The sequence below is a fragment of the Roseococcus suduntuyensis genome (genome assembly GCF_014196305.1).
GTDB lineage: Bacteria > Pseudomonadota > Alphaproteobacteria > Acetobacterales > Acetobacteraceae > Roseococcus > Roseococcus suduntuyensis.
Map to the genome: position 1 here is coordinate 1 of NZ_JACIDJ010000008.1, position 167,858 is coordinate 167,858.

166 protein-coding genes, 5 tRNA genes and 1 other RNA gene are annotated in these 167,858 nt (G+C 70.8%); 99 read left to right on the top strand and 73 right to left on the bottom strand.

Annotated features, from left to right (window positions below):
* Window positions 1-91: 91 nt before the first annotated feature.
* Window positions 92-1,687 (bottom strand): GMC family oxidoreductase, encoded by a 1,596-nt coding sequence (locus tag GGQ83_RS17545; RefSeq protein ID WP_184386292.1) that lies wholly within the window; start codon window positions 1,685-1,687, stop codon window positions 92-94.
* 118 nt (window positions 1,688-1,805) lie between these two features.
* Between GGQ83_RS17545 and GGQ83_RS17550 the strand changes: the two genes are divergently transcribed.
* The 3 genes from GGQ83_RS17550 (at window position 1,806) to GGQ83_RS17560 (ending at window position 4,450) form a co-directional block, all read left to right on the top strand.
* Window positions 1,806-3,212 carry an FAD-binding oxidoreductase gene (locus GGQ83_RS17550; RefSeq protein WP_184386293.1) on the top strand — a complete coding sequence of 469 codons (1,407 nt, stop codon included), beginning with the start codon at window positions 1,806-1,808 and terminating at the stop codon, window positions 3,210-3,212.
* Window positions 3,213-3,290: 78 nt separating this feature from the next.
* Window positions 3,291-3,364, top strand: a tRNA-Pro gene (locus GGQ83_RS17555).
* Window positions 3,365-3,472: 108 nt separating this feature from the next.
* Window positions 3,473-4,450 carry a Bug family tripartite tricarboxylate transporter substrate binding protein gene (locus GGQ83_RS17560; protein WP_184386294.1) on the top strand — a complete coding sequence of 326 codons (978 nt, stop codon included), beginning with the start codon at window positions 3,473-3,475 and terminating at the stop codon, window positions 4,448-4,450.
* A 12-nt stretch (window positions 4,451-4,462) separates the two neighbouring features.
* Here GGQ83_RS17560 and GGQ83_RS17565 read toward each other — a convergent pair whose 3' ends face one another.
* Genes GGQ83_RS17565 through GGQ83_RS17610 form a run of 10 tightly spaced genes read right to left on the bottom strand, consistent with a single transcriptional unit; the run spans window position 4,463 to window position 14,786 of the window.
* Window positions 4,463-5,347, bottom strand: coding sequence for a gamma-glutamylcyclotransferase (locus GGQ83_RS17565; RefSeq protein WP_184386295.1), 885 nt, complete (start codon window positions 5,345-5,347; stop codon window positions 4,463-4,465).
* Window positions 5,344-6,222, bottom strand: a complete 879-nt coding sequence (locus GGQ83_RS17570; protein WP_184386296.1) for a polyphosphate kinase 2 family protein — start codon at window positions 6,220-6,222, stop codon at window positions 5,344-5,346. Before GGQ83_RS17570 ends, GGQ83_RS17565 begins: the two co-directional genes overlap by 4 nt.
* Window positions 6,219-7,457: an MFS transporter gene (locus GGQ83_RS17575; protein WP_184386297.1), complete on the bottom strand. Its 1,239-nt coding sequence runs from the start codon at window positions 7,455-7,457 to the stop codon at window positions 6,219-6,221. The genes GGQ83_RS17570 and GGQ83_RS17575 overlap by 4 nt, the downstream gene beginning before the upstream one ends.
* Window positions 7,454-8,320 carry an endonuclease/exonuclease/phosphatase family protein gene (locus GGQ83_RS17580; RefSeq protein ID WP_184386298.1) on the bottom strand — a complete coding sequence of 289 codons (867 nt, stop codon included), beginning with the start codon at window positions 8,318-8,320 and terminating at the stop codon, window positions 7,454-7,456. Before GGQ83_RS17580 ends, GGQ83_RS17575 begins: the two co-directional genes overlap by 4 nt.
* Before the next feature lie 42 nt (window positions 8,321-8,362).
* Complete coding sequence (locus tag GGQ83_RS17585) at window positions 8,363-10,363, bottom strand: DNA/RNA helicase domain-containing protein (RefSeq protein ID WP_184386299.1); 2,001 nt, start codon at window positions 10,361-10,363, stop codon at window positions 8,363-8,365.
* Window positions 10,360-11,238, bottom strand: coding sequence for a DMT family transporter (locus GGQ83_RS17590; protein WP_311728609.1), 879 nt, complete (start codon window positions 11,236-11,238; stop codon window positions 10,360-10,362). Before GGQ83_RS17590 ends, GGQ83_RS17585 begins: the two co-directional genes overlap by 4 nt.
* Window positions 11,239-11,278: 40 nt before the next feature.
* A complete protein-coding gene (locus GGQ83_RS17595) occupies window positions 11,279-11,632 on the bottom strand; it encodes an MGMT family protein (RefSeq protein ID WP_184386300.1) in 354 nt (117 codons plus the stop codon).
* On the bottom strand, window positions 11,629-12,780 hold the full coding sequence (locus tag GGQ83_RS17600; protein WP_184386301.1) for a GNAT family N-acetyltransferase: 1,152 nt from the start codon (window positions 12,778-12,780) through the stop codon (window positions 11,629-11,631). The genes GGQ83_RS17595 and GGQ83_RS17600 overlap by 4 nt, the downstream gene beginning before the upstream one ends.
* 19 nt (window positions 12,781-12,799) lie before the next feature.
* Entirely contained in the window at window positions 12,800-13,261 is a 462-nt protein-coding gene (locus GGQ83_RS17605; RefSeq protein ID WP_184386302.1) for a RidA family protein, read from the bottom strand.
* Window positions 13,262-13,280: 19 nt separating this feature from the next.
* The gene (locus tag GGQ83_RS17610) at window positions 13,281-14,786 is read right to left on the bottom strand and encodes a TSCPD domain-containing protein (protein ID WP_184386303.1); all 1,506 of its coding nucleotides are present in this window, start codon (window positions 14,784-14,786) and stop codon (window positions 13,281-13,283) included.
* A gap of 139 nt (window positions 14,787-14,925) precedes the next feature.
* On the opposite strand from GGQ83_RS17610, the gene GGQ83_RS17615 reads away from it, so the two are divergent.
* The 5 genes from GGQ83_RS17615 to ssrS all read left to right on the top strand — a co-directional run bounded on the left by GGQ83_RS17615 (window position 14,926) and on the right by ssrS (window position 16,632).
* On the top strand, window positions 14,926-15,279 hold the full coding sequence (locus GGQ83_RS17615; protein ID WP_184386304.1) for an NADH-ubiquinone oxidoreductase subunit NDUFA12 family protein: 354 nt from the start codon (window positions 14,926-14,928) through the stop codon (window positions 15,277-15,279).
* Between the two features lie 77 nt (window positions 15,280-15,356).
* On the top strand, window positions 15,357-15,845 hold the full coding sequence (mlaD, locus tag GGQ83_RS17620; RefSeq protein ID WP_184386305.1) for an outer membrane lipid asymmetry maintenance protein MlaD: 489 nt from the start codon (window positions 15,357-15,359) through the stop codon (window positions 15,843-15,845).
* A complete protein-coding gene (locus GGQ83_RS17625; protein ID WP_184386306.1) occupies window positions 15,842-16,060 on the top strand; it encodes a hypothetical protein in 219 nt (72 codons plus the stop codon). The genes mlaD and GGQ83_RS17625 overlap by 4 nt, the downstream gene beginning before the upstream one ends.
* Window positions 16,060-16,425 carry a DUF2155 domain-containing protein gene (locus tag GGQ83_RS17630; protein WP_184386307.1) on the top strand — a complete coding sequence of 122 codons (366 nt, stop codon included), beginning with the start codon at window positions 16,060-16,062 and terminating at the stop codon, window positions 16,423-16,425. The genes GGQ83_RS17625 and GGQ83_RS17630 overlap by 1 nt, the downstream gene beginning before the upstream one ends.
* Before the next feature lie 49 nt (window positions 16,426-16,474).
* Window positions 16,475-16,632, top strand: a non-coding RNA gene (ssrS, locus tag GGQ83_RS20450) — 6S RNA.
* Window positions 16,633-16,831: 199 nt separating this feature from the next.
* On the opposite strand, the gene GGQ83_RS17635 is transcribed toward ssrS, so the two are convergent.
* Together GGQ83_RS17635 and GGQ83_RS17640 are read right to left on the bottom strand one after the other, a co-directional pair.
* Window positions 16,832-17,194, bottom strand: a complete 363-nt coding sequence (locus GGQ83_RS17635) for a cell division protein ZapA (protein WP_184386308.1) — start codon at window positions 17,192-17,194, stop codon at window positions 16,832-16,834.
* 154 nt (window positions 17,195-17,348) lie between these two features.
* The gene (locus tag GGQ83_RS17640; RefSeq protein WP_184386309.1) at window positions 17,349-17,561 is read right to left on the bottom strand and encodes a hypothetical protein; all 213 of its coding nucleotides are present in this window, start codon (window positions 17,559-17,561) and stop codon (window positions 17,349-17,351) included.
* Between the two features lie 107 nt (window positions 17,562-17,668).
* Here GGQ83_RS17640 and GGQ83_RS17645 point away from each other — a divergent pair, with 107 nt between their 5' ends.
* Both GGQ83_RS17645 and GGQ83_RS17650 read left to right on the top strand, forming a co-directional pair.
* On the top strand, window positions 17,669-18,100 hold the full coding sequence (locus GGQ83_RS17645) for a hypothetical protein (RefSeq protein WP_184386310.1): 432 nt from the start codon (window positions 17,669-17,671) through the stop codon (window positions 18,098-18,100).
* Window positions 18,101-18,140: 40 nt separating this feature from the next.
* Complete coding sequence (locus GGQ83_RS17650; RefSeq protein ID WP_184386311.1) at window positions 18,141-19,061, top strand: class I fructose-bisphosphate aldolase; 921 nt, start codon at window positions 18,141-18,143, stop codon at window positions 19,059-19,061.
* Between the two features lie 59 nt (window positions 19,062-19,120).
* On the opposite strand, the gene GGQ83_RS17655 is transcribed toward GGQ83_RS17650, so the two are convergent.
* Window positions 19,121-20,092 (bottom strand): Bug family tripartite tricarboxylate transporter substrate binding protein, encoded by a 972-nt coding sequence (locus GGQ83_RS17655; RefSeq protein WP_242535209.1) that lies wholly within the window; start codon window positions 20,090-20,092, stop codon window positions 19,121-19,123.
* 122 nt (window positions 20,093-20,214) lie between these two features.
* Between GGQ83_RS17655 and GGQ83_RS17660 the strand changes: the two genes are divergently transcribed.
* The 6 genes from GGQ83_RS17660 to GGQ83_RS17685 all read left to right on the top strand — a co-directional run bounded on the left by GGQ83_RS17660 (window position 20,215) and on the right by GGQ83_RS17685 (window position 26,097).
* Window positions 20,215-20,928, top strand: coding sequence for a sulfite exporter TauE/SafE family protein (locus tag GGQ83_RS17660; RefSeq protein ID WP_184386313.1), 714 nt, complete (start codon window positions 20,215-20,217; stop codon window positions 20,926-20,928).
* A gap of 66 nt (window positions 20,929-20,994) precedes the next feature.
* On the top strand, window positions 20,995-22,977 hold the full coding sequence (locus GGQ83_RS17665) for a methyl-accepting chemotaxis protein (protein ID WP_184386314.1): 1,983 nt from the start codon (window positions 20,995-20,997) through the stop codon (window positions 22,975-22,977).
* A gap of 51 nt (window positions 22,978-23,028) precedes the next feature.
* The gene (gene thiE / locus GGQ83_RS17670) at window positions 23,029-23,691 is read left to right on the top strand and encodes a thiamine phosphate synthase (protein ID WP_184386315.1); all 663 of its coding nucleotides are present in this window, start codon (window positions 23,029-23,031) and stop codon (window positions 23,689-23,691) included.
* Window positions 23,681-24,550 (top strand): PhzF family phenazine biosynthesis protein, encoded by an 870-nt coding sequence (locus GGQ83_RS17675; RefSeq protein ID WP_184386316.1) that lies wholly within the window; start codon window positions 23,681-23,683, stop codon window positions 24,548-24,550. Before thiE ends, GGQ83_RS17675 begins: the two co-directional genes overlap by 11 nt.
* The gene (locus tag GGQ83_RS17680; RefSeq protein WP_184386317.1) at window positions 24,550-25,263 is read left to right on the top strand and encodes an FkbM family methyltransferase; all 714 of its coding nucleotides are present in this window, start codon (window positions 24,550-24,552) and stop codon (window positions 25,261-25,263) included. The genes GGQ83_RS17675 and GGQ83_RS17680 overlap by 1 nt, the downstream gene beginning before the upstream one ends.
* A gap of 216 nt (window positions 25,264-25,479) precedes the next feature.
* Entirely contained in the window at window positions 25,480-26,097 is a 618-nt protein-coding gene (locus GGQ83_RS17685; protein ID WP_242535210.1) for a carbonic anhydrase, read from the top strand.
* Window positions 26,098-26,119: 22 nt separating this feature from the next.
* Here GGQ83_RS17685 and GGQ83_RS17690 read toward each other — a convergent pair whose 3' ends face one another.
* Complete coding sequence (locus GGQ83_RS17690; RefSeq protein ID WP_184386319.1) at window positions 26,120-26,569, bottom strand: c-type cytochrome; 450 nt, start codon at window positions 26,567-26,569, stop codon at window positions 26,120-26,122.
* A gap of 89 nt (window positions 26,570-26,658) precedes the next feature.
* On the opposite strand from GGQ83_RS17690, the gene GGQ83_RS17695 reads away from it, so the two are divergent.
* Window positions 26,659-26,735, top strand: a tRNA-Pro gene (locus GGQ83_RS17695).
* Window positions 26,736-26,755: 20 nt separating this feature from the next.
* On the opposite strand, the gene GGQ83_RS17700 is transcribed toward GGQ83_RS17695, so the two are convergent.
* On the bottom strand, window positions 26,756-28,174 hold the full coding sequence (locus tag GGQ83_RS17700) for an exopolysaccharide biosynthesis polyprenyl glycosylphosphotransferase (RefSeq protein WP_184386320.1): 1,419 nt from the start codon (window positions 28,172-28,174) through the stop codon (window positions 26,756-26,758).
* A gap of 274 nt (window positions 28,175-28,448) precedes the next feature.
* Between GGQ83_RS17700 and GGQ83_RS17705 the strand changes: the two genes are divergently transcribed.
* The 5 genes from GGQ83_RS17705 to GGQ83_RS17725 all read left to right on the top strand — a co-directional run bounded on the left by GGQ83_RS17705 (window position 28,449) and on the right by GGQ83_RS17725 (window position 34,060).
* Window positions 28,449-30,293 (top strand): hypothetical protein, encoded by a 1,845-nt coding sequence (locus tag GGQ83_RS17705; protein WP_184386321.1) that lies wholly within the window; start codon window positions 28,449-28,451, stop codon window positions 30,291-30,293.
* Complete coding sequence (locus GGQ83_RS17710) at window positions 30,290-30,991, top strand: polysaccharide biosynthesis/export family protein (RefSeq protein ID WP_184386322.1); 702 nt, start codon at window positions 30,290-30,292, stop codon at window positions 30,989-30,991. The genes GGQ83_RS17705 and GGQ83_RS17710 overlap by 4 nt, the downstream gene beginning before the upstream one ends.
* A complete protein-coding gene (locus GGQ83_RS17715) occupies window positions 30,988-31,731 on the top strand; it encodes a WecB/TagA/CpsF family glycosyltransferase (RefSeq protein ID WP_242535211.1) in 744 nt (247 codons plus the stop codon). The genes GGQ83_RS17710 and GGQ83_RS17715 overlap by 4 nt, the downstream gene beginning before the upstream one ends.
* A 109-nt stretch (window positions 31,732-31,840) precedes the next feature.
* A complete protein-coding gene (locus tag GGQ83_RS17720; protein WP_184386323.1) occupies window positions 31,841-32,494 on the top strand; it encodes a hypothetical protein in 654 nt (217 codons plus the stop codon).
* A 3-nt stretch (window positions 32,495-32,497) separates the two neighbouring features.
* Window positions 32,498-34,060: a DUF456 domain-containing protein gene (locus GGQ83_RS17725; RefSeq protein ID WP_184386324.1), complete on the top strand. Its 1,563-nt coding sequence runs from the start codon at window positions 32,498-32,500 to the stop codon at window positions 34,058-34,060.
* A gap of 25 nt (window positions 34,061-34,085) precedes the next feature.
* On the opposite strand, the gene GGQ83_RS17730 is transcribed toward GGQ83_RS17725, so the two are convergent.
* The 3 genes from GGQ83_RS17730 to GGQ83_RS17740 form a co-directional block, all read right to left on the bottom strand.
* Complete coding sequence (locus GGQ83_RS17730) at window positions 34,086-35,582, bottom strand: tripartite tricarboxylate transporter permease (RefSeq protein WP_184386325.1); 1,497 nt, start codon at window positions 35,580-35,582, stop codon at window positions 34,086-34,088.
* An 89-nt stretch (window positions 35,583-35,671) separates the two neighbouring features.
* A complete protein-coding gene (locus tag GGQ83_RS17735) occupies window positions 35,672-36,214 on the bottom strand; it encodes a tripartite tricarboxylate transporter TctB family protein (RefSeq protein ID WP_184386326.1) in 543 nt (180 codons plus the stop codon).
* Between the two features lie 4 nt (window positions 36,215-36,218).
* Entirely contained in the window at window positions 36,219-37,226 is a 1,008-nt protein-coding gene (locus GGQ83_RS17740) for a Bug family tripartite tricarboxylate transporter substrate binding protein (RefSeq protein WP_184386327.1), read from the bottom strand.
* Between the two features lie 198 nt (window positions 37,227-37,424).
* Here GGQ83_RS17740 and GGQ83_RS17745 point away from each other — a divergent pair, with 198 nt between their 5' ends.
* The 5 genes from GGQ83_RS17745 to GGQ83_RS17765 all read left to right on the top strand — a co-directional run bounded on the left by GGQ83_RS17745 (window position 37,425) and on the right by GGQ83_RS17765 (window position 44,068).
* Window positions 37,425-38,930 (top strand): acyl--CoA ligase, encoded by a 1,506-nt coding sequence (locus tag GGQ83_RS17745; RefSeq protein WP_311728623.1) that lies wholly within the window; start codon window positions 37,425-37,427, stop codon window positions 38,928-38,930.
* Window positions 38,931-38,982: 52 nt separating this feature from the next.
* Window positions 38,983-39,960 carry a 2-dehydropantoate 2-reductase gene (locus GGQ83_RS17750; protein ID WP_184386449.1) on the top strand — a complete coding sequence of 326 codons (978 nt, stop codon included), beginning with the start codon at window positions 38,983-38,985 and terminating at the stop codon, window positions 39,958-39,960.
* Window positions 39,961-40,047: 87 nt separating this feature from the next.
* Window positions 40,048-41,241 carry an HlyD family secretion protein gene (locus tag GGQ83_RS17755; RefSeq protein WP_184386329.1) on the top strand — a complete coding sequence of 398 codons (1,194 nt, stop codon included), beginning with the start codon at window positions 40,048-40,050 and terminating at the stop codon, window positions 41,239-41,241.
* A gap of 3 nt (window positions 41,242-41,244) precedes the next feature.
* The gene (locus GGQ83_RS17760) at window positions 41,245-43,206 is read left to right on the top strand and encodes a glycosyltransferase (protein WP_184386330.1); all 1,962 of its coding nucleotides are present in this window, start codon (window positions 41,245-41,247) and stop codon (window positions 43,204-43,206) included.
* Window positions 43,207-43,264: 58 nt separating this feature from the next.
* Window positions 43,265-44,068 carry a hypothetical protein gene (locus GGQ83_RS17765; protein WP_184386331.1) on the top strand — a complete coding sequence of 268 codons (804 nt, stop codon included), beginning with the start codon at window positions 43,265-43,267 and terminating at the stop codon, window positions 44,066-44,068.
* A 14-nt stretch (window positions 44,069-44,082) separates the two neighbouring features.
* Here GGQ83_RS17765 and GGQ83_RS17770 read toward each other — a convergent pair.
* Window positions 44,083-44,176: transfer RNA gene (locus GGQ83_RS17770), tRNA-Thr, on the bottom strand.
* A 142-nt stretch (window positions 44,177-44,318) separates the two neighbouring features.
* Between GGQ83_RS17770 and GGQ83_RS17775 the strand changes: the two genes are divergently transcribed.
* The 11 genes from GGQ83_RS17775 to GGQ83_RS17825 all read left to right on the top strand — a co-directional run bounded on the left by GGQ83_RS17775 (window position 44,319) and on the right by GGQ83_RS17825 (window position 54,672).
* On the top strand, window positions 44,319-45,557 hold the full coding sequence (locus GGQ83_RS17775; RefSeq protein ID WP_184386332.1) for a tyrosine-type recombinase/integrase: 1,239 nt from the start codon (window positions 44,319-44,321) through the stop codon (window positions 45,555-45,557).
* Window positions 45,557-46,150 (top strand): hypothetical protein, encoded by a 594-nt coding sequence (locus GGQ83_RS17780; protein ID WP_184386333.1) that lies wholly within the window; start codon window positions 45,557-45,559, stop codon window positions 46,148-46,150. The genes GGQ83_RS17775 and GGQ83_RS17780 overlap by 1 nt, the downstream gene beginning before the upstream one ends.
* A 142-nt stretch (window positions 46,151-46,292) precedes the next feature.
* A complete protein-coding gene (locus GGQ83_RS17785; protein ID WP_184386334.1) occupies window positions 46,293-46,487 on the top strand; it encodes a helix-turn-helix transcriptional regulator in 195 nt (64 codons plus the stop codon).
* Window positions 46,487-46,801, top strand: coding sequence for a hypothetical protein (locus GGQ83_RS17790; RefSeq protein ID WP_184386335.1), 315 nt, complete (start codon window positions 46,487-46,489; stop codon window positions 46,799-46,801). The genes GGQ83_RS17785 and GGQ83_RS17790 overlap by 1 nt, the downstream gene beginning before the upstream one ends.
* Complete coding sequence (locus tag GGQ83_RS17795) at window positions 46,798-47,088, top strand: hypothetical protein (protein ID WP_184386336.1); 291 nt, start codon at window positions 46,798-46,800, stop codon at window positions 47,086-47,088. The genes GGQ83_RS17790 and GGQ83_RS17795 overlap by 4 nt, the downstream gene beginning before the upstream one ends.
* Window positions 47,089-47,307: 219 nt before the next feature.
* Window positions 47,308-47,727: a hypothetical protein gene (locus tag GGQ83_RS17800; RefSeq protein ID WP_184386337.1), complete on the top strand. Its 420-nt coding sequence runs from the start codon at window positions 47,308-47,310 to the stop codon at window positions 47,725-47,727.
* Complete coding sequence (locus GGQ83_RS17805) at window positions 47,724-47,888, top strand: hypothetical protein (RefSeq protein ID WP_184386338.1); 165 nt, start codon at window positions 47,724-47,726, stop codon at window positions 47,886-47,888. The genes GGQ83_RS17800 and GGQ83_RS17805 overlap by 4 nt, the downstream gene beginning before the upstream one ends.
* The gene (locus GGQ83_RS17810) at window positions 47,885-50,494 is read left to right on the top strand and encodes a DUF3987 domain-containing protein (protein ID WP_184386339.1); all 2,610 of its coding nucleotides are present in this window, start codon (window positions 47,885-47,887) and stop codon (window positions 50,492-50,494) included. The genes GGQ83_RS17805 and GGQ83_RS17810 overlap by 4 nt, the downstream gene beginning before the upstream one ends.
* A gap of 471 nt (window positions 50,495-50,965) precedes the next feature.
* Window positions 50,966-51,685, top strand: coding sequence for a hypothetical protein (locus tag GGQ83_RS17815; protein ID WP_184386340.1), 720 nt, complete (start codon window positions 50,966-50,968; stop codon window positions 51,683-51,685).
* Between the two features lie 200 nt (window positions 51,686-51,885).
* Window positions 51,886-53,841 (top strand): phage tail tape measure protein, encoded by a 1,956-nt coding sequence (locus GGQ83_RS17820; RefSeq protein WP_184386341.1) that lies wholly within the window; start codon window positions 51,886-51,888, stop codon window positions 53,839-53,841.
* Between the two features lie 72 nt (window positions 53,842-53,913).
* Window positions 53,914-54,672, top strand: coding sequence for a hypothetical protein (locus tag GGQ83_RS17825; protein ID WP_184386342.1), 759 nt, complete (start codon window positions 53,914-53,916; stop codon window positions 54,670-54,672).
* Window positions 54,673-55,636: 964 nt separating this feature from the next.
* Here the strand turns inward: GGQ83_RS17825 and GGQ83_RS17830 are convergent.
* Window positions 55,637-55,885 (bottom strand): hypothetical protein, encoded by a 249-nt coding sequence (locus GGQ83_RS17830; RefSeq protein ID WP_184386343.1) that lies wholly within the window; start codon window positions 55,883-55,885, stop codon window positions 55,637-55,639.
* Window positions 55,886-56,088: 203 nt separating this feature from the next.
* Between GGQ83_RS17830 and GGQ83_RS17835 the strand changes: the two genes are divergently transcribed.
* The 4 genes from GGQ83_RS17835 to GGQ83_RS17850 all read left to right on the top strand — a co-directional run bounded on the left by GGQ83_RS17835 (window position 56,089) and on the right by GGQ83_RS17850 (window position 57,975).
* Window positions 56,089-56,514 carry a hypothetical protein gene (locus GGQ83_RS17835; RefSeq protein ID WP_184386344.1) on the top strand — a complete coding sequence of 142 codons (426 nt, stop codon included), beginning with the start codon at window positions 56,089-56,091 and terminating at the stop codon, window positions 56,512-56,514.
* Between the two features lie 54 nt (window positions 56,515-56,568).
* A complete protein-coding gene (locus GGQ83_RS17840) occupies window positions 56,569-57,225 on the top strand; it encodes an SOS response-associated peptidase (protein WP_184386345.1) in 657 nt (218 codons plus the stop codon).
* Window positions 57,226-57,322: 97 nt separating this feature from the next.
* The gene (locus GGQ83_RS17845; RefSeq protein ID WP_184386346.1) at window positions 57,323-57,682 is read left to right on the top strand and encodes a type II toxin-antitoxin system RelE/ParE family toxin; all 360 of its coding nucleotides are present in this window, start codon (window positions 57,323-57,325) and stop codon (window positions 57,680-57,682) included.
* Entirely contained in the window at window positions 57,679-57,975 is a 297-nt protein-coding gene (locus tag GGQ83_RS17850) for a helix-turn-helix domain-containing protein (protein ID WP_184386347.1), read from the top strand. Before GGQ83_RS17845 ends, GGQ83_RS17850 begins: the two co-directional genes overlap by 4 nt.
* A gap of 201 nt (window positions 57,976-58,176) precedes the next feature.
* On the opposite strand, the gene GGQ83_RS17855 is transcribed toward GGQ83_RS17850, so the two are convergent.
* Together GGQ83_RS17855 and GGQ83_RS17860 are read right to left on the bottom strand one after the other, a co-directional pair.
* The gene (locus GGQ83_RS17855; protein WP_184386348.1) at window positions 58,177-58,569 is read right to left on the bottom strand and encodes a hypothetical protein; all 393 of its coding nucleotides are present in this window, start codon (window positions 58,567-58,569) and stop codon (window positions 58,177-58,179) included.
* A gap of 587 nt (window positions 58,570-59,156) precedes the next feature.
* Window positions 59,157-59,231 (bottom strand) — tRNA-Thr (locus GGQ83_RS17860).
* Between the two features lie 143 nt (window positions 59,232-59,374).
* Between GGQ83_RS17860 and sppA the strand changes: the two genes are divergently transcribed.
* From sppA to GGQ83_RS17900, 8 genes are all read left to right on the top strand, one after another.
* Window positions 59,375-60,292: a signal peptide peptidase SppA gene (gene sppA, locus GGQ83_RS17865; protein WP_184386349.1), complete on the top strand. Its 918-nt coding sequence runs from the start codon at window positions 59,375-59,377 to the stop codon at window positions 60,290-60,292.
* A gap of 66 nt (window positions 60,293-60,358) precedes the next feature.
* Window positions 60,359-60,661 carry an integration host factor subunit beta gene (gene ihfB / locus GGQ83_RS17870; protein WP_184386350.1) on the top strand — a complete coding sequence of 101 codons (303 nt, stop codon included), beginning with the start codon at window positions 60,359-60,361 and terminating at the stop codon, window positions 60,659-60,661.
* Window positions 60,662-60,707: 46 nt separating this feature from the next.
* A complete protein-coding gene (pyrF, locus tag GGQ83_RS17875) occupies window positions 60,708-61,421 on the top strand; it encodes an orotidine-5'-phosphate decarboxylase (protein WP_184386351.1) in 714 nt (237 codons plus the stop codon).
* The gene (locus GGQ83_RS17880; RefSeq protein WP_184386352.1) at window positions 61,418-62,065 is read left to right on the top strand and encodes a phosphoribosylanthranilate isomerase; all 648 of its coding nucleotides are present in this window, start codon (window positions 61,418-61,420) and stop codon (window positions 62,063-62,065) included. The genes pyrF and GGQ83_RS17880 overlap by 4 nt, the downstream gene beginning before the upstream one ends.
* A 191-nt stretch (window positions 62,066-62,256) precedes the next feature.
* Window positions 62,257-63,504, top strand: a complete 1,248-nt coding sequence (gene trpB / locus GGQ83_RS17885) for a tryptophan synthase subunit beta (protein WP_184386353.1) — start codon at window positions 62,257-62,259, stop codon at window positions 63,502-63,504.
* Window positions 63,504-64,367, top strand: coding sequence for a tryptophan synthase subunit alpha (gene trpA / locus GGQ83_RS17890; protein WP_184386354.1), 864 nt, complete (start codon window positions 63,504-63,506; stop codon window positions 64,365-64,367). Before trpB ends, trpA begins: the two co-directional genes overlap by 1 nt.
* Window positions 64,368-64,439: 72 nt before the next feature.
* On the top strand, window positions 64,440-65,897 hold the full coding sequence (locus GGQ83_RS17895; RefSeq protein WP_184386355.1) for a sensor histidine kinase: 1,458 nt from the start codon (window positions 64,440-64,442) through the stop codon (window positions 65,895-65,897).
* 59 nt (window positions 65,898-65,956) lie between these two features.
* Entirely contained in the window at window positions 65,957-66,793 is an 837-nt protein-coding gene (locus GGQ83_RS17900; RefSeq protein ID WP_184386356.1) for an NAD(P)-dependent oxidoreductase, read from the top strand.
* A 2-nt stretch (window positions 66,794-66,795) separates the two neighbouring features.
* Here the strand turns inward: GGQ83_RS17900 and mscL are convergent, their stop codons facing one another.
* From mscL to GGQ83_RS17920, 4 genes are all read right to left on the bottom strand, one after another.
* Window positions 66,796-67,236, bottom strand: a complete 441-nt coding sequence (mscL, locus tag GGQ83_RS17905) for a large conductance mechanosensitive channel protein MscL (RefSeq protein ID WP_184386357.1) — start codon at window positions 67,234-67,236, stop codon at window positions 66,796-66,798.
* A 37-nt stretch (window positions 67,237-67,273) separates the two neighbouring features.
* Window positions 67,274-68,149: a 2-hydroxy-3-oxopropionate reductase gene (locus tag GGQ83_RS17910; protein WP_184386358.1), complete on the bottom strand. Its 876-nt coding sequence runs from the start codon at window positions 68,147-68,149 to the stop codon at window positions 67,274-67,276.
* A 101-nt stretch (window positions 68,150-68,250) separates the two neighbouring features.
* Window positions 68,251-69,033, bottom strand: coding sequence for a 2-oxo-tetronate isomerase (gene otnI, locus GGQ83_RS17915; protein WP_184386359.1), 783 nt, complete (start codon window positions 69,031-69,033; stop codon window positions 68,251-68,253).
* Between the two features lie 330 nt (window positions 69,034-69,363).
* Window positions 69,364-70,548 carry a pyridoxal-phosphate-dependent aminotransferase family protein gene (locus GGQ83_RS17920; protein ID WP_184386360.1) on the bottom strand — a complete coding sequence of 395 codons (1,185 nt, stop codon included), beginning with the start codon at window positions 70,546-70,548 and terminating at the stop codon, window positions 69,364-69,366.
* Window positions 70,549-70,682: 134 nt separating this feature from the next.
* Here GGQ83_RS17920 and GGQ83_RS17925 point away from each other — a divergent pair, with 134 nt between their 5' ends.
* From GGQ83_RS17925 to GGQ83_RS17950, 6 genes are all read left to right on the top strand, one after another.
* The gene (locus GGQ83_RS17925; RefSeq protein WP_242535214.1) at window positions 70,683-73,532 is read left to right on the top strand and encodes an FAD-binding and (Fe-S)-binding domain-containing protein; all 2,850 of its coding nucleotides are present in this window, start codon (window positions 70,683-70,685) and stop codon (window positions 73,530-73,532) included.
* The gene (locus GGQ83_RS17930; protein WP_184386362.1) at window positions 73,529-74,095 is read left to right on the top strand and encodes a DUF924 family protein; all 567 of its coding nucleotides are present in this window, start codon (window positions 73,529-73,531) and stop codon (window positions 74,093-74,095) included. Before GGQ83_RS17925 ends, GGQ83_RS17930 begins: the two co-directional genes overlap by 4 nt.
* 10 nt (window positions 74,096-74,105) lie before the next feature.
* Window positions 74,106-74,711 carry a glutathione S-transferase family protein gene (locus GGQ83_RS17935; protein WP_184386363.1) on the top strand — a complete coding sequence of 202 codons (606 nt, stop codon included), beginning with the start codon at window positions 74,106-74,108 and terminating at the stop codon, window positions 74,709-74,711.
* Between the two features lie 219 nt (window positions 74,712-74,930).
* The gene (locus GGQ83_RS17940) at window positions 74,931-75,701 is read left to right on the top strand and encodes a DUF1194 domain-containing protein (protein WP_184386364.1); all 771 of its coding nucleotides are present in this window, start codon (window positions 74,931-74,933) and stop codon (window positions 75,699-75,701) included.
* Window positions 75,702-75,859: 158 nt separating this feature from the next.
* Complete coding sequence (locus tag GGQ83_RS17945) at window positions 75,860-76,567, top strand: glutathione S-transferase family protein (RefSeq protein ID WP_184386365.1); 708 nt, start codon at window positions 75,860-75,862, stop codon at window positions 76,565-76,567.
* A gap of 3 nt (window positions 76,568-76,570) precedes the next feature.
* Window positions 76,571-77,209 (top strand): VOC family protein, encoded by a 639-nt coding sequence (locus tag GGQ83_RS17950; RefSeq protein ID WP_184386366.1) that lies wholly within the window; start codon window positions 76,571-76,573, stop codon window positions 77,207-77,209.
* Window positions 77,210-77,371: 162 nt separating this feature from the next.
* On the opposite strand, the gene GGQ83_RS17955 is transcribed toward GGQ83_RS17950, so the two are convergent.
* The gene (locus GGQ83_RS17955; protein ID WP_311728639.1) at window positions 77,372-78,010 is read right to left on the bottom strand and encodes a class I SAM-dependent methyltransferase; all 639 of its coding nucleotides are present in this window, start codon (window positions 78,008-78,010) and stop codon (window positions 77,372-77,374) included.
* A 62-nt stretch (window positions 78,011-78,072) separates the two neighbouring features.
* Here GGQ83_RS17955 and GGQ83_RS17960 point away from each other — a divergent pair, with 62 nt between their 5' ends.
* Window positions 78,073-79,440: a PleD family two-component system response regulator gene (locus tag GGQ83_RS17960; protein ID WP_184386367.1), complete on the top strand. Its 1,368-nt coding sequence runs from the start codon at window positions 78,073-78,075 to the stop codon at window positions 79,438-79,440.
* Between the two features lie 87 nt (window positions 79,441-79,527).
* Here the strand turns inward: GGQ83_RS17960 and rpmG are convergent, their stop codons facing one another.
* The 7 genes from rpmG to GGQ83_RS17995 form a co-directional block, all read right to left on the bottom strand.
* Complete coding sequence (rpmG, locus tag GGQ83_RS17965) at window positions 79,528-79,695, bottom strand: 50S ribosomal protein L33 (protein ID WP_184386368.1); 168 nt, start codon at window positions 79,693-79,695, stop codon at window positions 79,528-79,530.
* 73 nt (window positions 79,696-79,768) lie between these two features.
* The gene (gene rnr / locus GGQ83_RS17970) at window positions 79,769-82,114 is read right to left on the bottom strand and encodes a ribonuclease R (RefSeq protein WP_184386369.1); all 2,346 of its coding nucleotides are present in this window, start codon (window positions 82,112-82,114) and stop codon (window positions 79,769-79,771) included.
* Entirely contained in the window at window positions 82,114-84,834 is a 2,721-nt protein-coding gene (gene topA, locus GGQ83_RS17975; protein ID WP_184386370.1) for a type I DNA topoisomerase, read from the bottom strand. Before topA ends, rnr begins: the two co-directional genes overlap by 1 nt.
* A gap of 23 nt (window positions 84,835-84,857) precedes the next feature.
* Window positions 84,858-85,919 (bottom strand): DNA-processing protein DprA, encoded by a 1,062-nt coding sequence (gene dprA / locus GGQ83_RS17980; RefSeq protein WP_184386371.1) that lies wholly within the window; start codon window positions 85,917-85,919, stop codon window positions 84,858-84,860.
* Window positions 85,916-86,512, bottom strand: coding sequence for a glycerol-3-phosphate 1-O-acyltransferase PlsY (gene plsY, locus GGQ83_RS17985; protein ID WP_184386372.1), 597 nt, complete (start codon window positions 86,510-86,512; stop codon window positions 85,916-85,918). Before plsY ends, dprA begins: the two co-directional genes overlap by 4 nt.
* The gene (locus tag GGQ83_RS17990) at window positions 86,509-87,777 is read right to left on the bottom strand and encodes a dihydroorotase (protein ID WP_184386373.1); all 1,269 of its coding nucleotides are present in this window, start codon (window positions 87,775-87,777) and stop codon (window positions 86,509-86,511) included. Before GGQ83_RS17990 ends, plsY begins: the two co-directional genes overlap by 4 nt.
* A gap of 33 nt (window positions 87,778-87,810) precedes the next feature.
* On the bottom strand, window positions 87,811-88,254 hold the full coding sequence (locus GGQ83_RS17995; protein WP_184386374.1) for a GNAT family N-acetyltransferase: 444 nt from the start codon (window positions 88,252-88,254) through the stop codon (window positions 87,811-87,813).
* Window positions 88,255-88,340: 86 nt separating this feature from the next.
* On the opposite strand from GGQ83_RS17995, the gene GGQ83_RS18000 reads away from it, so the two are divergent.
* Window positions 88,341-89,411: a methyl-accepting chemotaxis protein gene (locus tag GGQ83_RS18000; protein ID WP_184386375.1), complete on the top strand. Its 1,071-nt coding sequence runs from the start codon at window positions 88,341-88,343 to the stop codon at window positions 89,409-89,411.
* A gap of 5 nt (window positions 89,412-89,416) precedes the next feature.
* On the opposite strand, the gene GGQ83_RS18005 is transcribed toward GGQ83_RS18000, so the two are convergent.
* The 3 genes from GGQ83_RS18005 to ruvX form a co-directional block, all read right to left on the bottom strand.
* Complete coding sequence (locus GGQ83_RS18005; RefSeq protein WP_184386376.1) at window positions 89,417-90,370, bottom strand: aspartate carbamoyltransferase catalytic subunit; 954 nt, start codon at window positions 90,368-90,370, stop codon at window positions 89,417-89,419.
* A gap of 46 nt (window positions 90,371-90,416) precedes the next feature.
* Window positions 90,417-91,814, bottom strand: a complete 1,398-nt coding sequence (locus GGQ83_RS18010) for a hypothetical protein (protein WP_184386377.1) — start codon at window positions 91,812-91,814, stop codon at window positions 90,417-90,419.
* Window positions 91,815-91,875: 61 nt separating this feature from the next.
* Window positions 91,876-92,349 (bottom strand): Holliday junction resolvase RuvX, encoded by a 474-nt coding sequence (gene ruvX, locus GGQ83_RS18015; RefSeq protein ID WP_184386378.1) that lies wholly within the window; start codon window positions 92,347-92,349, stop codon window positions 91,876-91,878.
* Window positions 92,350-92,394: 45 nt separating this feature from the next.
* On the opposite strand from ruvX, the gene gatC reads away from it, so the two are divergent.
* From gatC to gatB, 4 genes are read left to right on the top strand one after another with little or no spacing between them, the layout of a single operon-like run.
* A complete protein-coding gene (gatC, locus tag GGQ83_RS18020) occupies window positions 92,395-92,688 on the top strand; it encodes an Asp-tRNA(Asn)/Glu-tRNA(Gln) amidotransferase subunit GatC (RefSeq protein WP_184386451.1) in 294 nt (97 codons plus the stop codon).
* Window positions 92,685-94,163 (top strand): Asp-tRNA(Asn)/Glu-tRNA(Gln) amidotransferase subunit GatA, encoded by a 1,479-nt coding sequence (gatA, locus tag GGQ83_RS18025; RefSeq protein ID WP_184386379.1) that lies wholly within the window; start codon window positions 92,685-92,687, stop codon window positions 94,161-94,163. The genes gatC and gatA overlap by 4 nt, the downstream gene beginning before the upstream one ends.
* Window positions 94,160-94,801, top strand: a complete 642-nt coding sequence (locus GGQ83_RS18030) for a DUF7002 family protein (RefSeq protein ID WP_184386380.1) — start codon at window positions 94,160-94,162, stop codon at window positions 94,799-94,801. Before gatA ends, GGQ83_RS18030 begins: the two co-directional genes overlap by 4 nt.
* 5 nt (window positions 94,802-94,806) lie before the next feature.
* A complete protein-coding gene (gene gatB / locus GGQ83_RS18035; RefSeq protein ID WP_184386381.1) occupies window positions 94,807-96,255 on the top strand; it encodes an Asp-tRNA(Asn)/Glu-tRNA(Gln) amidotransferase subunit GatB in 1,449 nt (482 codons plus the stop codon).
* A 36-nt stretch (window positions 96,256-96,291) separates the two neighbouring features.
* On the opposite strand, the gene GGQ83_RS18040 is transcribed toward gatB, so the two are convergent.
* Both GGQ83_RS18040 and GGQ83_RS18045 read right to left on the bottom strand, forming a co-directional pair.
* Window positions 96,292-96,771 (bottom strand): VOC family protein, encoded by a 480-nt coding sequence (locus GGQ83_RS18040; RefSeq protein ID WP_184386382.1) that lies wholly within the window; start codon window positions 96,769-96,771, stop codon window positions 96,292-96,294.
* 36 nt (window positions 96,772-96,807) lie between these two features.
* Complete coding sequence (locus tag GGQ83_RS18045; protein WP_184386383.1) at window positions 96,808-97,716, bottom strand: DMT family transporter; 909 nt, start codon at window positions 97,714-97,716, stop codon at window positions 96,808-96,810.
* Window positions 97,717-97,799: 83 nt separating this feature from the next.
* Between GGQ83_RS18045 and GGQ83_RS18050 the strand changes: the two genes are divergently transcribed.
* A complete protein-coding gene (locus GGQ83_RS18050; RefSeq protein WP_184386384.1) occupies window positions 97,800-98,519 on the top strand; it encodes a M48 family metallopeptidase in 720 nt (239 codons plus the stop codon).
* An 11-nt stretch (window positions 98,520-98,530) separates the two neighbouring features.
* On the opposite strand, the gene rpoH is transcribed toward GGQ83_RS18050, so the two are convergent.
* The gene (gene rpoH / locus GGQ83_RS18055; RefSeq protein WP_184386385.1) at window positions 98,531-99,412 is read right to left on the bottom strand and encodes an RNA polymerase sigma factor RpoH; all 882 of its coding nucleotides are present in this window, start codon (window positions 99,410-99,412) and stop codon (window positions 98,531-98,533) included.
* 250 nt (window positions 99,413-99,662) lie between these two features.
* Window positions 99,663-100,646, bottom strand: coding sequence for an RluA family pseudouridine synthase (locus GGQ83_RS18060; RefSeq protein ID WP_184386386.1), 984 nt, complete (start codon window positions 100,644-100,646; stop codon window positions 99,663-99,665).
* On the opposite strand from GGQ83_RS18060, the gene GGQ83_RS18065 reads away from it, so the two are divergent.
* The 6 genes from GGQ83_RS18065 to GGQ83_RS18090 all read left to right on the top strand — a co-directional run bounded on the left by GGQ83_RS18065 (window position 100,646) and on the right by GGQ83_RS18090 (window position 105,168).
* On the top strand, window positions 100,646-100,924 hold the full coding sequence (locus GGQ83_RS18065) for a DUF6476 family protein (protein WP_184386387.1): 279 nt from the start codon (window positions 100,646-100,648) through the stop codon (window positions 100,922-100,924). The two genes, GGQ83_RS18060 and GGQ83_RS18065, sit on opposite strands and share 1 nt — an antisense overlap.
* The gene (locus GGQ83_RS18070; protein ID WP_184386388.1) at window positions 100,921-101,094 is read left to right on the top strand and encodes a DUF2256 domain-containing protein; all 174 of its coding nucleotides are present in this window, start codon (window positions 100,921-100,923) and stop codon (window positions 101,092-101,094) included. Before GGQ83_RS18065 ends, GGQ83_RS18070 begins: the two co-directional genes overlap by 4 nt.
* Window positions 101,095-101,115: 21 nt before the next feature.
* A tRNA-Glu gene (locus GGQ83_RS18075) sits at window positions 101,116-101,191 on the top strand.
* A gap of 288 nt (window positions 101,192-101,479) precedes the next feature.
* Window positions 101,480-103,159, top strand: a complete 1,680-nt coding sequence (locus GGQ83_RS18080; RefSeq protein ID WP_184386389.1) for a dihydroxyacetone kinase family protein — start codon at window positions 101,480-101,482, stop codon at window positions 103,157-103,159.
* Window positions 103,160-103,375: 216 nt separating this feature from the next.
* Complete coding sequence (locus GGQ83_RS18085) at window positions 103,376-103,828, top strand: nucleoside deaminase (protein WP_184386390.1); 453 nt, start codon at window positions 103,376-103,378, stop codon at window positions 103,826-103,828.
* Between the two features lie 173 nt (window positions 103,829-104,001).
* On the top strand, window positions 104,002-105,168 hold the full coding sequence (locus GGQ83_RS18090; protein WP_184386391.1) for an acyl-CoA dehydrogenase family protein: 1,167 nt from the start codon (window positions 104,002-104,004) through the stop codon (window positions 105,166-105,168).
* Window positions 105,169-105,219: 51 nt separating this feature from the next.
* Here the strand turns inward: GGQ83_RS18090 and prpB are convergent, their stop codons facing one another.
* Genes prpB through GGQ83_RS18110 form a run of 4 tightly spaced genes read right to left on the bottom strand, consistent with a single transcriptional unit; the run spans window position 105,220 to window position 109,065 of the window.
* Window positions 105,220-106,125 (bottom strand): methylisocitrate lyase, encoded by a 906-nt coding sequence (gene prpB, locus GGQ83_RS18095; RefSeq protein WP_184386392.1) that lies wholly within the window; start codon window positions 106,123-106,125, stop codon window positions 105,220-105,222.
* Window positions 106,122-107,627, bottom strand: a complete 1,506-nt coding sequence (locus GGQ83_RS18100) for a tripartite tricarboxylate transporter permease (protein ID WP_184386393.1) — start codon at window positions 107,625-107,627, stop codon at window positions 106,122-106,124. Before GGQ83_RS18100 ends, prpB begins: the two co-directional genes overlap by 4 nt.
* Window positions 107,624-108,073 carry a tripartite tricarboxylate transporter TctB family protein gene (locus GGQ83_RS18105; protein ID WP_184386394.1) on the bottom strand — a complete coding sequence of 150 codons (450 nt, stop codon included), beginning with the start codon at window positions 108,071-108,073 and terminating at the stop codon, window positions 107,624-107,626. The genes GGQ83_RS18100 and GGQ83_RS18105 overlap by 4 nt, the downstream gene beginning before the upstream one ends.
* Before the next feature lie 5 nt (window positions 108,074-108,078).
* Complete coding sequence (locus GGQ83_RS18110) at window positions 108,079-109,065, bottom strand: tripartite tricarboxylate transporter substrate binding protein (RefSeq protein ID WP_184386395.1); 987 nt, start codon at window positions 109,063-109,065, stop codon at window positions 108,079-108,081.
* A 214-nt stretch (window positions 109,066-109,279) separates the two neighbouring features.
* On the opposite strand from GGQ83_RS18110, the gene GGQ83_RS18115 reads away from it, so the two are divergent.
* The 15 genes from GGQ83_RS18115 to GGQ83_RS18185 all read left to right on the top strand — a co-directional run bounded on the left by GGQ83_RS18115 (window position 109,280) and on the right by GGQ83_RS18185 (window position 124,613).
* Window positions 109,280-109,945, top strand: a complete 666-nt coding sequence (locus tag GGQ83_RS18115) for a GntR family transcriptional regulator (RefSeq protein WP_207018322.1) — start codon at window positions 109,280-109,282, stop codon at window positions 109,943-109,945.
* Window positions 109,942-110,808: an isocitrate lyase/PEP mutase family protein gene (locus tag GGQ83_RS18120; RefSeq protein ID WP_184386396.1), complete on the top strand. Its 867-nt coding sequence runs from the start codon at window positions 109,942-109,944 to the stop codon at window positions 110,806-110,808. The genes GGQ83_RS18115 and GGQ83_RS18120 overlap by 4 nt, the downstream gene beginning before the upstream one ends.
* Window positions 110,809-110,828: 20 nt before the next feature.
* A complete protein-coding gene (gene acnA, locus GGQ83_RS18125) occupies window positions 110,829-113,486 on the top strand; it encodes an aconitate hydratase AcnA (protein ID WP_184386397.1) in 2,658 nt (885 codons plus the stop codon).
* Window positions 113,483-114,655 carry a 2-methylaconitate cis-trans isomerase PrpF family protein gene (locus GGQ83_RS18130; protein ID WP_184386398.1) on the top strand — a complete coding sequence of 391 codons (1,173 nt, stop codon included), beginning with the start codon at window positions 113,483-113,485 and terminating at the stop codon, window positions 114,653-114,655. The genes acnA and GGQ83_RS18130 overlap by 4 nt, the downstream gene beginning before the upstream one ends.
* A gap of 87 nt (window positions 114,656-114,742) precedes the next feature.
* Window positions 114,743-114,922 carry a hypothetical protein gene (locus GGQ83_RS18135; RefSeq protein WP_184386399.1) on the top strand — a complete coding sequence of 60 codons (180 nt, stop codon included), beginning with the start codon at window positions 114,743-114,745 and terminating at the stop codon, window positions 114,920-114,922.
* 14 nt (window positions 114,923-114,936) lie between these two features.
* Window positions 114,937-115,920 carry a Bug family tripartite tricarboxylate transporter substrate binding protein gene (locus GGQ83_RS18140; protein ID WP_184386400.1) on the top strand — a complete coding sequence of 328 codons (984 nt, stop codon included), beginning with the start codon at window positions 114,937-114,939 and terminating at the stop codon, window positions 115,918-115,920.
* A gap of 147 nt (window positions 115,921-116,067) precedes the next feature.
* On the top strand, window positions 116,068-117,198 hold the full coding sequence (locus tag GGQ83_RS18145; protein WP_184386401.1) for an ABC transporter ATP-binding protein: 1,131 nt from the start codon (window positions 116,068-116,070) through the stop codon (window positions 117,196-117,198).
* Window positions 117,191-118,102: a carbohydrate ABC transporter permease gene (locus tag GGQ83_RS18150; protein WP_184386402.1), complete on the top strand. Its 912-nt coding sequence runs from the start codon at window positions 117,191-117,193 to the stop codon at window positions 118,100-118,102. Before GGQ83_RS18145 ends, GGQ83_RS18150 begins: the two co-directional genes overlap by 8 nt.
* A complete protein-coding gene (locus tag GGQ83_RS18155) occupies window positions 118,095-118,934 on the top strand; it encodes a carbohydrate ABC transporter permease (protein WP_184386403.1) in 840 nt (279 codons plus the stop codon). Before GGQ83_RS18150 ends, GGQ83_RS18155 begins: the two co-directional genes overlap by 8 nt.
* Before the next feature lie 16 nt (window positions 118,935-118,950).
* Entirely contained in the window at window positions 118,951-120,225 is a 1,275-nt protein-coding gene (locus GGQ83_RS18160; protein WP_184386404.1) for an extracellular solute-binding protein, read from the top strand.
* Between the two features lie 3 nt (window positions 120,226-120,228).
* On the top strand, window positions 120,229-121,062 hold the full coding sequence (locus GGQ83_RS18165) for a metallophosphoesterase family protein (protein WP_184386405.1): 834 nt from the start codon (window positions 120,229-120,231) through the stop codon (window positions 121,060-121,062).
* Between the two features lie 23 nt (window positions 121,063-121,085).
* Entirely contained in the window at window positions 121,086-122,096 is a 1,011-nt protein-coding gene (locus GGQ83_RS18170) for an extracellular solute-binding protein (RefSeq protein WP_184386406.1), read from the top strand.
* Window positions 122,096-122,887, top strand: a complete 792-nt coding sequence (locus GGQ83_RS18175; protein ID WP_184386407.1) for an ABC transporter permease — start codon at window positions 122,096-122,098, stop codon at window positions 122,885-122,887. The genes GGQ83_RS18170 and GGQ83_RS18175 overlap by 1 nt, the downstream gene beginning before the upstream one ends.
* 8 nt (window positions 122,888-122,895) lie before the next feature.
* Window positions 122,896-123,681, top strand: a complete 786-nt coding sequence (locus GGQ83_RS18180) for an ABC transporter permease (protein ID WP_242535215.1) — start codon at window positions 122,896-122,898, stop codon at window positions 123,679-123,681.
* Window positions 123,678-124,613, top strand: a complete 936-nt coding sequence (locus tag GGQ83_RS18185) for an ABC transporter ATP-binding protein (protein WP_184386409.1) — start codon at window positions 123,678-123,680, stop codon at window positions 124,611-124,613. The genes GGQ83_RS18180 and GGQ83_RS18185 overlap by 4 nt, the downstream gene beginning before the upstream one ends.
* Window positions 124,614-124,642: 29 nt before the next feature.
* On the opposite strand, the gene GGQ83_RS18190 is transcribed toward GGQ83_RS18185, so the two are convergent.
* Genes GGQ83_RS18190 through GGQ83_RS18225 form a run of 8 tightly spaced genes read right to left on the bottom strand, consistent with a single transcriptional unit; the run spans window position 124,643 to window position 131,302 of the window.
* Window positions 124,643-124,990 carry a DUF190 domain-containing protein gene (locus GGQ83_RS18190; protein ID WP_242535216.1) on the bottom strand — a complete coding sequence of 116 codons (348 nt, stop codon included), beginning with the start codon at window positions 124,988-124,990 and terminating at the stop codon, window positions 124,643-124,645.
* Between the two features lie 2 nt (window positions 124,991-124,992).
* Entirely contained in the window at window positions 124,993-125,403 is a 411-nt protein-coding gene (locus GGQ83_RS18195; protein WP_184386411.1) for a fluoride efflux transporter FluC, read from the bottom strand.
* 4 nt (window positions 125,404-125,407) lie between these two features.
* Window positions 125,408-125,800 (bottom strand): fluoride efflux transporter CrcB, encoded by a 393-nt coding sequence (gene crcB, locus GGQ83_RS18200; RefSeq protein WP_184386412.1) that lies wholly within the window; start codon window positions 125,798-125,800, stop codon window positions 125,408-125,410.
* Window positions 125,801-125,855: 55 nt separating this feature from the next.
* Complete coding sequence (locus GGQ83_RS18205; RefSeq protein ID WP_184386453.1) at window positions 125,856-126,716, bottom strand: HpcH/HpaI aldolase/citrate lyase family protein; 861 nt, start codon at window positions 126,714-126,716, stop codon at window positions 125,856-125,858.
* Complete coding sequence (locus GGQ83_RS18210; protein ID WP_184386413.1) at window positions 126,716-127,918, bottom strand: CaiB/BaiF CoA transferase family protein; 1,203 nt, start codon at window positions 127,916-127,918, stop codon at window positions 126,716-126,718. The genes GGQ83_RS18205 and GGQ83_RS18210 overlap by 1 nt, the downstream gene beginning before the upstream one ends.
* Window positions 127,915-128,790, bottom strand: a complete 876-nt coding sequence (locus tag GGQ83_RS18215) for an FAS1-like dehydratase domain-containing protein (protein WP_184386414.1) — start codon at window positions 128,788-128,790, stop codon at window positions 127,915-127,917. Before GGQ83_RS18215 ends, GGQ83_RS18210 begins: the two co-directional genes overlap by 4 nt.
* Window positions 128,787-130,136 carry an MmgE/PrpD family protein gene (locus GGQ83_RS18220; protein ID WP_184386415.1) on the bottom strand — a complete coding sequence of 450 codons (1,350 nt, stop codon included), beginning with the start codon at window positions 130,134-130,136 and terminating at the stop codon, window positions 128,787-128,789. Before GGQ83_RS18220 ends, GGQ83_RS18215 begins: the two co-directional genes overlap by 4 nt.
* Window positions 130,133-131,302 (bottom strand): CaiB/BaiF CoA transferase family protein, encoded by a 1,170-nt coding sequence (locus GGQ83_RS18225; protein ID WP_184386416.1) that lies wholly within the window; start codon window positions 131,300-131,302, stop codon window positions 130,133-130,135. Before GGQ83_RS18225 ends, GGQ83_RS18220 begins: the two co-directional genes overlap by 4 nt.
* 176 nt (window positions 131,303-131,478) lie before the next feature.
* Here GGQ83_RS18225 and GGQ83_RS18230 point away from each other — a divergent pair, with 176 nt between their 5' ends.
* Window positions 131,479-132,471 (top strand): Bug family tripartite tricarboxylate transporter substrate binding protein, encoded by a 993-nt coding sequence (locus GGQ83_RS18230; protein ID WP_184386417.1) that lies wholly within the window; start codon window positions 131,479-131,481, stop codon window positions 132,469-132,471.
* A 74-nt stretch (window positions 132,472-132,545) separates the two neighbouring features.
* A complete protein-coding gene (locus tag GGQ83_RS18235; RefSeq protein WP_184386418.1) occupies window positions 132,546-133,829 on the top strand; it encodes an NAD(P)/FAD-dependent oxidoreductase in 1,284 nt (427 codons plus the stop codon).
* A 60-nt stretch (window positions 133,830-133,889) separates the two neighbouring features.
* On the opposite strand, the gene GGQ83_RS18240 is transcribed toward GGQ83_RS18235, so the two are convergent.
* The 6 genes from GGQ83_RS18240 to GGQ83_RS18265 are packed head-to-tail and all read right to left on the bottom strand — an operon-like array spanning window position 133,890 to window position 141,518.
* A complete protein-coding gene (locus GGQ83_RS18240) occupies window positions 133,890-135,077 on the bottom strand; it encodes an NAD(P)/FAD-dependent oxidoreductase (protein WP_184386419.1) in 1,188 nt (395 codons plus the stop codon).
* Between the two features lie 2 nt (window positions 135,078-135,079).
* Window positions 135,080-136,384, bottom strand: coding sequence for an NAD(P)/FAD-dependent oxidoreductase (locus GGQ83_RS18245; protein ID WP_184386420.1), 1,305 nt, complete (start codon window positions 136,382-136,384; stop codon window positions 135,080-135,082).
* Window positions 136,381-138,216 carry an ABC transporter ATP-binding protein gene (locus tag GGQ83_RS18250; protein WP_184386421.1) on the bottom strand — a complete coding sequence of 612 codons (1,836 nt, stop codon included), beginning with the start codon at window positions 138,214-138,216 and terminating at the stop codon, window positions 136,381-136,383. The genes GGQ83_RS18245 and GGQ83_RS18250 overlap by 4 nt, the downstream gene beginning before the upstream one ends.
* Entirely contained in the window at window positions 138,213-139,064 is an 852-nt protein-coding gene (locus tag GGQ83_RS18255) for an ABC transporter permease (protein ID WP_184386422.1), read from the bottom strand. Before GGQ83_RS18255 ends, GGQ83_RS18250 begins: the two co-directional genes overlap by 4 nt.
* Complete coding sequence (locus tag GGQ83_RS18260) at window positions 139,061-139,999, bottom strand: ABC transporter permease (protein ID WP_184386423.1); 939 nt, start codon at window positions 139,997-139,999, stop codon at window positions 139,061-139,063. Before GGQ83_RS18260 ends, GGQ83_RS18255 begins: the two co-directional genes overlap by 4 nt.
* Before the next feature lie 10 nt (window positions 140,000-140,009).
* Window positions 140,010-141,518 (bottom strand): ABC transporter substrate-binding protein, encoded by a 1,509-nt coding sequence (locus GGQ83_RS18265; RefSeq protein WP_242535217.1) that lies wholly within the window; start codon window positions 141,516-141,518, stop codon window positions 140,010-140,012.
* Between the two features lie 167 nt (window positions 141,519-141,685).
* Here GGQ83_RS18265 and GGQ83_RS18270 point away from each other — a divergent pair, with 167 nt between their 5' ends.
* A complete protein-coding gene (locus GGQ83_RS18270; RefSeq protein WP_184386425.1) occupies window positions 141,686-143,125 on the top strand; it encodes an enolase-like domain-containing protein in 1,440 nt (479 codons plus the stop codon).
* On the opposite strand, the gene GGQ83_RS18275 is transcribed toward GGQ83_RS18270, so the two are convergent.
* The 6 genes from GGQ83_RS18275 to GGQ83_RS18300 all read right to left on the bottom strand — a co-directional run bounded on the left by GGQ83_RS18275 (window position 143,112) and on the right by GGQ83_RS18300 (window position 150,295).
* Window positions 143,112-144,086, bottom strand: a complete 975-nt coding sequence (locus GGQ83_RS18275; RefSeq protein ID WP_184386426.1) for a Bug family tripartite tricarboxylate transporter substrate binding protein — start codon at window positions 144,084-144,086, stop codon at window positions 143,112-143,114. The two genes, GGQ83_RS18270 and GGQ83_RS18275, sit on opposite strands and share 14 nt — an antisense overlap.
* Before the next feature lie 53 nt (window positions 144,087-144,139).
* On the bottom strand, window positions 144,140-144,967 hold the full coding sequence (locus tag GGQ83_RS18280) for a sugar phosphate isomerase/epimerase family protein (protein WP_184386427.1): 828 nt from the start codon (window positions 144,965-144,967) through the stop codon (window positions 144,140-144,142).
* A 49-nt stretch (window positions 144,968-145,016) separates the two neighbouring features.
* Window positions 145,017-146,174 carry a dihydrodipicolinate synthase family protein gene (locus GGQ83_RS18285; RefSeq protein WP_184386428.1) on the bottom strand — a complete coding sequence of 386 codons (1,158 nt, stop codon included), beginning with the start codon at window positions 146,172-146,174 and terminating at the stop codon, window positions 145,017-145,019.
* Window positions 146,175-146,176: 2 nt separating this feature from the next.
* Window positions 146,177-147,331: a Gfo/Idh/MocA family protein gene (locus GGQ83_RS18290; RefSeq protein WP_184386429.1), complete on the bottom strand. Its 1,155-nt coding sequence runs from the start codon at window positions 147,329-147,331 to the stop codon at window positions 146,177-146,179.
* A gap of 70 nt (window positions 147,332-147,401) precedes the next feature.
* Window positions 147,402-148,034 (bottom strand): TetR/AcrR family transcriptional regulator, encoded by a 633-nt coding sequence (locus GGQ83_RS18295; protein ID WP_184386430.1) that lies wholly within the window; start codon window positions 148,032-148,034, stop codon window positions 147,402-147,404.
* Window positions 148,034-150,295 (bottom strand): penicillin acylase family protein, encoded by a 2,262-nt coding sequence (locus GGQ83_RS18300; RefSeq protein ID WP_184386431.1) that lies wholly within the window; start codon window positions 150,293-150,295, stop codon window positions 148,034-148,036. The genes GGQ83_RS18295 and GGQ83_RS18300 overlap by 1 nt, the downstream gene beginning before the upstream one ends.
* Window positions 150,296-150,437: 142 nt before the next feature.
* Between GGQ83_RS18300 and GGQ83_RS18305 the strand changes: the two genes are divergently transcribed.
* Complete coding sequence (locus GGQ83_RS18305) at window positions 150,438-150,935, top strand: ureidoglycolate lyase (protein ID WP_184386432.1); 498 nt, start codon at window positions 150,438-150,440, stop codon at window positions 150,933-150,935.
* 188 nt (window positions 150,936-151,123) lie between these two features.
* Here the strand turns inward: GGQ83_RS18305 and GGQ83_RS18310 are convergent, their stop codons facing one another.
* Window positions 151,124-152,446 (bottom strand): ferredoxin reductase family protein, encoded by a 1,323-nt coding sequence (locus tag GGQ83_RS18310; protein WP_184386433.1) that lies wholly within the window; start codon window positions 152,444-152,446, stop codon window positions 151,124-151,126.
* A gap of 275 nt (window positions 152,447-152,721) precedes the next feature.
* Between GGQ83_RS18310 and GGQ83_RS18315 the strand changes: the two genes are divergently transcribed.
* On the top strand, window positions 152,722-153,714 hold the full coding sequence (locus tag GGQ83_RS18315; RefSeq protein WP_184386434.1) for a Bug family tripartite tricarboxylate transporter substrate binding protein: 993 nt from the start codon (window positions 152,722-152,724) through the stop codon (window positions 153,712-153,714).
* A gap of 110 nt (window positions 153,715-153,824) precedes the next feature.
* Here GGQ83_RS18315 and GGQ83_RS18320 read toward each other — a convergent pair whose 3' ends face one another.
* Entirely contained in the window at window positions 153,825-154,301 is a 477-nt protein-coding gene (locus tag GGQ83_RS18320) for a GNAT family N-acetyltransferase (protein WP_184386435.1), read from the bottom strand.
* Window positions 154,302-154,389: 88 nt separating this feature from the next.
* Here GGQ83_RS18320 and GGQ83_RS18325 point away from each other — a divergent pair, with 88 nt between their 5' ends.
* Window positions 154,390-155,640: a DUF3422 family protein gene (locus GGQ83_RS18325; protein ID WP_184386436.1), complete on the top strand. Its 1,251-nt coding sequence runs from the start codon at window positions 154,390-154,392 to the stop codon at window positions 155,638-155,640.
* 24 nt (window positions 155,641-155,664) lie between these two features.
* On the top strand, window positions 155,665-156,477 hold the full coding sequence (locus GGQ83_RS18330) for a sulfurtransferase (protein WP_207018324.1): 813 nt from the start codon (window positions 155,665-155,667) through the stop codon (window positions 156,475-156,477).
* A gap of 7 nt (window positions 156,478-156,484) precedes the next feature.
* On the opposite strand, the gene GGQ83_RS18335 is transcribed toward GGQ83_RS18330, so the two are convergent.
* Window positions 156,485-157,030, bottom strand: coding sequence for a TlpA family protein disulfide reductase (locus GGQ83_RS18335; RefSeq protein ID WP_242535226.1), 546 nt, complete (start codon window positions 157,028-157,030; stop codon window positions 156,485-156,487).
* Between the two features lie 93 nt (window positions 157,031-157,123).
* Here GGQ83_RS18335 and argH point away from each other — a divergent pair, with 93 nt between their 5' ends.
* Window positions 157,124-158,452 (top strand): argininosuccinate lyase, encoded by a 1,329-nt coding sequence (argH, locus tag GGQ83_RS18340; protein ID WP_184386456.1) that lies wholly within the window; start codon window positions 157,124-157,126, stop codon window positions 158,450-158,452.
* Window positions 158,449-158,589 (top strand): hypothetical protein, encoded by a 141-nt coding sequence (locus GGQ83_RS18345; RefSeq protein WP_184386437.1) that lies wholly within the window; start codon window positions 158,449-158,451, stop codon window positions 158,587-158,589. Before argH ends, GGQ83_RS18345 begins: the two co-directional genes overlap by 4 nt.
* On the opposite strand, the gene GGQ83_RS18350 is transcribed toward GGQ83_RS18345, so the two are convergent.
* A complete protein-coding gene (locus GGQ83_RS18350; RefSeq protein ID WP_184386438.1) occupies window positions 158,571-159,524 on the bottom strand; it encodes a serine/threonine dehydratase in 954 nt (317 codons plus the stop codon). The genes GGQ83_RS18345 and GGQ83_RS18350 overlap by 19 nt on opposite strands.
* Window positions 159,525-159,636: 112 nt before the next feature.
* Here GGQ83_RS18350 and GGQ83_RS18355 point away from each other — a divergent pair, with 112 nt between their 5' ends.
* The 6 genes from GGQ83_RS18355 to GGQ83_RS18380 all read left to right on the top strand — a co-directional run bounded on the left by GGQ83_RS18355 (window position 159,637) and on the right by GGQ83_RS18380 (window position 164,827).
* Window positions 159,637-160,083, top strand: coding sequence for an HPr kinase/phosphorylase (locus tag GGQ83_RS18355; RefSeq protein WP_184386439.1), 447 nt, complete (start codon window positions 159,637-159,639; stop codon window positions 160,081-160,083).
* Window positions 160,080-161,084: an RNase adapter RapZ gene (gene rapZ / locus GGQ83_RS18360; protein ID WP_311728685.1), complete on the top strand. Its 1,005-nt coding sequence runs from the start codon at window positions 160,080-160,082 to the stop codon at window positions 161,082-161,084. The genes GGQ83_RS18355 and rapZ overlap by 4 nt, the downstream gene beginning before the upstream one ends.
* Complete coding sequence (locus GGQ83_RS18365; protein WP_184386440.1) at window positions 161,081-161,524, top strand: PTS sugar transporter subunit IIA; 444 nt, start codon at window positions 161,081-161,083, stop codon at window positions 161,522-161,524. Before rapZ ends, GGQ83_RS18365 begins: the two co-directional genes overlap by 4 nt.
* A 98-nt stretch (window positions 161,525-161,622) precedes the next feature.
* Window positions 161,623-161,892 carry an HPr family phosphocarrier protein gene (locus GGQ83_RS18370; protein ID WP_223880699.1) on the top strand — a complete coding sequence of 90 codons (270 nt, stop codon included), beginning with the start codon at window positions 161,623-161,625 and terminating at the stop codon, window positions 161,890-161,892.
* An 8-nt stretch (window positions 161,893-161,900) separates the two neighbouring features.
* Window positions 161,901-163,775, top strand: a complete 1,875-nt coding sequence (gene ptsP, locus GGQ83_RS18375; RefSeq protein ID WP_184386442.1) for a phosphoenolpyruvate--protein phosphotransferase — start codon at window positions 161,901-161,903, stop codon at window positions 163,773-163,775.
* Window positions 163,776-163,780: 5 nt separating this feature from the next.
* Window positions 163,781-164,827 carry a glycosyl hydrolase family 8 gene (locus GGQ83_RS18380; RefSeq protein WP_184386443.1) on the top strand — a complete coding sequence of 349 codons (1,047 nt, stop codon included), beginning with the start codon at window positions 163,781-163,783 and terminating at the stop codon, window positions 164,825-164,827.
* Here GGQ83_RS18380 and GGQ83_RS18385 read toward each other — a convergent pair.
* The 3 genes from GGQ83_RS18385 to GGQ83_RS18395 form a co-directional block, all read right to left on the bottom strand.
* Window positions 164,808-165,869 carry a glycosyl hydrolase family 8 gene (locus GGQ83_RS18385; RefSeq protein WP_184386444.1) on the bottom strand — a complete coding sequence of 354 codons (1,062 nt, stop codon included), beginning with the start codon at window positions 165,867-165,869 and terminating at the stop codon, window positions 164,808-164,810. The two genes, GGQ83_RS18380 and GGQ83_RS18385, sit on opposite strands and share 20 nt — an antisense overlap.
* 180 nt (window positions 165,870-166,049) lie before the next feature.
* Entirely contained in the window at window positions 166,050-167,378 is a 1,329-nt protein-coding gene (locus GGQ83_RS18390; protein WP_184386445.1) for an aldehyde dehydrogenase family protein, read from the bottom strand.
* Window positions 167,379-167,441: 63 nt separating this feature from the next.
* A complete protein-coding gene (locus GGQ83_RS18395) occupies window positions 167,442-167,648 on the bottom strand; it encodes a DUF3185 family protein (RefSeq protein WP_184386446.1) in 207 nt (68 codons plus the stop codon).
* Between the last annotated feature and the right edge of the window lie 210 nt (window positions 167,649-167,858).

A 167,858-nucleotide genomic window follows, 5' to 3' on the forward strand; every position in this document is an offset into this window, starting at 1 on the left:
CCGGATTTCTTGCTCTAGAAAGCATATATTCTAGAGCAGCTTAGTCCCATCTGACAGAACCGCATGCGGTTCTGTCAGATGGGACGCTGCTCTAAGCCGCGCGGCGGATGAAATCCGCGCAGCGCTCGCCGATCATGATGCAGCCGGCATTGGTGTTGCCGCTGACCACGGTGGGCATGATCGAGGCATCGGCGATCCGCAGCCGCTCCACGCCACGCACGCGCAGCTCCGTGTCCACGATGGCGCCCTCGTCGCTGCCCATGCGGCAGGTGCTGGTGGGGTGGTAGATGGTGCCACCCGTGCGGCGCACGAAGTCGAGCATGGCCTCGTCCGTGTCGGGCGCGGCGGCGCCCGGCGCGTATTCGGCCTCGATGAACGCGCCGAGCGCCTTGCTGCGCGCGAGCCGCCGCGCGAGCTTGGCACCTTCCACCATGCATTGCCGGTCGGTCTCGGTGCTGAGATAGCGCGCCACCATGCGCGGCTTGGCCATGGGGTCGGGCGAGGCCAGCGTCACCTCGCCCCGGCTCTCGGGCCGCAGCTGGCAGACGCTGATGGTGAAGCCGGGCCACTTGTGCAGGCCCTCCTTCACCGTGTCGGCGCTCCAGGGGATGAAGTGGAACTGCACGTCGGGCGTGGCACTTTGCGGCAGCACGCGGGCGAAGAGCCCCGCCGTGCCGGCCGCGAAGGTCAGCGGGCCGCGCCGGGTCAGCGCGTACTGCACGCCCATGGTGGCCATCCCGATCCAGGAATTCACGCGTTCATTCATCGAGACGCGCTGGCTCGCGCGGTACATCAGCCGCGCCTGATAGTGGTCCTGCAGGTTGCGGCCGAGTTCGGGCATGTCGCGCTGCACGGCAATGCCCATCTCCGCCAGGTGCGCGGCGGGCCCGAAGCCCGAGAGCATCATGATCTGCGGCGAGTTGATGGCGCCGCCGGACAGCACCACCTCACGCGTCGCGCGGATTTGCCGTTCCTCGTTGCCCACGCGATAGGCAACGCCGACCGCGCGCCCGCCCTCGACCAGGATGCGCGTGACATGCGCGTCGGTGATGAGGCGCACGCGTCCGGCCTTCATGGCGGGCTTCAGGTAGGCCGTGGCGGCCGAGCAGCGGAAGCCATCGCGCACCGTCACCTGGTACCAGCCGGCCCCTTCCTGCACGCGGCCGTTGAAGTCGTCATTGGCAGGGAAGCCCAGTTCCAGCGCCGCATTGATGAAGGCCTGGGAGAGTGCCCCCTTGTCGCGCAGGTCGGTGGTGGAGAGTGGGCCATCGGCGCCGTGCAGGTCGGAGGCGCCACGCTCCTGCCGCTGGGCGCGGCGGAACCAGGGCAGGCAATCCTCGAAGGACCAGCCGGTGCAGCCCAATTGCCGCCAATGGTCGTAATCCTCCGCCTGGCCGCGGATGTAGATCAGCCCGTTGATGGCGGAGCTTCCCCCCAGCACCCGCCCGCGCGGCCAGGGGATGGAACGGCCGCCCAGCTCGGGCTCAGGCTCCGTCTGGTAGTTCCACGAGAGGGTGGGGTGGTACATCGTCTTGGCATAGCCCACCGGCACATGCAGCCAGGGGTTGGTGTCGCGGCTGCCGGCCTCCAGCACCGTCACGCGCAGCCCGGGAATTTCCGAAAGCCGTCCCGCCACCGCGCTGCCGGCTGAGCCGGAGCCGATGACCACCACATCCGTCTCGTCCATGGTTGTTTCCCCCGTTCGCGGCATGCTTGCGCCGTGGGATGAACAGGTCAATCGCCATCTGTGGCGCTTGACGCGCCGCCCGCCCGGGATTGCCATGCGGGCCGGAAGGAAATGCCCCATGCCCCCGCTCGACATGCTCAGCGCCACCCTCGGCCCCGCCGCCTGCCTGCGCGCCGAGGAGGACATCGCCCCCTATGCCGTGGATTGGCGCGGCGTCTATCACGGCCGGCCCGTGGCCGTGCTGCGCCCCGCCGACACGGCGCAGGTGGGCGAGGCGCTGCGCCTCTGCGCCGCACAGGGCCTGGCGGTGGTGCCGGCGGGCGGGCGCACCTCGCTCTGCGGCGCCGTGGTGCCGGGCGCGGATGGCCCGCCCAGCGTGGTGCTGAGCCTGGAGCGCATGAACCGCCTGCGCGACGTGGACGCGCTGGACAATTCCCTGGTGGCCGAGGCCGGCTGCACCGTCGAGGCCGTGCAGAACGCGGCGACCGAGGCCGGCCGCTTCTTTCCCTTGCACTTCGGCGCCCAGGGTTCCGCCATGATCGGCGGCGCGCTCTCCACCAATGCCGGCGGCATCCGCACCCTGCGCTACGGCAATGCGCGCGATCTCGTGCTGGGGCTGGAGGTGGTGCTGGCCGATGGCCGCGTGCTGGATGACCTGCGGCGCGTGCGGAAGGACAATTCCGGCTATGCGCTGCGGCACCTCTTCATCGGCGCCGAGGGCACGTTGGGCGTCATCACCGCGGCCTCGCTCAAGCTCTTCCCGCGGCTGGTGACGCGCGAGACGGCGCTGGTCGCCGTGCGCAGCCCGCACGAGGCGCTGCGCCTGCTGGCCCGCTGCCAGGAGAGCGGCGCGGACCTCGTGGCCTTCGAGCTGATCCGCAAGGTCTGCATCGACATCACGCTGAAGCACGGCACCAACATCCGCCAGCCCATGGATCTGTCCACCGACTGGTATTGCCTCATCGAGGCCGCCAGCACCCATGCCGCCATCCCCGTGCGTGAGGCCCTGGAAGGCGCCTTGATGGCGGGGCTTGAGGCCGGCGAGGCCGAGGACGTGGTGCTGTGCGAGAGCGAGGCGCAGCGCCAGAACCTGTGGAACATCCGCGAGACCTTCCCCACCTGTTCGCGCATGGAGGGGCCGGGCCTGCCCACCGACACCTCCGTGCCCGTCTCGCGCATCCCGGACTTCCTGGACCGGAGTGCCGCGCTGATCGCGGCCAACTGGCCGGAGGGGCGGATGGTGGCGCTGGGGCACATGGGCGATGGCAACATCCATCTCTCGCTCCAGGCGCCCGCAGGCATGACCCATGCGGAATGGCACGCGCGCGCGCCCGATTTCGAGGACCGCGTGGGCGAGATCGCGGTGGAACTGGGCGGCAGCTTCTCTGCCGAGCATGGCATCGGCCAGTCCAAGCGCGGCGCCATGGCCGCGCTGAAATCGCCCGTGGCACTCGACCTCATGCGCGCCATCAAGAACGTGCTGGACCCCGAGGGGCTGATGAACCCAGGCAAGGTGCTGCCCTGACGCCGCAGGCGTCTCCGCCAAGCGCGATCAGACCCCAGCCTTGAGTGCCCCGCGCGCTGCGCCTACAAGCGGTTGCGGCGGGGCGTAGCACAGCCTGGTAGTGCGTCTGCTTTGGGAGCAGAAGGTCGCTGGTTCGAATCCAGTCGCCCCGATGCGCCGCCTGAGCTTACCGGTTGGCAAGCCGCGTTTTCCCGTCCATCCTTCCAGACAAAATAGGCGGGCCGATGTTTTCGTCGGCCCCAATGCAGGGAGAAATGGACATGCTCAATCGTCGCCAAGCCCTCAGCCTCGGCGTGCTCGCCGCGCCGGCGGTGCTGCCCGCGGGCGCCCTTGCCCAGGCCTGGCGCCCCTCGCGCCCCATCCGCCTCGTGGTCCCCTTCGCGCCGGGCGGTTCGAATGACATCGTCAGCCGGCTGATCGCGGAGCCCGCCTCGCAGACCCTGGGCCAGCCCATCGTCATCGAATCCCGCGCGGGTGCGGGCAGCGTGATCGGCAGCGAGCATGTCGCGCGCGCCGCGCCCGATGGCTACACGCTGCTCATCAACAGCGCCCATGCGACGGTGCCCGCCATCGTCGAGCGCATGCCCTATGACCCCGTGAATGATTTCGTGGGCCTCGCCGTGGCAGGTTTCTCGCCGCATGCGCTGGTGGTGAACCCCCGCTTCCCCGCCCAGAACGCGCGCGAGATGGTGGAGCGCCTGCGCACCAACCCCGGCCAGTACAACATCGCGACCGCGGGCCTGGGCAGCGGCGTGCACCTGGCGGCGGAGCTGCTGCGCTCCACCCAGCGTCTCCAGGCCGAGGTGGTGCACTACCGTGGCGGCGGGCCGAGCGTGGTGGCGCTGGTGGCGGGCGAGGCGCAGGTGGGCACGCCCACCATGGCCTCCTCCATCGGCCAGATCCGCGGCGGTGGCCTGCGCGCGCTCTGCGTCCTGGCCGAGAGCCGCACGCCGGCCCTGCCCGACGTGCCCAGCGCGACCGAGGCCGGCATGACGGGGCTGGTCCATGAGGAGTTCTTCCCCATCGTCGCCCCCGCGGCCACGCCGCCCGAGATCGTGTCGGCCCTGGCCGCCGCCTTCCAGGCCGCCATCCGCCAGAACGGGGCCCGCCTGACCGAGATGGCCGGCGTCACGCCCCGCGCCGGCTTCGAGACGCCCGACCAGGTGAAGACGCTGATGACGGAGATGGTGGCGCGCTACTCGGCCATCCTGCGCGAGGCGGGGGTGCCGAAGCAGTAAGACGGCGGCGCGTCAGCGCTCGGCCGGGGGCGTGCGGGCGGCATAGGCCGCCCAGTCCGCGTGGCGGGTGGCTTTCGCCCGCCAGTCGCCCTGCGGGATGCGCGGGTGTTGCGCGGCCTCGTCCATCACATAGGCATGGGCGCGGACAATGCCGTCCGCGACCCGCACGGGCAGCACCGTGCGCCGATACAGCCCGCCGGGGGCACCGCCGGGCGGGCTGCCCTCCAGCGCATCCATGGCGGCGAGCCGTGCCAGCGGCAGTTCCAGCACCTCGCCCGCCACCTCATCCTCGCCGAGCGCCAGGGCGGGGTAGGGGCCGCAATCATGCAGCACACCCGCCACGCGCCCGACCGTGCGCGGCAGGCCGTCCAGATGGTGGGCATTGGCCTCGCCCGCCATCAGCGTGCCGTAGACGAAGAGATGCGCGATGGTGAGCGGCGCGGGCGCATCCCGCGCCGCCGCGTCCAGCATGCCATGCGCGATGCCATGCGCCGCCTGTCCGCGTCGGACGATGCCGAGATAGTCCGGGTGCGGCGCGCGGAAGCCCTCGCTGCGCGTCACATAGGTCATGGCCTCCACCACGGTGCCATCGGGCAGCACGATGTGGCGCGGCGCGCGCTGGTAGGCGAAGGGCGCGCCCTCCTTGGCGTCCAGCGCGGCCAGCGCCGCCGCATCGGCGCGGAAGACCACGCCTTCGACCGCCTGGCCTGGCCGGGCGCGCAGGTTCAGCACCCCGCCCTGGCGCGTGCGGGAGAAGCAGTCGAAGACGAGTTCATGGTCCAGCAGCAGGCCGGTGGATTGCGCCATCAGCCGTGCCGCGCCGAGGCCGCGCCGCGCGCACCAGGCGTTCCAATCCTCGGCGTCCAGGTTGGAGCCATAGCCAAAATAAAGCGTCATGACAGGGCGGCGCGGGCCTCGGCGAAGGCTGCGCGGTCGGCCTCGTTCACATGGGGGTAGTGCAGGCCGAGCTTCTCCAGCGCCTCGATGATGGCGCCCACAACGACGAGGCGGGTGAGCCACTTGCGGTCGGCAGGCACGATGAACCAGGGCGCCTCGGGTGTCGCGGTGGCGCGGATGGCCTCCTCATAGGCGGCCATGTAGTCGTCCCAGTGGCGGCGCTCGCTGACATCGGCGGCGCGGAATTTCCAGTGCTTCTCCGGTTCGTCCAGGCGGGAGAGGAAGCGGTTCTTCTGCTCCTCGCGCGAGACGTTGAGGAAGAACTTCAGCACCACCGTTCCCTGCCGCGTGAGGTAGCGTTCGGTGGCCGCGATGTCCTCCAGCCGCTCCTGCCAGATATTCTTCGTCACGCAGGCGGGAGGGAGTTGCTGCTTGGCCAGGATGGAGGGGTGGACGCGCACCACCAGCACCTCCTCATACCAGGAGCGGTTGTGAATGCCGATCTGCCCGCGCGACGGCAGGGCTTCGATGTGGCGGCGCAGGTAGTCCTGCTCCAGCTCCGTGGTGGTGGGCGCCTTGAAGCTGGTGACGTGGCAGCCCTGTGGGTTCACGCCCGAGAAGACATGCTTGATGGTGCCGTCCTTGCCCGCCGCGTCCATGGCCTGGAAGAGGCACAGCACCGACCAGCGGTTCTGCGCGTAGAGCATGTCCTGCAGTTCGGACAGGCGCTCGATCCCCTTGGCGAGCAGGTCCGGCGCGTCGGCCTTGGTGAGGCCGAGGCTGCCCGCGTCGTCCGGCTCGTGGTCCGCGAGGCGGAACCCCTTGCCCGAGGTGATGCGGTAGCGCGCCAGCGCGGCGGGTGTCTTGCGCTTCATGGGGGGGATGGTCGCAGCACGCGCCCGCCGCGCCAAGCCCAAAGCAGCGCCGCCGCCTGCAGGGTAGCCGTCAGCCCCATGGCCCAGCCATAGCCCGCCGTGGCCCAGCCACCCGTCTCGGTGCGCGGCCAGAGGTCGATGATGGCGCCGATCACGTATTGCAGGATGAAGACCAGCACGAGCATGGCGAAGTTGATGGCGGTGGCGACACGCCCCGCCAGTTCTGCCCCGAAGCCCTGGCCCACGGCCGCATAGCCCACCGGCCCTGCCGCACCGAACAGCGAGAAGGCGAACCAGACCATTCCCATGGTGAGCAGCCCCGCCGGCGGGTTCAGGATGAAGACGAGCTGGATGGCGAATTGCGCACAGACCGCCAGCATCGGCACCAGCATGGCCGGCGCGCCGCGCGCCTGCAGGGCCGAGGAAAGCTGCCCCATCAGGATGGAGCCCACCGCCATGCCCGCGGCATAGACCAGCAGGATGGTGGCGCGTGGCCCGTCGTCCAGCCCGCCCACGTCGCGCAGCCAGGGCCCGGCCCATAGCCCCGAATAGACGAAGTTCATGGCCGACAGCACGATGATGGCGGGGACGAAGCGCAGGAAGGTCGGGTGGGTGAAGATGGGCCCATAGGCCGCGATCTCGGCCGCCAGGTCGCGGCGGGCTGGGCGCGCGGCGCCAGGGGGCGCATCGGTCAGGGAGAACCAGATCCAGGCGGCCACCACCAGCGCCAGCACGCCCAGGATCAGGAAGCCGCCCCGCCAGCCCACGAAGGGCAGGATCGTCGCCATGGGCAGCGTGGCCGCCATGCCCCCCAGCGCGCCCACGAAGACGCCAGCCCCCGTCATGGCGGCGACCCTATGGCGAGGAAACCATTGCGTGTTGGCCTTGAGCATGGCCATCAGCCCGGCCGCGATGCCGATGCCCGTGATGAAGCGCCCCGCCCCCAGCATGATGGGCCCCGTGGCGAAGGCGCAGAGGAAGAAGCCCAGGGCCGCCATCAACGTCAGCACCGCCTGCACCCGGCGCGGCCCGTAGCGGTCCAGCGCCACCCCCACGGGAAGCTGTGTCGCCGCATAGGCCACGAAGAGCACCGCCGCCAGCAGCCCAAGGTCGCTGGCCGAAAGCGCGAATTCCAGCGCCAGCAACGGCCCGATCAGCGCCAGCACCGCGCGGCTCGCCTGGTTCAGGAAGTTCACGGCCGCGAGCGGCAGCGTGATGCGCAGGAAGGCCCTCACCGTGCGCGCAGCCGGATGCTGAGCGGGCAATGGTCCGAGATCAGGTCGCGCATCGCGCGGTCGCGCTCGGCATAGACCATGACCCGCAGGCTGCCCGGCACCATCCAACCCCGCGCCGGCCCGCCGAGCAGGATATGGCTGATGAAGGGACGCCCGCCCCGCGGCCCCGCCCAGCAGGGGTCCGAGGTGCCTTCATTGGCGCGCAGCAGGCGCCCGGCCTGTTCCAGGGTGGCACTCATCTCGTCGCGCGGATGGTCCATGCGGCGGTTGAAATCGCCCAGGATGGCGTAGGGGATGCCCTCGCGCTCCCGCGCCGCGACCCAGCCGGCCAGAACGCTCGATTGCGTGGCGAGGTTCGCGCATTGCCGGCTGCGCTCGGCCTCCAGCGGGCCGGACTGGCAGCCCGCCGCCAGATGGATGGAAAGCAGGCGCAGCCGCCCGCCTGCCCATTCCACCGTGATGTCGGTGCCGCGGCGGTGCGAGAAGCGCGCTTGCGGCGCCACGTCCAGCGCCACGAGGTCCGGGTTCTGCGTCACGCGCAAATGGCGGCGGACGGCGAAGCCGGTGCGCTGCACGTCCTCCTCGTCGGGGAAGAAGAAGGCGTGGTCGCGCGGGGAGAAGACGCGGGCGGCGGCCTCGGGCCCATCCACCTCCTGCAAGGCCACGATGTCGGCCTCCAGCCGTTGGGCATAGGCTTGCAGCCGGGCGACGTCGGCAGGGCCACGGCGGTTGATCTCGGCCGGGATCATGGGGTCGCCGGCCGGGCGGAGCGAGAGCCAGGCGATGTTCCAGCTTGTGAGCCGAAGCTCGGCCGCCTGGAGGGGGCCGGCCACAAGCAGCAGCAACAGGATGAGGAGGCGCATCTCCGCACCATGCCGCGAAATGCGCGGCGCGGCGAGGCAGGCTCAGAGCAGCAGTTCGGCGGGTGTCGCGGCCGGTGCGGGCACAAGGTCGCGCGCGCCGCAGTCGCGGAGGAAATCCGCGATGGCGTCCATCTCGGCGGCGGGGCGGGTGGGGTCGCGCCACTCATCGCCGCGCGCGCAGCCGCGCGGCACCCATAGGACGGTCTCGTAGCGTGCGCGGGTCAGCAGCACGCGATACTTGTTGCGAATGAAGGCGCGGGAATCCTCCTTGCCTACATTTTCCCAAGCGTCACCACTGAAGCGCCGCGGCCGCCATGCGCTGCCCGCGCGGATGAAATCCCCGCCCCAGGCCAGCCCTACCACGTCCAGTTCCAGCCCCTGACAGGCATACTCCGTGGCGGCCGCCTCCAGCGCCCCGGATGCGCGCGGGTCGGGCCATGTGTTGAGAAACCAGTTGGGCACTTCGTCCGCCGTCACTTCCGCCGCCAGGCCCTCGGCGCGCAGGCGCCGCGCGCCGGCGGCACGAACCAGACCGGCGCGGCGCTGACCGCGTGCGAAGCCGCGCAGCGCCTCCCGCATGGCGTCCAGGTCGCGCGTAAGGAAGAAGGGCAGGGCACAGGAATTGGCGATGCCGCGCGCCCAGGCCGCGTCGCCGCGCAGCACGGCGTCCACCCATTCCGCCGCCGCCGGTTCCCGCACCGACCGCATGGATGCATCGAGGTGCAGGTCCGGATCCAAGGCGAGCCAGGCGCGGGGACCTTCGGCCAAGCATTGCGCGGCCTCCTCCGCGCCCAGCACCAGGGGCGCGGCCACGGCGCGCCAGTCGCCGCGCGCCTCCAGCACGCTGCCCCATTCGGCGAGGCCGGCTTCGCCAGTATTGATCTCCTGCCCCTGGCCGATCAGGGCCACCAGCGCCGCCCAGCCCGGCGGACGAGACATGATGTCGAGCGCATGGGCCGCTTCACTCATCGTCAGCTTCGAGGGCTTGTTCTGCGTGCCGCGGCGGGACTTCTCCGCATCCCATGCGCGCTGCGCCTCGTCGAAGACAATCAGATGCTCGGGCGGCGCGAGATATGGATCGAGCGCCCCATCCTCCAGGAAGCGGTGCACGTTCTGAAGCGCGGCCCGCGTGCGCCGATGCGCCTCGCCACGCTCGGTTCCACGCGCAATGGCGTCCCGTGCCAGCGCCTCCCTCAGCACGGCCACCAGCGGGACATTGCCGGTGAGGAACGCGGCCCGCCCCGCCCCTGCCGTGCCAAAGACGGCGTTCAACCCGCACAGCGTCTTGCCCGCGCCGGGAATGCCCGTGACGAAGATGGCCACCCGCGTACCGTCGCGCCGGGCCGCTTCCACATGGCGCAGGATGGCGCCGGAGGTGCGGTTTAGGCTGGCCGCATCGGCGCGTGCGGTCGCGATCTCGCGCACACCCGTGCGGGCGTAGAGCATGGTCGCCGCCTCGATGATGGTGGGCACGGGGCGATAGGGCGAGACGACCCAAGCGGCGCCGTGCAGCGGCTCGGCAGGCTCCGGCAGGCTGGCCTGCACCCAGCGCAGGAGCGCGCCCAGCCCATTGGCCCCGGTGACGACGGGCTGTGTCGGTGTGGTGGGCAGGAGCCAAGGCTGAACGGGTGGATCGAAGCCCGTGATGCCGTGCGAGACCAGCACTGGAACGATGGCATGGCGGCGGCTGCCCGCGTGAAAGTCCCGTAGGTCCAGCGCGTAATCCTCTGCCTCCTTCTGGGCGGCGAGGCTCGGCGGGGCGGATTTGAACTCCAGCACCAGGATGGCGCGGTCGGTCAGGATGACGGCGTCCACGCGCTTCTCAAGGCGCAACAACTCGTATTCGAGGGCGAGGGTGAAGCCTGCGCCGCCCGTTTCCTGCAAGGCCTCGTGCAGGCAACGCAGTTGCTGCGTCCAAGCGCCTCCCTGCTCCGCGGTGCCTGGGAAGCCGCGGTCCTGCTGCGCCTTGGCGAGGCGGCCCTCGATGTCGTCCAGGTCGCGCGCCAGGAACTCCGCGCCGGTGCAGGTGAACCAAGCCCTCATCCCCGAACCCTGCCAGGCCAGGTCGCCAGCAGCAAACTTCCCATCATCAGCGCGAAGCCCGCCGCATGGACCAGGCCGAAACGCTCGCCCAGGAACACAACCGCCGTCACCGCCGCGGTGGCCGGCAGGAAGCCCGTGAAGACGCCGGCCACCCCCGCCGGCACGCGCCGCAGCCCCGCGAACCACAGCACCAGGCACAGCACGCTGGCCGTCAGCGAATGGAACACCAGCAGCCCCAGCAGCGAGGGATCGGCCAGCGCGGCCGCCGCGCCGAAGCCCGGCACCGCAAACGGCAGCAGCACCAGTGCCGAGAAGCCCTGCATCCAGAGCGAGGCGGTGAAGACCGGCACGGCCCCCGCGATGCGCTTGGCCAGCAGCACATAGATGGCCTCGCCGCACACACCGGCGAAGATCAGCAGGTTGCCCAGCGCCGAGGAGGCGCCCGCGCCGCCCCCCAGCCGAGCCAAGGTGATGGCGGCCATGCCCAGGCCGGCCAGCCCCGCCGCCAGCCATTGCCGTGCCGACAGCCGCTCACGCAGCCACAGGAAGCTGCCCAGGGCCACAACGGCGGGCAGGGTGGCCAGCACCAGCCCTCCCTCCAGCGCCGATGTCAGCCGCAGCCCCGCCAGCAGCCCCGCATTGTAGAGCGCCGTGCCGAAGACCGCCTGGAGGAACAGGTTGCGCTTCACCGCGCCCGGCACGCGCACGGCGCCATCCAGCCAGCGCGCCAGCGGCCAGAGCACGGCCACCGCCAGCGCGCAGCGCAGGAAGGCGATGAGCGCGATGGGCAAGGCCTCGGCCAGCAGCTTCGCCACCGCCACATTCGCGCCGACCAGCGCCATGGCGAGGGCAAGCTGGCTATAGGCCAGCGTCACGGCAGGGGCGCGCGCCCGCTCATGCGGGCCGCGTTCCCGGTCATGCGGGCCGCGCCTGGGCGGGCACGCCGTGCTTCAGCCGGTCCACATCGGCCAGCTGCGCCGGGAAACCTTCGATGTAGCCCTTCGTGTCGAAGGCGAAGCCCTCGGCCTCCAGCAAGGCGCGCTGGGCGGGCTTCTCCACGCGGCCATCCACCGGCACCAGGCGGTGCCAGGGCAGGCGGTCGCGTTCGGGGCCATCGAGCATGGCGATGATGTAGGCCACATGGCGCGGCATCACGTCCAGATGCGCGCCAACCGCCGCGAAGCTCACCAGCGCGCCGCGCGGCACATGCATCGCGATGGCCAGCACATCGGCGCGGATGCGCGCGTAATGGGGGGATTTCGGCTTCATGCCTCGCCGCCCTCGCGGCGATATGGCGAGAGTTCGGCGAGGTCGCGCATGCGTTCCATCACGGCAGGGCGTTCCGCCTCCAGGAAATTCCCCACCGCGTCCGACAGGCCCTTGTGGGCGATGAGATGCGCCGACCAGGTGGGGCTGGGCAGGTAGCCGCGCTGGATCTTGTGTTCACCCTGCGCGCCGGCCTCGACGCGGGGCAGCTTGTGCTGGATGGCGAAGTCTATGGCACGCAGATAGCACAGCTCGAAATGGAGGAATGGCACCTCCTCCACGCAGCCCCAGTTGCGGCCATAGAGGGCCTCATTGCCCAGCAGGTTCAAGGCACCCGCCACGGGTTCGCCATCGCGCTCGGCCCACATCAGCACCACGCGCTCGCCCAGGCGGTCGCCCAGCAGGGGCCAGAATTGCGGGGTGAGGTAGGCGCTGCCCCAGCGGGAATCCACCGTGTTGCGGTAGAAGCCGTGGAAGGCGCGCCAGTGTTCGCGGGTGATTTCGTCGCCGCGCAGGGTGCGCAGCGTCAGGCCGCTCTCCGCCACCTCCCGCCGCTCGCGCCGCAGGGCCTTGCGCTTGCGTGAGGAAAGGGCCCCGAGGAAGTCCTCGAAGGTCTCGTAGCCCTGGTTGTGCCAGTGGAACTGCACGCCCAGGCGTTGCAGCCAGCCCAGTTCGCCCAGCGCCTGCCATTCCTCTTCCGTGCAGAAGGTGACATGGACCGAGGAACAGTTCAGCGCCCCCATGGCCTGGCGCATGCCCTCGGCGAGTGCGGCGACCGGCACGCCCGGCCGCCGCAGCAGACGTGGCCCCGGCACGGGGCTGAAAGGCACCGCCACCTGCAGCTTGGGGTAATAGCGCCCGCCCGCCCGCTCATAGGCATCGGCCCAGCCATGGTCGAAGACATATTCGCCATAGGAATTGGTCTTGGCATAGCAGGGGGCGCAGGCCAGCAGCGCGCCGCTCTCGTCGCGCAGCGCCAGGTGCTGCGGCAGCCAGCCGGTGCGCTGTCCCGTGCTGCCACTGTCCTCCAGCGCCGAGAGGAAGGAATGGCTGACGAAGGGGTTGTCCCCCGCGCAGGCATCCCAATCGGCCACCGGGATTTCCGCGATGGCGCGGTGCAGGCTGAGCGTCAGGGGGAGGGGCGAATCCATTCCCCCCATGTAATGCAATTCAGGCCAGTTCCAGGATGGCCTCGACCTCCACGGCGACATTGCCGGGCAGGGCGGAAACGCCCACCGCGCTGCGCGCATGGCGCCCAGCCTCGCCGAACACGGCCACCGCGCAATCCGACGCCCCGTTGATGACCTGCGGCTGGTCGCCGAAGCCGGGGGCGGAGTTCACATAGCCCGTGATCCGCAGCACGCGCTTGATGCCGCTGAGGTCGCCGCCCGCCGCCGCCCGCGCATGGGCGAGGATGGCGAGGAAGCAGTTCTCCGCGGCCGCCTTGGCCTCCTCCACGCTCACTTCGGCGCCCACCTGCCCGATGGGCCAGAGCTTCCCGTCACGCCGCGGCACCTGGCCCGAGACGTAGAGCGTCTTCCCGGAGATGGTGAAGGGAATGTAGTTCGCGACCGGTGCCGCGGCCGGCGGCAGGGTCAGGCCGAGTTCGGCGAGGCGGGCTTCGGGGTTCATCGCAAATTCCTTGGTGGGCTCAGGCCACGACCCGCAGCCGCCCGCGCCGCTCGGCAACGGGCGTCGCCGGCAGGTCCAGCGGCAGCAGCGGCGCCTGTTCCGTGGCGCGGGCGGCGGCGTCGGGCGCCACATCCTCCATCTCCGGCTGGGGCAGGGCGCCGCCCAAGTAGTCCATGGCGAGGCGCCGGAAGGCCCAGTCCAGCACCGAGGTGGCGCGGGGAATGTCCGGGTCGCCCTCCACCACACCGGCGGGGCCGAAGCGCGTATAGGCGAACGCGTCCACATAGGCGGCGAGCGGCACGCCCTGTGCGAGGCCGAGCGACACCGCCTGGGCGAAGCCGTCCATCAGGCTGCGATAGGCGGCCCCCTCCTTGGCCAGGCTGAAGGCGATCTCGCGCAGCTTGCCGTCCTCCTCGGAGGTGCGGAGCGCCACCCGGTGCCCGCCGATGACGACATGCAGCGTCTGGCCCAGTTGCCGGCGCAGGGGCGCGCGGGGCGCGGCGGCCGGGCGGGCGGGGGCGGGCAGGGCCACCGGGGCGGGGGCCGGTGCGCTGAGGAAGGGCGTCACCGCCTCCAGCATGAGGCGGCGCGGCGCCTCGCCCACCGGGGCCAGCAGGCGGGCCACCTGGTCCGGGGCGGCGCGGCGGGCGGCGGCGGTGGGCACGTCCACCACACCCGAGGGGGTGGAAACAGGGCGACTCGCGCCCGGTGCGGGGGCGATGCCGGCGGTCTCGGCCCCCAGCAGCGCCTCGGCGGCATCGGCGGGCGAGAGCGCCACCACGCGCGCATGGCGCAGGCCGGGGGCGCCCATGGCGGCGTCCAGCGCGGCGCGGGCGGCGGCGGCCAAGCCCGGCACGGGCGTCTCGGCGGGCGGTTCGGGCCAGATCAGCGCCACCGGTTCCCGCGCGCCCAGGCGCTGGGCGAGGCGGCCGCTCTCGGTCTCGGCCGCACCCCGGGTGATGGCCGCGATGGCGGCGGCCACCTGCCGCGCGCTCGCGCTGTCATAGGGCAGGCCCAGCCCGGCCAGCAGCCCGGCGAGGTCGGCGAAGCCCAGGCGCAGCTTCAGGGGCTTGCCGCCCGTGCTGGCGTCCAGGAAGCGCAGGCCCAGCGCGCAGGCCTCGGTGTAGCCTTCCAGGTCGAAGCCACCCTCGGGCTCCAGGAAGGCGGGCAGGTTCAGCACGAAGCGGGGCTCGCCGCGCACCTCGCCGCGCCAGCTCTCGGCACCGGGGGCGCCGCGGCGGGTCAACAGCAGCGCGCGCCAGCCCTCGGCCAGGGCGCGGGCCTCGTCGGGCGCCACCACGCCGGCCTTCTGGCCGCGGCTGAGGGCGCGGGAAATCCAACCCTCGGCCAAGCGGCGCAGCGAGACGGGGCCATGGCCGGGCGCCAGGGCGGCGAGCGCCGTCGCGGCCTCCTCCTCCCAGGCGGCGGGCAGGGCCACGGCGCGCGGGGCGGCGTCTGGGTCCGCCCCCGCCCGCGTGCGCCGCAGCGCGAGACCTTCCCACAGCGTGCCGTCATTGCGTGCCATAGGGCGCAGGCTAACCCGCCCCGCCGCCACAGGGAAGCCGGATGCGGTGGTCTGGCCACCCCAGGCCCACCATATCTTGTGGAAAAGCCGCGCGGCACTTCGGTTGGACGGCGGGCGTGTTTTGTGGGATGATGCGGTCATGTCCGCTATCCGCCTTTTCTTCGCCCGCCTCACCAGCCGCAAGGTCGGCGCTGATGAGTTCGGCAATGTCTATTACGAGTCGCGCAAGCCCATGCCGGTCTACAACCGGCCCCGCCGCCTCGTGTCGCTGGCGCGCGGCCTCGACAGTTCCTCGGTTCCGCCCGAGTGGCATGCTTGGCTGCACCACACGACCGATGCGCCGCTCTCCGGGCCCAAGCACCCCTGGCAGAAGCCCCACCGCCCGAACATGACGGGCACCCCCGGGGCCTGGCGCCCGGCCGGCCATGACTATTCGGGCGGCCGCCGCCGCATCACCGGCGGCGACTACGAGGCCTGGACGCCGGGCGGCTGAGCCGCCACATGGGCGGCGTCGGGCGGTTTCGCCCGCATAAGGGTCGGGCATCTCCGCCCCGCATAAGGAATGATCGCATGAAGGCCCAAAGACTGGCCGAGATCGCGACGGGTGCCGTCGTCATCGCCGTGGCCGTGTTCTTCCTGGCCTATGCCGTCGTGCAAGGCGGCCGCGCCACCGCCGCCGGCGGCGGCCTGGTGCTGACCGCCGCCTTCGACCGCGTGGACGGCCTGAACAATGGCGCCGATGTCCGCATCGGCGGCGTGCGCGTGGGCTCCGTCACCGAGATGCGGATAGACCCGCGCACCTTCCTGGCGGAAATCACCCTCAACGTGCGCTCCGACCTGCAATTGCCGCGCGATTCCTCGGCCGAGATCCAGTCGGAATCGCTGCTGGGCGGCCGCTATATCGCCATCGTGCCGGGCGGGGCGGAGCAGGTGCTGGCCAGTGGCGGGCGCATCACCGACACCCAGGGCTCGATCAGCCTGGAAAGCCTGCTGGGCCGCTTCATCTTTTCCGTGACCCAGATGAATCCCGGCGGCGAGGCCGCACCGGCCCCTCGATGACCGGCCTGCCCGCCATCTGGCCCGGGGCCGATGGGCAGCCCATCGCATGTCGGGAGAAGCTGAAGGTCCTGGCGGAAAACCACGAAGAGGCGGCCCAGATCCTGCAGGACACCTTCGAGGACGCACTGCTCATGGGCGTGGACGAGGCCGCGATGCGTGACATCCTGGCCGGGCTGGTGGCCGGGCTGCGCAGCCCGAAAGGGCGGGGGGCGTGATGCGCCGTCTCTTCCTGGCGGCCCTGCTAGCGCTCGTGCTGCCCACGCTTGCTCAGGCGCAGGGCTGGGTCGAGCGCCGCACGGCCGAACTCCAGGCGCTGGACAAGGTGACGGCGCGCATCTCCGTGATCCGGGCCACGCTGGGCGAGCCGATGCAGTTCGGCACGCTGACCATCACGCTGCGCGCCTGCCATGCCCGCCCGCCCGATGAGGTGCCCGATGCCGCCGCCTGGCTCGAAATCACCGATTCGCTCAGCCCGCCCAACAGCGGCCCGATTTTCCGGGGCTGGCTCTTCGCCGCGACCCCCGCGGTGAACATGCTCGAACATCCGGTCTATGACCTGCGCGTGCTGAGCTGCCGCTGAGGCGGCCCGCCCCCTTGTTCTTCACGCGCCGCAGGGCCAATTTGATCTGGCGAGGCTGCCCGGTGCGTCAGGTTCAGACATCCCCAGGGCCAATACGCAACTCCCGGGAACTGGCGCTGGCCGAACCGTGGTTCGGCTATCTGGTGCCCACCTGCTTATGGCAGGCCTTGGGAGGATGCAGACGCCAACGGCCAGGGCGGCTTCGCGCTAAACCCGGTTCAGCCGCAAAGCGGCTGAACCGGGTTTAGCTTTTTTATGCCCTCAAACGCCGGGCGCCGCCTCCGGCGGCTTGGCTTCCGCGCCTTGCACTGATGCTCTGGGTTCAATTGTCGGTCTGGGCGCGCCGGCCGCCTTGCGGCCGGAGCGTGGGCAGGCGGTGCCGGGAGGGATCGGGGCGCCTGTGCCCTCACTCGTTCTCCAGGTTCTGCGCGATGCCCTCGATCCGCTCCGCGATCCGCGTCAGCCGCTCGGCCAGCATCGGATCCTGCTCCTGCGGGGGCAACTGGATCAGGCCGGGGGGCTGGGCCTGGTTCTGGGCCACCTCGCGGCGCAGGCGCAGCAAATCCATCCGCAGGTCATTCGCTTCATCCGCGAAGAGCAGCGCCACATGCAGCAGCATCCGCGATTCGCTGAGCTGCCCGCCCATGGAGCGGATCAGCCGCACCTTCTCCTCGATCTGCGCGATCAGGTCCTGGACATGGCCTTCCTCGCCATCCTTGCAGCCGATGGTGTGGCTGTAGCCATTCACCCGGACATTCACCTGGCCCATCGGACCCTCCATGCTGCTGGCGGCCCTGGGCGGGGCCGCGTGCTTCTCGCCGTTTAGAGCGGGATGCGTTGAGGTGGAATCACCGAAAACGCGGAAGCCCGCTTTCAGCAAGGGCTGGAGCAGGCTGTGTGAACGCGGGTGAACGCCGCATGCTCTAGCCTTCCGGCTCGTCCAGCGCCCCGCGGAGCCGGACCAGCGTGTCGTCCAGCTGGGCCGAAAGCGCTTCCAGCTCCGCGCGCGGGACCGTGCCTTCCGTCTCCGCCTCGCGCAGCCGGGCGGCGCGCCACGTCTCCAGCGCGCTGGCCAGCCGTTCCACCGCGGCTTCAAGTCGTTCGGCCGCCAGCATGTTCACGTCCTTCGCGGCCAAGCCCGTCTCTCCACGCCCATGCCCCGCCGGATTGGATGCCGCTCCGTGGGAAAGCCCTTGCGGAAAGCGTTGACATGCCAGGGAAGCAGGGTCAACCGCGTTGCAGCATGCTCCCCCCCGCGGCCCCTTCCCCCTGCGTCATCATCCACGGCGCGCCTGAGCTGGCCGCCGTGCTGGCCCTCGCGGGGGACAGGCCGCCCCGGCTGCTCTCGGCGCCCGGGGCCGCCGCCTGGTGGGGGGTGGAGGGGTTCCGCGCGCTGCTGGTGGCGCATGACGCGCTGCCGCTGGGCATTCTCGACGCGGCCGATGCGCCGGGCCACGCGCTGGCCGCCCTCCGCGCCGGCTTCCAGGCCGTGGTGCTTTCCCCCGCTGTGCCGGTCTTCCCGGCCCTGGCCGCGCTCTTCGCGGGGCAGGGGGTGACGCTGCTGCCCGAGGCCCCACCGGCGCTCGACCTCGCCCGGGTGCAGCTGCACAAGCCGCAGGGCCAGAGGCACCTCGCGCGATGGCTCGGGCTTCCCCGCACACCTGATCTGGCCTAACACCCGGCAAACAGGCCGATTGCCCCCGAAAGGACATGCGATGAAGCTGACCCCGCAGGTGAAGAAGATCCTCTCCTGGTATGAGAGCGACAACCCCGGCACCAAGGCGAACCTCGCCCGCATCCTGATGACGGGCCGCCTGCGCGGCACCGGTCGCATGGTGATCCTGCCGGTGGACCAGGGCTTCGAGCACGGCCCGGCCCGCAGCTTCGCCTCGAACGCCGCCGCCTATGACCCGCACTACCTGTTCGACCTGGCCATCGACGCGGGTCTGAACGCCTATGCCGCGCCGCTGGGCATGATCGAGGCCGGTGCGGCCACCTATGCCGGCTGCATCCCCACCATCCTGAAGGTGAACAGCAGCAACAGCCTCTCCACCACCAAGGACCAGGCCGTGACCGGCACGGTGGCGGACGCGCTGCGCCTCGGCTGCTCGGCCATCGGCTTCACCATCTACCCGGGCAGCGAATACCAGTTCGAGATGATGGAAGAGCTGCGCGAGCTGGCCGCCGAGGCCAAGGATGCCGGCCTCGCCGTCGTCGTGTGGTCCTATCCGCGCGGCCCGATGCTGGACAAGGTCGGCGAAACCGCGCTCGACATCTGCGCCTATGCCGCGCACATGGCGGCGCTGATGGGCGCGCACATCATCAAGGTGAAGCCGCCCACCGACGCCGTGTTCCTCGACGCCGCCAAGAAGACCTACAAGGACTTCCCGGTGGAGGTCTCGGACGGCGCGGCCCGCATCGCCCACATCGTGAAGGCCTGCTTCAACGGCCGGCGCCTCGTGGTGTTCTCGGGCGGCGAGACGGCGGGCGCCGACAGCCTGCTGGCCTCGGCCCGCGCCATTCATGGCGGCGGCGGCAATGGCTCCATCGTGGGCCGCAACGCCTTCCAGCGCCCGCGCGAGGAAGCGCTGAAGCTGCTGTCCGACATGATCGACATCTACCGCGGCAAGGCCTGATCCAAGGCCGGGCCAAAGGTAGGGGGGGCGCGGGTTCCGCGCCCCCTTTTTCGTGCGCGCTACTCAATGCGGATATTCGCCTCCTGCACCAGCCTTCCCATGGCGGTGCGGCCCTCGGTGACGAAGCGGGCGAATTCGGCGGGGCTGCTGCCCAGCGGCACGGCGCCGATCTGCGCGAGGCGCTGCGCCACCTCGGCATCCTCCAGCGCGTGGCGCAGCGCGGCATGGATGGCGGCGATGGCGGGCTCGGGCGTGCCGGCGGGCGCGAAGAGGCCCGTCCATTCCGACAGTTCCACGCCCTGGATGCCCAGTTCGGCGAAGGTGGCCAGTTCCGGCGCAAGTGCGACGCGCTGCGGCGCGGACAGGGCGATGAACCGCGCCCGCCCGCTCTCCACGATGGGCTTGGCCGAGAGCAGGGTGATGAACACGCCATCCAGCGTGCCGCCCGCCAGGTCCCGCGCCGCCGCGGCGCCGCCGCGATAGGCCACATGGGTCAGTTCCACCCCGGCCGCGCGCGAGAGCATGGCGAGCCCCAGATGCCCCGCCGTCGCATTGCCCTGGGTGCCGATGTTCAGCGGCTGGCGGCGGGCCAGCGCCACGAATTCCTCCAGCGTCCGCACCGGCAGGTCCGCCTTCACGGCCAGCACCTGCGGGAAGGTCACGACCTGCGAGATGGGCGTGAAGGCCGTGTTGTAGTTGAAGGGCAGCCCCTGCAGCAGCGAGGGGTTCACGATATGGCTGGAGGCGTCCATCAGCAGCGTCTGGCCATCGGCCGTGGCACGCGCCACTTCGCCCGCGCCCAGCGAGCCGCCGGCACCGGTGCGGTTCTCGACCGCGATGGGCTGGCCCAGGCGCTCGCCCATGCGGGGGCCGAGGGTGCGGGTGCTGCTGTCGGCCGCGCCGCCGGCCGCGAAGGGCACGATCATGCGGATGGGGCGGTTCGGGCTCCAGCCGGACGTCGAACCCTGGGCGCTGGCCGTGCCGGCGGCCAGCAGGGCGGGCAGGGCGAGGGAAAGGCGGCGGGTCAGCATGGGTGTCCTCCCGTTCATGCAAGGCATTGCAAGCCAGAAAGCCGCGCGGCCCCGCCCCGTCAAGCCGCATCGCTTCGCCGCCCGCTGAAACCGCGCCGCGTGTGGCGCTGTAGCAGGGAGGGATGACCGACCTCCTCGCCATCGCCCTCGTCTTTCTCCTCGCCGGCTTCGTGAAGGGGGTGATCGGGCTCGGCCTGCCCACCATCGCCATGGGGTTGCTGGGGCTGATCCTGGGGCCGGCCCAGGCGGCGGCCCTGCTGCTGCTGCCCTCCTTCGTGACGAACATGGTGCAGATGGGGCCGCCCGCCGCGGCGTTTTCCATGGCGCGGCGGCTTTGGCCGATGCTGCTGGGCGTGGTGGTGGGCACCGCGCTGGGTGGCTGGCTTTGGGGTGGCTTCGGCGGGAAGCTCGGTGCCGTTCTGCTGGGCGTGGCCCTCATCGCCTATGGCGCGCTGGGGCTCGTGTCCTGGCGGCCCGCCTGGCCGGCGCGGGCGGGGCTGCCCGTGGGCCTCGCCACCGGCGCGCTGACGGCGGCCACGGGCGTTTTCGTGCTGCCGGCCGTGCCATGGCTGCAGGCCCAAGGGTTGGGGAAGGAGGGGCTGGTGCGGGCGCTGGGCGTCTCCTTCACCGTCTCGACCCTGGCGCTGGGCGGGCTGCTGGGTGGGGCGGGGCTGTTGGAGAGTGGGCTTCTGCTGGCCTCGCTGCTGGCGCTGGCCCCGGCGCTGGCCGGGCAGTGGCTGGGGGCGCGGCTGCGCCATGCCCTGTCCGAGGCGCGCTTCCGGCAGGTCTTTTTCCTGGGGCTGGCGGGGCTGGGGGCGGCGATCGCACTGCACTGATCGCGGCAAAGACCTACGAATTCTTCACCTTCCGGGTGCCAAGCTGGGGCCCGAGGAGAATTTCGCATGCAAAGCTTCGCCCTGTTCCGCTTCAAGAGCCTCGGCACCAGCCTGGCATTGGCCATGACGCTGGTCGCCTTCCTGGCCTGCGCGGGCTTCGCCGCCGTGCTGCTGGTGAACCAGCGCACCTCGCTCGACGAGGACACGGAACGCCGCCTCGCCAGTGCCCGCACCGGCTTCGAGGTGGCGCTGGCCGCCGAATCGCGCGAGGTGCTGACGGCCTCCGAAATCCTGGCCGCGCTGCCGGCCGTCACCCAAGCCGTTGTGGCGCGCGACCGCGACGCCCTGCTGGCCCTGCTGCGCGACGGCCAGGTGGCGGCCCAGGCGCGTGGCCAGCGGCTGAACGTGCATCTGCCGCCCGCGGTGAACCTGCTGCGGGTGTGGCGCCCGGAGCAGCATGGCGATGACATCGCCTCCCGCCGCCGCACCATCGTGCAGGCCGCCACCACCGGCCGCAGCGTCGCGGGGCTTGAGGTCGGCGCGGCGGAGGTCTCGCTCTTCGGCGTGGCGCCCATCCGGTCCGGCGGACAGGTGGTGGGCACCATGGACGTGGCGCTGGGCCTGACGCCGGAGGTGCTGGGCCGCCTGCGCGACGCCGCGGGGCTGGATTTCACCCTCTATCGCCGCACGGCCGAGGGCACGGCGCGCATCGGCGGCGGCCTGCCGGGCGCCCCCGAGGGCACGCTGGACGCTGCCGCGCGGCAATCCATCCTGGGCGGTGGCGAGCTGCGACGCGAGGCCCAGGCCGGCGGCCGGGACTTCGCCATCCTGGCCGTGCCGCTGCGCGACTTCGCCGGCCAGCCCATCGGCACGGTGGAATTCGCCTATGACCTCTCCGGGAAGGCGGCCGCCTTCCAGGACGCGCTGCGCTCGGTGGGGCTGACCGCGCTGGTCATGCTGCTGCTGGCCGCCACCGCCGGGTTGCTCTTCGCGCGCGGTCTGAGCCGCCCGCTCAAGGGCATGACGGTGGCGCTGGAAGGCCTGGCGGCGGGCCGGCTGGATGCCAGCGCCGCGGGGGCCGAGCGCCGCGACGAGATCGGTGGCATGGCCCGCGCCTTCGCGAGCCTGCGCGCCGCGCTGGTGGAGGCCGAGCGCCTGAAGGCCGACCAGGCGGCGGCCGAGGCGCGCCTCGCCGCCAGCCGGGCCGAGGCCACCGCCGCCACGGCGGTCGAGGTGGAGGGCTCGCTCTCCGGCGTCACCGGCGCGCTGACCGAGGCCGGCGCGCGGTTGGCCGAGGCGAAGTCGCGGCTGGAGGAAACCTCGCTGCGCTCGGGCGCGGCCAGCCAGGATGCGGCGCAGGGCGCCGGCATGGCGGCCGAGAATGTCCGCGCCGTCGCCGCCGCCGCCGAGGAGCTGGCCGCCTCCACCAGCGAGATCGGCCGCCAGGTGAGCGAGGCCGCGCGGGTGGCCTCCGAAGCCAGCCAGCAATCGCGCGAGACGGACGCCAAGGTGCAGACGCTGACCGAGGCCGCGAGCCGCATCGGCGATGTGGTGCGCCTGATCAACGGCATCGCGGGCCAGACCAACCTGCTGGCGCTGAACGCCACCATCGAGGCCGCGCGCGCCGGCGATGCCGGCAAGGGCTTCGCCGTGGTGGCGAGCGAGGTGAAGAACCTGGCCGGCCAGACCGCCCGCGCCACGGAGGAGATCGGTGGGCAGATCACCGCCATGCAGGCCGCGATGGAGGCCGCGGTTGCCGCCGTGGCCGACATCGCCAGCACCATCCAGCGGCTGGACGGGATCACCACCGCCATCGCGGGCGCCGTGGAGGAGCAGGGCAGCGCCACGCGCGAGATCGCGCGCTCGGTGCAGGAAGCGGCGGTGGGCACGTCGCTCGCCTCCACCGCGGCGGAGCGCGTGGCTGGCGAGGTGGATGCCGCGCGCGGCGCCGTGGAGGGTGTGGGCGAGGCCATCGGCGTCATCGGCGAACAGTCGGGACGGCTGGACGCCGAGGTGGGGGCGCTGGTGCGGCGGCTGCGGGCCGCATAGCTCCACCATCCGGTGCTTGCCGCGCCGGGCGGCAGGCGCCACACAGGCGGCATGGATGATCGCTGCCGCCTCTATCTCATCACCCCGCCGCGCCTCGATGCGGGCTTCGAGGCACGGCTGGAAGCGGCGCTGGAGGGGGGCGACGTGGCCTGCCTCCAGCTGCGGCTGAAGGATGCCCCGCGCGAGGAGATCATCCACTGGACGCGCCGCCTCATGCCCATCGCCCAGGCGCGGGACGTGGCCTTCCTGCTCAACGACGACGCGCCGCTGGCGGCCGAACTGGGCTGCGACGGCGCGCATCTGGGCCAGTCCGACGGCGACCATGCGGGGGCGCGGACGCTGCTCTCGGGGCGCATCCTGGGCATCACCTGCCATGCCTCACGCCACCTCGCCATGACGGCTGGCGAGATGGGCGCGGACTACGTGGCCTTCGGCGCCTTCTTCCCCACCAGCACGAAGGAGACGCAGCATGTGGCCGACCTCGAACTGCTGTCCTGGTGGAGCTCGGTGATGGAAATCCCCGCTGTCGCCATCGGGGGCATCACGGCGGAGAATTGTGCGCCGCTGGTCCAGGCGGGGGCGGATTTCCTGGCCGTGGTGGGCGCGGTGTGGAACCACCCGGAAGGCCCGGCGGCGGGCGTGGCCGCGATGAACGCCGCCATCGCCGCCGCCCTGGCTGCCCCCCGGGCCGAGACCCCCGCCCATGGAACTTGAGTACGAAACGGCCGACGTCTTCACCACCACCCGCTTCGGCGGCAACCCGCTGGCCGTGGTGCATGGCGCCGAGGCGCTGGACGGCCAGCGCATGCAGGCCATCGCGCGGGAATTCAACCTGTCCGAGACGGTGTTCGTCCTGCCCTCGGGTGTCGCCGATGCGCGGCTGCGCATCTTCACCCCGGGGCAGGAGGTGCCCTTCGCGGGCCACCCCAATGTGGGTACGGCGGTGCTGCTGGCCCGACGCATGCCGGGCGCACCGGCCATGCTGCGGCTGGAGCAGGAGGCCGGCCTCGTCACCGCCTGGATCAGCCGCAACGCCGCCGGCACGCCCACCGCGGCCGAGATCGAGGCGCCGCTGCCCCTCCAGCTCGGCGCCAATCTCGACCCCGCCGAGGTGGCCCTCTGCGCCGGCCTGCCGCCAGGTGCCATTCACATGAACGGCCACCCGCCCATCGAGGCCGGCTGTGGCCTGCCCTTCGCCATTGCGGAGGTGGAGGATGTGGCGACCCTCGCCACCGCCACGCCCGACACCGCGGCTTTCCGCCGCCATCTCTCCCGCACCGGCGCGCTGCTGCTGCACGCGCCGCTGGGCCTGGGCCGGCGCCGCGTGCGGATGTTCTCCCCGCTGGACGGCATCGGCGAGGACCCGGCCACGGGCAGCGCCAATTGTGCGTTGGCAGGGCTGCTGCTGGCCGTGGCGGGCGGCAGCGTGCTGAACCTGGAGGTGGAGCAGGGCATCGAGATGGGTCGCCCCAGCCTGCTGCACCTGGCGGCCCGGCGCGACGCGGACGGCGCCATTCGCGTGCGCGTGGGTGGCGGGGTGGTGCCCGTGGCGCGCGGCACCATCTGGGTGTGATGGAGGAGATCGATTTCTTCCGGGCGCTGCACCGGCCCGGCACCATCCTCGACATCGGCGCCCATGACGGGCTGCTGACGGCACCGCTCGCGGAACTGCCCGGCGCCCACGTCATCGCCTTCGAACCCCTGCCGAGTGCCATGGCCCGTCTGCGCAACCGGCTCGGCGCCCATCCGCGCGTCACCTTGCGCCCCGAGGCGCTGGGCGCCACCCATGGCGAGGCCACGCTGACACTGCCCGTGGTGGCGGGCGAGGCGGCGGAGCAATGGGCGAGCCTCGCCAAGACCTATGCGGGCCATGCCGGCGTCACCACTTTGCGCCATCCCGTCACGGTCCTGCCGCTGGACGCGCTCGAGCTGACCGACGTCACCGCCATCAAGCTCGATGCCGAGGGGTATGAGGAGGAAGTGCTGCAAGGCGGCCGCGAGACGCTGCGCCGTTGCCGGCCGGTGCTCTCGGTCGAGATCGAAGAACGCCACCGCCCGGGCAGCACCGTGGCCGTGCCGGCGCTGCTGGCCGAGCTGGGCTATTCCGCCTGGTTCTGGCATGCCGGCCGCCTGCACCCCTTCGCGGCCTTCGACGCGGCCACCATGCAGGTGGCCAGCCCCGACCCCAGCGTCTTCGCCGCCTCCGACCCCTACATCTTCACCTTCTTCTTCCTGCCCGACGGGGAGGGGCCACGGCAACTCGCCATGGCGGGGTTCGACAGATGAAGCCCGGAACAACTCGCTAAAGAGGTGAAGACACCAATCTGAAATGGAATATATCTGTCGATTTACCTTGTGGAATTGGCTCCTGACATTTGAAATATCTGGAGACAACAAGGGAGGAACGACATGTGCACCTTATGCGATGATCCGCGGATGGCGCGGCGGGCGATGTTTGCGGGCGGGGCGGGCTTGCTCGCGAGTTCTCTTGTCGCGCCGGCTATGGCGCAGGGAAGTGCGGCCGCGCCGGCGACCCCCGACGCCGCCTTGCAGGCCCTGGTGGAGGGCAATGCGCGCTATGCCGCCGACCAGCCCCGCCAGCGCGACTTTTCCGCGCGCCGCGTCGCCCTTGCCCAGGGGCAGTCGCCCTTCGCGGCGGTGCTGGGCTGCGCGGATTCGCGCGTCGCGCCGGAACTGGCCTTCGACCAGAATCCCGGCGACCTCTTCGTGGTGCGCGTCGCGGGCAATTTCGTGACGACGGAGGGGATGGGAAGCCTCGAATTCGGCGCCGCAGTGCTCGGGACGAAGCTGATCCTGGTCCTGGGCCATACGAGCTGCGGGGCGGTCAATGCCACCGTGGATGCGCTGCGCCAGGGCAGCAACGCCCTGCCCGGCAACATCGCCGGCCTGGTCACGGCCATGAAGCCGGGCATCGAGCCCGCGATGGCGGGGCCTGGCGGCGATGAGCTGACGCGCCGCGCCCTCGTCTCCAACGTCCGGCACAATGTGCGGGCGCTGGAGACGGCCTCGCCCATCCTGATGGGGCTGATCGCGCGGCGCGAACTCGCGGTGCGGGGCGGCATCTATGACCTCGCCACCGGGCGGGTCGAGCTGGTCTGAGGTCCCGCACCCCTTCCGTGCGCTACCGCGCGCGGAAGGGCCTATGGCAATCGCCGCAGGCGGCGCCGGTGGCCTGCACGGCGGCCGCGAAGGCCCGCGCGTCGCCCGACTGGGCGGCGGTGTTCAACGCTTCCAGCCGGGGGCCGAGTGCGGCGGCGACGCGCTCGAAATTGGCGCGGTCCGTCCAGATCTCGGGCAGGGCGCGGGTGTCGAGCCCCGCGGTCCCGCGCGCCGTGCCGGCCGGGAAGCGGTCGGGAAAGTTCACGAAGAAGGCCTGCACGGCGGCCACCCGTTCGGCGGCCGGGCGAGGGTCGCTGCCCGCGCGCGCGATGGCGGCCATGGCCTCCATATGGGCGCCCACGGCGCGCAGCCCGTCGCGGCGCTCCTGGACGATCTGGGCGGGGTTGGTCTGCGCCGCGGCGGTGCCCAGCAGGGCCAGCAGGCCGAGACCGATGAGGAGTGGCTTTGACATTCGGCTGTCGCTCACAGGTTGAGGCTTTTTCATTGCACACCCCCGGCTTGCCCGCCAAGCGCCGTAACGTTATGAGACGCGCACGGCGCCGGAGTGTAGCTCAGCCTGGTAGAGCACTGTGTTCGGGACGCAGGGGCCGGAGGTTCGAATCCTCTCACTCCGACCAGCCATTTTCCCGATGGGGCCTCACACATCCCGCCAGTCATGGCGCCGCGCCTCGAAGGCGTCGCGGCCCAGCATGAACACGGCGGCCGTCCGCGCCAGGATGCGCAAATCCAGCCAGAGCGACCACTCGGAGAGGTAGGCGAGGTCATGCCCCACCACCTCCCGCGCCATGGCGGGGCCGGCGATGGTGCCTGACAACCCATTGACCTGCGCCCAGCCGGTGATGCCCGGCTTGAGGCGGTGCCGCGCGCCATAGCCGGGCACGATCTCCTCCATGGGCAGGCCCGCCACCTCGATGCCGGGGACGTGCGGGCGGGGGCCCACGAAGCTCATTTCGCCGCGCAGCACGTTGATGACCTGCGGCATCTCGTCGATGCAGGTGGCGCGCAGGAAGGCGCCCACGCGGGTGATGCGCCGGTCGCCCTCGCGCACGCCGCGGCGCCCGTCATCGGCTGGGTCCAGGCGCAGGGTGCGCAGCTTCAGCACCTCGAAGGGCCGGCCGAACTGCCCCACGCGCCGCTGGCGGAACAGCACGGGCCCGGGGCTTTCCAGCCGGATGGCGATGGCGGCCAGGGCCAGGATGGGCAGCACCACCAACGACAGGCCGGCCGCCAGCAGCTTGTCCAGCGCCCCCTTCACCAGGATGGCCGCGCCCGGCACCGGCGCGCGCACGAGGCGCAGCGCCGGTCGGCCGGCGATGAGCGGGCGCGGCGCCCCCTGCGGGGCGGCATTGTCGCCCCCCAGCATGACCATCACGTCGGAGGAGAGCCATTGCACCTGCTGGATCACGCGCAGGATGTCGATGGCGCGGCGCATCGGCAGCGCGATGACGATGACGTCGATGCGCTCGCGCGCCGCGAGCCCGGCCAGCGCCCGCACATCGCCGCGCACCGGCAGGCCATGCAGGGCGGCGGGGCGGCGCGTCGCGTCGCGGTCGTCGAAGATGCCCACCAGGTCGGGCGGCTCGACATTCTCGGGCGCGGTCAGGTCCGCGATCAGCCCTTCCGCCTCCTCGCTGGCGCCGATGATGGCGATGCGCCGCCGCAGCCAACCTTGCCGCACGCCGAACTGCGCGGCGGTGGAGACGAGCAGGCGAGAGGCCATCAGCAGCATGCCCGCGAGCGCCGGCCACAGCACCAGGGCATGGGCGGCCTGGCCCCCCAGCGCGGCCAGGGCCAGCAATACGGCCGCGAGGCCCACCAGCGCCGGATAGGCCATGGCCTCCAGCACGGTCCAGGGCAGGCGCAGCATCTGGCCCAGATGGACGGGGCCAAAGGCGCGCATCAGCAGGAAGGTCATCATCGGCAGGAGGAAGGCGATGAGCGCGCCCTCCAGCGGCGAGAAGGCCAGCGGCGTCGGCCCCGCCCGCATCCAGACGAGGCCGGCGAGGGCCAGGGCCAGCAGGTCGGCCAGCCCCGTCGCCTGGCGCAGCAGCGCCACCGGCGAGGCGCTGCCGGCCGCGGGTGGCGCGGCGATGCCGGTCGCGGACAGGATTTCGGACAGTTGACCCTCCCCGCGGCCTTGACCTCAACTGAAGGATAGCGCGCTTGGCCCAAAGGAACAGCCTTCCTGCGTGGCGGGGTGCGGCCAATGCTTGTCCGGTGCCCCCGCGCGGCATAAACTCGACGTAACGGAAGGAGGCGCTTCGCCAGGCTTTCGTTGCACTGCCCGCCATGGCCCTGATGGCCGGCATCCTTTGCTGGGGACATCGCGCTTGGCCACCCTGCGGATCGATACCCCTGGCTTCATCCCCCCGCCCTCGGCGGGATGGTCGCGCCGCCATGGCTGGTGGGCGACGGCGCGCTGGCGCGCCCCCTGGATTCTGGCCGCGCTGCTGCTTCCCCCGGCGCTGGCCCTTCTTCTCGCCGCGCGCGTGCCGCCCATGCACGAGGCCGAGATGCTGCTGCGCCTGGACGCGCCGCAGGCCGCCCTGGCCGAGGCCGCCCTGCTGCGCGAGCAGGCGCCGCGCGTGACCGACGCGTCCGCCGGCCCGCCGCGCATGGAGATCCTGGCGGAGGGGCGGGTGTTGCGCCTCGTCCTGCCGCACCCAGACGCCCGCGCCGCCACGGCGCAGGTCGAGGCACTGGTGCGCGCCTGGCTCGCGGCGCGGGAGGCGTTCTGGTCCGATGCCGAGGCCACGCGCCTCGCCGCGCGCCTCGCCGCCCTGGAGGAGGAGCTGCGCACCACCGCCGCCCGCCTGGGCGCGCTGGATCTGGCGCAGGAGGCCGCTGCCGCCATCGCCCACCGCCAGCGCCTGGCCGAGCGGCTGGACGCCCTGGCTGCCGAGCGCGCCGCCGCCATGGGCCGGCTTGCCGCCGCCGAGGCCGCGCTGGCCGCCCAGCCCGGCCGCGTGCTGGGTGCCATCGAGCGCAGCAACGCCCCCCTGGTGGAAGAACCCCGCACCCTGCTGACGCGCCTGCTGGCCGAGCGCGCCCGGATGCGCGCCCAATACCAGCGCGACGCGCCCATGCTGACGGAGCTGGAGGCGCGCATCGCGGACGCCCGCCGCGCCCTGTCCCAGGCGAGCAGCCAGCGCGTCGAGACCTCGCGCGAGGAACGCAACCCCCTGTTGGACGGGCTGGCGGGCCAGGCGTTCGACGCCCGCATCACCCGGGATGCCCTGGTCCAGGAGATCGCCGAGACCTCCCGCCTTCGCGCCGAGGCGGAGGCGCGCGCGGCCGCCCTGCTGGCGGCCCTGGAACCGGGCCGCGAGCGCGCCGCCCTGGCCGCGCGCCTGGCCGCCCGCCCCGTGCAGCAGGCGGCCCCGGTGGGCGTGCCCGAGGCCGCGAGCCTGCGCCCCGGCACCACCCATCCCGGCCCCGCCTGGGTCGCGGCCGGCGCGGGCGCTGGGCTGGCGCTGGCCCTGCTGCTGGGCGCGCTGCTGACCCGCTGGCGCACCGTCTTCCTGCACCCGGCCGAGGCCGAGCGCGGGACCGGTCTGGCTGGCCTGGGCGCCATGCCCGCGCGCGGCGGGGCCGGCACGCCGCCGGCCATCGCGAGCCTCGCCGTGCAATTGCTGGACAGCGCGCCGCCCGGCCACGCGCAGATGGTGCAGTTCCTCGGCACCGCGACCGAGGATGGACGGGACGCCGCCGCCCGCGCCCTGGCGGTGGAGCTGGCGCGCGGGCATGGGCTGTCGGTGGCGCTGATCGACCTGGACGGCGATGGCCGCCGGCACCTGGCCACCCTGGGCGACCCCGCGCAGCCGCCCATTCCCTCGCCCGAGGGCGTCTTCGCCCATGCGACCGGGGTGCCGCGCCTCTGGGTGACCTACCAGCGGCGCGAGGCCGCGCTGATGACGCCCCACGCGCTGGAAACAGGCGTGCTGCACATGGCCGATCGGCTGCGCACCGCCTTCGACGTCTGCGTGCTGATCGGCGGCGCCGGGATGGACCATTATGCCCGCCGGCGCCTGTCGGTGCTGGTGGATGGCAATATCCTGGTGGTGGGGCGCGGCCGCACGCGCGCGCCGGCGGCGCGCGAGATGATCGGCCAGGTGCAGGCGGGCGGCGGGCGCTTCTTCGGTCTGTTCTGGACGGAAGGCGCGCGCGCGGCATGAGGCGTGCCCTGTTGCTGCTGCCCCTGCTGGCCGCCTGCACCGGGCAGGAAATCCGCGTGCAGCAGCAGCGCCCGGAGGGCTTCACCGCCTGGACCGACGCGCCCCCCGTCTATCGCTTCGGCCCCGGCGACCGCCTGAACGTGCGCTTCCGCCTGACGCCCGAGCTGAACGAGGTGGCGCTGGTGGGGCCGGACGGTACCATCGCGCTCCGCGCCGCCGGGCGGGTGCGGGTGGGGGGTCTTTCGCCCGCCGAGGCCGAGGCCGCCATCGCCGAGGCCTCGCGCCGCCTGCTGCTCAACCCCGAGGTCAGCGTGGCCTTCGACGAAACGGCCGCCAACCAGGTCTTCGTGGGCGGGATGGTGGAGCGTTCCGGCGCCTTCCCGCTGGTGGGGCGGCGCGGCGTGCTGGAGGCCATCATGCTCGCCGGCGGCTTCACCCCCGAGGCGCGGATGAACGAGGTGGTGCTGATCCGCCGCGACCCCGAGAACCGCCCCATGCTCCGCACCGTGAACCTGCAGGGATTCGCCGCGCGGGCCGAGGCCGACGTGCCGCTGTTCCCGGGCGACATCGTCTTCGTCCCGCGCAGCCGCATCGCGGAGGTGGCCAATTTCGTGGACCAGGCCATCAACCGTACGCTGCCCTTCTCGCGGGGGTTCAGCTACACCATCAACCGTGGCGCCACGGCCGGGACGTTTTGACCGACCGGGTGATGCTGGGGGTGATCGGCCTCGCCCCCCTCGATACCGAGGGCGCGCTGGCCGCCATCGCGGCGCGCGACCCGGCCTCTCCCTTCGCCTATGTCGTCACCGCCAATGCCCAGCATTTGGCCCTGCTGGCCGAGCCCGCGCACCCGCTGCGCGCCGCCTATGATGCGGCCTGGCTGCGGCTGAACGACAGCCGTGTGCTGTCCCGCCTGCAACGCTTCGCGACCGGCGAGGGCTTTCCCGTGGCCACCGGCAGCGACCTGACCCGTTTGCTGTTCGAGCGGGTGATCGCGCCCGGGGATGCGCTGGTGCTGGTGGGGGGCGATGCCGCGCTGGCTGAGGCGCTGCGCGCGCGCTTCGGCCTGACGGCGCTGCATTTGCATGTGCCGCCGATGGCTTGGGCGGCGGACCCGGCCGCCGTGCAGGCGGCGCTGGATTTCGTGCGGGCCCACCCGGCGCGCTTCGTCTTCGTCATCACCGGCGCGCCGGCGTCCGAAACCTTCCTCCGGCGCCTTGCCGCCGAACCGGGGCTGACCGGCACAGGCCTCGCCGTCGGCAGCGCGCTGCGCTTCCTGGTGGGGCAGGTGCGGCGCGCGCCGGTGTGGATGCAGCGGTCGGGACTGGAATGGCTGTTTCGCCTGCTGAGCGAACCGCGCCGGCTGTGGCGCCGCTATCTGGTGGACTCCATGCCGGCGGTGGTGATCGCCTTCAGGTTGTGGAGGCGGAATTCATGATGCTTTTTGGTTGCGTGTGGTAAAGTAGAACTTAAGGTGTGCTTCCGGCGGGGGCCGCCAAGGTGGCCGCATTCCCGACCGCCGGTGCTCCCGCGCGAGGGGAAACACCATGACGACTGCGGATATCTTCCTGCGCGACCATGCTGTGGAGGTCGTGGGCTCCGGCGTCAGCCTTGGCCCGACCACCGGCAAGCCCACCATGGTCTTCGACCTGACGGGCGGAGACCTGTTCCTGGGTGGCAACGCGGCCGATGCCGCCATCGCGCTGCGCCGGGCCGATGGCACCACGGCCCTGCACCTCACGACCCATGCGCGCGAACCCGCGCCGGCCAGCGCGCGCATCAGCCTCGACGCGGCGACGGGCAAGGTGGCCCTGGGCGGCAGCGGCGCGCATGGCGTGCTGCATGTGCGCGACAACCGCGGCAACCCGCGCATCGCCATGGGCGCGCTGGCCGGCCAGCGGGAGGAGGACACCACGATCGCCATGGACGGCCTGCTCGGCGCCATCACGCTGGGCGGCAAGGCCATCGACGGAGACCTTTACCTCCGCAACGGGGCCGATACCGTCACTGTCCACATCTCGGGCGGCGTGGACTTCCACACCCGGCCGCGGGCCGATGTGGCCATCCAGGTGGACGGCCACACGGGCAGCGTGACCTGCCGGCGCGTGGTGGTCTCGCGCGACGGGGTGCTGCACGACCTGCTGGCGAAGATCGAGGCGCTGGAGGCCGAGGTGGCCGCCCTCAAGCAGGCGGGGCGCTGAGCGGTGGCGCGCAAGCTCCGCGCCGCGGTGGTGGGCGACAGCGTGATCTGGGGCCAGGGCCACCCCCATCCGGGCAAGCCGCACAACCTGGCCTTCGCCGCGCTGCGCCAAAGCGGCGCACTGGACGTGACGGTGCCCGAGGGCCTGTTCACCGCGCAATCCGGCGCCCAGGCCAGCAATATCGATGGCAACAACGCCTTCGTCCTGGGCCGGGTGCCTTCCGCCGCGGTGGTGCCGCGCAACGCGATCTCTGGCGAAATCCCCTCCGGGGCGCCCTCCGCGCGGGACCAGTTGCGCGCCCTCGCCCCGCGGGCCGAGGAGGTGGAGGTGCTGGTCATGGATGGCGGCGCCAATGACATGGGCTTCCTGACGGCCGGGCTGCCCTTCGACGGGTCGCAGGAAGATGCCGTCGCGGAGGCGACGCGTCACATCGAGGGCGCGGCCCGGCGCCTGGGCATGGACGCGAAGGAGTATTTCTTCTCGGAGCATTTCACGCAGCGGCTCGAATCCGTGACCCTCGCGCTGGCCGATGCGCGGGCGCTGCGGGCACGGCATATCCTCTACACCGGCTATTATCCTGGGCTGAGCCAGGACAGCCGTTCGGACGAGGTGGTGGGCCTGCTCGCGGGGACAGCGGGCGTGTTTCTGGGGTCGTTCCTGCTGGGCCCTGTGGGTCTTGTCGCGGGAGTCTTCCTGGGCATCTCGGCCCGCGAGGAAGCGCGCCAGGCGGCGGCGCAGGTGGAGTTTTTCTACGCCCGCCTGACCTCGGAACTCACGCGGCGCATCGCCGAGCACAACCGCCGCTCCTCAGGGCCCTCGGTCCATTATGTGAACCCGCGCTTCCCGAACGCCCGCGCCATGTACACGCGCGAGCCCTGGGTCTACGAGCCGCCCGGTCCGGGAAACCAAGCGGTGCGGGATGCGCGCATCACCCATTACCGGTCCCGCATGGGTGGCGACCCGCCGGTCAAGCAGCGGCCCACGATCTACAACGCCCACTGGGCGCACCCCAACGAGGCGGGGGCCGCGCAATATGGCCGCCGCATCGCGGAGGAGCTGGACCGCGTCGTGAACTTCTCGCTGCGGCGCGAGGCGGAGCGCATCTCCCGCGAACCCGGCATCCGCGCCCGGCAGGACCGGCTGCTCTTCAGCCGTGCGAACGGGTCGGTGCGTGCCCTGATGCGGATCGCGGTGGTGGAGACGGTCGAGTTCCGCCTGCGGTTCCGGCAGGTTGTCGCCTTTACGACGGTTGGCGGGCCCAACGCCTTCCGCGTGATGTCCTCGACCTTACGCACGGCGGCCGGCGACTTCGGGTCGCGTGCCTTCCGCGCGGCCTCGCGCCCGCGCACTCCCTCGCATCTCGAAGTGCTCTTTGACCTGCGTGGCGTCGCCTACGGCCAGATCGGCCACCTCGACTTCGCCTTCGATGGACAGAACATGGTGTTCGACACCGCGGGCGACCTCGAGTTGTTCGTGAACGGCTATCCCATCTTCTCGGGCAAGGTCGAGGCCCACCAGTGGCGGGCGGATGGGCGTTTCATGCGCTTCCGCCACCCGCTTCCGTGACCCCCCGCCGCGGGTGCGCCCGGCCTCAGGCCGGCTGCATCCGCGGCGCCCAGAGCTTCGACAGCGTCGGGTAGAAAAGCATGACCAGGCCCAGCGTCATGATGCCGCCCACCAGCCAGTTGGAGAAGAACACGGCGAGCGACCCCTCGCTCAGCAGCAGGGACTGGCGGAAGCTCTCCTCCGTGCGGTCGCCCAGCACCAGCGCCAGCACCAGCGGCGCCAGCGGGTAGTCCAGCTTCTTCATCACATAGCCGATGACGCCGAAGATCAGCATCAGCACCACGTCGAACTCGGCCGAGTTCACCGTGTAGGCGCCGATGGCGCACACCATGAGAATGATGGCCGCGATGATGGAGAAGGGCACGCGCAGGATGGCCGCGAACCACGGCACCGCCGCCAGCACGATGATCAGCCCCACGATGTTGCCCAGATACATGGACGCGATCAGCCCCCAGACGAAGTCCTTCTGCTCGACGAAGAGCATGGGCCCCGGCTGCAAGCCCCACATGATGAGGCCGCCCAGCAGCACGGCGGCCGTGGGCGAACCCGGCACGCCGAGGCTCAGCATGGGCAGCAGCGCGGACGTGCCCGCCGCATGCGCCGCCGTCTCCGGCGCCACCACGCCCTCCATGCGGCCGCGCCCGAAGCTGTCCTTGTCCTTCGCCATGCGCCGCGCCACGCCATAGGACATGAAGGAGGCGGGCGTGGCGCCGGCGGGCGTGATGCCCATCCAGCAGCCGATGAGCGAGGAGCGGATGAACAGCGCCCAGTGGCGGGGAAGCTCGGCCCAGGTGCGCAGCACGGTGCCCAGCGTGATGCGCGCGCGGGCCCCCTTGAAGCGCAGCCCCTCCTCGATGGACTGGAAGATTTCGGACAGGCCGAACAGGCCGATGACCACCACCAGGAAATCAATGCCGCGCATCAGCTCCATGGAGCCGAAGGTCATCCGCAACTGGCCCGTGACGCCGTCCATGCCGACGCCCGCCAGCAGGAAGCCGAACATCATCGCCGCCAGCGCCTTGAGCGGCGATCCGCGCGCCAGGCCGATGAAGCAGGCGAAGGAGAGGAACATCACCGCGAAGAATTCCGGCGGGCCGAATTGCAGCGCGAACTGCGCGACCAGCGGTGCGAGGAAGGTGATCATCACCACCGCGACGAAGGCGCCCACGAAGGAGGAGGTGAAGGCCGCCGTCAGCGCCTCGCCGGCCTTGCCTTGCTGCGCCATCGGGTAGCCGTCGAAGGTCGTGGCGACCGACCAGGGCTCGCCCGGGATGTTGAACAGGATGGATGTGATGGCCCCCCCGAACAACGCGCCCCAATAGATGCAGGAGAGGAGGATGATGGCGCTGACCGGCGGCAGGGTGAAGGTGAGCGGCAGCAGGATGGCGATGCCATTGGCCCCCCCCAGCCCCGGCAGCACGCCGATGAGCACGCCGAGCACGATGCCCGCCACCATCAGCAGCACGTTTTCCCATTGGAGCGCGACGGCGAAGCCGTGGCCCAGGAGCTGGATCTCTTCCATGTGGGTTCCCCCGGCGCGCGCCCGTCAGGCCGCGCGCGGGGTGTCCGCGCGCCGGGTGTGGCCGGTCTTGAGGGCGAGGGGAGGCGGGATCAGTAGCCGAGCGCGGTCTCGAGTGGCCCCTTGGGCAGGGCGACCAGGAACCAGATCTCGAAGATGACGAAGGAGACGAGGGCGGCCGCGGCGCCCGACAACATTGAGGTCACCATGCGGAACTCGCCAAAGCGGCGCATGAAATAGGCCACCAGCACGGCCGAGCTGACATAGATGCCCGCCAGCGGGATCACGGCCACATAGATGGCGGTCGGCACGAAGACCTGCGCGACCAGCGCCAACTGCCCCCAGGTGGCGAAGCGCGGCCCCCGCGCCCCGCGCCGGTGGTCGCGCAGCGCCACGACCAGGTTGCCGAGGCTGGCCAGCGCCAGGATGGCGCCGAGCCAGAAGGGGAAGTAGCCCGATTGCGGGCCATCCGTCCCCCAGCCCGCGCCGATGCGAAGGCTGTCCATCATGCCGATGCCGCCCGCCGCCATCAGCACGACGGCGGTGGCGATCTCCATGCCGCGCTGGCTGGGGCCACGCTCGGCCGCTGCCTCGGCGCTGGGGATGAGGACGCTGTCCTGGGTGGTGATGCTCATGGTCTCAGCCCCCCGCCGCCAGGAAGCCCGCTTCCTGCATGAGCGTGCGGTGGCGCTCCTCCTCGCGGCCCAGCCATTCGGAGAAGGGCGCGCCGGTCAGGCTCGTGGTGTTGAAGGCGCCTTGCGCCATCAGCTCGCGCCATTCCGGGGTTTCGGCCACGCGCTCCAGCAGGTTCACCCAGAAGGCGGTCTGGGCGGGGGTGATGCCGGGCGCGCCGAAGATGCCGCGCAGCATCAGGTATTCGACGTCGAGGCCGCTTTCCTTGCAGGTCGGGATGTCCTGCCAGCCCATGGTCTCGGTGATGCGGCCCTCGCCCGGCAGGCGCCGGCTGTCGAAGACGCAGAGCGGGCGCAGCGTGCCGGCGCGCCAATGCGTCACGGCCTCGATCGGGTTGTTCACCGTGCTGTCGATGTGCCGGCCGACCAACTGCGTCGACACCTCGCCGCCGCCCCGGAACGGCACATAGGTGAAGGTGGCGCCCGTGGCGCGCTGCAGGGCGACGGTGATGATCTGGTCTTCCTGGCGCGAGCCGGTGCCGCCCATCCGCAGCCGCCCGGCCTTCGCGGCCTCGACGAACTGGGCCACGTTCTGCCAGGGGCTTTCGGCGTTCACCCAGAGCACGAACTCGTCCAGCGCCATCATCCGGATGGGCGTCAGGTCGCGCCAGGTGAAGGGAATGCCGGTGGACATCGGCGTGGTGAACAGGTTCGACAGGCTGATGATCAGCACATGCGGGTTGCCCCGGCTGTTGCGGGCTTCAAGGAAGCCCTCGGCGCCCGCGCCGCCCGCCTTGTTCACCACCATCAGCGGCCGGTTCATCAGGTTGTGCTTGCTGACGATGCCCTGGATCACGCGCGCCATCTGGTCGGCACCACCGCCCGTGCCGGCGGGCACGATGAACTGCACCGGGCGCTGCGGCTGCCAGGCGGCCTGGGCGAAGGCGGGGGCGGCAAGGGCGGCGGCACCGAGCCCCGCACCCATGGCGGCAAGCTGACGACGGCGAAGCATCATGGTCGGGGCCCTTTCTCGATGGCCCCTTGAAAATGCCGTAAAGTCCGCCCGGTGGAAGGTGTTCGTTTTGCAAAGGTGTCAACTTGGTGTGAAGCAATGAAAATCCTGAAAATCGGCCGTCTCGACTTTTCGCGGTAGTGAAATGATCCCATGCTTTTGGGAGTTTCGATTGGGAACATCGCCTTGGCCATGACATCCGTGACCTCTCTTTCCGCCCTGCTGGCGCGTGGCGCCGCCGAAGCCCCCGCGCTGCGGGCACCCGGCCGCCCGGCCCTGACCCATGGCGCGCTGCGCGACCTCGCCGCCCGCACCGTGGCCACCCTGAACGGGCGCGGCATCGGCCGGGGCGAGCGTGTGGCCATCGTGCTGCCCAACGGGCCCGAGATGGCGGCGGCCTTCCTCTGCATCGCGGCGGGCGCCTGCACCGCGCCCCTCAACCCGGCCTACAAGCAGGATGAGTTCGCCTTCTACCTCGAGGACCTGAAGCCCCGCGCCCTGGTGGTGCAGCGGGGTGTCGAGACCTCCGCCCGCGCCGCCGCCGAGGGACTCGGCATCCCGGTGCTGGAGCTGGTGCCGGGCGAGGCGGCGGGCGACTTCACGCTGGAGGGCGGTACGCCGGGCACCGCCGCCCGCCCCGGCATGGGCGAGGCCGAGGATGGCGCCTTGGTGCTGCACACCTCCGGCACCACGGCGCGGCCCAAGATCGTGCCGCTCAGCCAGCGCAACATCTGCGCCTCGGCCGCGCATATCGGCGCCACGCTGGACCTGACAGAGGCGGATGTGTGCCTCAACATCATGCCTCTGTTCCACATCCATGGGCTGATCGCGGCGGTTCTGTCTTCCGTGGCGGCGGGCGGTGCCGTGGTGTGCACGCCGGGCTTCGACGGGATGCGCTTCTTCCGCCTGCTGGAGGAGGAACGGCCCAGCTGGTACACGGCCGTCCCCACCATGCACCAGGTGATCCTGGCCCGCGCAGAGCGCAACGCGGATGTCATCGCGCGTGTGCCTTTGCGCTTCATCCGTTCGTCCTCGGCCTCGCTGCCGGGGCCGGTGATGGAGGCGATGGAGAAGGCCTTCGGCTGCCCCCTGGTCGAGAGCTACGGCATGACCGAGGCCGCGCACCAGATGGCCTCCAACCCGCTGCGCGGCGCCCGCAAGCCAGGCGCCGTCGGCCTGCCCGCCGGCCCCGAGGTCGCCATCATGGACGAGGACGGCACGCTGCTGCCCCAGGGTGGCATCGGCGAGGTGGTGATCCGCGGCCCCAACGTGACGGCCGGCTATGACAACAACCCTGACGCCAACGCAAAGGCCTTCACCGAGGGCTGGTTCCGCACCGGCGACCAGGGGATGCTCGACGCCGATGGCTACCTGGTGCTGACCGGGCGGCTGAAGGAACTCATCAAGCGCGGCGGCGAGCAGGTGAGCCCGCTGGAGGTGGATGGCGTGCTCTCCGCCCATCCGGCCGTGGCCCAGGCGCTGACCTTCTCCATCCCCCACAAGATGCTGGGCGAGGAGGTGGGCGCCGCCATCGTCCTGCGCGAGGGCGCCGAGGTGAGCGAGCGCGATCTGCGCGACTTCGCCGCCCGCCAGCTTGCGGACTTCAAGGTTCCCCGCAAGATCGTCTTCCTGCCGGAGATTCCCAAGGGCGCCACGGGCAAGCTCATGCGGATCGGCCTGGCGGAGAAGCTGGGGGTGACGGCTTGATGCACGCCCTGGGTCGCGGAGCGGCGGAGCAGCGGAGCGTGAATCCATGGCGATGAAAATTTGCGTTTTCGGGGCAGGGGCCATCGGTGGGCTGATGGCGGCGAAACTCGCCGCCGCCGAGGCCGCCGAGGTGACCATCATCGCCCGCGGCCCCCATCTGGCGGCCATGCAGGCGAACGGCCTCAAGCTCATCAGCGAGGGGATCGAGACGGTGGTCCACCCCCGCTGCGTTGCCACGCCGGAGGAGGCCGGGCCACAGGACGCCGTCATCATCACCCTCAAGGCCGTGGGGCTGCCGGGTGCCGCGCCGCAGATCGCGAAGCTGCTGGGCCCCGAGACCGCCATCGTCTCGGCGGTGAACGGCATTCCCTGGTGGTATTTCTACAAGTTCGGCGGCGAGTTCGATGGCCGGCGCGTGGAGAGCGTGGACCCGGGCGGCGAAGTCTCGCGCCTGCTGCCGCCGGAGCGCGCCATCGGCTGCATCGTCTATCCGGCGGCGGAGGTGGCGGAGCCGGGCGTCATCGAACACACCTATGGCGACCGCTTCACGCTCGGCGAACCTTCCGGCGAACGCACGCCGCGAATCGAGGCGCTGGCCAAGGCGCTGGTCGCCGCCGGCTTCAAGGCGCCGGTGCGGCCCAAGATCCGCGACGAGATCTGGGTGAAGCTCTGGGGCAACCTGGCCTTCAACCCGATCAGCGCGCTGACCTCCGCCACGCTCGATGTCATCACCGCCCCCGGCGAATTGCGGGACCTCGCGCGCGCCATGATGCTGGAGGCGCAGGAAATCGGGCAGGCCCTGGGCGTGCGCTTCGCCATTGATGTGGACAAGCGAATCGCGGGCGCGGCGGAGGTGGGCGCGCACCGCACCTCCATGCTGCAGGATCTGGAGCGCGGGCGGCCCATGGAGGTCGAGGCGCTGCTCGGCGTCATCGTCGAATTCGCCGAACTCACCGGGCGGCCCGCGCCCAATTGCCGCACGGTGCTGGCGCTGCTCCGCGCCCGGGCGCGTGCGGCCGGGTGCCTCTGACGCATTGCTGGCAATATCGGTTAACGGTTCACGCGCGTCCTGTAGTTCCATAAGGTAAGCGACACTTTCATTTGGAGTGTCGGGCGCGTGGACAGTTTGCCTCCGGCGAAACCCGCCACGGCGCGGGCGGAACCCGCGCGCGGCGCGCAACTGGGCGCCTCGCTCGGCCGCCTCGCGCGCATCGCTTTCGCGGTGCTGGTGGTCGGCGCCACGCTCTTTTTCCTGCATGACCGCTTCTTCACCGTGCAGGCGCAAAAGGCGCTGATGGCCGGACAGGCGCTGACCTTGCGCGCGCCCATCGAGGGGCGGCTCGACATGCATCCCCATCTGCCCGGCGCGTGGTTCGGCCAGGGCGACAGCTTCGCCAGCATCGTGAATGAGCGCGTGGACACCCAGCGCCTCGACGAACTCCGCGCGACGCTGGAGGGGATGGAGGCCGAGGTCTCGGCCCTGGTCAGCCGCATGGAGGCCACACGCGTGCTGCTCGCCGCCGCCACCGGCACGGCCGACAGCTTCCGTCAGACCCGGCTCGACCAGCTCCGCGCCCGCATCGCGGAGGGCGAGGCGCTGCTCGGCGCCGCCCAGGCCCGGCTGCGCGAGGCCGAGGCCGCCGCCTCGCGCGGGGAGCGGCTGCTGCGCCAGGGCATCATCAGCCTCGCCGCCGTGCAGGGGCTGCGGCGTGACCTTTCGGTGGCGCGCGACGAGGCGGCCGCGACGACGGAGCGCGTAGCGTCCCTGCGCGCCGAGGAGGAGGGTGCCCGCCGCGGCATCTTCGCCGCCGACAATGCCAGCGACCGTTCGGTGTCGCAGCAGAACATGGACCGCCTGAGCCTCGCGCTGGTGGAGCTGGAGACGCAGCTCGTCGAACGCCGCGCCCGGCGCGACGCAACCCGCCGCCAGCTGGAGGCCGAGACGGCGCGGGTGGGCCGGCTGGCCAACGCCCCCGTAGAGACTCCGGAGCCCGCCCTGCTGGCCCGCCTGCTGGTGCAGCCGGGCGAGACGGTGCGGCCGGGGCAGGACCTGGCGCGGCTGATTTCCTGCGCCGCCCCCCTCATCACCGCCGAGCTGGACGAGCGCGGCTTCCGCCAGACCCATCTGGGCCAGCAGGCGGAGTTCCGGCCTCTGGGCGGCGGGCCGGCCTTGCGCGCCGAGGTGATCCAGCGCGTCGCGCCCAGCTTCACCCCCGGCGAGGCGCGCGCCCTGCCGCAGGTGATCCTGCGCCCCGTGATGCCGCCGGAGGGCTGCGAGACGGGCCGCCTCGGCGCCGTGCAGTTCCGCTGAGCCATGGACCCGCTGGCGGAAGCCTTCCTGCCGGTGCTGCTGGTGCTGTCGCTGGCGGCCTTCCTGCCCTGGATCTCCTCCATCAACCCCTGGGCGCGCTGGGCCGGGGCGTGGCTGACCATCCTGCTCATGGGGCGCTATCTGTTCTGGCGCGCGACGCAGACGCTGCCCGAACCGGCGCTGGACCCGCTGGCACTGGCGGCCTGGGCCTTCTTCATGGTCGAGGTGGTGGGCAGCTTCGCGGGCGTGCTGCTGCTGCATGTGCTCTCGCGCACGCTGGACCGCAGCGCGGAGGCCACGGCGCATCCGGTGGAAAGCCACCCCGGCGGCCCGCCGCTCATTGACCTGCTGATCCCGACCTACAACGAGCAGGAGGAGATCCTCTACCGCACCATCGTGGGGGCCATGTCGCAGGACTACCCGCGCTTCCGCGTCTGGGTGCTGGACGATGGCAAGCGCCCCTGGCTCAGCGAGATGTGCGAGCGGCTGGGCGCCAACTACCGCATCCGCGGCGACAACAGCCACGGCAAGGCGGGCAACATGAACGCCACCTTCTGGCACCTGATGTCGCTGCCCGAGCCGCCCGACGCCATCGGCGTGCTGGACGCGGACTTCGTGGCCACGCCGCTGTTCCTGCGCCGCGCCGCCGCCCTGTTCCACGACCCCAAGGTGGCGCTGGTGCAGACGCCCCAGCACTTCTTCAACCCCGACCCGATCCAGCTCAACCTGGGCGACGCGGCGCGCGTGCCCGATGAGCAGCGCTTCTTCTTCGACGTGGTGCTGGCGTCCAAGGACGCGCATGGCACGGCGTTTTCCTGCGGCACCTCCTCCATCGTGCGGGCGGATTGCCTGGCGCGCATCGGCGGCTTCCCGACCGAGAGCGTGACGGAGGACATCCTGCTCTCCATCAAGCTGACCGGCATCGGCCACAAGACGGCCTATCTGAACGAACCGCTGACGGCGGGCCTGGCCCCCGAGGGCTTGCAGGAATACCTGACGCAGCGCGGCCGCTGGTGCCTCGGCACCATGCAAATCGTCCGCACGCCGTGGGGGCCCTTCTCGCGCGGGGTGGGCACCCCGCTGCTGATGCGGCTGCACACCATGGACACGGTCCTGTTCTGGACCATGACGCCCATCCTGCGGATTCTCTGCCTGCTGATGCCGGTGCTTCACTGGTGGACGGGGCTGGTGGTGGTGCGGACGGACCTGCACGGGCTGATCTCGCACCTCGGCCCCTACTGGATCTGCTGCGTCATCTTCCTGGGCTGGGTCAGCCGGGGCACGAACGTGCCCATCCTGGCGGACGGCATGTCGCTGCTGGTGGCGCGCGAATCGCTGCGGGCCAGCGCGGTGGGGCTGTTCGGCAACAAGAACCAGAAATTCAAGGTGACGGCCAAGGGCGCCACGCGCGACCGCACCGTGGTGCAATGGAGCCTGGCGGGATGGTTCCTGGCCATCGCGGCCCTGACCGTGGCGGGCATGGTGCTGCGCCTGGTGCTGGGGCCCATCGAGGGCACGCCGCCCGCCGCCGAGGCCATGAACCTGTTCTGGAGCGTCTACAACATCATCATGCTGGCGGTGGCCTCGCTGATGTGCGTGGAGGCGCCCCGCTATCGGCGGGAGGAACGCTTCCTGGCCGGCGAGGCGGCAAAGCTGCGGCTGGCGGGGCGTGAGGTGGAGGCGGTGCTGGAGGATGTCTCGCTGCTCGGCTGCCGCCTGCGGCTGCCGGCGGGGGGCCTCCCCGCCGCCGATGCCCGCGTGGAGGTGTCCATTGCGGAGGTGGGCGAGGTGCCTGCCCTGGTCCGCGCCGTCGGGCCGGACCACTGCCAGCTGGTCTTCGAGGCCGATGCCGCGCAGCGCGCGGCCCTGGTGCGGAAGCTCTTTTCCGGCCGCTACCGCCATTCGGTCACGACGCTGCGGCCCTTCGCCTTCATGGGCATCCTGTTCCGCAAGGCCTTCATGTAGGCGGCGCGCTGGCCATGCCCGGCTGGCCTCGCCGCCGACCACGGGTTACCTGCGTGTCATGTCACGACGGTTCGCCTTCATGCACGTGCCGAAAACGGCCGGCATCTCCTTCACCACGGCCCTTCGCGGCGCCACCGAAATTCCTGGCGAGACCTTCGGCTTCGACCGCCACCAGTTCGGGTCCTTCGACGGGTTCGCGCAGCTGGATGAGCTCTCGCGCTCGCTGGTCCGCATGTGTGCGTCGGACTGGCCGCGCGAGGTCGGCTTCGCGCGCGGCCATGTCACATTGGGCACGCTGCGCGCCGCCTATCCGCGGCATGAATTGCTGACCGTGCTCCGCGAGCCCCGGGCGCGGCTCGTCTCGCTCTGGCGCTTCTGGCGCGGGCAATCCGAGGCCGACTTCGCCTCCTGGGGGGCCTGGGGCGAGCGGACGCGCGCGGCACGCGGGCCGCTCGGGCGCTTCCTGGCCAACCCGCTCCTGGCCACGCAGACCGACAATGTGCTGGTGCGCCTCCTGCTGGCCCCGCACCCGCTGGTGCCGCCGGACGGGTTCATCCCGCCGGCCGCCGACCGGCTGTTGCTGGCGGCGGCGCGAACCGCCCTTGCGGGGTTCGACTTCGTGGGTCTCGTCGAGGACCGCGCGCTCGAAGAACGGCTTGGCCGCTTCCTCGACCGTCCCGTGCGGCTTGGCCGGCACAACGTGACCAGGCCCTTGCCCGCCGAGTGGGAGCCGGTCCTCGAACAGGAGATGACCCCCGCGACGCTAGACCTGCTGGAAAGGCGGTCACGGCTGGATGCGGAACTGTGGCGTGGTGTCGCGGCGGGCGTGAAGCTGGAGGTGGGCCACCCTGAGCCGGGCTGAAGGGCGGGCGGGGATGGTGCCGACGGCGAGAATCGAACTCGCGACCTACCGATTACGAATCGGTTGAAAGCCCCTTTCCGCATGGACCCCCGCTAGGCGATATCAGGCAGATTCCCTTGCAAAACCGTGTCAGACCGTCCTACATCGTCTCACGCGATTTCATGCGAGCGCGGGCGATTTGGACCCCCGGTGGACCCCCGGCGGACTAACCGAATAGCCCCCCGCTGCTGGATTGAGGGGATTCTGCGCGGTGAAACGGGAACTGAACGACGCCTTCCTGAACGGCTTGGAGCCCCCGGCATCGGGCCGGCTGGAAGTGTGGGACACGAAGGAGCCGGGCCTAGTCTGGCGCATGACGGCGAGCGGCGCGGCATCCTGGGGGGTGAGGGCGCGGACGAAGGACGGGAAACGGACCCGCCCCACCCTCGGCACCTGGCCCGCCATGTCCATCAAGGTGGCCCGCCAGCGCGCAAAGGCCGCCATCGTCGCCATTGCCGGCGGTGCAGACCCCGCCGCCGAGAAGAAGCAGGCGCGGGCCGCGCGGGCCGCTGAAGCGGCCGAGGCGACCGTAGCGGCCCGCTGGGACGAATGGCGCGAGGCGCGCGCGGCAGACTGGTCGGACAGCTATCAGCGCGAGGTTGCCCGCATCGGCACGCGCGACCTGCTGCCCAAGTTGGGCAAGCGCCCCCTTCGCACGACGAAGCGCGAGGACTGGACGGGCATCATCGCCGCAAAGAAGAAATCCGCCCCGGTGCAGGCGAGCATCTTCTACCGCGTCGTGTCGTCCTTCCTGAACCACGCTGAGGCCGAGGGCTGGATTCCCCTCCCTCTGCTGCCCCGGAAAGGCTTGATCCGTTCCGCCCCGCCGCCCAAGGCGCGCGACCGCGCCCTGACGGATGCGGAACTGGTTGCCCTGTGGACTGCGACCGCCGCCGAGCCGGTGAAGCTGCGCGCCTTCGTGCGGCTGCTGATCCTGACGGGCGCGCGGCTGAACGAGGTGGCCGGGATCGCCACGGGGGAGATTGATCGCGCCGCCGGCCTGTGGCGCCTGCCTGCCGCCCGCGCGAAGAACAACATGCCCCACACCATGCCCCTGTGCGGGCTGGCGCTGGCCGAGATCGCCGCCGCGTGGCCCGAACATGGTGATGAGGCAGGGGCGGATTGGCGCCTGCTGGGGAAGGGGGGCAATGCCTTCTCGGGCTTCTCGAAACTCAAGGCGCGGCTGGACAAGGCGACCGGCCTTGCGCCCTGGCGCTTCCACGACCTTCGCCGCACGGCCCGCACGGGCATGGCGCGGCTGGGGGTGGACCGGCTGCACGCGGAGCGGGCCATCGCGCATATCAGCGGGCAGTCGAAGCTTGAGCGGACCTACAACCTGCACGACTTCCAACCCGAGACGCTGGCGGCCCTGGGGCGCTGGCAGGCGCATGTCGCGGGGTTGATTGATCCGAAGCCCGCTGCGGAGATTGTGCCGCTGAGGCGCGCGTAATGAGCGCACAGGCGGCCCTTGAGGCGGTGATTGCCGAGCATCTTCCCGCCGCCCGCGATGGCGCCCCGAGCGATGCTGACGAAGCCCTGCTGCTGCGCCTCGCTATCGTCGGCAACGGGCGGTTCAAGGTGATGGACAAGGCCAAGGAACTGGCCCGGCTGGCCGATGTGCACCTAGCCGCGACTGCCCTCCGGAACGCGCTTGATTCTTTGGACCTCAACGCGCGGCACGCTCTCACGCAGGCCGCAATGGCCGTGCCGAGCAGGGCGCTACGTCAGCCCCGCCGAGCCGGGGGCGGCTTCACCTTTGCGGATGTGCTCGACCTGCCCGAAGTGCTGCGCCACGCTGCCCCGGCCGCGCGCGAGGTAATCCAGGCCGCGAGTGAAGCGGGGGGCACGAAGTGGCGTGCCGTGTCTCTCTTGATGGCCACGCGCGAACTATGGGCGCGTCGGCAACCCAAGCCGCCGCCGCGACACCCAAACCCGGCAACCCGCTTCGGAAGGTTCGCCCAGGATGTGTTTGACGCGGCCGGGTTGGATGCGAAACCCAAGCACGCGGCGGCTGCGGCGATCGAGGCGGGTGTCCTGAGTTGACCCCGAATTGGCTGGTTAGCTCGGGACGCAATCCCCTGCGACGTGGAGATATCTAACGGCACCACACAACATGAGGTGCCGCTCAGTGAGTAACCACGAAACGCCGCTTCCGCCCCGAGCCGCCGCAAGTGAGGTGGTGGGCGTGAGTCCTGCGACCTTCTGGCGCATGGTGGCCGCTGGCCGCCTGCCGGCCCCGTTCTATCCCAGCCCCCGCGCGCCGCGCTGGCTCGCCTCGGAACTGCGCGCCGCGATGGAGGCGACCCGCGCCAAGCCCCGTGAGGCAATGGCCGAGCGCCGCGCCGCGAAGCTAGCGGACATGCAGGGGAGGGCCGCGTGATGGCCGCCCTCACGCCCCGAGACTCCGCCGATCCGCGCCACCTGGAAGCCGTCATCAACGACCTGGCCGGCGCCGCGAGCGTCGCCGCTGCGATCCTTGACCACATCCGCAGCGACCCCAACGCAGCCGAGGCGCAGTCGCTTGAAGAAGGCCTCGGCTGGCTCGCCCTGAGGCTCAACACCGCGGCCGAAAATGCGCTGGCCGTCCAGCGCCGCCACGCCCCGCGCTGGCGGACGTTGATGGAAGCGGAGGATATCGCCGCGGCGGTGGGAGCGGCCATCGCGGCGGCCAATGCGCGGGAGGCCGGGGAATGAGCAAGCCCTCCACCTCCACGCCGCCCGCCCTGCTGGCCGCCGCTGACGACGCGCTGAGCATCCTGAACGCCGCCGATGATCGCCACCTTGGCGACCTTGAAAGTTTTGCGGAACTGCTGGCGCACTTGGTCGAGAAGCCGGACGACACGCTGACAACCTCGGCGCTGGCGGCTACGGCCATGAGCATTCATCGCCATGCCGATGGCGTGGCCGAGGCGCTTCGTTCTGCGGTGGACCTGCTGAGGGAGGCGGTGATGCAGGCCCGCACCGCGAACCACCCGAAATAGAAACCGCGTCGCGCTGGAGAACGCGACGCGGCGGCAACTCGTGAACCACACTGACACGCGAGATATAGCCCGACCACGAAGCATTTTCCAGCGCGCGCATCGAAGGAATATTCGATGCCTGTTCTGTTTGCATGCCCAAATCCGGCGCAAATCAGCGCCGCAATCGCCAAGAGCAAAGCGGCCGGTGCCAGCCACCACGCGCCGCTGCTTCGCGCGTTGATGGCCGACGAAATCGCGCTGGCCGTGATGCTGCCCGGTGATCGCCTGCCCCTATCCATGTTGGACCCGACGCGCTTCCTCAAGCCGCTTGTCGTGTTGCTGGGCGGTGACGGCATTACGCCGGACGGAAGCCGAGACTGTGGCCCGGAGGGCTGGCAGCAATCGCGCCGCCTGTTGCGGTGGTCGCGCTGGACGCTGCTGCACGGCACGGGCGGCGAGGAAGCGCACTACGACTGGGCAGTTGAAGCAGCGCGAAGCTACCGCCGCGTTCTGATCGCCGAATGCGGCACCGCCACCCTTCCCACATGGATGGCCCTGCGTGCCGAGGTGGCGCCCTACTGCCCCGGCGCCGTCCTGCAATGCGACCCTGACGACTTCCACCCGCGCCGCCCCGCCATGGCCGAGGGGGTGACGCCATGACACCCACCACCCGCACCCTGCGCGACATTCTGGAAGCCGCAGCTTCGGCCCGGCGGGAAGGCGATGCCGCCGCCGCCGACTGGCACGAAGCCGACGCGGCCCGCCTTCTGCGGCGCCTGGTGGCCGCGCCCGTGCCAGAGCAGCCGGAGGGCCGCCATTGAATGCGCCCCCGCCTTTCGCGCCCGACAGGCGCGCCATCGGGCAATTCGTGGATGCGATGTTTCGCTACGCCGAGCCCGACACCTTCGTCTCGCTGCGAGCCTTCCGCGACGATGCGAACGAGGTGTTCGCCAAAAAAGCGCACCGCATCGGCGAGAGCCTGGACACCCTTACAGACGAAGCGGAGCAAGGCGCACTCAAGGCCGCGAACGCGCCCTTCCCCGTGGTGTTCGCGCCGCCGGTCGCGACCTTCACCAACCCCGACAAGGCAGACGAGGCCAGCCTCGCGAATGGCCTGGCGCTGAGTGTGGAATGCGACGCCACGCCCACCGCCGCGAGGCACCGCCTCGAAAGCCTGCTAGGCCCCGCAACGGTGGTGGTGGCCAGCGGGGGCGAATGGCCCGAGCCCGGGACAGGGGTGCTGCAACCGAAGCTCCACCTGCATTGGCGCCTGACAGAGCCGACGCGCGAGGCCGAGGATCACGCCCGGCTGAAGCTGGCTCGCACGCTGGCCCAGCGCCTGGTAGGGGCCGACGCCTCGAATACGCCGATGGTCCACCCGATCCGTTGGCCTGGCAGTTGGCACCGCAAGCGGACGCCGCGCCTCGCGCGCATCGTCGTCCTGCATGACGCCCGCGAGATTGACCTTCAGGACGCGCTGGAACGCCTCCAGGACGCCGCCAAGGCGGCCGGGCTACACGAACCCAAAGGCGCCGAAGGGGCCTCCACGGGCACGGGAGAGGCACGGGAGACGGCGGAGCTAGTCCGGGCGGTGCTGGCGGCGGAGGACTACCACGCGCCGCTGGCCGCCCTCGCAATGCGGTTGCTCAAGTCAGGCACTCAGGATGGGCAAGCGGTGGTTCTGCTGCGCGGGATCATGCTGGCGGTTCCCATCGCACAACGCGACCTGAAGGACGGCACGCCCGAGCCGGGCCGCTGGCAGTCGCGCTATGACGACATCCCCCGCGCCGTGGCGACGGCCCGCGCCAAGCTGGGGGAGAGGCCCGCCGAGGCCGCCGCACCTGGCGGCGAGTGGCCCGATCCGGTGGACTTCCTCGGCGACACGGAATTGACCGGCGCCCCCGTGCTGCGGCCCGATCATCTGCCCGACGCCCTCGCGCCCTTCGTCTTCGACACGGCGGCGCGCATGGGCGTTGACCCGGCGGCGGTGGCCCTCTGCGCGGTGGTGGCCGCCGCCAGCGTCATCCCGGACGAGTGGCGCATACAGCCTCGCGTGCATGACGACACCTGGACGGAAAGCCCCCGGCTTTGGGGCGCGGTGGTGGGTGATCCGTCCATCATGAAAACGCCCGTCCTAAAGGCCGCGACGGCCCCGATTGATCGCCTGGACGCCGAGGCGCGGGATCGGCACGCCGAGGCCATGCGGAAGTGGCGGGAGGAAATGGCCGCCCTCAAGGCGGACAAGGCGCCCCCAGGCATTGGGCCGCAGCAACCGAAGCTGGATCGGCACCTGATCGAGGGCACGACCGTTGAAGCCCTGACCGAAGTCCTGCGGCGCGACGATGAGGCAAAACAGCGCGCGCCGTCGGGCAAGGTGCTGTGCCGCCAAGACGAGATGAGCGGCTGGCTGGCCTCCATGGATCAATACAAGTCCGGCGGCAAAGGCGGCGCGGATCGGGCGCATTACCTGACGCTGTTCAACGGTGGCCGGTATGTCGTGGACCGAATTGGGCGCGGCACCTTCGCCATTCCGAATTGGTCCGCCTGCGTGCTCGGCGGCATCCAGCCCGAGCCCATCCAGCGCGTCGCCAAAGAGGCGGCAGACGATGGCCTGCTGCAACGCTTCCTCTACTGCCTGCCGAGCGGGCAGGGCGATGGGGAGGACCGGCGCCCCGACGCGGCAGCCCTCGCGCGCTACGCCGCCCTCTTCCCTGCCCTGGCCGTGCTGCGCCCCAAGACGGGCTTTGCCGAACTGGCCCCCGAAGTCAGGCACAAGCCGGTGGTCTTCCACTCGGACGCGCATCGGCACCGCGAGGGCATCAACGCCCTGGTGAAAGCCCATGGCGCCCTTCCCGACGCGTCGCCCCGGCTGAAGGCCGCCCTCGCCAAATGGCCTGGCACCTTCGCCCGGCTGGCGTTGACCTTCCACCTTATCGCCATCGGGGACGCCCATGCGCGCGGAGAACGGCCGCCCGTCGCCACGGTGCTGACGGAGGACACGGCCCGCCGCGCCGCCGCCTACATGCGGGAGGTGCTGCTTCCGCACCTGCTGCGCGCCGATGCCCTACTGTTCCTGACGCGCCAGACAGGCCACGCGCGATGGATCGCGGGGCACATCCTGGCGAGCGATGACGCGCGGGAGACGGGGCGCGTCACGCTGCGGGACATTACACGGGCCTACGGTGCCCTCCGCGCTCCGGAACATCGGCGCGAACTGCTTGAGGTGCTGGATACGCTGGCCGTCATGGGCTGGGTCAGCCCTGAGCCGGTGGAGAACGCGGCGAGGCACCCGACCGGATGGCAGGTTAACCCGAAGCTGCACGCGGTCTTTGCCGTCGCGGCGGCTGCCGAGAAGGCCCGGCGCCAACGGGCAGCCGAAGAAATGCGGGAAGCCATCCGCCGCTACCGAGCGGAGCAACCCCGATGACGGCGGCGCCCATGTCGCAAATGTCGCTACACGCGCGCGCGCGCGAGGCTGGCTTTTCCAAGATATATGAAAAAGTGGGTCAAATCACTTCGGCGTCTCACGCGCGCGTAGCGACATTTGCGACATGCCGCCCCGGCGGCTGCCGCCTTCCAACCCTTTCCGCCCCGGAGACGCTGGCCGCACGGCCGGGCGCGGCAACCCCTGCGGCCGAGGTTCACGCAATGCTCTACGCCCTGAAAGCGGGCTTGTCCGGCGCACCCCTCGCACTGGCGCCCTCGCTGCCCCGCGCTCTCTGGTCGCGGCTGCCGGCGCACATGCAAGCCCTCTATGAGGCGACGCCCGTTCCGCCGCCCCCGCCCCCGTCGCCCGACGCGCGCGCACACGTTGCCATGCGCCAGGCCGGTGCTGCCGTGACGGCTACGCTGCGCGCCGGCCGCACCCTTCCCACCATTCGCTGAAAGGATGTCCATCATGCAGCTGTTCAAGAAGCAGCCGACCGCCGCGCCGGCCCCCGCCATCAACGACGCGCCTGCCGCGCCCCATGCCGCCCCCAGCACAGCGGCAAAGCTCGCCGAGGCCCGTGAAGCCGCCGCCGAAGCAGAGGCGGCCCGTGCGGCTGCCGAGGATGCGCTACAGGCCGATATCCTGGACCTCGAACCCCAGTCGTTCGCCGAACGCCGCGCCGAGGTGGTGAGGCTGCGGCAGGCGGCAGAAGACACGGCGGCCCGCGTGGCGATCCTGGAGAAGGCCAAGGCCGAGGGCGACAAGCAGGAGCGCGTGGACCGCGTGCGCGCCTATGCTGCCGAACTGGAGGCAATGACCGCCGAGGGTGTGGCGGCTGAGGCCGCCTACCTCATGGCAGCGCGGGACGCCTGGCAGGCCGCGCAGACCTTGCGACGTGTGCAGAAGCGGGCGTGGCAGATTGGCAGTGACCTACACGACCTGTGGGACAACGAAATGGCCGCCACTATCGGCCAATACCCCCGCCTCGGCGCGGAGCTTGCGGAGGTGACCTTGCTCCGCCTGCCTGCTGCCGGACCCCAAGGGGTGATGTTGGCGGATGCTGACGGCGCTGAGGACGACGCCGGCTTTATAAACCGCCACGTCGCGGCTACCGGCCGGCGCGCCCTGCATGACGGCATCAATGCGGGCATGGACATTGCCCGCCGGGTGGATCGGTGGCGCCGCTGAGGTGGGGAGGGGGCGCTATATCTCTGGCGCCCCTCTGCCTGGGGATCGGCGTGGGGAATGCATCTTGTGCGCTAACACAGGAAATCCTCGCGCGCGCGCGCGCAAAGACTGGCTTTTCGCCGGAATTTTAAGTATAATTCCGAAAATTAGCCCCATTCCGGAAGACGAGCCGGGGCGGCACTCAGGAAAGGACAGTCGGCATGTCTGACACAGTAGGCCGCCTCACAGTCGTCATTGACGCGAAGGTGGCGCAGTTTGAGCAACGGGTAGCCCGCGCCGAGCAACGGCTTCAGGGCTTTTCTCGCAAGGGCGCGCAGGACGTGCGGAAGGTGGACGAGAGCTTCTTGCAACTCACGAACCGCACCCTTGCCCTGGCACGGGCGATGCCCCTTCTCGGGACGGCAATCGCGGGCGCCTCTGCCGGCGGGATGCTGGCGATGGTGCAGCGCTCAGTGGAGGCGACCGCGCAGCTTGAAATCCTCGCCACCCGGGCCGGTGTCAGTACGGATGCCTTGCAGGCGCTGGGCTACGCGGCGGGGCAAGTTGGCTTGCGGCAGGACGACATGCAGGACGGCTTGCAAGAGCTGACCTTGAAGCTTGGCGAAGCCGCGCGGGGGGAGACGGAGGCCACAGAGGCTTTCACGGCCCTCGGCGTGGCGGTGACAGACACGCAGGGGCGCATCCGCCCGACGGCGGCAGTGCTCACTGATCTTGTCGCCAAGTTTTCCGAAATGCAGAACCCGGCCGAGCGAGCAGCGGCGGCGGCGCGCATCTTCGGTGATGACCTGGCGGCCCGCATGGTGCCCTTCCTCACGCAAGGTTCGGCGGCGCTGCGAACCATGGTCGAACGGGCCATCGAATTTGGGAACGTCGCGGACGCGGAGTTGATCGCCAAGGCGCGCGAGGCTTCGACGCGTATCACGGCGTTGCAGACTTCGTTTTCCGCGCTGGCTCGCAACATGCTGGCCGAGGTGGCGCCTGCTCTCACGACTGTGGCGAACCTGCTGAACAGCATCATTGAAGGCGGACGCGGCGCGCCCCGGCTGGCGACGATCCAGGCTCAGGCGGGCCAGCTTGCGGAGACCATCCAGAACCTTGAGGGGCGCCTCGGCGGCGGCGCCTTGCCGGGCGGGATGCGGAACGTCCTGACGGGGCAGCTTGCGCGGGCACGCGCGGACTTGGAGGCGCTGAACGTTGAAGCGGAGGCGATCAATCGACGGATCGCGAACGCCCCGGCGCGGGCGGCAGAGGTGTTGAACCCAACAGGGGGCGCCCGGCCCGTCATGCCCGCTGAGGCTGCCTCCGGTGGCCGTGGGGGCGCCTCTGCCCGCGCGGACGATGCAACTACCCGACGGACGAATGCAGTCATCCAGGCTCAGGAAAACCAACTGCTGTCCGACCGCACGCGCATCCTTGAGCAGAACCGCACGCCCGAGGAAACCTACATCGCGCGCCTCGAAAGGCTCGGCGAGGTGGTGGCGCGGTTCGAGGGCACGGGCGACGAATTACCGTTGCCCATGATCCAGGCCGAGGCAATTGACGCTCTGAACGACTACGAGGACGCCATCCGCAGGGCCGGCGGCGCGGCGACTGAAGCGCAACAGGCGCTTCGCAAGCTGGGCGAGCAGACGGTGATGAACTTCGCCGAGGCCATCGCCGAAGGGCGCAGCCTCCGGGAGGTGGCGCAAGGGCTGCTGAAGGACTTGGGCCGGCTGTTCCTGCAACAAGCGGTGCAGGGTTCGGGCGTGGGGAAAATCTTCAGCAGCTTCTTTGGCAGTCTGTTCGGTGGAGGTGGCGGCGGTGGTGCCGGCAAAGTCCCATCCGCCAACGGCAACGTATTCAGCGGCGGGCGCGTGGTGCCCTTCGCCACGGGCGGCGTGGTCAGTGGCGCGATCGCCTTCCCAATGGCCGATGGCCGCACCGGCTTGATGGGGGAGGCTGGCCCCGAGGCCATCATGCCGCTGACGCGCGGCCCTGGCGGCAAGCTGGGCGTGAAGGCGCAAGGTGGTGGTGCGCCGGTCGTGATCCACCAGCACATGACCTTCGGCAGCGACGTGAACCGAGCGACGCTGGCGCAGTGGGGCGCAGAGGTGAAGCGTCAGACACTGGCGGCGGCGCAGGAGACGCGGCGGGAAAGCCGGAGCTTCCTGGCCTAGACTTGTGGCACGAAGCTGACGCCATCTGAGCGGGCGCTGTTCACGCGGCGCCGCAAGGAGATTTACGAGGCGTTGCACCCGGAGACGCGCAACGGCGCAAACCAGCACACGAGGGTCGGCCAAATTGGCCAAGCCTTTGCAGACGACACCGCAGAGAAGACCGGCGTCGCAGCCCGCACCATTCGCCGCGACGCCACGCGCGGCGAGCGGCTTGTTGAAGAGAAGGTGGCCCACGGTGGGCCACCTTTGCCGGGGGGCCACATTGATGAGTGGCGGCGGCTGACCGTGGAGAAGGTGGGTGCAGCTTGCACCCACCTTGGGGGGGTTCAGCCAGCAGAGCGCGGCATCAAGAAGACAGCCGATGCGTTGGGGGTTTCGGAGGACACGGTGAAGCGCGCCACGCGCATCGCCGCCCTTCCCCAGGACGTGCGCGACACCGCGCGAGCAGAGGACTGGTCGCAGTCACGGCTGTTGCAGGCTGCGCGGCCCACGCCCAAGGCGCCGCCAATCGCACCCGATCCGCTGGAAGAAGAGCAGGCCATTGAGGCTCAGGTGAAGCGCCTCATGGCCGCCTGGAACGCTGCCGGACCTGATGCACGCGCGGCGAACGGCTTGGCGAGGATGTTCTCCAGCAGGTGCGCGGGACCGAGTTGGACAATGGCGTGGTGCTGGATTGGTTGGCGCAGGCGGAAGCGCTTCCTAACCCAGTTGATCTTAACTGAGCTTGGCTGGGCTCCCGGCGACCATCGCCAGCTTCTGCGCCGCGAGCTTCAACAGCTCAGCGCAGAGCGGAAGACCGCCCTGTTCGGCATGCCGTGCCGAAGCCAATAGGCTGTCCACCAGGGCTTGCTTTTCCGCGCCCTTCCGGTCATCGCCCCGCGCGGACCTGGAAGACTCCAAGCCGCCCGCATGAACCATTAGAGTGGGAGGGCTGTGCGGGTCGCTGGCTCGGTATGCGGGCATGGTGTCTCCGGCAAGGTTTGCATCTAAGTCAATTTTTCATCTTCACGCTGTTTGGAATACAACCGGGAATTTGTCACTCTCCCCCTATGCGAGTAACGCCGATTTAATTAGCTGTCCGGATCCGAAATGGCCCTTATGGTCCCCAGAATCGACGCGCCGAGGCATTCTACGGTTGAGTGCTTTCGTAAGACTTCTCCGATAGCCTACTAAAGGCGCGGGATTCTTTTTTTGAGGGAGCAAGGGGTTGTGGATGCGCAAGAATATATACGCGGGATCCTTCGGGCCGCCCTTCATGAATCTTTGGCAAAGTCGTCCAATAGCGAGGATGCATTTGCAAGACTTGAACGGGAACTCTCTGAATGGGCAGCTCAAAATACTGGAGTGCCCCAGGATACCATATTAGCAATGTTGAGGCAGATCATAGAAGAAGAGCGCGCGAAGCGCGGTGATCGCTGAAAATTGGGCAAAATCAAGCAGAGCCTATTAACGGGACCGCTTCAACCCGCCTGCCAGGGCCGTTCTATGCATTCGCGCCAGCCCGTTGCTCCGTAAGGCAGTCCCTGGGCATGGCATAAGGCAAGCCGCAGGCTCGCAGCATCCATGAACCGGGAGAGATGCAGCAAAAGGCGGTGAAGCTCCGCATCGGACAACCGTCGCCCGGGAAGCCCGTCAGCATCTACCGGAATAGGCTGCCCATCGTCACCGAGAACCCCATACAACAGGCCCAGCGGCACTGAAGTCGTCAGGGCGGCCGACCCACCGCTCATGGAAATTGCTGCAACGAGCATCACGCAACGCAGCGCCCGGGCCACGCAAAGCGCCCCGCTGCCAATCACGAGGCGAGGGGTTCCCATCCGGGCAGGATTTCTGGGCGCTGGAAAGGGGCCAGCAGCACGGCCCTTTCGACCCGTATCTCACTTCTGCCCGGCCCTGTGACGCTCACGGTGCCGATTGTAAACTGGTCGGTGATGGTTGAGGCGGCTCCGAACAGGTGAACCTCAAAGACTGGCCGACCATCATCAGGTATCTCAGCACGGCCGAGCAGGCGGTTTTCGCCGTTTTCGCTGCGGTAAACTTTCATCTCTGACCCAGGGGTTGTCCCAGGCGAGGTTAGTCCAACTCCCCACCCATGGCGCAAGCCTTCGACGGAGACGCCGCAAAACCTGTCAGATACGGACATGCCGGGCTTACTTCATGTGATCGCTGCGAGCGATGACCGCTTGCTACCCATGAAGCGGCTCGCCACCCTCCCGACCTCATGCAAAGGGGGAGCGGGATAGCGCGATGAGCACGCATGGCGGCATGCCGTCGCCCCCTCCGTTGGCGGGCATTCAGCAGAACCAAATCCGCGCCGCCGCGCGGGCCTACCGCGCCGCGATGACGGAAGGCGACTCTGACGGCCCCGCGAGGCGCCGGGCAATCACCGCCTATATTGCCGCCGGAGGTAACACCGAAACAGCCTTCACGGACGTAGCCCGAATCATCGCCCGCGTGGCGAGCGACCATGGCGAATGGTTCTGGCGACCCGTCATGGAGCGGTTGGAACGTGAGGAATACGCCATGCGGAAGCTGGGATGGTGGCCTGGCCCTCGCGCCTGGGACGAGCGGCGGCGCGTCGCGGAAGCGGCGGTGGCGCGGGTGTTCGGGAATAAGGCCGCCTGCGGCCCTGACATGGCCGGGCAGCCCGGCTCGCCCCCTCAGCCCGAGTGAACCGCCGCGCTGCCTTCCATTGCCGTGCGGCGCGGTCTGAGTGACCCTTGAGGCATGTGCAACGCCTACTCCATGACGAAGAGCCAGCAGGCCATCCGCGACATTGCGCGCGTGATGCGCGACGGGTTGGGCAATCTGCCGCCTATGCCTGGCATCTACCCTGACTATGCCGCGCCCATCGTCCGGAACGGCGTGGACGGGCGGGAGCTGGTCTATGCGCGCTGGGGTATGCCCTCGCCGGCCTTTGCCCTGAAGGGCCGCAAGACGGACCCGGGCGTGACCAACATCCGCAACACGAAGTCGCCCCACTGGCGCCGCTGGCTCGGCGTGGAAAGTCGGTGCGTGGTGCCGTTCACCAGCTTCGCCGAGAACGAGGTGTTGCCGGATGGATCGCGGCCCCCCGTCTGGTTTGCGCTGGCGGAGGGCCGCCCTCTGGCCTTCTTCGCGGGCGTGTGGACGCGCTGGACCTCTGTCCGGAAGTTGAAGGAAGGCGAGACGACGAACGACCTGTTCGCCTTCCTGACGACCGAGCCGAACGCCGAAGTTGGCGCCGTCCACCCGAAGGCCATGCCGGTGATCCTGACGACGCCGGAGGAGGTGGACCTCTGGCTTACAGCCCCGACCGCCGAGGCCATGGCCCTTCAGCGGCCCTTGCCGGATGGCGCACTGAAGGTGGTGGCGCGGGGCGGGAAGCAGGATGGGGAACCGTAGCCCCCCTCCGGAGCCGATCTACGCTGAAGCACACAAAAAAATGTTTGTCCGAAGGAAACCGCTTGCACCTACTAAGTGTTTCACTTAGCATCTGCATATGCACACAGTCTGCGAACTCTTCTCCTTCCGGCGCGCCGCCAAGGATGCGGGAATGGACGCAGATGAGGTAGAGCGGCTGGTTACGTATCTAGCAGGCAACCCTCAAGCTGGCGACGTGATCGAAGGAACTGGAGGCTGTCGGAAGGTTCGGTTTGCTAGACCCGGAAAAGGGAAAAGCGGCGGATATCGGACAGTCACCTTTTACACAGGCCCAAATATTCCGGTCTTCTTACTCACCGTTTTTGCAAAGGGGGAGAAGGTTAATCTCTCCAAGGCTGAGCGAAACGATCTCGCCGCCATGACGGGGGAGTTAGTGGAGGAGTACCGCAACCGCGTAAGGAAAGTGAACACAAGATGAGCAAGAAGGCTTTCGGCAAGATCGCGGAGGGGCTCCGCGAGGCCCTGGCGGTCGCCCGGCACGAAACCAGCCCTGCACGTCTGCATGTTCCGCCCGAGATGGACGTGCGCGCCATTCGTTCGAAGACCGGGCTATCCCAGGAGGGCTTTGCCCAATCCTTTGGTTTCACCGTTCATCAGGTGCGCCAATGGGAGCAGGGGCGAAACCGCCCCACCGGGGCCATGCGAGCTTATCTTATGGCGATTGAGCGCAACCCGGCGACCATACTTGATCTGCTGCGGGAAGCGGCATGAGGGCAATCACCTGCTAATCCCGCGATGGGTTTGAGAATTGATGCGGCGCCCACCGGGGCACCGCATCCGTCCTGCCCGTGGCTGGCAGCCCACTCAGCCAACGGTTTGAGGAATTCCACGCTTCAAGCTTTCGATACGCCAATATCCCCCCCAAAGCCGATGGCGTACATCGGAGGAGCGCCCGACACCGCGCCGGACAGGTTACTTCACCGCAGAACCGTCCTGACGGATGCTCAAACGAGCCACTTCCAGTTCTGGTATTTGGAGGCCCCGCCCTGTGTAGGCGGCCGTGAGGTAGTCTCGCGAACGGTCGCTAGTCCAAGGGCCAATTGCCTGATCGCATTCGACGAAAATTTCCTGAACTTTGCCGACCGGTACCGGCTGACCACTGCGGGCGTAGCCCTCTGTGGAAGGGTACTTCAAGCGCCACCATACCTGCCTAACAATCAAATCTTCGCCATATGGGTCGGGCGTGTCGGGTCGCTGGACAGATAGGTAATCCCCAACGGCAGGGATCTGTGGCAAGTCGAAATCAATGGAGTAGTCGGGGCTCAAGCGCCCCACTTCACGTACCACAACGGTAACTCGGATCATCTGAGCGCATCTCCTTGCAATGAGGGCTGCCGCGTGCGGCCCGCGAATCACTCATCTGGCCGCCGTGATCAAGTTACGTTTATTGCCTCGAACAGCAACTTCTAAGTGAATTAGGTTGGGACAAGTCGCCCCTAGCACGGGGGTGCTCGTCACTCCGGCCTGTCGCCAAACACGCGCGCCACGGCTTCCTCCGCCATGCGGCGCCGTTCATCCCAAGCAAGCGCGCCGGGCCTCCATCCAAGCTTCCGCATGGCCGCATCCTCCCGGTCCTACCGTTCCCGGACTGGCCGCCAGAACCATTCGCCATGGTCTGCGGCCACGCCGGCAATGATGCGGGTAACATCCTTCTACGCTGCATTAGGATTGCCGCCAGCCTCGATGTCGGCCGCGACTGCACGGGCGCTGGCCTCGCGGGCCTGGCACCCCTCTACCATTGTGGCGCGGTAGGCGAGGGCAACGGCGCGGATGCGTTCGCACTGGTAATGGCGGAGCGCGGTGGGGCTTGGCATTCCACCCACGGCATTGCCTCGCGTTCCGCGCTGCCTGAGCTACTTTGGACCCCCGGTGGACCCCCGAGTTGGGAAGGGTGGTGCCGACGGCGAGAATCGAACTCGCGACCTACCGATTACGAATCGGTTGCACTACCGCTGTGCTACGTCGGCCCAGGCCTGCGGCGGAAAAGGCTCCGCGGCACGGACGGCCCGCTCTTAGCCCCGCCGCGCCGCCCGCGCAACCGGGCTTGCCTCAATGATCCAAGGCGCCATCTGCATTGCGCGCAATTCCGCGCCCCGTGCTACCAGCGGCCATGGCCCTCGAACCCGACCTCCTGCTCGACCGGCGCCGCCTCAAGCGGCAACTCGCCTTCTGGCGCACCACCCTCGTCCTCGGCGTGGTGGTGGGCCTGGCGGTGATCTTCGGCGGGCCCGGGCCTGCCGCCAGCGTGCTGGGCGGGCAGCATGTGGCCCGCCTCACCCTGGCGGGCACCATCAGCGAGGACCGTCGCACCCTGCGCCTGCTGGAACGCGCCGCGCGGGATGACGACATGCGCGCCCTGCTGGTCATGATCAACAGCCCGGGCGGGTCGGTCGCCGGCGGCGAGGCCTTCCATGCGGCCATTGCCCGCGTGCGCGCGGCCGGCAAGCCCGTGGTGGCCATCATGGGCGGCACGGCCGCCTCGGCCGGCTACATGGTGGCGCTGCCGGCCCACCGCATCTTCGCCCGCGAATCCACGCTGACGGGCTCCATCGGCGTGCTGCTGCAAAGCTTCAACGCGGCGGAATTGCTGGAAAGCCTGGGCGTGCGGCCGGAGAGCATCACCTCCGGCCCCCTGAAGGACCAGCCCAGCCCCTTCCGCCCGTTGACCGAAGAGGGGCGCGCGGCGCTCTCCGCGGTGGTCGAGGACATGCAGTCCCAATTCGTCGCCATGGTCGCCGCCGGGCGCGACATGCCCGAGGCCCAGGTGCGCGCCGTGGCCGATGGCCGTGTCATGACCGGCCGCCAGGCGATGGCGCTGGGCCTGCTGGATGCCATTGGCGGCGAGGCCGAGGCGCGCGTCTGGCTGGCCGAACAGCATGAGGTCCCGCGGGACCTTCGGGTGCGCGACCTGGACCCGCGCGGGACGGCAGAACGGGCCCTTTCCTCGATGTCGGATGCCTTCTGGGGAGGGGCCGCGCGGCTTTTGCGCGCGGAAGGTGTATTTCCCTGGCAAATTTCGCTTCGATAAACGCTGAACATCCTGCAATCTCGACTACATCGGGTTGTGTGAATGCACCACGCCGCGAGGAACGCCATGACAAAAAGCGAGTTGATCGCGCATCTGGCCACCCAGCATCCGCATCTGCGGCAGCCGGATGTGGAACTTGTGGTTGGAACGATCTTCGAGGAGATCAGCAAGGCCCTCGCGCGCGGGGACCGGGTGGAGCTGCGCGGCTTCGGCGCCTTCACCACCCGCAAGCGCGACGCGCGCCAGGGCCGCAACCCCCGCACCGGGGAAAGCGTGGCCGTGGCCAGCAAGGGCATGCCGCATTTCCGCCCGGGCAAGGAGCTGCGGATTCGCGTCAATGGCGGCCAGGACCCCGGCGAGGGCGCCTGACCGAACCCGGCTGACGCCGCCGCGATTCCGGGGTAACGCATGGGGCATGCTCGCACGTCCCCAAGCTCCGGGCGGCCGCCTGATCGCGGCCCTCGATACCCCGCGCCTCGATGAGGCCCTTTCCCTCGCGGATCGTATGGGGGGTGCCCCCGCCGTGCTGAAGCTGGGGTTGGAACTGTTCTGCGCCGAGGGGCCCGCGGCGCTGGACGCCCTGACCGCCCGCGCGCCGGTCTTCCTGGACGTGAAGCTGCACGACATTCCCAACACGGTGGCCGGCGCCATTCGCGCCTTGTGCCCCCGTGGCCCCGCCATGGTGACCCTGCACGCCGGCGGCGGCCCCGCCATGATCGCGGCCGCGCGCGAGGCGGCGGAGCGGGCGGGCGCCACGCGCCCCATCCTGCTGGCCGTCACGGTGCTGACCAGCATGGATGCCGCCACCCTGCACGAGGTCGGCGTGGCCGGCGGCCCGTCTCAGCAGGTGCTGCGCCTCGCGCGCATGGCGCTCGCGGCCGGCGCCGATGGGCTGGTCTGCTCGGCGCGGGAGGTGGCGATGCTGCGCGACGCGCTGGGCGAGGACCCCTTGCTGGTCGTGCCCGGCATTCGCCCCGCCGGCAGCGACCCTGGCGACCAGGCCCGCGTCGCCACCCCGGAGGAGGCGGTGGCCGCCGGTGCCGACTGGATCGTGGTGGGCCGCCCCATCACCGCCGCCGCCGACCCGGGTGCCGCCGCCCGCGCCATCGTGGCGGCCCTGCCGCGATGAGCGTCTGGGTCAAGGTCTGCGGCATCGCGACCCCCGAAGCCCTGGCGGCCGCGGCTTCGGCAGGCGCGGATGAGGTGGGCTTCGTCTTCTTCCCCGCCTCGCCCCGCGCGCTGACGCCGGAACAGGCGGGCGCGCTTTCGGCGACGCTGGAGGGCGGGCCGGGACGGGTCGGGCTTTTCGTGGACCCGACCGACGAGGAACTGGCCGAGACGCTCGCCGCCGTGCCGCTCGACACCATCCAGCTCCATGGCGAGGAGACGCCGGCCCGCGTCGCCGAAATCCGCGCCCGCTTCCGCCGGCCGGTGATGAAGGCGCTGGGCATCGCGACCGAGGCCGACCTCGCCGCCATCCCGCCCCATGCCGCGGTGGCCGACCGGTTGCTGCTGGACGCGAAGGCGCCGCCCGGCGCCGCGCTGCCCGGCGGTAACGCCCAGCCCTTCGAATGGCGCCTGGTGCGGGGCCTGGCGGTGGGGCGGCCCTGGCTGCTGGCCGGCGGCCTGACGCCCGGCAACGTGGCCGAGGCCATCGCGACGGCCGGAGCGCCGGGGGTGGATGCCTCCTCGGGGCTGGAGCGGGAGCGGGGGGTGAAGGACTCCGCCCTGGTCGCCGCCTTCGTCAAGGCCGCGCGGGGCGCCAGCGTCTGATCGTTTTCGGCGTTTCGCCGAAAACGTGAATCAGCCGCCTAACCCTAGGCCGAAGTGTGATCAACGGAAGTTGACCATGGTGCGCCCGCCTCGCGCGATCCGGGGTTGGGGAAAGCCGCGCGCTTGGCTATCACTGTCGGCCCCGGGGGGCCGCATTGCCCCCCGCGCACCTCAGCCCCGGGAACGCCAAGTTGAACAAGCCCCTCACGCGCCCGAACACCTTCCGCAGCGGCCCCGACGCCGCCGGCAAGTTCGGCGGCTTCGGCGGCCGCTATGTGGCCGAGACGCTGATGCCCCTCATCCTCGAGGTGGAGCAGGCCTACAATGCCGCGAAGGCGGACCCGGCTTTCGACGCGGAGTGGCGCCGCCTGCTGACCCATTATGTCGGCCGCCCCAGCCCGCTTTGGTACGCGGAGCGCGTGACGGAACACCTGCGCGCCGAGGCCGCGCCCGGCATGGGTGCGAAGGTCTATTTCAAGCGCGACGAGCTGAACCACACCGGCGCGCACAAGATCAACGCGGTGCTGGGCCAGATCCTGCTGGCCAAGCGCATGGGCAAGAAGCGCATCATCGCCGAGACCGGCGCGGGCCAACACGGTGTTGCCACCGCCACCGCCTGCGCCCTGTTCAACCTGCCCTGCACGGTCTTCATGGGCGCCACCGACGTGGCCCGCCAGCAGCCCAACGTGTTCCGCATGAAGCTGCTGGGCGCCGAGGTGGTGGCCGTGGAATCGGGCGCCGCCACGCTGAAGGATGCGATGAACGAGGCCCTTCGCCACTGGGTCGCGAATGTCGAGGACACCTACTACTGCATCGGCACCGTGGCCGGCCCGCACCCCTATCCCGTCATGGTGCGCGACTTCCAGAGCGTGATCGGCAGCGAGACCCGCGCCCAGATGATGGAGGCCGAGGGCCGCCTGCCCGACGTGCTGGTGGCGGCGATCGGCGGTGGCTCCAACGCCATGGGCCTGTTCCATCCCTTCCTGGATGACGCCGATGTGCGGATGCTGGGCGTGGAGGCGGGCGGCCATGGCGTGGACACCGTCACCGGCCATGCGGCCAGCCTGACCGGCGGCCGCCCCGGCGTGCTGCACGGCAACCGCACCTACCTGCTGCAGGACGAGCATGGGCAGATCCTGGAAGGCCACTCCATCAGCGCCGGCCTCGACTACCCGGGCGTCGGGCCGGAGCACGCCTGGCTGCACGAGCTGGGCCGGGTCGAATATGTGAACGCCACCGATGACGAGGCGCTGGCCGCCTTCCAGCTCTGCTCGCGGCTGGAGGGCATCATCCCCGCGCTGGAGCCCGCGCACGCGCTGGCGCATGTGATCAAGGTGGCGCCCACACTGCCCGAGAGCACCCTGATCGTGATGAACATGTGCGGCCGCGGCGACAAGGACATCTTCACCGTCGCCCGCCTGCTGGGGGAGGAGTTCTGATGTCCGCCACCGCCACCGAGACCCGCCCCGTGGTCGCCACCGGCTCGCGCATCGCCGCCCGTTTCGCGGCCCTGCGCGCCGAGGGGCGGGGCGCGCTGATCCCCTTCCTCGAAGCCTATGACCCCGACCGCGCGACCAGCATGGAAATCCTGCGCGGGATGCCGGGCGCGGGCGCGGACCTCATCGAGATCGGCGTGCCCTTCACCGACCCGATGGCGGATGGGCCCATCATCCAGCTCGCCGGCCAGCGGGGGTTGAAGGCGGGTGCCACGCTGGGCGGTACGCTGGAGATGGTGCGGGAATTCCGCGCGGGCGATTCTGAGACGCCCGTGATCCTGATGGGCTACCTCAACCCCATCCTCTCCTATGGCGCCGAGCGCTTCGTGGCCGATGCCGCCAGCGCCGGCGTGGACGGCCTCATCGTGGTGGACATGCCGCCCGAGGAGGCCGAGGTCCTGGCGCCGCATGCCGCCGCCGCGGGGCTGGACATCATTCGCCTCGTCGCTCCCACGACGGATGCGGCGCGGCTGGACGTGGTCCTGAACGCCTCCTCGGGCTTCGTCTATTATGTGGCGATCACCGGCATCACCGGCACACGCAGCGCCGACCCGGCGGCACTGGAAGCCGCCATCCCGCGCATCCGCGCCCACACGGACCTGCCCATCTGCATCGGCTTCGGCGTGCGCACGCCCGAGCAGGCGGGGCATGCGGCGCGCGTCTCGGACGGCGCGGTGGTGGCCTCGGCGCTGATCGAGACCATGTCGCGCACCCTGGATAGCGAGGGCCGCGCCACGCCCGGCACGGCGCAAGCCATGCTGGACCAGGTGCGGGCGCTGGCGGCCGCGGTGCGCGCGCCGCGCTGACGGGGCGCGGGCGCCCGAACGAAGTCAACCTTCGGGCGAACCATGCGTTTCTGCCCCGCAACAGCGGGACGCATGAACATGACTCACGCCGCACCGCCCGAGATGGCCACCGACCCCTTCCGGGACCTCTCGGGGCCCATGGCGGACCGCATGCGCCAGCACGACTGGCCCGCCACCTTCTTCGGCGCGCCGGCCAGCTGGCCAACCCCGCTCTGCACCCTGCTGCGGCTGATGCTCTCGGCCAACCAGCCCATGTTCATCGGCTGGGGGCATGAGGCGCGCATCCTCTACAATGACGCCTATGCCGAGGTGCTGGCCGACAAGCACCCGGCCGCGCTGGGCGAACCGCTGCTGGAGGTCTGGTCCGAAATCCGCGAGGATCTGGCCCCCATCCTGGCCGAGGTGCAGGCCAGCCGTCCCGTCCACATGGACCAGATCCGGCTGAACATGCTCCGGCGTGGCTACCTGGAGGAGACCTTCTTCGCCTTCTCCTACACCCCCATCCAGGACGAGGCCGGCGCCTGGGCCGGGCTGTTCTGCGCCTGCACCGAGACCACCGGCCAGGTGCGGCTGCAACGGGCGCTGGCCGAGAGCGAGGCGCGCGCGAGCCGCCTGCTGGAGAGCATCACCGACGGTTTCATCGCCATCACGTCCGATTGGCGCATCGCCTTCCTCAACCGCCAGGGCGAGCGCATCCTGAGCCCCTTGCAGCGCGGCACCACGAGCTTCCGCGGCGCCTCCTTCTGGGAGGCCTTTCCCGAGGTGGTGGGAACCCCCTTCGAGAAGGTGTACCGCCGCGCGATGGATCAGGGCGTGGCCAGCAGCACCGAGGCCTATTTCGCGCCGCTCGACACCTGGTTCGACCTGCGGGCCTACCCGATGGCCGATGGCATCTGTGGCCATTTCCTGGATGTGGGCGAGCGCAAGCGCGCCGAACGCCACCGCGAGCTGCTGATCCATGAGCTGGACCATCGCGTGAAGAACACGCTGGCCATCGTCCAGGCCATCGCGTCGCAGACCTTCCGCGCGACGCCCGCCCTGGCCGAGCCCACCCGCGCCTTCCAGCAGCGGCTGGGCGCCCTGGGCGCGGCGCACAACCTGCTGACGCAGCAGAGCTGGGACCATGTGTCGCTGGAGACGCTGGCGACCGAGGTGACGGCCAGCGCCTGCGACCGGCCCGAGCGCGTGACCTTGCAGGGCCCCGAGGTGATGCTGCCGCCCAAGGCCGCCATCACGCTGGCGATGGCGCTGCACGAACTCTGCACCAATGCGCTGAAGCATGGCGCCCTGACCACCGATACGGGGCGGGTGGACCTGGATTGGAGCGAGGCGGGGCCTGGCGATTTCTGGCTGATGTGGCGCGAATGGGATGGGCCGGCGCTGCAGCCCCCCAGCCATCGCGGCTTCGGCCTGCGGATGATCGAACAGGCGCTGGCGCAGGAGTTCAACGGCCAGGTCTCGCTGGAATTCCGGCCGGAGGGCTTGGTCTGCACCCTGCGCGGCCGCATGCCGGTGGAACTTCCCGCCTGACCCTGCCTGGACAGGCCACGAGCCCTGGCCGAGCATTCTCTCCAACAGGGGAGGCGGCGATGACGCAGGTGGGTTTCGTGGGCTTGGGCATGATGGGGCGGCCCATGGCGGGCAACCTGGTGGCCAAAGGGGTCGCGCTGCGGACGCATGACGCCGCGGGCCAGGCCATCGAGGGGGCGGAGGCCGTGGGCCTGGATGGCCTCGCCTCCTGCGACACCATCATCCTGATGCTGCCCGACAGCCCCGCCGTGGCCGCGGTGATGGAAGGCCTGCTGCCGGTGCTGCGGCCCGGCGCGCTGGTGATCGACATGGGCAGCTCCGTCCCCGCCGAGACGCGGCGCTGGGCGGCGGCGCTGGAGGCGCGGGGCTGCGCGATGCTGGACGCGCCCGTCTCCGGCTCCGTGCCCAAGGCGCGGATGGGGACGCTGGCCATCATGGTGGGGGGTGCCCCCGCCGATGTGGCCCGTGCCGACGCCCTGCTGCGCCTGATGGGCGAGGCCATCATCCCCACGGGCCCCGTCGGCAGCGCCCATGCGATGAAGGCGCTGAACAACTACGTCTACGCGGCCGGGCTATTGGCGGTGAGCGAGGCCGCGCTGATGGCCGAGGCGGAGGGGCTGGACCTGAACATCCTCGCCGCCGTGATGAACGCGAGCTCCGGCCGCAACATCGCGACCGAGACGAAGCTCGCGCAGGAGATCATCACGGCGCGCTATGCCGGCGGCTTCCAGCTCGGCCTCATGCGGAAGGATCTGGAGACGGCCGGGCGCATCGCGGCGGGCACGGGCACGGCGCATGCCCTGCTCGACCTTTGCCGCGCGCAATGGGGGGCGGCGGTGGAGCGACTGGGGCCGAAGGCCGACAACACCGAGATCCACCGCCATCTGAAGGGCTGACCTCAGGCGGCGCCCTTGCGCTCCGCCAGCAGGTCGCGGATTTCGGTGAGCAGCCGCACATCGGCGGACGGGACGGGGGGCTTCGCGGCCTCCTGCTTCTTCTCGTGCTCCAGGCGGCGGCGCACGGAGTTGAGCCCCTTCACCATCAGGAAGACGATCCAGGCCAGCAGCAGGAAATTCAGCACCACGGTGGCGAAGTTGCCATAGGCCAGCACCGCGCCCTGGGCGCGCGCCGCTTCCAGCGTGGTGGCCGTCACCGCCGGCGAGAGGGGCAGGAAGTAGTTGGAATAGTCCAGCCCGCCGATGATCGCGCCCGCGATGGGCATGATGATGTCACTCACAAGGGATGACACGATCCGCCCGAAGGCGGTGCCGATGACGACGCCCACCGCCAGGTCCATGACATTGCCCCTGGCGATGAACTCCCGGAATTCCTTCAGCATCGGCACCTTCCCGCAGATTGAGTGCGCGCGTAACGCCTCAGCCGAGCTTGTGGTTGGCCATGGCCTCCAGCGCCTGCACCAGGCCCGAATGGTCCCAGCCCTCGCCGCCCATGGCCGCGCAGGCGGAGAACAGTTGCTGCGCGGAAGCCGTGTTGGGCAAGGCCACGCCCAGTTCCTTCGCCGATTGCAGCGCGAGGTTCAGGTCCTTCTGGTGCAGCTTGATGCGGAAGCCCGGGTTGAAGGTGCGATTGATCATCCGCTCGGCATGGACTTCCAGGATGCGGCTGTTGGCGAAGCCGCCCATCAGCGCCTGGCGCACCTTGGCGGGGTCGGCGCCGGCCTTGGAGGCGAAGACCAGCGCCTCGGCCACCGCCTCGATGTTGAGGGCCACGATGATCTGGTTCGCGACCTTCGTGGTCTGCCCCGCGCCATTGGGTCCGACGAGGGTGATGTTCTTGCCCATCGCCTCGAACAGCGGCAGGGCGCGGGCGAAGGCGGCCTCGGGCCCGCCCACCATGATGGTCAGGGCGGCGTTCTTGGCGCCGACCTCGCCGCCCGAGACGGGCGCGTCCAGGTAGTCGCAGCCCAGCGCATTCACGCGCGCGGCGTAGTCCTTGGTGGCCGTGGGGCTGATCGAGGACATGTCGATGACCAGCTTGCCGGCGGAAAGCCCGGCCGCCACGCCGCCCTCGGCGAAGAGCGCGCGCTCCACATCGGGTGTGTCGGGCACCATGATGATGATGACCTCCGCCGCCTTCGTGGCGGCGGTGGCGTCGGGCACGATGGTGAACTGGGCGCGCGCCTCGGGCTTCAGGCTGGCGCGCTCGGGGGCGATGATCTCGTGGCCGGCCTTGGCGAGATTTTCCGCCATGGGCTGGCCCATGATGCCGAGGCCGATGAATGCGATCTTCATGTCCGGAGTGTCTCCTTGGCCGTGTGATGAATGGGTGAGCCGCCGCCCTATGATCGCGGCGCCTTCACGCCCCGCGGTCTGAAGCGGTCGGCGCGCGGCCGTCAGGCCGCACGATACTTCGCGAACCAGCCCAACCCTGCGAGCGTCTCGCCCTTCGGGCGATACTCGCAGCCGATCCAGCCGCGATAGCCGCTGGCGTCAATGGCATCGAAGACGAAGGGCCAGTTGACCTCGCCGGTGCCGGGCTCGTGCCGGCCTGGCGTGTCGGCCACCTGCATGTGGGCGATGTAGGGCAGGAGTTCGGCCGCGCGGCGCGACACGTCGCCCTCGGTGATCTGGCAGTGGTAGAGGTCGAACTGCAGCCCCAGACGCTCCGGCCCCACCGCGTTTATGATGGCCACCGCCTCGCTGGTGCGGTTCAGGAAGAAGCCCGGGATGTCGCGGTGGTTGATGGGCTCGATGATGGGCTTCACGCCGGCCTTCATGCATTCCTCCGCCGCCCAGTCGAGGTTGGCGGCGTAGGTGGAAAGCAGCGTGTCGCGCGGGATGCCGGCCGGCGTCAGCCCCGCCATGACGTGCAGCCGCGGGCAGGCGAGGGCGGCGCTGTAGTCGAGGGCGCGCTTGATTCCTTCGCGGAATTCGGCGCGGCGGTCGGGCAGGCAGGCGGAGCCGCGCTCACCATTGTTCCAGTCGCCGGGAGGGCCGTTGAACAGCACCTGGGCGAGGCCCTGGTCCTTCAGGCGGGTCGCGATCTCGGCGGCGGGGAAGTCATAGGGGAAGAGGAACTCCACCGCCTCGAACCCCGCCGCGCGGGCGGCGGCAAAGCGGTCGAGAAAGGGGAGTTCGTTGAACATCATCGAGATGTTCGCGGCAAAGCGGGGCATTCTTCTTTCCCTCAGGCGCCGGGCGCCGCCTCCGGCGGCTTGGCTGCGCGCCGCCACTGGTGTGCGTTTGGCAAGGTCGGTCTGGGCGCGCCGGCCGCCGTGCGGCCGGATACTCCCAGGGCGGCGCCATGCTGCCCGAGGGCGCGCCCGCTGCAAAGCCAGCGCGCCTCGCCCACCGGCCCCCTTCGGTAGGCGGCGCGGCTTCGCCGCGCCAACGGCCTTCCCTGCGAAGACAGGCACCAAACCGGGGCCCCCGCGAAAGCGCCGAAGGCGATTTCGTGGGGTGGTCTACCGGGGCCCCCGCGAAAATGCGCAGCGTTTTCGTGGGGATTATGCGTTGCCCGTCAGGTATTCCATCGCCGCCCGCACACCCTCCGGCTTGTGCGGCACGCCCGCGATGCGCAGCCCCATCTCGATGCCCGACAGCGTCGCCATCAGCTGCAATTCGCTGATGTCGCCCAGATGCCCGATGCGGAACACGCGGTCGTTCAACTGGCCGAGGCCATTGCCGAGCGACATGTTGAACCGCTCCACGATCGCGGCGCGCAGCGCGTTCGCGCTGTGGCCCTCCGGCAGGCGCACGCCGGTCAGCACCGAGGAATAATGCCGCGGCTCCTGGCACTGCACCTCCAGCCCCCAGGCGCGCACCGCGCGGCGGGTCGCCTCGGCCATGCGGTCATGGCGGGCGAAGACATTCTCCAGCCCTTCCTCCAGCAGCATGTCCAGCGCGGTGTCGAGCGCGTAGAGCATGTTCGTCGCCGGCGTGTAGGGGAAATAGCCCGTGGCGTTGGAGGCGATCATCGGCTTCCAGTCCCAGAAGCTGCGCGGCAGCTTCGCCTGGTCCGCCGCCTTCAGCGCCTTGGCGCTGACCGCGTTGAAGGAGAGGCCCGGCGGCAGCATCAGCCCCTTCTGCGAGCCGGAGACGGTGACGTCCACGCCCCACTCGTCATGCCGGTAGTCCATGGACGCCAGGCCGCTGATCGTGTCCACCAGCAGCAGGGCCGGGTGGCCGGCGGCATCGATGGCGGCGCGGACCTCGGCGATGCGGCTGGTGCAGCCCGTGCTCGTCTCGTTGTGGACGACGCAGACGGCCTTGATCTCGTGCCCCTTGTCGGCGCGGAGATATTCCTCGATGCGCGCGGGCTCGGCGCCGCGGCGCCAGTCGCCCTTCAGGAATTCGGGGCGGATGTCGAGCTTTTCGGCCATCTCGCGCCACAGGCTCGCGAACCAGCCCGTCTCGCACATGAGCACGCGGTCGCCGGGGGAGAGGGTGTTGACCAGCGCCGCTTCCCAGGCGCCGGTGCCCGAGGCCGGGTAGATCACCACATGGCTCTCGGTCTGGAAGACCTTCTTGACCTTGTCCAGGATCATCTTGCCCATCACGCCGAAGTCGGGGCCGCGATGGTCCATGGTGGGGTTGTCCATGGCGCGCAGCACCCGGTCCGGCACATTGGACGGCCCGGGAATCTGCAGGAAATGGCGGCCGGGCGTGGTGCGGGTCTGGAAATAGGCCATGACGGTCCTCCTGTGCTGGGCTGGGTGTGCCCCAGATCGCGCCCCCGCGCCAATGAGTTCGGCTTGTGCGGGGGATGAGGATTATCCATCTGACGCGGAGCGGCTTCGGGGCTAGATATGGCGCCATGAACGCCATGCCCGCACAGATCGGCGACAGCCGCCTCGCCCAGCGCCTGCAACGCGAAACGGAAGGGGAGGTGCTCTTCACCCCCGCCGATCGCGGCCGCTACGCCACCGATGCCTCCATCTACCAGGTCGAGCCCATCGGCGTGCTGGTGCCGAAGACAGCCGCCGATGTGGAAGCCGCCATGGCAATTTGCCGGGAGGAAGGCGTGCCCGTCCTGCCGCGTGGGGGCGGCACGTCGCAATGCGGGCAGACGGTGAACCGGGCGCTGGTGCTGGACTGCACGAAGCACCTGCGCCGCGTGCTGAACGTGGAGGGCGACACGGCGCGCGTGGAGCCCGGCATCACGCTCGGCGCCCTGAACGAGGCGCTGAAGCCGTCCGGGAAGTTCTTCCCGGTGGACCCCAGCACCTGGGCGCGCTGCACCATCGGCGGCATGGCGGGGAACAATTCCTGCGGGTCGAAGTCCATCCGCTACGGGCTGATGGCCGACAACGTCCGCGCCATCGACGGCATCCTGGCCGACGGATCGCGACACATTTTCGGCGAGGGGCTGCCCAACACCGACCTCGTGGCACGCCTGCACGCGCTGGGTGAGCGCGAGGCCGCCGAGATCGCCGAACGCTTCCCCGAACAGCTCCGCCGCGTGGGCGGCTACAACCTCGATGCGCTGACGCCGGCCGCGCGGGCCGCCGGCCGGGGAAATTTGGCGCGGCTGCTGGTGGGCAGCGAGGGCACGCTGGCCTTCTCGGCCGCGCTGGACCTCAAGCTCTGGCCCATCAAGCCGCGCAAGATGGTGGGCATCTGCCAATTCCCGAGCTTCCGCCGCGCCATGGAGGCGTCCAAGCACCTGGTCACGCTCGACCCCGAGGCGGTGGAGCTGGTGGACCGCACCATGATCGAGCTGGGGCGCTCCATCCCCATCTACCGCCCCATCATCGAACGCATGCTGATCGGAGAGCCGGACAGCCTGCTGATCGTGGAGTTCCACGGCCATGAGGACGGCCCCCTGCTGGCGGCGCTGGACCGGCTGGAGGAGATGATGGGCGACCTGGGCCTGCCCGGGATGGTGGTCCGCGCGACGGACGCCGGTTTCCAGGCCGAGGTGGCGGAGGTGCGCGAGGCCGGCCTCAACATCATGATGTCCATGAAGGGCGATGCGAAACCCGTCTCCTTCATCGAGGACGCGGCGGTCTCCCTGGAAGATCTGCCCGACTACACCGAGCGCCTGACTTCCGTCTTCGACAAGCACGGCGTGAAAGGCACCTGGTATGCCCATGCCAGCGTGGGCTGCCTGCATGTGCGCCCCGTGCTGAACATGAAGGATGGCAGCGACGTCCGCCGCATGCGCGAGATCGCGGAGGAATGCTTCGCGCTCGTCCGCGAATACAAGGGCAGCCATTCGGGCGAGCACGGCGATGGCATCGTCCGCTCCGAATTCCACGAGAGCATGTTCGGCCCGAGGATCGTGCGCGCCTTCGAGGCGGTGAAGGATGAGTTCGACCCGAACGGCTTGCTCAACCCCGGCCGCGTCGTCCGCCCGCCGCGCATGGATGACCGCAGCCTGTTCCGCTACGGCCCGGACTATGCCGCGCTGCCGGTGACGCCGGCACTCGACTGGTCCGCCTGGCCCGGCCCGCAGCGCGGCCTGCTGGGTGCCGTGGAGATGTGCAACAACAACGGCACCTGCCGGAAGTTCGACGCCAACGTGATGTGCCCGAGCTATCGCGTCACGCGCGAGGAGCAGCACCTCACGCGCGGCCGCGCCAACACGCTGCGCCTGGCGCTCACAGGCCAGATCCCCGGCGGCATCGGCGGCGAGGCGGCGCAGGAGGCGATGTCCCTCTGCGTCTCCTGCAAGGGCTGCAAGCGCGAATGCCCCACGGGCGTGGACATGGCGCGCATGAAGATCGAGGTGCTGGCCGCGCGCAATGCGCGCCAGGGCGTTCCGCTGAAGGACAAGCTGATCGCGACGCTGCCGCGCTGGGCGGGCATGGCCTCGGCGGTGCCTTTCCTGGCCAATCTGCGGGACACGCTGCCCGGCCTCGCCAAGCTGTCCGAAAAGCTGCTGGGGCTCTCCGCCGAGCGCTCCCTGCCGCGCTTCCGCCGCGACGCCTTCCGGGATGGCGAAGCCCGCGCAGGCGGCGGCACGAAGGAGGTGATCCTCTTCGCCGACACCTTCAACCGTCACTTCGAACCCGAGAACCTGCGCGCCGCCGTGCGTGTGCTGGCCGCCGCCGGCTACAATGTGAAGCCCGCGCAAGGGGAGGGGAGCCGCCCACTCTGTTGCGGCCGCACCTACCTCGCCGCCGGCATGGTGGACGAAGCGCGGGCCGAGGCGCGGCGCACCCTGGCCGCGCTCGCGGGTTCCGATGCGCCGGTGCTGGGCCTCGAACCCTCCTGCCTCATGACGCTGCGTGACGAGTTCACCGCCCTGCTGCCCGGCGCGGAATCGGAGGCGCTGTCCAGTCGCGCCTTCCTCGCCACTGAATTCCTGGAGAAGGAAGGCACGCTGCCGGCGCTGAAGCCCGTGGCGGCGGCCGCGCATATCCATGGCCATTGCCACCAGAAGGCCTTCGGCGCCTTTCCCGCCGCGGTGAAGGCGCTGCGGCGGGTGCCGGGCATGGAGGTGAAGCCCATCGCGTCGTCCTGCTGCGGCATGGCCGGCGCCTTCGGCTATGAGGCGAAGAACATCGAGGCCTCCAAGGCCATGGCGGAACTCTCGCTGCTGCCGGCCGTGCGCGCGGCGCCCCAGGGCGACATCATCGTGGCCGACGGCACCTCCTGCCGCCATCAGATCCAGGATCTGTCGGGGCGCGAGGCGCTGCACTCCATCCGCGTGCTGGAGCGCGGGCTGTGAGGGAGATCCTGGACTTCTGGTTCGCGGACGGCCCCGACACCCCCCGCAAGGCGTGGTTCCAGCGCGATGATGCCTTCGACGCCGAAATCCGCGCCCGTTTCGGCACCCTGGTCGCTCCCGCGCGCGAGGGCACGCTGGATGGCTGGGCCGCCACGCCCGAGGGCGCGCTGGCGCTGCTGATCCTGCTGGACCAGTTTCCCCGCAACCTGTTCCGCGGCCACCCCCACGCCTTCGCCAGCGACGCCCATGCGCGGTCCCTGGCGCGGGAGCTGGTGCTGCGCCAGCGGATGGATCTGCGCGTGACGCCCACCCAGCGCCCCTTCTTCTACCTCCCCTTCGAGCATGCCGAGGACATGGCGGCGCAGGACCTCTCGGCGGCCTTGTTCGAGGGGCTGCGCGACAACCCCGCCGCCGCCGCCCCAGGGGGGAGCATCGACTATGCCTGGCGGCACCGCGTCATCATCGCGCGGTTCGGCCGCTTCCCCCATCGCAACGCCACGCTCGGCCGCGAGAGCACGCCAGCGGAGCTGACCTATCTGGCCCAGCCCGGCGCCGGATTCTGAAGGACCACCCATGCAACTCGTCGGCCGTTTCCTCTCCCCCTTTGTGCGGCGCGTGGCCGCGACGCTGAACCTCTACGGCCTGGAGTTCACCTCCCTGCCGCTGGCCACCACGACCGATGGCGCGGCCATCGCGGGCTACAACCCGGTGGGCCGCGTGCCGAGCCTGATCCTGGAGGATGGCGAGGTGCTGGTGGACAGCAACGCCATCCTCGACCACCTGGACGAGGTGATGGGTGAGGCGGCCCTGACGCCCCATGCTGGCGCCGAGCGCCGCCTCGTGCTGCGCGCCACGGCCATCGGCGTCGGCGTGATGGAAAAGACCGTCCAGGCCTATTACGAGACCGCCCGCCGGCCTGAGGCGCTGCGCTGGGCCGAGGGCGCGGCGAACCTGCAGGCCCAGGCGCAGGGCGGTTTCGCGGCGCTGGAGGCGATGGCGGAGGGCGATTTCCTCTGCCTTGGCCGGCTGACCCAGGCCGATGTGACGGCGGTGGTGGCGCTCGACTTCGCGGCGAAGGTGCTGCCCGCCCTGGTGGAGGGCAGCTACCCGCGCCTGCACGCGCTCAGCGCCCGGCTGAACGCCGATGCGCGGGTGGGGAACACGGCCTTCAAGGGATAATTCCCCTTCACGCTTTGTTCAGGCCGCGCCGGGCATAACCCTGGCGCGGCCAAAAGGCGGTGCCTTCCCATGCGCGAAAATAAAACATGCTGCAATGCAGCAAAAAGGTCTTGATCCCTGACCTGACTTCCCCATAATGTTACGCATACGGGAGAAATCGCTGCACGGCCCTTCACGCCGACCCCGTCAGGGGGGAGGCACCGGACGAATGAGGGTCAGATGCAACGTCGTCATTTCCTTGCCACCACCGCCGGCCTGGCCCTTCCCGCCCCGGCGCTGCTGCTTCACCGCCGCGCCGAGGCCGCCCAGCGCCTGGCCGAACCCGACCCCGTGGATGTGGAGCTGGTCCTGGCCGTGGATGTCTCCCGCTCGGTGGACGCCGTCGAGATGGAGATGCAGTTCAACGGCTATGCCGCCGTCTTCCGCGATCGCTCCTTCATCGAGGCCATGACGCACGGGCCCATCGGCAGCATCGCCGTCACGCTCTTCACCTGGTCCGACTGGAACATCCAGGAACATCTGGTGCCCTGGGCGAAGCTGGACAGCCCCGCCGCCGCCGAGCGCTTCGCCGCCGCGATCGATGCCGCACCCCGGCGCACCCATCTCTACACCTCCATCTCGGCCGCCATCGACTTCGCCTCCAACCTGTTCGGCCGCGGCTATGAGGGCACGCGCCGCGTCGTGGACATTTCGGGCGATGGCATCAACAATTCCGGCCGCGAGGTGGCCGATGCGCGGCGCGATGCACTGGACAAGGGCATCGTCCTGAACGGCCTGGCCGTGCTCGACCGCACGCCGCCGCCGCCGGGTCTGATGCCCACCCAGCCGCTGGACGAGTATTTCCAGGAACGTGTGATCGGCGGCCCTGGCGCCTTCCTCATGGTCGCGGATGGTTTCGAGAGCTTCGGCCAGGCGGTGCGCCGCAAGATCATCCGGGAGATCGCGGCGGCACCGCCACCCGGCCCGGTGGTGGAACGCGCTTACGGCTAGATCGGGATGCGTTGAGGTGGAATCGCCGAAAACGCTGAATCCCGCTCTCAACGATGGCCGGAGCAGTCTGCGTGACCGCATGTGAACGCAGCATGCTCTAGCTTGCGGCGGGCGCGGGGAGCCTCCATCGTTCGGCACCCCCGAACGAGGACCCGCCCATGCCCGCCACCCTGCGCCTTCACAGCTGGCCCACCCCCAATGGCCACAAAGTTCATATCCTGCTGGAGGAGCTGGGCCTGCCCTATGAGGTGGTGCCCGTGAACATCGGCGCGGGCGAGCAGTTCCGCCCCGAATTCCTGGCCATCACCCCCAACCATCGCATCCCCGCCATCGAGGACCCGGAGGGGCCGGACGGCCAGCCGCTGGCGCTCTTCGAGAGCGCGGCGATCATGATCTACCTGTGCGAGAAGACCGGCAGCGCCCTGCTGCCGGCCTCGGGTGCGGCGCGCCACATCTGCCTGCAATGGCTGATGTTCCAGATGGGCGGGGTGGGCCCCATGTTCGGCCAGTACAACCACTTCGCGGCCTATGCGCCGGAGAAGCTGCCCTATGCCATCACCCGCTATTCCAACGAGGTGCAGCGCCTGCACCGCGTGATGGAGAAGCGCCTGGGCGAGGCCGAATACCTGGGTGGCGACGCCTATACCATCGCCGACATCGCGACCTTCCCCTGGGTGCGGAACCCCGATCGCCGCGGCATTGATCTCGCGCATTTCCCGAATGTGAAACGCTGGCACGATGCCATCGCGGCCCGCCCGGCCGTCCAGCGTGGCGTGGCCGTACTGGCCGAGCGCCAGCGCCAGGGTCAAATCACGGACAAGGAACGCGAGAACATGTTCGGCGCCACACAGTTCCAGGCCAGGTGAGACATGGCCGAGATTGATCACATCGTCCTCGGCGCCCGCACGCTCGAGGAGGGCGCCGCCTTCGTCGAGCGCCTGCTGGGCGTGAAGCCCCAGGCCGGCGGGCGACACGAGGGGGCCGGCACGCACAACATGCTGCTGGGCCTCGGCCCCGATTGCTATCTGGAGGTCATCGCCCCCGACCCCGCCCAGCCCGAGCCGCCGCACCCGCGCCTCTTCGACCTGGACGACGCGGCCACGCGCACCATGCTGGAATCGGAACCGCGGCTGCTGAGTTGGGTGGCGCGCACGCCGGCCATGGACGCCGTGATGGGCCGGCTTGGCCCGCGCGGTGGCGAAATCCGCGAGATGCAGCGGGGCGACCTGCATTGGCGCATGGCCATCCCGCCGCAACGGCAGGACATGGACAACCTCATCCCCGCGCTCATCGAATGGAAAGGTGAGCGCGCGGGCAAACGCCTGCGCGACAGCCACTTCCGTCTGGTCGGGCTGGAGGCCGAGCACCCCGAGGCCGAGCAGGTCCACGCCGCCTTGCAGGAGCGCGGCCTGGGCGAGGCGCTGCTGGTGAAGCGCGGCGCGCACCCGCGGTTGATCGCGAAGCTGCGCGGGCCGAAGGGCGACGACATCGCCCTGACCAGCCGGTAACCCACTCATCCCCCGCCGGAACGGGGCTGATGCCCGGTTCGGCGGGGTTTTCGCGGTGCATGGGGGCGTGTTAATCCAACGGTGATGTCATCACACCCCCGTCAGGCTGCGGCCCCGAAAGGCGCCGGTACCACCGTCTTGCGCGCCGCGCGCCGGGCGTCGTCAGGCCGCGCCGGGACGGTAGCGCCACACGCTAGCGGGTGGAAAGTTGAGCGGCGTCCAGGCGAGGCGCCGCGCCCCCAGCGAAAGCTTGTCGTAGGGCAGGGGCGAGGTGATGCAGTAGGTGTAGAGCAGGAAGCCCTTGCCGGGCGCCACGCTCTCCACCGCGTCCACGAAGGCCTGCTGGCGCTCCAGCGGCAGCAGCACGAGTGGGATGCCGCAGATGGCCGTCCCGATTCGGTTCTGCATATGGGCGGGCAGGGCGTTCTTCAGGTCGAAGGCGTCGCCGCAGATCACGTTCACGCCAGGCAGGCTCTCGCGCAGGAACTCGGCCATCTCGGGCACGATCTCGACCACGATCAGCTTGTGCGCGGGCACGCCTGCCGCCAGGAGGGCGCGGGAGATGACGCCGGTGCCGGCGCCCAGTTCCAGCACATATTCCTCGGGCTCACGCTCCACCGCCGCGGCGATGCGCCGGCACAACGCCGGCGAGGACGGAATGATGGACCCCATCTGAAGGGGGTTGCGCAGCCAGCGCCGGAAGAACAGGCTGGCGTTGGCCGTCTCGCCCGTGGGGCTGGAGGATTGCGGCCCCTGCTGCGGCCGTGCGGGGGTGTTGATGCCGGGGGTGATTTCGGACACGTGGCACTCCTGTTCTGTTACAAGCCCGCTCCGGGCCTCGTTGACTGTCCTGGAGGCCGGCAATGACCGCCCGCATCCTCGCGGTGGACGACATCGCGACCAATCTGCGGCTGCTCGAAGCGAAACTTCAGGCCGAGTATTATGAAGTTCTGCTCGCCTCCAGTGGCCAGGAGGCTTTGCAGGTCGCTTTCACACAATTGCCAGATGTTATTCTTCTGGATGTCATGATGCCCGGGATGGACGGGTACGAAGTCTGCCGGGCGCTCAAGGCCGATATCCGCACACAGCATATTCCCGTCGTCATGGTCACCGCGCTGACGGACAGCACGGAACGGGTGCGGGGCCTCGAAGCCGGGGCGGATGATTTCCTCTCCAAACCGGTGGACAACGCCACACTTTTCGCCCGGTTGCGCGCGCTGCTGCGGGTGAAGCAGGTGCAGGATGCCTGGCGCCTGCGTTCGGATACCGCGCGGGAGCTGGGGATAGACAACCCCGCGCCGCCGGCCATCTCGGTCCAGGGCGCCAGGGCACTGATCCTGAACTCCGATGCCGAGGAGGCGCGCGCCGTGCGCGAGGCCCTGCTGGCCGACGACATGATCGTCTACACGGTGACCAGCGTGGACGAGGCCTTCCAGCGCCTCTCGAAGGGCGATGTGGACCTCGCCCTGCTCGCCTTGCCGGTGGATCCGGGCGAGGTGCTCCGCCTCGCCTCCCGCCTGCGCGCCCAGAACGCCACGCGCGACCTGCCGCTGATCCTGCTGGCGGATTCGCACCAGAAGAACGAGGTGCTGCGCGGCTTCGACCTGGGCGCCAACGACCATTGCTTCCGGCCAATGGACCCCAACGAGCTGCGCGCCCGCGCCCGAAACCAGGTGCGCCGCAAGCGCTACCAGGAGAGGCTGCGCGCGGACCTCGACCGCTCCCTGGAAATGGCGGTGACGGACCAGCTCACGGGGCTGCGGAACCGCCGCTATGTCCGCCGCCATCTGGACAGCCTGCTGCGGACCGAGGCGGCCGCGGTGCTGATCCTGGACATCGACAAGTTCAAGGCCATCAACGACACCTACGGCCACAATGTCGGCGATGCGGCCCTGCGCGAGGTGGCCGAGCGGCTGCGCGAGCAGCTGCGCGCCGTGGATGTGGTCGCCCGCTATGGCGGCGAGGAGTTCCTGGCCGTGCTGGTCGGCGCCCAGGCCCAGGCGGCCATGCTGGTGGCCGAGCGGCTGCGCGAGGCGGTGGCGATCCTGCCCGTCCAGTCGGAGGGGCATGTCGTGCCCATCACCATCAGCATCGGGGTGGCGGTGGGCGAGCCCGGCATGCCGGCCGACCGGCTGATCGGCGCGGCGGATTCGGCCCTCTACCGCGCAAAGCGCGACGGGCGGAACCGTGCCTATCTGGCGGGCGAGGAAGACGCCACAGCCGCCAGCTGAACGGCGCAACAGTAAAGCCCCGCACCCGGAAGGGTGCGAGGCGAAATGCGTCCGGTGTGGCGATGCCCCCCGTGAGGGGGCATCAGCTCACTTGATCTTGGCTTCGCGGAAGACGACGTGCTTGCGCGCGACGGGGTCGTACTTCTTCAGCTCCAGCTTGCCCGTGGCCGTGCGGGTGTTCTTCTTCGTCACGTAGAAGTAGCCGGTGTCGGCCGTGCTGGTCAGCTTGATGAGGATGGTGTTGGCCTTGGCCATGATCTTACTCTTTGCGCTCGAAACCGGGAGGGGCTGTTTCTAACGTCCGGGGGCCAGAGGTCAAGGGCGGAGGTCAAGCCTTGCGCTTCCGCCCGCCCCGCATGGGTGCCGGCTTGCCGCCCATCTGCAATTCGAAGAGCAGGCTGCCGGTCTGGCCATTGGCCTCGCGCAGCCGGGCCTCCACCGGGTCGCCGAGCGCGATCACCTGGCGGGATTGCCGGCCGAGCAGGCGGCGGTTGCCCTCCTCCACGATCCAGAAATCCTGCGGCAGGGCCTTCATGGGCACGAAGCCCGAGGCGCCTGTCTCGTCCAGCGTCACGAAGAGGCCGAAGGCGTGGATGCCCGAGACCCGGGCGGCGAAGACCGCCCCCACGCGCTCGGCCAGGTAGGCGGCGAGGAAACGGTCCACCGCCTCGCGCTCGGCGGCGGCGGCGCGGCGTTCGGTGGCGGTGATGTGCTCGGCCGTGTCGGGGAAGCGGGCGGCCTCGGCCTCCGTCAGGCCATCGCCGCCCAGCTTCAGGCCCCGCACCAGCGCGCGATGCACCAGCAAATCCGCATACCGCCGGATGGGGGAGGTGAAATGGGCGTAGCGGGACAGCGCCAAGCCGAAATGGCCCAGATTGTCCGGCTCATAGGCCGCCTGGGACTGGCTGCGCAGCACCGTCTCGTTGACCATGCGCGCCTCGGGCCGGTCCTTCACCTTCTCCAGCAGGGCGGCGAAGTGGCTGGGGCGGATGGTGCTGGTGGCGGCCAGCGTCAGGTCGAGCGTGCCGAGGAACTCCCGCAGCGACTTCAGCTTCTCGTCCGAGGGGGGCGCATGGACGCGGTACATGCAGGGCTGGCTGAGGCGCTCCAGCTCCTCCGCCGCGCAGACATTGGCGGCCACCATGAATTCCTCGATGAGGCGGTGGCTGTCGAGGCGCGGGCGGGGGACGACGCCGGTGACGTTGCCCTCCGCGTCCAGCAGGACCCGCCGCTCGGGCAGGTCCAGTTCCAGCGTGCCGCGCCGCTCCCGTGCCGAGAGCAGGGCGCGGAAGGCGCCGTAGAGGCGGCCCATATGGCCGGCGGCCAGGCCCTGCGGCTCCTCCCCCGCGTCCTGGGCGGCCTGCACCTCCTCATAGGTGAGGCGGGCGGCGGAGCGCATCAGGCCGCGCCCGAAACGGTGCGACTGCTTGTTGCCCTGCCCGTCGAAACGCATCTCGACGAAGAGGCAGCCGCGATTCTCGTTCGGTCGCAGGCTGCACCAGCCATTGGACAGCGCCTCGGGCAGCATGGGGACCACGCGGTCGGGGAAATAGACGCTGTTGCCGCGGGTCCAGGCCTCGCGGTCCAGCGCGCTTCCCGGCGTCACGTAATGCGCGACATCCGCGATGGCCACGATGATGCGCCAGCCATCCCCATCCGGCTCCGCGAAGATGGCGTCGTCGAAATCGCGCGCGTCGTCGCCGTCTATCGTCACCAGGGGGATGTCGCGCAGATCGGTGCGGGTGCCGAGCGCCACCTCGCGCGCCGCCTCGGCCTCGCGCTCGGCCTCGGCCGTGAAGATGTCCGGGATACCATGGGTGTGAATGCAGATGAGTGAGACCGAGCGCGGCTCGCCCACCACGCCCAGCCGCTCCACGATGCGCGCGGGGCGCAGGCCGAAGCCCGTCGAGGGCAGGCTCTCCGCCAGCACGATCTCGCCGCCCTTGGCGCCGCCCTCCTCGCCGGGGGGCACGGCCCACTCGGCCTTCTGCCGACGGTCGGTCGGGATGATGCGGCCGTCCTGGAACACGCCCAGGATGCGCTTGCGGTCCTGCGGCTGGCCGAGGCGCTTCAGCGTGCGCCCCTCATACTTGTCGCCGCCCAGGTGCTTCAGGCGGGCCAGCACGCGCTCGCCGGTGGCCAACGCCGTCTGGCCGCGCCGCTCGGGGTGCATGTAGACCACGGGGCGGCCGGCACCCTCCCAGTTCAGGGGGCGGGCGATGGGGTCGCCATCGGGGTCGGTGCCGAAGATTTCCACGACGCCCGTCTCGGGCAGGGTCTCGCGCACCGCCCGCACGGGCTTGGCGCCGGGCGTACCGCCCCCCACGAAGCTGCGCTTGCCCATCGGCGCCGTGGTGCCGTCCAGCTTGATCTCGGAGAGCAATTGCCGAAGGGCGGGTCGCTGCTCGGTCGGCAGGCCGAAATGCTTGGCGATCTCGGTCTTGGACACACGGCCGCCCGTGGTGGCCAGGAAGTCGCGGATTTCGGTCTTGGAGGGCAGGGTATCACGGCGCGGCGCCGCCTTTACCCGTGCGCGCGGCAGGGGGGCGGTCTCGACTTTCGGCGCGGCCACGTCATCCGCGCGGCGCTTGGCGTTGGATTTCCGGGCGGCGCGCTGGGTGCCGCCGGCTTTCTTGGCCTTCTGGCCCTTCGCCGGCGGCCCCATGCGGGGCATCAGCCGCCCGCCTTCTTGGTCGCGGCCTTCTTCGCGGCGGGCTTCCTGGCGGGCGCCTTCTTGGCCGGGGCTTTGGCGGAGGCGGCCTTCTTCGGCGCTGCCTTCTTTGCCGGCGCCTTCTTCGCGGCGGCGGGTGCCACCTCGGCCTTGGGCGCCGCCGCCTTCTTCGCCGGCGCCTTGCGGCCCTTCATGCCCTTCTTGGGCGGCAGCTCCTTGCCCTTTTCGGCCAGCAGCTTCACCGCTTCGTCCAGCGTCACGGCCTCCATCTCGGTGCCGCGCGGCAGGTTCGCCACGCGGGTGCCGTGCAGCAGGAAGGGGCCGAAACGCCCGCGCCGCACCTCAACCGCCCCGCCACCCTGCGGGTGCTCGCCGATCGTGATCCCGCGCGGCTTTGCATCCGCCAACAGGGCGACCGCGCGGTTCAGCCCGATGGTCAGCGGGTCATCGTCGCGGTCCATGGATTTGCTGAGCGCGCCCATCTTCAGATAGGGCCCGAAGCGGCCGAGGTTGGAGCTGATTTCCTCGCCCGTCTCCGGATGCAGCCCCACGATGCGCGGCATGGAGAGCAGCGCGAGTGCGGCGTCCAGCGTCATCGTCTCCGGGTCCATGCCCCGCGAGAGGCTGGCGCGCTTGGGCTTGGTGGGCTTGCCCTTGGCGTCCACGCCGCCCTCGCCCAACTGCGCATAGATGCCATAGGGCCCGCGCCGCAGGGACACCTCCTGCCCGGTGGCCGGGTCGGTGCCCAGCACGCGCACGCCATCGGCCAGCGCCTGCTGGCCCTCGCCCTCAGCCCCCGGCACGGCCAGCGGCCGCGTGTAGCGGCATTCCGGATAGGCCGAGCAGCCGATGAAGGCCCCCGTGCGCCCCAGCCTCAGCCCCAGCCGCCCGTTGGAGCAGGAGGGGCACACCCGCGGGTCGCCGCCATCCGCCTGGCGCGGGAAGAAATGCGGCCCCAGCTCCTCGTCGAGGCGGTCAATGACGTCGCTGATCTTGAGGTCGGCCGTCGCCTCGATGGCGCCGTGGAAGTCCCGCCAGAACTGGTGCATCACCGCCCGCCAGTCGGCGCGCCCGCCCGAGATGTCATCGAGCTGCTCCTCCAGACCCGCCGTGAAACCCGTGTCCACATAGCGTTCGAAGAAGGCGACGAGGAAAGCCGTGACCAGCCGCCCGCGGTCCTCCGGCATGAAGCGCCGCTTGTCGAGCTTCACATATTCACGGTCCTGCAAGACCTGCAGGATGGAGGCGTAGGTGGAGGGCCGGCCGATGCCCAGCTCCTCCATCTTCTTCACCAGCGAGGCCTCGGAAAAGCGCGGCGGCGGCTGGGTGAAGTGCTGGCTGGCCGTGACGTCGTGGCGCTTGGTGGGCTCGCCCTGGCGCATGGGGGGGAGGATGCGGCTGTCCTCGTCCTCGCTGGAGGCGCCGTCATCCACATCCTCGCGATACAGCTTCAGGAAGCCGTCGAAGGCGATGACGCTGCCATTGGCGCGCAGCCTGGTGCGGCCCGTGGGCTCCACCAGCTCCACCACCGTCTGGTCGAGTTCCGCGGACTGCATCTGCGAGGCCACGGCCCGCTTCCAGACGAGTTCGTAAAGCTTGCGCTGGGCGTCGTTCAGGTAGCGCGCCGCCTGTTCCGGTGTGCGGGTCACGTCGGTGGGGCGGATGGCCTCGTGGGCCTCCTGCGCGTTCTTGGCGCGGGAGGAATATTCGCGCGGGGCGCCGGGCAGGTAGTCCTCGCCGAACTGGGTCTTGATGTGGCCGCGCAGTTCCTGGATGGCCTCGCGCGCCATCTGTACGCCATCCGTCCGCATATAGGTGATGAGGCCCACCGTCTCGCCGCCGATGTCCACGCCCTCATAGAGCTGCTGGGCGGTGCGCATCGTCATCTGCGCGCCCATGCCGAGCTTGCGGCTGGCTTCCTGCTGCAAGGTGCTGGTCTGGAAGGGGGCGGGCGGATTGCGCTTGACGCGCTTCTTCTCGACCGAGCCCACGGTGAAGGTCGCGGCCTCGACCGCGGCCTTGGCCGCCATGGCCGTGGCCTCGTTGGGCAGGTCGAACTGATCGAGCTTGCGGCCCTCGTGATGCGTCAGCCGCGCCTGGAAGGGCGCGCCGCTGACCGTCGCCATCCGGGCCTCGATGGTCCAGTATTCGCGGGCGACGAAGGCCTCGATCTCGGCCTCGCGCTCGCAGATGAGACGAAGGGCGACGGACTGCACGCGCCCGGCCGACTTCGACCCCGGCAGCTTGCGCCACAGCACGGGCGAGAGGTTGAAGCCCACCAGGTAGTCCAGCGCGCGGCGCGCCAGATAGGCCTCGATCAGCGGCGTATCGAGCTTGCGCGGGTGGGCGATGGCATATTGCACCGCCCGCTTCGTGATCTCGTTGAAGGTGATGCGCTGAACCTGCACGCCCTTCAGCGCGCCGGACTTCTGCAGCATGTCCTGGACATGCCAGGAAATCGCCTCGCCCTCGCGGTCCGGGTCGGTGGCGAGATAGAGGCGCTTGGCGCCGCGCAGGGCGGAGGAGATGGCCTTCATCTGCTTCTGGCCGCGCTCATCCGCCTCCCAGTCCATGGCGAAATCCTCCTCGGGACGGACGGAGCCATCCTTGGGGGGCAGGTCGCGCACATGGCCGAAGCTGGCCAGCACCTTGTAATCGCCGCCGAGGTATTTCTCGATGGTCTTGGCCTTGGCCGGGCTCTCGACGACAACGATGTCGGTCACGTCTGGTCCTTCCGGGCCCTGCTTCAGCGCAAAGCCACCCGATTCCCGGGCAGAGTTTCGATCCGTCCGGCAAGCTCCAATTCCATGAGCGCGCCGGCAAGTACGGACGGCGATAGCTGGCAGCGCCGCCCCAACTCGTCAACCGAGATGGCCGTCGGACCCAGGGATTCAAGAAGTTGGGCGGCCGCATCCGAGGGGGCGGGTGGCGCTTCCCTCGGTAATTCAGGGGCTTGGGGCAGGGTGTCGAGCAGCATTCGCCGGCGGGCGACAGGGGCGGTGGGCAGGTGGTCCAGCACATCGGCCGCCGTTTCCGTGATCTGCGCGCCGCGCCGCAGCAATTCATTGGAGCCCCGGCAGCGCGGATCGAGGGGGTGGCCGGGCACGGCGAACAGCTCCCGCCCCGCCTCGGCCGCCAGCCGCGCCGTGATGAGCGTGCCCGATTGCAGCGCCGCCTCCACCACCACGACCCCCAGCGACACCCCGGCCACGATGCGGTTGCGGCGGGGGAAATGCCGCTCGCGCGGGGCGGCGCCGAGCGGGGCCTCCGACAGCACGAGCCCCCCTTCGGCCGCGATGCGCGCCTGGAGCTTCGCGTTCTCGGGCGGATAGGGCTGGTCGAGGCCCCCCGCCACCGCGGCCACCGTCCGCCCCGAGCGCAGCGCGCCCAGATGCGCCGCGGTATCAATGCCGCGCGCCAGGCCCGAGACGATGGTGATGTCCCGCACCGCCAGCGCATCGGCCAGGTCCTCGGCGAAGCGGCGGCCCAGCGCCGAGGCGTTGCGCGCCCCCACCATGGCCACGCAGCGCTGATCCAGCGCGGCCATGTCGCCCTGCGCCGCCAGCAGCAGCGGCGCGTCGTCCAGCTCGGCCAGCAGGGAAGGGTAGCCGGGGGCGCCCAGGAACAGGAGGTGGGCGCCCATGCGCTCCAGCGCCTCCATCTCCCGCAGCGCCACGTCACGCGGGCAGGCGCGGGGGCCGAGGGCGTCCAACGCCGCTTCCGCGCTGCCATGCCGCGCCATCAGGCGGCGGTGCATCGCGGGCCCCACCCCCTCGGTGCGGGCGAGGCGGAAGGCGGCGAGGCTCATTTTCCGGCGCCGATGCGCGGCTCCGTGCCCGCCAGCAGCCGGCGGATATTCTCCTCGTGCCGCAGGAAGACATAGGCGGCGATCAACAGCACCGCCACGCCCGACCACAGCGGCAGCACCCCCAGCGCCACCAGGGCCGCCACCGCCATGGCCGAGAGAGCGCCCACCGAGGAGATGCGCGACAGCCGCGCCGCCACCAGCCAGGTGACGGCCGCGGCGACGAAGACGCCCCAGCCCAGCCCCAGCATGACGCCCAGCGCCGTCGCCACCCCCTTGCCGCCCTTGAAGCCGAGCCAGAGCGGGTGGCAATGCCCCAGCACCGCCGCCACCGCGGCCACGGGCGCCAGATGCGGCCCGAACCACGCCGAGACCAGCCAGACGGCGACGGCGCCCTTCAGGAAATCCAGCGCCAGCGTCGCCGCCGCCACCTTCTTGTTGCCCGTCCGCAGGACGTTGGTCGCGCCGATATTGCCGGAGCCGATGGCCCGGATGTCGCCCAGCCCCGCCGCCCGCGTCAGCAGCAGGCCGAAGGGGATGGAGCCCAGCAGCATGGCGCCCACCGCGGCCAGGAAGGTCTCCAGCACCGTGATCATCCGAAGACGCGCCTCCCCGCCTTGAAGGTTGCCAGCACGCGGCCCTCCAGCGCCCGCCCGTCGAAGGGCGAGTTCTGCGCCTTGCCCGGCAGGGCGCCGTCCCGCACCTGCCAGGCGCGGTCGGGCGCCACGAGGCAGAGGTCCGCCGGGGCGCCTTCCTTCAGGTGTCCGGCCTCCACCCCCAGGAGCGCGGCCGGACGGCAGGTCAGCAGGGCCAGCGCGTCGCGCAGCGAAATGTCCCCGCCATGCACACGGGCCAAGGTGACGCCCAGCAGGGTGGCGAGCCCCGCCCCGCCCGCCTCGGCCTGGGCGAAGGGCAGGCGCTTGTCATCCGCGTCGCGCGGCTGGTGGTCGGAGGCGATGGCATCAATCGTGCCATCGGCGAGCGCCGCCACCACGGCCAGCCGGTCGGCCTCGGCGCGTAGCGGCGGGCTCAGCTTCGCATAGGTGCGGAAATCGCCGATGGCGGTCTCGTTCAGGTCGAAATAAGGGGGGGCCGTGTCGCAGGTGACGCGCAGACCCTCTTCCTTTGCGGCGCGGATCAGGTCCAGCGCCGCCGCCGTGCTGACATGGGCGAAATGCACATGGCCGCCGGTGAGGCGCGCCAGGGCGATGTCGCGCGCCACCATGATGGCCTCGGCGGCGGCGGGCATGCCGGGCAGGCCGAGCCGGGTGGCGAGCTCCCCCTCGGTCGCGGCCCCCTGGCCGGCCAGCGACGGTTCCTCCGGGTGCTGCACCACCATGGCGCCGAAGCCGCGCGCATAGGAAAGGGCAAGCCGCATGGTGCGCGCGGGCCCGATGGCGTGCTTTCCGTCGGTGAAGGCCACGGCACCCGCCTCGCGCAGCAGCCCGTATTCGGAGAGTTCCTTCCCCGCGCAGCCCTTGGTGGCGGCGGCATAGGGCAGCAGCGTCAGGCTGCCGGTCGCCTCGCCGCGGCGGATCATGAATTCGACCAGCGCGGGGTCGTCCAGCGCCGGGTTGGTGTCGGGCAGCACAGCCAGGGTGGTGATGCCGCCCGCCGCCGCGGCCTGCGCGGCCGAGGCGATGGTCTCGCGGTGCTCGGCGCCGGGTTCGCCCAGGGCGGCGCGCATGTCCACGAGGCCGGGGCAGAGGATGGCGCCGCCGGCGTCCAGCACCTCCGCCCCCTCGGCCGGCGCGCCCTTGAGGCTGGCGATGCGGCCGCCCGAGACCAGCAGCGCGCCTGGTGCGTCAAGGCCGCTCGCGGGGTTGAGGAGGCGGGCGTTGGTGATGAGAAGGTCACGCATGCGCTGGGTTATAGACGGCGTGCCCCGGCTGCGTCAGAGGGCCTTGGCCATGAAGACCCGGTCAAAGCCGCCCTGCACGGCGCGGTGGGTCTCGGCGTAGCCGAGGTGCGTGTAGAGGGCGATGTTCTCCACCATCCGCGCATGGGTGTAGAGCCGGATGCGCGCATGGCCGCGGCGGCGGGCCTCGGTCTCGGCGAAGTCCATCAGCACGCGGCCCACCCCGCGCCCGGGAATCGCGGCGGCGATGTTGTCGAGCAGCAACCCCTCCGGCGTGTCCTCCAGCACCAGCAGGCCCGCGAGGCCGCCCGCTTCCTCCAGCACCCAGGCCTGCCCGGCCGCGATCCGGGCGGCGTAGTCATCGCCCATGGGGCCGGGCTCCCGCCCCAGGCGCGGCACGTAATGGGCGTAGGCGGCGCGGACGAGGGCGGCCAGGGCCGGGGCTTCGTGGGGACGGGCGGGGCGGATGGCGTGATCCATGGCGCGAGCTTAGGCGGCACGGCCGGTGCAAGAAATCCTTCACGCTTTTCGCCGAATTGGCAGGGGTGCACCCGGAGAGTTATGGAATGAACACAACCGCATGCCCCGCAACCGGGCAGCCGCCGGGCGAAGCCGCCGCCCCCGAGCGCGTCCTGGCGCTGGCCGGCAGCGCGGCCGCCGTGGCGGCGGGCAAGGTGCGCGCCATCCAGGCCATCACCCGCCAGACGCGCGTGCTGGCGCTGAACGCCACCATCGAGGCCGCCCGCGCGGGCGAGATGGGGCGCGGCTTCGCCGTGGTGGCGGGCGAGGTGAAGAACGTGGCGGGCGAGGTCGCGCGCTTGGCCACCGAGATGGACACGGAACTCTCCTCCGCCTTCGACGACCTTCGCGCGGTGGGCCGGCGCATGGTGCAGGAGACGCGCGGCCAGCGGATGGTGGACCTGGCGCTGAACGCCATCGAGATCATGGACCGCAACCTCTATGAACGCACCTGCGACGTGCGCTGGTGGGCCACCGATTCGGCCCTGGTCGAGGCGGTCGCCGACCCCTCCGCGCCCTGCCTCGCCCATGCGACGAAGCGGCTGGGCGTGATCCTCTCGGCCTACACGGTCTACCTGGACCTCTGGCTGGCCGACGCGCAGGGCCGCGTCGTCGCCCACGGCCGTCCGGACCGCTTCCCCGGCGTGGCGGGCCTCGACGTCTCCCGCGAGGTCTGGTTCCAGCAGGCGCGGGCCAGCCGCAGCGGCGATGACTTCGCCGTGGCCGACATCGCGCCCTGCGCGCCGCTGGGCGGCGTGCCCGTCGCCACCTATGCCGCCGCGGTGCGCGAGGGGGGCGAGGCCCAGGGCCGGGTGGTGGGCGTGCTCGGCATCCATTTCGACTGGGCGCCCCAGGCCGAGGCGGTGGTGCGCGGCGTGCGCCTGCACCCGCATGAGGTGGCCAGCACCCGTGCCCTGCTGGTGGACCGTGATGGCCGAGTGCTGGCAGCCTCCGACGGGCATGGCGTGCTGTCCGAGACCATCCCTATCCCGTCACATGCGGGGCCTTCGGGCGTGTTCGAGGCGGCCGACGCCCGCTTCGCTCACCACGTCACGCCCGGCTACGAGACCTATCGCGGCCTGGGCTGGCGGGGCGTGCTGGTGCAGCGCCAGCCGTGATGATGTCAGGCGTTGCGCCGCAGGGCGCGCGCCAGCACGTCCAGCACCGCCATCCGCACGGCCACCCCCATCTCCACCTGCTCGCCGATCACGCTGCGCGCGGCGTCGTCGGCCACCGCGCTGTCGATTTCGACGCCGCGATTCATGGGGCCGGGGTGCATGACGATGGCATCGGGCTTGGCATGGGCCAGCTTGGCGGCGTCCAGCCCATAGAAGCGGAAGAATTCGCGCGGGGAGGGAACCAGGCCGGAATTCATCCGCTCGCGCTGCAGGCGCAGCATCATCACCACATCGGCGCCGTCCAGGCCCGCGCGCATGTCGTGGTGGACCTCCACACCCAGCCGCGCGCATTCGCTGGGCATCAGCGTCGGCGGCCCCACCACCCGCACCCGCGCGCCCATGGCCGACAGCAGATGGATGTTGGAGCGCGCCACGCGGCTGTGCAGCACATCGCCGCAGATGGCGACGATGAGGTTCTCCAGCCGCCCCTTCCGCCTGCGGATGGTCAGCGCGTCCAGCAGGGCCTGGGTCGGGTGTTCATGCGTGCCGTCGCCGGCATTGATGACGGCCGCATCCACCTTCTGCGCCAGCAGGGCCGGTGCGCCGGACTGCGCGTGGCGGATCACCAGCAGGTCCGTGTGCATGGCGTTCAGGGTGGCGGCGGTGTCGAGCAGCGTCTCGCCCTTGTTCACGCTGCTGGTCGAGACGGACATGTTCACGATGTCCGCCCCCAGCCGCTTGCCCGCCAGCTCGAAGCTGGTGCGGGTGCGGGTGCTGTCCTCGAAGAAGAGGTTGATGAGGGTTCGGCCCTTCAGGAGGTCCCGCTGGGTCTTTCCCTGGCGGTTCAGCAGGGCGTAGCTCTCGGCCAAATCGAGCAGGGCCGAGATGTGCGGCGGTTCCAGCCCCTCGATGGCGAGCAGGTGGCCGGAGGGGAGGATGGGATAGGAGAAACCGCTCATGGCCGAGCGGTTTACCCCTTCGTCACGAGGAGGGCCATGGGGCCCCTTACCGCACCGTCAGCGTCACCACGGCGCTCTCGCCGCCCTGGTCGGTGATGAGGAAGCTGGCCGAGGCGCCGGCGCCGGCGCCCGTGTTGCGCAGGGTGAATTGGCCGGGGCTGAATTCCGGCTCGGCGCGCAGCTCCGCCGCGCCGTTGCCGGTCGCGGAAATCCGATAGGGGGCCCGCCCGCCGGCCACGGCCAGCACCGTGGTGGTCGGGCGGGCCGCCGTGGCGGCCGCGATGCTGGGCGTCGTGCCGGGGGTGAGCGTCAGCCCGCGGCCCTCCACCTGCTGGAAGGCGCAGGCGCGAACCTGGGCCAGCCGCTGCTGCGGCGCCTGGGTCAGCGCGTCGGCCAGCTTGCTGGCAGCCTCCGCCGTGGCGTCCGCCTTCGCACGCAGCCGGTCGATCGTGCCGGCGGCCGTCCGCTCGGGGGGCGTTTGCTCGGTCGTTGGCTGTCCCGTCCTGTCGGATGGGGGCGAGGGGGTCCGGGAGGCGTTGCGCAGCGCCGCCGTCGAATCGGCCACGCCATCGAGCGAGGCGCCACCGGCCTGCCGCGCCAGGTTCATGATGGCGTCGAGATTGGGCGTCGCCCGCTGCACCTCGGAGTTCACCTGGATGACGATGGCGAGCGTGCGGTCATAGACCGCATTGGCGATGAGCGGCCCGGCCAGCGACTGCCCGCCAAGCCCCGAAAGCCCGGCGCGCGCCGATCGCATCACCTCGTCCGCCTGGTTGATCGCAAGATTCAGGGCCGGGTCGGGCGGCGTGGTCGCCTCCAGCTGGCGACGTGCGGCATCAAGCTCCTCCACGAGATGCCTCAGCGCCACGTCCAGCGCGGCACGCTCGCGTTGCGGCACCTGCAGGGGCGTGATGTGCGCGGAGAGCGCACGCGTCTCGACGCAGCTGAGGGCGGCGACGCCAGCATTGTAGACGTTCCGCATGGTGGCCGGCGCGAAGCCATAGCCGGCGACATAGCTCGTGCCCGTCGCGAGGCCGGTGCCGAGCACCAGGTCCGGGCGCGCCCCGAAGGCCGCCGCGCCGATCGCGGTCAGGGTCCCCGCCGCGATGCCCACCCGCGCCGCGCCGTCGAGCTGCACCAGTTGGCGCTCCCGTTCGCTCATCCGGCGGCGCCGGTCCCGCAGGAAGGCCAGGGCCTCGTCCAGGTGGATCGCGGTGTTCCGCTCCCCCACCAGGGCGTAGTTGCGGCCATGCCCGGGAGGACAGCGGAGCACGTGGTCCCGGAGATCGAACTCCGGCGCCGGCGTAGCGGCGGTGGCATCTCTCGTTGCTCTGGGCGAGGGGTAGCAATAGCCTTCCTCCGGGCCCAGCGGCAGGATCGGATCCACGACCGCGCAGGCGGAGAGCAGGCCGGCCAAGCAGGCCGTGGTGATCGCGTGTCGCATGTCCGAATCTGTCCCGGTCGTTTCCTGAGCGGAGGATTGCGCAGGCGATCCGGAATGACAATCAGATGTTGAGCATGCGCGTCGCGTCCAGCGCCCCCTGCAGGGTATAGGCCGCCGCCGCCGCATCCACCGCGGCCGCACGCTTCTTCCGCGTCAGGTCGGCTTCCCGGATCATGGCGCGGTTCACGGCGGCACTGGACAGCCGCTCATCCCACAGCGCGACCGGCAGGCCGGTGGCGTCGGACAGCGCCATGGCCCAGTCCCGCGCCGCCTGGGCGGCCGGCCCGAGGCTGCCATCCATGGAGAGCGGCAGGCCGACCACCAGCCCGCCCGCGCCCTCGCGCCGGGCGATGGCCATGATCTCGGCCGCGATGGCCGAGAGCTTGCCCCGCTTCACGCTGCCATAGGGCGAGGCCAGCATGAGCGACACGTCGGTCAGCGCCACGCCGATGATGCGCGCCCCCGGGTCGAGCCCGATCAGCCTTTGCCCGCGCGGCAGGGCGGCCCGCAAATCCGTCATGTTGAACACGGCCATGCCGGGGCTTATGGTCCGCCGCCCTTGTGGATGGAAGTGGAAGACATGTCGCTCGATGCCGCGACGGTGCGTCGCGTCGCCAACCTGGCCCGGCTGCGCCTCGATGAGACGGAAGTGGAAAAGCTCCAGGCGGAGCTGAACGGGATTCTGGACTGGATCGAGCAATTGCAGCAGGTGGACACGGACGGCGTGGAGCCAATGGCCGGCGGGGCCCCCGTCGAGGTCAAGCTGCCCTGGCGCGCCGATGCCGTGACCGACGGCGCCCAGGCGGAGAAGGTCCTGGCCAATGCCCCCGACCGCGAGGGCGAGTATTTCGGCGTGCCGAAGGTGGTGGAATGATGCGCCCGACCGATCTGACCCTGGCCGAGGGCCTGGAGGCGCTGGACAAGCGCGAGATCAGCGCCGTGGAACTCACCCAGGCCTTCCTGGAGGCGATCGAGCGGCTGAACCCCCGCCTGAACGCCTACATCACCGTGACGGGCGAGAAGGCGCTGGCCGATGCCGCCGCCTCCGACGCGCGGCGCGCGAAGGGAGAGGCGCGGGCGCTGGACGGCATTCCCCTGGGCATCAAGGACCTGTTCTGCACCGAGGGCACGCGCACCACGGCGGGTTCCAACATCCTGGGCGGCTTCGTGCCGCCCTATGAGAGCACGGTCAGCGCCAACCTCAAGCGCGATGGCGCGGTGTTCCTGGGCAAGCTGAACCTGGACGAGTTCGCCATGGGCTCCTCCAACCAGACCAGTGCCTTCGGGGCCGTGGAAAACCCCTGGTCGCGCGCCAATGACCCCGACAGGCGGCTGGTGCCGGGCGGGTCCTCGGGCGGCTCGGCGGCGGCGGTGGCGGCCAGGCTCGCCATGGGGGCGACGGCGACGGACACGGGCGGCTCCATCCGCCAGCCGGCGGCCTTCTGTGGGATCACCGGCATCAAGCCCACCTATGGGCGCTGCTCGCGCTGGGGGATCGTGGCCTTCGCCTCGTCCCTCGATCAGGCGGGGCCGGTGGCGCGGACCGTTGAGGACAACGCCATCCTGCTGCGCTCCATGGCCGGGCATGACCCGAAGGACAGCACCAGCGCGAACCTTCCGGTGCCGGATTTCCGGGCGGCGGTGGGGCGGGGCGTGAAGGGGCTTCGCATCGGCGTGCCGGCCGAATACCGGCTGGATGGTCTGGCGCCCGAGATCGCAGCACTATGGGATCAGGGGCTTGAGTGGCTGCGGGCGGAGGGGGCGGAGATCGTCCCCATCTCGCTGCCGCACGCGAAATACGCGCTGCCCACCTATTATGTGGTGGCGCCGGCCGAGGCGTCGTCCAACCTGGCGCGCTATGACGGCGTGCGCTTCGGGCTGCGCGAGAACGGGTCGGACCTGAAGGACCTGTATGAGCGCACCCGCGCGCGCGGCTTCGGCGCCGAGGTGCGCCGGCGCATCATGATCGGCACCTATGTGCTGAGTGCCGGCTATTACGACGCCTATTACCTCAAGGCGCAGAAGGTGCGTGCCCTGATCCGTCGTGACTTCGAGGAGGCCTGGGGCAAGGTGGATGCCATTGTGACGCCCGCCACGCCGTCCGCCGCCTTCGCCATGGACGAGAAGCAGGACGACCCCGTGACGATGTACCTGAACGACGTGTTCACCGTGACCGCCAACCTGGCGGGCCTGCCTGGGCTGGCCGTGCCGGCGGGGCTGGACGGGCAGGGGCTGCCGCTGGGCTTGCAGGTGATCGGGCGGGCGTTTGACGAGGAGACGGTGTTCGCCGTCGGTGGCGCCATCGAGCGCGCCGCGGGGTTCACCGCCTCGCCGCAGGTAATGGCGTGACGGCGGTAGAACTCGTCACCCGCCATCCGCGCCTCTACCACCTCACCACGCCAGGCGCATGGGAGGTGATCCGCACGCACGGGCTGCTCTCCACCGAGGCGCTGCTGCGCGCGGCGGGCCTGGATGAGGCAGAGGTGCAGGCGCGAATCCGCCAACGCCGCCCGGCGCGCGAGGTGTTGGACCCCACGCCCATCGGACGCGTGGTGCTGAACGACAACAAGCCCATCCAGTTGGCCAAGCTCTCCCGCTGCCTAGAGGATGGGCTGACGCCGGAGGATTGGCTGGCTGAACTCAACCGCCGTGTCTTCTTCTGGGTGGACGCGGCGCGCATGAAGGGCCTCGGCGAGGCCGCGATCAACCGCACCGACCCGCGCGAACTGCTGGTGCTCGACACCGCGAGCGTTGTGGCCGATTGCGGCGCGCGCATGCAGGTCTCGCCCATCAACACCGGTGCCACCCTGCACCAGCCGGCGCGACGCGGCCGCACCACCTTCACGCCGCTTGGCGCGATGTCCTACGCCGAATGGCGCCTGCAGCGCCGTGACCGCAAGGCATCGCCGGACAATATCGTCGAAGTCACCGTTCTCGGCGCCGTGCCGAATGTGGAACGCCATCTCATCGAACGTCGGGGGTTTTGACCGCCATGACCTACACCATTGAAGGCGAAACCGGCCCTTGGGAGGTCGTCATCGGCCTCGAAGTCCATGCCCAGGTGACGTCCCACGCCAAGCTGTTCAGCGGCGCGGCGACCGCCTTCGGCGCCGAGCCCAATTCCCAGGTCAGCTTCGTGGATGCGGGCTTCCCCGGCATGCTGCCCGTGATCAACGCCGAATGCATCGCCCAGGCCGTCCGCACCGGGCTCGGCCTGAACGCGGAAATCCATCTCTGGTCCCGCTTCGACCGGAAGAACTATTTCTATGCGGACCTGCCGCAGGGCTACCAGATCAGCCAGTACGCCCACCCCATCGTGGGCACGGGCGCGGTCGAGGTCACGCTGGCGGATGGCATCACGAAGACCATCGGCATCACCCGCCTTCACCTGGAGCAGGACGCGGGCAAGTCGCTGCACGACCAGCACCCGTCCAAGTCCTTCATTGACCTGAACCGCTCGGGCGTGGCGCTCATGGAGATCGTCTCCGAGCCCGACATGCGCTCGCCCGAGGAGGCCGGCGCCTACCTGACGAAGCTGCGGCAGATCATGCGCTACCTCGGCACCTGCGACGGCAACATGGACGAGGGTTCCATGCGCGCCGACGTGAACGTCTCCGTCCGCAAGGCGGGCGAGGGCTTCCGCACGCGCTGCGAGGTGAAGAACGTCAACTCCATCCGCTTCGTCATGCAGGCCGTCGAGGCCGAGGCGCGGCGCCAGATCGAGGTGTGGGAATCGGGCGGCGAGGTCACGCAGGAAACCCGCCTCTTCGATACCGCGCGCGGGGTCACGCGCTCCATGCGCTCCAAGGAGGACGCGCATGACTACCGCTATTTCCCCGATCCGGACCTGCCGCCGCTCGTGCTGGAACAGTCCTGGGTGGACCAGCTCAAGGCCAGCCTGCCCGAACTGCCCGACCAGCGCCGCGCGCGCTACGTCGCCATGGGCCTCTCGCCCTATGACGCCCATGTGCTGACCATCGAGCGCGAGACGGCCACCTTCTTCGAAACGGTGGCCAAGGGCCGCGACGCCAAGGTCGCCGCCAACTGGGTGACGGGCGACTTCTTCGCGGCCCTGAACCGCCTCAAGCGCGACATCAGCGACCCGCCGGTGACGGCGGAGCACCTGGGCGAACTGCTCGACCTGCTGGCGGACAAGACGCTCTCCGGCGCGCTGGCCAAGCAGGTCTTCGAGGCGATGATCGAGACGGGCCAGGCGCCCAGCGTGATCGTCGAGGAGCGCGGCCTGCGTCAGGTGACCGACACCGGCGCCATCGAGGCCGCGGTGGATGCCATCATGGCGGCCAATGCCGACAAGGTGGCCGAATACCGCGGCGGCAAGGACAAGCTGTTCGGCTTCTTCGTGGGCCAGACCATGAAGGCCATGGCGGGGAAGGGGAATCCCGCCTTGGTCAATGACGTGCTGAAGCAGAAGCTCGGTTGAGCGGCTTGCGCGGCGGCTGATTCACGCCGCCGACGATCAGGCGCCCTCCTGAAGCAGCGCCTCCACATCCAGCCGGCGGGTGAACATGGTCATCCGCCCGTCGGCATCCCGGGGCCATTCCTCGCGCGGGCGGTCGCGGTAGAGTTCCACGCCGTTCCCGTCCGGGTCGCGCAGATACAGCGCCTCGCTCACCCCATGGTCCGAGGCGCCCTCCAGTCGCACGCCGGCCTCCAGCACGCGCCGCAGTGCCGCCGCCAGCGCGGCGCGATCCGGGTAGAGCAGTGCCACGTGATACAACCCGGTATGCCCCACCGGCGGCGGCGTGCCGCCGGCGCTCTCCCAGGTGTTGAGCGCGATATGGTGGTGATACCCGCCCGCCGAGAGGAAGGCGGCACCCGGCCGTTCCAGCATCACCTCCAGGCCAAGCACATCGCGCCAGAAGCCCAGCGCGCGCGGCAGGTCGGCAACCTTGAGGTGGACATGCCCGATGCGGGCCTGGGGATGGATCGTGTTCATGCCCCCAACATGACGCCGCGCGCGCCCGCGCGCCAATCACCTTCGCGGATGAGGCTTATTCGCCATTCGCTTTCCCGGCCGCGTCACCAGCCACAGGCCCGCGAAGATCAGCGCCACGGCCGGCAGGGCCAGCCAGCCCATGCGCTCGCCGAAGATGATCGCCCCCCAGACCACCCCCGCGATGGTGACGATGTAGCCCACCTGGCTGGTGACCACGGCGCCCGCCACCGCGATCACGCGGAAATAGGCGAGGTAGGCGATGGCGGTCAGCACGGCCTGCAGCGGGAGCAGAGCCTCGGCCCGCCAATCCCCGGAGAGCGGCGGGTGGAACTGGCCCAGCGCCAGCGCGAAGAAGGCGAGACAGAAGGCGGCCCCATAGAGCGACCCCGCCGCCACCGCGAGCGGCCCCGTGCCGCGCGGCGCGAACTGCACCGCCACCAACCCCGACACCGCGTAGCAGACGGGGGTGAGGGCCGCGACCAGCGCCCAGCCGATCAGCGAGGCCGCGGGCAGCGCCGCCCCCGGCGCCATGGCCAGCGCCACGCCCGCGAAGCCCAGCGCGGTGCCGGCGACGCGCCGCGCCGTCAGACGCTCCTGCCCGATGGCCGCGGCCCCCACCACGGTCAGCATGGGGGCCAGCGGGATGAGCAGGGCGAAGAACCCCGCCGGGATGTGCTGCAGCGCGTGGAAGCCGAAGACATTGGCGAGCGCAAAGCCCGACCCGCCCGCCGCGAGGTAGTAGAGCACATGCGTCCGGTCGCGCGGGATGGCCTGCCCCCGCGCCCGGCACAGTGCCGTGAGCGCGAGCGCCGACCCCACGGCCGTCCAGAAGGCGAAGCCCATGGCCGAGATGCCGAGCCCCATGCCCACCTTCGCGATGGCGGGCGTCAGCCCCCAGATGGCCCCGGTCAGCAGCAGCAGGGGCAGGATGGGCGTTCGGGTCATGCCCGGGCAGAGGCCCCCGGCGCGCGTCCCTGTCAACTCAACGCCCAGGCGGCGAGATATGAGCGGCGGGGTATAAGCGAGACATGGAGTGGCCCGAATCGGAAACCATCGCCCTGCGGCCGGACCCGCTGCTGCCCGAGGCCCCATGCCCCGTGCGCTGGCGGCGTTCGGCCCGGGCGCGGCGCGTCTCGCTGCGCATCTGCCCGGCCGAGGGGGCGGTGGTGGTGACCTTGCCCATGAAGGTGGGCCGCCGCCATGGCCTCGCCCTGCTGACGGAACATGCCGGCTGGGTGTTGCAGCGCGTGGCGGCCCTGGCGCCGGAGCGCAAGCTGGTGCCGGGCGGCATGGTGCCCATCGGCGGCGTGGAGCACCTCATTCGCCACGACCCCGCGCGGCGGGGGGCGGCGCTACTGGAAGAGGGCGTGCTGGTGGTCTCGGGCCAGGTGGAGTTCGTGGGCCGCCGCGTGCGCGACTTCCTGCGGGCCGAGGCGCTGCGCCGCATCGCGCAGGCCGCACGTCCGCATGCCGAGGCCCTTGATGTGGCGCCACGCGCCATTCGCCTGAAGGACACCAAAAGCCGCTGGGGAAGCTGCGCGCCGGACCGCACGCTGGCCTTCTCCTGGCGCCTCGTCATGGCGCCTGGCTGGGTGCTGGATTACGTGGTGGCGCATGAGGTGGCGCATCTGCGGGAGATGAACCACTCGGCCCGCTTCTGGGCGATGGTGGAATCAAGAACCCCGCACCGCGCCGCCGCGAGCGAATGGCTGCGGCGGAACGGGGCGGGGCTGTTGCGCGTAACCTAGGCCGGCAAGCTTCAGCCCACCGTCAGGCGCCGCTCCGTGATCTGCTGCTTCATGGACTTCTGCAGCTTCTCGAAGGCCCGCACTTCGATCTGCCGCACGCGCTCGCGGCTGATGTTGTACTGTTGGGACAGTTCCTCGAGCGTGGTCGGCTCATCTTTCAGGCGGCGTTCGATCAGGATGTGGCGCTCGCGCTCGTTCAGGGTGCGCAGCGCGCCGTTCAGCAGGTCCTTGCGGTTGGACATGTCCTGCCGGTCGGCGAGCTCGGTTTCCTGGCTCTCGCTCTCGTCCACCAGCCAGTCCTGCCACTCGCCCTCGCTGTCGGCGCGGACGGGGGCGTTCAGGCTGTTGTCCGGGCTGGCGAGGCGGCGGTTCATGCTCACCACGTCCTGCTCGGGCACGGCCAGGGTCTTTGCGATCTTGGCGACCACCTCGGGCTGCAGGTCGCCGTCTTCCAGCGCCCCGATCTGCCCCTTGAGGCGGCGGAGGTTGAAGAACAGCTTCTTCTGCGCGGCGGTCGTGCCCATCTTCACGAGCGACCAGCTGTGCAGGATGTATTCCTGGATGGCGGCGCGGATCCACCACATGGCGTAGGTGGCCAGGCGGAAGCCGCGGTCCGGGTCGAACCGCTTCACCGCCTGCATCATGCCGACATTGCCCTCGCTGATGAGTTCCCCCACCGGCAGGCCGTAGCCGCGATAACCCATGGCGATCTTGGCGACGAGGCGCAGATGCGAGGTGACAAGCTTGTGCGCCGCCGCCTCATCGGCCGCGTCGCGCCAGCGCTTGGCGAGGTTCAGCTCCTCCTCCGGGGCCAGCATCGGAAACTTCCGGATCTCCTGCAGGTAGCGGGAGAGGTTGCCTTCCGGGGCCATGGGGATGCTCAGTGACGCCATGTGGTCCGAACTCCTGACTGCGCCAGAACCCGCCCCGTGACGGCGACGGGCACCTGGCCGTTCGTGGCAACGGCGTCCGGGCCCCTTCGGTTGCATCCGCCCCGGTCACGGAGGGGGCGGTGTCAGCGAACCGAAGTCACGCGGCACCCGGCCGACGCTGTACATTACCATTCGTTTAGTCTGGTCTCTACTGGAACGCAAGGATAACCAACCCCGGCACTCTGTCATCCCACCAAATTCGACGTGGCAGCTATGGCGAGAGCGCGGTGATGAGATCCTGCATGTCCTTCGGCGGGTCAGCGCGGAAAGTTAGCACATCCTTTGTAACCGGATGATGAAATTCGAGGCTGGCTGCGTGCAGGGCCTGGCGAGGGAAGGCCAGCAACGCCATGCGTGCCGCCTCGGGCAGGGCGCGGCTCGCGGCCGGGATGCGCCGCAGATAGACCGGGTCCCCCACCAGGGGGTGGCCGATATGCGCCAGGTGGACCCGGATCTGGTGCGTCCGCCCGGTGGCGAGCTTGCAGCGCAGCAGGCTGACCCCGCCATGGAATACGCGCTCGGTGCGGTAGCGGGTGAGGGCCGCCTTGCCGGATTTGGCACCCCCGCGCCCCACCACCGCCATGCGCTTGCGGTCCAGCTGGTGGCGGCCGATCGCGGCCTCCACCTCGCCGGCGGCCGGGCTGGGCACGCCCCAGACCAGGGCGAGATATTCCCGGTCCAGGTCGCGCGCCGCAAAGGCCTCGGACAGGGTGCGGTGGGCGCGCTCGGTCTTGGCCACGACCATGACGCCCGAGGTGTCCTTGTCCAGCCGGTGGACGATGCCTGGCCGCTTCTCGCCGCCGATCCCTTCCAGCTCCTCCCCCGCATGGCCGAGCAGCGCGTTGACCAGCGTGCCGTCCAGGTTGCCCGGTGCGGGGTGGACGACCAGCCCGGCCGGCTTGTCCAGCACGATCAGGTGCGAATCCTCGAACAGGATGTCGAGCGGGATGTCCTGTGCCACGGGCCGGGCGGGCAGGGGGGGGGGCGGGGTGAGGGTGTAGAGCACGCCCGGCCTGATGGGCCGCGCGGGATCGGTGAAGACCTGGCCGCCCTCCCGCGCCTGGCCTTCCTCGATCAGCGCCTTGACGCGCGAGCGCGAGAGCGTGCCTATCCGCGCCGCGAGGAAGCGGTCTGCGCGTTCGCCGCGGTCGGGTTCGGCCGCGAGACATTCATGGGGTGCGGAGGGGTCGGCCAATGCGGGCGCTCAAATTCCTGGTGGTGGCGATGGGGGTGATGATCGTCGCGGGCACCGTGACGCTGGTCGCGCTGATCGTCCAGCGGGCGGGCGGGGCCATGACGGTCACGCTGCCCCCCGTGACGCTGGATCTGCCCGCGGGCGCGCGAATCGCCTCGGTGACGGGGGTGGCCGACCGGCTGGCCGTGCTGGTGGAGGGGCCCGGCGAGGCCTCGCGCATCCTGCTGCTGGACGGGCGCAGCGGCCGGGTGGTGGGCGAGGTGCTGCCCCGCCCGTGACCCACCGCAAGCCGAACCTGCCCGAGAAGCCCTGTGCCGCCTGCGGCCGGCCCTTTGCCTGGCGGAAGAAATGGGCGCGGGTGTGGGACGAGGTCCGGTATTGCTCCGATGCGTGCCGCGAGGGGCGCCATGCAAAGGCCCGGCTTGCCCAACCGCGCCGGGGCGGCTAAGAGCGGCGCTTCCAAGGCTTGGTCCCCTTCGTCTAGAGGCCTAGGACACCGCCCTCTCACGGCGGCAACACGGGTTCGAATCCCGTAGGGGACGCCACACTCTCAACCTATATGTTGATCTCACCCGTTTTCTCGGGCGATTTGGCTCGCCGCCGTTCCGCCGGCAACAAAATCAGCGCGGGCAGGGCAAACTCCACGTCTTCGCGTGCTTCAGGCCTCGCTCCATCCGGCGCACCGCGCCTTGTTGGCCTTCCGCATCAGATGATCCCGCATCCTCGCCTTCTGAAATCCGGCAAGAATCGTTCCCAGCGCCATACCCTCCCAAGCGGAACTGGTGGGACGATCGCGGCGCGCGCTACCCTGGCCACCCACCGGGGGGAGCACGATGCGCAAATTCGTCAATGACCCGCGCGCCGCCGTGCGCGAGATGCTCGAAGGCCTTGCGGACCTCTCCCCCGGCCTCGCGCTGATCGCGCGGGAAGGCATCCTTCTGCGGTCCGCGCTGCCGCCGCCCTCGGCGCGGCAGGTCGCGGTCATTTCCGGCGGCGGTTCGGGCCATGAGCCGGCGCATGCGGGCTATGTGGGCCCCGGCCTGCTGACCGCGGCTGTGGCGGGCGACGTCTTCACCTCGCCCTCCGTGGACCAGGTGCTGGCGGCCATCCGCGCCACCGCCGGTCCTGCCGGCGCGCTGCTGGTGGTGAAGAACTACACCGGCGACGTGCTGAACTTCGGCCTCGCCGCCGAGTTGGCGCGCGCCGAGGGCATCCCGGTTGAGAGCGTGATCGTGGCCGACGACGTCGCCCTGCGCGACAGGGTGGAGGCCGACCGCCGCCGCGGCATCGCGGGCACCGTGCTCGTCCACAAGGTGGCCGGCGCCGCCGCCGAGGCCGGGCTGCCGCTGGCCGAGGTCGCGGCCGAGGCGCGCGCCGCGGCCGCCGCCGTGCGCAGCATGGGGGTGGCGCTCGGCCCCTGCACCGTGCCCGCCGCCGGCCGGCCGGGCTTCGACCTGCCGGACGACATGATGGAACTGGGCCTCGGCATCCATGGCGAGGCCGGCCTCCGCCGCGTGCCGCGCGCGACGGCCGATGCCGCCGTCGCGGCCATGCTGGAGGCGATCCTGGCCGACCACGCCCTGGCCCCCGGCAGCCGCGTGGCCCTGCTGGTCAACGGCCTCGGGGGAACGCCGCCGATGGAGCTTGCCATCGCCGCGCGCGCGGCGCTGACCGTGCTGCGCGCGGCCGGGCTGGTGGTGGAGCGCGCCTGGTGCGGCGCCTTCCTGACGGCGATCGAGATGCCCGGCTGCTCGCTCTCGGTGATGGCGCTGGATGCGGCGCGTCTCGCGCGGCTCGATGCCATGGCCGAGGCGCCGGCCTGGCCGGGCGGTGGGCGGCTGCCCCCGGCGCGGCAACTCCTCCCCGATCCGCCGCCCCCGCCCGCGACGTCGCCGGGCGTGCCTGATGCGACGTTGCGCGCGGCCGCGCTGGCGGTGGCGGAGGCGCTGGACGCGGCGGAGGCCGAACTCACCGCCCTCGACGCCGCGGGCGGCGACGGCGATCTCGGATTGTCGCTGGCGCGAGGTGCCTCGGCCATGCGCGCGCTCCCCGAGGGCGCCTTCGCCGATGCGCCGACCGCGCTGGCCGCCATCGCGGGCGCGCTGCGCCGAGCGATCGCAGGCAGTTCCGGCCCTTTCTACGCCGCGGCGCTGCTGCGGGCGGCGCGGCATCTGCCGGCCCGACCCGCGCCCGCCGACTGGGCGGCCGCCTTCGAGGCCGGCGTCGCCGCCATCGCGGAACTGGGTGGCGCCAAGCCCGGTGACCGCACCATGCTCGATGCGCTGCAGCCGGCGGCGGAGGCGCTGTCGGCCGCATTGCGGGAGGGGGCCGGTGCGCGCGCCGCGCTCGACCGCGCCGCCGCGGCGGCGGAAGCGGGCGCCCAGGCGACGGCCGCGATGCACCCGCGGCGCGGCCGCGCGAGCTATCTCGGCGCCAGGGCGATCGGGACGCCCGACGCCGGTGCCTCCGCCGTCGCGGCCTGGCTGCGCGGGCTTGCGCGCAGCGTGGCATGATGCGCGACCCGGCAGACGGCTTCGTGCCAGGGAAGGTGGGGGCTCGTCTCGGTCAGCAGCCGCATCGGCGAGTCCAGCGGCATGTGGCGCAAGGTCTCAGGCGCGACTTCCTGAAGACCTCGCCATACGCCCGGGCGTTCATCCGCGGGGCCGCACAAGGATGGGTTCGCCACCCTGCGGCCATGACGCCGCGTGTCCTTGCCATAGGAAGCACACATGAACAGTGATGTCGGGCATGATCAGCGTTTCTTCTGCGCGGCCCTCGCGGAGGCCGAACAGGGTCTGGCGGAAGGCGGCGTTCCGATCGGTGCGGCGCTGGTCGTGGACGGGCGCGTGGTCGCGACCGGCCGCAACCGGCGCGTCCAGCAGGGCGATCCCATCGCGCACGGCGAAATGGACTGCCTGCGCCAGGCGGGCCGGCGCCGCGACTATCGGCGCGCGACGCTCTACACCACGCTCAGCCCCTGCATGATGTGCGCGGGGACCATCGCGCAGTTCGGCATTCCGCGCGTGGTGGTAGGGGAGAACACGAGCTTCGGTGGGAACGAGGCCTTCCTGCGCTCGCGCGGCGTGGAGGTGCTGGTGCTGGACGATGCCCGCTGCCAGGAATTGATGCGGCGTTTTCAGGAGGAACATCCTGATGTCTGGGCCGAGGACATCGCGGAGTAGCCGGGGCTGGGTTCGGCGGCGGCACCACCAGCACGCGTGGCATGCAGGACCCGCCGGGCCGAATGGCTGTTTCGGTTTAGGCAAGCGACTGATTTACCATAATGTTGACGGAGCCGCCATTGACACCCTGGGGTCGTTCTGGCTGGCTTCGCCCAAATCCGGGGGGGGGCTCCATGGCATTCGAACTGACGGCCGAGCAGGCCGAGATCCGCGCGCAGATGCTCAAACTCTGCGCCGGTTTCGGCGACGACTACTGGCTCCGGAAGGAGCGCGAGGCGAGCTTCCCCCATGAATTCCACGCCGCCATCGCGAAAGGTGGCTGGCTCGGCATCGCCATGCCGGAGGAATATGGCGGCGGCGGCCTCGGCATCAGCGAGGCCGCGGTGATGATGCAGGCCGTGGCCGAGAGCGGCGCCTGCATGTCCGGCGCCTCCTCCATCCACATGAACATCTTCGGGCTGAACCCCGTGGTGGTGTTCGGCAACGAGGAGCAGAAGCGCCGCGCCCTGCCTCCACTCATCGCGGGCGAGGACAAGCCCTGCTTCGCGGTCACCGAACCCGATGTCGGCCTCAACACCACCGAGTTGAAGACGCGCGCCGAACGCCAGGGCGACCGCTACATCGTCCGCGGCCAGAAGATGTGGATCAGCACCGCGCAGGTGGCCAACAAGATGCTGCTGCTGGCGCGCACCACGCCGCTCGACCAGGTGCGGCGCAAGACGGAGGGGCTGTCGCTGTTCTACACCGACCTCGACCGCGCGCGCGTCGAGGTGCGCCTCATCGAGAAGATGGGCCGGCACGCGGTGGATTCGAACATGCTCTTCTTCGACGGGCTGGAGGTGCCGGAGGCGGACCGCATCGGCGAGGAAGGCAAGGGCTTCCACTACATCCTGCACGGCATGAACCCCGAGCGCATCCTGATCGCGGCCGAGGCGGTGGGCATCGGCCGCGCGGCCCTGGGCAAGGCCACCCAATACGCGAAGGACCGCCGCGTCTTCGGCCGCGCCATCGGGCAGAACCAGGGCATCCAGCACCCGCTGGCGCGCTGCTGGGCGCATCTGGAGGCGGCGGAACTCATGGTGATGAAGGCGGCGGCCCTCTATGACGCGGGGCGTGAATGCGGGGCGGAATCCAACGCCGCGAAATACCTGGCCGCCGAGGCCGGCTTCTCCGCTGCCGAGACCGCGGTGATGACCCATGGCGGCATGGGCTATGCCCAGGAATACCATGTGGAGCGCTATCTGCGCGAAAGCCTGATCCCGCGCATCGCCCCCGTCAGCCGGGAACTGATCCTGAGCCACATCGCCGAACGGGTGCTGGGCCTGCCGAAATCCTACTGAGCGCTTCGTGGCGCGCGTGATTCACGCCTCCGGGCCTGCGCCCTTCGGCGATCACGCGCCGCCGGGCAGCCGGCTCGCCACCAGCGAGCCATCCAGCGCCTCATGCTCGGAATAGCCCAGCACCTCGTAGAGCTGCGCGCGCGTCTGCAGCCGCGGCAGCATGGCGGCGATGGAGCCGTCGCGCGCCAGCGTCGCATAGACCTCCGTCAGCGTGGCGGCTTCGGCGCGGAAGGCCGTGGCGGGCCAGATCACGATGCGAAAGCCCCAGGCCTCGAACTGGTCGGCGGTGAACATCGGCGTGCGGCCGAACTCCGTCATGTTCGCCAGCAGCGGCACGTCCAGCGCGGCGGCGAAGCGGCGGAAATCCTCCTCCCGCGCCAGGGCCTCGGGGAAGATCGCATCGGCCCCCGCGCGGACATAGAGTTGCGCGCGCGCGATGGCGGCCTCGATCCCCTCCTGCGCCACGGCATCGGTGCGCGCCATGATGCGGATGTGCCGGCGGGCGCGGCGGGCGGCGGCGATGCGCTCGGCCATCTCCTCGGGCGCGCAGAGCTTCTTGTCGTTCAGGTGGCCGCATTTCTTGGGCTGGTGCTGGTCCTCGATCTGCACGGCGCCCGCGCCCGCCGCCTCCAGCTCGCGCACCGTGCGCATCACGTTGAGCGGCGGGCCGAAGCCCGTGTCGGCGTCCACCAGCACGGGCAGGCCTGTGGCGCGCACCGTGGCGCGGGTGAAGAAGCAGAGCTCCTCCAGCGACACCAGGCCCAGATCCGGCAGGCCGAGCAGCGAGGAGGTGGCGCCGCCCGAGATGTAGAGCGCCTCGAACCCCGCCCGCTTGGCCAGGATGCCGCCCATGGGGTGCGGCGCGCCGGGCATGCGCAGGATGCCGGGCCGTGCCCAGAGTTCGGCCATGCGCAGCCCCGCCGGGACCTCCCGCTCCGGCTCCAGCAGCCAGGTCATGCGGCGGCCTTCCGGCTGGCGCGGCGCCGCGCCAGCAGCGGCGGCAGCACGATGGACAGCACCAGAAGTGCCATCAGCACCAGCGTGATGGGCCGGTCCAGCACCATCGAGATGTCCCCGCCCGTGATCTGGTAGCTGCGGAGCAACTCGCCCTCGGTCATGCGGCCCAGCAGCAGGCCGATGACGGCGGCGGGGATGGAATAGTCGTAGCGCTTGAACAGCCAGCCGATGCCGGCAAACACCAGCAGCGTGTAGGGCCCCTGCATGTCGCCCGTCAGGCCGAAGCTGCCGAAGGCCGCCAGCACAAAGACGCAGGGCACCAGCAGCGCCAGCCGCACGCGCACGATCAGCGTCAGCGCCTGCAACAGCACCAGGCCCACGCCCAGCAGCAGCACCGCCTGCGCGATGTTGGCCAGGATGATGGTGTAGACCAGGTCCGCGTTGTCGGTCAGGAAGCGCGGCCCGCCGGTCACGTTGTGCATGGCGAAGGCGGCCAGCAGCACCGCCGTGCCGCCGCCCCCCGGCAGGCCCAGCGCGAAGAGGCTGACCATGGACCCGCCCTCGGAACTGCTGTTGGCGGATTCCGCCGCCACCACGCCCGTCGGGTTGCCGGTGCCGAAGCTTTCGGGCTCGGGGTCGCGCCGGCGCGCATCGGCATAGGAGACGAGGTTGGACACCGAGGAGCCGATGCCCGGCACCGCCCCCACCACCACGCCCAGGATGGAGCCGCGCAGCAGCGTCACGGGCCGGCGCAGCGCCATGCCCATGCCCGCCAGCACGCGCGAGAAGCGCACGGTGCGCTGCCCGCTGTCCTGGACCAGGTAGCCGCGCTGCGACATGGCAAAGAGTTCGGAGGCCGCGAACATGCCGATCATGGCCGGCACCACCGCGATGCCGTCGATCAGGAAATCCACGCCCATGGTGCCGCGCAGGACCCCGTTGGAACTCATCCCCACCGTGCCCAGCAGCAGGCCGAAGACGCCGGCCAGGATGCCGCGCGCCATCTGGGACCCGCGCAGGGAGGCGATCAGCGTCAGCCCCCACAGCGCCACCATGAACATCTCGGTGGGCCCCATGGCGAGCACGAGGCCCGAAAGCGGCTTGATGAGCACCAGCAGCACCACATAGCCGATGGCCGTGCCGATGCACGAGGCCGCGAGCGCGATGCCCAGCGCCTCGCCATGCTGGCCGTTGCGCGCCATGGGGAAGCCGTCGAAGGCCGTGGCCACGGCGGACGACGTGCCGGGGATGTTCATCATGATGGCCGAGACGCCGCCACCGAACATGCCGCCGGTGAAGATGGCCGTCAGGAAGAACATGGCCGAGGTGAAGTCCATGAACAGCGTCGTCGGCAGGAAGACGGCCATGGCCATGCTGGTCTGCAGCCCCGGCACGCAGCCGAAGACCAGGCCGATGGCGAGCCCCGGGATCATCAGCAGCCACGGGTTGTAGGAGGCGAAGAGCAGCCCGAAGGCGCCCGAGAGGGCGGCGAGGTCGATCACAGCAGCAGCGTCGGAATGGGGTAGGGCACCAGGGCCCGGAAGGAGAGCGTGGCCAGCACCGCGAAGACCGCGGGCACCACCAGAAGCTGCACGGGCCGCCGCTCGCCCTCCACCAGAAGGGCGGCAATGACGAAGACCGCGCTGCCCACATCGAAGCCCACGACCGGCAGGGTGATGATGTAGAGGGCGAAGAGCGCCATCAGCGCCGGCGCGCGCCCCAGCGGCGCATCATCCCCTCGCGCCGCCCGCCCGCGCAGGATGCCGATGGCGATCAGCGCGCAGAGCCCCAGCGCCAGCAGCGCGGCGGGCAGGATCAGGATGAGGTTGTCGGTGGTGGGCGAGGCCTGGATGGCGTCATGCAGATAGAGGCCCACCACCCCCGCGATGAGCAAGACCAGGGCCAGGTGGCCCCAGTCCAGCCCTCGGCGCCCCGCTCTCTCCGCCATGGCGTTCAGCGCCCCACATCCTTGTAGCGCTCGATGATCTCGAAGGTCTGGCGCATGATCTGCGTGGTGCGCTCCGGCCCCACCCAATCGGCGCCGATGCGGTTAGTACGGAAATGTGCCTGGGCCTCGGGCTTGGCCAGCGCGGCCTCATAGGCGCTGACCAGCTTCTGCCAGCGGTCGGGGTGGCTGGTGCGGAAGCTGGCGCGCGTGGCGAGGCCGCGGATGGAGCCGGAGAGGATGGGCACCTCCACGTTCAGCGGGCGCAGCGCCTCGTTCACCGTGGGCACGTCATCCCAGCCCTCCACGCGGCGGTCATGGATGACGGCGAGCGGCCGCACCAGCTCACGGATGCCGGCGCTGCCGTCACCGCCCAGGATGGTGAAGTCCACCTGTCCACCCGCCGCCGCCGCGCGTGCCGCGGCCCCGCTGTCATAGGTGACGATGCGCAGGTTGCGTGCCGGGATCTGCAGGGCATCGAGCAGGATGTAGACATTGAGCTGCCCGCCCGAGGAGGGCACCACGCTGACGCTGTGCCGCCCCGGATTGTCGCGGATGGAGGCCATCAGCGCCGCCAGGCTGTCCACGCCGATGTCGCGCTTGGCGGCGATGAGTTCCCAGTCCGACCATTGCGCGTTCACGAAGGCGAAGTCGTCCAGCGTGTAGGGCGCGCGGGTGTGGATGATGCTGGTCTGCATGTAGGGCGACATGGCGGTGGCCAGCATGGTGTAGCCGTCATCGGGCTGGGCGCGCACGAAGGCGGCCGCCACCTGCCCGCCGGCACCCGGCCGGTTCACCACGGTGATGGGCTGGCCCAGCTCCGGCGCCAGGAACTGCGCGATGCCGCGGGCGGTGCGGTCCGCGCTGCCGCCGGGGCCGAAGCCGCAGATGAAGGTGATGGGACGGACGGGCCAGGCGGCCTGCGCCTGGGCCGTCCCGGCAAGCGCCAGGCCGCCACCGGCGGCGAGAAGGTTGCGGCGGGGCAGCTGGACCATGGGAGGCTCCCTTTGCTGGCGATCGTGTCGCCATTCTTGTTGACAATTCTGGCCATGTCAGGGGCCATGCGTTTCCTGGAACGAAAGGCTAGCCGCCGCCCGGAACACGTGTCAAACCACCAGTTATACAGGGCTTGTTGACCCGCGTGCGGGGCGCGCGAATACTGTGGCGGTGCAGCCCCCTGACGCCCCGCCCATCCGTGATCCCGTCCTTTTGTCGACAGATGATGTTGGCGCGCCGCTTTCCGACCGCGCCTATCGCCACCTGGCGGAGGCCATCATCCGCGGCGACATCCCCCCCGGCGCCAAGCTGAGCGAGCCCGATCTCTCCCGCCGCCTCGGCATCAGCCGCGGCCCGCTGCGCGAGGCGGTGCGCCAGCTGGAGGAGCGCGGCCTGGTGCGCCGCCGCCCGCGCGCGGGTGTCACCGCCGTGCGCCTCTCCGATGCCGAGATCCTCGACCTTTTCATCGCGCGCGAACCGCTGGAGGGCATGGCCGCGCGGCTTGCCGCCGAACGCGCCACGCCGCCCGACATCGCCCGCCTGCGCGCCATCCTGCGCGAGGAGGAGGACGATCCGCGCGGCACCAACCGGCGCTTCCATGCCGAGGTGGCGCGGCTTTCCGGCAGCGCGCGCATCCTGGCCATCCTGGAGAGCGACCTCTACCGCCTCATCCGCAACTGGAACCACGGCACGCGCATCGCGGCCGGGCGCGGCGCCCGCGCGGCCGAGGAACACCGCCGCATCACCGACGCCATTGCCGACCATGACGGCGAGCTGGCCGAGCTGCTCACGCGCCGCCACATCGCGGCCGCGCGCGCCGTCATGCACGCGAGCCTGCTGGCCGGAAGGCCCCATGACACGAGGGAGGAAGAGGCATGACCGCATCACCCGGGGCGCGGCTGCGCGCCCGCCTGGCCCAGGGCCTGCCCACCGTGGCGCCGGGCGCCTATGACGGGCTTTCGGCAAGGCTGGTGGCGGAGGCGGGCTTCACCGCCCTCTACGCCAGCGGCGGCGCCATCGCGCGCAGCCTGGGCGTGCCCGATCTCGGCCTGCTCGGCATGGAGCAGGTGGTGGAGCGGGTGGCCGCGATGTGCGACGCGGTGGACATCCCCGTCATCGCCGATGCCGACACCGGCTATGGCAATGCGCTGAACACCCAGCGCGCGGTGCAGGCCTTCGAACGCGCGGGCGTGGCGGCGATCCATCTCGAAGACCAGCAGTTTCCCAAGCGCTGCGGGCATTATGAGGACAAGTCGCTGGTCTCCATCGCCGAGATGGCCGGCAAGCTGCGCGCCGCCCGAGACGCGGCGCGCGACCCCGATTTCGTGCTGATCGCGCGCACGGATGCCATTGCGGTGGAAGGGCTGGACGGTGCCCTGGCGCGCGCCCACGCCTATCGCGAGGCGGGTGCGGACGTGATCTTCGTCGAGGCCCCCACCAGCCTGGCGCAGATCGAGCGCATCGCGCGCGAGGTACCCGGCCCCAAGCTCATGAACATGTTCCATGGCGGCAAGACGCCCATCATGCCGGCCGAGGAATTGGCGCGGATGGGCTATGGCATCGTGATCATCCCGTCCGACCTGCAGCGCGCCGCCATCCACGCCATGCGCGCGACGCTCGCGGCCATCGCGCAGGACGGCACCAGCATGGCCATGGCCGAGCGCATGGTCTCCTTCACCGAACGCGAGCGCATCATCGGCACGCATCACTGGCTCGAACGCGACGCGCGCTACGGCGCCTGAACAACACCGGGGAGAGAAACATGGCGGCGGAACGCGACAGCCTGGGCGCCAGGCGCGACATCAGGCTCGGCGAGCACATCTGGCGGGTGATGAGCCTGGAGGCGGCCGAGGCCGCGGGGGCGGGCCCGCTCTCGCGCCTGCCGCGCAGCCTCAAGGTGCTGGCGGAGAATGTGCTGCGGCACGAGGACGGCCTGGTCATCGGCGCGCCCCAGCTCGCGGCGCTGAAGACATGGGGCGAGGCGGCGGCGGTGGGGCAGGAGGTGCCCTACCACCCCACCCGCGTCGTGATGAACGACAGCGGCGGCCTGCCCGCCATGGCCGACCTCGCCTCGCTGCGCGACGCGGTGGTGCGCGCCGGCGGTGACCCCCGCCGCATCAACCCGCGCGTGCCGGCGGACATGGTGGTGGACCATTCCATCATGGTGGACCACGCCGGCAGCCCGGATGCGGCGCAGCGCAACCTCGACCTGGAATACGAACGCAACGCGGAGCGCTACCGCTTCCTGCGCTGGTGCCAGGGCGCCTTCGACAATTTCCGCGTGGTGCCGCCGGGCAACGGCATCCTGCACCAGGTCAACCTCGAAAGCTTCGCCCGCTGTGTCTGGACCGAGACGCGCGGGAACCAGCGCTGGGCCTTCCCCGAGACGCTGCTGGGCACCGACAGCCACACGCCCATGATCAACGCGATCGGCGTCTTCGGCTGGGGGGTGGGCGGCATCGAGGCGGCCGCCGCCATCCTGGGCCAGCCCATCGGCATCGTGCTGCCGCGCGTGGTGGGCTGCCGCCTCACGGGCGCGTTGCCCCGCGGCGTCACCGCCACGGATGCCGTGCTGATGGTGACGCAGAAGCTGCGCGCGGTGGGCGTGGTCGCGAGCTATGTGGAGTTCTTCGGCCCCGGCCTCGCCGCGCTGAACGTCTTCGACCGCGCGACGCTCGCCAACATGGCGCCCGAATACGGGGCCACCATGGGCTTCTTCCCGGTGGACGCGCAGACCATCGCCTTCCTGGAGATGACCGGCCGCGGCGGCGACCATGCGCGCCTGGTCGAGAGCTATTGCCGCATGCAGGGCCTCTGGCACGACCCCGCCGGGCAGCAGCCCGACTATGCCGAGGTGGTGGAGATCGACCTCTCCGAGGTCGAGCCCAGCGCCGCCGGCCCCCGCCGCCCGCAGGACCGCGTGGCGCTGCCCGCCATCCGCGACAGCTTCGAGGCGGCCTTCCCTCCGGCGCCGGAAGCCGAGGGCAGGCTCTCCGACGGCGCGGTGGTGATCGCGGCCATCACCTCCTGCACCAACACCTCCAACGCGCAGAACATGCTGGCGGCGGGGCTGCTGGCGCGCAAGGCGGTGGCGCACGGGCTCACGGCGAAGCCATGGGTGAAGACCTCGCTCGCCCCCGGCTCGCGCGTGGTGGCGGACTACCTGGAGGCCACGGGGCTGCAGGCGCCGCTGGACGCGCTGGGCTTCCACCTGATCGGCTTCGGCTGCACCACCTGCATGGGCAATTCCGGCCCCCTGCCCCCCGAGACCGAGGCCGCCATCGAGGCCGGCCAGACCACGGCCGTCGCCGTGCTGTCCGGCAACCGCAACTTCGAGGGCCGCATCCACACCCAGGCGAAGGCCAACTACATCATGAGCCCGCCTTTGGTCGTGGCCCATGCGCTGGCCGGCACGGTGCGGATCGACATGACGCGCGAGCCGCTGGGCACCGGGCAGGATGGCAAGCCCGTCTTCCTGGCCGACATCTGGCCAACCCCGGAGGAGATCGCCGAGGCCGCCGCCGTGGCGCTCAACGCGCCCCGCTTCACCAACCGCTACGCCACCGTCTTCCAGGGCGATGCCCGCTGGGAGGCGCTGCCCAGCGCACAGGGCGACACCTTCCCATGGGAGGGCGAGAGCCTCTACCTCAACGAACCGCCCTTCCTGCGCGAGGTCCCGCGCGAGGCGGCAGCCATTCCCGACATCACCGGTGCGCGGGCGCTGGCGCTGCTGGGGGATTCCATCACGACCGACCACATCTCGCCGGTGGGCATCATCACGCCCAGCTCGGCGGCGGGGCAGTATTTGATGTCGCTGGGCATCCCGCCCGCCGAGTTCAACTCCTTCGCCGCGCGCCGCGTGAAGCACGAGGTGATGATCCGCGGCACCTTCGCCAACATCCGCATCCAGAACCGGCTGGCGGGCGGGCGCACCGGCGGCTGGACGCGGCATGAACCCTCCGGCGAGATCATCCCGGTCCACGAGGCCGCCGAACGCTACGCCGCCGAGGGCGTGCCGCTGGTCGTGGTGGCGGGGCAGGATTACGGCGCCGGCTCCTCGCGCGACTGGGCGGCCAAGGGCACGCTGCTCCTGGGGGTGCGCGCCGTGATCGCGAACGGCTTCGAGCGCATCCACCGCGCGAACCTGGTCTATATGGGCGTGCTGCCGCTGGAACTGCCCGCGGGCGTCACGGTGGAGACGCTGGGCCTGGACGGGACCGAGCGCTGGGACGTCGCGGGCATCCACCCCGCGCCCGAACCAGGCGCCGGCCTGCCCGCGCGCCTGCACCGCGCCGATGGGCGCGTGGAGGAACTGACCTTGCGCTGCCGCCTGGACACCCCCTTCGAGGCCGAATGCTTCCGCGCCGGCGGCATCCTGCCCCGCGTGCTGCGCGCCTCGCTGGTGCCGGAGGCAGCATGAGCCAGGATTTCCTGCGCGCCGTCTTCATGCGGGGCGGCTCCAGCAAGGGCGTCTTCTTCCACGCGGCCGACCTGCCCGCCGACCGCGCGGTGCTCGACCCCATCCTGCTGGCCGTGCTGGGCAGCCCCGACCCCTATGGGCGGCAGATCAATGGGATGGGCGGCGGCATCTCCTCGCTGTCCAAGGCGGTGCTGATCGGGCCCTCCACCCATCCGGAGGCCGATGTGGACTACACCTTCGCCCAGGTGGCGGTGGACCGGCCGGAGGTGGACTGGTCGGCCAATTGCGGCAACCTCTCCTCGGCCGTCGGGCCCTTCGCGGTGGATGAGGGGCTGGTGCGCGTGCCCGACGGCCCCGAGGCGCTGGTCCGCATCCACCAGGTGAACACGCGGCGTATCATCCATGCGCGCTTCCCGGTGCAAGGCGGCCGCGCGGTGACGCAGGGCGGTTATGCCATCGCGGGCGTGTCCGGCACGGGTGCCAGGGTGCGGCTCGATTTCCTGAACCCCGGCGGCACGCGCGGCCGCGGCCTGCTGCCCAGCGGTGCGGCGCTGGACATCATCGAGGTGGAGGGCGCGCCGCCCGTGCGCGCCAGCCTGATTGACGCCGCCAGCCCCGCCATGTTCGTGCCGGCGGAGGATCTCGGCCTGATAGGCGCCGAGACGCCGGACGAGATCGAGGCGAAGCCCGGCCTCATGGCGCTGCTCGACCGGCTGCGGCGCGCGGGCGGGGTGCGGATGGGCCTCGCCGCCACGCCCGATGCCGTGCCGCTCGCGGCACCCCGCATCGCGCTGCTGGCCCCGCCCGTGGCCGCGCGCGCGCTGGATGGCAGCACCATCGCGGCCGAGGCGCAGGACATCGCGGTGCGGATGCTCTCCATGGAGCGCGTGCACCGCGCCGTGCCCATGACGGGGGGCCTGGCACTCGGCATCGCCTGCCGCGTGCCGGGCACGGTGGCGGCGCTGCTGGCCCGCCCCGGCACCTTGCAGGCGGAGGAGGTGCGCGTGGCCCATCCCTCGGGCCTCGTCAGCGTGGGGGCGGAGCTGCGCGTCGGTGCCGATGGCGCGCCCCATGCCGAAAGCGCCGTGGTGTTCCGCACCGCGCGCCGGCTGATGCAGGGCGAGGTGGCGGTGCCGCGCGGCCTCATGCCTGGTCCCGCCATGCGGTGAGGCCGTGAGGCCTTGCCACCTATGAAGCCCCGGGGCCTTCGCGGACACCGGACCCGGGGTCGCACCCGGCGGGCCTTGACCCAGGGCATGCCGCGCTTGATCCAGCGCCGACTTCGCGCGAACGTGACGGCCAACAAGGATATTGTCGGCCAGAGGCGTGAATCAGCCGCTCGGCAAAGCCTGGGGCGTGATCGGCGAATGGTGATCACGCCCCAGGGCCGGCATCCGGTTCAAGACCAAGGCACGGCGATCACGCCGAAGCCATGACTGGGGAGACGTCCATGAAGTTCCATCGCCGCTCAACCCTTGCCCTCGGCCTTGCGGGCCTCTCGGCGCCCGGCCTCGTGCAGGCGCAGGGAAGTTCCGGCTGGCGGCCGGCGCGTCCGGTGCGCCTCATCGTGCCCGCGGCACCCGGTGGGTCCAACGACATCCTGGCCCGCATCATCGCCGAGCCCGCGAGCCAGATCCTGGGCCAGCCCGTCCTCATCGAGAACCGCGCCGGCGCGGGCAGCGTCATCGGCACCGAGGCGGCGGCGCGCGCCCCGGCCGATGGGCACACGGTGCTGATCAACAGCTCCCTCGCCACGCTGCCGGCGGTCGTCGCCAACCTGCCCTATGACACGATGGGCGATTTCGAGGGGGTGGCGGTGGCCGGCTTCTCGCCGCATTTGCTCGTGGTGAATGCCGCCGTGCAGGCGCGCACGGCGCAGGAATTCCTGGCCCTGCTGCGCGCCAATCCCGGTCGGCTGAACTATGCCTCGGCCGGGCCCGGCAGTGGCCCGCATATCGGCGGCCTGGTGCTGATGGCGCGGATGAACGTGCAGGCCGAGACGGTGCACTACCGCGGCGGCGGCCCCGGCATCGCGGCGCTGGTCTCGGGCGAGGCGCATTTCGGCACGCCGACCATGGCCTCCGCCATCGCCCAGGTGCGCGGCGGCGCCCTGCGCGCCCTGGCGGTGCTGGCGGAAGAGCCCAGCCCCGCCCTGCCGGGCGTGCCGAGCGCCCCGCAGGCGGGCATGCCCGGCGTGATCCATGAGGAGTTCTTCCCCATCCTGGCGCCCAAGCGCACGCCCCCCGCGGCGCTCGCCGCACTGAGCGAGGCCTTCCGCCAGGCGATCCACCGCAGCGCCGAGCGGGTGAACGACATGACGGGCGTCGCGGCCCGCCCGGGCTTCGAGACTAGCGCGCAGGTGATGGCCCTGGTGCAGTCCGGCGTCGAGAACTACACGCGCCTGCTCAGGGCGGCGGGTGTGCAGCCGGCCTGAGGCGTACCACCGAGGGCGGCGTCCGGCCGCGCCGCCCCTGGCACAGAAGCTTCACAGGTCTGCCATCCGGTTGAAGCACGCTGTCGTTAACCCCCCGCCCCATGGGGGCTGAGGCGCCTCGGATTCTGAGGAAGGCGCGCATACGGCATGGCAGGTATCGTCATCAGTGGCGTGAGGAAGCGCTTCGGCGACGTGCAGGTGCTGCGTGACGTCTCGCTGTCCGTGGCACCCGGCGAGTTCGTGGCTCTGGTGGGGCCTTCGGGCTGCGGCAAGACCACATTGATGCGCATCGTGGCCGGCATCGAGCGCCATGATGCCGGCAGCCTCGACATCGGTGGGCGCCAGGTGGGCGGGCTGCGCGCGGCGGATCGCGATGTGGCCATGGTGTTCCAGTCCTATGCGCTCTACCCGCATCTCACCGTGGCCGAGAACATCGCCGTGCCGCTCACCATGCGGCGGCTTTCCAGCTGGCAGCGCTTGCCGCTGCTGGGGCGGTTCTGGCCTGGTGCGCGCGCCACCCGCGCGGGCATCGCCGCCGATGCGGCCGCCGCGGCGGATTCGCTGGGGCTGGGCGCCATGCTGGGTCGCCGCCCGGCGCAGCTTTCGGGCGGGCAGCGGCAGCGCGTGGCGCTTGCCAGGGCGATCGTCCGCAGCCCCAAGGCGTTTCTCATGGACGAGCCGCTGTCCAACCTCGACGCCGCGCTGCGCGTGCAGACCCGGCGCGAGATCGTGGACATCCATCGCCGCGTGGGCGCCACCACCCTCTATGTCACGCACGACCAGTCCGAGGCGCTGACCATGGCGGACCGAGTCGCCGTCATGCAGGCGGGCCAGATCCTGCAGGTGGACACGCCCGAGCGCATCTACGCGGATCCTGCCGACCTGCGGGTGGCGACCTTCATCGGCTCGCCCCGCATCAACACGTTGCCGGCCGAAATCCGCGCCGATGGGATGGTGATGGTGGCCGGCCTTGCCATGGGGCTGCGCGCCGAAGGTGCCGCGGGCGAGGCCACGCTGGCGTTGCGCCCCGAGGATCTGCGGCCCGACCCGGCCGGCACCCTGCCGGTGGTGACCGAGCACCTGGAATTCCTGGGCGAGTGCACGCTGCTGCACGCGCGCCATGCGGGCCTCGGCACGGCGCTCACGCTGCGCCTGCCGCCCGGTGCCACCGCGGCCCAGGGCCCCTTCCGCCTGGGCTTCTCCGCGCCGCGCGCGCTGGTCTTTGGCGCCGATGGCCGCAGGCGTGCCGTGCGCGTGCTGGAAGCCGCGCATGTCTGAGGCGGTGGCGCGGGCGCGCCCGACCTTCGTGCCGCGCGGCGAGGGCTGGGCAGGCTGGATGCTCTGCCTTCCGGCTGTGCTGTCCTACCTGCTGCTGTTGCTGCTGCCCACGCTGGCGGCGGTGCTGCTGGCCTTCACCGACTACGAACTGGGTGCGCCCGGCCTCGCCTGGATCGGCCTCGGCAACTTCCAGGAGTTGCTGGACGACCGCGGCTTCCGCATCTCGCTGCGCAATACGCTGATCTATGTGGGCATTGTCGCACCCGTCTCCATCGCGGGCGCGCTGGCCCTCGCCTTGCTGATCGAGGCCGCCACGCGCGGCCGCGCCCTGTTCCGCGCGGTGTTCTTCCTGCCCATGGTCTCGCTGCCCGTGGCGATGGCGACGGCCTGGCAATACCTGCTGCACCCGACCATCGGGCCGCTGAACGCGGCTCTCGCGCAGCTTGGCATTGCCGGGCCGGCCTGGCTGACCTCCTCGGACACGGTCCTGCTCAGCCTCGCCTTCATTGGCATCTGGGAGGCGATCGGGTTCAACCTCGTGCTGTTCCTGGCGGGGCTGACCGCCATCCCGCGCGAACTGCACCAGGCGGCCGAGGTGGATGGCGTGAAGTCGGCCTGGGAACGCTTCCGCCTGGTCACCTGGCCGCTGCTCGGCCCCACCACGCTGTTCGTCGTCACCATCACCATGATCCGCTCGGTGCGGGTCTTCGACAGCGTGGCGGTGCTGACGCAGGGCGGGCCGAACCGGGCGTCGGAGGTGCTGCTCTACACCATGTACACCGAGGGCTTCACCTTCTTCCGCCTGGGTTATTCGGCGGCGATCACCCTCGTCTTCCTCATCATCGTGCTGGGGCTGATGCTGTTGCAGACCCGCGTCCTGGACAAGCGGGTGCATTATGGCTGAGCCGCGCGCGAACCCCTGGCCCTGTGCGCTGCGCCTCGCCTTCCTTGCCCTGCTGGGGCTGCTCTTCCTGATGCCCTACATCTGGATGATCTCGGCCTCGCTGAAGCCGCTGGACGAGATCTTCCGCGCCTCGCTCAACCTCCTGCCCGAGACGGGCGGCACGCTGCGCAACTACGCCCGCGTCTTCGAGAACGTGCCGGTGCTGACCTATCTCTGGAACGGGGTGGTGGTCTGCGCGGGCATCCTGTTCTTCCAGCTGCTGTTCGCCGTGCCCGCCGGCTATGCCCTGGCCAAGCTGCACTTCCCGGGGCGCGACTGGCTGTTCGGCCTTGTCATGCTGGGCCTCCTGGTGCCCTACCACGTGCCCGCGTTGCCGCTCTACGTGGGCTTCTCCTGGCTCGGGCTGCTCAACACCTACACGGCGCTGATCACGCCCTCCATCATCTCGGTCTTCGCGATCTTCCTGTTCCGGCAGTTCTTCAAGGCGCTGCCGGATGAGCTGATCCATGCCGCGCGCATCGACGGGATGAACGAGCTGTCCATCGTCTGGCGCGTCATCCTGCCCAATGCGCTCCCGGCGGCCACGGCTTTCGCCATCTTCTCGGTGGTGGCGCATTGGAACGACCTGTTCTGGCCGCTGATCGTGGTGACGGGGGCCGAGCGCGCGACGCCGGCACTCGGCGTGCTGACCTTCCGCTCGGAGGAGGCCGGCGATGACTTCGGCGCGCTGATGGCCGCCTCCGTGATCATGACCGCCCCCCTCGTCCTCGCCTTCCTCTTCGCGCAGCGACGCTTCGTGGAAGGCATCGCGACCACCGGCCTCAAGGGCTGACAGGAGACATCACGCCATGACCCATCGCCTCACCCGCCGCGCCGCGCTGGCGCTGCCCGCCTCGCTCGCCCTGCCTTCGCTGGCGCTGGGCCAGGCGCCGGTGGACATCACCGTCCATTACGCGCAGCCCTTCATCTTCAAGCCCTCCTACGACGCCATCACCGAGGCCTTCGCCCGCGTCGAGCCGAACATCCGCATCACCTACGTCACCTCGCCGGGCTACCCGGAGGGCACGCAGCACATCCTGCGCCAGGCGGCGACGAACCAGCTGCCGGACCTCTCCTTCCAGGGGCTGAACCTGCTGCGCGTCTTCGCCGAGCGCGGCATCGCGCAGGACCTGATGCCCTTCATCACGCGCGATGGCACGCCGCAGGGCCAGGGCTACACCGACGGGCTGCTCAGCCTCGGCCGGTTCAACAACTACCAGGCGGGGCTGGCCTATGCGGCCTCCACCGCCATCACCTTCCTCAACGCCGATCTGTGCCGCCGCGCGGGTGTGGACCCCGACAACCTGCCCACCGACTGGGACGGCCATATCCGCCTGGCCGCCGCTGTGAAGGAGCGCGCGGGCGGGCCGGATGGCATGTGGTTCGCCTGGAGCGAGTGGATGTTCCAGACCCTGGTGCTGGCCCATGGCGGCGCGATGATGACGCCGGACGAGAGCGACATCGCCTTCCAGGGCGAGGAGGGCCTCGGCACGCTGCGCCTGCATGAGCGCTTCGTTCGCGAGACGCAGATGCCGGCGCTGAATTCCAACAGCGCGTCCCAGGCCTTCGCCGCCGGCCGCCTCGGCGCCTTCTATTGGACCACCGCGGTGGTGCGGAACTTCATCCAGTCCGTCGGCCAGAGCTTCGAGTTCCGCACCTACCCGCTGCCGGTCATCCCCGGCGTGGCCCATGGCACGCTCGCCACGGGGGGCGCGGCCGGCATGCTCACCGCGCGCGATCCCGCCAGGCGCGAGGCGGCGTGGAAGTTCCTGCGCTTCGCCACCAGCCCGCAGGGCCAGGCGCTGATGGTGATGAACAGCGGCTATGTGCCCTGCAACCAGATCGCCATTGATGATCCGCGATACCTGGGCGACTTCTACCGCCAGAACCCGCTCTTCCGCGCGGCGGTGACGCAGATGGGCCGCATGGCGCCCTGGTTCGCCTTCCCCGGCTCCAACGGCGTGCGTATCACCCAGGCCATCACGAACAACACCGCCCGCGTGATCGAGCGCACGGCCACGCCCGTGGTCGCGCTGGCCGACATGGCCAGCGAGGTGCGGCGCCTGCTGCCGCGGCGGAGCTGAGCCGTGACGACACGAATCCTGCAGATCAGCGACACGCATCTCTCGCCCGTCCACACCCATTTCCAGTCCAACTACGAGCGGCTGCTGGAGTGGATGGCCGAAAGCCCGCCGGACCTGGTGATCGTGACCGGCGACCTCTCGCTCGACGGCGCGGACCAGGACGCCGACCTGCGCTTCGCCGCCGAACAATTGGCGCGCCTGCCGGCGCCCTGGCGCGCCATCCCCGGCAACCATGACGTGGGCGACTACCCGGTGCTGGGCGGTCATCAGCCGACCGACGCCACCCGCATGGCGCGTTGGCGTGACGTGCTGGGCGCCGACCATTTCATGGAGGATGTGCCGGGCTGGCGCCTCATCGGCCTCAACACCCAGACGCTGGGTTCTGGTCTGCCGGAGGAGGCGGCGCAGGACGCGGCGCTGCACGGCGCCGTGGCCGGGGCAGGGGGGCGGGCACTTGCCCTCTTCCTGCACAAGCCGCTCTGCCAGCACCGGCTGGACGACACGGTGGTGGACTACTGGCCCGTGCTGCAACCCGCGCGCGACGCGCTGGTGGCGGCGTTCGGCGCCACGCCGCCGCGCTTCGTGGCCTCCGGCCACATCCACCAGTGGCGCGACCACGCGCCGGATGGGCTGCGCCAGATCTGGGCGCCGCCCGTCTCCTTCATCGTGGGCGAGGACCGCCAGCCCAGCATCGGCTCCAAGCTGATCGGCGTGGTGGAACACCTGCTGCACGAGGACGGCACGCATGACAGCCGCCTGCTGCTGCCCGAACGCCTGGCGCTGAACGACCTCTCGCGCCTGCCCCAGCTCTACGCCCGGCCCGCGGCCGCGGCCTGAACCCCCCTTCCAGGAGACCCACCATGAACCGCCGCCAGATCATGCTGTCCGGCCTCGCCGCCGGCCTGCCCCTCGCCGCGCCCGCCCTCGGCCAGGCCGCGCGCGCCGTCTGCTACAACTGCCCGCCCGAATGGGCCGATTGGGGCGGCATGCTGCGCCTGCTGCAATCCCGCGCCGGCCTCACCGTGCCGCCGGACAACAAGAATTCCGGCCAGTCGCTGGCCGCGCTGCTGGCCGAGCGCGCGCGCCCGGTGGCCGATGTCGTCTATCTGGGTGGCCAGGTCGGCCCCCAGGCGCGCGAGGCGGGCGTGCTGGCCCCCTACAAGCCCGAGCGCTTCGACCGCATCCCGGCCGGCCTGAAGGATGAGGACGGCTACTGGTTCACCATCCACTCGGGCACGCTGGGCCTCTTCGTGAACACCCGCGCGCTGGGCAACAAGCCCGTGCCGCAGAGTTGGCGCGACCTGCTGAACCCCACCTATCGCGGCATGGTGGGTTATTTGAACCCGACCTCGGCCGCGGTGGGCCAGGTGGGCGTGGTGGCGGTGAACCTCGCCCTCGGAGGCACCTACGAGAATTTCGACCCGGCGATGGATTTCTTCCGCCGCCTGCGCGCCAACCAGCCCATCGTCCCCATGCAGACGGCCTATGCGCGCGTGCTCTCGGGCGAGATCCCCATCCTGTTCGACTACGACTTCAACGCCTATCGCGCGCAATACAGCGACGGCGCGCCCACACGCTTCGTCATCCCCGCCGAGGGCACGCAGACCCTGCCCTATGTCATGGGCCTGGTGGCCAACGGCCCCAACCCCGACAATGGCAAGCGCATGCTGGACTTCCTGCTCTCCGACGAGGGCCAGCGCCATTGGGCCGGCGCCTTCCTGCGCCCTGTCTTCCCCGAGCTGATGCCCGAGCAGGCCGCCGCCCGCTTCCTCCCGGCGGAGGACTATGCCCGCGCCACGCCGCTTGACGTGCGCCGCCTGGCGGGCGCGGTGCGGATGCTCTCCGACCGCTACCAGCGCGAGGTCGGCTGATGTCGGACCGCCTGCGCGCGGCGCTGCTCATCGCGCCCGCGCTGGCGGTCTTCGGGGCCTTCTTCCTCATCCCGCTCGGGCAGCTCGCGGTCGCGGGCGGCGCGGGCGGCTACACCACCATCCTGACCGAACCGCGTTACTTGCGCAGCCTCGGCGTCACGCTGCTGGTGGCGGCGCTGACCACGGCCATCACGCTGGGCATTGCGACGGCGGTGGGCCTCTTCCTGGCACGGAACCGCTTTCCCGGGCGCGGCACGCTGCTGGCGCTGCTGACCCTGCCGCTGGCCTTTCCGGGTGTGGTGGTGGGTTATCTCGTCATCATGCTGGCGGGGCGGCAGGGGCTGGTCTCGGAGATCTCCATGGCCTTGGGCGGGGAACGCATCGTCTTCGCCTATTCACTCGCGGGGCTGCTGCTGGGCTATGTGTATTTCTCCATCCCGCGCACGCTGCTGACGGTCATCGCGGCGGCCGAGAAGCTCGACCCTCGGCTCGAGGAGGCTGCGCGATCGCTCGGTGCCTCGCCGCTCGGCGTGCTGCGCGACGTGCTGCTGCCGGGCCTCTCGCCCGCGTTGACGGCGGCCGGCGCCATCTGCTTCGCGACCGCGACGGGCGCCTTCGGTACGGCCTTTGCGCTGGCCTCGCGCATCGATGTGCTGCCCATGGTGATCTACACGGAGTTCACATTGCAGGCGAACCTCGCGGTCGCGGCCGCGCTGTCCTTCCTGCTGGGGCTGGCCACCTGGGCGGTGCTGGCGCTGGCCCGCGGCGCCAGCGGGGGTGCCGCCGGATGAGCCGCGGAATGGGCTTCTGGACCGGGCTGGGCTTCACGCTGCTGATCTCGGCCTTCCTCATCCTGCCCGTGCTGGTCTCCGTGTTGCCGGGCATCACGGCCAACCAGTTCGAGGGGCTTTCCAGCGGCCTCACCACGCGCTGGCTGCGCGAGGTCTGGGCCAATTACGGCGGCACCGTGCTGCTCTCGCTGCAGATCGCGCTCTCCACACTGGTGATCACGCTGCTGGTCGGCGTGCCGGCGGCCTATGTGCTGGCGCGCCATGCCGGCGTCACGGCGCGGCTGGTGGAAGAGGCGCTGGTCATGCCCGTGGCCGTGCCCGGTATCGCCACCGCGCTGGGCCTGATCCTCGCCTATGGCGCGGTGGGCGATCTGCGTGCGTCCTGGCTGTTCATCCTGGTGGGGCATGTCGTCTTCTGCCTGCCCTTCATGGTGCGCGCCGTGCTGGCCGTGCTGCTCTCCATGGACCTGAAGGGGCTGGAGGAGGCCGCGCGCGCGTGCGGCGCCTCCTGGCCGCAGCGCTTCCTGGGCGTGATCCTCCCCAACATCGCGGGCGGCATGCTGGCGGGCAGCCTGATGGTGGTCACTCTCTCGCTTGGCGAATTCAACATGACGCTGCTGCTGCACACCCCCTTCACCCGCACCCTGCCGGTGGGCCTGGCCGATGCCTACACCGCGCTGCGCACCGAGATGGCCTCGGCTTACACGCTGATCTTCTTCGTGCTGATCGTGCCGCTGCTGAGCGCCATGCAATGGGCCGCAGGCCGCGCGGACCGCGTGGGAGCGGTGCGATGAGCGTCGCCATCAAGCTGCGTGGCTGCGGCAAGACCTGGCCCGGCGGCACGGTGGCGCTGCACCCGCTCGACCTCGACATCGCGGCCGGCGAGACGCTGGTGCTGCTGGGGCCCTCGGGTTGCGGCAAGACCACGCTGCTGCGCCTCATCGCCGGCCTCGAATTGCCCGATGCCGGCGGCCAGGTGCTGTTCGACGGCGAAGACGTGACGCGCCTGCCCATCGAGCGCCGCAACGTCGGCATGGTGTTCCAGTCCTACGCGCTGTTTCCCAACATGGATGTGGCCGGAAACATCGGCTACGGGCTGCGCGTGCGCGGCATCCCCCGCGCCGAGGTCGCGCGCCGCGTGGACGAGATGCTGGAGATGACGCGCCTCACCGAATTCGCGCGGCGGCGGGTGGATGCGCTCTCCGGCGGGCAGCGCCAGCGCGTGGCCCTTGCACGGGCGATCGCGCCGCGCCCCCGCGTGCTGCTGCTGGACGAACCGCTCTCCGCGCTCGACGCCAGGCTGCGCGAGGAGTTGCGCCAGGAGATCGATGCGCTGCTGCGGTCCTTGGGCATCACCGCCATCTACGTCACCCATGACCAGGCCGAGGCGATGGCGCTCAGCGACCGCATCTGCGCGATGGAGCGCGGGCGCATCGCGCAGATCGGCACGGGGCGTGACCTCTACCACCGCCCCGCCAATGACTTCGTGGCCGGCTTCGTGGGCGACACCAATCGGCTTGGCGAGGAACTGGTGCGTCCCGAACAACTGGCCCTGCACCCCAGCGCGGAGGGCGAATGGACGGTGCAGCGCGCCACCTTCCTCGGCCCCTTCGTGCGGGTGAAGCTACGCGACGCGGCGGGCCGGGAGCTGATGGTGGACATGCCCGATCTGGCGACCCCCGCACCGGGCGCGCGCGTGGAGGTGCGGCGGCGCGGGCCGGCCTGAGCAGTCGGTGCCGGCTTTCGAGAAGCCGATCAGTCCAGCCCGGCCTCATGCCCGTAGCGCACCACCCGCACCGTTTCCAGCGTCACCAGCGCGCCACCGAGCATGGGTTGCAGCGCCTCGACCAGCGCCTCGATCCTGGCCTCGTCATCCACCAGCTCGATCACCAGCGGCAGGTCCGCGGACAGGCGCAGGATCTTGGAGCTGTGCAGCCGGCTCGATCGCCCATAGCCCATCGGGCCGCGCAGCATGGTCGCGCCCGCAAGGCCCATCTCCCGCGCCTTGAGCACGATCGCCTCGTGCAGCGGGCCGCCCTGGTATTCGTCGCTCTCGCCGATGAAGACGCGCAGCAGACTGGCGGTGGTGGTGTTGATGACCATGGTCAGCTTCCTCGAAGGCGGTTCATGCGTTGGCCCAGGCGGTCGCCGAGCCAGGCGCCGGCCAGCCATGTCGCGGCGGAGATGCCCACATACCCCAGCGCGAGCGCCCATTGCCCGGCATCGAGCAGCCGGATGCTCTCCAGGCTGAAGACCGAGAAGGTGGTGAAGCCGCCGCAGAACCCCGCCATCACGCCCTGGCGCAGGGCGGGTGTCACGAAGAGGCGGCCATCGGGACCTGTCAGCGCGGCGTAGAGGCCGATCAGGAAGGAACCCGCGACGTTCACGCCCAGCGTGCCGAAGGGAAAGGCCGGCCCCAGCAGCGCGATGCCGGCCAGGGCGCAGAGATAGCGCGCCACCGAACCCAGCGCGCCGCCCAGCGCGATGGCAAGATAGAGGCGGGGGCCCGGTGCCATCCTCTCACCCCCCGAACAGGTTCAGCCCGGCGTGGTGGCCGCCCAGGGCGGCGGCCAGGCACAGGCCTAGCGAGGCCATGACGTTCCACGCCGCCCGCCCGCCCTGGCCGGCGCGCGCCAGCGCCAGCGTCTGCAGGCTGAAGGAGGAGACGGTGGTGTAGCTGCCCAGGGTGCCGACCACGAGCAGCAGCCAGGTTTCGCGCCAGCCCTCGACGATGCCCTCCGGGACCAGGAAGGCGGCGGCGAGCAGGCCGATCACCGCCGCCCCGGTCACATTCACCACGAGCGTGCCCCAGGGGAAGGTCTCGCCCACGCTGCGGGCGATGACGCCGGAGAGCCAGAAGCGCGCGCAGGCCCCGAGCGCACCACCCAGGGCGATGAGGAGGAGGTCCATCATCCCGCCCTCATAGACCGCCCTCGCGCGCGTCGCATGGGGGGCCGGGGCCCGCATCTCAACGCGCGCGCGCCAGCACCTTCCGCGCGCGGTCCACCACCGGCAGGTCGATCATCTGCCCCTCGAAGGCGACGGCGCCCTTGCCTTCCGCGATCGCGGTGTCGAAGGCCGCGATCAGGCGCCGCGCGCGGTCCACCTCGGCCGGCGAGGGACCGTATTCCTCGTTGATCGGCGCCACCTGCGAGGGGTGGATGCAGGCCGCGCAGCCGAAGCCCAGCCGGCGCGAACGACGCAGCGAGGCGCGATAGGCGTCGAGGTCCGAGAAATCCGCGAAGGCGCCGACCGAGCCCATGGGCAGCACCCCCGCCGCCCGCGCCGCCGCCACGACCTGCATGCCGAAGGCGTAGAGCGCATCGGCACCCGGTTCCGCCTCCAGCTCGGTGCAAAGGTCCTCGGCGCCGACGCCGATCGCCGCCACGCGCGGGCTGGCGCGCGCGATCTCGGGCAGCAGCGGCAATGATTCCGCCGTCTCCACCACCGGGATCAGGCGGGTGTGGCCTAGCGTCAGGCCCTGCGCCGCCTCGCGCGCCGCCACCACCTCTTCCAGCAGGCGCAGATGCTCGGGGCCCATCGCCTTGGGCAGCATCAGTGCCGTGACCTCAGGCATCACGGCGGCCGCGATGTCGGGGATGGCAAGTTCCAGCGGGCGGTTGATCCGCACGCAGACCTCCACGCCGCCGCCGCGCACCTGACGCGCGGCTGCCGGCAGGGCGGCGCGGGCCGAGTCCTTGCCGTTGGGCGGGATGCTGTCCTCGAGATCGAGGATGATCACATCCGCGCCGCGGGTGTGCGCGCGGGCCACGAACTTCTCCGCCGTGACGGGCACGAACAGAAGGGAACGCCAGTTGGGGGCGGGCATCACGCGCCCTCAGCGAAGGCGGCGCCGGTCTTCATCATGGTCGCGATGCTCTCCTCGTCATGGCCCAGTTCGCGCAGGATGTCGGCCGTGTCGCGGCCGAGGCGCGGGGCGGGGATGGTCTCCTCGCGCATGCCGCCGCTGAAGCGGTTGGGCGTGCGCGCGCGGCGGATGCGGCCCTCGGTCGGGTGGTCGTCCTGCTCCCAGAAGCCGACCTCGGCAAGGTGCGGGTCCTCCAGCAAGTCTTCCAGCCGGTTGTAGCGGGCGGCGGGCACGTCGGCGGCGGCGAAGATGTCGAGCCACTCGGCCGTGGTCTTCTCGCGCAGCGCCTCGGCGCGCAGTTCGAAGAAGGCGGCGGCGTTCTCGCTGCGCGCCTTGGGGGTGTTGAAGCGCGGGTCCTCGCGCAACTCCGGCCGGCCGATGGCGGCGAAGAAGGCGAAGGCCTGGCGGTTGTCGTTGGGGTGCGCGGTGATGAAGCCGTCCTTCGTCGGCAGCGGGCGGTAATAGGGGCTGAGCAGGCGTTCGTCGCCCGCTGGGCCGAGTGGCGGCTCGAAGGTGGCCGCGCCCAGATGCTCGCTGGCGACGAAGCTCGCCATGTTCTCGAACATGGGCACCTCGATGGCCTCGCCCAGGCCCGTGCGCTCGCGGCGATACAGCGCGAAGCCCACGCATTGCGCGGCGATCAGGCCCGCGATGTGGTCGGTCATCACCATGGGCACGAAGCGAGGCTCGCCCGTGGAACGCTCGAAGGCGCCCGCCACGCCGGAAAGCGACTGGATCACGGGGTCATAGGCCGGCCGGTTGAAATAGGGGCCGCCGCGCCCGAAGGCCTGGATGGAGCAATGGATCAGCCGCGGGTTCAGCGCCGAGAGCGTGGCGAAATCCAACCCCGCGCGCTCCAGTCCCGCCGGGCGCACATTGGTCACGAAGACATCGGCCCGCGCCAGCAAGGCGCGCAGCGCGGCGGCTCCTTCCGGCTGCTTGATGTCGAGGCCGATGCTGCGCTTGTTGCGGTTGAAGTTGATGAACTTGCCGCTCATGGCCGGCGAGCGGCTGCCGGCGGCGAGGTAGCGCAGGATGTCGCCGCCCGGCGCCTCCACCTTGATCACCTCGGCGCCCTGGTCGGCCAGGGTGCGCGTGGCGATGGGCCCGACGACCACGGTGGTCAGGTCCACCACCCGCACGCCGTCGAGCGGCCCGCTCATGCGAATTGCAGTTCCATCTGGGCGCAGAGGGCGCCGCCCTGGTCCGCGACCCAGGCCGACATGGCGTCGTTTGCCACCGCGCCACCCGCCAGCGTCACGGTGTCGCCCACCGAGATGGGGCGCGTCAGCCGCGCGGTGAAGGCGGACAGCCGCCGCCCTCCGGCTTGCGCCATGGCGGCATCCAGCAGCAACTGCATGGTCAGCCCGCCATTCTGCACCAGCGCGGGATAACCCTCGACCTCGCGCGCATAGTCCGCGTCGTAGTGGATGCGGTGCGCGTTCCAGGTGATGGCGGAGTAGCGGAAGACGAGCGTGCTCGGCAGGTGTTGCACCTGGCTCCAGGCGGCGTCGGTCGGCGCGGGCTGGCCGGCATTGACGGGTGAGGAGGTGCCCGGCGCCACCGCCTCGCGATACAGCGCGTCGAACTCGTCCACCGCCACGGGCCGGTCGCCCACGGTGAAGGTGTGGCGCATGGTCAGCACGCAGATGGTGCCGGTGCGGGCCTGCTTGGGCTCGATCACGGCCACCTCGGCGCGCTTGGTCAGCACCTCGCCCACGCGAAAGCCGCCCTGCAACTGCACGCGCCGCCCCGCGCCCATGCGGCGGGGCAGGGGGATGGGCGGCAGCACCACGCCGGGCTCGGGGTGGCCATCGGCGCCGATGTCGCCCTGCCTGGCACTCTCGGCGCAAAACAGGCTGAACCAATGCGCCGGCACCTCCGCCCCGCGCGGGAAGGCGTTCGGGTCCATGTCCAGCATGGCGGCGATGCGGCGCATCACGGCCGGCGTCACGTCATCCTTGATGACCCAGCTGCGGCCGAGCCATTCCTCGCGAACCCGCGCCACGCGCGTGGCGAAATCCTCGCCGCTCATACGCGGCCACCGCCCAAGGTCGCGATGGCGGGCAGCGTCTCCAGCCGCGCGAGCTGGTCCAGCAGCGCGCCGCCGCCATTCCAGCCGCGGGTGCAATCGGCGAACTTGGCGTGCAATTCGGTCTCCTCCAGGGGGTTCTGCGCGGCACCGCGCGGGAAGCGGATTTCGCCGCTGTCCAGCACATCGCCGCGCGTGGTGTGCAGCAGCACGCGGTCCGTCTCGGCGAAAGCCGGTTCCAGCGGGCAGCGCGTGTCACGCGTGGTGATGCGCAGCTTGGGGAACAAAGCGCGCACCTCGGGCTGGGTCACGAAGCCATCCGTCAGTTCCGCGAGGCCCACGCGGCGCGCCATGACCGCCGAGGCCACGGCGAATTCCAGGCTGAACTTCGCCTCCAGCCCCGTGCGCGGCGCGTGGTTGCGCAGCATGGAGGCCTGGGTCACGCCGATATGGGCCTCGACCGCCGCCACATCCGCCGCGCGCAAATCATGCCGCGCCACCAGCTCCAGCACGCCATCAATCGTGCGGTGGGTGGCGTAGCACATGGGGTAGCGCTTCACGTTCAGCCCGGTCTCACGGATGCGCAGCGCCTCGCCCAGCCGCGCCGGCGCGTCGCGGTCCACCCGGCCCTTGGGCGAGAGCGCGGCAAGGAAGCCCGCGTGATGCTCCATGGCGTCGGACGAGGCGGTGAAGCCCCGCGCGGCCAGCCGCACCGCCTCGACCGCCGAGGCCGCCGCGCGGCCCGCATGGAGCGGCTTCGTCATGCTGCCGAAATTGGCGACGAGCCCACCGGCCAGGCTGCCCGCCAGCGCCACGGCCTGCGCGGCGCGCGAAGCATCCAGCCCGTGCAGCGCGGCCAGCGCGGCCGCGGCGCCCACCGTCCCGAAGACGGCGGTGGGGTGCCAGCCCTTCTCGTGCAGCGGGTCGGGCTCGCGCGCGATGAGCTCGGCCCAGACCTCGTAGCCCACCAGGTAGGCGGCCATGGCGCGCGCGCCGGAAGCACCGATGCGCTCGGCCTCAGCGAGGATGGCCGGCACCAGCACGGTGGAAGGGTGCCCGCCCAGCGCCACGTCGTCATAATCCAGCGCGTGCGCGGCCGTGCCGTTCACCAGCGCGGCATCGGCCGCATGGGCGCGCTCCGCCCCCAGCAGCACCGAGGCCTCGGCGGCGGTGGACCCGCGCTCGGCGAGCTGGGCGCGCAGCAGCGTGACCGCGGGCTCCTCGCGCCCCGCGACCATGGTGCCCAGCGTGTCAATGAAGGCGCCGCGCAACAGTGGAAGCAGGTCATCCGGTGGCGCCTGTGGGGCGCTGGCGGCATAGGCGCCGATGGCCTGGGTCAGTCCGGTCATGCGGGGGCTTCCTTGGGGGTGTCGTCCAGCAGGGCATTGTCGGCGCCGCGCGCGGGCACGGGCCCGCGCGGGGCGGGGCGCGTGCCGTCGAAGGCCACGGGCAGGCCAATGGCGCTGACCCCCGTGCTGGGCAGGTTCTGCAACAGGCCCAGCGCCCTTGTCTGCGGGTGGTCCAGCATCTGCCCCACATCCTGCACCGGCGCGCAGGGAATGCCGGCCGCGTCCAGCCGCGCCGTCCATTCGGCGGTGGGGCGGCGCACCATCTCGGCCTCGATCAGCGGGTAGAGCACGGCCTGGTGCGCCACACGGTCGGGGTTGGTGGCGAAGCGCGGGTCGTGCAGCCAGTCCGGCCGCTCCAGCACCCGGGCCAGCGCGCGGAACAGCGCGTCATTGCCGGCGGCCACCACCAGCTCGCCATCGGCGGTGCGATAGGCGCGATAGGGGACGATGCCCTGCGCCCCCGAGCCCTGTCGCTCCGGCGCCTCGCCGGAGGCGAGGAATTGCGCGACGGGCACGCTCATCCAGGCGGCCGCCGTCTCGAAGAGGGAGACATCCACCACGCCGCCCATTCCGGTGGCGGCGCGGCGCTGCAGCGCGGCCAGGATGCCGATCACGGCCCACATGCCCGTGCCCATGTCCACCATGGAGACGCCCACGCGCACGGCGGGCCGCCCCGCCTCGCCCGTCACGCTCATCAGCCCGCCGAAGGCCTGCATCAGCGGGTCGTAGCCTGGCGCCTCGGCCAGGGGCCCGGTGCGGCCGAAGGCGCCCAGGTTGCAACAGACGAGGGAGGGCTTTTGCGCCAGCAGCGCCTCGGCGCCGAGGCCCAGGGATTCCGCCTGGCCGGGGCGCATATTCTGCAGCACCACATCCCCACGTTCCAGCACCAGCGCCTTGAGGCGCGCCAGCGCCACCGGGTCGCGCAGGTCGAGGCAGAGTGAGCGCTTGCCGCGGTTCAGCGTCTGGAAGATGGCGCTCTCGCCCTCCCAGAAGGGCGGGCCCCAGCGGCGGGCATCATCGCCCGCGGGCTTCTCCACCTTGATGACCTCGGCGCCCATGTCGCCCAGGATCTGGCCGGCGAAGGGGGCGGCGACGCTGTGGCCGAACTCGAAGACGCAAAGCCCCGCCAATGGCAGGGCCGCGCCCGTGGCGCGCTGTTCCGTCATGCGACGCGGACCGTTTCCCCGGAAGTCTTGCGGCCAGCTTCCCCCCGGCCCCGCCCCCCGTCAACCGCGGGCCCCTTTCGAAGGGCGCGCTCCTCCGCCTAGACTTTGCCCGGCGTCGGAACCACGGCGCGAAGGACGCCCCGCCCATGCAGGCGCGGCGCATGGAGGAGACGTTCATGGAACGCAGGACCTTGCTGCGCGGGGCCGCGCTGACCCCCCTCGCGCTTGCCCCCCTTTCTTTGGCCACGCCGCGCCTGGCCGCGGCGCAGGCCTATCCCAGCCGCCCGATCCGCCTCGTCATCCCCTGGCCGGCGGGCCAGGCCACCGACATCATAGGTCGCCTGATCGCGGAGGGGCTGTCGCCCCTGCTCGGCCAGCCCGTGGTGCCCGACAACCGCGCCGGCGCGGGCGGCACCATCGGCACCGACAACGTGGCCAAGGCGGCGCCCGATGGGCACACGCTGCTCGCGGCCTCCTCGGGCCCGGTCAGCGTGGCACCCCTGCTGCGACGCCTGCCCTTCGACGTGGAGCGTGACCTGGCACCCGTCGCCATGGCGGGCAACTCGCCCTACCTGCTCGTGACGCGGCCGGGCTTCCCGGCGACGAACATGCAGGAATTCATCGCGGCGGTGCGGGCGGCGCCCGGGCGCTACACCTTCGCCTCCTCCGGCGCGGGGGCCACGGCGCATCTGGTGTCCGAGGCCATCAATCGCCGCCTCGGCTTCGAGGTCACGCATGTGCCCTTCACCGGCAGCGCGGCCGGCGTGGCCGCGGTGGCGGGCGGGCATGTGGACTATGTGGTGGAGACGCTGGCCGCCACGCAGCCGGTGATCCGCTCGGCCAACCTCCGCGCGCTGGGCATCTCGCTGCTCAATGGCAGCGCGCTGGCGCCCGACGTGCCGCCGCTTTCGCGCGTGGCGGGGCTGGAGGGCCTCGACCTCGGCGCCTGGCTCGGCCTCATGGTGCCCGCGCGCACGCCCGCGCCCATCATCACGCGCCTCGCCGACGCCATGCGCGATGTGATGCGAAACGAGACCCTGGTGCAGCGGATGGCCGCGGCCGGGGTGGAGCCCACCTATCGCGACACCGAGGCCTTCGCCGACACGCTGCGCGCGCAGCGCGAGGTGTTCAGCGACGTGATCCAGCGGGCGAATATCCGCATCGAGTGACGGCGAGGCCCTGGGGCCGGGCGCGTTGACAGCGGGGGCGGCCGGGGCAAGCCTGCCGGCCCCGGAGACCCACCATGCCCCCGCACACCCGGCGCCCGCTGCCCCCCAGCCTCTATGCCGACACGGCCATTCTCGCGCCGGAGACCCCGGCGCTGGAGGGCGAGGCGCGGGCGGATGTCTGCGTCATCGGCGGCGGCTTCACCGGCCTCTCCGCCGCGCTGCATTTGGCCGAGGCGGGCGCCTCCGTCATCGTGCTGGAGGCGCAGGAGCCTGGCTGGGGCGCCTCCGGCCGCAATGGCGGCCAGGTGAACCCCGGCCTCAAGAACGATCCCGATGTGGTGGAGCGTGACTTCGGCCCCGATCTCGGCGGGCGGATGCTGGCGCTGTCCTATGGCGCGCCCGATGCTCTCTTTGCCCTGGTGCGCCGCCACCAGATCCCATGCGAGGCGCGGCAGGAGGGCACGCTGCGCGCGGCCATCGGCGCCCGCGCGGCCGCGGAGGTGCGGCACAGCGCAGAGCAGGGCGCGCGCCGCGGCTGGCCCGTGACCTTCCTGGACGCGGCGGGCACGGCGGCGCTGACCGGCACGGCGCGCTACACCGCCGCCATGCTGGATGCGCGCGGCGGGGACGTGCAGCCGCTCTCCTATGCGCGCGGGCTGGCGCGGGCGGCGATGGGGCAGGGGGCGCGGGTGCATGGCGGCAGCCCGGCCGTGAAGCTCGCGCGGGCCGGCGAGGGCTGGCGCGTCGAGACGCCACACGGCGCGGTGCGCGCCGCGCAGGTGGTGCTGGCCACCAATGGCTACACCGACGACCTCTGGCCCGGGCTGCGGCGCAGCGTGGTGCCGGCCTACAGTTCCATCCTTGCCACGGCGCCGCTGCCCGAGGAGGTGGCGCGCGGCATCATGCCCCGCCGCGCCGCGCTCTATGAGGCCGGGCGCATCACCACCTATTACCGCATGGATCGGCAGAACCGCCTGGTGATCGGCGGGCGCGGGCCGCAGCGGCCGCTGCCGGGGCCGGATTCCATCCGCTATCTGGCCGAGTATGCGCGCAAGCTCTGGCCCGTGCTGGGTGGGGTGGAATGGACCCATGGCTGGAACGGGCAGATCGCCATCACGGCCGATTACTACCCGCATCTGCACGAACCCGCGCCGGGGCTGATCGCCGCGCTGGGCTACAATGGCCGCGGCGTGGCGATGGCGACCGCGATGGGGGCGCAGATCGCGCGGCGTCTGGCGGGGCAGGAGGTGGACATGCCCATCACCGCGATCACGCCGGTGCCCTTCCATGGCTTCTGGAAGCTGGGCGTGGCGGCGAAGGTCTGGCAGGGGCGCGTGCTGGACCGGCTGGGGCTGTAGCCCGCGCGGCGAACGCGGTTGATTCACGGCTTTGGTGATGCCACCGAAGCCGACCGGACGCTACGACACCGCACCGCTGCCAAAGGCACCCCGCAACGGCGCGCCCTCGGCGAAACGCGTGGCGCGATAGGGATCGAGAGGCAGGTCGGGTGGCAGGCCCAGCGCCGCCTGGGCCAACATCCGCCCCACCATGGGCGAGAGCTTGAAGCCATGCCCGCTGAAGCCGAAGGCCACCAGCAGCCCCTCGATGCCCGGCAGCTTCCCCAGCACCGGGTTCCAGTCGGGCGTGGTGTCGTAGAGGCCGGCCCAGGCGCGCACGAAGCGCCCATGCTCGGCAAAGCGCGGCATGCGGTGGGCGAGCTGCGCGCCCACCTCCGCCACCCAGTCCATCGGGATGTCACCGGTGCCGCCATCGGGGTCGGCCACCTCGTCGCCCGCGTCGCCCGCGCCCACCAGGATCTCGGACCCCGCATGGGGCCGGCTGTAGAGCATGAGGGGCGAGGCGAAATCCTTCAGCACCGGCAGGGCGCTTGTATAGGGCGCATCGGCCGCGAAGCTCGCGACCAGGTGGCGGGAGGCGTGGCAGGGAATCTCCGCCTCGGCCCAGCCGCGCAGCAGGGGGCTCCAGACATTCAGCGTGCTGACGACGACGCCGGCCGCGATGTCGCCCCCGCCGGTGCGCAGGCCGCGCACCCGCCCGCCCTCGCGCAGCAGCCCCAGCACGGGCGCGCCCTGGCGGATCACCGCGCCCTGGCGGCGGGCGGCGCGCGCGAAGGCATGGGCGGTCATGTAGGGGTCGGCGAAGCCTGCTTCTTCTTCATAACCGCAGAGTGCGATGTCCGAGAGGTCGAGCCAGGGGTGGATGGCCCGCGCCTCGGCGTGGTCCACCAGCCGGGCGGCGATGCCCAGTTCCTGCTGGGCCGCGATGGTCCGCTCCAGCGCCAGCGCCGCCTTGCCCTCGGGCGCCACGGCCAGGTAGCCAGTGCGGATCAGGCCGCAATCGGCCTCCTCATCCTCCAGCAGGGCGGGGAAGTCCTGGAACATGGCCAGTGCCGCCCGCGCCACCGCCACATTCGGCCGCACAGAATAGTAGGTGCGGAGAATGCCCGAGGATTGCGCCGTGGTGCCGCCCGCGATGTCGCCGCGTTCCAGCAGCAGCACACGCCTGCAGCCGAGGCGCGTCAGGTGGAACAGCGTGGCGCAGCCCACCGCGCCGCCACCCAGCACCACCGCGTCGAAGCTTTCCATGGTCATCGCCCCAGCGTGTCGCGGGCCTGCCACCAGGCGCTGAGCGCGCGACGCAACAGGGGACGCGCGAAGAGGAAGGGCGTGCTGCCGGTCGGCACGTCGTCGAAGGCTGTGGCGCCCTCGGCGTCGCCCAGCATTCGCAGCGCCGCTTTGTGGCCCAGATAGGGCATGAGCGCGACGCCGGAGCCATTGCAGCCCACCGCATACCAAAGCCCCTCGGCATCCTGGCCGATGCCCGGCAGGTCGCTGCGCGTCATGGCCACGTTGCCCGTCCAGGCGTGGTCGAGCCGCAGCGCGCCAAGGCCCGGGAAGACGCGCTGGAGATGCCCGCCCAGCCGCGCCGCCGCCGCGCGCAGCGGGATGGGGTGCAGCGCGGCGCGCCCACCCAGGATGATGCGCTCGCCATCGGGCGAGGGACGGAAGTAGAGGTGCGAGGCGGCCGTCTCCACCAGCATCCGCCCGTTCGGGATCAGCGCGCCGACGCGGTTGGCGCCGAGCCTTTCGGTCGCGATCAGGAAGGAGGGCAGGGCCACCACGCGCCGCGCCACGGTGGGTGCCGGCCGTGCGCCGGAATAGCCATTGGTCGCGACCAGCACCGCGCCCGCCCGCACCGCGCCGCGCGGCGTGCGGACCATATGCCCCGCGCCCTCCCGCACGATCGAGATTGCGGGCGTGTGCCCCACCACCCGCGCGCCCGCCGCCCGAGCCACGGCCAGCAGCCCCTGGTGGAACAGCGCCGGGTGCAGCCCGCCATGCGTGGGGAAGAGCAGCCCGCCATGGTAGAGGTCGGAGGCGATTTCGCGGTGCTGTTCGGCGCGCGGCACCACCTCGACGGGAAGGCCCACCTCGCGCGCCAGCAGCTCGGCCTCGCGCGCCAGCATCTCGTAGTCGGCGGGGGTCGCGGCACCGCGGAAGCGGCCCACGCGGCGGAAGCGCGCGTCAATCCCTTCGCGCGCGATCAGCCCCGTGGCGAAATCCAGCGCCGCCATGCCCTCGCGGATCAGCGCCTGGGCCTTGGGCCGGCCGTGGCGGGCGATGAGGGCGGAGTAGCTGAGGCGATGCCCATGCCCGACCATGCCGCCCGAACGGCTCGACCCGCCGAAGCCCGCGGCCTCGGCGTCCAGCACCAGCACCTCGCGCCCGGCGCGGGCCAGGGTGAGGGCGGCGGAAAGCCCGGCATAGCCCGCGCCCACCACCACCACATCGGCGGTGTCGGGCAGGGGCGCATCGTCCGGTGCCTCGCGCGGGGCGGCCTCCCACCAATAGGGCGCCTCCTGCAGCGCGGCGAGGTCCAGCGTGGCGCTCATGCCGGCAACCTCTCCCGTTCCGTGCCCCAGTCCTGCACCACATGGCCGGGGGAGACCTCGGTGTAGCGGCGCGGCGGGGGCGTGAAGTCGGGCGCGCGGATGGGCGAACGGATCTCATCCGCATCCAGCCCGCGCCGGATGCGCCCGCGCCGAGGGTCGGGCACCGGCACGGCGGCCATGAGGCGGCGCGTGTAGGGGTGGCGCGCATCACCGAAGATGGCGGCACGCGGGCCGATCTCCACGATCTCGCCCATGTACATGACGGCGACGCGATGGCTCACGCGCTCCACCACCGCGATGTCGTGCGAGATGAAGAGGTAGGCGAGGCCCAGTTCCGCCTGCAAATCCAGCATCAGGTTCAGCACCTGCGCCTTCACCGAGACATCCAGCGCCGAGACCGCCTCATCGGCCACGATCAGCCGCGGTTCCAGTGCCAGCGCGCGCGCGATGCACAGGCGCTGCCGCTGCCCGCCGGAGAATTCATGCGGGAAGCGTTCGGCCATGGCGGGGTCGAGGCCCACCCGGCGCAGCAATTCGGCCACGCGCGCGCGCGCCTCCTCGCGGCCCGCGAGGCCATGCACCACGATGGGCTCGGCCAGCGCCGCGCCCACGCGCTTGCGCGGGTTGAGCGAGGCGAAGGGGTCCTGGAAGATCATCTGCATGCGCCGGCGCATGGCGACCAGGCCGCGCCGGTCGAGGGTCGCGATGTCCGTCCCCTCGAACAGGATGCGCCCGCCGGAGGGCGGCACCAGCCGCAATATGGAGCGGCCGGTGGTGCTCTTGCCGCAGCCGGATTCGCCGACCAGCGCCAGCGTCTCGCCCTTTCGCAGGGCGAAGGAGACATCCTCCACCGCATGCACGCGCCCCGTGACGCGCGAGAGCAGGCCTGAGCGCATGTCGAAGCGCGTGACGAGGCCGGCCACCTCCAGCAGCGGGCGGTCTGCAGGGTCCACCGTGTCGGGCGTGGGGGAGGGGGTGTCGCTCTCGCCGGTCGCGGTGTCCACGACGGGGAAGCGGAGCGGGCGCGACTGACCCTCCATGGAACCCAGGCGCGGCACGGCGGCCAGCAGGGCGCGGGTGTAGGGGGCCTGGGCCTGGGTGAAGAGGCGCGTGGTTTCGCCCTGCTCGACCGCGCGGCCGCGGTGCATGACCACCACGCGGTCCGCGATCTCGGCCACCACGCCCATGTCATGCGTGATGAAGAGGACGGACATGCCCTCCTCCTCCTGCAGCATCTTCACCAGTTCCAGGATCTGCGCCTGGATGGTGACGTCCAGCGCGGTGGTGGGTTCGTCCGCGATGAGCAGGCGGGGGCGACACGCCAAGGCCATGGCGATCATCACACGCTGGCGCATGCCGCCCGAGAAGCGGTGCGGGTATTCGTGGAAGCGTGACTTGGCGGCGGGGATGCGCACGCGGTCGAAGAGGCGCAGCGCATCGGCCTCGGCCTGCGCGCGGGCCAGGCCGCGATGGTAGATCAGCGCCTCGGCCACCTGGAAGCCCACGGTCAGCACGGGGTTCAGGCTGGTCATCGGCTCCTGGAAGATCATCGCGATCTCGTTGCCGCGCACGCGTCGCATCTCGCCCTCGGACAGAGGCGGCAGGTCACGGCCATCCAGGGCAATGCGCCCCTCCACGCGCGATTGCGCGAGCGGCAGGAGGCGCATGATGGAGAGCGCGGTGACACTCTTGCCGCTGCCGCTCTCGCCCACCACGGCCAGTGTCTCACGCTCATTCACCATGAAGGAGAGGTCCTGCACCACGGGCCGCCATTGCCCATCGGCGCGAAAGCTGACCGTGAGGTTCTCGATGGCGAGGACGGGCGTGGTCACGATTCGCCCTTCAGCTTCGGGTCCACCGCGTCGCGCAGCCCGTCGCCCAGCAGGTTCAGCGCGAAGACCACGACCAGGATGGCGACACCCGGCGCCATCGCCAGCCAGTAGCTGTCCAGGATGTTCTCGAACCCCTCGCGGATCATGCCGCCCCAGGTCGGGATGGGCGGGCGCAGCCCAAGGCCGATGAAGGCGAGCGAGGCCTCGGTGCGGATGGCGCTGGCCAGCCACAGCGAGGACATGACCAGGATCTCCGCGAAGATATTGGGCAGGATGTGCAGGAACAGGATGCGCGCATCCGAATAGCCCAGCGCCCGGCAGGCCTCGACATATTCGCGTTCCTTCACCGCGATGGTGGGCGCGCGCGCGATGCGCGCGAAGGCCGGCACCGAGGTGGCGGCGATGGCCAGGATGATGTTGGGCAGCGTCGGCCCCAGCATCGCGACCAGGATCAGCCCCAGGATCAGCGCGGGGAAGGCCAGCAGCACGTCCATGGCCTGCATCACCACCACGTCGAACCGCCCGCCATACCAGCCGGCCAGCATGCCGATGAGGGAACCCACCAGCATGGCCGCCAGGGTGGAGGCGATACCGATGAACAGGCTGTAGCGCGCCCCGTGCAGCAGCCGAGACAGGATGCAGCGCCCGAACTGGTCCGTGCCCAGCGGATAGAGCGCCGAGGGGCCTTCGAGGCGGGCGAAGATGTCCTGCTCGATCGGGTCGTGCGGCGCGATCCAGGGCGCCAGCGCCGCCAGCGCCACCACCGTCAGCAGGACGATCAGCCCGGCCCAGGAGGTCTTGTTGGTGTTGAAGGCGCGCAGGAGCGTGGCGGTGGCGGTGCCCGTCATTTCAGCTTCACCCGTGGGTCGGCCGCCCCATAGGCGAGGTCGGTCAGCAGATTCACGATGATGACGACGAAGGTGTAGATCACCATCATCCCCTGCAGCAGCGTGTAGTCGCGCTGGTTCAACGCCCCCACGATGAGCTTGCCCAGGCCCGGCCGGTTGAAGACGATCTCGGTCAGCACCGAGTTGCCGATCAGCACGCCCAGATACAGCCCCACGATGGTGATGATGGGGATCAGCGCGTTGCGCAGCGCATGCCGCCAGACCACGGCCCGCCAGGGCACGCCCTTGGCGCGGGCGGTGCGGACATAATCCTCGCCCAGCACCTCCAGCATGGCCGAGCGCGTCACCCGCGTGATGTAGGCCGCCATGATGAGGCCGAGGTTGATGGCCGGCAGCGCCAGCGCGCCCAGCCAGGCCGAGAAGCTGCCCCCCTGGGTGGACATCACCGGCGCCCAGCGCAGCTGGATGGCGAAGAAGATCAGCAGCAGGATGCCCGAGACGAAGGCCGGGAAGGACAGCCCCAGCAGCGAGGCGAGGCGGATCACGTAGTCGGTCGCGCGGTTGCGGTTCACCGCGGCCCAGACGCCCAGCGGAATGCCGGCCGCCGCGCCGATCACCAGCGCCGCCAGGGTGAGCTCGATGGTCCAGGGCAGGACGGCCAGCACCTCCTGCACCACGGGCCGCCCTGTGACGAGCGAGACGCCCCAGTCGCCCCGCACCGCGCCCCAGAGGAACTCGATGTATTGCACGCCGAGCGGCCGATCGAGGCCGAGCCGCGTGCGCATGGCGGCGATGGCATCCGCCGTCGCCTGCTCGCCCAGGATGACCTGCGCCGGATCGCCCGGGACGACCCGGACGATGAAGAAGACCAGCGTCAGCACCGCCCAGAGCGTGACCAGGGCGAAGGCGAAACGCCGCGCGATGAAGGTGCTCACGCGGCTGCCATCACCTCGTGAAGCGGGTGGTGTGCAGGATGGGCGGTGCGAGGTTCAGCGCGGCCCGCAGCTCGTAGCCCAGCTCGATGCTGTCGCGGTAGGCCCAGAGCTGGAGCTGCTCATAGACCGGAATGCCGCAGACCTCCGCCACGATGCGTTCCTGCGCCTCGCGCCACAGCGCGTTGCGGCGCGCGGCATCCGTCTCGCTGCGCGCCGCGTCGATCTGCGCATCGGCCACGCGGCAATGGGAGAAGTTGGTCACGGCCGTGGGCGTCTGCACGATGGAGCGGCTGTGGAAGAACTGCGTCAGGTAGATGTCCGCCACCGGGAAGCGCGCCGCCTGGAAATGCACCACCTGGGAGAGGTTCTGCCGGATCTGCTGGTGGAAGGTGGCGTGTTCCACCGGCGTGATCTCGAGCGTGATGCCCGCGCGGCGCAGCTGCGCCTGGGCGGCTTCCATCACCGTCATCATGCCCGTCAGCGTGGTGTGGATGCTGCGGATGGTGATGCCGTTGGGGTGCCCGGCCTCCGCCAGCAGGGCGCGGGCGCGGGCGATGTCATGCGGCGGCAGCGGCATGGGCGCATGGCCCTGGTAGCCGCGCGGCACCACGGATTCCGCGGCCACCGAGGTGTCGCGGCCGCGCAGCTGCACCACCTGGTCGCGGTTCAGCGCATGGGCGATGGCCTGGCGCACGCGGATGTCATTCAGCGGCGGCATGGTCATGTTGAGATGGATGACCGACATCTCGGCCGGCTGCATCGCCACCACGCGCACATTGGGGAGCGCGCGGGTGCGCGTGAACCAGTTCTGGTCCTGGCGGCCATAGATCATGTCCAGCTCGCCGGCCTGGAAGGCCAGGTCGCGCGCCGCATCCGAGGGCACGAAGCGGAACATGATCTCGCGGATTTGCGGGCGGCCGCGGAAATACCCCTCATGCGCCGCCAGCCGGCCGAATTGCTGCGGCACGTATTCGGCGAAGGCGAAGGGGCCCGTGCCGACCGGGCGGCGACGGAAGCCCTCATTGCCCATCTGCTCCACGGCCGCCTTGCAGACCATGAAGCCGCCCGCGTAGTTCATGACCACGCCGAGCAGGCTCGGCATGTTGTTCTTCAGCGTGATGCGGACCGTGTGGCTGTCCACCGCCTCGACGCTGTCGAAGGCGGTGTAGTCCGAGGAGAAGGCCGAGGTCTCGCGCGTTGCCGCGCGGCGAAGGGAGAAGACGGCATCCTCGGCTGTGAACTCGCCGAAGCCGTGGTGGCATTGCGCGCCGCGGCGCAGGTGGAAGGTCCAGGTCAGCCCGTCGGCGGAGCTTTCCCAGCGTTCCGCGAGGTCGGGCTCCATGTTCTCGGGGCTCAGCTCACCGGGGCGCAGCCGCACCAGCCCGCTGAAGATGTGCTGCAGGAAGCCGCGCCCGGGCGTGGTGGAGTTGAGATGCGGGTCGAGCACGCCCGCATCGGCCGAGGCGATGCCGATCCGCAAGGTGGTCTGCTGGGCCGAGGCCGCCGCAGGCACGAGCATAATCGCCGCGGCCAGCGCCGCAGCCTTCCACCAACCCATGAGCCACCACCCGTTATGTTCTTGATGCGCGAAGCATATGAAACCGCCGGCACTCGCGGCAAGCAATGTTTGCGGGAACTCTCCCGCCCCCCGCGCGTCCGGTGCTAAGCAGCGGAAGGGAGACGTCCATGAAATTCCGCATCACCGCGCTCGAGGCCTTCGAGTGGTCATTCACCCTGCGCATGCCGTTCCGCTTCGGCGTGATCACGGTGCGCGATGGCATCCAGGCCGTGCTGCGCGCGCGCATCCGCACCGAGGATGGCCAGGAAGGCGAGGGCATGGCGGCCGAGACGCTCGCCGCCAAGTGGTTCGACAAGGACCCCGCGCTGAGCGACGCGCAGAACCAGCACCAGTTGCGCCGCAGCCTCGAAATCGCGATGGCGGGCGCGCTGGCCGCCGATGCGGACACCGCCTTCGGCCACTACGCCGCTGCCACGCGCCCCCACACCGAGGCCTGCGGCGCCGAGGGGCTGAACCCGCTGGTGGCGAGCTTCGGCCGTGCGCTGGTGGACCGCGCCGCGCTGGACGCGCTGTTGCGCCTGCGTGGCCTCGCTTTCCATGAAGGGCTGCGCGCCGGGATCACGGGCTTCGCGCCCGCCCGGCTCGACCCCGCGCTGGCCGGCTTCGACGCCGATGCGCTGCTGGCCGCCACACCCGCGCCCGGCCGCATTCATGCGCGGCACACCGTGGGCCTCGTGGACCCCATCACGGCAGCCGACGTGGAATCCCGCGTAAATGACGGTCTGCCGGAGACGCTGGAGGAGGTCACCGCCACCTATCGCCATGGCTGGTGGAAGCTGAAGGTGGGCGGCGACCTGCGCGCCGATATCGACAGGCTGTGCCGCATCGCCTCCGTGCTTGACCGGCTGCACGGCTACCACGTCACGCTGGACGGCAATGAGCAGTATGAGGATGCCGAGGGCGCGCTGGCGCTGTGGCGCGCCATGCAGGCGGAGCCGCGCCTGCAGCGCCTCGTGGCCTCGGTGCTGTTCATCGAGCAGCCGGTGAAGCGCGCCCGCGCGCTGGAGACCGGCATGTCCGCACTCGCCGCCGAACGCCCCGTCATCATCGACGAGAGCGACGGGCCGCTCGATGCCTTCGTGGTCGCGCGCGGCCTCGGCTATGCGGGCGTGTCGAGCAAGAGCTGCAAGGGCATCTGGCGCTCCTTCCTCAACCTGGCGCGCTGCCGCGCCTGGAGTGCCGAGGGTGGCGCCACGCGGCACTTCCTCTCGGGCGAGGACCTGACCACCCTCTCCGGCCTCTGCGTGCAGCAGGACCTGGCGCTGGTCAGCGCGTTGGGGCTGACCCATGTCGAACGCAACGGGCACCATTTCATCGACGGCTTCAACGGCCAGCCGCGCGATGTGGCGGCGCGTTTCCTGGCCGCGCACCCGGACCTCTATGCGGACACCTCGCGCGGGCCGCGGCTGGCCATCCACGAAGGCCTGCTGGAGATGGGCAGTCTCGCCACCCCGGGGCTGGGCAGCGCCGTGCAGCCGGAGGTGGCGGCGATGCGCGCGATGGCGCGGGCGGAGTGGCCGCCCGCGATCCCCTTCAGTTCACGGTGATGTTCGCCGCGCGCACCACGCGCCCCCACTTCTCGGTCTCCGCGCGCATGAAGCTGGCGAGTTCTTCGGGCGTGGAGCTGACCGGGTCCGCGCCCACCTGCGTCAGCCGTGCGCGCACGTTCTGCCGCCCCAGCGCCTCGTTCAGCACCGCATTCACCCGCCGCACCACCACCGCCGGCGTATTGGCCGGCGCCAGCACCGCGCCCCAGGAGGAGGCCTCGGCGCCCGGCAGGCCGATTTCGGCCACGGTGGGCACATCGGGCAGGGCAGGGTGGCGCCGTGCGCCCGTCACCGCCAGCGCCCGCACGCGCCCGCCCTGGATCTGCGGCAGCGCGCTGGGCAGCTGATCCAGCATCATCTGCACCGTGCCCGCCACCGTGTCGTTCAGCGCGGGGGCCGAGCCGCGATAGGGCACGTGCTGGATGTCCACCCGCGCCACCTGCTTGAACAGCTCCACCACCGTATGCGTCGAGGTGCCGTTGCCGCCCGAGCCATAGGAAAGCTGCCCCGGCCGCGCGCGCAGCAGCGCCAGCAACTCCTGCGCCGTCTGCGCCGGCACCTGGGAATTCACCACCAGCACGTGGTCGGTCGCGAAGGCCATGCCGATGGGCGTCAGGTCGGTCAGCGGGTTGAAGCCCAGCTGCGCGTAGAGATGCGGGTTGATGGTCAGCGTGCCCGTCGTGCCCATCAGCAGGCTGTAGCCATCGGCCGCGCTGCGGACCACGTTCTCCACGCCCACATTGCCGCCCGCGCCGGTGCGGTTCTCGACCAGCACGGGCTGGCCCAGCTGCTCGGCCATGGGTTCGCCCACCACGCGGGCCACGACATCGGTCGCGCCCCCGGCCGCGAAGGGAACCACGAAGCGGATGCCGCGCGTGGGCGTCCAGGACTGCGCCAGCGCGGCCCCAGGCAGGATGAGGGCCGGCAGCGCGAGGGAAGCGCGACGGGTGATGACGGACATGGTGTTTCCTCCTGTTGTGTTGGCGGGCCGTTCGTGCGGCCTCTGTGGTGCTGTCAGTGGGTGGCGGCGTGGCGCTCCCGGATGATGCGCAGCACGTCCTCGGGGTCCTCGCCCCACCAGCGGCGGGAGAGCAGTTCGACCTCGGTGAAGCCCGCATAGCCGGCGGCTTCGGCCATGCGGCGAAGGGCGGCGATGTCGATCACGCCGTCGCCCGGCATGCCGCGGTCGAAGACGAGGTCGGTGGTCGGCACCAGCCAGTCGCAGGCATGAAAGGCGGCGATGCGACCCTGGGCGCGCGCCATCTGCGCGGCGAGCTCCGGGTCCCACCAGACGTGATAGACGTCCACCGCCACCCCCACGCCCTCGCCCAGTGCGTCGCAGAGGTCGAGCGCCTGGCCCAGCGTGGACAGCACCGAGCGGTCGGCGCAGGTCATGGGGTGCAGGGGTTCCAGCGCGAGCGTGACACCCGCCGCGCGGGCCTCGGGCAGGATGGCCTCCAGCCCCTCACGCACCATGGCGCGTGCGCCCGGCAGGTCCTTCGAGCCGGGCGGCAGGCCGCCGCACACCATGACCAGGCATTGCGCGCCCAGCGCCGCGGCCTCGGCGATGGCGCGGCGGTTGTCCTCGATGGCGGCGGCGCGGCCGGCGGCGTCGGCGGCGGGGAACATCCCCCCACGGCAGAGGCCCGTCACCACCAGCCCCGCGTCACGGATGTGCCGCGCGGCGGCCTCCACGCCCATGGCGTGCAGCACGTCGCGCCAGGGCGAGATGCCGGGGATGCCTTGCCGCGCGCAGCCCTCGATGCATTGCGCGAGGCCCCATTTCTCCTTCACCGTGACGGTGTTCAATGAGAGCGGCGGGGCGTTGTGTGCGCGATTCACCTGCCGCTCCTTGCCGCTTCGCGGCAACGATGCTCCACGATCGCGCGCATCACGCCACCCCGTGCAGCGCCAGCAGCGTCCGCATGCGCGACGCCGCGAGGTCCGGGTCGCGCAGCAGCCCCGCCTTGTCGGCCAGGCGGAACAGTTCGGAGAAATGCTGCAGGCTGCGCGTGCTCTGCTGCCCGCCCACCATCACGAAATGGTCCTGGTGGCCGTTCAGCCAGGCCATGAAGACCACGCCCGTCTTGTAGAAGCGCGTGGGCGCCTGGAAGATGTGGCGCGAGAGCGGCACGGTGGGTGCGAGGATGTCGTGGAAGGTCGAGAGATCGTTCTTCGACAGCGCCGCCAAGGCCCCGCCCACCGCGGGCGCGATGGGGTCGAAAATGCCCAGCAGCGCGTCGGAATGGCCCTCCGCGTCGCCGGCGATGAGTTCCGCGTAGTTGAAGTCATCGCCCGTGTACATCCGCACGCCTTTTGGCAGGCGGCGGCGCATCGCGATTTCCTTCTTGTCATCCAGCAGCGAGATCTTCACGCCGTCCACGCGGTCGGCATGGGCGGCGATGACCTCCAGCGCCACCTCCATCGCGGCCATGTGGTCGTGATGGCCCCAGTAGCCTTCCAGCGCCGGGTCGAACATCTCGCCGAGCCAGTGGATGATCACGGGCTCGCGCACCTGGCGCAGCACGCGGTCATAGACGCGCACATAGTCGTCGGGGCTCCGCGCCGCCTTGGCCAGCGCGCGCGAGGCCATCAGGATGATGCGGCCGCCCATGGCCTCGACGGCCGCGCATTGTTCCTCATAGGCGCGGATCACGTCGTCCACGGTCACGTGGGCGCCGGGGGCCAGGTGGTCGGTGCCCGCGCCGCTCGCCATCACCGCGCCTGGCGTGTGCTTCGCCGCGTCGAGGCTCAGGCGGATCAACTGCTGCGCCGCCGTCCAGTCGAGGCCCATGCCGCGCTGGGCCGTGTCCATGGCCTCCGCGACACCGAGGCCGAGCGACCAGAGGTGCCGGCGGAAGGCGATGGTCCGGTCCCAGTCGATCTTGGCGTCGAGCCAGGGGTCCTGCTCGGCCAGCGGGTCCGCCACCACATGGGCGGCGGCGAGGGCGATGCGCGGGAAGGGGGGGGCCGCGTGCGGAAACTCGCGCGGCGGGGCCAGGGTGTAGGAGGCGAGGCCCGCGGGCGTGGGCAGGGACAGCGTGGCCATGGTCAGGCCTCAAGCTTCGGCAGGTCCACCCAGCGGCGTTCCTTCCAGGATTGCAGCCCCGCCATGGCGAGCTGCACGCCCTTGGCACCCGCCAGCAGGTTCCACGGGTAGTCCGGCACCTCGCCCGCGATGTGGCGCAGGAACAGCTCCCATTGCACGCGGAACCCGTTGGGGTAGGGCTGGGTGTCGGGCACCTTCTGCCAGCCCTCGAAGAAGTTGATGGGCTGCGGAATGTCCGGGTTCCAGACGGGCTTGGGCGTGTTCACCCGCGCCTGCGTCCAGCAATCGGTCAGCCCCGCCACGGCGCTGCCATGCGTGCCATCCACATGGAAGGTGACCAGGTCATCGCGCCGCACCCGCGTGCACCAGGAGGAGTTGATGTGCGCGATGGCACCCCCTTCCAGCTGGAAGGTCGCATAGGCCGCGTCATCGGCGTCGGCGTCGTAGAAGCTGCCATCCTCCTGCACCCGCTTGGGGATGTGGATGGCGCCGAGGCAGCTCACGCTCTCGACATTGCCGAAGAGGTTGTCCAGCACGTAGCGCCAGTGGCACAGCATATCGAGAATGATGCCGCCGCCCTCATCCAGCTTGTAGTTCCAGGAGGGGCGCTGGGTGGGCTGCAAATCACCCTCGAACACCCAGTAGCCGAATTCGCCGCGGATGCTGAGGATCTTGCCCAGGAACCCGCTGTCGATCACCATCTTGAGCTTGCGCAGCCCGGGCAGGAACAGCTTGTCCTGCACCACGCCGTGCTTGATGCCGGCGGCCTTGGCCAAGCGCGCCAGTTCCAGCGCATCCTCCAGCGTGTCGGCCGTGGGCTTCTCGCAATAGACGTGCTTGCCGGCGGCGATGGCCTTGCGGATGAGGCCCGCGCGCATCTGCGTCGTGGCGGCGTCGAAGAACAGCTCGTCCTTCGGGTCGGCCAGGCAGGCGTCGAGGTCGGTGCTGACGCGCTCGATGCCATGCGCCTTCGCCAGCGCCTCCAGCTTGCCGCGGTTGCGGCCGGTGATGATGGGGTCCGGCATCAGCGTGTCGCCATTGGCCAGCTTCACCCCGCCATCGCCCCGGATGGCCGCGATGGAGCGGATGAGGTGCTGGTTCATGCCCATGCGCCCCGTGACGCCGTTCATGATGAGGCCGATGCGGCGTTCCGCCATGGTCGCGTTTCCTTCCCGAAGTAACCAGATGGTTACTTCAGCCGGGACGCGCCATCAGGTCAAGCGGGAATCAGGGCCGCAGGTAGCCGAGCACGACCTCCACCGCATGGGCTTCGCGCGCCTGCAACGCCGCCTCGCTGCCAAGGTCGGTGCCGAAGATGGTGGACAGCGTGAAGCGGTTGGCCACCGTGAAGTGCCCGAGTGCCACGATGGAGAGGTAGAGCTGCAAGGGGTCCACGTCGCGCCGGAACAGGCCCTCGGCGGCGCCGCGCGCCAGAACCTCGCGCAGCCGCGTGGTCAGCGGCGAATACAGCGCCGGCACATTGCCGGAGCGCCGCAGATGCGCCGCCGCGTGCACGTTTTCCTGGTTCAGCAGGGCCACGAATTCCGGGTGCCGCGCGGTGTAGCGCAGGTTGAAGGCGACCAGCCGCGCCATGGCCTCGGCGGGCGGCAGGTGGGCGACGTCGAGCTGCTCCTCCTCCTCGCGCTTGGCGGCGTAGGCGGCCTCCAGCACGGTCAGCCAGAGGTCCTCCTTCGCGCCGAAATAGGCGTAGAGCATGCGCTTGTTGGCGCCGGCGCGGGCCGCGATCTCGTCCACCCGCGCACCCGCGAGGCCCTTGGCGGCGAATTCCGCCATGGCCGCGTCCAGGATGCGCTGGCGGGTGGCGGCCGCGCGCGGCGAGAGGGGCGGGGCCGCGTCCATCAGGCGGCGGGCCGCAGCAATAGGCGGGCTTCGGCGGCCGCATCCACCGCTTCGCGGCTGAACAGCAGCGGCACGGATTCATCGCGCGCCCAGAGGGGGAACAGGTCCCGGTAATGCGGGCTGTCCGGGTCGCCGGACTGGCCGGGGCTGTTGATGGTGAAGCTCCGGTCCCAGTCGCCCACATCCAGCACCATCCGCCAGGACACGCCCGAGATCACGCGGAAATCCGACGCCCGCCAGCCATTGTTGTTGATGGTGAGGTTGGAGCCGCCGCGCGGCGCCGGCCCCACATCCAGCTTCGCCGCCAGGGCGGGGGCGAAGCGCGACAGCGGATGCTCGAAATACCCCTGGTGCAGCGCGCCCCATTGCCAGGCGGCGGGGTCGTCGCCGAGCCGCTTCGTGGCATCCTCCCACGCCGCCAGCAGGGTTTCGCGGAGCAGCCCGTCGCGGCGGGCGGTGTCGGTTTCCAGCAGGTGCAGGACCAGTTGCGTGTCGGGCACGGCCACCATGGCCGCCACGCCGTCCGGCGCCCATGTCCGCATCACGCCGGGAACGAGGTGCCGCGCGAACCAGATCTCGAACAGTGCCGCCGGTCCGCTTTCCGCCGCCAGCCGGTGGTCCCAGCCGGTCAGCAGGGCGAAGGCCGGGTGCGGGTCGTCCAGCGTGGCCAGCAGCGCGCAAAGCCGACGCGCCGGCACGCAGGTGGTGTCCGATTGCAGCTTCAGCGTCTCCTGCACCGACCAGCGCCTGTCTCCCTCCAGCGCCTCCGACAGCCGCGCATAGCGCGCGCCATCGGTCCATTCGAAGCCGCTGCGCTTCGTGGCGAAGTCATAGCCCTCGGGCAGGTTCATCTGGTTGGCGGTGCCGAGCCAGCCGCATTCCGGATTCGTGGCGCGCGGCAGCCCGGAGGAGCGCATGATGCCCCCCCATTCATGCCGCCCATCGCCCGGCACCGGCAGCAGCCCGTCCGAGGTCGTCCGCACCGGCACCATGCCGGCCGCGGCCCAGCCGATATTGCCGGCCACGTCGGCGACGACATGGTTGCTGGAGGGCGCGCCCCAGCCTTCGAGTGCCGCGGTGTAGTCCTCGAAGCTGCGCGCCTTCAGGTAGTTCAGGCTGGCCAGATAGGCGGCATTGCCCGGCAATTGCCACACGCTACGCACCGCCCAGGCGCGGTGGCGCGACAGGTCGCGGTGCAGCACCGGCCCATGCCGGGTGAAGCGCAGCGTCACGCGCCGGGGCGCCTCGCCGCGCACCGGCACCTCCTCCTCGACCACCCGCATCCGCTCCCAGCCGCCATCGTAGCGATACAGCTCCGGGTCGTCGGCGTTGAGTTCGTAGACGTAGAGGTCCTCCTGATCCGTCGGATGGATGGTCAGCGAAAAGGCCAGCACGTCATTGTGCCCCAGGCTGACGCCCGGCACCGCCGGTTCCCCCGCGCCGATCACGTCCAGCCCCGGCGCCGTCAGGTGGGTGATGTAGCGCAGTGAGGGCTGTTCATGGACGCGGTGCGGGTCACTCGCCAGGATCGCGCGGCCGGTCGTGGTGCGGGACGGTGCCAGCGCCCAGTTGTTGCTGCCCTGGGCGTCCAGCGCCACAGGGTCGGTGGGCGTGCCATTGGCGATGGCGGCGGGGTCGGTCGCCAGCAGGTAGGTCCGCATGACCTCGGGCGGGACCTCCTCCGCCAGCCAGCCCTCGGGGATGATCACGGTCCAGTCCGGCTGGAGCAGCTTGTAGAAGCGGTCGGCCTCCATGCCGTGGCGGACGGCGATGTTGTTGCGCGTCACCTCGGCATCCAGGTTCCGCACACGGGCATGGGTGCGGCAGCGCACCACATCCTCGGGCGCCCAGCGGGCGGGCTGTGTGCCCAGCAGGTGGAATTCAAGCGGCAGGCGCGCGGGCTCGCGCGCCACCAGGTCCACATAGGCGTTGATGCCGGCGACGAAGGCCGTGGTCCAGGCCTTCGCCTCCGGCCCGTATTCCGCCCATTCGGCCTCCATGTCGCCGCGGTAGAGCAGCAGCCGCGCCGCCGCGTCGCGCTCGACATAGGCCGCGCCCAGATCGCCCGCCAGCAGCCCCAGGCCCCGCTTGCGCCAGCTGTCCATCTGCCACAGCCGGTCCCGCGCCGCCTGGAAGCCCTGGGCGAAGAAGGCGCCTTCCTGCGTCGCCGCGCGGATATGCGGGATGCCCCAGCGGTCCATGATGATCTCGGCCTCGGCGGGCAGGCCAGGGAGGTGCAGGGTCTCGGTGGGGATGCTCATGCGGCGGGGAATCCTGTCGGGGCCGCGGCATGGTGCGCCGGCCCGGAAAGCGCGAAAGCCAAGCCCCGGCGCCCGGGCCTGTCAATTCATGCGGCAAGCCTGGCGCGCGATGTGCGAAGAAGGCGCACGAGGAGAACACCGCATGACCCTGACCACGCTGCGCCTGAAGGCCGAACCCGCCACGCCCGAAGCCATCGCGCCTTACGGGACGCTGATCACCCCCGGCGAGGATGGCACGCCCTTCGGCCCCGCCGATGCGGCGCTGGAACTCGGGCGGGGCACGCCGCGGCTCTACATCATGCGGTTGAACCGCAAGCCGCTGCTGGTGCGCGGCATCACGCGGCACAGCCGCGTCACGCAATGCCTGGCGGCGATGGGCGGGCGCGACTGGTTCATCTGCCTCGCGGCGCCGCAAAACCCCGACGCGCCCGAAAGCCCTGACCCCGCGCGCATCGCCTGCTTCCGCATCGGCGGCGGCGTGGCGCTGGCATTGAAGCGGGGCACCTGGCATGCCGGCCCCTTCTTCGAGGCGGAGAGCGTGGATTTCCTGAACCTCGAACTCTCCGACACCAACGAGACGGACCACCACACGGTGCGCCTCGACCAGGAATTCGGCACGGTGATCGAGATCATTCCATAGAGCGCGATCCGCGAAGGCGGCATCGCCGCAGCGGTGAATCGCCCTCTCGGCCAAGGCGAGACCATGATGCGCCCTGGCGGATCATGGTCTAGCGCAGCCAGGCGAACAGCGCGGACATCAGCACGACGAGGGCGCCGGTCAGCACGGCCAACCACAGGGCGGTCTTGCGTCGCATGGGCGTCCTTCCTTCAGACGAGCTCGAAGATTTCGGTCTGGACGCGCGCGGGCTTCACACCCATCGCGTGCAGCGCGCCCTCGGCGGCGCGGGTCATGGGCGTGGGACCGCAGAGGAAATGGTGCAGGCGGGGGCGCGGCGCGGGCGGCAGATGGCGTTCCAGCAAAGCCTGGTCCACAAAGCCGGTCTCGCCCGTCCAGCCCTCGGGCGGGTCTTCCAGGATGTGGATGAGGCGGAGATCCATGCGTTCCCGCAGCCTCTCCAGCTCCTCGCGGAACGCCACGTCCTCCCAGTTCTTGTTGCCGTAGAACAGCCAGAAGGGGCGGCGGTCGCCCTGGGTGGACAGGCTGCGCAGCATGCTCATGACCGGCGTCACGCCCACGCCGCCCACCACGGCGACGAAGCCCTCCACGCCCGGCTGCATGGCGGGGGAGAACACACCGAAGGGCGCGTCCAGATAGGCCGTCTCGCCCGGCTTGATCTCGCCGATCTTGCCGGTGAAGTCGCCCAGCTCCTTGATGCCGAATTCGACGCGGGGCAGGGCCTCGGGCGGTGAGCTGATGGAGAAGGGGTGCTCGCGCAGCCCGAAGGGCGAGGCGCGCAGCGTCAGCCAGGCGAACTGCCCCGGCATGAAGCCGGTCAGGCCCCCATGGCCCACCGGTTCCACCGCCAGCGTCCAGACCTTGTTGCGCCCGGGACGCACTTCCACCACGCGCCAGGGTGCGCGCCGCTGCCGCCAGGGCTTCATCACCCGCAGCCACACCAGCAGGCCCAGCCAGCTCAATGTGACGGCAAGCCACAGCGCGCGCTTCAGCGGCGCCGCCGTGAAATAGCCGATGCCGATGATGTGCGCGACGGCCGCCGCGAAGCCCAGCGTGGCGAAGATCACGTGCAGGTAGCGCCACAGCCCATATTCCAGCCGCAGCGCCTTGCGCCATTCGGAGGTGACGACGGCCAGGCCGAACAGCAGCAGCGCCGCGCGCCCCGCCGTCAGCTCCCAAGAGGCGTATCGCGGGTCGAAGGTCTCGCCCAGCGTGTGGGGATAGAGCAGCCAGAGCAGCGCGAAATGCAGCGCCGCCAGCCCCAGCGCGATCCAGGCCAGGTAGCGGTGGAACAGGTAGATGATGTCGATGCCAAAGGGCGCGCTGAACTTGCGGATGCGCGAGGTGAGCGCGAACTGCACCCCCATCATGGCCATGGCCGCGAAGCCCGTCGCCATGGAGAAGTTCCACCAGAAGGAGCGCCCGGGCGGCACCTCGCCCAGGAGGAGCAGCGCCTGGGGCGCCAATACCAGCACGAGATAAAGCCCGATCCAGGCCGCAGGCCGCCGGCCCATGCGCGTTCCCCCTCCTGCGCGCCACGCGGCGCGGATTGAAGGGGGGGAACACCCCGCGCGCCCCCGGGTTGCTGGAGCAAGCGGCGTTCACATGCGTTCACGCCCCTTGCCCCAGCCATCCTTGCGCGCGGGATTCAGCGTTTTCGGTGATTCCACGCTCAACGCATCCCGCCCCCAGGATCGCAAGCCGCATGCCTCAGCCTCCATGTTGGGGAAGGAGCTTGGAAGGTCGGGGGAAGTTTCCCTAGTCTGCTCCCCGATACAGGAGAACAGCCTTGGCCCTTTCCCGTCGCGCGCTGCTGGCCGCCCCTCCCGCGCTGGCCGCCATCCCCGCCGCGTCCTCCGCCTGGGCCCAAGGCGGCGCATGGCCCTCCCGCCCCATCCGCATCATCTTGCCCGCCCCGGGCGGCGGCGGCACGGCCGACACGCTGGCGCGCATCTTCGCCAATGAGATGGAAAAGCGCCTGCCGCAGCCTGTCGTGATCGAGAACCGGGGTGGCGCGGCGGGAAATGTGGGCGCCAACCTCGCGGCGCGGGCGGCGCCCGATGGCTACACCCTGCTCTGGACCTGGGCGGGCACCATGGCGACCAACCCCGCCCTCTACCGCGACATGCCCTTCAACCCGCAGACGGACTTCACGCCCGTGATCCTGCTGGGCAGCGTGCCCAATATCCTGATCGTGAACAACGACTTCCCGGCGCGGACGCTGGCCGAATTCCGTGACCATGCCCGCGCCAACCCCGGCGCCATCAACCACGGCACCACGGGCAATGGCTCCTCCATGCACCTGGCGGCGGAGCTGTTCGCCTCGCGCACCGAGACGCGGCTGACCCATGTGCCCTACACCGCGCCGGCGGCCGCGGTGACGGACCTGCTCTCGGGCCGCATCCAGTCCATGTTCAACCTCGTCACGGGCGCGCAACCGCTGGTGACCTCGGGACGGGTACGGGCGCTGGCCGTGCTGTCGGAACAGCGCGTGCCGCAACTGCCCGACGTGCCGACGGCGACGGAACTCGGCATGCCGGGCCTTGCCTTCGGCACCTGGTTCTGCCTGATGCTGCCGCGCGGCGCGGACCCCGCGCTGGTGGCGCGGCTCAACACGCTGGCGAACGAGATCCTGGCCGACCCCGCCACGCGGCAGCGGCTGGAGGCCGCCGGCATGGCGTTGGATGGCGGCGGCACGCCCGAGCGGCTGCGCGATTATCTCGCCGCCGAAATCCCGCGCCACGCGGAGCTGGTGCGGCTTTCCGGCGCGCAGCTGAACTAAAGCAGCGTCCGATCGGGTTGAACCGCGAAGCGGTTCAGCCGCTCGGATATTGCTCTGGCGCCTGATCCGCGGAGGCGGCATCGCCGGAGCGGTGAAGCAGCCGCTACGGCCTAGATGGGCTTGCGGAGGTAGCGCACCCGCTTGCCATAACGGTGGTCGGTGGTTTCGCCCGCGATGGTGAAGCCCCGCCGCTCATGGAAGGCCATGCTGACTTCGTTCAGCGGTTCCAGATTCACCTCGCAGACCAGCAGCGCGATCTTGTCGGCCCGCGCGATGGCGGCAAGGTCTTCATACAGCGCGCTGGCCACGCCCTTGCCGCGCGCATGGGCGGCCACCACCACCCGGTCTACGTAGGCGAAATAGCTCTCGCGCGCCGTGAACCAGGCGTGGTTGGGGCCCTGGGGCGGCGTCGCGTGGTCGAAGGCCAGCAGGAAACCCGTGCCATCCGCCGTCATGCGCGCGGCATAGGCGTTGCGGAGCCGCCCCTCGAAGGCGTCGAGGGTCAATTCATTCACCGCCTCGGCCTCGCTGTTGTTCAAGTCCAGCAGGGCGGGCAGGTCGGCCTGGGTGATGTCGCGAATCTGCATGGGACCAATCTTCCACGCGGGGGCCGGCTTGCCCAGCGCCGCGACATCGTCATTCCCCCCAGGGCCGGGGCACGTTAGGTTTGCCCCGATGACGTTCCCCACCCATCCGCAGCGCGAGGCGCTGGCGGGCGAACTCCATGCCCGGCCGGCCATCCCGATCGAGCTGCCGGCGCGGCTGTCGCGGCTGGCCATGGCCAGCCCCGACCGCGAGGCGGAGGACGCGCACCTGGCCGCTCTCTGCGCCCGGCACGGCGTGGTGCCGCCGCGACCCGGTGCCTCCTGGTTCCTGGCCGATTTCGGCGCCTTCCGTCTCCGCTTCGAGCGCCACACGGAATTCACGGGCTGGAACTTCCTGGCCCCCGGCGCCGACCCGGAGCACCCCTTCGCCCGCCCCGCCATCGCGCATCTCCCGCCCGACTGGCTGGCGAAACTTCCGGGCCAGGCCATCGCCGCCACCCATATCTCGCTGGTGGACGCCAAGGTGGAGGCCTGCGGCTTCATCACCGACAGCATCGCGGGTGCGGCCGTGGCCGACCAGGTGGCCATGGTCTTCACCGATTTCCGCCTGCACCCGGACGGGTTCACGCGCATCCTGCTGACGGGCGCGCCCAACCCCATCCTGGCCGGTCGCCTCGCCCAGCTGCTGTGGGAGATCGAGACCTACCGCGCCATGGCCCTGCTGGCGCTGCCGGTCGCGCGTGGGGTGGGGCCGGTGTTGTCCGATGCCTCGGCGCAATTCGCCCGCATCTCCGCGCAGCTTCCCGCCCTGCATGAACTCTCCACCGAACGCGCCACGCTGGAGGAACTGACCGAGGTGGCCGGCGAGATCGAACGCGCCAGCGCCGACACCTCCGAGCGATTTTCCGCGAGCGCCGCCTATCACCGCCTGGTGCTGCGCCGCCTGTCCGAGCTGGGCGAGGTGCCCTTGCACGGCATCCCGACGCTGAGCCGCTTCCTGGACCGCCGGCTGGAGCCCGCCATGGCGACCGTCTCGGCCACGGGCGCGCGGATCAGTGCCCTCTCGCTTCGCGGGGCGCGGCTTGTCGAACTGCTGCGCGCCCGCGTGGCCGTGGCGCAGGAGGAACAGGCGGAGAAGCAATTGGCGACGCTGGCCGCCACCGGCCGCGCCCAGCTGCGCCTGCAACAGACGGTGGAGGGGCTTTCGGTTGCCGGCATCACCTACTACCTGCTGACCGTGATCGGATACCTCATCAAGCCGCTGCCTTTCTGGGGCCAGGTGGGCACCACGGCCGAGATCATCATCGCGGCGCTGGTCCCCGTCATCGCGGCGGTGGTCTGGCTGAACCTGCGCAAGCGCCGACTGGAAAGCGACCACTAGTCCCGCCCCCAACAGGAGTTCCCCATGGACCTGACCGACCCCGTGCTTCCTCCCGAAGCCGTGATGGCGCGCGGGGATGCGCTGATCCTGCTCGACACCCGGCCGGAGGCGGCCTTCCTGGCCGGACGCGCCGATGGCGCCCGGCACCTGCCCATCGAGGCCTGGGACCGCGCCATCAAGTCCGGCCAGGCGCCGCTGGATGATGCCGCGCATTGGGGCGGCGTGCTGGGCGGGTTGGGCCTGGATGGCGGCAAGCCCGTGGTGGTGCTGGATGATGGCCGCATGACCGAGGCGGCGCGCGCCTGGTTCCTGTTGCAGCATTTCGGTCTGGCGGCCGCCGTTCTGGATGGCGGGTGGCCGGCGCTGGAGCCGCTGCTGGAGGCACCCGTCTCCGGCCCCGCCGCCGCACCGGCGGCCGTGGCCTGCGTGGCGCGGCCCGGCACGGGACGGGTGGCGCTGATGGAGCGGGCGCCGCTGCGCGATGCGCTGGCCTCGCAGGCCCGGCCCCAGGTCTTCGACACGCGCAGCCCGGCCGAGCACCGCGGCGAGGACCTGAAGAACAACCGCCGCGGCGGCCGGCTGCCCGGGGCCGCGAACCTGCCCCACACCGCGCTGCTGGCCCAAGGCAACCGGTTGATGCCCGCCGAGGCGCTGCGCGCGCGCATGGAGGAGGTGGGGCTCAGCCTCTCCCGCACCGTGGTCACGCATTGCGACGGGGGCGGGCGGGCCGCGCTTGCCGCGCTGGCGGCGGTGCGGGCCGGCCACCCGGACGTCGCGGCCTATTACATGAGCTTCGCGGACTGGGCGGCGGACGAGGCCTGCCCCATCGAGCGCTGAGGCCGCGCTACCCCGCTGCGCCCGGCGAGGTCAGCCGCCGCACCGCCTCGACCAGCGGCGGCGCGTCCCACACAGCCTCGCCCGTCAGGCGGCCGCGCTCCATGCCGTCGCGGTCGATCAGCAAGGTGGTGGGCAGGCCGCGCGCGCCCGCGCCCCGCGTCGCCGCCCCGCGCGGGTCGAGCCAGATGGCCAGCCGTTGCAGGCCCAACCGCGCGTAGAAGGCCTCCACCACCTCGCGCCCGCCGCGGTCGGAGGAGAGGGCCAGCACCTGGATGCGCTCCTCCGCCACGATGCCGGCGAGCCGGTCGAGCGCGGGCATCTCGGCCACGCAGGGGGGGCACCAGGTGGCCCAGAAGTTCACCACCAGCCCTTGGCCCGCGAAATCGGTGAAGGAATGGGGCTTTCCCTCGGCATCGGTGAACTGCACGGCGGGGGCGGGGCGGCTGTCCTCGCGCAGGCGCTCGATGCCAGTCTGAGTGTGCTGCGCGAGAGCGGCTTGCGCAGGCAGGATCGCGGGGGCAACAAGGGCCAGGCCCATCTGGCGACGACGCATCAGCACGAAAGCGGCACTCCCTTGTCCATTCCCAACCAAACCGGAACCAACCAGCAATGGGGCGGGCGCTTCGCCGAAGGCCCTTCCGCCATCATGCAGGCCATCAATGCCTCGATCGGCTTCGATGCCAAGATGTGGCGCCAGGACATCCGGGGAAGCCTCGCCCATGCCGCCATGTTGGCGCATGTGGGCATCATTTCCAGCGAGGACGAGGCCGCGATCCAGAAAGGCCTCGCCGACATCGCCGCCGAGATCGAGGCCGGGCGCTTCGAATGGTCCGAGGCGCTGGAAGATGTCCACATGAACATCGAGGCCCGGCTGACCGACCGCATCGGCGAGGCCGGCAAGCGCCTGCACACGGCCCGCAGCCGAAACGACCAGGTGGCGACCGATTTCCGCCTCTGGGTGCGCGACGCGATTGACGGGCTGGCGGCGCAGCAGCTGGAACTGATCCGCGTCTTCGTCCGCCGCGCCGAGGAACATGCGGGCACCATCATGCCCGGCTACACCCATCTCCAGCCTGCCCAGCCCACCACCTTCGGCCACCATCTGCTGGCCTATGCCGAGATGCTCTGGCGCGACCGGGGCCGGATGCTGGATGCCCGCGCCCGGCTGAACGAATGCCCCCTGGGCTCGGCCGCCATGTGCGGCACGGGTTTCCCCATTGATCGCCACGCCACGGCCAAGGCGCTGGGCTTCGATGCGCCCACCCGCAACAGCCTGGACGGGGTGGGCAGCCGCGACTTCGCCATGGAATTCCTGGCGGCCTGCGCCATCTGCGCCACGCATCTCTCACGGCTGGCCGAGGAGATCGTGATCTGGACCAACCCCGCCTTCGGCTTCGTGACCCTGCCGGACAACCTGACCACCGGCAGCTCCATCATGCCGCAGAAGCGCAACCCGGATGCGGCGGAGCTGGTGCGCGGCAAGACGGGCCGCATCAATGGCGCGCTGGTGGGCCTGCTGACGGTGGTGAAGGGCCTGGCGCTGACCTATGCGAAGGACCTGCAGGAGGACAAGGAAGGCGTCTTCGACGCGGCCGAGAGCCTCACCCTCTGCCTCGCCGCCACCGCGGCCATGGTGCGGGACATGCAGCCCAACATCCCGCGCATGGCCGCCGCCGCCGGGGCGGGCTTCTCCACCGCCACCGACCTCGCGGACTGGCTGGTGCGCGAATTGAAGCTGCCCTTCCGCGACGCGCACCACGTCACGGGGCGCCTGGTGTCCAAGGCGGAGGGCATGGGCGTGGACCTCTCGGGCCTCACCATCATGGAGATGCGTGAGATCGAGCCGCGCATCCATGAGGGTGTGTTCGGCGTGCTGTCGCCCTCGGCCTCGGTGGCCTCGCGCCGCAGCCATGGCGGCACGGCGCCCGACAATGTGCGCGCCATGGCGCGCGAATGGCAGGAGCGCCTGGGATGAAGCGAGCCGTTTTGACCCTGCTGGTGCTGGCGCTGGCGGCGCCGATCCTGGCCGCCTGCGGCCGGGCCGGGCCGCCGCGCCCACCCGGCCCGCCCGACCAGATCACCTTCCCGCGGGTCTATCCGGCGCCGCGCTGAGGCGGGATGGCGAGGCTGGAAAGGTCGGTGTTGGCGCCGCAGACCAGCACCCCCACCCGTGCGCCCTCCGGCGGCACCCAGCGGCCGGAGAGCAGGGCGGCCAGCGCCGTGGCCCCGCCCGGCTCCGCCACCACCCGCGCCTCGTTCCACAGGCGAAGCTGCGCCTCGCGGATGGCATCATCCGTTACCAGCGCGGGCACCAGCCGTCCCTTCGCGCGCAGATTCGCGGCCAGCGGGAACATCAGCGCCCCCACTTGGCGCGCGCCCAGGCTGTCCGCCGCCGCGCCGCCCACCGGGGCCGGCACCGGCCGCCCGGCGGCCAGGGCCGCGTGCAGGCAGGGGCAGCCCTCGGGCTCCACGGCGACCAGGGTCACGCCGGTCGCCGCGTGCCAGGCCGCCATGCCGCCGATCAGCCCGCCGCCGCCCACGGCCACCAGCAGGTGCGTGACGCCGGGCGACTGCTCCGACCATTCCGCCGCCACCGTGCCCTGGCCGGCCAGCACCTCGGGCTGATCATAGGCATGGACCAGCAGCGCGCCGGTCTCGGCCGCGCGGGCCTCGCTGGCCTCGCGCGCGGCGTCATAGGCGGCACCCCCCACCACCAGCCGCGCGCCGAAGCCCTGGATGCGCGTGCGCTTCGCTTCGGCGGTGATCTCGGGGACGAAGATTTCGGCGGGCAGGCCCAGCGCCCGGGCGGCCGCCGCCACCGCCGCGCCATGGTTGCCGCCCGAGGCCGCCACCACCCCCGCCGGGCCGGGGGGCCGGGCGCGCATGGCGTTGAAGGCGCCGCGCGGCTTGAAGCTGCCCGTGATCTGCAACTGCTCCAGCTTCAGCGTCACGCGCCGGCCAAGGTCCAGTTCCATCACCGGGGTGCGCCGCACATCCCCCGCGATGCGGCGGGCGGCGGCCTTGATGTCGTCAGGCGTGGGGGTCATCCGCCCGGCAGACCATGCCGGCGCGCGCCGTGCAAGCCGCCCGGCGGTGCCGCTTCCGTCCCGGCCCCAATGCTGCCATAAACCGTTTATTCACAAGTGACGGGCAGCCGGGATGCTCCTGCACGGAAGCTGCGTGGCGCTGGACGGGGCGGGCATTTTGTTGCTGGCCCCCCCAGGCGGCGGCAAGTCGGATCTGGCGCTGCGCCTGCTGGGGCAGGGGGCGCTCTTGGTGGCGGATGATCAGGTCGAGATGTCCATGCACGGCGCGGCGCTGATGGCTGCCCCGCCCACCGCCCTGGCCGGGCGGCTGGAGGTGCGGGGGCTCGGCCTGCTCGAAGGCCTGCCTTGGGTTCGCGCGCGCCTTGCCCTGGCGGTCGAGCTGGTGGCGCGCGAGGCCGTGCCCCGCCTGCCCGAACCCGCAAGCTGGACGGCGCTTGGCCATGCCATTCCCCTGCTGCGCCTGGACGGAAGCGCGCCCTCCGCGCCAGAGGCGCTGAAGCGCGCGTTGGACGTGCTGGCCGGCCGCCTGCGCCTGACGGCCGGGGCCTTCGCGGCGTGAGCGGGAATTCCAAACCCGTCCTGGTGCTGGTGACGGGCCTCTCGGGCGCCGGTAAATCCTCCATCCTGCGCGTGCTGGAGGATCTGGGGCATGAGACGGTGGACAACCCGCCGCTCGCCCTCCTCGACACGCTGGTCTCCGGCAGCACGGCGCCCGTGGCGGCGGGCGTGGACATCCGCAGCCGGGGCTTCGACGCGAATGAGGTGCTGGCGGCCATCGGGCGCCAGCGCGCGCGGCCGGGCCTGGACCTCACCCTCGTCTTCGCCACGGCGGAGGAGGCCGTGCTGCTGCGCCGCTACACCGAGACCCGCCGCCGCCATCCGCTGACCACGGAGATGGGCGCGACGGGAAAGGGTGGCGTGCAGGAGGGCATCGCGCGCGAGGCCGCGCTGCTGGCCCCCCTGCGCGAGGCCGCCGACCTGGTGGTGGACACCACCGACCTGCCGCTGCCCGAGCTGCGTCGCCAGGTCGAGGCGCGGTTCCGCGCGCCCGGGGCGCCGGGACTGAGCATCATGGTGCAGTCCTTTGCCTACCCCAAGGGATTGCCGCGCGAGGCCGACCTCGTCTTCGACCTGCGCTTCCTCCGCAACCCGCATTACGTGGACGCGTTGCGCCCCCGGACCGGGCAGGACCCCGAGGTTGCCGCCTATGTCCAGGCGGACGAGGCCTATGCGGGGTTCTGGTCGCGGCTGACCGGCTTCCTGGAGCCGCTGCTGCCCCGCTACGTGGCTGAGGGAAAGAAATACCTCACCATCGCGCTGGGCTGTTCCGGCGGCAGGCACCGCTCGGTCCACATGGCGGAACGGCTTGCGGACCATCTCAGCCGGCAGGGCTGGCGTGTTGATCTCGCGCATCGTGAACTGGGGGGCATTCGTGCTATGGAACATCCGGCGGCGCGCGGCACCGATGTCCCGGGGAATAGTTCCCCCAAACCCGCCCCCCTAGAAGACCCGAAGACACATACCCCCCAGATGCCCCTTTACCCCGTCGAACCGCAATGATCGGCCTTGTCATCGTCACCCATGGGCGGCTCGCGCTGGAGCTGCGCCACGCGATGGAGCATGTGGTCGGCCCCCAGAACGCCGTCGCCACCGTCTGCATCGGTCCGGAGGACGACATGGAGGGGCGGCGCGCGGACATCCGCGGCCGCATCGCGGAGGTGGACCAGGGCGATGGCGTGGTGCTGCTGACCGATATCGCGGGCGGCACGCCCTCCAACCTCGCCCTGTCGTTGGCCGAACAGCGGCGGGTGGAGGTGATCGCGGGGGTGAACCTTCCTCTCCTGGTCAAGCTCGCCAAGATCCGCGGCAGCGAGCCGCTGGCGGAAGCGGTGGACCACGCGACCAAGGCCGGGCGAAAATACATCGCGAGCCAGTCGGACCTCTCGGGGGCGACCACAAATGGCCATGCAAAAGCCACAGGGAATGGGAACGTCGGATGAATGAATGGCCTTCCGAGGATGGTGGCGCCGTGGCGCAACCCCCCATTACGATGACCCCCGCCGAGCCCGGCCCCTGCGGCTGCGACCCCTCGGGCGGAATGGTTCTGCGCCGGACCATCACCATCCCCAACAGCCGCGGGCTGCACGCCCGCGCCGCCGCGAAGCTGGTGGCCCTGGCCGAGCGCTTCTCGGCCTGCGTCAATGTCAGCCGCGCCGGCCAGACCGTGCCCGCCTGCTCCATCATGGGGCTGATGATGCTGGGCGCGGGCCAGGGCAGCGAAGTCCTGGTCGAGGCCGAGGGCTGGGACGCGCGCGAGGCGCTGGACGCCGTCGCGGGCCTGATCGAGGCCGGTTTCCATGAGGATTGAGTCCCGCCATGGCGCCCCCGCGTGAGACCGGCCCCACGGTGAAGACCGAGGGCCCCGCCAAGCCCGAGGCGCCCCGCCCGGAGGAGCGCCGCCGGTCCCCCCGCGCCGTCACCGGCACCGCCGCCGCGGAACAGCGGCTGACGGGCATTCCCGTCTCCCCCGGCATCGCGATCGGCGCCGTCTATGACACCTCCGAGGAGGTGGCCGAAACCCCCCGCCGCGCCATCACCGAGGCCGAGGCCGATGCCGAGCGCACCCGCCTGTCGGAGGCCGCGGCGCAGTCGCGCAAGCAGGTCGCCAAGCTCAAGGGTCGCCTCGCCGTCCTGCCCGAGGAGGCGCAGGAGGAACTCGAACCCCTGCTCGACGCCTACATCCTCATGCTGGGCAATTCGCGCCTGCTGCGCGGCGCGCGCAAGCGCATCGGCGAGGAGCTGCTGGCCGCCGAGACCGCCGTGCATGACGAGGCCGAGGCCATCGCCGCCGCCATCCTGGCCGCCAAGGACGATGACAAGGCCGGGCTGAACCGCCGCGCCGGCGAGGTGCGCGAAATCGCCCGCCGCCTCATCCGCAACCTCACCGCCACGCCCTTCCGCAGCCTCAAGGGGGTGCCCGTGGGCGCCATCCTGGTGGCCGAGGAACTCACCCCCGCCGATGCCGCCCTGCTGGAACCCGGCCGCATCGCCGCCGTCTGCACCGAGGAAGGCGGGGCCGATGGCCACACCGCCATCATGCTGCGCGCGCTGGGCATCCCGGCCGTCATCGGCTGCCATGGGCTGACGGCCGCCGCCAAGCGCGGCGACCAGGCGGTGGTGGACGGGGCGGGCGGCTTCATCGCGCTCCACCCCTCCGCCGCCACCCTGGCCACCGCCAAGGAGGGCCTGGCCGCCCAGGCCAAGGAACGCACGCGGCTCGGCAAGCTGCGCCGTCTGCCGGCCGAGACGCTCGACGGGCAGATCGTGGAGCTGCAGGCCAATCTCGAAATTCCGGCCGAGCTTCCCCTGCTCGACCACGCCGGCGCCCAGGGCATTGGCCTGCTGCGCACCGAGTTCCTCTTCATGAACCGCAAGGACCTGCCGGACGAGGACGCCCAGGTCTCGGTCTACCGCATGATCGTGGAGGCGATGGGCCATGACCCCGTCACCATCCGCGTCCTCGACTGGGGCGGCGAGAAGGAGATCGAGGCCCTGGCCGAGACCGTGCCCATGGCGGTCGGCCCCAACCCGGCGCTGGGCCTGCGTGGCATCCGGATGTTGCTGAAACATCCGGAACTGCTGGAAGAGCAGTTCGCCGCCATCCTGCGCGTGTCCAACCTCGGCAATGTGCGCGTGCTGCTGCCCATGGTGACCATCCCGGCCGAGGTGGCCGAGGCGCGCGAGATCTACGAGCGCGTGGCCCGTCGCCTGCGCCGCCGCGGCGAATCCCTGCCCGACAAGCTGCCCCCGCTGGGTGCGATGATCGAGACGCCGGGGGCGGCGCTCGCCGCCGATGCCATCGCGCTGGAGGCGGATTTCTTCGCCATCGGCACCAATGACCTGGCCATGTACACGCTGGCCGTGGACCGCGCCGAGATTGACGTGGCGCATCTCTACGACCCGCTGCACCCGGCCGTGCTGCGCCTCATGCAGTTCGCCGTCGAGGCCGCGCTGCGCCTGCGCATGCCCGTCTCGGTCTGTGGCGAGATGGCGGGCAACCCGCGCCTTGTGCCGCTGCTGCTGGGGCTTGGCCTGCGCTCGCTCTCCATGAATGCCAGCGCCATCCCGCGCGTGAAGCAGGCGGTGCGCGCGCTGAACATCGACGACTGCGCCCGCTTCGCCCGCCGCGTGATGGAGCAGAGCGACCCCGCGCAGATCACCGAACTGGTCGAGAAGTTCGGGACGGCCTAGGCGCCATGGCCGGCCACTCCCTGAAGCGACGTGGCCTGCCGGCGCTGCTGCCGCTGTTGGGGGCCGGCGGCGCCCAGGCCGCGCATCCCGCGGGGCCGGAGGCGGACTGGGATTGGCTGCGCGGCCGTTTCCTCGCCGCCGAGGGGCGCATGGTCCCGGCGAGCCGCCCCGAGGCCACGGAATCCGGTTTCCAGGCCGTGGGCCTGCTGGCCGCGGTGCACGCGAACGACCTGCCGCGCTTCGAGCGCATCCTCTCCTGGTCCCTCGCCACGCTGCGCCGGCCGGATGACCACCTCTGGGCCTGGCGGCGCGAGGAGGGTTCCACCGATTCCAACAACTCCACCCATGCCGACCTGATGGCCGCCTGGGCGCTGGTCCAGGCGGGCGAGCGCTGGCGACGCGCCGATCTGCGCCGGCAGGGCCAGGCCATGGCGCAGGACGTCCTGGCGCGCTGCCTGCTGCCCGGCGACTCACCGCTGCTGCTGCCGGCCGCCGGCGGCTTCTTCAACCCGCGCCGCGGCGTGTTGAGCCCGGGCAGCATGGTCCTGCCCGCCTTTCCCGCCCTGGCCAAGGCCGCGCCCGACCGGCGCTGGGAACATGTGCGGGCGGAGGCGCTCTCGCTCATCCGCCGGGCGCGCTTCGGCCCCTGGCTGCTGCCGCCCGACTGGCTGGAGCTGGACCGCTCCAATGGGCGGCTCACCCTCGCCACCGGCTGGCCGCCGCGTTTCTCCGCCATCGCGGCGGGGGCGGTGCTGCATCTGTGCTGGGCGGGGCTGGGGCGCGACCCGCCGGTCGCGGCGGCGCTGGCCTTCTGGGAAGGGCAGGGGGAGGTTCCGGCCTGGGCCGACCTGCGCGAGGGCCGCGTGGCGCCCCAGCCGGGCCATGCCGGGCTGCGCGCCGTGGCGCGGCTGGCCGAGGCCGCCTCGCTTGGCCGGGGCACGATGGACAGCCTGCCCGTGCTCGCCGACAGCGAGGATGAGGAGGCGGCGGGCCTCGTCCTGCTGTGCCGGATGGCCTGGCGCGAGATCGGCCTCAGCCGGCGCGGCGAGTAGTGTCTCCGTTCTCGGTCGAGGAGAGGCCGAGCGACAGGTCATGCCAGGCGATGCGCGAGAGCAGGGTAAGGGCGGCGGCGTAATAGTCCGACGCCTCCTCCACCCGCGGCATGTCGCTCCCCTGGCCGCGGCCACGCTGCGCCGCTTCGGCCAGCCGCGCCACCGCCCGCATGCCGCTTGGCGCGGCGAAGGGGGCCTGCGTCCCGGTCTGCAAATCCACCCAGGCCGGCATCACGCCATGGGGTTGCCCCAGCCAGAAGCGCCGCGCGGCCGTGACCGCGGCCTTCTGGTGCAGCCCGGACCAGCAGAGGTTCAGCGGGATGCGCACCGCGTCGAAGGAGAACCGGCCGGGCCAGCCCCGCGCCGGGACACCCTGCCCCTCGCCGCTGGCCGGCAGTTCCAGCCAGTCGGGCGGCAGCCCCCATTGGCCGAAGCGCGCCTCGCGGATGATGGGCAGGAAATCCGTTTCGACGCGCCGCCAGGCGGGGTCGGGCGCCAGGAAGGACAGAGCCCGCAGGGCGGGTAGGGTGTAGTAGGAGAGGTTCAGCACCACCCGCTGCTCGTTGCGGAAGCCATAGGCGCCGGGCAGCAGCACCGCGCGCCGGCCCACCTGCGTGACGCAACGGCGCAAGATGTCGCGCGCCATCTGCGTGGCACGCGCCCGGTAGCGCGGAACCCGCCACTTGTCGCCCGCGATGGCCAGTGCCCAGGCGACGAAGATGTCGCCATCGGTGGCGTTGTTCATGTCGTTCACCGGCACATCCGTGCCGGGGCGCCAGCGCCAGGCCAGCAGGCTGTCATCCGGCCGGCGCAGCGCCTCGACCGTCCAGTTCAGGATCTGGTCGAAGCTGCGCTGGTCATGGGCGCGGACGGCGGCGAGCAGGGCATAGCCCTGGCCCTCGCTGTGCGAGACATGGCCGTTTCCCGTGTCGAGGATGCGCCCGGAGGGATGCAGGAAGCGCCGGGCGAAGGCGAACCAGTCCGCCTCCAGGTCCACTCCCGCGTACGAGGCTTGGGCGGGTGCCGCGACGGCCGCGAACATTCCGCCGAGGGCCACGCGGCGCGAAAACGCCTCGATGCCCGGTGCCGGTCCAGCCATTTTGGCATGCAGATGGACGGCCACTTTTTGTTGCTCCGCCAGAAGGTTCCCCGAGCATAATCACAACCCTTGCGGGATTCCATGGGGGGAAAACACGCGCTTAACGCGCGGCGAAGAAAAAAGTTACGGCGGCGGTTGCCCCACGAGGCGGCGAATGAGTTTTTTTGCCAAACCACTGTGCGGCCTGTCGAAAAGCCGGGCCAAGCTCCAGCGCCCATGCCGCACGCGCGCGCGCAGGTTGGAAAATTCGCGGAAGCCCGCCTCCCCATTGCGCCGCCCAAAACCCGATTCGCCAACTCCCCCGAAGGGCAGCGACGTGATGGCCGCGTATTCCAGCGCGCGCCCCGTGACGATGGCGCCCGAGCGCGTGCCGGCGGCCACCGCATCCTCTTCCGCGCGCGTGGCGCCGAAGAGGTAGATGGCGAGCGGGTGTGGCCGCGCCCGCACCCAGTCCAGCGCGGCGGCCAGCTCCGCGCATTCCTGGATGGCGAGCAGGGGGCCGAAGATTTCCTCCCGTGCCAACCCATCCGCGGAAGGGGCGAGGCCGATGCCCTCCGGCGCCAGCCAGGTGATGCCGGCCGCGCCCGTGATGCTGTCCAGCCGCGCCTGCTGCGCGGTGTTGATGACCCGCGTGCCCGTCGGCCCCACGCCCGCTTCCTGGGCCGCGCGGGTGAAATCCGCGGCCGTGTGGCCCACCAGCAGCACGGTGTCGGGCGCGATGCAGGTCTGGCCGGCATTCACCGCCTTGGCCACCAGGATGTCGCGCGCGGCGCGGGCGAGGTCGGCCCCCGGAAGCACCAGGGCCGGGCATTTCCCGCCCAGCTCCAGCGTGAGTGGCGTCAAATGCGGGGCGGCGGCGGCCATGACCTTGCGGCCCGTCTCGGTGCCGCCGGTGAAGACCAGGTGATCCCAGGGGGTGGCGGCGAAGTCGCGCGCCACCTCGGGTCCGCCTTCCACCACCAGGCCCATGCGTGGGCCCAGCGCCTCTGTGACGATCTCGGCCAGCAGGGCCGCGCAGCGTGGCGTGTGTTCGGAGGGTTTCAGCACCACCCGGTTGCCGGCCGCGATGGCATCCAGCGCCGGCAGCAATGCCAACTGCACAGGGTAGTTCCAGGGCGACATGATGCCCACCATGCCCTTGGGCACGCATTCCGTCCAGGCGCGGGCGGGCTGGAAGGGAAAGGGCACGGGCGCGCGCGCGGGGCGCATCCAGCGGCGCAGGTTGCGGCGGAGATGCGCGGCGGCGTCGGCGATGATCTTCACATCGGCCAGCAGCGTGTCCTCCGCGCTGCGCGCGCCGAAATCCGCATGGGCGGCGTCAGCGATGGCGGCGGCGCGGGACAGGGCCGCGCGGGACAGGGCATCGAGGAAGGCGCGGCGCTGGTCGAGGCCGGGCGCGCCGTCCTCGGCTTCGGCGGCGCGCAGGGCGGCGAGGGCTTGGGCGGGCGTCATGTGCCCCGATGGGTAGGGGAGGGCGCCGGGCTTGGGAAGCCCGGCATACCCACACGCGGAGGTTTAACGCGCGCCGCGCAGGGCCAGCACGCAACCGCCCAGGAACACCACGCCACCCGCGATCATGTACCACATGGTCTGGTCGGTGAAACGGCCGGTGAAGGTCTCGACCACCTGCTCCATGGGGGCCTGGCTCGCGTTCAGGCCGATGATGAAAAGCACCACGCCCAGCACGGCCAGGCCTGCGCCCAGGAGGAAACTCGCTCGCATATGATGTCGCTCCGGTTGTTGTGCGTTCTCAACACCCGGTAGGCGTGGCGGTTGCGTGGAATGTCAGGCGGCCGATTCACGGCTTCGGTGATCGTCACCGGAGCCGATCGGACGCTAGAGCAGCGTCCAATCGGGTTGAACCGCGAAGCGGTTCAGCCGATCGGACATAAGCTGCTCTATAAGCTATGTTTTCTAGAGCAAGAAATCCGA

Excerpts from the sequence above, each read along its gene's own strand:
- GGQ83_RS17545 (WP_184386292.1), bottom strand. The coding sequence starts at position 1,687 with ATGGACGAGACGGATGTGGTGGTCATCGGCTCCGGCTCAGCCGGCAGC.
- GGQ83_RS17550 (WP_184386293.1), top strand. The coding sequence starts at position 1,806 with ATGCCCCCGCTCGACATGCTCAGCGCCACCCTCGGCCCCGCCGCCTGC.
- GGQ83_RS17560 (WP_184386294.1), top strand. The coding sequence starts at position 3,473 with ATGCTCAATCGTCGCCAAGCCCTCAGCCTCGGCGTGCTCGCCGCGCCG.
- GGQ83_RS17565 (WP_184386295.1), bottom strand. The coding sequence starts at position 5,347 with ATGACGCTTTATTTTGGCTATGGCTCCAACCTGGACGCCGAGGATTGG.
- GGQ83_RS17570 (WP_184386296.1), bottom strand. The coding sequence starts at position 6,222 with ATGAAGCGCAAGACACCCGCCGCGCTGGCGCGCTACCGCATCACCTCG.
- GGQ83_RS17580 (WP_184386298.1), bottom strand. The coding sequence starts at position 8,320 with ATGCGCCTCCTCATCCTGTTGCTGCTGCTTGTGGCCGGCCCCCTCCAG.
- GGQ83_RS17585 (WP_184386299.1), bottom strand. The coding sequence starts at position 10,363 with ATGAGGGCTTGGTTCACCTGCACCGGCGCGGAGTTCCTGGCGCGCGAC.
- GGQ83_RS17595 (WP_184386300.1), bottom strand. The coding sequence starts at position 11,632 with ATGAAGCCGAAATCCCCCCATTACGCGCGCATCCGCGCCGATGTGCTG.
- GGQ83_RS17600 (WP_184386301.1), bottom strand. The coding sequence starts at position 12,780 with ATGGATTCGCCCCTCCCCCTGACGCTCAGCCTGCACCGCGCCATCGCG.
- GGQ83_RS17605 (WP_184386302.1), bottom strand. The coding sequence starts at position 13,261 with ATGAACCCCGAAGCCCGCCTCGCCGAACTCGGCCTGACCCTGCCGCCG.
- GGQ83_RS17610 (WP_184386303.1), bottom strand. The coding sequence starts at position 14,786 with ATGGCACGCAATGACGGCACGCTGTGGGAAGGTCTCGCGCTGCGGCGC.
- GGQ83_RS17615 (WP_184386304.1), top strand. The coding sequence starts at position 14,926 with ATGTCCGCTATCCGCCTTTTCTTCGCCCGCCTCACCAGCCGCAAGGTC.
- mlaD (WP_184386305.1), top strand. The coding sequence starts at position 15,357 with ATGAAGGCCCAAAGACTGGCCGAGATCGCGACGGGTGCCGTCGTCATC.
- GGQ83_RS17625 (WP_184386306.1), top strand. The coding sequence starts at position 15,842 with ATGACCGGCCTGCCCGCCATCTGGCCCGGGGCCGATGGGCAGCCCATC.
- GGQ83_RS17630 (WP_184386307.1), top strand. The coding sequence starts at position 16,060 with ATGCGCCGTCTCTTCCTGGCGGCCCTGCTAGCGCTCGTGCTGCCCACG.
- GGQ83_RS17635 (WP_184386308.1), bottom strand. The coding sequence starts at position 17,194 with ATGGGCCAGGTGAATGTCCGGGTGAATGGCTACAGCCACACCATCGGC.
- GGQ83_RS17645 (WP_184386310.1), top strand. The coding sequence starts at position 17,669 with ATGCTCCCCCCCGCGGCCCCTTCCCCCTGCGTCATCATCCACGGCGCG.
- GGQ83_RS17650 (WP_184386311.1), top strand. The coding sequence starts at position 18,141 with ATGAAGCTGACCCCGCAGGTGAAGAAGATCCTCTCCTGGTATGAGAGC.
- GGQ83_RS17655 (WP_242535209.1), bottom strand. The coding sequence starts at position 20,092 with ATGCTGACCCGCCGCCTTTCCCTCGCCCTGCCCGCCCTGCTGGCCGCC.
- GGQ83_RS17660 (WP_184386313.1), top strand. The coding sequence starts at position 20,215 with ATGACCGACCTCCTCGCCATCGCCCTCGTCTTTCTCCTCGCCGGCTTC.
- GGQ83_RS17665 (WP_184386314.1), top strand. The coding sequence starts at position 20,995 with ATGCAAAGCTTCGCCCTGTTCCGCTTCAAGAGCCTCGGCACCAGCCTG.
- thiE (WP_184386315.1), top strand. The coding sequence starts at position 23,029 with ATGGATGATCGCTGCCGCCTCTATCTCATCACCCCGCCGCGCCTCGAT.
- GGQ83_RS17675 (WP_184386316.1), top strand. The coding sequence starts at position 23,681 with ATGGAACTTGAGTACGAAACGGCCGACGTCTTCACCACCACCCGCTTC.
- GGQ83_RS17680 (WP_184386317.1), top strand. The coding sequence starts at position 24,550 with ATGGAGGAGATCGATTTCTTCCGGGCGCTGCACCGGCCCGGCACCATC.
- GGQ83_RS17685 (WP_242535210.1), top strand. The coding sequence starts at position 25,480 with ATGGCGCAGGGAAGTGCGGCCGCGCCGGCGACCCCCGACGCCGCCTTG.
- GGQ83_RS17690 (WP_184386319.1), bottom strand. The coding sequence starts at position 26,569 with ATGTCAAAGCCACTCCTCATCGGTCTCGGCCTGCTGGCCCTGCTGGGC.
- GGQ83_RS17710 (WP_184386322.1), top strand. The coding sequence starts at position 30,290 with ATGAGGCGTGCCCTGTTGCTGCTGCCCCTGCTGGCCGCCTGCACCGGG.
- GGQ83_RS17720 (WP_184386323.1), top strand. The coding sequence starts at position 31,841 with ATGACGACTGCGGATATCTTCCTGCGCGACCATGCTGTGGAGGTCGTG.
- GGQ83_RS17730 (WP_184386325.1), bottom strand. The coding sequence starts at position 35,582 with ATGGAAGAGATCCAGCTCCTGGGCCACGGCTTCGCCGTCGCGCTCCAA.
- GGQ83_RS17735 (WP_184386326.1), bottom strand. The coding sequence starts at position 36,214 with ATGAGCATCACCACCCAGGACAGCGTCCTCATCCCCAGCGCCGAGGCA.
- GGQ83_RS17740 (WP_184386327.1), bottom strand. The coding sequence starts at position 37,226 with ATGATGCTTCGCCGTCGTCAGCTTGCCGCCATGGGTGCGGGGCTCGGT.
- GGQ83_RS17750 (WP_184386449.1), top strand. The coding sequence starts at position 38,983 with ATGAAAATTTGCGTTTTCGGGGCAGGGGCCATCGGTGGGCTGATGGCG.
- GGQ83_RS17760 (WP_184386330.1), top strand. The coding sequence starts at position 41,245 with ATGGACCCGCTGGCGGAAGCCTTCCTGCCGGTGCTGCTGGTGCTGTCG.
- GGQ83_RS17765 (WP_184386331.1), top strand. The coding sequence starts at position 43,265 with ATGTCACGACGGTTCGCCTTCATGCACGTGCCGAAAACGGCCGGCATC.
- GGQ83_RS17780 (WP_184386333.1), top strand. The coding sequence starts at position 45,557 with ATGAGCGCACAGGCGGCCCTTGAGGCGGTGATTGCCGAGCATCTTCCC.
- GGQ83_RS17790 (WP_184386335.1), top strand. The coding sequence starts at position 46,487 with ATGGCCGCCCTCACGCCCCGAGACTCCGCCGATCCGCGCCACCTGGAA.
- GGQ83_RS17795 (WP_184386336.1), top strand. The coding sequence starts at position 46,798 with ATGAGCAAGCCCTCCACCTCCACGCCGCCCGCCCTGCTGGCCGCCGCT.
- GGQ83_RS17800 (WP_184386337.1), top strand. The coding sequence starts at position 47,308 with ATGGCCGACGAAATCGCGCTGGCCGTGATGCTGCCCGGTGATCGCCTG.
- GGQ83_RS17805 (WP_184386338.1), top strand. The coding sequence starts at position 47,724 with ATGACACCCACCACCCGCACCCTGCGCGACATTCTGGAAGCCGCAGCT.
- GGQ83_RS17815 (WP_184386340.1), top strand. The coding sequence starts at position 50,966 with ATGCAGCTGTTCAAGAAGCAGCCGACCGCCGCGCCGGCCCCCGCCATC.
- GGQ83_RS17820 (WP_184386341.1), top strand. The coding sequence starts at position 51,886 with ATGTCTGACACAGTAGGCCGCCTCACAGTCGTCATTGACGCGAAGGTG.
- GGQ83_RS17830 (WP_184386343.1), bottom strand. The coding sequence starts at position 55,885 with ATGAAAGTTTACCGCAGCGAAAACGGCGAAAACCGCCTGCTCGGCCGT.
- GGQ83_RS17835 (WP_184386344.1), top strand. The coding sequence starts at position 56,089 with ATGAGCACGCATGGCGGCATGCCGTCGCCCCCTCCGTTGGCGGGCATT.
- GGQ83_RS17840 (WP_184386345.1), top strand. The coding sequence starts at position 56,569 with ATGTGCAACGCCTACTCCATGACGAAGAGCCAGCAGGCCATCCGCGAC.
- GGQ83_RS17845 (WP_184386346.1), top strand. The coding sequence starts at position 57,323 with ATGCACACAGTCTGCGAACTCTTCTCCTTCCGGCGCGCCGCCAAGGAT.
- GGQ83_RS17850 (WP_184386347.1), top strand. The coding sequence starts at position 57,679 with ATGAGCAAGAAGGCTTTCGGCAAGATCGCGGAGGGGCTCCGCGAGGCC.
- GGQ83_RS17855 (WP_184386348.1), bottom strand. The coding sequence starts at position 58,569 with ATGATCCGAGTTACCGTTGTGGTACGTGAAGTGGGGCGCTTGAGCCCC.
- sppA (WP_184386349.1), top strand. The coding sequence starts at position 59,375 with ATGGCCCTCGAACCCGACCTCCTGCTCGACCGGCGCCGCCTCAAGCGG.
- ihfB (WP_184386350.1), top strand. The coding sequence starts at position 60,359 with ATGACAAAAAGCGAGTTGATCGCGCATCTGGCCACCCAGCATCCGCAT.
- pyrF (WP_184386351.1), top strand. The coding sequence starts at position 60,708 with ATGCTCGCACGTCCCCAAGCTCCGGGCGGCCGCCTGATCGCGGCCCTC.
- GGQ83_RS17880 (WP_184386352.1), top strand. The coding sequence starts at position 61,418 with ATGAGCGTCTGGGTCAAGGTCTGCGGCATCGCGACCCCCGAAGCCCTG.
- trpA (WP_184386354.1), top strand. The coding sequence starts at position 63,504 with ATGTCCGCCACCGCCACCGAGACCCGCCCCGTGGTCGCCACCGGCTCG.
- GGQ83_RS17895 (WP_184386355.1), top strand. The coding sequence starts at position 64,440 with ATGAACATGACTCACGCCGCACCGCCCGAGATGGCCACCGACCCCTTC.
- GGQ83_RS17900 (WP_184386356.1), top strand. The coding sequence starts at position 65,957 with ATGACGCAGGTGGGTTTCGTGGGCTTGGGCATGATGGGGCGGCCCATG.
- mscL (WP_184386357.1), bottom strand. The coding sequence starts at position 67,236 with ATGCTGAAGGAATTCCGGGAGTTCATCGCCAGGGGCAATGTCATGGAC.
- GGQ83_RS17910 (WP_184386358.1), bottom strand. The coding sequence starts at position 68,149 with ATGAAGATCGCATTCATCGGCCTCGGCATCATGGGCCAGCCCATGGCG.
- otnI (WP_184386359.1), bottom strand. The coding sequence starts at position 69,033 with ATGCCCCGCTTTGCCGCGAACATCTCGATGATGTTCAACGAACTCCCC.
- GGQ83_RS17920 (WP_184386360.1), bottom strand. The coding sequence starts at position 70,548 with ATGGCCTATTTCCAGACCCGCACCACGCCCGGCCGCCATTTCCTGCAG.
- GGQ83_RS17925 (WP_242535214.1), top strand. The coding sequence starts at position 70,683 with ATGCCCGCACAGATCGGCGACAGCCGCCTCGCCCAGCGCCTGCAACGC.
- GGQ83_RS17935 (WP_184386363.1), top strand. The coding sequence starts at position 74,106 with ATGCAACTCGTCGGCCGTTTCCTCTCCCCCTTTGTGCGGCGCGTGGCC.
- GGQ83_RS17940 (WP_184386364.1), top strand. The coding sequence starts at position 74,931 with ATGCAACGTCGTCATTTCCTTGCCACCACCGCCGGCCTGGCCCTTCCC.
- GGQ83_RS17945 (WP_184386365.1), top strand. The coding sequence starts at position 75,860 with ATGCCCGCCACCCTGCGCCTTCACAGCTGGCCCACCCCCAATGGCCAC.
- GGQ83_RS17950 (WP_184386366.1), top strand. The coding sequence starts at position 76,571 with ATGGCCGAGATTGATCACATCGTCCTCGGCGCCCGCACGCTCGAGGAG.
- GGQ83_RS17960 (WP_184386367.1), top strand. The coding sequence starts at position 78,073 with ATGACCGCCCGCATCCTCGCGGTGGACGACATCGCGACCAATCTGCGG.
- rpmG (WP_184386368.1), bottom strand. The coding sequence starts at position 79,695 with ATGGCCAAGGCCAACACCATCCTCATCAAGCTGACCAGCACGGCCGAC.
- rnr (WP_184386369.1), bottom strand. The coding sequence starts at position 82,114 with ATGCCCCGCATGGGGCCGCCGGCGAAGGGCCAGAAGGCCAAGAAAGCC.
- dprA (WP_184386371.1), bottom strand. The coding sequence starts at position 85,919 with ATGAGCCTCGCCGCCTTCCGCCTCGCCCGCACCGAGGGGGTGGGGCCC.
- plsY (WP_184386372.1), bottom strand. The coding sequence starts at position 86,512 with ATGATCACGGTGCTGGAGACCTTCCTGGCCGCGGTGGGCGCCATGCTG.
- GGQ83_RS17990 (WP_184386373.1), bottom strand. The coding sequence starts at position 87,777 with ATGCGTGACCTTCTCATCACCAACGCCCGCCTCCTCAACCCCGCGAGC.
- GGQ83_RS17995 (WP_184386374.1), bottom strand. The coding sequence starts at position 88,254 with ATGGATCACGCCATCCGCCCCGCCCGTCCCCACGAAGCCCCGGCCCTG.
- GGQ83_RS18000 (WP_184386375.1), top strand. The coding sequence starts at position 88,341 with ATGAACACAACCGCATGCCCCGCAACCGGGCAGCCGCCGGGCGAAGCC.
- GGQ83_RS18005 (WP_184386376.1), bottom strand. The coding sequence starts at position 90,370 with ATGAGCGGTTTCTCCTATCCCATCCTCCCCTCCGGCCACCTGCTCGCC.
- GGQ83_RS18010 (WP_184386377.1), bottom strand. The coding sequence starts at position 91,814 with ATGCGACACGCGATCACCACGGCCTGCTTGGCCGGCCTGCTCTCCGCC.
- ruvX (WP_184386378.1), bottom strand. The coding sequence starts at position 92,349 with ATGGCCGTGTTCAACATGACGGATTTGCGGGCCGCCCTGCCGCGCGGG.
- gatC (WP_184386451.1), top strand. The coding sequence starts at position 92,395 with ATGTCGCTCGATGCCGCGACGGTGCGTCGCGTCGCCAACCTGGCCCGG.
- gatA (WP_184386379.1), top strand. The coding sequence starts at position 92,685 with ATGATGCGCCCGACCGATCTGACCCTGGCCGAGGGCCTGGAGGCGCTG.
- gatB (WP_184386381.1), top strand. The coding sequence starts at position 94,807 with ATGACCTACACCATTGAAGGCGAAACCGGCCCTTGGGAGGTCGTCATC.
- GGQ83_RS18040 (WP_184386382.1), bottom strand. The coding sequence starts at position 96,771 with ATGAACACGATCCATCCCCAGGCCCGCATCGGGCATGTCCACCTCAAG.
- GGQ83_RS18045 (WP_184386383.1), bottom strand. The coding sequence starts at position 97,716 with ATGACCCGAACGCCCATCCTGCCCCTGCTGCTGCTGACCGGGGCCATC.
- GGQ83_RS18050 (WP_184386384.1), top strand. The coding sequence starts at position 97,800 with ATGGAGTGGCCCGAATCGGAAACCATCGCCCTGCGGCCGGACCCGCTG.
- rpoH (WP_184386385.1), bottom strand. The coding sequence starts at position 99,412 with ATGGCGTCACTGAGCATCCCCATGGCCCCGGAAGGCAACCTCTCCCGC.
- GGQ83_RS18065 (WP_184386387.1), top strand. The coding sequence starts at position 100,646 with ATGCGGGCGCTCAAATTCCTGGTGGTGGCGATGGGGGTGATGATCGTC.
- GGQ83_RS18080 (WP_184386389.1), top strand. The coding sequence starts at position 101,480 with ATGCGCAAATTCGTCAATGACCCGCGCGCCGCCGTGCGCGAGATGCTC.
- GGQ83_RS18085 (WP_184386390.1), top strand. The coding sequence starts at position 103,376 with ATGAACAGTGATGTCGGGCATGATCAGCGTTTCTTCTGCGCGGCCCTC.
- GGQ83_RS18090 (WP_184386391.1), top strand. The coding sequence starts at position 104,002 with ATGGCATTCGAACTGACGGCCGAGCAGGCCGAGATCCGCGCGCAGATG.
- prpB (WP_184386392.1), bottom strand. The coding sequence starts at position 106,125 with ATGACCTGGCTGCTGGAGCCGGAGCGGGAGGTCCCGGCGGGGCTGCGC.
- GGQ83_RS18105 (WP_184386394.1), bottom strand. The coding sequence starts at position 108,073 with ATGGCGGAGAGAGCGGGGCGCCGAGGGCTGGACTGGGGCCACCTGGCC.
- GGQ83_RS18110 (WP_184386395.1), bottom strand. The coding sequence starts at position 109,065 with ATGGTCCAGCTGCCCCGCCGCAACCTTCTCGCCGCCGGTGGCGGCCTG.
- GGQ83_RS18120 (WP_184386396.1), top strand. The coding sequence starts at position 109,942 with ATGACCGCATCACCCGGGGCGCGGCTGCGCGCCCGCCTGGCCCAGGGC.
- acnA (WP_184386397.1), top strand. The coding sequence starts at position 110,829 with ATGGCGGCGGAACGCGACAGCCTGGGCGCCAGGCGCGACATCAGGCTC.
- GGQ83_RS18130 (WP_184386398.1), top strand. The coding sequence starts at position 113,483 with ATGAGCCAGGATTTCCTGCGCGCCGTCTTCATGCGGGGCGGCTCCAGC.
- GGQ83_RS18135 (WP_184386399.1), top strand. The coding sequence starts at position 114,743 with ATGCCGCGCTTGATCCAGCGCCGACTTCGCGCGAACGTGACGGCCAAC.
- GGQ83_RS18140 (WP_184386400.1), top strand. The coding sequence starts at position 114,937 with ATGAAGTTCCATCGCCGCTCAACCCTTGCCCTCGGCCTTGCGGGCCTC.
- GGQ83_RS18145 (WP_184386401.1), top strand. The coding sequence starts at position 116,068 with ATGGCAGGTATCGTCATCAGTGGCGTGAGGAAGCGCTTCGGCGACGTG.
- GGQ83_RS18150 (WP_184386402.1), top strand. The coding sequence starts at position 117,191 with ATGTCTGAGGCGGTGGCGCGGGCGCGCCCGACCTTCGTGCCGCGCGGC.
- GGQ83_RS18155 (WP_184386403.1), top strand. The coding sequence starts at position 118,095 with ATGGCTGAGCCGCGCGCGAACCCCTGGCCCTGTGCGCTGCGCCTCGCC.
- GGQ83_RS18160 (WP_184386404.1), top strand. The coding sequence starts at position 118,951 with ATGACCCATCGCCTCACCCGCCGCGCCGCGCTGGCGCTGCCCGCCTCG.
- GGQ83_RS18170 (WP_184386406.1), top strand. The coding sequence starts at position 121,086 with ATGAACCGCCGCCAGATCATGCTGTCCGGCCTCGCCGCCGGCCTGCCC.
- GGQ83_RS18175 (WP_184386407.1), top strand. The coding sequence starts at position 122,096 with ATGTCGGACCGCCTGCGCGCGGCGCTGCTCATCGCGCCCGCGCTGGCG.
- GGQ83_RS18180 (WP_242535215.1), top strand. The coding sequence starts at position 122,896 with ATGGGCTTCTGGACCGGGCTGGGCTTCACGCTGCTGATCTCGGCCTTC.
- GGQ83_RS18185 (WP_184386409.1), top strand. The coding sequence starts at position 123,678 with ATGAGCGTCGCCATCAAGCTGCGTGGCTGCGGCAAGACCTGGCCCGGC.
- GGQ83_RS18190 (WP_242535216.1), bottom strand. The coding sequence starts at position 124,990 with ATGGTCATCAACACCACCACCGCCAGTCTGCTGCGCGTCTTCATCGGC.
- GGQ83_RS18195 (WP_184386411.1), bottom strand. The coding sequence starts at position 125,403 with ATGGCACCGGGCCCCCGCCTCTATCTTGCCATCGCGCTGGGCGGCGCG.
- crcB (WP_184386412.1), bottom strand. The coding sequence starts at position 125,800 with ATGATGGACCTCCTCCTCATCGCCCTGGGTGGTGCGCTCGGGGCCTGC.
- GGQ83_RS18205 (WP_184386453.1), bottom strand. The coding sequence starts at position 126,716 with ATGCCCGCCCCCAACTGGCGTTCCCTTCTGTTCGTGCCCGTCACGGCG.
- GGQ83_RS18210 (WP_184386413.1), bottom strand. The coding sequence starts at position 127,918 with ATGAGCGGGCCGCTCGACGGCGTGCGGGTGGTGGACCTGACCACCGTG.
- GGQ83_RS18215 (WP_184386414.1), bottom strand. The coding sequence starts at position 128,790 with ATGAGCGGCGAGGATTTCGCCACGCGCGTGGCGCGGGTTCGCGAGGAA.
- GGQ83_RS18220 (WP_184386415.1), bottom strand. The coding sequence starts at position 130,136 with ATGACCGGACTGACCCAGGCCATCGGCGCCTATGCCGCCAGCGCCCCA.
- GGQ83_RS18225 (WP_184386416.1), bottom strand. The coding sequence starts at position 131,302 with ATGACGGAACAGCGCGCCACGGGCGCGGCCCTGCCATTGGCGGGGCTT.
- GGQ83_RS18230 (WP_184386417.1), top strand. The coding sequence starts at position 131,479 with ATGGAACGCAGGACCTTGCTGCGCGGGGCCGCGCTGACCCCCCTCGCG.
- GGQ83_RS18235 (WP_184386418.1), top strand. The coding sequence starts at position 132,546 with ATGCCCCCGCACACCCGGCGCCCGCTGCCCCCCAGCCTCTATGCCGAC.
- GGQ83_RS18240 (WP_184386419.1), bottom strand. The coding sequence starts at position 135,077 with ATGGAAAGCTTCGACGCGGTGGTGCTGGGTGGCGGCGCGGTGGGCTGC.
- GGQ83_RS18245 (WP_184386420.1), bottom strand. The coding sequence starts at position 136,384 with ATGAGCGCCACGCTGGACCTCGCCGCGCTGCAGGAGGCGCCCTATTGG.
- GGQ83_RS18255 (WP_184386422.1), bottom strand. The coding sequence starts at position 139,064 with ATGACGGGCACCGCCACCGCCACGCTCCTGCGCGCCTTCAACACCAAC.
- GGQ83_RS18265 (WP_242535217.1), bottom strand. The coding sequence starts at position 141,518 with ATGCTCGTGCCTGCGGCGGCCTCGGCCCAGCAGACCACCTTGCGGATC.
- GGQ83_RS18270 (WP_184386425.1), top strand. The coding sequence starts at position 141,686 with ATGAAATTCCGCATCACCGCGCTCGAGGCCTTCGAGTGGTCATTCACC.
- GGQ83_RS18275 (WP_184386426.1), bottom strand. The coding sequence starts at position 144,086 with ATGTCCGTCATCACCCGTCGCGCTTCCCTCGCGCTGCCGGCCCTCATC.
- GGQ83_RS18285 (WP_184386428.1), bottom strand. The coding sequence starts at position 146,174 with ATGGCCACGCTGTCCCTGCCCACGCCCGCGGGCCTCGCCTCCTACACC.
- GGQ83_RS18290 (WP_184386429.1), bottom strand. The coding sequence starts at position 147,331 with ATGGCGGAACGCCGCATCGGCCTCATCATGAACGGCGTCACGGGGCGC.
- GGQ83_RS18295 (WP_184386430.1), bottom strand. The coding sequence starts at position 148,034 with ATGGACGCGGCCCCGCCCCTCTCGCCGCGCGCGGCCGCCACCCGCCAG.
- GGQ83_RS18300 (WP_184386431.1), bottom strand. The coding sequence starts at position 150,295 with ATGAGCATCCCCACCGAGACCCTGCACCTCCCTGGCCTGCCCGCCGAG.
- GGQ83_RS18305 (WP_184386432.1), top strand. The coding sequence starts at position 150,438 with ATGACCCTGACCACGCTGCGCCTGAAGGCCGAACCCGCCACGCCCGAA.
- GGQ83_RS18310 (WP_184386433.1), bottom strand. The coding sequence starts at position 152,446 with ATGGGCCGGCGGCCTGCGGCCTGGATCGGGCTTTATCTCGTGCTGGTA.
- GGQ83_RS18320 (WP_184386435.1), bottom strand. The coding sequence starts at position 154,301 with ATGCAGATTCGCGACATCACCCAGGCCGACCTGCCCGCCCTGCTGGAC.
- GGQ83_RS18325 (WP_184386436.1), top strand. The coding sequence starts at position 154,390 with ATGACGTTCCCCACCCATCCGCAGCGCGAGGCGCTGGCGGGCGAACTC.
- GGQ83_RS18330 (WP_207018324.1), top strand. The coding sequence starts at position 155,665 with ATGGACCTGACCGACCCCGTGCTTCCTCCCGAAGCCGTGATGGCGCGC.
- GGQ83_RS18335 (WP_242535226.1), bottom strand. The coding sequence starts at position 157,030 with ATGCGTCGTCGCCAGATGGGCCTGGCCCTTGTTGCCCCCGCGATCCTG.
- argH (WP_184386456.1), top strand. The coding sequence starts at position 157,124 with ATGCAGGCCATCAATGCCTCGATCGGCTTCGATGCCAAGATGTGGCGC.
- GGQ83_RS18345 (WP_184386437.1), top strand. The coding sequence starts at position 158,449 with ATGAAGCGAGCCGTTTTGACCCTGCTGGTGCTGGCGCTGGCGGCGCCG.
- GGQ83_RS18350 (WP_184386438.1), bottom strand. The coding sequence starts at position 159,524 with ATGACCCCCACGCCTGACGACATCAAGGCCGCCGCCCGCCGCATCGCG.
- GGQ83_RS18355 (WP_184386439.1), top strand. The coding sequence starts at position 159,637 with ATGCTCCTGCACGGAAGCTGCGTGGCGCTGGACGGGGCGGGCATTTTG.
- GGQ83_RS18365 (WP_184386440.1), top strand. The coding sequence starts at position 161,081 with ATGATCGGCCTTGTCATCGTCACCCATGGGCGGCTCGCGCTGGAGCTG.
- GGQ83_RS18370 (WP_223880699.1), top strand. The coding sequence starts at position 161,623 with ATGGTTCTGCGCCGGACCATCACCATCCCCAACAGCCGCGGGCTGCAC.
- ptsP (WP_184386442.1), top strand. The coding sequence starts at position 161,901 with ATGGCGCCCCCGCGTGAGACCGGCCCCACGGTGAAGACCGAGGGCCCC.
- GGQ83_RS18380 (WP_184386443.1), top strand. The coding sequence starts at position 163,781 with ATGGCCGGCCACTCCCTGAAGCGACGTGGCCTGCCGGCGCTGCTGCCG.
- GGQ83_RS18385 (WP_184386444.1), bottom strand. The coding sequence starts at position 165,869 with ATGTTCGCGGCCGTCGCGGCACCCGCCCAAGCCTCGTACGCGGGAGTG.
- GGQ83_RS18390 (WP_184386445.1), bottom strand. The coding sequence starts at position 167,378 with ATGACGCCCGCCCAAGCCCTCGCCGCCCTGCGCGCCGCCGAAGCCGAG.
- GGQ83_RS18395 (WP_184386446.1), bottom strand. The coding sequence starts at position 167,648 with ATGCGAGCGAGTTTCCTCCTGGGCGCAGGCCTGGCCGTGCTGGGCGTG.